Origin of the sequence: Rhizobium sp. NFACC06-2 (assembly GCF_900101425.1) — a bacterium.
In the GTDB taxonomy this organism is placed as follows: Bacteria; Pseudomonadota; Alphaproteobacteria; order Rhizobiales; family Rhizobiaceae; genus Agrobacterium; species Agrobacterium leguminum.
The window spans coordinates 1-225839 of record NZ_FMVA01000002.1 but is presented as its reverse complement, the minus strand read 5'-3'; the positions used below and the strand labels follow the sequence as shown (position 1 = coordinate 225839).

General features: G+C 59.7%; 216 protein-coding genes, 3 tRNA genes, 2 pseudogenes and 1 riboswitch (1 of these 222 running past the window's edge). Of the genes and pseudogenes, 138 read left to right on the top strand and 83 right to left on the bottom strand.

Going from position 1 to position 225839, the window contains the following annotated elements:
• Positions 1 to 469, top strand: the 3' portion of a protein-coding gene (locus tag F3H58_RS05440) for an SDR family NAD(P)-dependent oxidoreductase (protein ID WP_188128785.1). The gene continues 302 nt to the left of window position 1, outside the view; the window shows 469 of its 771 coding nt (coding positions 303–771); its start codon lies off the left edge, out of view; it ends in the stop codon at positions 467 to 469.
• A gap of 23 nt (positions 470 to 492) precedes the next feature.
• On the opposite strand, the gene F3H58_RS05435 is transcribed toward F3H58_RS05440, so the two are convergent.
• Both F3H58_RS05435 and F3H58_RS05430 read right to left on the bottom strand, forming a co-directional pair.
• The gene (locus tag F3H58_RS05435; protein WP_188128784.1) at positions 493 to 1746 is read right to left on the bottom strand and encodes a cytochrome P450; all 1254 of its coding nucleotides are present in this window, start codon (positions 1744 to 1746) and stop codon (positions 493 to 495) included.
• Between the two features lie 83 nt (positions 1747 to 1829).
• On the bottom strand, positions 1830 to 3077 hold the full coding sequence (locus F3H58_RS05430) for a GGDEF domain-containing protein (RefSeq protein WP_149741475.1): 1248 nt from the start codon (positions 3075 to 3077) through the stop codon (positions 1830 to 1832).
• Between the two features lie 452 nt (positions 3078 to 3529).
• Between F3H58_RS05430 and clpP the strand changes: the two genes are divergently transcribed.
• The 5 genes from clpP (at position 3530) to F3H58_RS05400 (ending at position 11680) form a co-directional block, all read left to right on the top strand.
• On the top strand, positions 3530 to 4162 hold the full coding sequence (gene clpP, locus F3H58_RS05425) for an ATP-dependent Clp endopeptidase proteolytic subunit ClpP (protein ID WP_003521529.1): 633 nt from the start codon (positions 3530 to 3532) through the stop codon (positions 4160 to 4162).
• 293 nt (positions 4163 to 4455) lie between these two features.
• Positions 4456 to 5733, top strand: a complete 1278-nt coding sequence (gene clpX / locus F3H58_RS05420) for an ATP-dependent Clp protease ATP-binding subunit ClpX (protein ID WP_003521528.1) — start codon at positions 4456 to 4458, stop codon at positions 5731 to 5733.
• Positions 5734 to 6146: 413 nt separating this feature from the next.
• Positions 6147 to 8564, top strand: coding sequence for an endopeptidase La (gene lon / locus F3H58_RS05410; RefSeq protein ID WP_078054020.1), 2418 nt, complete (start codon positions 6147 to 6149; stop codon positions 8562 to 8564).
• 288 nt (positions 8565 to 8852) lie between these two features.
• Complete coding sequence (gene hupB / locus F3H58_RS05405; RefSeq protein ID WP_003502360.1) at positions 8853 to 9128, top strand: DNA-binding protein HupB; 276 nt, start codon at positions 8853 to 8855, stop codon at positions 9126 to 9128.
• A 353-nt stretch (positions 9129 to 9481) separates the two neighbouring features.
• Positions 9482 to 11680 carry an esterase-like activity of phytase family protein gene (locus F3H58_RS05400; RefSeq protein WP_149741474.1) on the top strand — a complete coding sequence of 733 codons (2199 nt, stop codon included), beginning with the start codon at positions 9482 to 9484 and terminating at the stop codon, positions 11678 to 11680.
• Between the two features lie 204 nt (positions 11681 to 11884).
• Here the strand turns inward: F3H58_RS05400 and F3H58_RS27110 are convergent, their stop codons facing one another.
• Together F3H58_RS27110 and F3H58_RS05390 are read right to left on the bottom strand one after the other, a co-directional pair.
• Positions 11885 to 12022: a hypothetical protein gene (locus tag F3H58_RS27110; RefSeq protein ID WP_003521525.1), complete on the bottom strand. Its 138-nt coding sequence runs from the start codon at positions 12020 to 12022 to the stop codon at positions 11885 to 11887.
• A gap of 314 nt (positions 12023 to 12336) precedes the next feature.
• Positions 12337 to 12412: transfer RNA gene (locus tag F3H58_RS05390), tRNA-Val, on the bottom strand.
• 17 nt (positions 12413 to 12429) lie between these two features.
• Between F3H58_RS05390 and F3H58_RS05385 the strand changes: the two genes are divergently transcribed.
• From F3H58_RS05385 to dnaE, 26 genes are all read left to right on the top strand, one after another.
• Positions 12430 to 12771 (top strand): hypothetical protein, encoded by a 342-nt coding sequence (locus F3H58_RS05385; RefSeq protein ID WP_149741473.1) that lies wholly within the window; start codon positions 12430 to 12432, stop codon positions 12769 to 12771.
• 87 nt (positions 12772 to 12858) lie between these two features.
• A tRNA-Asp gene (locus F3H58_RS05380) sits at positions 12859 to 12935 on the top strand.
• A gap of 39 nt (positions 12936 to 12974) precedes the next feature.
• Positions 12975 to 13051: transfer RNA gene (locus tag F3H58_RS05375), tRNA-Asp, on the top strand.
• 435 nt (positions 13052 to 13486) lie between these two features.
• A complete protein-coding gene (locus F3H58_RS05370) occupies positions 13487 to 13852 on the top strand; it encodes an NADH-quinone oxidoreductase subunit A (RefSeq protein ID WP_003496469.1) in 366 nt (121 codons plus the stop codon).
• Positions 13843 to 14427, top strand: coding sequence for a NuoB/complex I 20 kDa subunit family protein (locus F3H58_RS05365; protein ID WP_003521524.1), 585 nt, complete (start codon positions 13843 to 13845; stop codon positions 14425 to 14427). Before F3H58_RS05370 ends, F3H58_RS05365 begins: the two co-directional genes overlap by 10 nt.
• A 20-nt stretch (positions 14428 to 14447) precedes the next feature.
• Positions 14448 to 15050, top strand: a complete 603-nt coding sequence (locus F3H58_RS05360) for an NADH-quinone oxidoreductase subunit C (protein ID WP_020810740.1) — start codon at positions 14448 to 14450, stop codon at positions 15048 to 15050.
• Positions 15047 to 15475, top strand: a complete 429-nt coding sequence (locus F3H58_RS05355) for a GFA family protein (protein WP_149741472.1) — start codon at positions 15047 to 15049, stop codon at positions 15473 to 15475. The genes F3H58_RS05360 and F3H58_RS05355 overlap by 4 nt, the downstream gene beginning before the upstream one ends.
• Position 15476: 1 nt before the next feature.
• Positions 15477 to 16667, top strand: coding sequence for an NADH-quinone oxidoreductase subunit D (locus F3H58_RS05350; protein ID WP_149741471.1), 1191 nt, complete (start codon positions 15477 to 15479; stop codon positions 16665 to 16667).
• Complete coding sequence (locus F3H58_RS05345; protein WP_003521522.1) at positions 16667 to 16927, top strand: hypothetical protein; 261 nt, start codon at positions 16667 to 16669, stop codon at positions 16925 to 16927. The genes F3H58_RS05350 and F3H58_RS05345 overlap by 1 nt, the downstream gene beginning before the upstream one ends.
• Positions 16928 to 16943: 16 nt before the next feature.
• Positions 16944 to 18041 (top strand): NADH-quinone oxidoreductase subunit E, encoded by a 1098-nt coding sequence (locus F3H58_RS05340; RefSeq protein ID WP_149741470.1) that lies wholly within the window; start codon positions 16944 to 16946, stop codon positions 18039 to 18041.
• A 10-nt stretch (positions 18042 to 18051) separates the two neighbouring features.
• Positions 18052 to 19356 (top strand): NADH-quinone oxidoreductase subunit NuoF, encoded by a 1305-nt coding sequence (gene nuoF / locus F3H58_RS05335; protein ID WP_149741469.1) that lies wholly within the window; start codon positions 18052 to 18054, stop codon positions 19354 to 19356.
• 145 nt (positions 19357 to 19501) lie between these two features.
• Entirely contained in the window at positions 19502 to 21583 is a 2082-nt protein-coding gene (nuoG, locus tag F3H58_RS05330) for an NADH-quinone oxidoreductase subunit NuoG (protein ID WP_149741468.1), read from the top strand.
• Positions 21584 to 21596: 13 nt separating this feature from the next.
• A complete protein-coding gene (gene nuoH / locus F3H58_RS05325; protein ID WP_003521518.1) occupies positions 21597 to 22643 on the top strand; it encodes an NADH-quinone oxidoreductase subunit NuoH in 1047 nt (348 codons plus the stop codon).
• A gap of 36 nt (positions 22644 to 22679) precedes the next feature.
• A complete protein-coding gene (gene nuoI, locus F3H58_RS05320; RefSeq protein ID WP_003496449.1) occupies positions 22680 to 23171 on the top strand; it encodes an NADH-quinone oxidoreductase subunit NuoI in 492 nt (163 codons plus the stop codon).
• Positions 23172 to 23307: 136 nt separating this feature from the next.
• Positions 23308 to 23922, top strand: coding sequence for an NADH-quinone oxidoreductase subunit J (locus F3H58_RS05315; protein ID WP_003521517.1), 615 nt, complete (start codon positions 23308 to 23310; stop codon positions 23920 to 23922).
• Between the two features lie 28 nt (positions 23923 to 23950).
• Positions 23951 to 24259, top strand: coding sequence for an NADH-quinone oxidoreductase subunit NuoK (gene nuoK, locus F3H58_RS05310; protein ID WP_003521516.1), 309 nt, complete (start codon positions 23951 to 23953; stop codon positions 24257 to 24259).
• A gap of 7 nt (positions 24260 to 24266) precedes the next feature.
• Positions 24267 to 26264, top strand: coding sequence for an NADH-quinone oxidoreductase subunit L (gene nuoL, locus F3H58_RS05305; RefSeq protein ID WP_065115441.1), 1998 nt, complete (start codon positions 24267 to 24269; stop codon positions 26262 to 26264).
• Positions 26264 to 27775: an NADH-quinone oxidoreductase subunit M gene (locus F3H58_RS05300; protein WP_149741467.1), complete on the top strand. Its 1512-nt coding sequence runs from the start codon at positions 26264 to 26266 to the stop codon at positions 27773 to 27775. The genes nuoL and F3H58_RS05300 overlap by 1 nt, the downstream gene beginning before the upstream one ends.
• Positions 27776 to 27793: 18 nt before the next feature.
• Positions 27794 to 29236, top strand: coding sequence for an NADH-quinone oxidoreductase subunit NuoN (gene nuoN / locus F3H58_RS05295; protein WP_149741466.1), 1443 nt, complete (start codon positions 27794 to 27796; stop codon positions 29234 to 29236).
• A gap of 26 nt (positions 29237 to 29262) precedes the next feature.
• The gene (locus F3H58_RS05290; RefSeq protein ID WP_188128783.1) at positions 29263 to 30003 is read left to right on the top strand and encodes a biotin--[acetyl-CoA-carboxylase] ligase; all 741 of its coding nucleotides are present in this window, start codon (positions 29263 to 29265) and stop codon (positions 30001 to 30003) included.
• 204 nt (positions 30004 to 30207) lie between these two features.
• Complete coding sequence (locus F3H58_RS05285) at positions 30208 to 31875, top strand: ribonuclease J (RefSeq protein ID WP_149741464.1); 1668 nt, start codon at positions 30208 to 30210, stop codon at positions 31873 to 31875.
• Positions 31876 to 32006: 131 nt separating this feature from the next.
• Positions 32007 to 32312 (top strand): DUF1467 family protein, encoded by a 306-nt coding sequence (locus F3H58_RS05280; protein ID WP_065653980.1) that lies wholly within the window; start codon positions 32007 to 32009, stop codon positions 32310 to 32312.
• A 654-nt stretch (positions 32313 to 32966) separates the two neighbouring features.
• Positions 32967 to 34289 carry a proline--tRNA ligase gene (proS, locus tag F3H58_RS05275; RefSeq protein WP_149741463.1) on the top strand — a complete coding sequence of 441 codons (1323 nt, stop codon included), beginning with the start codon at positions 32967 to 32969 and terminating at the stop codon, positions 34287 to 34289.
• A 124-nt stretch (positions 34290 to 34413) separates the two neighbouring features.
• Entirely contained in the window at positions 34414 to 35721 is a 1308-nt protein-coding gene (locus F3H58_RS05270) for a lipoprotein-releasing ABC transporter permease subunit (RefSeq protein ID WP_149741462.1), read from the top strand.
• Positions 35722 to 35736: 15 nt separating this feature from the next.
• Positions 35737 to 36420, top strand: coding sequence for an ABC transporter ATP-binding protein (locus F3H58_RS05265; RefSeq protein WP_003521506.1), 684 nt, complete (start codon positions 35737 to 35739; stop codon positions 36418 to 36420).
• A gap of 541 nt (positions 36421 to 36961) precedes the next feature.
• On the top strand, positions 36962 to 40462 hold the full coding sequence (gene dnaE, locus F3H58_RS05255; protein WP_149741461.1) for a DNA polymerase III subunit alpha: 3501 nt from the start codon (positions 36962 to 36964) through the stop codon (positions 40460 to 40462).
• A 22-nt stretch (positions 40463 to 40484) separates the two neighbouring features.
• Here dnaE and F3H58_RS05250 read toward each other — a convergent pair whose 3' ends face one another.
• Entirely contained in the window at positions 40485 to 41723 is a 1239-nt protein-coding gene (locus tag F3H58_RS05250; RefSeq protein WP_149741460.1) for a L,D-transpeptidase family protein, read from the bottom strand.
• Positions 41724 to 41892: 169 nt separating this feature from the next.
• Complete coding sequence (locus tag F3H58_RS05245; protein WP_149741459.1) at positions 41893 to 43176, bottom strand: DNA polymerase IV; 1284 nt, start codon at positions 43174 to 43176, stop codon at positions 41893 to 41895.
• Between the two features lie 202 nt (positions 43177 to 43378).
• Here F3H58_RS05245 and F3H58_RS27715 point away from each other — a divergent pair.
• Together F3H58_RS27715 and F3H58_RS05235 are read left to right on the top strand one after the other, a co-directional pair.
• Positions 43379 to 43642 (top strand): annotated as a pseudogene (locus F3H58_RS27715) (BrnT family toxin); the annotation flags it as partial.
• Positions 43608 to 43868: a BrnA antitoxin family protein gene (locus F3H58_RS05235; RefSeq protein WP_149741458.1), complete on the top strand. Its 261-nt coding sequence runs from the start codon at positions 43608 to 43610 to the stop codon at positions 43866 to 43868. The pseudogene F3H58_RS27715 and the gene F3H58_RS05235, both read left to right, overlap by 35 nt.
• A gap of 21 nt (positions 43869 to 43889) precedes the next feature.
• On the opposite strand, the gene F3H58_RS05230 is transcribed toward F3H58_RS05235, so the two are convergent.
• Complete coding sequence (locus F3H58_RS05230) at positions 43890 to 44198, bottom strand: DUF3572 domain-containing protein (protein WP_003521499.1); 309 nt, start codon at positions 44196 to 44198, stop codon at positions 43890 to 43892.
• Positions 44199 to 44329: 131 nt separating this feature from the next.
• Between F3H58_RS05230 and F3H58_RS05225 the strand changes: the two genes are divergently transcribed.
• Positions 44330 to 44701 carry a response regulator gene (locus F3H58_RS05225; protein ID WP_003521498.1) on the top strand — a complete coding sequence of 124 codons (372 nt, stop codon included), beginning with the start codon at positions 44330 to 44332 and terminating at the stop codon, positions 44699 to 44701.
• An 18-nt stretch (positions 44702 to 44719) separates the two neighbouring features.
• Entirely contained in the window at positions 44720 to 46090 is a 1371-nt protein-coding gene (locus F3H58_RS05220) for a PleD family two-component system response regulator (RefSeq protein WP_149741457.1), read from the top strand.
• 896 nt (positions 46091 to 46986) lie between these two features.
• Here F3H58_RS05220 and rpmG read toward each other — a convergent pair.
• The 6 genes from rpmG to topA form a co-directional block, all read right to left on the bottom strand.
• The gene (rpmG, locus tag F3H58_RS05210) at positions 46987 to 47154 is read right to left on the bottom strand and encodes a 50S ribosomal protein L33 (protein ID WP_003496403.1); all 168 of its coding nucleotides are present in this window, start codon (positions 47152 to 47154) and stop codon (positions 46987 to 46989) included.
• A gap of 89 nt (positions 47155 to 47243) precedes the next feature.
• Positions 47244 to 48410 carry an MFS transporter gene (locus F3H58_RS05205; protein WP_170985570.1) on the bottom strand — a complete coding sequence of 389 codons (1167 nt, stop codon included), beginning with the start codon at positions 48408 to 48410 and terminating at the stop codon, positions 47244 to 47246.
• Positions 48411 to 48427: 17 nt separating this feature from the next.
• Positions 48428 to 49054, bottom strand: coding sequence for an NUDIX hydrolase (locus F3H58_RS05200; protein WP_502706414.1), 627 nt, complete (start codon positions 49052 to 49054; stop codon positions 48428 to 48430).
• A 62-nt stretch (positions 49055 to 49116) separates the two neighbouring features.
• A complete protein-coding gene (locus tag F3H58_RS05195; protein ID WP_059752697.1) occupies positions 49117 to 49560 on the bottom strand; it encodes a DUF983 domain-containing protein in 444 nt (147 codons plus the stop codon).
• 44 nt (positions 49561 to 49604) lie between these two features.
• On the bottom strand, positions 49605 to 51959 hold the full coding sequence (gene rnr / locus F3H58_RS05190) for a ribonuclease R (RefSeq protein WP_149741455.1): 2355 nt from the start codon (positions 51957 to 51959) through the stop codon (positions 49605 to 49607).
• Complete coding sequence (topA, locus tag F3H58_RS05185; protein ID WP_149741454.1) at positions 51956 to 54637, bottom strand: type I DNA topoisomerase; 2682 nt, start codon at positions 54635 to 54637, stop codon at positions 51956 to 51958. The genes rnr and topA overlap by 4 nt, the downstream gene beginning before the upstream one ends.
• A 259-nt stretch (positions 54638 to 54896) precedes the next feature.
• On the opposite strand from topA, the gene F3H58_RS05180 reads away from it, so the two are divergent.
• The gene (locus tag F3H58_RS05180) at positions 54897 to 55130 is read left to right on the top strand and encodes a hypothetical protein (RefSeq protein WP_004441372.1); all 234 of its coding nucleotides are present in this window, start codon (positions 54897 to 54899) and stop codon (positions 55128 to 55130) included.
• Here F3H58_RS05180 and dprA read toward each other — a convergent pair.
• From dprA to F3H58_RS05155, 5 genes are all read right to left on the bottom strand, one after another.
• Positions 55083 to 56225: a DNA-processing protein DprA gene (dprA, locus tag F3H58_RS05175; RefSeq protein WP_149741453.1), complete on the bottom strand. Its 1143-nt coding sequence runs from the start codon at positions 56223 to 56225 to the stop codon at positions 55083 to 55085. The two genes, F3H58_RS05180 and dprA, sit on opposite strands and share 48 nt — an antisense overlap.
• A 20-nt stretch (positions 56226 to 56245) precedes the next feature.
• A complete protein-coding gene (gene plsY / locus F3H58_RS05170; protein ID WP_188128782.1) occupies positions 56246 to 56863 on the bottom strand; it encodes a glycerol-3-phosphate 1-O-acyltransferase PlsY in 618 nt (205 codons plus the stop codon).
• Between the two features lie 48 nt (positions 56864 to 56911).
• On the bottom strand, positions 56912 to 58204 hold the full coding sequence (locus tag F3H58_RS05165; protein ID WP_149741452.1) for a dihydroorotase: 1293 nt from the start codon (positions 58202 to 58204) through the stop codon (positions 56912 to 56914).
• Entirely contained in the window at positions 58201 to 59142 is a 942-nt protein-coding gene (locus F3H58_RS05160; RefSeq protein ID WP_003502441.1) for an aspartate carbamoyltransferase catalytic subunit, read from the bottom strand. Before F3H58_RS05160 ends, F3H58_RS05165 begins: the two co-directional genes overlap by 4 nt.
• 238 nt (positions 59143 to 59380) lie before the next feature.
• Positions 59381 to 59812 (bottom strand): DUF6841 family protein, encoded by a 432-nt coding sequence (locus F3H58_RS05155; RefSeq protein WP_080853180.1) that lies wholly within the window; start codon positions 59810 to 59812, stop codon positions 59381 to 59383.
• Between the two features lie 323 nt (positions 59813 to 60135).
• On the opposite strand from F3H58_RS05155, the gene F3H58_RS05150 reads away from it, so the two are divergent.
• Both F3H58_RS05150 and F3H58_RS05145 read left to right on the top strand, forming a co-directional pair.
• Positions 60136 to 61788: an acyl-CoA dehydrogenase family protein gene (locus F3H58_RS05150; protein WP_020808932.1), complete on the top strand. Its 1653-nt coding sequence runs from the start codon at positions 60136 to 60138 to the stop codon at positions 61786 to 61788.
• Positions 61789 to 61925: 137 nt separating this feature from the next.
• Positions 61926 to 62537: a GNAT family N-acetyltransferase gene (locus tag F3H58_RS05145; protein ID WP_020808933.1), complete on the top strand. Its 612-nt coding sequence runs from the start codon at positions 61926 to 61928 to the stop codon at positions 62535 to 62537.
• A gap of 1 nt (position 62538) precedes the next feature.
• Here F3H58_RS05145 and F3H58_RS05140 read toward each other — a convergent pair whose 3' ends face one another.
• Together F3H58_RS05140 and F3H58_RS05135 are read right to left on the bottom strand one after the other, a co-directional pair.
• Positions 62539 to 62961 (bottom strand): type II toxin-antitoxin system PemK/MazF family toxin, encoded by a 423-nt coding sequence (locus F3H58_RS05140; protein WP_149741451.1) that lies wholly within the window; start codon positions 62959 to 62961, stop codon positions 62539 to 62541.
• Positions 62961 to 63236, bottom strand: a complete 276-nt coding sequence (locus F3H58_RS05135; protein WP_149741450.1) for a type II toxin-antitoxin system Phd/YefM family antitoxin — start codon at positions 63234 to 63236, stop codon at positions 62961 to 62963. The genes F3H58_RS05140 and F3H58_RS05135 overlap by 1 nt, the downstream gene beginning before the upstream one ends.
• A 186-nt stretch (positions 63237 to 63422) precedes the next feature.
• Here F3H58_RS05135 and F3H58_RS05130 point away from each other — a divergent pair, with 186 nt between their 5' ends.
• The 3 genes from F3H58_RS05130 to F3H58_RS05125 all read left to right on the top strand — a co-directional run bounded on the left by F3H58_RS05130 (position 63423) and on the right by F3H58_RS05125 (position 64788).
• Complete coding sequence (locus F3H58_RS05130; protein WP_149741449.1) at positions 63423 to 64067, top strand: TetR/AcrR family transcriptional regulator; 645 nt, start codon at positions 63423 to 63425, stop codon at positions 64065 to 64067.
• Between the two features lie 275 nt (positions 64068 to 64342).
• Entirely contained in the window at positions 64343 to 64474 is a 132-nt protein-coding gene (locus F3H58_RS27490) for a hypothetical protein (RefSeq protein WP_286169173.1), read from the top strand.
• Positions 64471 to 64788, top strand: a complete 318-nt coding sequence (locus tag F3H58_RS05125; protein WP_004441389.1) for a DUF6105 family protein — start codon at positions 64471 to 64473, stop codon at positions 64786 to 64788. The genes F3H58_RS27490 and F3H58_RS05125 overlap by 4 nt, the downstream gene beginning before the upstream one ends.
• Here the strand turns inward: F3H58_RS05125 and ruvX are convergent.
• Both ruvX and F3H58_RS05115 read right to left on the bottom strand, forming a co-directional pair.
• Entirely contained in the window at positions 64740 to 65219 is a 480-nt protein-coding gene (ruvX, locus tag F3H58_RS05120; protein ID WP_006698011.1) for a Holliday junction resolvase RuvX, read from the bottom strand. The two genes, F3H58_RS05125 and ruvX, sit on opposite strands and share 49 nt — an antisense overlap.
• A 14-nt stretch (positions 65220 to 65233) precedes the next feature.
• Positions 65234 to 65536 (bottom strand): alkylphosphonate utilization protein, encoded by a 303-nt coding sequence (locus tag F3H58_RS05115; RefSeq protein ID WP_149741448.1) that lies wholly within the window; start codon positions 65534 to 65536, stop codon positions 65234 to 65236.
• A gap of 84 nt (positions 65537 to 65620) precedes the next feature.
• On the opposite strand from F3H58_RS05115, the gene F3H58_RS05110 reads away from it, so the two are divergent.
• The 4 genes from F3H58_RS05110 (at position 65621) to F3H58_RS05095 (ending at position 68762) form a co-directional block, all read left to right on the top strand.
• On the top strand, positions 65621 to 66325 hold the full coding sequence (locus tag F3H58_RS05110) for a metal-dependent hydrolase (RefSeq protein ID WP_149741447.1): 705 nt from the start codon (positions 65621 to 65623) through the stop codon (positions 66323 to 66325).
• A 125-nt stretch (positions 66326 to 66450) separates the two neighbouring features.
• Entirely contained in the window at positions 66451 to 66738 is a 288-nt protein-coding gene (gene gatC / locus F3H58_RS05105) for an Asp-tRNA(Asn)/Glu-tRNA(Gln) amidotransferase subunit GatC (protein WP_003521472.1), read from the top strand.
• Between the two features lie 54 nt (positions 66739 to 66792).
• Entirely contained in the window at positions 66793 to 68274 is a 1482-nt protein-coding gene (gatA, locus tag F3H58_RS05100; RefSeq protein ID WP_149741446.1) for an Asp-tRNA(Asn)/Glu-tRNA(Gln) amidotransferase subunit GatA, read from the top strand.
• 20 nt (positions 68275 to 68294) lie between these two features.
• Positions 68295 to 68762, top strand: coding sequence for a GNAT family N-acetyltransferase (locus F3H58_RS05095; RefSeq protein WP_149741445.1), 468 nt, complete (start codon positions 68295 to 68297; stop codon positions 68760 to 68762).
• 73 nt (positions 68763 to 68835) lie between these two features.
• Here the strand turns inward: F3H58_RS05095 and F3H58_RS05090 are convergent, their stop codons facing one another.
• Complete coding sequence (locus F3H58_RS05090) at positions 68836 to 69093, bottom strand: YjhX family toxin (protein ID WP_003521470.1); 258 nt, start codon at positions 69091 to 69093, stop codon at positions 68836 to 68838.
• Positions 69094 to 69367: 274 nt separating this feature from the next.
• Here F3H58_RS05090 and F3H58_RS05085 point away from each other — a divergent pair, with 274 nt between their 5' ends.
• Entirely contained in the window at positions 69368 to 69877 is a 510-nt protein-coding gene (locus F3H58_RS05085; RefSeq protein WP_035217587.1) for a GNAT family N-acetyltransferase, read from the top strand.
• Here F3H58_RS05085 and F3H58_RS05080 read toward each other — a convergent pair.
• Positions 69874 to 70191 carry a DUF1294 domain-containing protein gene (locus tag F3H58_RS05080; protein ID WP_188128781.1) on the bottom strand — a complete coding sequence of 106 codons (318 nt, stop codon included), beginning with the start codon at positions 70189 to 70191 and terminating at the stop codon, positions 69874 to 69876. The genes F3H58_RS05085 and F3H58_RS05080 overlap by 4 nt on opposite strands.
• A 151-nt stretch (positions 70192 to 70342) precedes the next feature.
• Between F3H58_RS05080 and gatB the strand changes: the two genes are divergently transcribed.
• The 5 genes from gatB to F3H58_RS05055 all read left to right on the top strand — a co-directional run bounded on the left by gatB (position 70343) and on the right by F3H58_RS05055 (position 74186).
• A complete protein-coding gene (gene gatB / locus F3H58_RS05075) occupies positions 70343 to 71848 on the top strand; it encodes an Asp-tRNA(Asn)/Glu-tRNA(Gln) amidotransferase subunit GatB (RefSeq protein WP_078054000.1) in 1506 nt (501 codons plus the stop codon).
• Between the two features lie 292 nt (positions 71849 to 72140).
• Positions 72141 to 72638, top strand: a complete 498-nt coding sequence (locus tag F3H58_RS05070) for a GNAT family N-acetyltransferase (protein ID WP_065653959.1) — start codon at positions 72141 to 72143, stop codon at positions 72636 to 72638.
• Complete coding sequence (locus tag F3H58_RS05065) at positions 72635 to 73108, top strand: GNAT family N-acetyltransferase (RefSeq protein WP_065653958.1); 474 nt, start codon at positions 72635 to 72637, stop codon at positions 73106 to 73108. The genes F3H58_RS05070 and F3H58_RS05065 overlap by 4 nt, the downstream gene beginning before the upstream one ends.
• Positions 73109 to 73217: 109 nt before the next feature.
• Positions 73218 to 73616 carry an NADH:ubiquinone oxidoreductase subunit NDUFA12 gene (locus F3H58_RS05060; protein ID WP_003521463.1) on the top strand — a complete coding sequence of 133 codons (399 nt, stop codon included), beginning with the start codon at positions 73218 to 73220 and terminating at the stop codon, positions 73614 to 73616.
• Between the two features lie 132 nt (positions 73617 to 73748).
• Entirely contained in the window at positions 73749 to 74186 is a 438-nt protein-coding gene (locus tag F3H58_RS05055; RefSeq protein WP_065653957.1) for a DUF2155 domain-containing protein, read from the top strand.
• Between the two features lie 17 nt (positions 74187 to 74203).
• Here F3H58_RS05055 and F3H58_RS05050 read toward each other — a convergent pair whose 3' ends face one another.
• From F3H58_RS05050 to F3H58_RS05025, 6 genes are all read right to left on the bottom strand, one after another.
• On the bottom strand, positions 74204 to 74647 hold the full coding sequence (locus tag F3H58_RS05050) for a hypothetical protein (protein WP_286169094.1): 444 nt from the start codon (positions 74645 to 74647) through the stop codon (positions 74204 to 74206).
• Between the two features lie 79 nt (positions 74648 to 74726).
• On the bottom strand, positions 74727 to 75371 hold the full coding sequence (gene aat, locus F3H58_RS05045; RefSeq protein ID WP_149741443.1) for a leucyl/phenylalanyl-tRNA--protein transferase: 645 nt from the start codon (positions 75369 to 75371) through the stop codon (positions 74727 to 74729).
• A gap of 6 nt (positions 75372 to 75377) precedes the next feature.
• Positions 75378 to 76724, bottom strand: coding sequence for an acetyl-CoA carboxylase biotin carboxylase subunit (gene accC / locus F3H58_RS05040; RefSeq protein WP_149741442.1), 1347 nt, complete (start codon positions 76722 to 76724; stop codon positions 75378 to 75380).
• A gap of 12 nt (positions 76725 to 76736) precedes the next feature.
• Complete coding sequence (gene accB, locus F3H58_RS05035; protein WP_059752742.1) at positions 76737 to 77228, bottom strand: acetyl-CoA carboxylase biotin carboxyl carrier protein; 492 nt, start codon at positions 77226 to 77228, stop codon at positions 76737 to 76739.
• 25 nt (positions 77229 to 77253) lie between these two features.
• On the bottom strand, positions 77254 to 77691 hold the full coding sequence (aroQ, locus tag F3H58_RS05030; RefSeq protein WP_077982408.1) for a type II 3-dehydroquinate dehydratase: 438 nt from the start codon (positions 77689 to 77691) through the stop codon (positions 77254 to 77256).
• A gap of 125 nt (positions 77692 to 77816) precedes the next feature.
• Complete coding sequence (locus tag F3H58_RS05025) at positions 77817 to 78584, bottom strand: DsbA family protein (RefSeq protein ID WP_149741441.1); 768 nt, start codon at positions 78582 to 78584, stop codon at positions 77817 to 77819.
• A gap of 173 nt (positions 78585 to 78757) precedes the next feature.
• Here F3H58_RS05025 and F3H58_RS05020 point away from each other — a divergent pair, with 173 nt between their 5' ends.
• Positions 78758 to 79915 (top strand): pyridoxal phosphate-dependent aminotransferase, encoded by a 1158-nt coding sequence (locus tag F3H58_RS05020; protein WP_188128809.1) that lies wholly within the window; start codon positions 78758 to 78760, stop codon positions 79913 to 79915.
• Between the two features lie 24 nt (positions 79916 to 79939).
• Here the strand turns inward: F3H58_RS05020 and F3H58_RS05015 are convergent, their stop codons facing one another.
• Positions 79940 to 80623 (bottom strand): ArsR/SmtB family transcription factor, encoded by a 684-nt coding sequence (locus F3H58_RS05015; protein ID WP_065653952.1) that lies wholly within the window; start codon positions 80621 to 80623, stop codon positions 79940 to 79942.
• Positions 80624 to 80697: 74 nt separating this feature from the next.
• Between F3H58_RS05015 and F3H58_RS05010 the strand changes: the two genes are divergently transcribed.
• From F3H58_RS05010 to F3H58_RS05000, 3 genes are all read left to right on the top strand, one after another.
• Positions 80698 to 81024, top strand: a complete 327-nt coding sequence (locus tag F3H58_RS05010) for an NIPSNAP family protein (RefSeq protein WP_003521451.1) — start codon at positions 80698 to 80700, stop codon at positions 81022 to 81024.
• The gene (locus tag F3H58_RS05005; protein WP_149741439.1) at positions 81021 to 81380 is read left to right on the top strand and encodes an antibiotic biosynthesis monooxygenase family protein; all 360 of its coding nucleotides are present in this window, start codon (positions 81021 to 81023) and stop codon (positions 81378 to 81380) included. The genes F3H58_RS05010 and F3H58_RS05005 overlap by 4 nt, the downstream gene beginning before the upstream one ends.
• 132 nt (positions 81381 to 81512) lie before the next feature.
• Entirely contained in the window at positions 81513 to 82217 is a 705-nt protein-coding gene (locus tag F3H58_RS05000) for an SDR family oxidoreductase (RefSeq protein WP_149741438.1), read from the top strand.
• A gap of 146 nt (positions 82218 to 82363) precedes the next feature.
• Here F3H58_RS05000 and F3H58_RS04995 read toward each other — a convergent pair whose 3' ends face one another.
• Positions 82364 to 85258, bottom strand: coding sequence for an Rne/Rng family ribonuclease (locus tag F3H58_RS04995; protein ID WP_149741437.1), 2895 nt, complete (start codon positions 85256 to 85258; stop codon positions 82364 to 82366).
• A 645-nt stretch (positions 85259 to 85903) separates the two neighbouring features.
• On the opposite strand from F3H58_RS04995, the gene F3H58_RS04985 reads away from it, so the two are divergent.
• From F3H58_RS04985 to F3H58_RS04970, 4 genes are all read left to right on the top strand, one after another.
• Positions 85904 to 87163 carry an N-acetylmuramoyl-L-alanine amidase gene (locus tag F3H58_RS04985; protein ID WP_149741635.1) on the top strand — a complete coding sequence of 420 codons (1260 nt, stop codon included), beginning with the start codon at positions 85904 to 85906 and terminating at the stop codon, positions 87161 to 87163.
• A gap of 328 nt (positions 87164 to 87491) precedes the next feature.
• Complete coding sequence (locus tag F3H58_RS04980; protein ID WP_065653947.1) at positions 87492 to 89939, top strand: penicillin-binding protein 1A; 2448 nt, start codon at positions 87492 to 87494, stop codon at positions 89937 to 89939.
• A gap of 98 nt (positions 89940 to 90037) precedes the next feature.
• A protein-coding gene (gene prfB / locus F3H58_RS04975) for a peptide chain release factor 2 (RefSeq protein ID WP_173999815.1) occupies positions 90038 to 91169 on the top strand; the annotation gives its coding sequence in 2 pieces (ribosomal slippage) (positions 90038 to 90106 and positions 90108 to 91169; 1131 coding nt in all).
• A gap of 75 nt (positions 91170 to 91244) precedes the next feature.
• Positions 91245 to 91715, top strand: a complete 471-nt coding sequence (locus F3H58_RS04970; protein ID WP_149741436.1) for a cysteine hydrolase family protein — start codon at positions 91245 to 91247, stop codon at positions 91713 to 91715.
• A gap of 27 nt (positions 91716 to 91742) precedes the next feature.
• On the opposite strand, the gene F3H58_RS04965 is transcribed toward F3H58_RS04970, so the two are convergent.
• Both F3H58_RS04965 and F3H58_RS04960 read right to left on the bottom strand, forming a co-directional pair.
• Positions 91743 to 92243, bottom strand: a complete 501-nt coding sequence (locus F3H58_RS04965; protein ID WP_003521438.1) for a hypothetical protein — start codon at positions 92241 to 92243, stop codon at positions 91743 to 91745.
• A 21-nt stretch (positions 92244 to 92264) separates the two neighbouring features.
• On the bottom strand, positions 92265 to 93038 hold the full coding sequence (locus F3H58_RS04960; protein ID WP_003521437.1) for an NAD kinase: 774 nt from the start codon (positions 93036 to 93038) through the stop codon (positions 92265 to 92267).
• A gap of 303 nt (positions 93039 to 93341) precedes the next feature.
• On the opposite strand from F3H58_RS04960, the gene F3H58_RS04955 reads away from it, so the two are divergent.
• Positions 93342 to 94259 carry a PhzF family phenazine biosynthesis protein gene (locus F3H58_RS04955; RefSeq protein ID WP_149741435.1) on the top strand — a complete coding sequence of 306 codons (918 nt, stop codon included), beginning with the start codon at positions 93342 to 93344 and terminating at the stop codon, positions 94257 to 94259.
• Between the two features lie 113 nt (positions 94260 to 94372).
• On the opposite strand, the gene F3H58_RS04950 is transcribed toward F3H58_RS04955, so the two are convergent.
• Complete coding sequence (locus F3H58_RS04950) at positions 94373 to 100726, bottom strand: apolipoprotein A-IV repeat region-like domain-containing protein (RefSeq protein ID WP_149741434.1); 6354 nt, start codon at positions 100724 to 100726, stop codon at positions 94373 to 94375.
• Between the two features lie 479 nt (positions 100727 to 101205).
• Between F3H58_RS04950 and F3H58_RS04945 the strand changes: the two genes are divergently transcribed.
• Both F3H58_RS04945 and F3H58_RS04940 read left to right on the top strand, forming a co-directional pair.
• Entirely contained in the window at positions 101206 to 101574 is a 369-nt protein-coding gene (locus F3H58_RS04945) for an Hpt domain-containing protein (RefSeq protein ID WP_020810827.1), read from the top strand.
• Positions 101575 to 101704: 130 nt separating this feature from the next.
• Entirely contained in the window at positions 101705 to 102025 is a 321-nt protein-coding gene (locus F3H58_RS04940) for a 2Fe-2S iron-sulfur cluster-binding protein (RefSeq protein ID WP_003502527.1), read from the top strand.
• Positions 102026 to 102328: 303 nt separating this feature from the next.
• On the opposite strand, the gene F3H58_RS04935 is transcribed toward F3H58_RS04940, so the two are convergent.
• Positions 102329 to 102955 carry a DUF922 domain-containing Zn-dependent protease gene (locus F3H58_RS04935; protein ID WP_149741433.1) on the bottom strand — a complete coding sequence of 209 codons (627 nt, stop codon included), beginning with the start codon at positions 102953 to 102955 and terminating at the stop codon, positions 102329 to 102331.
• Positions 102956 to 103134: 179 nt separating this feature from the next.
• Between F3H58_RS04935 and folP the strand changes: the two genes are divergently transcribed.
• From folP to folK, 3 genes are all read left to right on the top strand, one after another.
• Complete coding sequence (gene folP, locus F3H58_RS04930) at positions 103135 to 103920, top strand: dihydropteroate synthase (RefSeq protein WP_149741432.1); 786 nt, start codon at positions 103135 to 103137, stop codon at positions 103918 to 103920.
• Between the two features lie 78 nt (positions 103921 to 103998).
• Positions 103999 to 104364 carry a dihydroneopterin aldolase gene (gene folB, locus F3H58_RS04925; RefSeq protein ID WP_003502532.1) on the top strand — a complete coding sequence of 122 codons (366 nt, stop codon included), beginning with the start codon at positions 103999 to 104001 and terminating at the stop codon, positions 104362 to 104364.
• 4 nt (positions 104365 to 104368) lie between these two features.
• The gene (folK, locus tag F3H58_RS04920) at positions 104369 to 104884 is read left to right on the top strand and encodes a 2-amino-4-hydroxy-6-hydroxymethyldihydropteridine diphosphokinase (protein ID WP_188128808.1); all 516 of its coding nucleotides are present in this window, start codon (positions 104369 to 104371) and stop codon (positions 104882 to 104884) included.
• A gap of 14 nt (positions 104885 to 104898) precedes the next feature.
• Here folK and F3H58_RS04915 read toward each other — a convergent pair whose 3' ends face one another.
• The 4 genes from F3H58_RS04915 to F3H58_RS04900 all read right to left on the bottom strand — a co-directional run bounded on the left by F3H58_RS04915 (position 104899) and on the right by F3H58_RS04900 (position 108749).
• Positions 104899 to 105459, bottom strand: a complete 561-nt coding sequence (locus tag F3H58_RS04915) for a hypothetical protein (protein ID WP_003521427.1) — start codon at positions 105457 to 105459, stop codon at positions 104899 to 104901.
• A gap of 129 nt (positions 105460 to 105588) precedes the next feature.
• Positions 105589 to 106668: a YcjF family protein gene (locus F3H58_RS04910; RefSeq protein WP_149741431.1), complete on the bottom strand. Its 1080-nt coding sequence runs from the start codon at positions 106666 to 106668 to the stop codon at positions 105589 to 105591.
• Positions 106665 to 108143, bottom strand: coding sequence for a YcjX family GTP-binding protein (locus F3H58_RS04905; RefSeq protein WP_149741430.1), 1479 nt, complete (start codon positions 108141 to 108143; stop codon positions 106665 to 106667). Before F3H58_RS04905 ends, F3H58_RS04910 begins: the two co-directional genes overlap by 4 nt.
• Positions 108144 to 108272: 129 nt before the next feature.
• Entirely contained in the window at positions 108273 to 108749 is a 477-nt protein-coding gene (locus F3H58_RS04900; RefSeq protein ID WP_059753198.1) for a SixA phosphatase family protein, read from the bottom strand.
• 302 nt (positions 108750 to 109051) lie between these two features.
• Here F3H58_RS04900 and dksA point away from each other — a divergent pair, with 302 nt between their 5' ends.
• Positions 109052 to 109471, top strand: coding sequence for an RNA polymerase-binding protein DksA (dksA, locus tag F3H58_RS04895; RefSeq protein ID WP_003496274.1), 420 nt, complete (start codon positions 109052 to 109054; stop codon positions 109469 to 109471).
• 109 nt (positions 109472 to 109580) lie between these two features.
• Here dksA and F3H58_RS04890 read toward each other — a convergent pair whose 3' ends face one another.
• Together F3H58_RS04890 and F3H58_RS27105 are read right to left on the bottom strand one after the other, a co-directional pair.
• Complete coding sequence (locus tag F3H58_RS04890) at positions 109581 to 110831, bottom strand: flagellar biosynthetic protein FliO (RefSeq protein WP_188128780.1); 1251 nt, start codon at positions 110829 to 110831, stop codon at positions 109581 to 109583.
• Positions 110832 to 111011: 180 nt separating this feature from the next.
• The gene (locus F3H58_RS27105; protein WP_188128779.1) at positions 111012 to 111305 is read right to left on the bottom strand and encodes a hypothetical protein; all 294 of its coding nucleotides are present in this window, start codon (positions 111303 to 111305) and stop codon (positions 111012 to 111014) included.
• Between the two features lie 213 nt (positions 111306 to 111518).
• Here F3H58_RS27105 and cckA point away from each other — a divergent pair, with 213 nt between their 5' ends.
• The 6 genes from cckA (at position 111519) to F3H58_RS04855 (ending at position 119558) form a co-directional block, all read left to right on the top strand.
• The gene (cckA, locus tag F3H58_RS04880) at positions 111519 to 114104 is read left to right on the top strand and encodes a cell cycle histidine kinase CckA (RefSeq protein WP_003521421.1); all 2586 of its coding nucleotides are present in this window, start codon (positions 111519 to 111521) and stop codon (positions 114102 to 114104) included.
• A 282-nt stretch (positions 114105 to 114386) separates the two neighbouring features.
• Positions 114387 to 114743, top strand: coding sequence for an ATP-dependent Clp protease adapter ClpS (clpS, locus tag F3H58_RS04875; RefSeq protein WP_003521420.1), 357 nt, complete (start codon positions 114387 to 114389; stop codon positions 114741 to 114743).
• Positions 114744 to 114753: 10 nt separating this feature from the next.
• Positions 114754 to 117267 (top strand): ATP-dependent Clp protease ATP-binding subunit ClpA, encoded by a 2514-nt coding sequence (gene clpA, locus F3H58_RS04870; protein ID WP_065653936.1) that lies wholly within the window; start codon positions 114754 to 114756, stop codon positions 117265 to 117267.
• 170 nt (positions 117268 to 117437) lie between these two features.
• Positions 117438 to 118196: an AzlC family ABC transporter permease gene (locus F3H58_RS04865; RefSeq protein WP_149741427.1), complete on the top strand. Its 759-nt coding sequence runs from the start codon at positions 117438 to 117440 to the stop codon at positions 118194 to 118196.
• Positions 118193 to 118537, top strand: a complete 345-nt coding sequence (locus F3H58_RS04860; RefSeq protein WP_020810566.1) for an AzlD domain-containing protein — start codon at positions 118193 to 118195, stop codon at positions 118535 to 118537. The genes F3H58_RS04865 and F3H58_RS04860 overlap by 4 nt, the downstream gene beginning before the upstream one ends.
• A gap of 70 nt (positions 118538 to 118607) precedes the next feature.
• Positions 118608 to 119558: a phosphatase PAP2 family protein gene (locus F3H58_RS04855; RefSeq protein WP_149741426.1), complete on the top strand. Its 951-nt coding sequence runs from the start codon at positions 118608 to 118610 to the stop codon at positions 119556 to 119558.
• Here the strand turns inward: F3H58_RS04855 and F3H58_RS04850 are convergent.
• Positions 119537 to 120427, bottom strand: coding sequence for a LysR substrate-binding domain-containing protein (locus F3H58_RS04850; protein ID WP_149741425.1), 891 nt, complete (start codon positions 120425 to 120427; stop codon positions 119537 to 119539). The genes F3H58_RS04855 and F3H58_RS04850 overlap by 22 nt on opposite strands.
• A gap of 110 nt (positions 120428 to 120537) precedes the next feature.
• Between F3H58_RS04850 and F3H58_RS04845 the strand changes: the two genes are divergently transcribed.
• On the top strand, positions 120538 to 121389 hold the full coding sequence (locus tag F3H58_RS04845; RefSeq protein WP_149741424.1) for an urea carboxylase-associated family protein: 852 nt from the start codon (positions 120538 to 120540) through the stop codon (positions 121387 to 121389).
• Between the two features lie 170 nt (positions 121390 to 121559).
• Here the strand turns inward: F3H58_RS04845 and F3H58_RS04840 are convergent, their stop codons facing one another.
• From F3H58_RS04840 to F3H58_RS04825, 4 genes are read right to left on the bottom strand one after another with little or no spacing between them, the layout of a single operon-like run.
• Positions 121560 to 121991 (bottom strand): HIT family protein, encoded by a 432-nt coding sequence (locus tag F3H58_RS04840; RefSeq protein ID WP_149741423.1) that lies wholly within the window; start codon positions 121989 to 121991, stop codon positions 121560 to 121562.
• A 21-nt stretch (positions 121992 to 122012) separates the two neighbouring features.
• A complete protein-coding gene (locus F3H58_RS04835) occupies positions 122013 to 123206 on the bottom strand; it encodes a GNAT family N-acetyltransferase (protein ID WP_149741422.1) in 1194 nt (397 codons plus the stop codon).
• The gene (locus F3H58_RS04830; protein ID WP_188128778.1) at positions 123203 to 123943 is read right to left on the bottom strand and encodes a glycerophosphodiester phosphodiesterase; all 741 of its coding nucleotides are present in this window, start codon (positions 123941 to 123943) and stop codon (positions 123203 to 123205) included. Before F3H58_RS04830 ends, F3H58_RS04835 begins: the two co-directional genes overlap by 4 nt.
• On the bottom strand, positions 123940 to 124410 hold the full coding sequence (locus tag F3H58_RS04825) for a RidA family protein (protein ID WP_003521410.1): 471 nt from the start codon (positions 124408 to 124410) through the stop codon (positions 123940 to 123942). Before F3H58_RS04825 ends, F3H58_RS04830 begins: the two co-directional genes overlap by 4 nt.
• Before the next feature lie 116 nt (positions 124411 to 124526).
• Here F3H58_RS04825 and F3H58_RS04820 point away from each other — a divergent pair, with 116 nt between their 5' ends.
• The 19 genes from F3H58_RS04820 (at position 124527) to F3H58_RS04730 (ending at position 142620) form a co-directional block, all read left to right on the top strand.
• Entirely contained in the window at positions 124527 to 125369 is an 843-nt protein-coding gene (locus F3H58_RS04820; RefSeq protein ID WP_149741421.1) for a cell envelope integrity EipB family protein, read from the top strand.
• Between the two features lie 192 nt (positions 125370 to 125561).
• Positions 125562 to 126329 carry a 30S ribosomal protein S2 gene (gene rpsB / locus F3H58_RS04815; protein ID WP_003496241.1) on the top strand — a complete coding sequence of 256 codons (768 nt, stop codon included), beginning with the start codon at positions 125562 to 125564 and terminating at the stop codon, positions 126327 to 126329.
• 358 nt (positions 126330 to 126687) lie between these two features.
• A complete protein-coding gene (gene tsf, locus F3H58_RS04810) occupies positions 126688 to 127614 on the top strand; it encodes a translation elongation factor Ts (protein ID WP_003521408.1) in 927 nt (308 codons plus the stop codon).
• Between the two features lie 97 nt (positions 127615 to 127711).
• Entirely contained in the window at positions 127712 to 128434 is a 723-nt protein-coding gene (pyrH, locus tag F3H58_RS04805; RefSeq protein ID WP_003502561.1) for a UMP kinase, read from the top strand.
• A gap of 63 nt (positions 128435 to 128497) precedes the next feature.
• A complete protein-coding gene (gene frr, locus F3H58_RS04800) occupies positions 128498 to 129055 on the top strand; it encodes a ribosome recycling factor (protein ID WP_149741420.1) in 558 nt (185 codons plus the stop codon).
• A 65-nt stretch (positions 129056 to 129120) separates the two neighbouring features.
• Positions 129121 to 129864 carry an isoprenyl transferase gene (locus F3H58_RS04795; RefSeq protein WP_149741419.1) on the top strand — a complete coding sequence of 248 codons (744 nt, stop codon included), beginning with the start codon at positions 129121 to 129123 and terminating at the stop codon, positions 129862 to 129864.
• Positions 129864 to 130697: a phosphatidate cytidylyltransferase gene (locus F3H58_RS04790; RefSeq protein WP_149741418.1), complete on the top strand. Its 834-nt coding sequence runs from the start codon at positions 129864 to 129866 to the stop codon at positions 130695 to 130697. Before F3H58_RS04795 ends, F3H58_RS04790 begins: the two co-directional genes overlap by 1 nt.
• A 49-nt stretch (positions 130698 to 130746) precedes the next feature.
• Positions 130747 to 131868 (top strand): RIP metalloprotease RseP, encoded by a 1122-nt coding sequence (gene rseP / locus F3H58_RS04785; protein ID WP_003521404.1) that lies wholly within the window; start codon positions 130747 to 130749, stop codon positions 131866 to 131868.
• Between the two features lie 199 nt (positions 131869 to 132067).
• The gene (gene bamA, locus F3H58_RS04780; protein WP_080817119.1) at positions 132068 to 134392 is read left to right on the top strand and encodes an outer membrane protein assembly factor BamA; all 2325 of its coding nucleotides are present in this window, start codon (positions 132068 to 132070) and stop codon (positions 134390 to 134392) included.
• Between the two features lie 49 nt (positions 134393 to 134441).
• Entirely contained in the window at positions 134442 to 135509 is a 1068-nt protein-coding gene (lpxD, locus tag F3H58_RS04775) for a UDP-3-O-(3-hydroxymyristoyl)glucosamine N-acyltransferase (RefSeq protein WP_149741417.1), read from the top strand.
• Positions 135502 to 135969 carry a 3-hydroxyacyl-ACP dehydratase FabZ gene (gene fabZ, locus F3H58_RS04770; RefSeq protein WP_149741416.1) on the top strand — a complete coding sequence of 156 codons (468 nt, stop codon included), beginning with the start codon at positions 135502 to 135504 and terminating at the stop codon, positions 135967 to 135969. Before lpxD ends, fabZ begins: the two co-directional genes overlap by 8 nt.
• Positions 135966 to 136781, top strand: a complete 816-nt coding sequence (gene lpxA, locus F3H58_RS04765; protein WP_149741415.1) for an acyl-ACP--UDP-N-acetylglucosamine O-acyltransferase — start codon at positions 135966 to 135968, stop codon at positions 136779 to 136781. Before fabZ ends, lpxA begins: the two co-directional genes overlap by 4 nt.
• 3 nt (positions 136782 to 136784) lie before the next feature.
• Positions 136785 to 137651, top strand: coding sequence for an LpxI family protein (locus F3H58_RS04760; protein ID WP_162934069.1), 867 nt, complete (start codon positions 136785 to 136787; stop codon positions 137649 to 137651).
• Positions 137648 to 138832, top strand: coding sequence for a lipid-A-disaccharide synthase (gene lpxB, locus F3H58_RS04755; RefSeq protein ID WP_149741414.1), 1185 nt, complete (start codon positions 137648 to 137650; stop codon positions 138830 to 138832). Before F3H58_RS04760 ends, lpxB begins: the two co-directional genes overlap by 4 nt.
• A 163-nt stretch (positions 138833 to 138995) precedes the next feature.
• Positions 138996 to 139706, top strand: a complete 711-nt coding sequence (locus tag F3H58_RS04750; RefSeq protein WP_149741413.1) for a GntR family transcriptional regulator — start codon at positions 138996 to 138998, stop codon at positions 139704 to 139706.
• Between the two features lie 6 nt (positions 139707 to 139712).
• A complete protein-coding gene (locus F3H58_RS04745) occupies positions 139713 to 140498 on the top strand; it encodes a transporter substrate-binding domain-containing protein (protein WP_149741412.1) in 786 nt (261 codons plus the stop codon).
• Positions 140499 to 140580: 82 nt separating this feature from the next.
• Positions 140581 to 141252 (top strand): amino acid ABC transporter permease, encoded by a 672-nt coding sequence (locus F3H58_RS04740; RefSeq protein ID WP_035261720.1) that lies wholly within the window; start codon positions 140581 to 140583, stop codon positions 141250 to 141252.
• Complete coding sequence (locus F3H58_RS04735; protein WP_003521390.1) at positions 141249 to 141908, top strand: amino acid ABC transporter permease; 660 nt, start codon at positions 141249 to 141251, stop codon at positions 141906 to 141908. Before F3H58_RS04740 ends, F3H58_RS04735 begins: the two co-directional genes overlap by 4 nt.
• Positions 141886 to 142620 (top strand): amino acid ABC transporter ATP-binding protein, encoded by a 735-nt coding sequence (locus F3H58_RS04730; RefSeq protein WP_149741411.1) that lies wholly within the window; start codon positions 141886 to 141888, stop codon positions 142618 to 142620. The genes F3H58_RS04735 and F3H58_RS04730 overlap by 23 nt, the downstream gene beginning before the upstream one ends.
• Positions 142621 to 142697: 77 nt before the next feature.
• Here F3H58_RS04730 and gltA read toward each other — a convergent pair whose 3' ends face one another.
• Positions 142698 to 143987 (bottom strand): citrate synthase, encoded by a 1290-nt coding sequence (gltA, locus tag F3H58_RS04725; protein ID WP_003502585.1) that lies wholly within the window; start codon positions 143985 to 143987, stop codon positions 142698 to 142700.
• A gap of 306 nt (positions 143988 to 144293) precedes the next feature.
• Between gltA and F3H58_RS04720 the strand changes: the two genes are divergently transcribed.
• Positions 144294 to 146723, top strand: a complete 2430-nt coding sequence (locus tag F3H58_RS04720; RefSeq protein ID WP_149741632.1) for a ComEC/Rec2 family competence protein — start codon at positions 144294 to 144296, stop codon at positions 146721 to 146723.
• Positions 146724 to 146742: 19 nt separating this feature from the next.
• Here the strand turns inward: F3H58_RS04720 and F3H58_RS04715 are convergent, their stop codons facing one another.
• From F3H58_RS04715 to F3H58_RS04670, 10 genes are all read right to left on the bottom strand, one after another.
• Positions 146743 to 147420 (bottom strand): glutathione S-transferase family protein, encoded by a 678-nt coding sequence (locus F3H58_RS04715; protein ID WP_149741410.1) that lies wholly within the window; start codon positions 147418 to 147420, stop codon positions 146743 to 146745.
• Between the two features lie 262 nt (positions 147421 to 147682).
• The gene (gene lexA, locus F3H58_RS04710; protein WP_080825189.1) at positions 147683 to 148405 is read right to left on the bottom strand and encodes a transcriptional repressor LexA; all 723 of its coding nucleotides are present in this window, start codon (positions 148403 to 148405) and stop codon (positions 147683 to 147685) included.
• Between the two features lie 225 nt (positions 148406 to 148630).
• Positions 148631 to 149476 carry a formyltetrahydrofolate deformylase gene (purU, locus tag F3H58_RS04705; protein ID WP_149741409.1) on the bottom strand — a complete coding sequence of 282 codons (846 nt, stop codon included), beginning with the start codon at positions 149474 to 149476 and terminating at the stop codon, positions 148631 to 148633.
• A 113-nt stretch (positions 149477 to 149589) separates the two neighbouring features.
• A complete protein-coding gene (locus F3H58_RS04700) occupies positions 149590 to 150255 on the bottom strand; it encodes an ABC transporter ATP-binding protein (protein WP_502706413.1) in 666 nt (221 codons plus the stop codon).
• 56 nt (positions 150256 to 150311) lie between these two features.
• Positions 150312 to 152084, bottom strand: coding sequence for a branched-chain amino acid ABC transporter ATP-binding protein/permease (locus tag F3H58_RS04695; protein WP_149741407.1), 1773 nt, complete (start codon positions 152082 to 152084; stop codon positions 150312 to 150314).
• A gap of 1 nt (position 152085) precedes the next feature.
• Positions 152086 to 153120: a branched-chain amino acid ABC transporter permease gene (locus F3H58_RS04690; protein WP_063949045.1), complete on the bottom strand. Its 1035-nt coding sequence runs from the start codon at positions 153118 to 153120 to the stop codon at positions 152086 to 152088.
• A gap of 141 nt (positions 153121 to 153261) precedes the next feature.
• Positions 153262 to 154410 (bottom strand): ABC transporter substrate-binding protein, encoded by a 1149-nt coding sequence (locus F3H58_RS04685; RefSeq protein WP_149741406.1) that lies wholly within the window; start codon positions 154408 to 154410, stop codon positions 153262 to 153264.
• 66 nt (positions 154411 to 154476) lie between these two features.
• Entirely contained in the window at positions 154477 to 156069 is a 1593-nt protein-coding gene (locus tag F3H58_RS04680) for an acyl-CoA dehydrogenase family protein (protein ID WP_149741405.1), read from the bottom strand.
• 4 nt (positions 156070 to 156073) lie between these two features.
• Complete coding sequence (locus F3H58_RS04675) at positions 156074 to 156835, bottom strand: SDR family NAD(P)-dependent oxidoreductase (protein WP_149741404.1); 762 nt, start codon at positions 156833 to 156835, stop codon at positions 156074 to 156076.
• Positions 156832 to 158667, bottom strand: a complete 1836-nt coding sequence (locus F3H58_RS04670; RefSeq protein WP_149741403.1) for a feruloyl-CoA synthase — start codon at positions 158665 to 158667, stop codon at positions 156832 to 156834. Before F3H58_RS04670 ends, F3H58_RS04675 begins: the two co-directional genes overlap by 4 nt.
• 144 nt (positions 158668 to 158811) lie before the next feature.
• Here F3H58_RS04670 and F3H58_RS04665 point away from each other — a divergent pair, with 144 nt between their 5' ends.
• Entirely contained in the window at positions 158812 to 159609 is a 798-nt protein-coding gene (locus F3H58_RS04665; protein WP_149741402.1) for a crotonase/enoyl-CoA hydratase family protein, read from the top strand.
• Positions 159610 to 159667: 58 nt separating this feature from the next.
• Here the strand turns inward: F3H58_RS04665 and F3H58_RS04660 are convergent, their stop codons facing one another.
• Complete coding sequence (locus F3H58_RS04660; RefSeq protein ID WP_149741401.1) at positions 159668 to 160588, bottom strand: methylenetetrahydrofolate reductase; 921 nt, start codon at positions 160586 to 160588, stop codon at positions 159668 to 159670.
• A 283-nt stretch (positions 160589 to 160871) separates the two neighbouring features.
• Here F3H58_RS04660 and F3H58_RS04655 point away from each other — a divergent pair, with 283 nt between their 5' ends.
• Positions 160872 to 161603: a GntR family transcriptional regulator gene (locus tag F3H58_RS04655; protein ID WP_063949038.1), complete on the top strand. Its 732-nt coding sequence runs from the start codon at positions 160872 to 160874 to the stop codon at positions 161601 to 161603.
• Positions 161604 to 161758: 155 nt separating this feature from the next.
• Positions 161759 to 163174: a vanillate/3-O-methylgallate O-demethylase gene (ligM, locus tag F3H58_RS04650; protein WP_149741400.1), complete on the top strand. Its 1416-nt coding sequence runs from the start codon at positions 161759 to 161761 to the stop codon at positions 163172 to 163174.
• 277 nt (positions 163175 to 163451) lie between these two features.
• Here ligM and F3H58_RS04645 read toward each other — a convergent pair whose 3' ends face one another.
• Complete coding sequence (locus tag F3H58_RS04645; protein ID WP_144574489.1) at positions 163452 to 164327, bottom strand: amidohydrolase family protein; 876 nt, start codon at positions 164325 to 164327, stop codon at positions 163452 to 163454.
• Positions 164317 to 164796: a MarR family winged helix-turn-helix transcriptional regulator gene (locus F3H58_RS04640; protein WP_149741399.1), complete on the bottom strand. Its 480-nt coding sequence runs from the start codon at positions 164794 to 164796 to the stop codon at positions 164317 to 164319. Before F3H58_RS04640 ends, F3H58_RS04645 begins: the two co-directional genes overlap by 11 nt.
• Before the next feature lie 272 nt (positions 164797 to 165068).
• Between F3H58_RS04640 and F3H58_RS04635 the strand changes: the two genes are divergently transcribed.
• The 12 genes from F3H58_RS04635 to lipA all read left to right on the top strand — a co-directional run bounded on the left by F3H58_RS04635 (position 165069) and on the right by lipA (position 176920).
• Complete coding sequence (locus F3H58_RS04635; protein WP_149741398.1) at positions 165069 to 165944, top strand: VOC family protein; 876 nt, start codon at positions 165069 to 165071, stop codon at positions 165942 to 165944.
• The gene (kdsA, locus tag F3H58_RS04630) at positions 165944 to 166789 is read left to right on the top strand and encodes a 3-deoxy-8-phosphooctulonate synthase (protein WP_078053958.1); all 846 of its coding nucleotides are present in this window, start codon (positions 165944 to 165946) and stop codon (positions 166787 to 166789) included. Before F3H58_RS04635 ends, kdsA begins: the two co-directional genes overlap by 1 nt.
• A gap of 140 nt (positions 166790 to 166929) precedes the next feature.
• Positions 166930 to 168204 (top strand): phosphopyruvate hydratase, encoded by a 1275-nt coding sequence (eno, locus tag F3H58_RS04625; RefSeq protein WP_149741397.1) that lies wholly within the window; start codon positions 166930 to 166932, stop codon positions 168202 to 168204.
• Between the two features lie 339 nt (positions 168205 to 168543).
• Positions 168544 to 168861: an FtsB family cell division protein gene (locus tag F3H58_RS04620; RefSeq protein ID WP_003502598.1), complete on the top strand. Its 318-nt coding sequence runs from the start codon at positions 168544 to 168546 to the stop codon at positions 168859 to 168861.
• Positions 168862 to 169014: 153 nt separating this feature from the next.
• The gene (gene pdhA, locus F3H58_RS04615) at positions 169015 to 170058 is read left to right on the top strand and encodes a pyruvate dehydrogenase (acetyl-transferring) E1 component subunit alpha (protein ID WP_065653902.1); all 1044 of its coding nucleotides are present in this window, start codon (positions 169015 to 169017) and stop codon (positions 170056 to 170058) included.
• 17 nt (positions 170059 to 170075) lie between these two features.
• Complete coding sequence (locus F3H58_RS04610) at positions 170076 to 171497, top strand: pyruvate dehydrogenase complex E1 component subunit beta (RefSeq protein WP_149741396.1); 1422 nt, start codon at positions 170076 to 170078, stop codon at positions 171495 to 171497.
• Positions 171498 to 171511: 14 nt separating this feature from the next.
• On the top strand, positions 171512 to 172870 hold the full coding sequence (locus F3H58_RS04605; RefSeq protein WP_149741395.1) for a pyruvate dehydrogenase complex dihydrolipoamide acetyltransferase: 1359 nt from the start codon (positions 171512 to 171514) through the stop codon (positions 172868 to 172870).
• A 12-nt stretch (positions 172871 to 172882) separates the two neighbouring features.
• Entirely contained in the window at positions 172883 to 173356 is a 474-nt protein-coding gene (locus F3H58_RS04600; RefSeq protein WP_149741394.1) for a hypothetical protein, read from the top strand.
• Entirely contained in the window at positions 173353 to 173994 is a 642-nt protein-coding gene (locus F3H58_RS04595) for an SGNH/GDSL hydrolase family protein (protein WP_149741393.1), read from the top strand. The genes F3H58_RS04600 and F3H58_RS04595 overlap by 4 nt, the downstream gene beginning before the upstream one ends.
• A 57-nt stretch (positions 173995 to 174051) precedes the next feature.
• On the top strand, positions 174052 to 175497 hold the full coding sequence (lpdA, locus tag F3H58_RS04590) for a dihydrolipoyl dehydrogenase (protein WP_149741392.1): 1446 nt from the start codon (positions 174052 to 174054) through the stop codon (positions 175495 to 175497).
• Between the two features lie 99 nt (positions 175498 to 175596).
• Positions 175597 to 175845 (top strand): GlsB/YeaQ/YmgE family stress response membrane protein, encoded by a 249-nt coding sequence (locus tag F3H58_RS04585; protein WP_020012453.1) that lies wholly within the window; start codon positions 175597 to 175599, stop codon positions 175843 to 175845.
• Positions 175846 to 175948: 103 nt separating this feature from the next.
• Positions 175949 to 176920 carry a lipoyl synthase gene (gene lipA / locus F3H58_RS04580; RefSeq protein WP_077982345.1) on the top strand — a complete coding sequence of 324 codons (972 nt, stop codon included), beginning with the start codon at positions 175949 to 175951 and terminating at the stop codon, positions 176918 to 176920.
• Positions 176921 to 177083: 163 nt separating this feature from the next.
• Here lipA and F3H58_RS04575 read toward each other — a convergent pair whose 3' ends face one another.
• From F3H58_RS04575 to F3H58_RS27100, 3 genes are all read right to left on the bottom strand, one after another.
• Complete coding sequence (locus F3H58_RS04575) at positions 177084 to 178013, bottom strand: DMT family transporter (RefSeq protein ID WP_149741391.1); 930 nt, start codon at positions 178011 to 178013, stop codon at positions 177084 to 177086.
• Between the two features lie 94 nt (positions 178014 to 178107).
• Positions 178108 to 178842, bottom strand: coding sequence for a helix-turn-helix transcriptional regulator (locus F3H58_RS04570; RefSeq protein WP_149741390.1), 735 nt, complete (start codon positions 178840 to 178842; stop codon positions 178108 to 178110).
• Positions 178843 to 178970: 128 nt separating this feature from the next.
• Positions 178971 to 179147, bottom strand: a complete 177-nt coding sequence (locus F3H58_RS27100) for a hypothetical protein (RefSeq protein ID WP_003496171.1) — start codon at positions 179145 to 179147, stop codon at positions 178971 to 178973.
• 239 nt (positions 179148 to 179386) lie between these two features.
• Here F3H58_RS27100 and F3H58_RS04560 point away from each other — a divergent pair, with 239 nt between their 5' ends.
• Positions 179387 to 179956 carry a P-loop NTPase family protein gene (locus F3H58_RS04560; protein ID WP_149741389.1) on the top strand — a complete coding sequence of 190 codons (570 nt, stop codon included), beginning with the start codon at positions 179387 to 179389 and terminating at the stop codon, positions 179954 to 179956.
• Between the two features lie 9 nt (positions 179957 to 179965).
• Positions 179966 to 180421: a type II toxin-antitoxin system RatA family toxin gene (locus F3H58_RS04555; protein WP_065655387.1), complete on the top strand. Its 456-nt coding sequence runs from the start codon at positions 179966 to 179968 to the stop codon at positions 180419 to 180421.
• Here the strand turns inward: F3H58_RS04555 and F3H58_RS04550 are convergent.
• Together F3H58_RS04550 and F3H58_RS04545 are read right to left on the bottom strand one after the other, a co-directional pair.
• On the bottom strand, positions 180403 to 180912 hold the full coding sequence (locus F3H58_RS04550; protein ID WP_149741388.1) for a CinA family protein: 510 nt from the start codon (positions 180910 to 180912) through the stop codon (positions 180403 to 180405). The two genes, F3H58_RS04555 and F3H58_RS04550, sit on opposite strands and share 19 nt — an antisense overlap.
• Complete coding sequence (locus F3H58_RS04545; RefSeq protein ID WP_149741387.1) at positions 180909 to 182096, bottom strand: bifunctional 2-C-methyl-D-erythritol 4-phosphate cytidylyltransferase/2-C-methyl-D-erythritol 2,4-cyclodiphosphate synthase; 1188 nt, start codon at positions 182094 to 182096, stop codon at positions 180909 to 180911. Before F3H58_RS04545 ends, F3H58_RS04550 begins: the two co-directional genes overlap by 4 nt.
• A gap of 276 nt (positions 182097 to 182372) precedes the next feature.
• Between F3H58_RS04545 and dusB the strand changes: the two genes are divergently transcribed.
• From dusB to hflX, 8 genes are all read left to right on the top strand, one after another.
• A complete protein-coding gene (dusB, locus tag F3H58_RS04540; RefSeq protein WP_149741386.1) occupies positions 182373 to 183389 on the top strand; it encodes a tRNA dihydrouridine synthase DusB in 1017 nt (338 codons plus the stop codon).
• Entirely contained in the window at positions 183386 to 184534 is a 1149-nt protein-coding gene (locus F3H58_RS04535; RefSeq protein ID WP_035264009.1) for a two-component system sensor histidine kinase NtrB, read from the top strand. The genes dusB and F3H58_RS04535 overlap by 4 nt, the downstream gene beginning before the upstream one ends.
• Positions 184531 to 185982 (top strand): nitrogen regulation protein NR(I), encoded by a 1452-nt coding sequence (ntrC, locus tag F3H58_RS04530; RefSeq protein WP_035217434.1) that lies wholly within the window; start codon positions 184531 to 184533, stop codon positions 185980 to 185982. Before F3H58_RS04535 ends, ntrC begins: the two co-directional genes overlap by 4 nt.
• Before the next feature lie 150 nt (positions 185983 to 186132).
• A complete protein-coding gene (locus tag F3H58_RS04525) occupies positions 186133 to 188394 on the top strand; it encodes a sensor histidine kinase NtrY-like (RefSeq protein ID WP_003521349.1) in 2262 nt (753 codons plus the stop codon).
• Positions 188384 to 189748, top strand: coding sequence for a nitrogen assimilation response regulator NtrX (gene ntrX, locus F3H58_RS04520; protein WP_003521348.1), 1365 nt, complete (start codon positions 188384 to 188386; stop codon positions 189746 to 189748). Before F3H58_RS04525 ends, ntrX begins: the two co-directional genes overlap by 11 nt.
• Before the next feature lie 48 nt (positions 189749 to 189796).
• The gene (gene trkA, locus F3H58_RS04515) at positions 189797 to 191173 is read left to right on the top strand and encodes a Trk system potassium transporter TrkA (RefSeq protein ID WP_149741385.1); all 1377 of its coding nucleotides are present in this window, start codon (positions 189797 to 189799) and stop codon (positions 191171 to 191173) included.
• 184 nt (positions 191174 to 191357) lie between these two features.
• On the top strand, positions 191358 to 191600 hold the full coding sequence (gene hfq, locus F3H58_RS04510) for an RNA chaperone Hfq (protein ID WP_003496145.1): 243 nt from the start codon (positions 191358 to 191360) through the stop codon (positions 191598 to 191600).
• Between the two features lie 92 nt (positions 191601 to 191692).
• Positions 191693 to 193129, top strand: coding sequence for a GTPase HflX (hflX, locus tag F3H58_RS04505; RefSeq protein WP_188128776.1), 1437 nt, complete (start codon positions 191693 to 191695; stop codon positions 193127 to 193129).
• A 159-nt stretch (positions 193130 to 193288) separates the two neighbouring features.
• Here the strand turns inward: hflX and mazG are convergent, their stop codons facing one another.
• Both mazG and F3H58_RS04495 read right to left on the bottom strand, forming a co-directional pair.
• Positions 193289 to 194134 carry a nucleoside triphosphate pyrophosphohydrolase gene (gene mazG, locus F3H58_RS04500; protein ID WP_035264017.1) on the bottom strand — a complete coding sequence of 282 codons (846 nt, stop codon included), beginning with the start codon at positions 194132 to 194134 and terminating at the stop codon, positions 193289 to 193291.
• Positions 194135 to 194211: 77 nt separating this feature from the next.
• A complete protein-coding gene (locus F3H58_RS04495; RefSeq protein WP_502706412.1) occupies positions 194212 to 194844 on the bottom strand; it encodes a deaminase in 633 nt (210 codons plus the stop codon).
• 218 nt (positions 194845 to 195062) lie between these two features.
• Between F3H58_RS04495 and cysG the strand changes: the two genes are divergently transcribed.
• The 5 genes from cysG (at position 195063) to F3H58_RS04465 (ending at position 199988) form a co-directional block, all read left to right on the top strand.
• Positions 195063 to 196526, top strand: a complete 1464-nt coding sequence (gene cysG / locus F3H58_RS04485) for a siroheme synthase CysG (protein ID WP_149741382.1) — start codon at positions 195063 to 195065, stop codon at positions 196524 to 196526.
• The gene (locus F3H58_RS04480; RefSeq protein WP_149741381.1) at positions 196519 to 196833 is read left to right on the top strand and encodes a DUF2849 domain-containing protein; all 315 of its coding nucleotides are present in this window, start codon (positions 196519 to 196521) and stop codon (positions 196831 to 196833) included. Before cysG ends, F3H58_RS04480 begins: the two co-directional genes overlap by 8 nt.
• Positions 196834 to 196841: 8 nt before the next feature.
• Entirely contained in the window at positions 196842 to 198512 is a 1671-nt protein-coding gene (locus F3H58_RS04475; RefSeq protein ID WP_149741380.1) for a nitrite/sulfite reductase, read from the top strand.
• A gap of 10 nt (positions 198513 to 198522) precedes the next feature.
• Positions 198523 to 199029 carry a DUF934 domain-containing protein gene (locus F3H58_RS04470; protein ID WP_078052953.1) on the top strand — a complete coding sequence of 169 codons (507 nt, stop codon included), beginning with the start codon at positions 198523 to 198525 and terminating at the stop codon, positions 199027 to 199029.
• Between the two features lie 146 nt (positions 199030 to 199175).
• Entirely contained in the window at positions 199176 to 199988 is an 813-nt protein-coding gene (locus tag F3H58_RS04465; RefSeq protein WP_149741379.1) for a ferredoxin--NADP reductase, read from the top strand.
• A 58-nt stretch (positions 199989 to 200046) separates the two neighbouring features.
• Here F3H58_RS04465 and F3H58_RS04460 read toward each other — a convergent pair whose 3' ends face one another.
• Positions 200047 to 201333 carry an MFS transporter gene (locus F3H58_RS04460; RefSeq protein WP_149741378.1) on the bottom strand — a complete coding sequence of 429 codons (1287 nt, stop codon included), beginning with the start codon at positions 201331 to 201333 and terminating at the stop codon, positions 200047 to 200049.
• A 194-nt stretch (positions 201334 to 201527) separates the two neighbouring features.
• Here F3H58_RS04460 and F3H58_RS04455 point away from each other — a divergent pair, with 194 nt between their 5' ends.
• Positions 201528 to 202031, top strand: a complete 504-nt coding sequence (locus F3H58_RS04455; protein ID WP_149741377.1) for a hypothetical protein — start codon at positions 201528 to 201530, stop codon at positions 202029 to 202031.
• Between the two features lie 39 nt (positions 202032 to 202070).
• Here F3H58_RS04455 and F3H58_RS04450 read toward each other — a convergent pair whose 3' ends face one another.
• From F3H58_RS04450 to F3H58_RS04420, 6 genes are all read right to left on the bottom strand, one after another.
• Positions 202071 to 202874, bottom strand: a complete 804-nt coding sequence (locus F3H58_RS04450; RefSeq protein ID WP_188128775.1) for an endonuclease/exonuclease/phosphatase family protein — start codon at positions 202872 to 202874, stop codon at positions 202071 to 202073.
• 158 nt (positions 202875 to 203032) lie between these two features.
• Positions 203033 to 203590: a fasciclin domain-containing protein gene (locus F3H58_RS04445; RefSeq protein ID WP_149741375.1), complete on the bottom strand. Its 558-nt coding sequence runs from the start codon at positions 203588 to 203590 to the stop codon at positions 203033 to 203035.
• A gap of 216 nt (positions 203591 to 203806) precedes the next feature.
• Positions 203807 to 206671: an aminomethyl-transferring glycine dehydrogenase gene (gene gcvP, locus F3H58_RS04440; protein WP_149741374.1), complete on the bottom strand. Its 2865-nt coding sequence runs from the start codon at positions 206669 to 206671 to the stop codon at positions 203807 to 203809.
• Positions 206671 to 207033, bottom strand: coding sequence for a glycine cleavage system protein GcvH (gene gcvH / locus F3H58_RS04435; RefSeq protein ID WP_065655405.1), 363 nt, complete (start codon positions 207031 to 207033; stop codon positions 206671 to 206673). The genes gcvP and gcvH overlap by 1 nt, the downstream gene beginning before the upstream one ends.
• A 239-nt stretch (positions 207034 to 207272) precedes the next feature.
• Complete coding sequence (gene gcvT, locus F3H58_RS04425) at positions 207273 to 208412, bottom strand: glycine cleavage system aminomethyltransferase GcvT (RefSeq protein ID WP_149741373.1); 1140 nt, start codon at positions 208410 to 208412, stop codon at positions 207273 to 207275.
• 149 nt (positions 208413 to 208561) lie between these two features.
• Positions 208562 to 208649, bottom strand: a riboswitch (glycine riboswitch).
• A 124-nt stretch (positions 208650 to 208773) separates the two neighbouring features.
• On the bottom strand, positions 208774 to 208959 hold the full coding sequence (locus F3H58_RS04420) for a DUF3008 family protein (protein ID WP_003523602.1): 186 nt from the start codon (positions 208957 to 208959) through the stop codon (positions 208774 to 208776).
• Between the two features lie 173 nt (positions 208960 to 209132).
• Here F3H58_RS04420 and F3H58_RS04415 point away from each other — a divergent pair, with 173 nt between their 5' ends.
• Positions 209133 to 209513 carry a hypothetical protein gene (locus F3H58_RS04415; RefSeq protein WP_080857013.1) on the top strand — a complete coding sequence of 127 codons (381 nt, stop codon included), beginning with the start codon at positions 209133 to 209135 and terminating at the stop codon, positions 209511 to 209513.
• An 87-nt stretch (positions 209514 to 209600) separates the two neighbouring features.
• On the top strand, positions 209601 to 210572 hold the full coding sequence (locus tag F3H58_RS04410) for a copper chaperone PCu(A)C domain-containing protein (RefSeq protein ID WP_149741372.1): 972 nt from the start codon (positions 209601 to 209603) through the stop codon (positions 210570 to 210572).
• Positions 210573 to 210809: 237 nt separating this feature from the next.
• On the opposite strand, the gene F3H58_RS04405 is transcribed toward F3H58_RS04410, so the two are convergent.
• Complete coding sequence (locus tag F3H58_RS04405; RefSeq protein ID WP_149741371.1) at positions 210810 to 211112, bottom strand: hypothetical protein; 303 nt, start codon at positions 211110 to 211112, stop codon at positions 210810 to 210812.
• A gap of 204 nt (positions 211113 to 211316) precedes the next feature.
• On the opposite strand from F3H58_RS04405, the gene crcB reads away from it, so the two are divergent.
• The 6 genes from crcB (at position 211317) to F3H58_RS04375 (ending at position 215442) form a co-directional block, all read left to right on the top strand.
• Positions 211317 to 211694, top strand: a complete 378-nt coding sequence (crcB, locus tag F3H58_RS04400; RefSeq protein ID WP_003523608.1) for a fluoride efflux transporter CrcB — start codon at positions 211317 to 211319, stop codon at positions 211692 to 211694.
• A 66-nt stretch (positions 211695 to 211760) separates the two neighbouring features.
• A complete protein-coding gene (locus tag F3H58_RS04395) occupies positions 211761 to 212750 on the top strand; it encodes an RluA family pseudouridine synthase (RefSeq protein ID WP_149741370.1) in 990 nt (329 codons plus the stop codon).
• A gap of 6 nt (positions 212751 to 212756) precedes the next feature.
• Positions 212757 to 213425 carry an HAD family hydrolase gene (locus tag F3H58_RS04390; protein ID WP_149741369.1) on the top strand — a complete coding sequence of 223 codons (669 nt, stop codon included), beginning with the start codon at positions 212757 to 212759 and terminating at the stop codon, positions 213423 to 213425.
• A 30-nt stretch (positions 213426 to 213455) separates the two neighbouring features.
• Positions 213456 to 214250, top strand: a complete 795-nt coding sequence (locus F3H58_RS04385; protein WP_149741368.1) for an ATP12 family chaperone protein — start codon at positions 213456 to 213458, stop codon at positions 214248 to 214250.
• Between the two features lie 163 nt (positions 214251 to 214413).
• Positions 214414 to 214902 carry a hypothetical protein gene (locus F3H58_RS04380; protein ID WP_149741367.1) on the top strand — a complete coding sequence of 163 codons (489 nt, stop codon included), beginning with the start codon at positions 214414 to 214416 and terminating at the stop codon, positions 214900 to 214902.
• 150 nt (positions 214903 to 215052) lie between these two features.
• Positions 215053 to 215442: a RidA family protein gene (locus tag F3H58_RS04375; RefSeq protein WP_149741366.1), complete on the top strand. Its 390-nt coding sequence runs from the start codon at positions 215053 to 215055 to the stop codon at positions 215440 to 215442.
• 57 nt (positions 215443 to 215499) lie between these two features.
• Here F3H58_RS04375 and fghA read toward each other — a convergent pair whose 3' ends face one another.
• Genes fghA through F3H58_RS04360 form a run of 3 tightly spaced genes read right to left on the bottom strand, consistent with a single transcriptional unit; the run spans position 215500 to position 217504 of the window.
• Positions 215500 to 216333 (bottom strand): S-formylglutathione hydrolase, encoded by an 834-nt coding sequence (fghA, locus tag F3H58_RS04370; RefSeq protein ID WP_149741365.1) that lies wholly within the window; start codon positions 216331 to 216333, stop codon positions 215500 to 215502.
• A 30-nt stretch (positions 216334 to 216363) separates the two neighbouring features.
• Positions 216364 to 217023, bottom strand: coding sequence for a DUF1345 domain-containing protein (locus F3H58_RS04365; RefSeq protein WP_149741364.1), 660 nt, complete (start codon positions 217021 to 217023; stop codon positions 216364 to 216366).
• 25 nt (positions 217024 to 217048) lie between these two features.
• The gene (locus F3H58_RS04360; protein WP_149741363.1) at positions 217049 to 217504 is read right to left on the bottom strand and encodes a YaiI/YqxD family protein; all 456 of its coding nucleotides are present in this window, start codon (positions 217502 to 217504) and stop codon (positions 217049 to 217051) included.
• A 165-nt stretch (positions 217505 to 217669) separates the two neighbouring features.
• On the opposite strand from F3H58_RS04360, the gene F3H58_RS04355 reads away from it, so the two are divergent.
• Positions 217670 to 218122, top strand: a complete 453-nt coding sequence (locus tag F3H58_RS04355; RefSeq protein ID WP_149741362.1) for a DUF5680 domain-containing protein — start codon at positions 217670 to 217672, stop codon at positions 218120 to 218122.
• A gap of 52 nt (positions 218123 to 218174) precedes the next feature.
• Here the strand turns inward: F3H58_RS04355 and F3H58_RS04350 are convergent, their stop codons facing one another.
• Positions 218175 to 218831, bottom strand: coding sequence for a peroxiredoxin (locus F3H58_RS04350; RefSeq protein ID WP_035217366.1), 657 nt, complete (start codon positions 218829 to 218831; stop codon positions 218175 to 218177).
• A gap of 244 nt (positions 218832 to 219075) precedes the next feature.
• On the opposite strand from F3H58_RS04350, the gene F3H58_RS04345 reads away from it, so the two are divergent.
• The 4 genes and pseudogenes from F3H58_RS04345 to F3H58_RS04330 all read left to right on the top strand — a co-directional run bounded on the left by F3H58_RS04345 (position 219076) and on the right by F3H58_RS04330 (position 222561).
• Complete coding sequence (locus tag F3H58_RS04345; RefSeq protein ID WP_149741361.1) at positions 219076 to 220287, top strand: MFS transporter; 1212 nt, start codon at positions 219076 to 219078, stop codon at positions 220285 to 220287.
• A 102-nt stretch (positions 220288 to 220389) separates the two neighbouring features.
• Entirely contained in the window at positions 220390 to 221040 is a 651-nt protein-coding gene (locus tag F3H58_RS04340; RefSeq protein WP_149741360.1) for a glutathione S-transferase family protein, read from the top strand.
• Positions 221037 to 221849: pseudogene (locus tag F3H58_RS04335) on the top strand (SDR family oxidoreductase). The gene F3H58_RS04340 and the pseudogene F3H58_RS04335 overlap by 4 nt, the downstream one beginning before the upstream one ends.
• A gap of 13 nt (positions 221850 to 221862) precedes the next feature.
• Positions 221863 to 222561: an HpcH/HpaI aldolase family protein gene (locus tag F3H58_RS04330; protein ID WP_149741359.1), complete on the top strand. Its 699-nt coding sequence runs from the start codon at positions 221863 to 221865 to the stop codon at positions 222559 to 222561.
• Positions 222562 to 222631: 70 nt separating this feature from the next.
• Here the strand turns inward: F3H58_RS04330 and F3H58_RS04325 are convergent, their stop codons facing one another.
• The 3 genes from F3H58_RS04325 to F3H58_RS04315 all read right to left on the bottom strand — a co-directional run bounded on the left by F3H58_RS04325 (position 222632) and on the right by F3H58_RS04315 (position 225755).
• Positions 222632 to 223261, bottom strand: a complete 630-nt coding sequence (locus F3H58_RS04325; RefSeq protein ID WP_149741358.1) for a DUF1062 domain-containing protein — start codon at positions 223259 to 223261, stop codon at positions 222632 to 222634.
• Positions 223262 to 223997: 736 nt separating this feature from the next.
• Positions 223998 to 224261: a hypothetical protein gene (locus F3H58_RS04320; RefSeq protein ID WP_149741357.1), complete on the bottom strand. Its 264-nt coding sequence runs from the start codon at positions 224259 to 224261 to the stop codon at positions 223998 to 224000.
• 120 nt (positions 224262 to 224381) lie between these two features.
• A complete protein-coding gene (locus F3H58_RS04315) occupies positions 224382 to 225755 on the bottom strand; it encodes an ISNCY family transposase (protein WP_149741356.1) in 1374 nt (457 codons plus the stop codon).
• Between the last annotated feature and the right edge of the window lie 84 nt (positions 225756 to 225839).

The following is a 225839-nucleotide window of genomic DNA, read 5'->3' as shown; positions in this document are numbered from 1 at the left end:
TCTTGGCGAGACCAATGAGGCGCTTTACGACCGGATTTTTGATATTAATGTGAAGGGCGTATTCTACGCGGTGCAGACCCTGCTGCCCGTGCTGCGCGATGGCGGTTCGATCGTGTTGACGGGGTCGATCGTTGGCAACAAGGGCATGGAAAGACTGAGCGCCTACAATGCGTCGAAGGCGGCGGTTCGATCGTTTGCCCGCAGCTTTGCCAATGACCTGAAGGGGCGGGGAATCCGCGTCAATACGGTAAGCCCGGGTGTCACCCGCACGCCGATCATGGAAAATGGCCTGAAAATGGATGATGAGAAAATCGCCGGTTTCAAGGCCTATCTGAAGGACGCGGCGCCGATCGGCCGAATGGCCGATCCTGACGAAATTGCCGAGGCGGTGCTGTTTCTGGCGTCTTCAAAAGCCAGCTACATCACGGGTGTGGAACTTTCCGTCGACGGTGGGCTGGCGCAAATCTAAGGGCGAAGCTTCGCCACCCCGATCTACCAACTGAGATCGAGCCGCTCCAGACCATGGAAATGATAGACATCCTTGACCCTGGGCGGCTCGGCGATCTTCAGGCCCGGCAGGCGTTTGAAAAGCAGGGGCAGGGCGAGATTGAGCTCCAGCCTTGCCAGCGGCGCGCCGATGCAGAAATGGATGCCGGCGCCGAAGGAGACGTTGGCGCCCTCGTTGCGGTCCGGCCGGAAAGTCAGGGGATCGGAAAATTTTGCCGGATCGAGATTGGCGGCGGCGAGGATGAGGCTGACCTTGTCGCCGCGCTTGAACGCGACGCCGTCGATTTCGACGGGTTCCAGAACCCAGCGCTGGAAAATATGCACTGGCGCGCAGATGCGCAGGGTTTCTTCCACCGTCCGTTCCGTGGCGGCATCGTCGGTAAACAGCGTCTCGGGGGAGATGCCGCTTTCCAGAATGATGCGCACGGAATTGCCGATCTGGTGCACGGTCGCCTCGTGCCCGGCATTCAGCAGCACGATGGTGGTGGAGACGAGCTCGTCGTCGGTCAGATACTGGCCCTTGTGCTCCGTATGGATCATGTGGCTCAGCAGATCGTCCTTCGGCTCCGCCCGCCGCTCGGCGATCACGCTGCGCACATAGTCTGAAAACTCATGCGCGGCCCTGTCGGCCAGCAGCTCGTCTTCCGGCGTGCGCTTGAACATATACATGCCGACATAGGCGTGCGACCATTTCAGAAGCTGTGGCCCCATCTCCTCGGGAATGCCGATCATGCGGGCGATCATCGTCACCGGAATGATATCGGCATAGGAAGAGAGCAGTTCCGTCTCGCCCCTGCTTTCGAAGGTGTCGATCAGACGGTTGGCGAGTTCCTCGATTTCCGGCTTCATCTTGTCGACATGCCGCGACACGAAGGCGCGGTTGATGAGCGTGCGCAGCCGCGTGTGCTCCGGCGGTTCCAGTTCCAGCAGCGAATGCTGCTCGGCAGCGTCGAAATGCTTCACATGTTCGAGCGGCTCCGCCAGGCCGATCTCTTCGCGGCTTGCCACATGCAGGATCTGCCGTCCGAAGCGGCGGTCGCGCAACAGCGCGCTCACGTGGTCGTATCCCGTAAAAAACCATTGCCGCTGTTCTTCCCAGTAGAAGGTGGGACATTCAGCGTGCAGGGCCGCATAGACCGGGTTCGGATCGTTGTAGAAAGCCGGGTCGCGGGCATCAAGTGAAATGCGGCGGGTGGCGGGATCGATTTTGAGAAACGGAAATGTCGCTGTCATGCCCATGGTCTATTCCGCGCGCGGCGCTTTGGGAAGGGAGGGAAATCCCTTCCGGATAACTCTATACCGGTCACTGGGTGGTTACATCGTCATCGGCTGGCGATGGCGGCTATCCGGTTCAGCGCCGCGACCTGACGGTCGGCATTGTTGTCCATCGGATTTTCGTCACGGTCCGAGGCGGGCACGACGACATTGGCCGAATTGACATGGATGACGGTCCGGTTGCGCCCGGCCTTCTTGGCGGCATAAAGCGCGCGGTCGGCCTCCGTCATCATCGTATTGAGGTCGGCATCCTTGATCGTGGCTTCGGATATGCCGACGCTGGTGGTCACCTCGATGGCTTCACCGCGCGAACTGATCTTCGAAAGGCGCAGATTGCTGCGGATGGCTTCCGCAAGCGTCGCCGTGCTGGAAGGGCTTTCGACTTCGGCAACCAGCGCGAATTCCTCGCCTCCCATCCTGACGAAAAGGCCGCGATCGCCGATTGCGCGCTGGGCGATATTGCAAAAATGCACGAGCACCGCATCGCCGGACTGGTGGCCGTATCTGTCGTTGATCTTCTTGAAATGGTCGATATCGAACAGCACCAGAGCCACGTAACGGCTGGAGGCCGGCGACCTTTTCTTGATACGCTCGAACTCCTCCAGCAGGCCGCGCCGGTTGAGAACGCCGGTCAGATGATCGGTCATGGCGAGGCGATGGAGGCGGCTTTCCGTATCCTCCATGATGATCTTGGCGCTGATCATGATGATGGCCGTGAAGCCGAGCATGCCGGAGAGGGCAAGCGCCGATGTCATGGGAATGGCGTTGGGGATGGCGGCATTGGCGGGGATGACGATGGATGCGACGAACGCCCCGGCAAAAGCCTGCAGGATCAGGATCGCGGCCAGAACCCGGCGGCTGCGTGAGGCGCGCGCCTTGCTGGCCAGAAGGACGCCGGCGAGCGTGAAATAACCGGTGGCCGCACTGGCGTGATAAAGCAGGATGCGGGCCACCATGTTTTCACGCACGGGCGGCAGGAACATTCCGGCAATCCACAGGAGAGCCGGAATGGCGACCCAGCCGCCGATTTTCCGCTGTTCGAAGCACAGCAGGCCCGCAAGCCAGAAACCGAAGGCGGAAAGTGCGAGCGTATTGCCGACCTGGATGGACAGAAAACTGGAAATATCCCCGCGAAACGCCACCATGACAGCGCCGAAGCCCGTGGCGAGGAAACCGGCGGCGAAAAAGAGATTATGCCGGCGGGAAGGGCGGTGCAGCCACAGCGTTCCCAAAAGCACGGCAAGGGTGAACGTTTCCGCCGCCCACAGTAGCGTGCTCGTCTTTGCATCCAGCATTGCAAAATCCTATCTGCGCCATAATGCGATAAAAGCGGGCTCTTTCGCACGAGGTGCGTTATGCCCGCTGGAATTGTTGAGCTGCCATTTCGCCCGGATGGGCCCATTCCCCAAAGGGAACCGGAAATTCGCTGGCCAGTATCGGCAGCAAATACTAACGAGTTCTTGCCGGTGAGAAGTTATATCTGTGCATGGCGGGCGATTTTTGCCGTCGTCGCCTGCCATAGTAAAAAAATGGTGGCAGCTGGGGAAAGAAGCCCAGCTGGCGCCGCCCGGTCCGAAAGCCCTGTCAACCTCGGCCCGAAAGGCCTGCAAACGCTGTTGAGCCGTTAAGGATATGCGGCTTCGTGTCTTGAAGTACGGGGCAGGGACACTCTATGTAGGGAGTATGAAGGTTAGAAGTGATTCCGGAGCGGTTTTTCGCGAAGGGCAGAGTTTGACAAAGGACGGACATGAAAAATCCAGTTGATACCGCCATGGCTCTGGTGCCGATGGTCGTTGAGCAGACCAATCGCGGCGAACGCTCCTACGACATATTTTCCCGTCTTCTCAAGGAACGCATCATTTTCCTCACCGGTCCGGTGGAGGACCAGATGGCTTCGCTCGTCTGCGCGCAGCTGCTTTTCCTCGAGGCTGAAAACCCGAAGAAGGAAATCGCGCTTTACATCAATTCGCCGGGTGGCGTTGTGACCGCCGGCATGGCGATTTACGATACGATGCAGTTCATCCGCCCTGCGGTCTCCACGCTCTGCGTCGGCCAGGCTGCCTCCATGGGCTCGCTGCTTCTGGCCGCCGGTGAAAAGGGAATGCGTTTCGCAACCCCGAACGCCCGCATCATGGTGCACCAGCCTTCCGGCGGTTTCCAGGGGCAGGCATCGGACATCGAGCGCCACGCCCGCGACATCATCAAGATGAAGCGCCGCCTCAATGAAGTCTACGTGAAGCATACCGGCCGTACGCTCGAAGAGGTTGAAAAAACCCTTGATCGCGACCACTTCATGGATGCAGACGAGGCGAAGGACTGGGGCGTGATCGACAAGATCCTGACCTCGCGCCAGGAAATCGAAGGCGCTGCCGCGAATTGAGGCGCGCCGCTTTTTGACGTTTGTTTGAACCCGCAAAAGTAATTTCGGGGCTTTCAACCGCAACAGAAAGCGATATTAGTATATATAAAGGCTATGTTGAATTTTTATGACGTGGCCTTTGGTTTGATGGGGAATTCGTTGCAGCCGGTTGTCAGCTCATGTATCTGATACCGGTTAGTACCCCGGGAAACGAGGCGGATACGGCGATGCACCCCAAGGGCTGCCGTATCGGCGGGCGGTAAGTTGACCGCGATCCGTTTGGCGGACCTGCGGCGTGCTGGAAGGAAAGAGATATGAGCAAAGTCAGCGGCAGCAACGGCGGCGACTCTAAGAATACACTCTATTGTTCATTCTGCGGCAAGAGCCAGCACGAAGTCCGGAAACTCATTGCCGGACCGACGGTGTTCATCTGCGATGAATGCGTCGAATTGTGCATGGACATCATCCGCGAGGAGAACAAGACGTCGATGGTGAAGTCGCGCGAGGGTGTACCCACCCCGCAGGACATCATCAAGATCCTCGACGAATACGTCATCGGCCAGAAGCAGGCGAAGAAGATCCTGTCTGTGGCCGTTCACAACCACTATAAGCGCCTCGCGCACGCCTCCAAGAATGGCGATGTCGAGCTTGCGAAGTCGAACATCATGCTTGTCGGTCCGACGGGTTGCGGCAAGACCTATCTTGCCCAGACGCTCGCCCGCATTATCGACGTTCCCTTCACCATGGCGGATGCAACGACGCTGACAGAAGCCGGTTATGTCGGCGAGGATGTGGAAAACATCATCCTGAAGCTGTTGCAGGCTGCGGATTACAATGTCGAGCGCGCTCAGCGCGGCATCGTCTATATCGATGAAGTCGACAAGATTTCCCGCAAGTCGGACAACCCGTCCATCACGCGCGACGTGTCGGGCGAGGGCGTTCAGCAGGCGCTTCTGAAGATCATGGAAGGCACGGTCGCTTCCGTTCCGCCGCAGGGTGGACGCAAGCATCCGCAGCAGGAATTCCTGCAGGTGGATACGACCAATATCCTGTTCATCTGCGGCGGCGCGTTTGCCGGCCTCGACAAGATCATCTCGGCCCGCGGCGAAAAGACCTCGATTGGCTTTGGTGCAACCGTCAAGGCGGAAGACGATCGCCGTGTGGGCGAAGTGCTGCGTGAACTGGAGCCGGAAGATCTGGTGAAGTTCGGTCTTATCCCCGAGTTCATCGGCCGTCTGCCCGTTCTGGCAACGCTGGAAGACCTGGATGAAGATGCCCTGATCCAGATCCTGTCCGAGCCGAAGAACGCGCTCGTCAAGCAGTACCAGCGCCTGTTCGAGATGGAAGACGTCGAGCTGACCTTCCACGAGGACGCGCTGCGCGAAATCGCCCGCAAGGCGATCACCCGCAAGACCGGTGCCCGCGGCCTGCGCTCGATCATGGAAAAGATCCTGCTGGATACCATGTTCGAACTGCCGACGCTGGAAGGGGTACGCGAAGTGGTCATTTCCAACGACGTCGTCAGCGGTGTCGCGCGTCCGCTCTACATCTATGCGGACCGTCAGGAAGAAAAGACCAACGTCTCGGCGTAACTGGCTGCCGTGATGTTTGATGAAATCAGAGGCTCGCATCCGTGCGGGCCTTTTCTATTAGATGGGCCTTGCGAAACTTGCGCCTAACTTGGCGAAGCCCGATTTTGCGTTTGGAGCGGATTGCGCTTTGCTGATAAAGTCTTACAACTGATTTGCAGCGCGATATGACGGAAATGTGAATTTCGTCGGCGACCCGGTTCCTGAGCCCTCAAGGATAACCGGAAATGTCGGTAGTATTAGCCGGCGCTGGGTTTTGTTGAATTTCACGGTCTTGCCGCTTAGCGGGACCGTCTGTTCCGGCGACTTGAAATCGGTGTTTCGAAACTCCACTTTCAGTCTCGAGAAATGAATGTGCCGGATGCCCCAAGCTGTCCGGCAAAGTGTCCCGAAAGGGACCATGGAAAGGAAATGATATGACGAACATCACGTCTGCGGCATCTGGCGGTACCTATCCGGTACTTCCCCTGCGCGACATTGTCGTTTTCCCGCATATGATCGTTCCCCTGTTCGTCGGGCGGGAAAAATCCATTCGTGCGCTCGAGGAAGTCATGGGTTCGGACAAGCAGATCATGCTTGTCACCCAGATCAACGCCAGCGATGACGATCCGGCCCCGGAGGCCATCCACAAGGTCGGCACGGTCGCCAATGTCCTGCAGCTTCTGAAGCTTCCCGACGGCACCGTGAAGGTGCTGGTGGAAGGCAAGGGCCGCGCCCAGATCGACAGCTACACCGGCCGTGAGGACTTCTATGAAGCCACTGCGACGCCGTTGCAGGAGCCTGCCGAAGATCCGGTCGAGATCGAGGCGCTGTCGCGTTCGGTCGTGTCTGAATTCGAGAGCTATGTGAAGCTCAACAAGAAGATTTCGCCCGAGGTTGTCGGCGCCGCCGGCCAGATCGACGATTATTCGAAGCTTGCCGATACGGTCGCTTCGCACCTGTCTATCAAGATCACCGAAAAGCAGGAAATGCTGGAAACCGTCAGCGTGAAGCAGCGGCTTGAAAAGGCGCTCGGCTTCATGGAAGGCGAAATTTCCGTGCTCCAGGTCGAAAAGCGCATCCGCTCGCGCGTCAAGCGACAGATGGAGAAGACCCAGCGCGAATATTACCTGAACGAGCAGATGAAGGCGATCCAGAAGGAGCTCGGCGACGGCGAGGACGGCCGTGACGAGATGGCCGAGCTGGAAGAGCGCATCGCCAAGACCAAGCTTTCCAAGGAGGCCAAGGAAAAGGCCGAAGCGGAAATGAAGAAGCTGCGCCAGATGAGCCCGATGTCCGCGGAAGCGACCGTCGTGCGCAACTATCTCGACTGGCTGCTCGGTCTGCCGTGGGGCAAGAAGTCCAAGATCAAGGCGGACCTCAACAATGCCGAGAAGATCCTGGATCAGGACCACTTCGGTCTGGATAAGGTCAAGGAGCGTATCGTCGAATATCTGGCCGTGCAGGCCCGTGCGACGAAAATCCGTGGCCCGATCCTCTGCCTCGTCGGCCCGCCCGGCGTCGGCAAGACCTCGCTCGCCAAGTCGATCGCCAAGGCGACCGGCCGCGAATATGTGCGCATGGCGCTGGGTGGCGTTCGTGACGAAGCGGAAATCCGCGGTCACCGCCGTACCTATATCGGCTCCATGCCGGGCAAGATCGTCCAGTCGATGAAGAAGGCCAAGAAGGCGAACCCGCTCTTCCTGCTCGACGAAATCGACAAGATGGGCATGGATTTCCGTGGCGATCCGTCGTCGGCTCTGCTCGAGGTGCTCGATCCGGAACAGAACTCCACCTTCATGGACCATTACCTTGAAGTGGAATACGACCTGTCCGACGTGATGTTCGTGACAACGGCTAACACGCTGAACATTCCCGGCCCGCTGATGGACCGCATGGAAGTGATCCGCATCGCCGGTTACACGGAAGACGAAAAGCGCGAAATCGCAAAGCGTCACCTGTTGCCGAAGGCGATCAAGGAACATGCCCTGCGTCCGGAAGAGTTCTCGGTTACCGATGACGCCCTGATGGTCGTCATCCAGCAGTACACCCGCGAGGCGGGCGTGCGCAGCTTCGAACGCGAGCTGATGAAGCTGGCGCGCAAGGCTGTCACCGAGATCATCAAGGGCAAGGTCAAGTCCGTGGAAGTCACCGCTGCCAACGTGCCGGATTATCTGGGCGTTCCGCGGTTCCGCCATGGCGAGGCCGAGCGCGAGGATCAGGTCGGCGTCGTTACGGGTCTTGCCTGGACGGAAGTCGGCGGTGAGCTGCTCACCATCGAAGGCGTGATGATGCCGGGCAAGGGCCGTATGACGGTGACCGGCAACCTCAAGGAAGTGATGAAGGAATCCATTTCGGCGGCGGCATCCTATGTCCGTTCGCGCGCCGTGGATTTCGGCATCGAGCCGCCGCGCTTCGACAAGAGCGACATCCACGTGCACGTTCCGGAAGGTGCGACCCCGAAGGACGGACCGTCCGCCGGCGTTGCCATGGCGACCGCCATCGTCTCCATCATGACCGGCATTCCGGTCTCGAAGGATGTCGCGATGACGGGCGAGATCACGCTTCGCGGTCGCGTGCTGCCGATCGGCGGCCTGAAGGAAAAGCTGCTTGCGGCCCTTCGCGGCGGCATCAAGAAGGTGCTGATCCCGGAAGAAAACGCCAAGGATCTGGCGGAGATTCCGGACAATGTGAAGAACGAGATGGAAATCATCCCGGTGTCGCGCATGGGCGAGGTCATCAAGCACGCCCTTATCCGCCAGCCGGAGCCCATCGAGTGGGACGGCAGCATCGAGACGCCGGTGATAGCAACCGTCGAAGGCGTCGACGACGGCAGCCAGACCATCGCGCATTGATAATGCATCGTCGCGAGGGGCGGGAATCGCCTTTCGCGACGGCTGCTGCATAGATTCAATGTGTTAGGTGTCGGAAGGCGCATGTGGCGTAAAGCTGCGCACAAGTGATGCGAATTTGGCACTAATATGTGGAAGGCCGGCAGAAATGTCGGCCTTTTTTGTGAAAAAAAACGCAGACCCCTTGTTTTTCAGGCGATTCCAGCGCTTTTGGGTTGCTGCGCGCGGATGCGAACGTATTCTGCGCCGGCTTAATTTGAGTCGTTTCAAACCATTGAAAGGGGTGGAAACATGAACAAGAACGAGCTCGTCTCTGCTGTTGCCGAAAAGGCTGGTCTCACGAAGGCAGATGCTGCTTCCGCTGTTGATGCTGTATTCGAAACTGTACAGAGCGAACTGAAGAACGGTGGCGACATTCGCCTGGCCGGCTTCGGCAGCTTCTCCGTCAGCCGTCGTGAAGCCTCCAAGGGCCGTAACCCTTCCACGGGTGCTGAAGTCGATATCCCGGCTCGCAACGTACCGAAGTTTTCCGCAGGCAAGGGCCTGAAGGACGCCGTCAACTCGTAAGGTTTCCGGAAAGCTGCAACGCCCGGCGGCGGGCGGGCAGCTTTTCAGGTTCACGAGGAAACATGTTTTGACGCCCTGACGCCGTCACATCGCCGCCAAAAGCGGGCGGTGTTTCGAAAAACTCTTTTCGGACAGGCCGGGTTTTCCCGGTCAAGATGTGAATGAAAGCAGGGAAGCGCCTGTGTAGCTTCCATCCGGACACACGGCGTTTTTCGACGCGGAATGTGGGCATAAACACGAAAGCCCGGCCTTCCAGGCCGGGCTTTTTGATTCATCGGTCAGGAAGTGTCATGCCACTGTCATGTCTGTAACGCAGAAGCCTTGGGGTATTTTTGGACCCAAGGGGGATTAAAATGGCGTTCCGATTTTCTCAAATGGCTTTGACCGCCGCGCTGCTCACGTCCGCAGCCATCCCGGCTTCGGCCGAGCCGGTTTTCAACCGCATCGCATCTTTCCCGGTGGCGAAAAACCTTCCCGCGGACAAGGACGCCAAGTCCGTCACCTCGGCTGAAATCATAACCGCCAGCGAAGACGGCAAGACGTTGATATATTCGGACAGCCCGCTTGGCGGCATCGGTTTCATCGACATCACCGACGCCAAGGCTCCCAAGGCCGGCGGCGCGCTGCTGCTCGAAGGCGAGCCGACCTCCGTTGCTGTCGCAGGCCTCAAGGTTCTGGCCGGCGTCAATACGTCGGAAAATCGCGCCAAGCCCTCTGGCAAGCTGGTGACGGTCGATATTGCTACCAAGAAGATCGAAGCAAGCTGTGATCTCGGCGGCCAGCCCGATTCCGTCGCCGTTTCTCCGGACAAGACCTTCGCCGCCATCGCCATCGAAAACGAGCGCGATGAAGAGGTAAACGAAGGTGCCCTGCCGCAGATGCCAGCCGGTTATCTGGTGACTGTCGGCCTTAAAGACGGCGTTGCCGATTGCGCGACGCTGAAGAAGATCGAACTCACCGGCCTTGCCGAAATTTCCCCTGAGGATCCGGAGCCGGAATTCGTGTCGATCAACGCCAATGGCGAGATCGCGCTGACGCTTCAGGAAAACAATCATATCGTCATTCTCGACGGCAAGACCGGCACGGTGAAGACGCATTTCTCCGCCGGCAAGGTCGATCTTGAAGGCATCGATACGAAGACCGACGGCCAGTTGAAGTTCACCGACAAGCAGGAAGGCCGCAAGCGCGAGCCGGACGCCGTGAAGTGGCTGGACAATGACCGTATCGTCATCGCCAATGAGGGCGACTGGCAGGGCGGTTCGCGTGGCTTCACCATCTTCGACAAGACCGGCAAGCTCGTCTACGAATCCGGCGCCTCGCTCGAACACGCGGTTGCGGCCATCGGCCACTATCCGGAAAAGCGCTCGAAGGCCAAGGGCATCGAGCCGGAAGGTCTGGAAGCTGCGACCTTCGGCGACCAGAAATATTTCTTCGTGTTGTCCGAGCGCGCCTCTGTCGTCGCTGTCTACAAGGACACCGGCAAGGAGCCGGAACTGACGCAGCTCCTGCCTTCGGGCGTTTCGCCGGAGGGCGCTGTCGCCATCCCGTCGCGCAACCTGCTTGCCACGGCCAATGAGGTCGATCTGATCGAAGACGGCGGCGTGCGCTCGCATGTCATGCTCTATGAACGCGGTGAAGGTGAAGCAGCCTATCCGCAGCTCGTTTCCGCCACCGTCGATGGTGCACCGATCGGCTGGGGCGCTCTTTCGGGTCTGGTCGGCGATGCCGAAAAGCCCGGAATTCTCTATGCCGTCTCCGACTCGGTCTATGGCAACCAGCCGTCGATCTTCACCATCGATGCGACGAAAAAGCCCGCCACCATCACCAGCGTGCTGCGCGTCAAGCGTGACGGCATCGCCGCCCAGAAGCTCGACATCGAAGGCATCACGCTGGACGGCAAGGGCGGTTTCTGGCTGGCTTCTGAAGGCGACAGCGCCAAGCTCGTTCCGCACGCGCTCTATAACGTCAACGCCAAGGGCGAGATAAAGGCTGAGATCGCATTGCCGAAGGAACTTCTCGCCGGCGACACCCGCTTCGGTTTCGAAGGCGTGACAATGATCGGCAAGGGCGACGACGCGACGCTGTGGATGGCTGTGCAGCGTGAATGGGGCACGGACGAAAAGGGCTTCGTCAAGCTCGTCTCCTACAATCCGAAGTCCAAGGAGTGGGGCGCCGTCCGTTATCCGCTCGACAAGACCGAGGCAGGCTGGGTCGGCCTCTCCGAAATCGCCGCGCAGGGCGACTATGTCTATATCGTTGAGCGCGACAACCAGATCGGCGACAAGGCCAAGATCAAGAAGCTCTACCGTGTTGCAATCGCGGACCTGAAGCCTGGCAAGATCGGCGGCGACCTGCCGCTGGTGGCCAAGCAGGAAGCCCATGACTTCCTGCCCGATCTCAAGGCCCAGACCAATGGTTACGTCGTCGACAAGCTGGAAGGCTTCACCTTCGACAGGGCGGGAACGGCCTATGCCGTGACCGACAATGACGGCGTGGACGATTCTTCCGGCGAAACGCTGTTCTTCACCGTCAATATGAAGGCGATCAACTGATCGAGCCGACTGGCGCCGCAAATGAGAAAAGCCGGGCTATGCCCGGCTTTTCTATACGGCGAGGGGCCTCTTGGCCAGGTTTCCCGATCTTGCACGATGCCTGACGATGCAAGCCGTTAAAATCGGCATTGCCGCTTCGATATCGGATTGTGAAGGATTCGTCCGGAGCCATCCGGGAAAATGCTGCGGATCGATCGTAACGGATCACCGCCCCAGGGAATTCTTGCTTTTGGGAGTATCTTGTTTTTCCGAGTCCTGCTGGACCCAGCGGAAAAAAATATAAACAGGCAGCGCAATAAGCGCGAGTGTTACAAACGCGTCGATCGACATGGTTTCATCCATCAGTTCAACCGTTCATCATGAAACGGTGCGCAAACAATGCCTGAAATCTCTTTAGAAAGTCTGAATCTTCCTTATTTTCCGGTATGTTGCGGGGTGATACAGGGGGTGGTCAAGTTGTCGGAATTTGGAACACCAGTGCCGATTTGGCATGGCGTAACTGGAGAAAAGCGATTCCAGCGGTTGGGAATCATGACGACGCTCTACCGACCGTAGTGAGGGCAGGGGGATTCCGAATACTGGAGGGCTTATCGCATCGCGAAAGCACACACAACGTGTCTCGGTTTCAAGGGTGATATTTAAATCTTCGGGAAAAATGGTGGGCGATGAGAGACTCGAACTCCCGACATCCTCGGTGTAAACGAGGCGCTCTACCAACTGAGCTAATCGCCCTTCGCGTCTTGCGGATCATGTCCGCCGCGTCGGTGGCCGTGATGTATGCGGATCGGAAAAAAACCGCAAGGGCTTTTGTGAAGTTTTTTTGTTTTTTTTGCCGAGAGAATTTTCTGTCGCCGGGGGGGCGCGGGCAAAAAGCCGGGAACTGCGGGCTTTTTGCCCGAAACAGGACCCGAGGACGCCGTGATGGTCATGTGGAAATCCCGTTACGGAAGCCTGCGGCTGTGGACAAGTTTTCTGTTTTCGTTGGGAAAAGCCCGCAAAACAGGGCGTTTGCCGCAATCGCGTTCCAAGGCCTTTCGGTTTTTTCCGATCAAAATGAAGAAGCTTATTCTTTTGTCGTGAAACCTGCTTGACACCCCTGCACGAACGCCGTAGTTAGCCGCTCATCGAACAGCCGAGGCTGGTTCGAGCGGCGGGACTGGTTCCTGTCGTCAGGAGATGCGGGTGTAGCTCAGTCGGTTAGAGTGCCGGCCTGTCACGCCGGAGGTCGCGGGTTCGAGCCCCGTCACTCGCGCCATCCTGTCCCTCGGGAAACGCAGATGAATGTCTGTGGTGCGCGGGTGTAGCTCAGTCGGTTAGAGTGCCGGCCTGTCACGCCGGAGGTCGCGGGTTCGAGCCCCGTCACTCGCGCCATTTCTCTCTCCTGAAATGTCTCCTCAAAAACAGATCGACGCGCGATTTGCGTGCTCGTCTATTGACGATTCCAGCGCCTGATTCCGGGCTTTTTAAACGCGGTTTTTCCTGCATTTTTTAGTCAAGTTTCGATTCCCGAATATCGTCACTTCACCGCCATCCGGACGTAAAATTCGTGTGACTTTTTTGCGGTTGCGTCGTTCAATCGATTATTATTGTATTTGAGTGGCTTAGGCCGGAATTGTGGCCCAAATTTGCGTCAATTCCGGCAATATTGTTGCCAATCAATGCGGCAGGTGTCTTGAAATGGTGCCTAAACTCTTGCAGAGAGAGCGCGGCTGCGCTAACGACTTTGGCGTTGCAACATATTGTCCGCTCTTTGAGACTTAAGGTCACAAAGGCAGGCCCGGCACCCGGCCGGGCAGGGAAGAGACCATGACTGAACTCCTCAGTTCCTACATTCCGATCGCAATATTCATCGGTATCGCTCTCGTCATCGGCCTGGCGCTTCTCATTGCGCCGTTCGCTGTCGCTTACAAGGCGCCGGACCCGGAAAAGCTTTCTGCTTTCGAGTGCGGTTTCAACGCCTTCGACGATGCCCGCATGAAATTCGATATCCGCTTTTATCTGGTGTCGATCCTGTTCATCATCTTCGACCTGGAAGTCGCCTTCCTGTTCCCATGGGCGGTGTCTTTCGGCGAGATGGGCTGGTTCGGGTTCTGGTCGATGATGGTGTTCCTTCTCGTTCTCACCATCGGCTTTATCTATGAGTGGAAGAAGGGAGCGCTGGAATGGGCATGAGCCAGAACAACACCACGCTCGTTGCGCCGCAGCCAAAGGGGATCATCGATCCCTCAACCGGCAAGCCGGTTGGCAGCAACGACGCCTACTTCACGGAAATCAATGACGAGCTGGCCGACAAGGGCTTTCTCGTCACCTCGACCGACGAGCTGATCACCTGGGCCCGCACCGGCTCCCTGATGTGGATGCAGTTCGGCCTTGCCTGCTGCGCCGTCGAAGGCCTGATGCAGGCTTCCGGTCCGCGTTATGACATGGAGCGCTTCGGTGTCGCCCCGCGCGCCTCACCGCGCCAGTCGGACGTCATGATCGTTGCCGGCACGCTGACCAACAAGATGGCGCCCGCTCTGCGCAAGGTCTATGACCAGATGCCCGAGCCGCGTTACGTGATCTCCATGGGCTCCTGCGCCAATGGCGGCGGTTATTACCATTATTCCTACGCTGTCGTGCGCGGCTGCGACCGCGTCGTGCCGGTGGATATCTACGTTCCGGGCTGTCCCCCCACGGCGGAGGCGCTGCTTTACGGCGTGCTTCTGCTGCAGAAGAAGATTCGTCGTACCGGTACGATCGAGCGCTAAGGGCAAAGGACGGATTAAGAATGAGCGAAGCTCTCAACGATCTTGCTGCTTACGTTAAGGAAGCGCGCGGTTCCCTCGTGGTGTCGGCTGATATCGCCTATGGCGAGCTGACCCTGAACACGACGCCTGAAAGCGTGATCGCGCTTTTGACCTTCCTGCGCGATGACGTGCAGTGCGGTTTCGTCAACATCATCGATATTTGCGGCGTTGACTGGCCGCAGCGCGAAAAGCGTTTCGATGTCGTCTATCACCTGTTGTCGCCGCGCCAGAACCTGCGCGTGCGCGTCAAGCTGCAGGTGGCGGAAGACGAGGGCGTGCCGTCTTCGACACCCGTTTACATGGGCGCTGAATGGTTCGAGCGCGAAGCCTGGGACATGTATGGCATTCCCTTCGAAGGCCATAAGGACCTGCGCCGCATCCTCACGGATTACGGTTTTGAAGGCCATCCGCTGCGCAAGGATTTTCCGGTTACCGGCTTTGTGGAAGTGCGTTACGATGACGTGCTGAAACGGGTTCTTTATGAACCGGTCGAACTGAAACAGGAATTCCGCAATTTCGATTTCCTTTCCCCGTGGGAGGGAACCGAATATGTTCTCCCGGGCGACGAAAAGGCCAAGCAATGAGCCAAGCCCCCGCGACAGAGCATGGACAATGTCTTTGCGGCGCCGTTGGCTTCACAGCCACGCTCGGTGCCCGCGAATTCGGCGTCTGCCATTGCTCCATGTGCCGCCGCTGGTCCGGCGGTGCGTTCATGGCTGTCGAATGCACTGATATCGCCTTTGAAAATGAGCAAAACCTCGGTGTCTACTCCTCATCGGAGTGGGGCGAGCGTTGCTTCTGCAAGGCCTGCGGCAGCACGCTGGTCTGGCGTTCCAAGGATGGCAAGCATTTTGCCGTTTCGCTGCAGGCTTTCGACAACCCTTCCAGCTTCAAGTTCGCGTCGCAGATTTTCACGGATGAAAAGCCTTCGAGCTATTCCTTCGCAGAAACCACGCAGAACATGACCGGCCCCGAATTCATCGCCATGATCACCTCGGCGGAGCACTAGAATGACTGAGCATAACGTCCGCAATTTCACGATCAACTTCGGTCCGGAACATCCCTCCGCGCACGGCGTGCTGCGTCTGGTTCTGGAACTGGATGGCGAAATCGTCGAGCGCGTCGATCCGCATATCGGTCTCCTGCATCGCGGCACCGAAAAACTGATCGAGACCAAGACCTATCTGCAGGCCGTTCCCTATTTCGACCGTCTCGATTACGTCGCGCCGATGAACCAGGAACACGCTTTCGCGCTCGCCGTCGAAAAGCTGCTGGGCCTCGAAATCCCGATGCGCGGCCAGCTGATCCGCGTTCTTTATTCGGAAATCGGCCGCATCCTGTCGCACATCATGAACGTGACGACACAGGCCATGGACGTTGGCGCGATGACGCCGCCGGTCTGGGGTTTCGAAGAGCGCGAAAAGCTGATGGTGTTTTACGAGCGCGCCTGTGGCGCCCGCATGCACTCGGCTTACGTTCGTCCCGGCGGCGTGCATCAGGACCTGCCGCCGGAGCTGGTGGACGATATCGGCAAATGGTGCGACCCGTTCATCACCGTTCTCGACAATATCGAAGGTCTTCTGACCGACAACCGCATCTACAAGCAGCGTAACGTCGATATCGGCGTCGTCTCGCTTGAAGACGCCTTCGCCTGGGGCTTCACGGGCGTGATGGTGCGCGGTTCCGGCGCAGCCTGGGATTTGCGCCGCGCGCAGCCCTACGAGTGCTATTCCGATCTGGAATTCGACATCCCCGTCGGCAAGAACGGCGATTGCTACGATCGTTACCTGATCCGCATGCAGGAAATGCGCGAATCCGTAAAGATCATGAAGCAGTGCGTCGATCTTCTCTCCGGCAAGCACCGCATCGGTCCGGTCTCCTCGCTGGACGGCAAGGTGGTTCCGCCGAAGCGCGGCGAGATGAAGCGTTCGATGGAAGCGCTGATCCACCATTTCAAGCTTTACACCGAAGGTTACCACGTTCCCGCCGGCGAAGTTTACGCCGCCGTCGAAGCGCCGAAGGGCGAGTTCGGCGTTTACGTGGTCGCAGACGGTTCGAACAAGCCCTATCGCTGCAAGATCCGCGCGCCGGGCTACGCACACCTGCAGGCCATGGATTTCCTGTGCAAGGGCCATCAGCTTGCTGACGTTACAGCCGTGCTCGGCTCCCTCGACATCGTGTTCGGGGAGGTCGACCGCTGATGCGTCTGCCGCTGGCCATACCGGCTTTTCTCGCTGCGATGTCTGCCCCCGCTCTCGCCCAGACGGCGACGGACGAGGGCGGCATATCGCTGTCGAGCGGCGGCTCTTCGACCATCAAGCAGCTTCTGTCGTCGGGATACGAGATCAAGGCCTCGGTTCCCAATGGCAGCAAGTTCATCGTGTTCATGCAGAAAGACAAGGCGGCTTACGCCTGCGAATTCGTCACGGTGGCGAGATCGCGTTGTGAGACGTTAAACTGAAAAGGCGTGAGGAAGTATGTCCGTTCGTCGACTAGCCGAAGATCAGTTCCAGCCCGTGGCGTTTGCCTTCAATGCGGAAAACACCGCATGGGCTGAAAAGACGATCAAGAAATATCCCGAGGGACGCCAGCAATCGGCGGTCATCCCGCTGCTCATGCGTGCGCAGGAGCAGGACGGCTGGGTTACCCGCGCCGCCATCGAGAAAATCGCCGACATGCTGGATATGGCCTATATCCGCGTCATGGAAGTGGCGACCTTCTATACCCAGTTCCAGCTGAAGCCGGTCGGCACGCGCGCCCACGTTCAGGTTTGCGGCACCACGCCCTGCATGCTGCGCGGCTCCGAAGCGCTGATGGATGTCTGCCGCAAGAAGATCCACCACGATCCGCTGCACACCAATGAGAGCGGCACGCTCTCCTGGGAAGAAGTGGAATGTCAGGGTGCCTGCGTCAACGCGCCGATGGTCATCATCTTCAAGGACGCCTATGAGGACCTGACGCCCGAGCGTCTGGAAGAGATCATCGATACGTTCGAGGCAGGCAAGGGCGACACCGTCAAGACCGGCCCGCAGATCGACCGTCACCAGTCGGTCCCGGTCGGCGGCCTGACGACGCTGACGGAAGAGATCAAGCCGGATCGCTCCAATCTCGACAAGCCGGCCGAAGTGGCTGCGGACGCCGCACAGGTTCCGCCCTCCAACGCCGCCAAGCCAAAGACGGATGCGCCTGAAACCGATCCGAAGCTGAAGACGCCGGTGACCGCGCCGAAGGCTGCCGAAGCCAATGTGAAGACCGCCGAAAAGGAAGCTTCGGGATCTGCGAAGCCGTCGCTCGATTCCAAGGATCGTCCGGCAGGCATCGAAAAGCCCGCAACGCCCGACGACCTGAAGCTGATTTCCGGCGTAGGTCCGAAGATCGAAGGCACGCTGCACGAGCTCGGCATCTTTACCTATGCGCAGATCGCGGCCTGGAAGCAGGCCGAATGCGACTGGGTTGACGGTTATCTGAATTTCAAGGGCCGTATCGGCCGTGATGACTGGGTCAAGCAGGCCGAGGCGCTCGCCAAGGGTGGCGAAGCCGAGTATATCAGGGTCTTCGGCAAGAAGCCGCGGTAAGAGGTGAAGCATGTTAAAAGATCAGGATCGCATCTTTACCAATCTCTACGGCCTCAAGGACAAGTCCCTGAAGGGCGTTAGAGCGCGCGGCCACTGGGACGGCACCAAGCAGATCATCGAAAAGGGCCGTGACTGGATCATCAATGAGATGAAGGCTTCGGGACTTCGAGGTCGTGGCGGCGCCGGCTTTCCGACGGGTCTCAAGTGGTCGTTCATGCCGAAGGAAAATGACGGCCGTCCGCATTATCTCGTCGTCAATGCCGATGAATCCGAGCCCGGCACCTGCAAGGACCGCGAAATCCTGCGCAACGATCCGCACACGCTGATCGAAGGCTGCGTGATCGCTGGTTTCGCAATGGGTGCGCATACGGCTTACATCTATGTTCGTGGCGAATATATGCGCGAGCGCGAAGCGCTTCAGGCAGCCATCGATGAATGCTACGATGCAGGCCTGCTGGGCGGGAACAACAAGAACGGCTGGGATTTCGACATCTACGTCCATCACGGTGCAGGTGCCTATATCTGCGGCGAAGAGACGGCACTGCTTGAAAGCCTCGAAGGCAAGAAGGGCCAGCCGCGCCTCAAGCCACCGTTCCCGGCTAATATGGGCCTTTATGGTTGCCCCACCACCGTCAACAACGTTGAGTCCATCGCGGTTGCCCCGACCATTCTGCGCCGCGGCGCTGCCTGGTTCTCGTCCATCGGCCGTCCCAACAACGTTGGCACCAAGCTGTTCATGGTCTCCGGCCATGTCGAACGTCCGTGCACCTTCGAAGATGCGCTGGGTCTGTCCTTCCGCGAGCTGATCGAACACCATTGCGGTGGCATTCGTGGCGGCTGGGACAACCTGCTCGGCGTCATCCCCGGCGGCGCATCGTGCCCCATCGTTCGCGGTGAGGACATGAAGGACGCCATCATGGATTTCGACGGCATGCGCGAAGTGAAATCCTCCTTCGGCACCGGCGGCATGATCGTCATGGATAAGTCCACCGACGTCATCAAGGCGATTGCCCGCATCGCGGCCTTCTTCAAGCACGAAAGCTGCGGCCAGTGCACGCCATGCCGCGAAGGCACGGGCTGGATGTGGCGCGTGCTGGAGCGTATGGTCAAGGGCAATGCGCAGAAGCGCGAGATCGACATGCTGTTCGAAGTGACGAAGCAGATCGAAGGCCACACCATTTGCGCGCTCGGCGATGCTGCCGCATGGCCGGTACAGGCGCTGATCCGCAATTTCCGTCCGGAAATCGAAAAGCGCATCGACCAATATACCTACAGGGCCATGGATGATGGCGCTGTTCTGGAAGCCGCTGAATAAGCGTTGAGGCTTCGGGCGAAGCCGGAGAATTTCCGGTCTCGCGACACCATGAAGCGCCTGGCTGTTAATTGCCGGGTGCGATTAAGGATTTGTTGCGGACCGTGTGAGACACGGGACGAACAGGCAACAGGACGTAAGTAGGACCATGGCAAAGCTCAAGGTTGACGGTAAAGAGATCGAGGTTCCGGATCATTTCACGCTGTTGCAGGCGTGCGAAGAGGCTGGCGCCGAAGTTCCGCGCTTTTGTTTTCATGAGCGCTTGTCGGTCGCGGGTAACTGCCGCATGTGTCTCATCGAGGTGAAGGGCGGACCGCCCAAGCCCGCCGCTTCCTGCGCCATGGGCGTGCGCGACGTTCGCGGCGGCCCGAACGGCGAATTGCCGGAAATCTTCACCAACACGCCGATGGTCAAGAAGGCCCGCGAAGGCGTGATGGAGTTCCTGCTCATCAACCACCCGCTGGATTGCCCTATCTGCGACCAGGGCGGCGAATGCGACCTGCAGGACCAGGCCATGGCCTTCGGTATCGCCGGTTCGCGTTACGCGGAAAACAAACGCGCGGTTGAAGACAAATATATCGGCCCGCTCGTCAAGACGGTCATGAACCGCTGCATCCACTGCACGCGCTGCGTCCGTTTTACGACGGAAGTTGCCGGCATTGCCGAACTCGGCCTGATCGGCCGCGGCGAGGATGCCGAAATCACCACCTATCTCGAGCAGGCGATGACATCAGAGCTTCAGGGCAACGTCGTTGACCTTTGCCCGGTCGGGGCGCTCACCTCCAAGCCTTTCGCTTTCACCGCCCGTCCGTGGGAGCTGAACAAGACCGAAACCATCGACGTGATGGACGCACTCGGTTCGGCCATTCGCGTCGATACCCGTGGCCGTGAAGTGATGCGCGTCATGCCGCGTGTCAACGAGGCCATCAACGAAGAGTGGATTTCCGACAAGAGCCGCTTCATCTGGGACGGCCTGAAGACGCAGCGCCTTGACCGGCCTTATGTCCGCAAGGATGGCCGGCTGCAGCCCGCCACCTGGGGTGAAGCCTTCGGTGCGATCAAGCAGGCGGTTGCCGCGACATCCGGCAACAGGATCGGCGCGGTTGCCGGCGATCTGGCCTCCGTTGAAGAAATGTTCGCGCTGAAGTCGCTTCTCGCCTCGCTCGGTTCGGCCAATGTCGATTGCCGTCAGGATGGTGCAGCGCTCGATCCGTCTTTGGGTCGCGCCAGCTACATCTTCAATTCCACCATTGAAGGCATCGAGCAGGCCGACGCCCTGCTGATCGTCGGTTCCAACCCGCGCTACGAAGCGGCCGTGCTCAACGCCCGCATCCGCAAGCGCTGGCGTCGCGGCGGTTTCCCGATCGGCGTGATCGGCGAAGCTGGCGAACTGCGCTACAATTACGAATATCTTGGTTCCGGCGCTGAAACGCTGTCCGATCTGGCCAATGGCTCGCACAGCTTCATCGACAAGCTGAAATCCGCCAAGAACCCGCTGATCATCATCGGCCAGGGTGCTCTGGCGCGCGCCGATGGTGCAGCCGTGCTCGCTGCCGCCGCCAAGCTCGCTACCTCGGTAGGTGCTGTCACCGAAGAGTGGAACGGCTTCTCGGTTCTGCACACCGCCGCTGCACGCGTCGGCGGTCTCGATATCGGCTTCGTGCCGGGCGAGGGCGGTGTTGCCGCCGCTGACATGGTCGCCTCCATGGACGTTCTCTTCCTGCTCGGCGCCGATGAACTCGACCTGTCGAACAAGGGCGCCAAGTTCACCGTCTATATCGGCAGCCATGGCGACCAGGGCGCGATGAATGCCGACGTCATCCTTCCGGGTGCGGCCTATACCGAAAAATCCGGTATCTGGGTCAACACCGAAGGCCGCGTCCAGGTCGGCAACCGTGCTGGTTTCGCACCGGGCGAAGCCCGCGAAGACTGGGCGATCCTGCGTGCGCTGTCCGATGTTCTCGGCAAGAAGCTGCCGTTCGATTCGCTGTCGGCGCTCCGCGGCCAGCTCTTCGTCGCGCATCCGCATCTGGCGGAAACCGACGAGATCGCCGCCGGCAACGGCAAAGATATCGAAGCGCTGGCTGGCAAAACCGGCTCGCTCAACAAGTCGGCGTTTGCCTCGCCGGTTAAAGACTTTTATTTGACGAACCCGATTGCGCGCGCATCCGCCGTCATGGCCGAGTGCTCCGCATTGGCCCGCAACAATTTCCAGGCTGCGGCAGAGTAAGGGTAGGGGATTTATGGAACAGTTTTTCTGGAGCTACGTCTGGCCCGCGCTGATCATGGTCGGCCAGTCCCTGCTGCTTCTCGTTTGCCTTCTGGTGTCCATCGCGTTCCTGCTGCTTGCCGACCGCAAGGTCTGGGCGGCGGTACAGCTGCGCCGTGGTCCGAACGTCGTTGGTCCCTTCGGTCTCTTCCAGTCCTTCGCCGACCTTTTGAAGTTCATTCTGAAGGAACCGGTCATTCCGGCCGGCGCCAACAAGGCCGTTTTCCTTCTGGCGCCGCTGGTAGCGGTGACGCTGGCGCTCGCCACCTATGCCGTCATTCCTTTCAACGAAGGCTGGGTTGTCGCCAATATCAATGTCGGCATTCTCTATATCTTCGCGATTTCCTCGCTTGAAGTATACGGCATCATCATGGGCGGCTGGGCTTCGAACTCGAAGTACCCGTTCCTCGGCGCGCTGCGTTCTGCCGCGCAGATGGTGTCCTACGAAGTGTCGATCGGCCTCGTCATCGTCACCGTTCTGCTCTGCGTCGGTTCGCTGAACCTGACGGACATCGTGCTTGCCCAGAAGACCGGCCTTGGCACCATGCTCGGCTTGCCTGCTTCGTTCCTCGACTGGCACTGGCTGTCGCTGTTCCCGATGTTCATCGTGTTCTTCATTTCGGGCCTTGCCGAAACCAACCGTCCGCCCTTCGACCTTCCGGAAGCGGAATCGGAACTGGTCGCCGGTCACATGGTCGAATATGGCTCCACGCCTTACATGATGTTCATGCTCGGCGAATATGCTGCGATCGTGCTGATCTGCTGCCTGACGACGATCCTGTTTATGGGCGGCTGGCTGCCGATCGTGGATGTGTGGTTCCTGAACTGGGTTCCGGGCATTGTCTGGTTCGCATTGAAGGGCTGCATGGTCTTCTTCATGATCGCGCTGACCAAGGCTTTCGTTCCGCGTTACCGTTATGACCAGCTCATGCGTCTCGGCTGGAAGGTGTTCCTGCCGCTGTCGCTCGCCATGGTCGTTATTGTTGCATTCGTATTGAAGCTGACGGGGTGGGCCGGTTGATGCCCGTACTCCTCGCTCAGAAATCTGGAGACTGAGATGGCAAGCCTCTCCCAAGCCGTCAATTCACTGTTCCTGAAGGAGTTCGTGGGCGCGATCCTGCTCACGATGCGCCACTTCTTCAAACAGAAGGCAACGGTGAACTATCCTTTCGAAAAGGGCCCGGTCTCTCCGCGCTTCCGTGGTGAACATGCGCTGCGCCGTTATCCGAACGGTGAAGAGCGTTGCATCGCCTGCAAGCTGTGTGAAGCGATCTGTCCCGCTCAGGCGATCACCATCGAAGCCGGCCCGCGCCGCAATGACGGCACCCGCCGCACGGTGCGTTACGATATCGACATGGTGAAGTGCATCTATTGCGGTTTCTGCCAGGAAGCCTGCCCGGTGGATGCCATCGTCGAAGGCCCGAACTTCGAATTCGCGACGGAAACCCGCGAGGAGCTTTATTTCGACAAGCAGAAGCTTCTCGACAATGGCGACCGCTGGGAGCGTGAAATCGCACGCAACCTCGCACTGGATGCGCCTTACCGTTAAGGCGCAACCGTCTTTCCGGGGGAAACCCCGGAGAGCGATGAAAAGTAAAATGCCTGCGCGGTTTTCGCCGGCGGGGACGAAACGGGTGAGGGGCCTTCGAGCCATCTTTGCCCGATGAGGACAAGAAGGCACCAACATGGGTCTGCACGCTGTATTCTTTTATATATTCGCTTTCGTCGCCGTGGCGTCTGCGTTCATGGTCATCGCATCGAAGAACCCAGTTCATTCGGTGCTCTTCCTGATTTTGACCTTCTTCAACGCAGCCGCGCTGTTCCTGCTGACGGGCGCCGAATTCCTCGGCATGATCCTGCTGGTGGTTTATGTCGGCGCCGTGGCGGTGCTCTTCCTCTTCGTCGTCATGATGCTGGATGTGGATTTCGCAGAGCTTCGTTCGGGCGTGCTGCAATATGCCCCGGTCGGTGCGCTGATCGGTGTCATCCTTGCGGCGGAACTGATCGTTGTGGTCGGCGGCAGCATGCTGAACCCGATTGCGGCCAAGTCCATTACCATGCCGATCCCGCCTGTCACCGAACGCACCAATACGGCCGCACTCGGCGACGTGCTCTATACCAATTACGTCTACTTCTTCCAGCTCGCCGGCCTCGTGCTGCTGGTGGCCATGATCGGCGCCATCGTGCTGACGCTGCGTCATCGCACCGACATCAAGCGGCAGGATATCTCCACGCAGGTCGGCCGCGACCCGAAGACCGCCGTCACCACGGTCAAGGTCAAGCCGGGCCAGGGCATCTGAGGCGCGAACGGATCCAAGGAAACAGAACATGGAAATCGGTCTTTCCCACTACCTGACGGTCAGCGCGATCCTCTTCACGATCGGCGTCTTCGGCATCTTCCTCAACCGGAAGAACGTCATCGTCATCCTCATGTCGATCGAACTCATCCTGCTTGCGGTCAACATCAACATGGTGGCCTTCTCGGCCTTCCTGAACGATATCGTCGGCCAGGTCTTCGCTTTGTTCATTCTGACCGTCGCAGCCGCCGAAGCGGCCATCGGTCTTGCAATACTCGTTGTCTTCTACCGCAACCGCGGATCGATCGCCGTCGAAGACGTCAATATGATGAAGGGCTGATAAGGCTATGATCTACAAGGCTATCGTCTTTCTTCCACTGATCGGCTTCCTGATCGCCGGCCTGTTCGGCCGCTCCATCGGCGCCAAGGCTTCGGAATATGTCACCACCGGTCTGATGATCGTGGTCGCCATCCTGTCCTGGATCGTCTTCTTCACCGTAGCACTCGCCCATGGCGAGCCGGGCGAGGTGATCAAGGTCACCGTGCTGCGCTGGATCCAGTCCGGCGGCATCGACGTCGAATGGGCGTTCCGCATCGATACGCTGACTGCCGTCATGTTCGTCGTCGTCAACACGGTCTCGACGCTGGTGCATCTCTATTCGATCGGATACATGCACCACGATCCGCATCGTCCGCGCTTCTTTGCCTATCTGTCGCTCTTCACCTTCGCCATGCTGATGCTGGTGACCTCCGACAACCTGCTGCAGATGTTCTTCGGCTGGGAAGGCGTGGGTCTGGCGTCCTATCTGCTGATCGGCTTCTGGTTCAAGAAGCCGTCCGCATCGGCTGCCGCCATGAAGGCCTTCATCGTCAACCGCGTCGGTGACTTCGGCTTCATTCTTGGCATTGGCGGCGTGTTCGTGCTGTTCGGCTCGATCAATTTCGAAACGATCTTCGCTGCCGCTGCGACCTATCTGCCGGCTGAAGGCGCTGCCTCCTCGGAAACCGTCATCAACCTGTTCGGCATGCATCTGGACAAGGCCAATGCAATGACGGGCGTCTGCCTGCTGCTCTTCATGGGCGCCATGGGTAAGTCGGCGCAGTTCCTGCTGCACACCTGGCTGCCGGACGCGATGGAAGGCCCGACCCCGGTGTCTGCCCTCATTCACGCCGCAACCATGGTCACCGCCGGCGTCTTCCTCGTCGCCCGCATGTCGCCGCTGTTCGAACTGTCGCATGATGCCTTGACCGTTGTCACGCTGATCGGCGCGATCACCGCCTTCTTTGCGGCAACCGTTGGCCTCGTGCAGAACGACATCAAGCGCGTTATCGCCTATTCGACCTGCTCGCAGCTCGGTTACATGTTCGTGGCGCTCGGCGTCGGCGCTTATGGCGCTGCCGTGTTCCACCTCTTCACGCACGCCTTCTTCAAGGCCCTGCTTTTCTTGTGCGCCGGCTCGGTCATCCATGCCGTCGATGGCGAGCAGGACATGCGTTACATGGGCGGTCTGCGCAAGCACATCCCCATCACCTTCTGGACCATGACTGTCGGCACGCTGGCGCTGACCGGCGTCGGTATTCCGGGCACGATGATCGGTTTTGCTGGCTTCTTCTCCAAGGACGTCATCATCGAATCCGCTTATGCCTCGCATTCGGTTCTGTCCGGTTTCGCCTTCACGCTGCTGGTTATCGCCGCGCTGTTCACCAGCTTTTATTCCTGGCGTCTGGCTTTCATGACCTTCTTTGGCAAGCCGCGTGCATCTGCCGACGTCATGCACCATGTGCATGAATCGCCGATGGTCATGCTGATCCCGCTCTTCATCCTCACCGTTGGCGCCATCTTCGCCGGTGTCGCATTCGAAGGTTATTTCTTCGGTCATGAATATGCCGAATTCTGGAAGGGCGCTCTCTTTACGCTCCCGGAAAACGAGATACTCGAAGAGTTCCACCATGTTCCGCTGTGGGTGAAGTGGAGCCCGTTCTTCGCTATGGCGCTTGGTTTCGTGACCGCCTGGTACATGTACATCAAGTCGCCGGAGACGCCGAAGCGTCTGGCCGAGACCCATCGCGGCCTCTACCAGTTCCTCTTGAACAAGTGGTATTTCGACGAACTCTACGACTTCCTCTTCGTTCGTTCCGCAAAGGCGCTCGGCCGCTTCCTGTGGAAGAAGGGTGACGTCGCCGTCATCGACCACTATGGACCGAACGGCATTGCAGCGCGTGTGGTTGACGTGACCAACCGCATGGTCCGCCTGCAATCCGGTTACCTCTATCATTATGCCTTTGCGATGCTGATCGGCATCGCGGCGCTTGTCACCTGGATGATGCTCGGGAGTGCCCTCTGATGACCGATTGGCCCATTCTTTCAACGGTCACCTTTCTGCCGCTCGTCGGCGTGGTGCTCCTGCTTCTGACGAATGAGAACGGCCCCTATGGTCGCCGCAACATTCTCAATGTCTCGCTGCTGACGACCGTCTTCACCTTCATCGTGTCGCTGTTCATCTGGATCGGTTTCGACAATTCGAACCCAGGCTTCCAGATGGTCGAGAAGCATCAGTGGTTCGGCAACATCGCCGCCTATCATCTGGGCGTCGACGGCATCTCCATGCTCTTCGTCATCCTCACCACCTTCCTCATGCCCTTCTGCGTGCTGGCAAGCTGGGAGTCGGTCGAGAAGCGCATCAAGGAATACATGATCGCCTTCCTGCTCTTGGAAGTCGTCATGATCGGCGTCTTCGTCGCGCTGGATACGGTTCTGTTCTACGTCTTCTTCGAAGCGACGCTGATCCCGATGTTCATCATCATCGGTGTGTGGGGCGGCAAGGATCGCGTTTACGCGTCCTACAAGTTCTTCCTCTACACGCTGCTCGGCTCGGTTCTGACCATGCTCGCCATCATGGCCATGTACTGGCAGGCCGGCACGACCGACATGACGGAACTCTTGAAATACGGCTTTCCGGCCGGCATGCAGACCTGGCTGTGGCTTGCCTGTTTTGCCGCCTTCTCGGTCAAGATGCCGATGTGGCCGGTGCACACCTGGCTGCCTGACGCCCACGTTCAGGCCCCGACCGCGGGCTCCGTCATCCTTGCCGGCGTCATGCTGAAGCTCGGCGGTTACGGTTTCATCCGCTTCTCGCTGTCGATGTTCCCCTTAGCGTCTGATTATTTCGCTCCCTTCGTCTTCACGCTGTCGGTTCTCGCCATCATCTACACCTCGCTGGTGGCGATGATGCAGGACGACATCAAGAAGCTGATCGCCTATTCCTCCGTTGCCCACATGGGTTACGTGACCATGGGTATCTTCGCCGCCAACGTTCAGGGCGTGCAGGGCGCGATCTTCCAGATGCTGTCGCACGGCATCGTGTCGGGCGCGCTCTTCCTCTGCGTCGGCGTTGTCTACGACCGTCTCCACACCCGCGAAATCGCGGCCTATGGCGGCCTCGTCAACAACATGCCGAAATATGCCGTCGCCTTCATGATTTTCACCATGGCCAATGTCGGTCTTCCCGGCACGTCCGGCTTCATTGGTGAATTCCTGACGCTGATCGGTGTCTTCCGCGCCAACACGCTGGTCGCACTGTTTGCGGCAACCGGCGTCATCCTCTCGGCCGCTTATGCGCTGTGGCTTTACCGCCGCGTGATCTTCGGTGCGCTGGAGAAGGAAAGCCTGAAATCGATGCTCGATCTGTCGACCCGCGAAAAGGTCATCCTTTATCCGCTGGTCGTGCTGACGATCTTCTTCGGCGTCTATCCGGCGCCGGTGTTCGATGCGACAGCCGCATCGGTCGATCTTCTGGTAAACAACTATTCGGCTGCATTGCAGGCGGCGCAAAATGTTGCGCTCTCTATGAATTGACGACAGGACCCGTTGGACATGACCGCTGAAATCCTTTTTGCCAGTCTGCACATTGCGACGCCCGAGCTGATCCTTGCGGTCGGCGCGCTGGCGCTGCTCATGATTGGCGTCTTCTCGGGCGACAAGTCGACAACGACGGTCACCGGCCTTGCCGTTGCCCTCCTGCTCGTCGTCGGTCTCTGGATCATCTTTGCCCCCGCATCGGGCGTAGCTTTCGGCGGTGTCTACATCGCCGATGCCTTCGGTAACTTCATGAAGGTTCTGGCGCTGATCGGCTCCATCACCGCCATGATCCTCGCCGTCGGTCAGGGCCGCTTCGAACCCATCGGCCGTTTCGAATATCCGGTGCTGCTGGTTCTTGCGACGCTCGGCATCCTGCTGATGATCTCGGCCAACAACCTGATCTCGCTCTACATGGCGCTGGAACTGCAGTCGCTGGCGCTCTACGTCGTCTGCGCCATCAACCGTGAAAGCCTGCGCTCCACGGAAGCGGGCCTGAAGTATTTCGTGCTCGGCGCGCTGTCTTCCGGCATGCTGCTTTACGGCATGTCGCTGGTCTACGGCTTCACCGGCAATACCGGCTTTACCGAAATCGCACAGGTTCTGGCGTCGGAAACCCGCTCGCTCGGTCTGGTCTTCGGTCTGGTCTTCGTTCTTGCCGGTCTGGCATTCAAGATTTCGGCCGTGCCGTTCCACATGTGGACGCCGGACGTTTATGAAGGCGCGCCGACCCCGGTCACTGCCTTTCTGTCTGCCGCACCGAAGATCGGCGCCATGGCGATCCTCGTTCGTATCGTCATCGAGGCGTTCCAGCCGGTCTTTGCCGACTGGCAGCAGATCGTCGTGTTCATCTCCATCGCCTCCATGCTGCTCGGCTCCTTTGCCGCAATCGGCCAGAAGAACATCAAGCGCCTGATGGCTTATTCCTCCATCGGTCACATGGGTTATGCGCTGGTCGGTCTCGCTGCGGGCACCGAAGCCGGTGTGGCTGGCGTCATCCTCTACATGACCGTTTATATGGTCATGACGCTCGGCACCTTCGCCTGCATTCTCTCCATGCGCCGCAAGGAAATCGGCAATGTCGAGACTGTCGAGGATCTGGCCGGTCTTTCCTCCTCCAACCCCTTCATGGCGGTTGTGCTGACGATCCTGATGTTCTCGCTTGCCGGCATCCCGCCGCTCGCCGGCTTCTTCGGCAAGTATTACGTCTTCCTCGCCGCCATCGAGGCAAAGCTCTATGCGCTCGCCGTCATCGGCGTTATCGGCTCGGTCGTCGGCGCCTACTATTATATCCGCGTCGTCAAGGTCATGTGGTTCGATGAGGCCAAGGACAAATTCGAGCGTCCCGCCGGCGAACTCAAAGTCGTTTACGCGCTTTCCGGCCTCTTCGTTGTCGCCTTCATCGTCTTCGGCGGTGCACTCGGCAACGCGGTGACAGTTGCGGCGAAGACCTTCTTTTGAGCAGCACGCACAAGCATACGGGCCGGATGTCCATCGATGACTTCCGGCACGAGGCGATGGCGGAAACGCCATCGACCAATCTGGAATGTTTCGCCCAGGCAAGGGCGGGCGATGGCGGCAATCTGTGGATCACCGCCATCCGCCAGACCGGCGGACGCGGCCGTCGCGGCCGGCCATGGGTCTCCGAACCCGGCAATCTCTACGCCTCGCTTCTTCTGATCGATCCCGCTCCGATGGACCGCATAGGGTCCCTGCCGCTTGCCTTCGCGCTGGCTGTTTATCGCGCCATCCGCGCGGTGCTGCCGACGGGCGGTGAGCCGCTCGAAATCAAATGGCCGAACGACGTGCTCATCGGACGCCGCAAGACCTGCGGCATTCTGATGGAGGCGGAGCTGCTGCCGGATGGCCGACGCGCCATTGTCATCGGCATCGGCATCAATATCGCCCATAAGCCGGACAATCCGCTTTACCCCGTCACCATGCTCTCCGAACATGGCGCGTCCTGCTCGCCCGACGAATTGTTCGCCCATCTTTTCCGTGAGACGGCGGAGGTGCTGGGGGCTTGGGACGAGGGCAGGGGCGTTGCCGGCATCATGGCTGGCTGGCGTGCCGCCGCCTGCGGCATCGGCGAACATATCACCGTCAATTTTCCGGACCGTTCGATTGGCGGGCGTTTTGTCGGAATTGATGATAATGGTTATCTGCTGCTGGACGAGGACGAGGGCGCAAGACGCTCCATCGCCGCCGGCGACGTGTTTTTCGGATGAGGTGAACGGTGCGGCCGAGGAGCCCGCGCCGAACCGGATCCCGGAGGTTGGAGCTTTCCTGCGGCTCATGAAATGCAGGGTGACAAACCGGTTCCGCATCGGCCCGGTCGATCAGATGGTTCAACAGGTCCGATGCTGGATAGAGGTGGCGGGCGCGGCAAATTGCCGGCGCCTGCGCGCTTTCGTGAATGGATAAGAAAAACAATGGCTAAACAGGACGAACTGGTCTTTGTGCCGCTTGGCGGCGTGGGTGAAATCGGCATGAATCTCGCGCTTTACGGCTACGGGCCGGAAAGCAAGCGCCAATGGATCATGGTGGATTGTGGCGTGACCTTCGCCGGCCTGGACCTGCCGGGCGTCGATCTGGTGCTGCCGGATATCAGTTACATCGCCGAGCAGAAAAAGAACCTCAAAGGTATCATCATCACCCACGCCCATGAGGATCATTACGGCGCGCTGAACGATCTCTGGCCCGGCCTCAACGTGCCGGTCTATGCCTCGCCTTTCACGGCCGGCATGCTGGAAGCCAAGCGCGCCTATGAGGGCACGCGCGCCGAAATTCCGGTGACGATCTTCAAGGCGGGCGACCGCATCAATGTCGGCCCGTTCGAGATCGAGGCGGTCGGTGTCAACCACTCCATTCCGGAGCCGATGTCGCTGGTCATCCGCACGCCACTTGGCAATGTCATCCACACCGGTGACTGGAAAATCGACGAAGCCCCGTCGCTCGGTCCGTTGACGGATGAGGCCCGCTTCCGCGCCATCGGCGAAGAGGGCGTACTGGCGCTGATGTGCGACAGCACCAATTCGGTGCGCGATGGCGTATCGCCCTCCGAACACGAGGTTTCCGAAGGCCTGCGGCAGATCATCGAAAACGCCGAGGGTCGTGTGGCCGTCACCACCTTCTCCTCCAATGTCGGTCGCATCCGCTCGATTGCGCAGGCCGCGGAAGCAGCCGGCCGCGAGGTGCTGCTGCTTGGCTCGTCGCTGAAGCGCGTCGTCAACGTCTCGCAGGATCTCGGCATCATGGAAGGCATCAAGCCATTCCTCGCCGAAGATGAATATGGTTATATTCCGCGCGACCGGGTGGTGCTGATCCTGACCGGTTCGCAGGGCGAGCCGCGTGCCGCACTCGCCAAGCTTTCGCGTGACGAGATGCGCAATGTGGCGCTGGCTTCCGGCGATACGGTGGTGTTTTCCTCGCGCGCCATCCCCGGCAATGAGAAGGCGATCATCGACATCAAGAACGGCCTGATCGAGCAGGGCGTCCATATCGTCACTGACAATGAGGCGCTGGTGCATGTCTCGGGCCATCCGCGCCGCAATGAGCTTCTGAGGATGTACGAATGGACGAAGCCGCAGATCGTCGTGCCCGTCCATGGCGAGGCGGCGCATCTGGTGGCGCAGAAGGAACTGGCCGAACAGGCCGGCATCTCGCAGGTGCCGAAGGTTCGCAACGGCAATGTTCTGCGCCTTGCGCCGGGTCCTGCGGAAGTCATCGACGACGTGCCGCATGGCCGCGTCTTCAAGGATGGCAATCTCGTCGGCGATATGGACGAGATGGGCATCAGCAATCGCCGCAAACTGTCCTTCGCCGGCCATGTGGCCGTCAATGTCGTGCTGGATAGCCGTTACGATTTCCTCGGCGATCCCGATGTGGTGCCCTTCGGCCTGCCGGAATTCGATGACGAGGACGAGGCGATGGAAGACACGCTTTATGACGCCGTGCTAGGCGCCGTCGAAAGCATTCCACGCGCCCGCCGCAAGGATCTGGATCTGCTGCGCGAAGCGGTGCGCCGCGCCGTGCGCGCCGCCGCCAACCAGAGCTGGGGCAAGAAGCCGATCGTGACGGTTTTTGTAACCAAGGTCTGAGCCGGGAGCTTCCCGGCAATCGGCCGGGGCGTCTGCCTTTTTCCCGTTGATTCCAGGGCCGTGCCGCTAAGCGCGGCCCTTCTGTTTTCTTTTAGGGTTCTTGCGGAGAAGTGATTCCGATCTGCGGATGAATGCGTTACAAGAAGCCCATTGTGCAGGAGGATCACATGCCGCTTCTTTCGGCCTTCGCCGTTTATTTCATCGTCTGGTGGACGGTGCTTTTCATCGTGCTGCCGATTGGCCTGCGCACTCAGGATGAGGAGGGCGATGTGGCGCTGGGCACGGTCGCCAGTGCGCCATCAAGGTTCAGGGGCGGGCGGATCGTTTTGTGGACGACCGTAATCTCGGCCCTGATCTGTGGGCTGTGGTACGGCGGAACTTGGTGGTTCGGCGTCAGCCTCGATGACCTGCCGAGAATTATTCCCGTTTTCGATTGAAAAGCTGCGCGGGCGATCGCCGTTTGCGCGCATCTGCCCACTCAGACTGGCGGCGAGCCCATGGTCGCGGCAGTTTCCGGCGGATATGACCGGGATTCTGTCATATGGATGTCATATCTCTCGTGCACACAGCAGGAACGTACTGGGTGCCTGATTCACCGCCATAATTTTACCGGAATATAACGGCGGGGCGGGATTCTTTGCGTAGAAGCAAAAAAAAACAAGGCCTTTCAGCCTTGTTTTCCAGGTTTCGCGTGATCTGTAACCGTTGCCGGGGCTGCGACGAGCGCGCCTAAGATCTGATCCTCCCAAGACTGACCGCGAAAATGACAAGAATTTAAACTTCCTGCCTCTTTTGTAAGCTAAAGCTAGCCCAAAGCCCCATGCTTGTCATCTCATTTTTTGCATATTTGTTACAGTCGGCAAAAAATTCTCCGTGGTGCAATTTGTCGCACCGGATCAAGAATAATATTCCGATCAAAGCGTTTTGACGCGAATTAGCTATCGCGAAAATACCGTAAAATCGCCTTTAACGCTCTTTTCATGGCGGGTTTTCATCTCGGCCGGAAACGGCTATATCCGGCGCCAATATCCCTCTATTCGGGGCGATTCCCGCGCCTTTGCGCGCTGTCGTCCGCATCAATGGAAGCCGTCATGCGTCTCAGCCGTTATTTCATGCCCATCCTGAAGGAAAACCCCAAGGAAGCGGAGATCGTCTCCCACCGCCTCATGCTGCGCGCCGGCATGATCCGGCAGCAATCGGCTGGCATCTATTCCTGGCTGCCGCTCGGCAAGCGCGTGCTGGACAAGGTCAACAGGATCATCCGCCAGGAGCAGGACCGCTCCGGCGCCATCGAGCTTCTGATGCCGACGCTGCAATCGGCCGAGCTCTGGCAGGAAAGCGGCCGTTACGATGACTACGGCAAGGAAATGCTGCGCATCAAGGACCGTCAGGACCGCCAGATGCTCTACGGCCCCACCAATGAGGAGATGATCACTGACATCTTCCGTTCCTATGTGAAGTCCTACAAGAACCTGCCGCTGAACCTCTACCATATTCAGCTCAAGTTCCGCGACGAGGTACGTCCGCGTTTCGGCACCATGCGTTCGCGTGAGTTCCTGATGAAGGACGCCTATTCCTTCGACCTGACCAAGGAAGACGCGATCCATTCCTATAACAAGATGTTCGTGGCTTACCTGCGCACCTTCGAGCGCCTTGGCCTGCGCGCCATTCCGATGCGCGCCGATACCGGCCCGATCGGTGGCAATCACAGCCATGAATTCATCATTCTGGCCGATACCGGCGAATCCGAAGTCTTCTGCCACAAGAGCTTCCTCGACCGCGCCATTCCCGCCGAAAACACCGACTTCGACAACGTTGCGGCGCTGCAAGGCGTATTCGATGAGTGGACGGCCGATTATGCCGCCACGTCCGAAATGCATGACGAAGCCGCTTACAATGCCATTCCCGATGGCGAGCGCCTTTCCGCGCGCGGCATTGAAGTCGGCCACATCTTCTACTTTGGCACCAAATATTCCGAGCCGATGGGCGCGAAAGTGCAGGGTAAGGATGGCAAGGAACACCCTGTCCACATGGGTTCCTATGGTATCGGGCCGACACGCCTTGTTCCCGCCATCATTGAAGCATCGCATGATGAGAACGGAATCATCTGGCCGGCCTCGGTCGCTCCCTTCGATGTCGTAATCATCAACATGAAGGCTGGCGATGCTGCCTGTGATGCGGCTTGCGAAAAGCTGTATTACTCGCTCTCCAACGCCGGCAAGGATGTTCTTTACGACGACACGGACGACCGTGCAGGCCAGAAGTTCGCCACCGCCGACCTGATCGGCGTGCCGCTGCAGATCGTCGTCGGCCCGCGTTCGGTCGCGAATGGCGAAGTCGAAGTGAAGGATCGCAAGACCGGCGAGCGGGAGACCGTGACGATCGAGGCGGCGATGAACAGGGTGCTCGGATAAGAGCGAGCTGAAGACGGAGCGGCTTCACCCGAAGTCCGCTCCGGTTTCGTAACGCAGATGCCGCAGAAATACGGGCCGGTTTTCGGAAAAGACCGGCCTTGCAGTTTGAGATCAGGGAGACGACATGGCACAAGCCGAGGCTGACAAGGGTGCGGCTGTTTCCGCCGGGGCAAAGACTGCACGGCCGTTTTCCGCTTTTGAACGCATGGTGGCCTGGCGTTATCTGCGGTCGCGGCGCAAGGAAGCGTTCATTTCCGTCATTGCCGGGTTTTCCTTTGTCGGCATCATGCTGGGCGTGGCGACGCTCATCATCGTTATGGCGGTAATGAACGGGTTCCGCACAGAGCTCATTTCGCGCATTCTCGGCATCAACGGCCATATGATCGTGCAGCCTATCGACCAGCCCTTCAATAATTATGATGAGCTGGCGAAGAAGTTCGCCGCCGTTCCCGGCGTCACCATGGCCCTGCCGCTGGTGGAAGGCCAGACGCTCGCCTCCGGCCGCGGCGGCGCGGGCTCCGGCGCTCTGGTGCGCGGCGTGCGCCAGGAAGATATCGACAAGGTCAAGGAAGTCGCTACCAACATCAAGACCGGCGATCTGGTCGGCTTCATGGCCGGAGATGGTGTTCTCGTCGGCTCAAGGCTTGCTTCCCAGCTCGGCGTAACGGCCGGTGACGACATTACCCTCATTTCCCCGGAAGGCGACGTGACGCCGATGGGCGTCAATCCGCGCGTCAAATCCTACAAGATATCCGGCGTCTTCGAGATCGGCATGTCGGAATATGACGCCTCGATGATCTATATGCCACTGTCCGAAGCCCAGCTTTATTTCAACGCCGAAGGCCTCGTGCAGTCCATCGAGCTTTATGTCAGCCGCCCCGACGACGTTGACGGCATCCGCCCGCTGGTGGAACAGGCCGCCGAACGGCAGATTTATATCACCGACTGGAGACAGCGGAACCAGACCTTCTTCTCCGCCCTGCAGGTGGAAAGAAACGTGATGTTCATGATCCTCACCCTCATCGTTCTGGTGGCGGCGCTGAACATCATTTCCGGCCTCATCATGCTGGTGAAGGACAAGGGCAGCGACATCGCCATTCTGCGCACCATGGGCGCAAGCTCCGGCTCCGTGATGCGCATCTTCTTCATGACCGGGGCAGCCATTGGCATGGTCGGCACCTTTGCCGGCGTGGCGCTCGGCGTCATCGTCTGCCTCAACGTGGAATCCATCCGGCAGTTCTTCTCCTGGATATCCGGCACGGTGCTGTTTGACCCGCAGCTTTATTTCCTGAGCCAGCTTCCGGCCGAAATGGATATCAGCGAGACCATTTCCGTTGTCATCATGGCACTGACGCTCTCTTTCCTGGCAACGATCTTTCCAGCATGGCGGGCTTCCAAGCTCGATCCGGTGCAGGCCCTGCGTTACGAATAAGGACCGCTTCGCAATATGGCAAAAAAAACAGTGCTGCGGCTTACTGGCGTCGAGAGAACCTATGGTCAGGGCGAGACGTCGCTTTCCATTCTGCGCAAGGCTGATTTCGAATTGAAGAGCGGCGAGATGGTGGCGCTGGTCGCCCCTTCGGGAACAGGTAAATCCACGCTGCTACATCTGGCGGGACTTCTCGAACATCCAGATGCCGGCGAGGTCTATATCAACGGCGCGCCCTGCAATGACCTGCCGGATGAAACGCGAACCGCGATCCGCCGCAGCGATATTGGTTTTGTCTACCAGTTCCATCATCTCCTGCCGGAATTCTCGGCGGTGGAAAATGTGATGATGCCGCAGCTCATCGCCGGTCTGACACAGGCCGAAGCCCACAAGCGCGCCAGTGCGCTGCTCGACTATATGCGGGTAGGGCATCGCGGTGAGCACCGCCCGGCGGAACTCTCCGGCGGTGAACAGCAGCGTGTCGCCATCGCCCGCGCGGTCGCCAACGCGCCGCTGCTGCTGCTCGCCGATGAGCCGACCGGCAATCTCGATCCGGAAACAGCGCATTATGTTTTTGACGCGCTGGAGGCGCTGGTACGCCAATCCGGTCTCGCGGCTCTGATCGCCACCCACAATCATGAACTCGCCGCCCGCATGGACCGGCGCGTGACGCTGGCCGACGGCAAGATCGTCGATTTCTGAACTGATGCGCGAGACACGATCCTCGTGCGCCAATTTTTCCATAGCGCTGGAAATGATCGTTCCCGCCAATTGGGGTGAATGACGGCCCCGGGACGGGTTGCGCCAGGCTGGCGAGTCGGTCCGCCCGATGCTCTCCAGAAAACGCCTGTTCTCCAAATTTAAGTTTTTTCCGAACCCGGGGGGTGTTTTTACCTCCGGGTTTTTTCGTTTTGGAGTCAGTGGCTTGCTGTTTGCCATGCGGGAACCGAAGGCGATTCTGCGGCATTAGCAAGGGGAATATCAGCAAAACCCTGTTGACAATCGAACAAAATGAGAACAAAGTTGGAACATAACGAGTAAGGAGAGACCAATGACTGATTTCATCCGTGACGTTGCCGCTTTCGCCTCCATCGCTGTCTTCGTAGCCAGCTTTTCGGTGATCCTCACCGCCCTGTGAAGGGCACGCCGGCGCAGAAACCTGTATGGACGCCGCAAAGCGGTGGACTTTGAGCGCCGGAAATCGGAAAATCGCCCCCTCGATTCAGAATGACAGGATGATGATATGGGCGATGCGATTGTGCGTGGAGAGACCTCTGGCGAGACGCTGAAAACTCCCGGTTTCGTCCATTTGCGGGTTCATTCCGCCTATTCCCTGCTTGAGGGGGCCTTGCCCCTCAAGAAAATCATGTCCAAGGCCGTCGCCGATGGCCAGCCGGCCATTGCCATTACCGATACAAACAACCTCTTTGTCGCGCTGGAATTTTCCGAAAAGGCGCGTGATGAAGGTTTGCAGCCCATCATCGGCTGCCAGCTGTCGATCGACATGCAGGATGCGGCGGAGGACCGCCGCAACCATAACAGCCACCTTCAGAAACTTCCCGCCATCGTTCTGCTGGCCGCCAATGCCGAAGGCTACGAGCGGCTGGTGGATATCGTCAGCCGCGCCTATCTGGAAGGCGAGGGCAGCGGCCATTCGGTGCATATTACCCGTTCATGGCTGGAGGAAGCCTCTAATGCCGGCCTGATCGCGCTGACAGGCGCTTCCGGCGGTCCGGTGGATATGGCCTTGAAGGAGGGCCACACCGCCCAGGCGAAGGAACGGCTGCTGACGCTGAAGTCACTCTTCGGTGATAGGCTTTATATCGAATTGCAGCGCCAGTCCGGTTATGACCGTTCCCATGAGCGGCGCATGATCGGCCTTGCTTATGACCATGATATTCCGCTGGTTGCCACCAACGAGGCGTTTTTCCCTTCCAAGGCCGATTACGAGGCGCATGATGCGCTGATGGCGGTGGCGCATAACGCCATCGTCTCCGATGACAGCCGGTTCCGGCTCACGCCCGATCATTACCTCAAAAGTCGACAGGAAATGACGGCGCTGTTTGCCGATCTTCCCGAGGCGCTGGAAAACACCGTCGAGATCGCGCTGCGCTGCTCCTATGTGCTGAAGAAGCGCGGGCCGATCCTGCCGCGTTTCACCGGCGCCAGCGACGATCCGGAAGCAGCCGAGCGCGCCGAAACGGAGGAACTGCGCCGCCAGGCGGTGGAGGGGCTGGACCAGCGGCTCGCCGCGCTCGGTATGGCGCCCGGTTATACGGAGCAGGAGTATCGCGACCGGCTGGATTTCGAACTCGGCGTCATCTCGCGCATGAAGTTCCCCGGTTACTTCCTGATCGTTGCCGACTTCATCAAATGGGCCAAGCAGCACGATATTCCGGTCGGGCCGGGCCGCGGTTCGGGTGCGGGCTCGCTTGTCGCTTATGCGCTCACGATTACCGATGTCGATCCTCTGCGCTTCTCGCTGCTGTTCGAACGCTTCCTCAATCCCGAACGCGTTTCGATGCCCGACTTCGATATCGACTTCTGTCAGGACCGTCGCGAAGAGGTGATCCGTTACGTGCAGGCCAAATATGGCCGCGAGCAGGTGGCGCAGATCATCACCTTCGGTTCGCTGCAGGCGCGCGCGGCCTTGCGCGACGTCGGCCGCGTGCTGGAAATGCCCTATGGGCAGGTGGACAAGATCTGCAAGCTGGTGCCCAACAACCCGGCCAACCCGACACCGCTGTCAAAAGCGATCGAGGAAGAACCGCGCCTGCAGGAAGAGGCGGACAAGGAGCCGGTGGTCGCTCGCCTACTGGATATCGCCCAGAAGATCGAGGGACTTTACCGCCACGCCTCCACCCACGCCGCCGGTATCGTCATCGGTGACCGCCCGCTGTCGAAGCTGGTGCCGATGTATCGCGATCCGCGCTCGGATATGCCGGTCACCCAGTTCAACATGAAATGGGTGGAAAGCGCCGGTCTCGTCAAATTCGACTTCCTCGGCCTGAAGACGCTGACAGTGCTGAAGGTCGCCGTCGATTTCGTTGCCAAGCGCGGTATCAAGGTCGATCTCGCGGCGATTCCGCTCGATGACGTGAAAACCTACGAGATGCTCTCGCGCGGCGAAACCATCGGCGTGTTCCAGGTGGAAAGTGCCGGCATGCGCAAGGCGCTGATCGGCATGCGGCCGGACTGCATCGAGGACATCATCGCGCTGGTGGCGCTTTATCGCCCCGGACCGATGGAAAACATCCCGGTCTATAATGCCCGCAAACATGGCGAGGAGGAGCTGGAGTCCATCCACCCCACCATCGACCATCTGCTCAAGGAAACGCAGGGCGTTATTGTCTATCAGGAACAGGTGATGCAGATCGCCCAGGTTCTCTCCGGTTATTCGCTCGGCGAAGCCGATCTTCTGCGCCGCGCCATGGGCAAGAAGATCAAGGAGGAGATGGACAAGCAGCGCGAACGTTTCGTGGATGGCGCCATCAAGAACGGCGTCTCGAAGCCGCAGGCCAACACCATCTTCGACCTTCTCGCGAAATTCGCCAATTACGGCTTCAACAAGAGCCACGCTGCGGCCTACGCCATCGTGTCCTACCAGACCGCCTATATGAAGGCGCATTATCCGGTGGAGTTCCTGGCGGCCTCGATGACGCTCGATATGGCGAACACGGAAAAGCTCAACGATTTCCGCCAGGATGCCGGCCGCCTTGGCATCGAGGTCGTCGCACCTTCGGTACAGACGTCGTTCCGGCAATTCGAGACGGGCGAGAACCGCATCTATTATTCGCTCGCCGCCATCAAGGGTGTGGGCGAGGGGGCGGTGGAACACATCGTCCAGGTACGCGACGGCAAGCCGTTCACGAGCCTTGAGGATTTCTGCCTGCGCATCGATCCCAAGCAGATCAACCGGCGTGTGCTGGAAAGCCTGATCAATGCCGGCGCTTTCGATTGTTTCGGCCGCGACCGCGCCGAGCTGATCGGCGGGCTGGATCGTATCATCGGTTATGCGCAGATGGCGCAGAACAACCGCACCATCGGCCAGTCGGACATGTTCGGCTCCGGTGGTGGAAGCGGCCCGGAAAAGCTTATCCTGCCGGCTTTCCAGCCGTGGCTTGCCTCCGAAAAGCTGCTGCGTGAATATCAGGTGCTCGGTTTTTACCTCACCGCCCATCCGCTCGATACCTATCGCCCCGTGCTGGAAAAGCTGCGGGTGCAGAATTTCGCCGATTTTTCCGCCGCGGTGAAACAGGGCGCAACTGCCGGGCGTCTGGCCGGCACGGTGACAGGCAAGCAGGAGCGCAAGACCCGCACTGGCAACAAGATGGGCATCGTCACCTTCTCGGACGCATCGGGCCAATATGAGGCGGTGCTGTTTTCCGAAGGGCTCGGCCAGTTCCGCGATTTGCTCGAGGTCGGCAAATCGCTGGTCATCACCGTGCAGGCGGAAGAGCGCCCGGAAGGTATCGGCCTGCGTATCCAGACGGCGCAGTCACTGGAAGAAAAATCCGTGCAGATGCAGAAGGCGTTGCGTGTTTATGTGCGCGATTCCGGCCCGCTGAAAACGGTGGCCCGCCACCTCAATACGAAAGGTGACGGCTCAGTCTATTTCATCGTCATCAAGGATGAGGGCAGCCGTGAGATCGAGGTGGAGCTGACGGAGAAATACCGCATCTCGCCGGAAATCGCCGCTGCGCTGCGCTCCGCGCCCGGTGTCGTCGATGTGGAACTGGTGTGAGGCCTCAAGCCTCACACGTCGCTCATACCGGCCCTTCTTTGGTCACGGTGATGAAGTCCGTTCCAGTGCCTGTCTCCAGCTGATGACTGATATCGGAAACGGTGATTGAGCTGCCGCTTGAAAGCTCCTGCTCGATCCGGCTGCGTATTTCCATGGGAATTTCGAGGCGGCCGAGCACGGCGCTCAATTGATCGAAACCGCCCGGCGCTTCGGTAACGGAGATGCCGAGCCGCTTGCGGGCCGCCGCCGGCAGATGGTTTTCCAGCGTCACTCCGTTCCATTCGGCAGTTCCGGCGGCGCGATCCACGGACACGGCTTCGAAGAAATGGGTTCCGAGCGCGACTTCCGGGTCCTTGATGTCGATGGCTGCTTCGAACAGCGGCTTGAAATCCTGCCGCACCATGATCTGGCCGGTCGGGGGATGGTCTTCACCGGCCGAGGCATAAAGCGCCGTCACGAAGGCGTCGGTCAGAAGCGGGCCGGTGGTTTTCAGCCCCTTCCAGCGCTTGAAACCATTGATGGCGCTGATCGTCATCTCCCCGGCATAACCATCGGCTGAACCGGCATCGAATCCGAGGCGGGTCAAAACGGTCTGAATATCCATCACCTTTTCCCGCTCGCCGCGCCGGGTGATGAGAATGCGCAGGGGCGAGGGCTCCCTGGCCTTCGCCGCCGGCTTGAGGGCCTGGGTCTTTTCATTGACGGCAACCTCGACCGTCCCCAAAGCCGCATCGAAAGTCGCCGGGCGCAATTCCACATCCGAAAGAAGCAGCTTGCCGTCATCGGCATCGTCGCGCGGCTGAAACAGCGCCGGATGCTGCACAAAGCGCAACGAGACCGGCCGGTCGGTGATGATGACATGCACGCCGGTCTTGGTGTCTCCGAAGAGAGACTTTGCGAATTTGGACGGCAGGCGCACGCAACCGTGCGAGGCCGGATAGTTCGGCACCTTGCCTTCATGCAGCGCGATGCCGGACCATGTCAGCCGCTGCATGAAGGGCATGGGCGCAGCCGAGTAGATATTCGACTCGTGGTATTTGCGCTTTTCCAGAATCGAGAAGATGCCGCTCGGTGTCTCATGTCCGGCCTTGCCGGTGGAGACTTTCGAGGTGGCGACGATTTCGCCGTTCTCATAAAGCGAAAGCGACTGGTCGCTTTTCGATACAAGTATCTGCAGGGATCTGCTGTCAGCGGCAAGCGCCGGAAAGGCAAGAATGCTGGCCGACAGCATGCCAGCCATAAGACGGAGGCGGAGGGACATGACGCAATACACCACATGTACAAAACTTGCCTCACTCAATCACGCGAAGTTTAATGAAGTTTAAGGACCGCTCATTCGCAACATCACTAATTTGTGTAAAATCTAAAATATATCTGGCGCGAGGCGGCGAGCGCAGGATTGCGCGGCCTGTCACACAATCCCGCAACTGTTATTTGCGCGTTCCGAACGTATAGCCGGTCTCGACGCTGCCCTTGCCGAACTTGTCGCGCAGCTTGTCCATCGCCGCTTCCGCCGCAGCCCGGCGTCCCGCCTGTTTGTCGACGAGATCGGGCGGATCGGCGAGATCTGCATCGCGCAGATCGCTGACCCCGATGCCGATGAGGCGGAACCTGGTGCCGTCCGTTTCCTTTTCCAGCAGCGAAAGGCCGGTGCGGAAAATCCGGTCGGCAAGCTGCGTGGGGTCGTCCAGCTTGCGGTTGCGAGTGCGGAGCTTGAAGTCTGCCGTCTTCATCTTCAGCACCACCGTCTGGCCGGCAATGCCGCTCTTCTTTAGCCGCCAGGCAACCTTTTCGGAAAGCGAGCGCAGGATCGGCACCAGATCCTCATGACGGGAAATATCGTTGAAGAAGGTGGTTTCGGAAGAGACGCTTTTGACGGGGTCGTTATTGTGCACGTGCCGCTCGTCGATGCCGCGCGAAAGCCGGAAGAGGCGTTGCCCCATCACGCCATAACGGCGCATCAGCTCGCTTTCCTCCATCTCCTGCAACTGCGCGATCATGCGGATACCGTCCGCCTCCAGCGTCGCCGCAAAGGCCTTGCCCACGCCCCAGATGGTTGTCACCGGCCGTGCCGCCAGAAAGGACAGCGCCTCCGTTTCGCCGATCACGGAAAAGCCGCGCGGCTTTTGCAGGTCGGACGCGACCTTGGCGAGAAATTTGCAGTAGGAAAGCCCAGCGGAAACGGTCACGCCCACTTCTTTTTCCACGCGCCGGGCGAATTTCGCCAGCACACGGGCCGGTGGATCGTGATGCAGCTTCTCGGTGCCGGAAAGATCGAGAAACGCCTCGTCTATGGAAAGCGGCTGCACGAGCGGCGTCAATTCCTGCATCATCGCCCGGATTTCACGCCCGACACGGCTGTATTTTTCCATATCCGGCTTGATGACGATGGCGTCAGGACAGGCTTCCAGTGCCTTGAACATGGGCATGGCGGAACGCACGCCGTGAATGCGGGCGATATAACAGGCGGTGGAAACCACCCCACGTTTGCCGCCGCCAACGATCACAGGCTTGTCGGCCAGTTCAGGGTTGTCCCGTTTTTCAACAGAGGCATAAAAAGCGTCGCAGTCGATATGGGCAATGCTCAGATCGTAGAGTTCGGCATGATAAACAAGGCGCGGGCTGCCACAGGCGCGGCAACGCCTCAGCCCTTCTGGCTGGCCGGCCAGACAGTCGCGGCAAAAACCGGGATCATAGGGTTGCGACGTGGACATAGGGTGAAAACAAAACCAGAACGTTGCCGACCATACTCCGGCCGTGACAACGGCTCAAGGGGCGTTCGCGACAAAGCCCGGATTTGAAAACCCCGGCACATGGAAAACTTGCATATCGTAGAGAAATATTTGATCTTCACCCATATTTGTAGTTACAATTGTAGATGATTTTTTACGCATGTTCGAATGAGATGAAGAGAAAAACAGGTCCAACATCCGAAAGCATGGCGTCGGATTTCAGACGGCGATTCGAATCTTCGAGAGTGCGGTTCTTTCATGGGTCGATGAGCGCGGGGCGTATGGAGAGACGCGCTATCACAGCATAGGGCAGATCGAAGGAATAGTATTTCTGGCTGTCATCCATACCGATCGTGCCGGTAAAACCCGCATCATCTCCGCCCGGCCGGCAAACCGCCGCGAAAGGAAACGTTATGACGAAGAAATACGAAAAAGAACTGAGCCTTGAAGAGCTGGCAGCCTTGCCTGACGATAAGATTGACTACAGCGATATTCCCGAACTGGATGAGCGCTTCTGGGCGAACGCAAAACTCGTGGAGCCGGAAGGGACGCAGCAGATCACGCTGAGGGTCAAGAAATCCGTCGTCGAGGCTTATAAATCCACCGGCAAGGGATACCAAACACGCATGAATGCGGTGCTGGAATCCTATGCCCGAACATTGCTGAAACGCTGACCGCCTCCGGCTGGCACCCCGTCAATACACGCCTGAATCCAGCCCCGGCCCGGAAAAGTGATGCCACGCGGCCGCCACTGTTTCGGGGGAAGTATCGGTCGCGGCGCAAAACGCCATCAGGTCCGGTTCATGGCTCATCAGAAAGTCGGTGAGGCCGGCAAGAAAGCCGGGATCGTTGACGGCCTGGCGCAGCATATTGGCCTGCAACCCGCTCAGCGCCAGAAAACGCGCCAGCATTTCCGGTTCGTTTGCCAGCCAGCCAAGTATGGCGGCTGCCGTTTCTTGCGGATCCTGGCCGGCATTGCCTTTGTTTTTCGTATCGCGCAGCATTTCTTCCCCGAAGTTACCTATTTTGAAACCAAATCCCTCTAGCCTTGCGCAACAAATGGACGATGGAATCGGTTCTCTGGCAACTTATATGTCTGGATGAAGGTTTCAAAGCGAAACGGGGACTGCTCACCATGCCCAAGCAGGTCATGATAGTCGAAGACAACGAGCTGAACATGAAGCTCTTTCGCGACCTGATCGAGGCGTCCGGTTATACGACCATCCAGACGCGCAACGGCATGGAAGCGCTCGATCTCGCCCGCAAGCACCGCCCGGACCTCATCCTCATGGATATCCAGCTTCCGGAAGTTTCGGGGCTGGAAGTGACGAAATGGCTGAAGGAAGATGACGAGCTGCATGTCATTCCGGTCATCGCAGTCACGGCTTTCGCCATGAAGGGCGACGAGGAACGGATTCGCCAGGGCGGATGCGAGGCCTATGTGTCGAAGCCGATTTCCGTTCCGAAGTTCATCGAAGTCATCAAGACTTATCTGGGCGATGCGTAAGGCGACTGGGGAACGGTTATGACGGCGAGAGTTCTGGTTGTTGACGATATTCCGGCCAATGTGAAGCTTCTCGAAGCCCGTCTTCTGGCGGAATATTTCGATGTCGTCACCGCCGAGGATGGTTTCAAGGCGCTGGCGATCTGCGACGAAGAGCAGGTCGATATCATCCTGCTCGATATCATGATGCCGGGCATGGATGGTTTCGAGGTCTGCGAAAGGCTGAAGGCCAATCCGAATACCGCGCATATTCCGGTGGTGATGGTCACGGCGCTCGATCAGCCGTCAGACCGCGTGCGCGGACTGAAGGCCGGCGCCGACGATTTTCTCACCAAGCCGGTCAATGACCTTCAGCTCATCGCCCGCGTCAAAAGCCTCGTGCGCCTCAAGGCCGTCAGCGACGAATTGCGGCTGCGCGCCGAAACCGCACGGCAGATTGGCATCGAGGAAATGCTGCGCAGCGATGGCCTGATGCAGACGCCCGGCCGCGTGCTGGTTGCGGATGGCCGCGCCAGCTCGCAGGAACGTATCGTGCGGGCGCTGAAGCCGGTTGCCGAGGTCGATGCCGTCACCGAGCCGCAGGCGGCCTTGCTCAAGGCCGCGGGCAATCCGTTCGAGCTCGTCATCGTCAATTCCAATTTCGAGAATTACGATCCGCTGCGGCTGTGCTCGCAGCTTCGCTCGCTGGAGCGCACCCGTTTCCTGCCGCTGCTTCTGGTGGCGGAGCAGGGGGCGGACGATATGGTGGCGCGGGCGCTCGATCTCGGCGTGAATGATTACATTCTCCGCCCGATCGATCCGAACGAACTCGTCGCCCGCTCGCTGACGCAGATCAGGCGCAAGCGCTACAACGAGCATCTGCGGCTCAATCTCCAGCACACGATGGAACTCGCCATCGTAGACGGGCTGACCGGCCTCAACAATCGCCGTTACCTCGACAACCACCTGAAGATACTCTTCGACCGTGCTGCCGTTCGCGGTCGCCCGATTTCCGTCTGCATGACCGATATAGACCGCTTCAAGCTGGTCAACGACACCTATGGTCACGATGTCGGCGACGAGGTGCTGCGGGAATTTGCAGCGCGCATCCGCAGCACGGTGCGTGGAGCGGATCTCGCCTGCCGTTATGGCGGGGAGGAGTTCGTCGTCGTCATGCCCGATACGCCGATGGAGCTTGCGGCAAGTGTCGCCGAGCGCCTGCGGTCGATAGTCGAGGACAAGCCTTTTTATGTTCGTTCCATCGACCGTGAACTGAACATTACCGCCTCCCTCGGCATCGCCACCAGCAGCGGCGCTTTCGGCGCGCCGGACGAAATCCTGAAGCAGGCGGACAAGGCGCTCTACGAGGCGAAACACGCCGGCCGCAACCGCGTCGTTGCCGCCGCTGCCTGAGCGTCAGCGGCGGATTAACTAAAAATATTGCGCAATCTCTCCGTCATATCCCGGCGAAATAGTTGTTCGGGAATACGGGGCGGCCGTCGCAAGACTGCAAGCCATTGACCTTGGACGTATTTTATCGCTTTGCAATGAAAAGATGCAGATTGGCGATATAAATAGAGTTCAAGTTGAAAAATACGTTGAATTCAATCTCTCCGGCAACTATAGTGTACCAGCTTTGTATACTTAACCATGTTTCCCAGGTGATGTATCTCTGGCTTAAGAATTTGTTGATTTTTATTTTACTTCTGCGCACACTCCTATTCAGAGTAACAGTTCTTCCGGCGGTTTATCCGTCTCGTGATGATGAATGATAGCGGCTTTAGCCGTCGCGATTTCGCTCGTCAGGGGCTGGTATTGCGTAGTTTGAATGCCCCATGATGCTCAGGTCCGCCGCATCTCCTGAATCGTGGGGTCGGTCGGCTGACGATGTCCGAATCGGTTCCTCGTGCCGTAATCGCATCGTTGGCCGACCGCCTTCTTCCAGAAAATTGCCTGTTCGTGGTGCGCGTGTCGCAGCTTAGCGGCTTTTGCGGTCGTCTCCGTTCACGTCATGTGCGAGGTCGTGATATGGGGCAGGGGCGTATGGCCGTAGCCATGAGGATACTTCTTCCGAGCATCTGAATGATTGCGGTGGCGGATGGGGCGTCAGGCCATATGGTCGGACTTACCCATGGCTGATCGCGCGCTTTGCCAGTGACGGTGGCAATTTCCGGGGCAGCGGGGAGGCGGGGCCTTATTGGCCGCCTGCAAAGCCTCTGGGCGCGACAAGGCTGGTGGCAGCCTCTTCCTTCGGCACAAACAAAAAACGCGCCCGGTGGGCGCGCTTTTGTCGGAGACCGATCAAGAAATTACTTGATCTTGGTTTCCTTGAATTCAACGTGCTTGCGTACAACCGGGTCGTACTTCGTCTTCGTCATCTTGTCCGTGAACGTACGGCTGTTCTTGGTGGTGACGTAGAAGGTACCGGTGTCGGCTGTCGACAGCAGCTTGATCTTGATTGTTGTAGCTTTCGCCATGGTCGTCCTGCCTTTAAACAAAAGAGAAGCCGCAGGCGCTTCTCACCTCGGCTAAATCTGGCGCGAAACTACGTATCGCGCCTGAAAAGTCAAGCCTGTTTTGCCCGGAAAACAAAACGGACGATATAAAGCACCACGTAAAGCCCGAAAAATACCGCCAGCGACCAGGCAAAGCCATCGGTTCCGGCAAGGTCCATGGAAATGCCCACGGCCTGCGGCCCCGCAATCGTGCCCATGGCGTAACAGAAGATGAAGGCGGCATTGGCGGCGACCAGATCGGCGCCTTTCAGGCGTGATCCGAGATGGGTGAGGCCGACAGTATACATGCCGGAGACCAGCCCGCCCCAGAACAGCAGCAGGGCCGCCACCAGAAGCCAGCTTTCCACCAGGAAAGGCAGCGCCAGCGTGCCGCAGACGCCGGCAAAGGCCATCAGCCCCAGCATTGTCCGCCGGTCCTTCATCCGGTCCGAAAGCAGGCCGATCGGTATCTGGAAGACCATATTGCCGATGCCCATCACGGTGAGGAGGAGTGCTGCCTGCGATTCGTTGAAGCCTTCCCGCGTCGCATAGATCGGAAAGAGCGAAAGGCCGCCGGCCTGCACCGAACCGAAGACGAAGGCCGCCGCGGACGCCATGGGCACCAGCCAGACATAACGGACGAAATGGTGGTTGGGCCCTTCGTCCAGCTCCGGGCTTTCGCCGCGCGCCATGAAGATCGGGATCGCGGCGAGCAGTATGATCGCCGCTCCGACCAGAAACGGCAATATGCCTTCGCTGCCGACCACGGAAAACAGCAGCGGACCGACCGCGAAGCCGACCGCAAGGCCGGTGGCGTAGATGCCGAGAACCATGCCGCGCTTCCTGGGCGGCGCGGTCATGTTGATCCAGTATTCGGAGAGAATGAAAAGCGTGGTGGTGGCGCCGTGGAAAACGATTCGCAGCGGAAACCACATCCAGAAGGCTTCGGCGAAATAAAAACCGAGCGCGCTCAGCGCCGAAACGACGACCGCGAACAGCATGGTTCGCGCCACGCCGAAATCATGGGCGATCTTGGTGGTCACGGGGGCCGCCATCATCGCCGCGACGCCGGCCATGGCCGAATTCACCCCGATCATGGTGGAAGAGATGCCGCGCTTCTCAAGGATGATCGACAGGAGCGGCAAGCCAAGGCCGATGGCGACACCGACCGCACTGATCGCGGAAATGGCGGCGATCAGTGAGGGCCAGTGAATGGCGTCCGCTTCTTCGCATTTCATTTGTGACATGACGGCCTTTATACAAAGTCTCGAATGAACCGGCCGTGGCGCGTGACGTAGAGCCGCGCGGGGCTTTCAAAGGGCAGTGAGGGATCACCTATCATGAGTTTTGTGACATCTTCGAGAACCGTGCGCGTGATTTTCGGCATGTTCAGACCGGAAAGGTCTGTCATGTCAAGCCATTGCACATTGTGCAACTCGTCAGAATCACGGGTTAGCCGGGTATCCAGCCGCAATTCGTCGGCATAACAGCAGAAGAATCGCGTGTCGTAGCGCCGCACATTGCCGGGTGGGGTGATGGCGCGCGCCACATATCGGAAACGGGAAAGATCGGGGCCCCTGGTGCTCAAGCCGAGATCCACACCGGTTTCCTCGAAAAGCTCGCGCGCGGCGGCAAGCGCCAGTGCCCTTGCGCCGGCAGAGCTGAGCCGCCGCGCTGCGGAGGCGGTGAGGCTGTGGAGGACGGCGGGATGCAGATCGCCCGAAAAGGGCAGCGCATGGTCGCGCGGATCACGTTTGCCGCCGGGAAACACATAGGCGCCCGGCATGAAGACGTGGGCGCTGCTGCGCTGGCCCATCAGCACCCTGAGCTGCGAGCCGGAGCGGTCGAACAGAATGATGGAGGCGGCGTCGCGCGGCCGCATGGGCGCGCTCGCGGTTTCGGCACGCCGGGGAAGCTGAGGCATGTGCAAGGTCCCGCCCGCCGTCAGTGAGACGAGCCGTCGATCTGCGCTTTTTGCTGTTTTCGGTCGAAGCCGTGCATCTTCAGCGCCCATTGCAGGCCAATGACGCCCCCCTTGATGGGCTGCAGCGTCAAAAGTGCGGCGAGAATGGTGATCGGCACCCAGATGGCGAAATGCACCCACATGGGAACGGAAAACACCATATCGGTCATCATGAAACCGCCCACAGCGATATGGCCGATGATGACGATGGAAATATAGGGCGGCAGGTCATCGGACCGGTGGTGGTGCATTTCTTCGCCGCAGGCGGCACAGGCGTCCACCGGCTTCAGAAAGGCCCGGAACAGGCGTCCGCTTCCGCACGCAGGACAGCGATTGGCCATTCCCCGCATGATCGAACGGCCAAGCGGCCGTTCCGCGCTATCGTCTCCGAAGGTGACTGTTTCCGAGCCCTGATGTGCACTCATCCTTAAGTCCTTCTCCCGTTTTTCAACCGCCTGCAGCGGTCTTGTTACCGTCGCCTTCTGGGCGGCCGCGTCCCGGGCTTTGCGGCAGAACGCGATGTCCGCCGGCCTGCCTTGTGGAACGACCGCGAGCCGACCGGCATCTTGCGCCCCGGGCTCAGCATATCGAAACGAAGCGCGCCTGCCAAAGGCACCGCTTCCGCAAGCCGCACCTGAACCGTATCGCCAAGCTGGTATCCGAGGCCCGTCTTTTCTCCTGTCAGGGCCTGATGGGCCTCATCGTAAAGGAAATAATCGGTTCCGAGTGTAGATATAGGAACAAAACCGTCCGCGCCAAATTGCGGAAGCGCGACAAAAAGTCCCGCCTTGGTGACACCGCCGACGCGGCCCTCGAATTCTTCACCCACCCGTTCGGAAAGATGATGCGCGATCAGCCGGTTGACGGTGTCGCGCTCTGCTGCCATGGCGCGCCGCTCGAAAGTCGAGATTTCGGCGGCGATGTCATCCAGCGTCGCCTCTTCCTGCGGTGTGATGCCGCCTTCGCCGAGGCCAAGCGACCCGACCAGCGCGCGATGCACGATGAGGTCGGCATAACGGCGGATAGGCGAGGTGAAATGCGCATATTTCATCAGATTGAGGCCGAAATGGCCGATGTTTTCCGGGCTGTAGATCGCCTGGCTCTGGCTGCGCAGCACCATCTCGTTGACCATGATCTGGTGCGGCGTATCGAGTGCGCGGGCCAGAATGCCGTTGAAGGAATTGGCGCGCATCGCCGCACCCTTGGCCATGGAAATGCCGATGGTTCCGAGGAATTCGCGCAGCACTTCCTGCTTGGAAAGCGTGGGCGCATCGTGGACACGGTAGACCAGCGGCTGCTTCTTCTTTTCCAGCGTCTCGGCGGCGGCGACATTCGCCTGGATCATCATTTCCTCGATCAGCTTGTGCGCATCGAGACGTTCGGGAATGACGACCGAGTCGACGGTACCATCGGGACGCAGCTTGATCTTGCGCTCGGGCATGTCGAGTTCCAGCGGCTGGCGCCGGTCACGGCCTCGCTTCATCACCTCATAAGCGTGCCACAGGGGCTTGAGGATCGGCTCCAGTAGCGGTCCGGTCTTGTCGTCGGGCTTGCCGTCAATCGCCGCCTGGGCCTGCTGGTAGGAAAGCTTGGCGGCGCTCTTCATCATGATGCGGTGGAAGGTGTGCCCCGCCTTGCGGCCTTCCTTCGAGAAGGTCATTCGCACCGCAAGGGCAGGGCGGTCGACACCTTCCTTCAGCGAGCAAAGATCGTTGGAGATGCGCTCCGGCAGCATCGGCACGACGCGATCCGGGAAATAGACGGAGTTGCCGCGTTTCAGCGCCTCGCGGTCCAGTGGCGAACCTGGCCGAACATACCAGGAGACATCGGCAATCGCGACGGTGACGATGACACCGTCAGGATTGTCGGGTGACGTGTCCGGCTCGGCATAGACCGCATCGTCATGGTCCTTGGCATCGGCCGGATCGATGGTAATGAGCGGCAGGTCGCGCCAGTCCTCGCGATGGGACATGGTCGCGGCCTTGGCCGCATCCGCTTCGGCAAGAACATTCTGCGGGAATATATGCGGGATGCCGTGGGCGTGGATTGCGATCATCGAGATCGCTTTTTCCGAAGCGACGGAGCCGACGACCGAGAGAACCTTGGCGCGCGTCAGACCATAACGCCCGCTGTTGCGCGAGGTTTCAACCTCGATCAGATCGCCATCCTTGGCATCGCCGACGCCTTCGGGGTCGATGACCATTTCCTCGCCGCGCCGATCGATCGGCATCAGCCGTCCGCCACCGCCGGGCGTCTCCTTGAACACGCCAAGCAAGGCATTCTGCCGGCGGTCGATCAGCTTGACGACGCGGGCGGTGTAAGCGGGGCCAGTGCTTTCCTTCGAGGGAAAGATTTTCGCAAGAATACGGTCGCCGAGACCGGCGGCTGGCGCCTTCTTGCCGCGGTCCTGCGAGGACTGGCGGATCAGCACGGCCGGCGCTGCGCCCAGATCCTCGGGCCATTCCGCCGGGCGTCCGATCAGCTCGCCGTCCTTGTCGCGGGTGGTGATGTCGAGAACCGTCACGGGCGGCAGGCCGCCCGGCCGCGTCAGCGACTTGCGGCTCTTGTGCACCATGCCGTCGATTTCGAGTTCCTTCAGCAGAGCCTTAAGGACAACGCGGTTTTCGCCCTTCAGGCCGAAAGCCTTGGCGATTTCCCGCTTGGAGGCCTGTTGCGGATGATCCGCAATGAATTTCAGCAGCACTTCGCGGGAAGGCACCTCGCCGTGGATGATGCCTTCGCCTTCACTCACCCGTTTGCCGCGCCCGGTGCGTCCGAAACCGTCGCTGGCGGAACCCTGTCTCTGCCGTGGCGCCTTGCTCACTCTGCTGCCTTCTTGGGTTTGGCCGCTGCCTTCGGCTTGGCGGCCGCCTTGCTCTTGGTTGCCGCCTTGGCCTTTGTCGCCTTCGGCTTTGCGGCATCGCCATCAGCCTTCTTGGCAGTGGTTTTCTTGGCCTTGGCGGGCTTGCCGCCGGTGCCGGTCTTGGCAATGCGCTCGGCAATCAGCACCAGCGCCTCGTCCAGCGTCACCGAAGCCGGGTCCTGGCCTTTCGGAATGGTGGCGTTGACCTTGCCCCAGTTGACGTAAGCACCATAGCGTCCGTCACGAACGGTGATCGCACCGCCATCGGGGTGGTCGCCCAGTTCCTTCAGCGCCGCCGGCGTGCCGCTGCGGCCGCGGCCCGGTCCCTTGCTCTGCTTTTCGGCAATCACGGTCACGGCGCGGTTGAGGCCGATAGAGAACACGTCCTCGATGCTTTCGAGGTTTGCATAGGAACCGTCATGCAAAAGGAACGGCCCGTAGCGGCCGAGGCCGGCGGAAATCATCTTGCCGGTTTCCGGATGCTTGCCGATATCGCGCGGCAGATTGATGAGCGCTAAGGCCTTTTCGTGGTCGATATCTTCAGGCTTCCAGCCCTTGGGCAGCGAGGAGCGTTTGGCCTCCTTGCCGTCGCCGCGCTGGATATAGGGCCCGAAACGACCGGAGCGCAGCGTCAGCTCCTCGCCGGTCATCGGGTCGGCACCCAGCGCCTTCGGCTCGTTCGAAGCCGCAGCTTCGGCTTCCGAACCGTCCGAGGTCAACTGGCGGGTATAGTTGCATTCCGGATAGTTGGAGCAACCGACGAAAGCGCCGTATTTGCCGAGCTTCAGCGAAAGATTGCCGGTGCCGCAAACCTGACAGATGCGCGGATCGGAGCCGTCCTCGCGCTTGGGGAAGACCAGCGGCGCCAGAACCTCGTTCAGCGCATCCAGAACGTTGGTGACACGCAGTTCCTTGGTGTCTTCGATCTGGGCGAAGAAATCCTTCCAGAAATCGCGCAGCACCTGCTTCCAGTCCAGTTCGCCGGCGGAAATCCGGTCGAGCTTTTCTTCAAGCGCGGCGGTGAAATCATATTCGACGTATTTGGTAAAGAAGCTTTCGAGGAAAGCCGTCACCAGCCGGCCGCGCGAATGCGGCACCAGCTTGCGCTTGTCGACGACGATATATTCGCGGTCGCTCAGCGTCTTCAGCGTCGCCGCATAGGTGGAAGGACGGCCGATGCCGAGCTCTTCCATCTTCTTGATCAGCGAGGCTTCCGAATAACGCGGCGGCGGTTCGGTGAAGTGCTGGCTGGCGTTGATCTTCTGCTTGGCGAGGTTCTCGCGCTCGTTGATCGGCGGCAGACGGCCTTCGTCGTCACCGTCATCGCTCTGTTCGCCATCTTCCTTCTGGTCGGTATAGGCGGCGATGAAGCCGTCGAAGCGGATGACAGAGCCGACGGCGCGCAGGCCTGCCTTTTCGCCGCCATTGCTGGCGAGGATTTCCACCGTGGTCCGCTCGATTTCCGCCGAGGCCATCTGGCTCGCTATGCCGCGCTTCCAGATCAGGTCATAAAGACGCAGCTGATCGGGATCGAGGTAACGCTTCACCTGATCCGGCGTGCGGTTGAAATCGGTCGGGCGGATCGCCTCGTGCGCTTCCTGGGCGTTCTTGGCCTTGGTGGAATAGAAACGCGCCTTTTCCGGCACGTAACGGCCACCGAACTGCTCGCCAATGGCGCGGCGGGCGGCATCGATCGCCTCCGGGGCCATCTGCACGCCGTCGGTACGCATATAGGTGATCAGACCGACGGTCTCGCCGCCGATATCGATGCCTTCGTAAAGCTTCTGCGCCACCTGCATGGTGCGCGAGGCGGAAAAGCCCATGCGCGAGGAGGCCGCCTGCTGCAGCGTCGAAGTGGTGAAGGGCGGGCCGGGATTGCGCTTGACCGGTTTCGCCTCGACGCTTTCGACCACATAGCTCGCGCCTTCCAGCAGCGCCTTCAGCCGGTTCGCATCGTCTCCGGTCTTGATCGAGCGGCTTTGCAGGCGCTTGCCATCGGCCGAAACCAGCTTGGCTTCGAACTCGTCACCGCGCGGTGTCTTCAGAAGCGCGCTGATGTTCCAGTATTCCTCAGAGACGAAACGCTCGATCTCGGATTCGCGGTCGCAGACGAGCCGCAGCGCAACCGACTGAACGCGGCCGGCGGAACGCGCGCCGGGCAGCTTGCGCCACAGCACCGGCGACAGGTTGAAGCCGACCAGATAATCGAGCGCACGGCGGGCGAGATAGGCGTCGACCAGCGGCACGTCGATGTCGCGCGGGTTCGCCATGGCGTCCAGCACGGCCTTTTTGGTGATGGCGTTGAAGACCACGCGCTTCACCGGCTTGTCGCCGAGGACACGCTTCTTCTTCAAAAGATCGAGAACGTGCCAGGAAATGGCCTCGCCTTCGCGATCCGGGTCGGTTGCGAGAATGAGGCCGTCGGAGGATTTTACCGCATCGGCAATATCCTTCATGCGCTTGGCGGATGCGCTGTCGACCTCCCAGGACATTTCGAAATCCTGGTCGGGCAGCACCGATCCGTCCTTGGCAGGAAGGTCTCTGACGTGGCCAAAGGATGCAAGAACCTTGTAGCCCGAGCCAAGATACTTGTTGATCGTCTTGGCTTTGGCAGGAGATTCTACGACGACGACATTCATATTGTTCTTCTCTGGAACTGGTCCGCTAACATGGCACCGGTTGCAGCCTATTGCCGCAATTGGCCTTCTTTATAATTCGACATGGACAGGTAATGCCCGCTGGTCAAGAGGCAAGCCCGATTTTCTCGCTTTGAGACGACTGCAACCTATGGATAATCTATCGTTGTATTGCAATCTTTGGTAAATTGGTTATGATGGGCAACATCATTTGAATCGACTTATTGCTCTTCGTTTCAGGCAAATTTTGCAGGATAGATATATGGTCCCCAACGCAACAAACAATAATGCCGATAATGAAGGGACCAGAGAGAACTTGGCTTACATTCGCCAGATGCTCGCGGAACTGCGGCAGGTCGCACACCGTGAGGGTGCGGACATGCTGTGTTATCTGATCGAGATGGCCTATGTCGAAGTCGGCGATATCCAGAGCGGACGGCGCAAGCTGTCAATCCGCGATGAAGAGCGACACGCGCCCCCCGGCATGCCGGTTTAGGCGTCCGGCGATATCAAGCTCCAGCAGCACCAGGTGAACGGTGGCAGCGGAGAAACCCGTATGACGGATGATATCATCGGTCTCCACGGGCGAGGGACCGAGAGCGGCTGCGATGATGCTGCGCTCGTCGTCCCCTGGTGGTGACATCTCGGTGTCGGATCTCGGTTCCTCGATCTTCCGGTCATAGGGCAATTGCGGCTCCATCAATGGTCGCAGTGCATCAAGAATATCGGCCGCTCCCGTGGTCAGCATGGCGCCTTCCTTGATCAGCCGGTTGGTGCCTTCGCAGCGCGCATCGAGTGGGGAACCGGGCACGGCGAAAACAAGCCGCCCGGCTTCACCTGCAAGCCGCGCCGTAATCAATGAACCCGAACGTTCCGCCGCTTCCACGATGACGACGCCGAGCGAGACGCCTGCGATCAGCCGATTGCGCCGCGGGAAATCCCGCGCTCGAGGCTCCCAGCCAAACGGCATTTCGCTGATTGTCGCGCCGCCCTGATCGTATATCTCCTGCAAAAGTCCGAAATTTTCCTGCGGGTATGGGCGGTCGAGACCGCCGGCCAGCATCGCCACCGTGCCGGTTGCAAGACTTGCCCTGTGCGCGGCTGCATCGATGCCGCGCGCCAGTCCCGATGCGATCGTGTAACCGGCCCGCCCACAATCGCGTGCCAGCATGGCCGCGAATTTCGCACCATTGATGGAAGCGTTGCGCGAGCCGACAATGCCGATGCTGGGCCGGGTTGCAGCGTCTGCCGAACCCTTCATGGCGATGAGCGGCGGTGCACCATCCAACTGCCGCAACGCTGGTGGATAATCTGGCTCGCCAATGCCCACGAAACGCGCGCCGAAATTCTCGGCAGCCTCAAGCTCCCGTTCCGCCTCCGCCTGGGTGGCGATGCGCGGGCTGCGCGACGAACCGCCACGGCGCGACAGTTCGGGCAGGGCATCCAGCGCTTTTTCAGCGCTGCCGAAATGATTGATGAGTTCGCGGAAGGTGACGGGACCGATATTGTCGCTACGGATGAGCCTCAGCCACGCGACCCGCTGCCGCGCGGAAAGCTCTATGCCCTGCCGTGTCGTTTCCTCATGCGGCATGGCACATCCTTAAATGGGCCTCAGCCCTTTTGCCCGATCCTGCTTTCAGTGCCCGCCAGCAGGCGCGCAATGTTCTCGCGGTGCTTCCACCATGAAATCGCACTCAGCAGCGTCACCAGCAGCGCCGTCTTTTCAGGTCCGAGTACCCAGAGGGCCACGGGAATGACCAGCATGGCCAAAAGCGCCGACAGCGAGGAATAACGGGTGATGAAGGCGGTTGCGAGCCAGATGAGCGCAAAGGCCAGCATCATCAGCGGTGCGGCCCCCAAAAGCACGCCGATATAGGTCGCCACACCCTTGCCGCCCTTGAAGCCGAGCCACACCGGAAACAGGTGACCCAGAAAAGCGAAGAAACCGGCGACCAGCGACGCTTCGTAACCCCAGAGCGCATTGGCGACCAACACCGCCGCCGTGCCCTTCAGCGCGTCCAGCAGCAGGGTTGCGGCGGCGAGCTTCTTGTTGCCGGTGCGCAGCACATTGGTGGCGCCGATATTGCCGGAGCCGATCTTCCGCACGTCACCCAGCCCCGCCATGCGGGTGAGAATGAGGCCGAAGGGGATGGAGCCGAACAGATAGCCGATTACCGCCGCCAGCGCGAGAAGGGCAGGCGCGGTCTGCCAGTCAGTCAAAGCACTCATTCAAACGTCCCCTCTGTCCCGCCTGCAGCGCGATCTCTGTTGGTGATCTTATGCCAAGGAATGAACGGCTTTGCCAGCCACATAAGTGGCCACAGCACGACCGCTGAAACGGGCATCCTCGAACGGCGTGTTCTTCGATTTCGACACCAGCTGCTCCTTTGCCAAGAGCCACGGCTCGTCGAGGTCGATCAGCGTGATATCGGCCTTCGCGCCGGCCTTCAGCGTTCCCGCATCCAGTCCGAAAATCTTCGCTGGGCGGGTGGAGAGCGCATCGATCAGCCGCATCAGCGGAACTTCGCCGCTGTGGTGCAGGCGCAGTGCCGCCGCCAGCAGGGTTTCAAGCCCGACCGCGCCGCTCGCCGCATCCGAAAACGGCAGCCGCTTGGTGTCGACATCCTGCGGGTCGTGCGAGGAGACAATAATGTCGATGGTGCCATCCTTCAGCGCCTCCACCATCGCCCTGCGGTCGTCTTCGGCGCGCAGCGGCGGGGAAAGCTTGAAGAAGGTGCGATACTCGCCGATATCGTTCTCGTTGAGCGTCAGATGATTGATGGAAATGCCGCAGGTGGCTTTCACGCCCCGCTGCCGGGCGACACGGATCGCCTCCGCCGATTCCGGTACGGAAATCTTGGCGGCGTGGTAGATCGCCTGCGTCAGGCCGGCAATGCGCAGATCACGCTCCAGCGGAATGATCTCGGCTTCCTTCGGAACGCCTGACAGCCCGAGCCAGCTCGCAAGAAGCCCTTCGTTCATGTCACCGCCGCCGATATATTTCTCGCGCGTTTCGAGTGCGATGACGGCCCCCAGTTCGCGGGCATAGGTCATCGCCCGGCGCAGCACCAGCGTGTCGGACAGCGCCTTGCGGCCATTGGTGAAGGCAACCGCACCGGCTTCCTTCAACATGCCGAACTCGGTCATTTCCTCGCCATTGAGGCCCTTGGTCAGGGCCGCTGCCGGATGAACATTGACGATTGCCTTGTCGCGCGCCGTCTTCTTCACATATTCGACCAGCGCGATGTCATCGATAACGGGATCGGTATCCGGCATGACGATGATGCTGGTGACGCCGCCAGCCGCTGCCGCGCGCGAGGCGGATTCGATGGTTTCGCGGTGCTCGGCACCGGGTTCGCCGACAAAGACGCGGGCATCCACCAGACCGGGAACGGCCACCACACCCTTGCAGTCGCGCACCGTCGCCCCTTCGGGAGCGCCTTGATTGTGCGCCTCCTTACCTGCGGCGAGAATGGTGCCATCGGCGCCGATGACGATGCTACCGGTCTCGTCGAGATCACGGGAAGGATCGACGATGCGGAGGTTCTTGAGAACGGTAACGGCACTCATACGCGCTCACCCTGATTTTGCGAGACAAGCAGGGTTTCCATGACGGCCATGCGCACGGCAACCCCCATTTCCACCTGGCTTTCGATGACGCTCTGCGGACCGTCTGCCACTTCGGAGGCGATTTCGACACCGCGGTTCATCGGGCCGGGATGCATGACCAGCGCATCTTCCTTCGCCGCCTTCAGCTTTTCGGCGTCCAGACCGTAATAGTGGAAATATTCGCGCACCGAAGGCACGAAGGAGCCGGACATGCGCTCGCGCTGCAGGCGCAGCATCATCACCACATCGGCGTTCTTCAGCCCTTCCTTCATGTCGTGGAAGACTTCCACGCTCATGTCGCGGATGCCGGAGGGAAGAAGCGTGGCGGGGGCGACGACGCGCACGCGCGCACCCATCTGGTTGAGCAGGATGATATTGGAGCGGGCGACGCGCGAATGCAGCACATCACCGCAGATTGCGACGGTAATTCCCGAAAGCTCGCCCTTGGCGCGGCGGATGGTCAGTGCGTCTAGCAGCGCCTGCGTTGGGTGCTCATGCTGGCCGTCGCCGGCATTGACGACGGAGCAGGCAACTTTCTGCGCGAGAAGGGCTGCCGCACCGGCGGAGGAGTGGCGAACCACCAGCACATCCGGGCGCATGGCGTTCAGCGTCATCGCCGTATCGATCAGCGTTTCGCCCTTCTTCACCGAGGAATTGCCGACCGACATGTTCATAACGTCTGCGCCGAGACGCTTTCCGGCAAGCTCGAAGGAGGACTGCGTGCGCGTCGAGGCTTCGAAGAACAGGTTGATCTGCGTCAGGCCCCGAAGCGTCGAGGTTTTTTTCTCGCGCTGGCGGCTGATTTTCACCGCCTCGTCGGCCTTGTCGAGAAGCAGGGTAATATCCTGGTGGGAAAGCCCCTTGATGCCGAGGAGATGGCGATGGGGGAAGAAGACCATGCGGTTTGCCTCCTGACGGGCGCCGCATTTTCCCGTGAAAATGCCCGGAACGCCCGAATGCTGATCCGTGCGCTCCCATTCGCTGTGAACACGCCTCAGGAGTGCGGCGGAATTCGGTCCTGCGCTCTATAGAGACTGCATGGTCGCGGGGCAAGCGCCCGCAACTCCTGAAATGAAAACATGGCGATGTTTCCCCAACCCTCGAGCACAAACGGCCCGACGATGGAAGGCGCAGGCATCAGACGATGCCATGCTCCTTCAAAAGCGCCTGCTCGTCGCCTGACGCCCAGCCGAAAACTTTCGGCGCCCCATCCAGCCTCTGGACGAAGTAGTGAACATCGAAGTCGATTGCGACATCCGGTTGCCGCTTGCGATCGAAGGTCGCCGTCCAGGCAACATGGGCAAGGCAATGATGGTCGTCGATGGGCGAGATACGGATGTCGCGTATCCGCATCTCCTTCGTTCCGATCGTCCGGTAGCGCTCGTAACCCTTCATCATGACCTGCTTCAAGTGGTCATCGTTCTTTCCGGTCATCACCCCGGCGGGGGAGGCGGCGATGAAGTCGGAGGCGTAGAGGGAGGCGACCTCCTCCATATCCATGTCACCCTTGAGAGACTTATTGAAAAATCGCTCATATCGCTCGAAGAGCTTTCTTACGCTGGCCTCCATGGTCTCCTCCCTGTGCAGCCGTTCAGCAAAGTCGCCAACCGAAAAAGCATGCCGCAGGTTCCACGTCAGGCCGCAGATTATGGAGAATGCGTTTATCCGCATGCCTGCCGGTTGTTGCCGCAACTTCTGCGCGGCTTTTTTGGGACTGTCGTTGATCTTGCCGGAAACGTGTTTGGCATCCGCCGGGCCGGATACCTAAATCAGGATCACTCCCGAAAAATGCTGAAAGCGGCGGTTTAATCGCCTCAATCGCTTCCTGCGGGTGGAATTATGCAATATCACCCCACTATGCAACGCCAGTACAAAACAGCTAGAAGCAGCGGATGACCCAGAATTCCCGGACAGAAGAAACGCTCGCCGAACTGAACCAGCCAAGCCTCTGGTCCGGTATCAACGCCTATCGTTCCGATCCGCTGATCGTCGACCTCACTTCCGGACTGTCGCGCAATCTAAGGGATGAGTTCGACCAGCTCGGCCGTTACGTCACGTCGCATGAGGCGCAGGAACTGGCGCGCATGGCCAATCAGGGCGTGCCGCAGCTGCATACCCACGGCCCACGCGGCGAGCGTCTGGATCAGGTGGAGTTCCACCCCGCCTGGCACGCGCTGATGCGCCGTTCCATGTCGTCAGGCCTGCATTCCAGCGTTTGGGAAAATTCTCCCGATACGCGCGGCAATGAGCACAAGGCCCGCGCCACGAAGTTTTACCTGACCTCGCAGCTCGAGGCCGGGCATCTTTGCCCGCTCACCATGACCAGCGCCTCCGTCGCCGCCATCATGGCTTCGCCGCGCGTGCAGAAGGAATGGGCGCCGAAGATTCTCTCGCGCAAGTATGATTCCTCGCAGAAACCGGCTCTGCAGAAAACCGCCGTCACCATTGGCATGGGCATGACGGAAAAACAGGGCGGCACGGATGTGCGCGCCAACCGCACCACGGCGGAGCGGGTGGGCGAAGGCATCTATCGTCTGTCCGGTCACAAGTGGTTCCTGTCCGCGCCGATGAGCGACGGTTTCGTCATGCTCGCCCAGATGGGCGACGGCATGGGCTGCTTCCTCGTGCCGCGCTATCTGGAAGACGGTTCGAAGAACGGTCTGCATTTCCAGCGCCTCAAGGACAAGCTCGGCAACCGCTCCAACGCATCCGCCGAAGTCGAATTCACCGATGCCTTCGGTTATCTGCTGGGCGATCCCGGCAGCGGCATCCGCACCATTCTCGACATGGTGACGCTGACGCGGCTCGATTGCGCGCTTGCCTCCGCCGGCATGATGCGCGCCTCGCTTGCCGAAGCCGTGCACTATGCCCGCGGTCGTTCTGTTTTTGGCAAGATGCTGGTCACCCAGCCGATCATGACGCGCGTTCTCGCCGACATGGCGCTGGATGTGGCGGCGGCCACCGCGCTCTCCTTCCGGCTGGCGACCGCATTCGACGCCGCCCGCAACAATCCGGCCGAGGCCGCCTATGCGCGGGTGATGACGCCCATCGTGAAATACTGGTGCTGCAAGATCGCGCCGGCGCTTATCTATGAGGCCATGGAGTGCCTTGGCGGCAACGGTTACGTGGAAGAGCGGCCGATTGCCCGCCACTATCGCGAAGCGCCCGTCAACGCCATCTGGGAAGGCTCCGGCAATGTCATGGCGCTGGATGTGCTGCGGGTTCTCCAGCGCGGCAAGGATCTGTTCGATCTCGTCTTCCAGACGCTGGAGCGTGATCTGGGTGCAGCCGGCAAAAAGACCACCGACGTGCTGCGCGCCGCAATCGCCCTTGCCGAACGTGACGAGGGAGCGGCCCGCCTGCTGGTGGAGCAGTTCGCGCTTGCGGCCGCTGCCGCCGAGCTTTGCCGCCTCGGCGCCGGCAAGATCGCCGATGCCTTCCTCGAGACCCGTCTCGCGGGCGGCTGGCGGCATACTTACGGCATGCTCGATTCCCGCTTCGATCCGAATTATATAATCGATCTTCTTTATCCGCCTGCATCTTGACCGATGCTTGCGGATGAAGGTTTTGCAGTCCCGGCGGGAGGGGTCTCGGATTTGAAAAACAGCAATGGCGTAAAGCGTGTTCTGATCTGTCGTGACACTTTCGCGCATCGATGCGCGGCAAGGGAAGGCGGCTGCCAATGCTGACCTTCCGTTCCGCCCGCGCCGAGGATGAAGACGCGCTCTACGCCATAAGCCTTGCCACCGGCGATGCCGGGCAGGACGCCACCGCCCTTTACAATGATGGCCGCATGGTCGGGCATATCTATTCCGTGCCCTATCTGCATCTCTGGCCCGATGCCGTTTTCGTGGCGGAGGATGAGGAAGGTGTGTGCGGTTATATCGTCGGCGCACTCGATACGGCGGTGCACGAAGAGCGGCTGGAGCGGGAATGGTGGCCGCATCTGCGCAGCCTTTACCCCGATCCCGGCGGTGACCAGCAGACATGGGACGCCGACCAGCGCCGCGCCCAGTTCATCCACCATCCGCGCCGCACACCCGCCTGGCTCACCGATCCGTTTCCGGCCCATATCCACATGAACCTCCTGCCGCGCACGCAGGGCAAGGGCGGCGGCACCCGGCTTCTGTCGCGCTGGCTCGATATGGCGAGACAGAACAACGTCTACGGCATCCACCTCGGTGCCAGCGAACGCAACCACGCGGGCATGCGCTTCTGGGAAACCCGCGGGTTCAAACGCCTCGAAAGCCACGAAACGCCGGGCAGCGTCTGGTTCGGCATGGCGCTGGAGTAATTCAGGTTCTAATGACCCGCGCTGCCCCCGCCGACAGAAACGGTGCAAAGGCAGTGCGAATGTCTTCAAGAAATGTCTCGCTGAAACGCCCGATGGGCTGTTGCAGAGCGTTGAAATGGTAGGATCGTTCGATCACGTCGTAATTGCATTCGCTGACGGTGATCCAGCCGCGATCATAGCCGGTTAGTTTTGCGCGCCGAAGCTCGAGCTTCGGTATTTCGATTGCCCGCTGCTGGCTGTCCTGTGGCGGTTTCGATGAAATGGGCAGCAGCAATATATGCGACAAGCCCCGCGCGTCCGTAATTGTCAGGATCATGCAGACGGGGCGATCTTTTTCCCCATGGTCACGCGTTGGATTAGCCGCAGACTGCCATCGCCACAAATAGGGATAGGAAACGATATCACCGCGTCTGAACTTGGACATTACCTGTCCTGCTCATCGCGGGATGTCCGATATTCTTCGGAGTCTTTTTCCAACTGGGTGTTGAACAGGGCGGCCAAGTCATCGGGCATTTCACCGGCAGCGTAAGATCTGCGCGGATCGTCGCCTCCCAGCATTTTTTCGAAAAGTTCGACCGGCACCACCACGACCGAAGGTCGCCCATGTTTCGTCAGCAAAATGGGCGATTTCTGCGCTTCGTCATGGTAGCGACCGAAATGTCGCATAAACTCCGCCGTGGAAATAGATTTTCTTTTCATGAGGAGTCCTCAAATCTGTGTTTCCTGAATAATACAGAAAATACAGAAAATTTAAAGCCATCGATTTTGGTCTGGCGCCCGGCTCATCCACAGGAACCTTCTTTCCATCCGCCCCGCCGCGTTGTTCTTCCCTTCATGCTTTGTTAACCCGTTGAGAGAGGCCTTTCAAAACACGGGTAGGGAATCATGCTGGCGACCGCAGAGGCGATTTCAGCCGACAGACCGGAAAAGCGCATCAAGGATCGCGCTCAGACCGAGAAGGCGATTTTTAATGCGGCGCGGTCGCTGCTTGCCGAAGAGGGATTTCAGGGTTTTGGCATCAATGCCGTTGCCCGCCGCGCTGGCTGCGACAAGCAGCTCATCTACCGTTATTTCGGCGGCCTCGATGGCCTGATCGAGGCGATCGGCGAGGACCTCGGTTCCTGGGTGAAGGATCGCATTCCGGAGGATACCGGCGGCATGTTCCTTTTGACCTATGGCGACCTCATGGAAAAGCTCGTGCTTTATTTCATGGATGCGCTGCGCAGCGATCCTCTCGTCTGCAAGATCATCGCCTGGGAAGTGTCTGACGGTTCACCGCAGGTGAGACAGCTTGCCGAAGCCCGCGCCAAATCGCTGGGCAAGTGGCTGGAGCGTATGCGCGGTTCGCTGGCGGCGCCAAAGGGGGTGGATACAGCGGCGGTCAATGCCGTACTGTTCGCCGCCATTCAGCACCTCGTGATTTCCGCTGCCACCAGCGGTCAGTTCGCTGGTGTACCGCTGAAATCGGACCGGGACTGGGACAAGATAGCCACTGCCGTCAAAAGGCTGGTGCGCGGCGTTTACGGCTGAACCGGTTTCGCAGGCGGAAGACAGTCGCGCCTGGACCTGCGCATTAAAGAAAAATCAGTCATGTTTCACCGGGCCGGCAAATGCCCGGCGCATCGGCCGTCCACGCGATCACGTTTTTATCCACATGCCGCCCGCCCGTCGTTAACCATAATGACAGCTTTCATTTGCCTCGCCATGGCTGCCGGTCCAGTGTGGATTAACGAAATGTTAACCATGCGCAATGACTGCGCATAAGGGAGCCGCAAGTGAGCCGCTGGACAGCTTTAGGCGTCATGATGACGTTTTTTGTGATGCTGCCGTTGGATATCGACGCGCCGGCGCTGAACCTCTGCCTTATGGCCGTGGTGCGCTGGGGGGTGCTTGCCGGCGTTCCCGATACGATGTTTGTGCGGGGGCAGGCAGCATGAAGTGGTTTCTGATCCTCTGGGCCGGTCCCGTTGCGCTGCTGGGTAGCTGGTACTGGCTTTCTTATTACGACATGAGCTTCGGCTTCTACATGCTGACGCGCCAAACCCATGATCTCGTCTTCGAGATTTACGGCAATATCCTCGGTCTTCCGCCGGAAAGCCTGCCGCCGCTTGTGGCGCGTGCTATTGCGGTCGACAGCCTGATCGTCTTTGCGATTCTCGGTTTCCGCAAGCGCAGACAGATTTATGCCTGGTGGCAGGGCCGTCAGTCAGCCGCGCGGGTGAGTGCGGAAAGCCTGTCCAGCGCACCCTGAAGAATGAAGCTCGCCGCTGCCGAATCGATGCGTTCGGCCCGCTTGGCGCGAGACACATCCATTTCGAGAAGCGCGCGCTCTGCCGCAACGGTCGAAAGCCGCTCATCCCAGTAAACAAAGGGCAGGGCGGTTTTTTCGCCCATGGTGCGCACGAAGGCGCGGGTTGCCTGCACGCGGGGCCCGGCGGAGCCGTCCATGTTCATCGGCAGGCCGATGATGAAGGCGGCGACCTTTTCCTTCTCAGCGAAGGCCAGCAGCACTTCCGCATCCAGCGTGAATTTCACGCGCTTGATGACGGGTCGCGGGGTCGCAAAACGCCGCGAAAGATCCGACATGGCGAGCCCGATGGTTTTCGTACCAAGGTCAAGGCCGGCAATTGCCTGTGCAGGCTGAAGCGTTGCCGCCAGTTCCTCGATGGTGAGAGTTGCCATGTCGCGCGCTGTCCTTACCGTTTGCGGACGAATTCGGTGCGCAGCACCAGTCCCTTGACCGCATCGTGCCTGCAGTCGATCTCTTCGGGATTATCGGTCAGGCGGATCGACTTGATGACGGTGCCCTGCTTGATGACCGTGCTGGTGCCCTTGACCTTCAAATCCTTGATCAGGGTGACGGAATCGCCATTTTCAAGGACATTGCCTGCTGCATCGCGCACTTCATTCGCGCGTGCCGCTTCTGCGGCCAGTTCGGAAGCAGGGCGCCATTCGCCGGTCGCTTCGTCGTACACATAATCGTCATTGTCAGCGGCCATTGTCGCCTCTCTTAAATACAGGTAGTGCGGTTGTTCAGGCCGTCCTATGTCATATTATACCGGCAATACAAAGGAGAACTTCCCATGAAAATCACCTGGCTCGGCCATTCCGCCTTCCGCCTCGAAAACGGCAGCGCGAAGATCCTCATCGATCCGTTTTTCACCGGTAACCCCGGTTTTGCCGGGCAGGATGGAAAGTCGGCAGCCGAAGGCATCACTCATATTCTCCTGACTCACGGCCATGGCGACCATGTCGGCGATACTGTCCAGCTTGCCCGCGAAACCGGCGCGACGGTTCTTGCCAATGCCGATCTTGCCGCCTGGCTTTCCGCCAAGGGCGTCGCGAAGGTCGATATGGGCAATACCGGCGGCACGGTGCATTTCGACGGTTTTTCCGTCACCTTCACCAATGCGCTGCATTCCTCCGCCCAGATCACCGAAGACGGCGTTTCCCATTCGCTCGGCAATGCCAACGGTCTGATGCTGCATTTCGAAGACGGCCCGGCCGTCTATCACATGGGCGATACCGACATCTTTTCCGACATGAAACTCATCAATGAACTGCATCAGCCGGATATCGGCCTCGTGCCGATCGGTGACCGCTTCACCATGGGCGGAGCGGTCGCAGCGCTCGCATGCCAGCGCTTCTTCGATTTCGGCAATGTCATTCCCTGCCATTACGGTTCCTTCCCGATCATCGACCAGACGCCGGAGAAGTTCGTGGCCGGCATGGAAGGGGCGCAAGCGCGCGTCCACACGCCGAAGGCCGGCGATACGCTGTCCTTCTGACATTTTGCCCGGGCATGTCGTGAGCGTAAAACAGCGTCACTCTTTTGCACGACATGCTTTCTACCGTTGCGAATGGCGGACATGGTGATTATAGCGGGTAGGAAAATTCTGACCGGAGTAGAACCATGTCCGTCGATCTCGCCACCGTAAAGCGCGTTGCGCGCCTTGCCCGTATCGCAGTCAGCGAAGAAGAAGCACAGAATATGCTCGGCCAGCTGAACGGCATACTCGGTTTCGTCGAGCAGCTTTCGGAAGTGAATGTCGACGGCGTTGAGCCGATGACCTCGGTGACCCCGGTGGACATGAAAAAACGCGCCGACGTGGTGACCGACGGCAACAAGGCGGAAGACATTGTCGCCAATGCGCCTGCGACCGACCGGGACTTCTTCATGGTCCCGAAAGTGGTCGAATAAGCCGACCGCCTCTGCCGCCCGATTTTTCCAAGATTTCGAAAGCCGTTGCCGACCATGACCGACCTGACGAGCCTGACCATTGCCGAAGCCCGCGAAAAGCTGAAGGCCAAAGAGTTTTCCGCCCTCGAGCTGACCGACGCCTATCTCTCCGCCATCGATGCGGCCAACGGCGCGCTGAACGCCTATGTGGCGACGACGCCTGAAAAGGCGCGCGACATGGCGAAAGCCTCCGACGAACGCATCGCCGCCGGCATGGCTGGCGAGCTGGAAGGCGTTCCGCTTGGCGTGAAGGACCTTTTCGCCACCCGTGACGTGCACACGCAGGCGTGTTCGCATGTTCTCGATGGCTTCAAGCCGAAATATGAATCCACCGTTACCCAGAACCTCTGGGATCAGGGCGCCGTCATGCTCGGCAAGCTCAACATGGATGAATTCGCCATGGGTTCGTCCAATGAAAGCTCCTGGTACGGCCCGGCCATCAACCCGTGGCGCGCCAATGGTTCCGACCAGAAGCTGGTGCCCGGCGGTTCTTCCGGCGGTTCCGCCGCAGCCGTGGCCGCGCATCTCTGCGCCGGCGCCACCGCAACCGATACCGGCGGCTCCATCCGCCAGCCGGCAGCCTTTACCGGCACCGTCGGCATCAAGCCCACCTATGGCCGCTGCTCGCGCTTCGGCATCGTCGCGTATGCCTCTTCGCTCGATCAGGCAGGCCCGATTGCCCGTGACGTACGGGATGCCGCGATCCTGCTGAAGACCATGGCGAGCGTCGACGCCAAGGATACGACCTCCGTCGACCTGCCGGTGCCGGACTACGAAAAGGCCATCGGTCATTCGCTCAAGGGCCTGAAGATCGGTATTCCGAAGGAATATCGCGTCGACGGCATGCCGGAAGAAATCGAAAAGCTCTGGGCCAAGGGCGTGGAATGGCTGCGCGATGCCGGTGCCGAGGTTGTCGATATCTCGCTGCCGCATACCAAATACGCGCTGCCTGCTTACTACATCGTCGCGCCTGCGGAAGCCTCGTCCAACCTTGCCCGTTATGACGGCGTTCGTTACGGCCTGCGCGTCGACGGCAAGGACATTGCCGACATGTACGAAAAGAGCCGCGCCGCCGGTTTCGGCAAGGAAGTGCAGCGCCGCATCATGGTCGGCACCTACGTGCTGTCGGCCGGTTATTACGACGCCTATTACCTGAAGGCGCAGAAGGTCCGCACGCTGATCAAGCGCGATTTCGAAAACGTCTTCCACGAGGGCGTCGACGCCATTCTGGCGCCGATCACCCCGTCTTCCGCCTTCGCAGTCGGTGACGAGGAACTCGCCTCCGATCCGGTGAAGATGTACCTGCAAGACGTTTTCACCATCACGGTCAACATGGCCGGTCTTCCGGGCCTCTCGGTTCCGGCCGGCCTCGACGGCAAGGGCCTGCCGCTTGGCCTCCAGCTCATCGGCAAGCCTTTCGAGGAGGAAACGCTGTTCAAGACGGCGCATGCCATCGAGCAGGCAGCGGGCAAGTTCACCCCCGCCAAGTGGTGGTGAGCAGTCTCAAGCTCAGACCAATGAACAAAGCCGACCGCAACGCGGTCGGCTTTGTCGGTTTTGCGGCATGGCGTTCCGGTGAAGCCTTCGACGACAGCTATCTCGATCCTGATGTCATCGAGCGGGTGAAGGGTGAATTCGAAAATTTCGCCAAGTCCCCGACCGGTGATGTTGTAGTCGCCGAAATCGACGGCATTGTCGTCGGCTGGGGTGCGTGCGATACGGCGCCGCATCATATTTCCGATGTCTGGATGGACCCGAACTGGCAGGGCAAGGGGATCGGCAAGGCCCTTATCCTTCATTTTCTCGACGGGATGCGCGCGCAGGGCCTGCCGCTTGCCACGATCGACACCCATGCCAGAAACCGTGCTGCCATCGGTCTTTATGAGCGTTGTGGTTTCAATATCGTATGGCGCGGCATGGAATGGTCGGACATCATGAAAGTCGAGCTTGAAAAGGTGAAGCTGGAGCGCAAGCTCGCGCCATAATCCGGTTGGATTGCGCCGCCTTTGCCGCTTTGCGTCGTGACGGGCGGCGGCAAGTGAGCCGCCGCCCGTTTCGTCATCGATTGTCCAGCTCACCCCGTACCAGTTCCAGACCGCGGGTGGTGATGCGGTAAGGCTTGCCGCCGGAAGAGGCGATGGCTCTCTTCCGTTTCAGTTTGCGGAAGGTGAGGAGATCGAGGCCGCTGAAAATCCAGCCGTCACGCGTGTAGAGCGCGAGTTTTTCGATTTTGTGGGCGTCGTCTCGAACGAGTTCAATTCTGCCGCCCTGGGCGAGCAGGTGAAGAATGCGCTGTTCGGCGCGGGAAATGTCCATTTTTGGAAGTCCGGTCGGCGTCGTATAGACGCGTGAAAGCAAATCCGGGTGCGGTTAAGGCATCCGGCTCGGTTTCAGCATGGCCCGGCGCGCAATAAACCTGCGGGCAGGGCCTTTACCGGGACTCCGATTGAGCGAACATAAAAACTCCGTTCTTGCTCCTTTTGGGTAGCGGGCAAAGCCGAGGCGGTCAAGTCCTGCCAGACGCCAGAAAACCACGCTGGTCGAATCGCGCCGGCAATGGTTTAATTTCAACGGCCATGGAGGGCGCGGCTTGATCGTCATTCGCAATGCGCATGAGCAGGAAGCGGAGGTTCTGGCGGCCATCGGCCTCAGGGCATGGCGACAGGCAACCGCGGCTCTCGGCATCACCCCGACCCTTTACGACAATGCGGCCAGCGCCTTTTCCAATTTTACCCGCTCGTCTTGGCTGGCGATCAGGGTGGCGGAGTTTGGCGGCTCGGTTGCCGGATGGGCGGCGCGGGAGCATTTCGACGAGACGATTTCCGATTTCTGGATCGATCCTGATTTTCACCGCAGAGGTGTCGGCAGTCACCTGTTGGGCGATGTCGAAAGGCTGATTGAGGACAGGGGGTTCGAGACCATCCGGCTTGAAACCCACGCACAGAATGAGCCGGCCGTCGCCTTTTTCCGCCACCACGGCTATAGCGTCCGCTGGCTCTCCGTCTCCTATGCGCCGAAACTCGACCGCGAAGTACAGTCGGTAGGCCTGCAGAAGCAATTGGCCGAGGTCGAGAGCGGTCTTTATGGGCCGGCTTTCTAAGACAGAGTTTGCAGAGCCTCCACCAGCCGCATCGGCCAATCCGGCATGATGGCGAGCGATGCGACAAGGCCTACCTGCAATATCACAATCGATATCAGGATGCTGCGGAACGGTTCCTTGCGCGTTTTATGCCGCAGCAGCCGTTGTGCCAAGATTGCGCCCAGGCTGCCGCCGATGAGCGCAAGCGATAACAGCGTGCTTTCCCGGATACGCCGTGCGCCATTTCTCGCCGCTTCCTTGTCCCACCAATAGACAAGAAAGACGAAAAGATTGAAGGCGATATAGGTTATGAAACAGAGAGCGACCGTCACCATGACGTGAATTGAAACCGGGAAGCGTAAAAAACGCGTATCCTGTATCGGCGAAAATCCCGGGCCTGGCGTGAGAGGGTGCAAGATGTCTTGCGCCCGCGCTCCATTTGTTCTACCCACCAAGGCCAAAGAACCCGTATATCGTGAGCTTCAGATGACCCTTGTAGACGTGCGCACCCCCGACCCGAAACGCTTCATTCCCGGCGCCACCGGCGATTGGGAAATCGTGATCGGCATGGAGGTGCATGCGCAGGTTCTCTCCAATTCCAAGCTGTTTTCCGGTGCATCGACCACCTTCGGCAATGCGCCGAATTCCAACGTGTCGCTGGTGGATGCCGCCATGCCGGGCATGCTGCCCGTCATCAACGAGGAATGCGTGAAGCAGGCGGTGCGCACCGGTCTTGGCCTGAAGGCCAAGATCAACCATCGCTCGATCTTCGACCGCAAGAACTACTTCTATCCGGACCTGCCGCAGGGTTACCAGATTTCGCAGTTCAAGGACCCGATCGTAGGTGAGGGCACCATCACCATTTCGCTCGGTCCGGACCGTCAGGGCAATTTCGAAGATATCGAAATCGGCATCGAGCGTCTGCATCTGGAGCAGGACGCCGGCAAGTCCATGCATGACCAGCACCCCACCATGTCCTTCGTGGACCTGAACCGTTCGGGCGTGGCGCTTATGGAAATCGTCTCCAAGCCGGATATGCGCTCGTCGGACGAAGCCAAGGCCTATCTCACCAAGCTGCGTTCCATCGTGCGTTACCTCGGCACCTGCGACGGCAACATGGATGAAGGCTCCATGCGCGCCGACGTCAACGTCTCCGTGCGCCGTCCGGGCGAAGGTTTCGGCACGCGCTGCGAAATCAAGAACGTCAACTCCATCCGCTTTGTCGGTCAGGCCATCGAATATGAGGCGCGTCGCCAGATCGCCATTCTGGAAGATGGCGGCGTCATCGATCAGGAAACCCGCCTGTTCGATCCCGGCAAGGGCGAGACGCGGTCCATGCGCTCCAAGGAAGATGCGCATGATTATCGTTATTTCCCCGATCCGGATCTGCTGCCGCTCGAATTCGACGATGCCTTCGTTGAGGCGCTGAAGGTCGATCTGCCGGAACTGCCTGACGACAAGAAGGCCCGTTTCGTGGCCGATCTCGGCCTGTCGGTCTATGACGCCTCGATCCTCGTTTCAGAAAAGGCGATTGCCGATTATTACGAGGCCGTCGCCGCCGGCCGCGATGCGAAGGCTGCCGCCAACTGGGTCATCAACGATCTGCTCGGCGCGCTCAACAAATCGGGCAAGGATATCGAGACGACGCCGGTTTCCCCGGAACAGCTGGGCGGCATTATCGATCTCATCAAGGCCGAGACCATCTCCGGCAAGATCGCCAAGGACCTGTTCGAAATCGTCTGGAACGAGGGCGGCAATCCGGCCGAGATCGTCGAAGCCCGCGGCATGAAGCAGGTGACCGATACCGGCGCCATCGAAAAGGCCGTGGATGAGATCATCGCCGCCAACCCGGATCAGGTCGAGAAGGTGAAGGCAAAGCCGACGCTTGCCGGCTGGTTCGTCGGTCAGGTCATGAAAGCGACGGGCGGCAAGGCCAACCCGCAGGCGGTGCAGGCGCTGGTGAAGGCCAAGCTCGGTATCGAGGAAGAGTAAGCGGACGCTGCCTCGTACGCTGGTAACGGCTCAGAGGTTCCGTCATCCCGGCCTTGAGCCGGGATCCAGCCAGCCCAAGTCCTTGGGCTGAAAAGACTCTTTTCGCCGCGCAGACGCAAGGCGGCTGGATGCCGGATCAAGTCCGGCATGACGGAAGTAAGGTTTTAGCCCGGATTATTTCCGATTGAACCACACAGTGGTACAAGCCGAGGATGACGTCGAGCACAGAGCACCGACATCACTTCTGCCGGGATCAATACCCGGCATTTCTGTTTTTAGACGGAGCCAAATCATGTTTTTCATCCGCACGGCAAGCCTGCGTGACATCGAGCCGGTACGCACCCTGCTCGCCACGACGTGGCACGCGACCTATGATGCGATCTATGGCGTGGACAAGGTGAATCAGTTGATCCTCGCATGGCATTCGCCGCAGGCCATGAAGGACCGTATCGAGAAAAAGGGCGGCGAGTTTCTGGTGGCTGACGACGGCAAGCGGATTGGCGGCATGGCCTATGGCTCCATGTCCACCAAGATGGCGAAGACGGCCCTGCTGCACCAGCTCTATGTCGCGCCTGACCTTCAGCGGCAGGGCGTCGGCCGCGATCTCTTCGCCGAACTGGAAACCTGTTTTCCAGATGCGGAAATCATGCGGCTGGAAGTCGAGCCTAAAAATACTGTCGCAATCGCCTTTTATGAAGGCGTCGGATTTGTCGAGGTCGACCGAATCGAGCGCATGGCGGGCATCGAGGGTCTGCCCGGCGTCGTTATGGAAAAGAGCCTGACCCGATGAATGAGACACTTCAACAACTGATCATCCGCACGGCCCGCGAAGACGATCTTCCGGCACTCGCCGCCATTTTTGCCGCCGACGAGATCGGCGGCCACGGCGATACGGCGGAAGAATCGGCGCAGCCGGATTATCTCGCCGCTTTCCGCGCCATCGAAGCGTCGCCGAGCGAAACCCTCTATGTGGCGGAGCTGGATGGCGAGGTGGTCGGCACCTTCCAGACGGCGATCCTGACCAAGCTCGTCGGGCGAGGGGCGAAGTCCATGGTGATCGAGGCGGTGCAGACCCGTGCCGACATGCGCGGTCGCGGCATCGGTGCAGTGATGATCAATCATTGCCTGGAAGAAGCCCGCCGGCAGGGCCTGAACGCCGCGCAGCTGACGTCCAACATGGCCAGGCTGGACGCTCACCGCTTCTACGAGCGGCTGGGTTTCGAGAAGCGGCATTTAGGCTTCAGGATGAAGCTGAAATAGCGCGGATATATCTCGAAATGCTGGACAATTGCCGTGAGGGGCGGCATAAGCATGTCTTGTGCCGTGCACGGAAAATCGCTGCGGCGCATTCAAGCCCGAGGAACGTAGAATGAAGACTCTCCTGACGCAAATCTTCACCTGGTGGAACGGCCAGACGATCGGAACGCGGTTTCATACCTGGCGTTTCGGCAAGAAGGTAGGACAGGATGAGTTGGGCAACACCTATTACGAAGGCGGCACCACTTCCTGGGGCATGCCGCGCCGCTGGGTGATCTATAACGGTTATGCCGAAGCGTCGGCCATTCCGCCCGGCTGGCATGGCTGGATGCATTACCGTACCGACGTGCCGCCGAGCCAGGAAAGCTACGTTGCGCGCGACTGGCAGAAGCCGCACCAGCCGAACCTCACCGGTTCCTCCAAGGCCTATCGCCCGCAGGGATCGCTGGCCGTGGCCGGCGAGCGCCCGCGCGTGACCGGCGACTACGACGCCTGGACCCCCGGCAACTAAGCATCTTGCGATGCGCGGTGTTGTGCAAAACACCGCGCTTGCATCCGGCCTCACCGGTTTTTGCCACATTCCGCCCTTAGGCGTTGATCCGGTCGGCGGTTCGACACAGGCAAATATTTGGAGACATATCGTATGAGGAAATTCACGCGGGATCGTTCTTTGCGTGCGCTGACAGTCTCGCTGTTTGCAGCGGTCTCTGCTGTCATCCTCATTTCGCCCGTTTCTGCTGCTCGTCTTGAAAACCGCGTGGCGGTGTTTTCCGGCATCGACAAGATCACCGGCCGCATCACTTCCTTCGATGTCTATATCGATGAGACGGTGCAGTTCGGCGCGCTTCAGGTGACGCCGAAAGTCTGCTATTCCCGCGACCAGACGGAAGCGCAGAAGATCGATGCCTTCATCGAGGTGGATGAAATCACCCTCGACCGCAAGATCAAGCGGATTTTCACGGGCTGGATGTTCGCCGACAGCCCCGGCCTCAACGCCGTGGAACACCCGATCTACGACGTGTGGCTGACGGGCTGCAAGCAGGACTCGGAAGTTCCCGCTCCCTCTACGGCAAGCAAGTAATTAACCCACGACCGCGCCTATTTCTGGCGTCTGAGCTTCTCGGCCAAATCGGCCAGGGCTTTGCTTTTGCTTTCGAGTTGTTCGATCATTTCCTCCCGCGTCAGTTCGGGCTCGATCACGATCGGAACGGTGAACTTGTTGGGCTGATCGCTGGCGGGAGGCGAGGGGAACCTGATTTCAGAAAATGCCCTCTTCACGGCCGTTCTTGTCGGATAGGTGCTATCCCTTATGTTTTTGACCTGAACGGCCTGCATCTTTCCCGTCGGGTTAACGCGGAAAGTAACAACGAGTACCTGCTTCTTGTTCGTCCGCACGACCTTGAATTCCGGGCGGCCGGTTACGCCCGTCAAGGCTCGGGAAATTTCGCTTCGCCAGGCGGCCTGCGGGTTGGGGCGCTGTTCGGCAGCGGTGACATTCGCCGCCGGCGTCAACATCAATAACAAGGCTGCAATCCAGCGCATGACCATCCCCCGGTGAACCATATATCATGATCGGATAAGTCATGATTTTGAGGGTTGCAAGAAAAATCTCAGGTTGTTTTCAGCGGTGATTTTCTTGCGCAGACAATTTTTCGAAGGGCACATCCGGCCTGTCGACAGCCGCTTCAAGTATCGTGGCATATTCCGACTTTGGGATATCGATTGCGCCGAATGTTTTCAGATGTTCGGTCGTAAATTGCGTGTCGAGCAACGTAAATCCCTGCTGCCGCAAACGCTCGACCAGATGCACGAGGCAAATCTTCGATGCATTGGTGCGGCGGGAAAACATGCTCTCGCCGAAGAAAGCGGCGCCCAGCGAGACGCCGTAGAGCCCGCCGACAAGCTCATCGCCCTCCCACGCCTCGACGCTATGGGCATGGCCGATCTGGTGCAACTCGGTATAGAGCCTGCGGATGGTGGCATTGATCCAGGTACTTGGCCTGTCCGGCGCTTCCGCCGCGCATCCGGCCATCACCGCTTCGAAGGCGGTGTTGAAGCGAATCTCGAACGGCTTCCTGCGCATCGCCTTGGCGAGGCTTTTGGAAACGTGAAAACCATTGAGGGGGATGATCCCCCGAATTTCCGGCTCGACCCAGAAAAGCTCGGGATCGTCAGCCGAATCGGCCATTGGGAACAGCCCGGCGGAATAGGCGCGCAGCAGGATATCGACCGTTATGCCGTTATTTCTGCTGCGCCGCCCAACCATATCGTCTTAGTGAGACGCGTCACCGGCCAGATATTTTTCCAGCCAGTGAATGTCGTAATCGCCCTTCAGGATATCCTCGTTCTGAAGGAGATCCTGGAAAAGCGGCAGCGTAGTCTTGATGCCATCAACGACGAATTCGTCGAGCGCCCGACGCAGACGGCGAATGCATTCGTCACGGTCGCGACCGTGAACGATCAGCTTGCCGATCATGCTGTCGTAATAGGGTGGGATTTTGTAGCCCTGATAGGCGCCAGAATCGACGCGCACGCCCAGACCGCCCGGCGTATGGAAATAGGTCAGCGTGCCCGGCGAGGGAACGAAGGTGCGCGGGTCCTCGGCATTGATACGGCATTCGATGGCATGGCCATGGAATTCGATATCGTCCTGCGTGACCGACAGGCCCTGGCCGGAAGCGACCCTGATCTGTTCCTGCACGAGATCCATGCCGGTGATGGCTTCCGTCACCGGATGCTCCACCTGCAGACGGGTGTTCATTTCGATGAAATAGAACTCGCCGTTTTCATAAAGGAACTCGATGGTGCCCGCGCCGCGATATTTCAGCTTGCGCATGGCGCTCGCGCAGATTTCGCCGATTTTCATGCGCTGTTCGACGGTCAGAGCCGGCGAATTGGCTTCTTCCAGCACCTTCTGGTGACGGCGCTGCAACGAGCAATCGCGTTCGCCGAGGTGAACGGCATTGCCTTCGCCATCGCCGAAAACCTGCACTTCGATATGGCGTGGTTGGCCGAGGTACTTTTCCATATAGACGGCGTCGTTGCCGAAGGCTGCTGCCGCTTCGGATCGGGCCGTCGCAACGGCTTCTTCCAGATCGGCTTCGGTCTTCGCCACTTTCATGCCGCGACCACCGCCGCCCGCCGTCGCCTTGATGAGGACCGGGAAGCCGATCGTCCGGGCGATTTCGAGCGCGTTTTCAGGCTTCACTTCGCCATCGGAACCGGGAACCACGGGAATGCCGAGTTCCTGCGCCGTCTGCTTGGCGGTGATCTTGTCGCCCATGATGCGGATATGTTCGGCGGTCGGCCCGATGAAGGTGATGCCGTGCGCGTCGAGAATGTCTGCGAACTTGGCATTTTCCGACAGGAAGCCGTAACCGGGGTGAACGGCGTCCGCGCCGGTGATTTCGCAGGCTGCAACGATCTGGTGGATGTTGAGGTAGCTGTCACGCGAGGGCGGCGGGCCGATGCACACGCTTTCGTCGGCAAGGCGCACATGCATGGCGTCCGCGTCGGCCGTGGAATGCACGGCCACCGTCGGAATGCCAAGTTCCTTGGCGGCGCGCAGGACGCGTAGCGCGATCTCGCCGCGGTTGGCTATGAGGATCTTCGAAACCATGCTGAACCGCCTTTATTCGATGACCACGAGGGCTTCGCCATACTCCACGGGCTGAGCGTCGTTGACGACGATTTCCACGACCTTGCCGGACTTGGGAGCCGGGATCTGGTTCATGGTCTTCATGGCTTCGACGATGAGGATGGTCTGGCCTTCCTTGACGGTTGCACCCACTTCGATGAAGGGACGTGCGCCCGGGGCAGGCGAAAGATAGACCGTGCCGACCATCGGCGAGGACACGGTGTTGGCCGGGTTGCGGGCAGGCGCTGCGGAGGCCGCAGGGGCGGCCGGCGCGGCTGCGGCCGGTGCAGCAACGGGGGCTGCTGCCGGTGCGGGCGCATAAGCAGCAGGCGCTGCGGCATAGACCGTGGCGGCGGGAGCGGCGCGGGAAACGCGGATGCGCAGGTCGTCCTGCTCCACTTCGATTTCCGAAAGGTCGGTATCGTTGAGGATATTCGCGAGTTCGCGGATCAGTTCCTTGTCGATACCCTGTTTCTTTTCAGACATGACAAACCCTATTCTTTGTTTCTTTTTATGCCGTGATGTTTTTCAGCGCGTGAAGCGCCATGATGTATCCATATGGTCCGAAACCGCAGACCATGCCCTTTGCCGCGGGTGATACCATCGATTTGTGACGGAACTCTTCGCGGGCGTGGATGTTGGAAATGTGCACTTCCACGACGGGCGTGGAAATCGCGCGAATGGCGTCATGCAACGCGATGGATGTGTGGCTGTAGGCGCCGGGATTGATCACGACGCCAGCCGCCCGCTCACCCGCCTCCTGCAACCAGTCCACCAGCACGCCTTCGTGGTTGGACTGGCGGAATTCCACTGCGAAACCGAGATCGGCACCGGCTTGAAGGCAATCATTCTCGATGTCCTTCAGCGTCTTGCCACCATAGATACCCGGTTCCCTTTTTCCCAGCATGTTGAGATTGGGGCCGTTGATGACGATGATGATGTTGCTCATTCACGTTTCCATAAGAAAATCAGCGACACCTATAGACTGCGCAGCCGTCAAGGAAAAGCCCCCGCAAGCCTTAAACCGGCCGCTTGGCAGGCATCTCACAGGGAATGCAGTGGCTTTTTTAGCAATCAGGAGCAGGTGGCTTTTCCACAGCTGCGCATATTGGCGATTTTTTCTTTCAGCGGGTCAGCGCCGACCGCGCCGAAAACCGCCTCGTCGCCGACGATATAGGACGGCGTTCCGGTGATGCCGAGGCTGGTTGCCAGCTTGTAAGTCTCCTGCACCTGCTCGTCATTGGGGTTCTCCGCCATCGATTTGCGGATGTCGGCTTCCTTGAGGCCGAGCGAGGTCGCGACTTCCATGGCGCTGTCCTCATTCGCCCGTCCGCGGCCGCCGAGCAGCGTGCGCTGGAATTCGGGATACTTGGCCGGCGCCAGCAGCTTCACGGCATTGGAGACACGGTGGGCCGCAACCGATTCCGGTCCGAGGATCGGGAATTCCTTGAGGACGACACGCACCTTCTTGTCGCTCTTCAGGATGTTGTCCATGTCGCCCATGGCGCGTTTGCAATAACCGCAATTGTAGTCGAAGAACTCGACCAGCGTGACGTCGCCATCCGGGTTGCCGAGCGCCAGATCGAATTTCGATTCGAAGATGGCCTTCTTGTTGTCGGCGACGGCTTCTGCCGCCTTGGCGTTGCGCGCCGCATATTGCTTGCGCTCAAGCGCATCCTGAACCTCGAGCATGATTTCCGGGTTCTCGATCAGATATTGCTTGATGAACTCGCCCATTTCCTTCTTCTGCTGCTCGTCGAGCGCATGGGCGGGCAGGGAGGCGAATACCGTCGAAAGGGCCGTCACGCTGGCGAAAAGGGTGGAACGGAGAAAATGCGCCATATCGGTCCTCATTCTGTGCGGCCGGAGCCTCTTGAAATCTTATGAAGGCAATTACCTTACTTTAAGCCAAATGCCATACGGCAAAAATACTTGTCCGCATTATGATCGCATGATTGTGAAGATTGTGATTCTGCGGCAAGTCTCTGAAATACGGTTCAGGAAAGAGCATGCCCTTGATTACGATGTCGAAGCGGAGCGCAGTCGAACCCTTTCATGCCATGGATATTCTGGCGGAGGCGAACCGGCGACGGCAGGCGGGACGCCCCGTCATTTCCATGGCGGTCGGCCAGCCCTCGCATCCCGCGCCGAAAGCCTCGCTTGCGGCGGCTGAGGTGGCGCTGAAGCATGGGCGGATCGGCTATACCGACGCGCTGGGTCTGCGCGAGCTGCGCGAGGCGATTGCCGGCCATTACCGGCTGCGTCATCAGGTGGCCATCGATCCGGCCCGCATCGCCGTGACCACGGGCTCATCCGCCGCCTTCAACCTCGCTTTCCTCAGCCTTTTCGATGCTGGCGATTATGTCGCCATCGCAAGGCCTGGCTATCCGGCGTATCGCAATATTCTGAAGGCTCTCGGTCTCAATGTCGTAGAAGTGCCGGTCACGGCTGAAACCGGCTATACGCTGACCCCCGCAAGTCTGGAGCGGGCGGAAACGAAAGCCGGATGCAAGCTGAAGGGCGTGCTTCTGGCAAGCCCGGCCAATCCGACCGGCACGGTTACCGGCCGTGAGGCGCTGAAGCGGCTTGCGAGCTACTGCGAAAGCCGCGACATGGCTTTCATTTCCGACGAGATTTATCACGGCCTTACCTTTGTCGGCGAAGAGACGAGCGCGCTCGAAATCACCGACAATGCCGTGATCATCAACTCCTTCTCCAAATATTATTGCATGACCGGCTGGCGCATCGGCTGGATGGTGCTGCCCGAAAATCTGGTCCGCCCCGTCGAGTGTCTGGCCCAGAGCCTTTATATTTCCGCGCCCGAACTGTCGCAGCTTGCGGCGACAGCGGCCTTTTCGGCGGCGGAGGAGCTGGACGTCTACCGGGAAAGCTATCGCACCAACCGCGATTTCCTGATGGCGCGCCTGCCAGAGATTGGCTTGCCGCTGGCATCCCCGATGGATGGCGCTTTTTACGCCTATGTCGATACCAGCCGTTTTTCTAATGACAGCATGGATTTTGCCAAGCGCATGCTGGCGGAAATCGATGTGGCGGCGACGCCCGGCATGGATTTTGACCCCGAGGAAGGCCATAGGGCGCTGCGCATTTCCTATGCGGGTTCCGTGTCGGATATCGCCGAGGCCGTTGGACGTATTGCCGGCTGGCTGAAATAAGCCGGGATCATCCGATTATGGAGATCAGGCGGGCGTGCACCCGAAGGTGCTGTTGAACGCCTTTTCACCCTTTGCAGTGAAGGTCAACACACGGCCGTTTCCTCGCCGCAGCCAGTCGCGCTGCTGCATGGCTTCGAGAAGCGATGCGCCAAGCCCGCCGCCGAGGTGATGGCGGCGTTCGCTCCAGTCCAGGCAATGCAGGCAGACCGGGCGACGGGCCTTTTCGAGTGACGAAAGGTCGATGCCGAAGCTTGAGAAGAAGTCGCGTCCGCTCTCCGTAAGGGCAGGATCATCACCTAACGTCACGAGCCCTTTTGCGGTGATGGCGGCAAGCAGCGCCACGCCGCTTTCCCCGGCCAGATGATCGTAGCAGATGCGCGCTTCCCGCAGCGCCTTGTCCTTCGGTCCCGTGCGGACGCGGACTGCGCCCGTGCGCTGGGCAAGACCCATCAACGCTTCCAGAACATGCGCCACATCCTCGTCGGAAAGACGGAAATAGCGGTGACGCCCCTGTTTTTCCGCTTTCAGGAGTTGCGCCTCGGAAAGCTTCGACAGATGCCCACTGGCGGTCTGCAGGGTCACGCCGGCGGCTTCGGCAAGCTCGCTTGCGGTCAGCGCACGTCCGTCCATAAGCGCCGTCAGGATGTTGGCGCGGGCAGGGTCGCCGATCAGCGCGGCGACATTGGCGATCAGAGGTCCGTCTTTCATGCTTCGATGGTAGCCGAAGCATTGATGCAAGGCAATGGCTTAAAAGAGAGAGGCAAAACACGAGGAGACAAACGATGCTGACCTGTTTCATCCGCTACGAGATCGATCCTTTCAAGGTTGATGCCTTTGAGCGATATGCCCGCACATGGGGTGAGGCGATACCGCGCTGCGGGGCCGATCTGATCGGCTATTACGCTCCGAAGGAGGGATCGAGCACCATTGCCTACGGTGTCTACAACATCGAAAATCTCGCCGCTTACGAAGCCTACAGGGCACGGCTCGCCGCCGATCCTGCGGGGCGGGAAAATTACGAATTCGCCCGCCGTGAACAGTTCATCCGTCGCGAGGACCGGCTTTTCCTGCGTCTCGCCTCCGCTCCGCACGCCGGAGGCGGACAATGATCGCCGTTATCTTCGAGGTCTGGCCGGCTGAAGGTGAGAAGCAGCATTATCTCGACATCGCGGCAGGCCTGCGGGCTGAACTGGAAACCATAGACGGCTTCCTGTCCGTTGAGCGGTTTCAAAGCATCGGCAATCCGGACAAGATGCTCTCTCTGTCCTTCTTCCGGGATGAAGAAGCGGTGAGGGCATGGCGCAACACCCTGCCGCATCGCGCCGCGCAGTCGCTGGGCCGCTCCGGTGTTTTTGCCGATTACCGGCTGCGTATCGCGCAGGTGATTCGCGACTATGGCCTGGAGGAGAGGGAGGAAGCGCCAGCCGACAGCCGGAAAGTCCATCGGGCAGATGGAACAGCTTAGGCTGATGTCTCCAGCATCAGTTTTTCTGCATGCCGTTGCAAGGCTTTCTGGTTCGAACGCGTCTTTGAAACCCGTTATAGATGGGCCAATGTGGTGCGGGACACCCTTAAGGTTAGGACAAGGAGAAAAGCGATGTCGGCAGAAAAAGTAGCGATTGTAACGGCAGGCGGCAGCGGCATGGGGGCTGCTGTGGCGAAACGTCTGGCCGCGGATGGCTACAAGCTCGCGATCCTGTCTTCTTCCGGCAAGGGAGAGGCGCTGGCGCAGGAGCTGGGCGGCATCGGCGTTACCGGCTCCAACCAGTCCAATGACGATCTCCAGCGGCTCACGGATCTGACGCTCGAAAAATTCGGCCGCATCGATGTGCTGGTCAACAGCGCCGGCCATGGCCCGCGCGCCTCCATTCTCGATATTACCGACGAGCAATGGCACACCGGCCTCGATGTCTACCTCATGAACGTCATCCGCCCGACGCGGATCGTTGCACCCGTCATGGTGAAACAGAAGGCGGGCGCCATCGTCAACATCTCGACCGCCTGGGCTTTCGAACCGAGCAGCATGTTCCCGACATCCGCCGTGTTCCGTGCCGGCCTTGCCTCCTACACCAAGATTTTCGCCGATACCTATGCGGCCGACAATGTGCGCATGAACAATGTCCTGCCCGGCTGGATCGACAGCCTGCCGGCGACGGAAGAACGCCGCGAGAGCGTGCCGATGCAGCGTTACGGCAAGAGCGAGGAAATCGCCGCCACCGTGGCATTCCTTGCCTCTGCTGGGGCCGGTTATATTACCGGTCAGAATATCCGCGTTGATGGCGGGCTGACGCGGTCTGTTTGACGGGTTGGCCTTTGCCACTCCTCATTTCTGTGACAAGCGCAGGAATGAGGAAATGTCAGCGGCTCAAAAAAACCGCTCTTTGCGCCGATAAAAGAAAACGCCCGCAACATCGTTGCGGGCGTCTTTTATTCAGGATGTGGCTTCTCTCAGAAAAAGCCCTTGCGCTGCCACCAGCCGCCCTTGCGGGGCTTGGGCTCGTCGCCATCGGCGGGAGTGGAGGAACCGGAAGAAGTGACCACCGGCTCCGAGCTCGAGACATTGCTGCCCCGGTTCGCGCGGACCTTTTCTTCCGTGGCCGGTGCTTCCGCTTCCGAAGCCAGATCGGCCGATGCCTCACCCGCTTCTTCAATGGCGACGTCCACCACGGTTTCCTCGACGATCACCGGCTCCACCGTTTCAACGGCTTCGGCCTTTGGCGCTTCCTCAGTTTCAGTCTTGGCCTTTGCCTTGCGGGTGCGGCGCGGCTTTTTCGGCACGTCCTCTTCAGCGACCTCGGCAACCGCACCTTCCACCACCTCGGCGGCGGTCGGCTCTTCGGTTACGGATGCTTCGGCGGAAGCCTCTTCGCTTTCATCTTCGGCTTCCGAGCCGGCGGCATCGAGAGCCTCGTCTTCCGCGCGGTTGCGACGTCCGCCGCGCTTGCCGCGACGGCGGCGCTTGCGCTTGCCGTCCTCTTCGGAGGTTACCGCTTCCGCTGCACCGTTTTCGGTTTCAGCATCGGCTTCATCGGTTTCGACGCCATCGTCGTCACCTTCGGCATCATCGCCTTCCGCATAGCCGGACTGGGCGTCGAGCACGCCGTTCTGCTCGCCCTGACCGCCCTTGCCGCGACGGCGGCGGCGACGCTTGCGCTTGCGCTTGCCTTCTTCGCCATTGTCGCCCTGCTGCTGCTGGCGTGGCTCGGAGGTCTGCGCCTTGACGATTTCTTCCTCGTCTTCGTCCTCTTCCACCTCGGCGACGAAATCGTCTTCCTCTTCCACGAAGTTCGGCAGCATCTGGATGAGGCTTTCGATCTTCACCGGATTTTCGACGGCTTCACCGCGATCGATGGCGAAATGCTGCGCGCCGACGCCGGCGTCAGCAGCGATGATGATCGACACGCCGAAGCGGCCTTCATAATCGACGATCGTGCCGCGCTTGTGGTTGAGCAGGTAGAGCGCCGTTTCCGGCGTGCAGCGCACCGTGATGTTGTGGGTGGTGTTGCGCAGCAGATATTCCTCGACGCCGCGCAGCACATGTAGCGCGATGGAGGATTCCGAGCGAACATGGCCCGTGCCGCCGCAATGCTGGCAGACCTGCGTGGTCGATTCCAGCACCGAAGCGCGGATGCGCTGGCGCGACATTTCCAGCAGGCCGAAATGCGAGATACGGCCGACCTGGATGCGGGCGCGGTCGTTTTTCAGGCAATCCTTGAGCTTCTTCTCGACAGCGCGGTTGTTGCGCTTTTCTTCCATGTCGATGAAGTCGATGACGACAAGGCCGGCAAGGTCGCGCAGGCGAAGCTGGCGCGCCACTTCTTCCGCCGCCTCGAGGTTAGTCGTCAGCGCGGTTTCCTCAATGGAATGCTCGCGGGTCGAACGGCCCGAGTTGACGTCGATGGAAACGAGAGCTTCCGTCTGGTTGATGATGAGATAGCCGCCCGACTTCAGCGTCACCTGCGGCTGCAGCATCCGGTCGAGCTGGGCTTCGATACCGGAGCGCGAGAAGATCGGGTGAATGTCGCGGTAAGGCTGAACCACCTTGGCGTGGCTCGGCATCAGCATCTTCATGAAGTCTTTGGCTTCACGGTAGCCGTCTTCGCCGGAAACGATGATCTCGCTGATATCCTTGTTGTAAAGGTCGCGGATCGAACGCTTGATGAGCGAGCCTTCCTCGTAAACGAGGCAGGGAGCCGTGGAATTCAGCGTCAGCGTGCGGACGTTTTCCCACAGACGCATCAGATATTCGAAGTCGCGCTTGATCTCGACGCGAGTGCGGTTGGCGCCGGCGGTGCGCAGGATGACGCCCATGCCCTGCGGCACTTCCAGATCGCGCGCGATTTCCTTCAGGCGCTTGCGGTCGGCCGGCTGGGTAATCTTGCGGGAAATACCGCCGCCACGCGCCGTATTCGGCATCAGAACGGAATAACGGCCGGCGAGCGACAGATAAGTGGTCAGCGCCGCGCCCTTATTGCCGCGTTCTTCCTTGGCTACCTGCACCAGAAGGATCTGGCGGCGCTTGATGACTTCCTGAATGCGATACTGCTTGCGCGGCTTGCGGGCGACGCGGTCCGGAACCTCTTCCATGGCGTCTTCGGCGCCGACGGATTCGATCACTTCCTTTTCGTGGTGATCGTCATCGTCGTCGTCATCATCGTCATTGCCGCGGCGAAGACCCTCGACTTCCTCCGAAATCGTGTCGGTATCGACCATGGCGGCCATTTCGCCGCCGGCGCTGCCATCGTCTTCAGAAGACGCTTCGGCAGCCTCGGCCGCTGCGGCTTCTTCTTCCGCCGTCTTCTTCTTGGCGCGGGGGCGACGGGTGCGCTTCTTCGGCTTTTCTTCCTCGGCGGGCGCTTCTTCGGCTACGGCCTCGACGGCCGCTTCTCCGGAAACCTCTTCCGCGGCAGGCGCAGTCTCTTCCACGACGACCGTTTCAATGGTTTCGCTGGCGGAAACAATGCCGACATCCGGTTGATCCACCTGCGAAAGGTCGATCATGGGGGCGCCGGGCTCCGGTGCGTCAGCGGATTCGAAATCGTCGCTGCGGCGATGATCCTCGGCTTCCGCTTTCAGGAGGGCCTGACGGTCGGCGAGCGGAATCTGGTAATAGTCCGGGTGGATTTCCGCAAAAGCGAGAAAGCCGTGGCGGTTTCCACCGTAATCGACGAAGGCCGCCTGAAGCGAGGGTTCAACCCGCGTGACCTTGGCAAGGTAGATATTGCCGCGAATCTGTTTCTTGTGCTCCGATTCGAAATCGAATTCTTCGATCCGGTTCCCACGGACAACGACTACGCGTGTCTCCTCTTCGTGGGAGGCGTCGATAAGCATTTTGTCTGCCATGTAAGCTGTGCTCCTCGGCGCAGCCTTGTTTTATACGAGAACAGGCCCGCCACACGGACGAGCCTTTCATATGAGTGCAAGGATGTGCCGGAAATGAAGTCTCCTGCCGGGCGTCTGTAAACTGGCAGCATCCGGACCGACGGCGAGGCGCTTGGCCTGCTCCTGGTATCCGGTTCATGTGAAAACTGCTGCGACATCATTGGCCAGGCGGAACGACAATAATATATAGACCCCTTGGGATCCGATGAATTTGCTCTCCTCAGAGCGGCGGTGGCAGCGCCACCGGGTAGGTCTCCGGCCACGGCCGGAATTGATCGAGTTTCAGGATAAATGTAACGACGGCAGATGATTGCCCGATTTGCAGCGCCAGCGTCTTTTTCGATTGGCAGCCGGCGGGCATCTATCCCGTCAACACTTTTAACCCTCATCCGTGTTGTATGTTTTCTCTGTCATAATAGCAATAGGCTGGCTAAATATGCCATATTATTGGTGGAATTTCCGGGTTAACAATTGGTTCACCAAGGCCTGCGATTGTGAGGCGCAAACGCGCAAACTATCGTACGGCGTGGTCGAAACGGCACTGTTGCCGGCGTTTTTCCTCGCCGTTTATCGAAAATGACTGAAATACGGAATTTCTTGAAGACCATGAATTTCACGCGCAACGCAGCGATATTCGGTGGGAGAGGGCGGCTTGGCGCGCGAATCGCGCGGCTTGCGGCGGCTCTGGCATTTTCCGTCGTCGCCTCTGTTTCCGCCGCGCCGGCAGCCCATGCCGTGGAGCCGCTCGTCGTTCATCAGGCGCGGATCATCGGCGATGAGGCGCGCACGCGCATCGTTCTCGACTTCGCCGAAGAGCCGGAATTCGACGTTCACTATCTCGATTCGCCCGCCCGCATCGTTGTGGACTTTCCGGCGGTGAATTTCAGCTTTCCCGCATCCGACCTGAAGCCGACCGGTCTTTTTTCGGATATCCGTTTCGGCAGCATGGGGCAGAACAGCGCTCGCATCGTGCTGACGGCGAAAAAGCCGGTTCAGGTGGCGGTTGCCGAAACCAAGAAGACCGATAACGGCCAATCTTTCCATTTCGTGCTCGATACGGAAATCACCACCAAGGGCAAGTTCGCGGAACTGGTGAAGGATCAGCAGTGGCAGGCGCCGGCCCCGGTGACGACTGCCGCGATCACGCCGGATGACAAGACGTCGCGGCCAGCGGAATTCGTCATCGCTGTCGATGCCGGCCATGGCGGCATCGATGCCGGCGCCACCGGCGGCACCACTGGCACCGAGGAAAAGGTCATTACGCTGACTTTCGCCAAGGAGCTTGCCGAGCGGCTGAACCGCGAACCCGGTATCAAGGCTTTCCTGACGCGCGATTCCGATACCTTTCTCGCCTTGTCGGAACGGGTGACCATTGCCCGCCAGAACAATGCCAACCTCTTTATCTCTCTTCATGCTGATACGTTGAAGCAAAAGGGCATCCGGGGAGCGACCGTCTATACATTGTCGGACCGGGCATCGGACCGGCAGGCGCAGGAACTGGCGGAGCGCGAAAACAAGTCCGACCAGATCGCGGGCGTCGCTGCCTCCAGCGAGCCGCCGGAAGTGGCCGATATTCTTCTTGATTTCACCCGCCGTGAAACGCAGGCCTTTTCGGTGACGCTGGCTGAAAACATCGTCTCCTCCTTTGAGGGGCAGGTGGGGCTCATCAACAATCCGCACCGTTACGCCGGTTTCATGGTGCTGCGCGCCCACGATGTGCCGTCGGTGCTGCTGGAACTCGGTTTCCTCTCCAATTCGGAAGACGAAAAGCTGCTTCTCGATGGGGAATGGCGCAAGAAGGTGGCCGATACGCTGGCAACCGCCGTTGGGCGATACCGCGCCAAGGCCATGGCAAATGGCGGCTGAGATGGCCGCCGGCGGAGCGGCAATGCTGTTGCCGCCCTGCCATTGACCGCCGAAAAGCTGTTCAATTCTTGGGTCTTGCGGACGATTACGAAGGCGAAGCCCTATTTTACTCACATTCGCCGCGTTACTCGGAAAGCGGATTCGGTGGCGATCCGCAAAGCGTCCGCAGCGCGATTGCGGGCGTGCCGCCCGGTAACATATCAGCGAATGCTGCCGTATCCGGCTTGTCATCGAAGGTATGGTGTGCAAAACGGCACGCGATATGCAAGGATGCGCCCGTATATCGTCGGGCGTTGATGGTTACGATTCGAATTATCGGTAGCTTGGTATGATCAGACTGATTGGATATTTTTTCGGCTTGGCCAGCGTGCTCTTCCTGTGCGCCGCCGCCGCCGGTGCGATTTATTTGCACGGCGTGACGAAGGACCTGCCGGATTATGCAGTTCTGAGCACCTATGAGCCGCCGGTAACGACCCGCGTGCATGCCGGCAACGGTGCGCTGATGGCGGAATATGCGCATGAAAAGCGCCTGTTCCTGCCGATCCAGGCCATACCCGACCGTGTGAAGGCGGCCTTCCTTTCGGCGGAAGACAAGAATTTCTACAACCATCCGGGTGTGGATGTCTTCGGCCTCGGCCGCGCCATTCTCGTCAATATCCAGAATTTCGGCTCCGGCCGCCGTCCGGTCGGCGCTTCCACCATCACCCAGCAGGTGGCGAAGAACTTTCTGCTCACCAACGACCAGACCATCGACCGCAAGCTCAAGGAAGCCATTCTGTCCTTCCGCATCGAGCAGACCTATTCCAAGGACAAGATTCTCGAGCTTTATCTCAACGAGATTTTCTTCGGCCTGAATTCCTACGGCATAGCCGGCGCGGCGCTCACCTATTTCAACAAATCGGTGACGGAACTGACGATTGCGGAAACAGCCTATCTCGCATCGCTGCCGAAGGGTCCGGCCAATTACCATCCTATCCGCCGCGAAAAGGCGGCTCTTGAGCGTCGCGACTGGGTGATCGACCGCATGGCCGAAAACGGCTACATCACGGTCGCCGACGCCACGGACGCCAAAAAGCAGCCGCTTGGCGTCAATCTGCGTCGCGGTGGCGCGCATATCTTCGCGTCTGACTACTTCGCGGAGGAAGTCCGCCGCCAGATCGTCGAGAAATACGGCGAGGAAGCGCTTCTCGAAGGCGGGCTCTCGGTCCGCACCTCTTTCGATCCGCAGATCCAGATGGAAGCCCGCAAGGCGCTTCAGGACGGTCTGGTGCAATATGATGAGCGTCGCGGTTTCCGCGGACCCGTCGAAAAGATCGAGACTGCGGGGGACTGGACGGCGGCGCTCGCCAAGGTCAAGGGCCTGCGCGACGTTCCGGAATGGAAAGTCGCTGTGGTCCTCGCTGTCGCTGCCGATGGCGTCGACATTGGCGTGCAGCCGGACACGGAAACGGAAGATGGCGACAAGCGCACGCGCGGCCACATCTCCGCTGAAAACATGCGCTGGGCTTTCCGCGATGCGACCGGCAAGAAGGCCACCGCCAAGTCGCCGGTTGGCGTCCTCTCCGCCGGTGACGTGGTTTATGCGCAGCCGCTTTCCAACTCTGGTAACGAATATCGCCTGCGCCAGCCGCCGAAAGTGCAGGGCGGCATGGTGGTGATGGACCCGCATACGGGCCGTGTTCTGGCCATGGTCGGCGGTTTCTCCTATGCGCAGTCGGAATTCAACCGCTCGACGCAGGCGATGCGCCAGCCGGGCTCCTCCTTCAAGCCGTTCATCTACGCGGCGGCGCTCGATAACGGCTATACGCCGGCGTCGGTCATTCTCGATGCGCCTATCGAGGTCGTTTCCGGCAATCAGGTGTGGAAGCCGCAGAATTACGGCGGCGGTTCCGCCGGCCCGTCGACCCTGCGTCTCGGTATCGAGAAATCCCGTAACCTCATGACGGTGCGTCTGGCGCAGGATATGGGCATGAATCTGGTCGCGGAATATGCCGAACGCTTCGGCATCTACGACAAGATGCCGCCGCTTCTGTCCATGTCGCTCGGTTCGGGTGAAACGACCGTGATGCGTATGGTCTCGGCCTATTCGGTCATCGCCAATGGCGGCAAGCAGATCAAGCCGACACTGATCGACCGCATTCAGGATCGCTACGGCAAGACGATCTTCCGGCATGAGGAGCGCGCCTGCGAAGGCTGCAACGCGACAAGCTGGCAGAACCAGGACGAACCCGTCATCGTTGACAATCGCGAACAGGTTCTCGACCCGATGACCGCCTATCAGACGACCTCGATGCTGGAAGGCGTCGTGCAGCGCGGCACTGCGGCGGGCAAGATCAAGGTCGACCTGCCGGTTGCCGGCAAGACGGGCACGACCAACGATGAAAAGGATGCCTGGTTCGTCGGTTACACGCCGGACATGGTCGCCGGCCTCTATATCGGTTTCGATTCGCCGGCGCCTCTCGGCCGTGGCGGCACGGGTGGCTCGCTGTCCGCGCCGATCTTCGGTGAGTTCATCTCCGATGCGGCCAAGCACATGGAGCCGAGCAAGTTCATCGTACCTGCCGGCATGAATTTCGTCGCCGTCAACCGCAAGACCGGCATGGCGGCGGTCGAGGGTGAGCCCGACACCATCATGGAAGCCTTCAAGCCCGGCACGGGTCCTGCTTCCACCTTCTCTGTCATCGGCGATGACGGATACATGTCGCAGGAAGACATTCTCAAGACCTCGCCGCAGGCGCAGCAGGCCATCACCGGCGGTGGCGGCGGTCTTTATTGATATCACTCCTGACGTTTGGCGGGGGCGCGGGTCTTTACATCCGCGCCCCCCGCATTTATTTGAGCAACGAGTTTCAATGAAGGTGAAGAACCAGCGAAATGCGCAATGAAATCGTGAACGTAGTCGACGAAATCAAGCAGGCCATAAGCCTGCTGAGGAGGCATCTTTGACTGGGACCAGGCGATAAGACGACTGGACTGGTTGAATAACAAGGCAGAGGACCCGACCCTCTGGAACGATGCCACTGAAGCCCAGAAGCTGATGCGCGAACGCCAGCAGCTGGATGACAGCATCAATGGCGTCAAGGCGCTCGAGCAGCAGCTCAAGGACAATATCGAGCTGATCGAACTCGGCGAGATGGAAGGTGATGACGAGATCGTCAAGGACGCCGAAGACGCATTGAAAGCGTTGAAGAGCGAGGCGAACCGCCGTCAGGTGGAAGCCATGCTTTCAGGCGAAGCCGATACCAACGATACCTATCTCGAAGTGCATTCGGGTGCCGGCGGCACGGAAAGCCAGGACTGGGCGAACATGCTTCTGCGCATGTATACCCGCTGGGCCGACCGCGAAGGTTTCAAGGTCGAGGTACTCGAAGTTCACGACGGCGAAGAAGCCGGCATCAAGTCCGCGACGATCCTCGTCAAGGGCCACAATGCCTTCGGCTGGCTGAAGACGGAATCGGGCGTGCATCGCCTCGTTCGTATTTCGCCCTATGACAGCAATGCGCGTCGCCACACATCGTTCTCTTCCGTCTGGGTTTACCCCGTCGTCGACGACTCGATCCAGATCGACATCAACGAGAGCGATTGCCGCATCGATACCTATCGTTCGTCCGGCGCGGGCGGCCAGCACGTCAACACCACCGACTCGGCGGTGCGTATCACGCATATTCCGACCGGTATAGCCGTTGCCTGCCAGCAGGAGCGTTCCCAGCACAAGAACCGCGCCAAGGCGTGGGACATGCTGCGCGCCCGCCTCTACGAGGTGGAGCTGCAGAAGCGGGAAGAGGCGGCCAATGCGCAGGCCGCATCCAAGACCGATATCGGCTGGGGCCACCAGATCCGTTCCTACGTTCTGCAGCCCTATCAGCTGGTCAAGGATCTGCGCACCGGCGTCGAAAGCACGGCGCCTAGCAACGTGCTCGACGGTGACCTGAACGAGTTCATGGAAGCCGCACTCGCCCACCGGATCAGCGGCGGCGCGGATGTGGAAGTCGCGGATATCGACTGACGCGCCAAGTGCGTTGGTTGAAAAAGATTACCCCTCGCAAACCCATTGCGAGGGGTTTTTCGTTGGAGGACAAGCATGAAACAGGCGCTCTATATCGTCGACGTCCAGCCAAGCTTCAATCCGCCGGCTGCGCTGGTGGCGGAAATATCCGCTCTCGCCCTGACAATGCCCAGCATCGCCACCGTCGAGCGCCATGACGAAAGCGTAACCCCCTTCGAGCGGCAACTCGGGTGGAAACCGGGCGGGGACGACGAGTCGCTTGTTGCGGCAGATCGCGTTTTCATCAAACACGGTTATGCGCCACCCCGGGAGGTCATCGACCATCTTCTGTCGCTGAAACTCGACAGGGTGCTGGTCTGCGGCATTCAGGCCGATACCTGCGTGCTGGCCGCTGGTTTTGCCCTCTTCGATGCGGGGCTGCATCCCACGCTATTGCCGTGGCTTACGGTGGGCTCCAGTCTCGACCGCAGCGGTGAACTCGGGGCGAGATTGTGGAAACATCATTTCGGTGCGGTTCTTGCCGGGCCGGAGGCGCTGCAAGCGTAACCTTGCCCGGCCCGCGCATCGGGCCGATCAGTTGGACGCTTTCTCGATCTTCATCTCGCCCAGCTCGTCGATCAGGATCGTCCAGCTTTCCGCTTCCTTGGCTATCGGGTCCGTCTTCAGGTAGACGGTCACGAACAGGCCGGGCGAGGCGGGTGCGCCATTCGAGCTTTCGGGGCGAATATCCGTGACATAGGATTTCATCTGGCTGAATTCTTCCAGCTCGATATTTTCCAGGAGATTCGGCCCATCGGCGGTAAAGACGATTCGCTGCAGGTAGATTTTCGCCGTGCCGTCGCCCTGGCGGATGGCGATGACCTTGTAATAGCCGCGCGTGGGCGAGGCAGGCGGCGGCCGCAACTGCCCGTCGGGGCCTTTCACCGGCTCAAGATTGCGATCTTCCCACATGCCGCTGCTGACGACGAAGATTGCTGAGACCGGCAGCGCGTCTATCGCTTCCGTCTGCGCCCGCGCGGGAAGCACGGCGGCGGCGAAAAGAAAGGCAGCGAGGATAGGTCTTGTCAGTTGCATGGCCATTGTCGATTGTGGGCGTCAATTGTTGAACTGTTCGGCGAGAACCCGGTCCGACCATGAACGATCCGGATCCGAGAGAATTCTTGCCGTCCTGTCCTGCGATTGTGCGATCCGAACGTGACGAACGGATTTCACCTCGGTGTGATCGGCCACCGCATTCACAGGGCGCTTGTCGCGTTCGAGAACATGAATATCGACCGTTACCTTATTCGGCAAAAGCGCGCCGCGCCAGCGCCGCGGCCGGAAAGCACTGACCGGGGTGAGCGCAAGCAGCGGCGATTCCAGCGGCAGGATGGGTCCATGGGCGGAGAAATTGTAGGCTGTCGACCCTGCCGGCGTCGCCACCATCATGCCGTCGCAGATCAATTCTTCCAGCCGCACCTTGCCGTCCACCTCCACACGAAGCTTGGCGGCCTGATGCGACTGGCGAAACAGGCTGACCTCGTTCATGGCAAGTGCCGTGAATTCGTCGCCGTCGGAATCCGTCGTCGTCATGCGCAGGGGATGGAAATCGTTGCCGCTCGCCACCGCAATGCGCTCCAGCAGGCCGTCCACCCGGTAGTCATTCATCAGGAAGCCGACGGACCCCCGGTTCATGCCATAGACCCGCTTGCCGGAATTCATCGTCTCGTTGAGAATCTGCAGCATGAAGCCGTCGCCGCCGAGCGCGACGATGACTTCCGCCTCTTCGAATGGCGTATCGCCGTACATGCCTTTCAGCTCTTTCAGCGCCGTCTGGGCCTCCTCGGTTGCGGAGGCGACGAAGGACAGTGAATAGGTAGAATGCGACATCCGCTTCCCTCGACAACGCGCAGACCGGAACCCGTCCACGCAAGGCGCTGTAACCCGTTGAAGCGGCTCGAAATCTTTAAACCTCAACAGGAAGGTCGATAACAAGCCGCCAGACGCACCCTTGGTACATGAAGACGGCGGCTGGCGACAAGGCCTTTCGAAGACGCAGGCGTTCCCTGACGGCGGACCGCGCCGCTCCGGTCCACAGCTTCTTGATTTGCGCCCGCCGACAAGGGTTGCGATGCGGGACGGCCTGATGCAGTTTGCCAGGGCAGTCGGAATGACGAGTGGCAGGAGACGGATGTGGCGCTGAACTACGATATCTACGATGTCTTTACCGAGACGAAAATGGCGGGAAACCCGCTGGCCGTCATGTATGACGCCGATGACCTTCCCCAGGCCACGATGCAGGCGATCGCGCGGGAGATGAACCTCTCCGAGACGGTTTTCGTCAACCGGTCCAGCAATCCGGCCCATGCGGCTTCGCTGCGCATCTTCACGCCATCGGGTGAATTGCCCTTCGCAGGCCATCCGACAGTTGGCGCTGCGGTGGCCATTGCCGAACGAAATCGCGGCGAGGGCGATGACGATATCGATATGGTCTGCGTGCTGGAAGAGCAGGTGGGTCCGGTGCGTTGCGCGGTGAAGATGCGTGCCGGCGCGGTCAGCTTTGCGGAATTCGACCTGCCGCGCAAATCGTCCCGCGTGGAACTACCGCTCGATCACACCGCACTTGCCGATGCGTTGGGCGTCAGCGAGGCGCATCTCGGCTTTGAAAACCATGTACCGTCGATCTGGACGGCCGGGGTGCCGTTCCTCATCGTCCCGCTGCACAATATCGCCGCCATCAGGGACATGGATTTCGATGCGAATCTTTGGCTGCGCACGGCGCCGCTGGTCGAAGGACGCCTGACGGCGGCCTATATCTACTGTCGCGGCGGCGTCAATCACGCTGCGAAGTTCCACGCCCGCATGTTCTCTCCGGATATGGGCATTTCGGAAGACCCCGCCACCGGTTCCGCCGCCGCTGCCCTTTCCGGCGCCATCCACCACTTCGATGGCCTGACCGACGGCCATTATCCGATGCTGATCGAGCAGGGCGTGGAGATGGAACGACCATCCCATATCCACCTGCGTATGGACGTCAAGGACGGCGAAATCGCCCGCGCCCGCATCGGCGGCCACGCGGTGCGCGTTGCTTCGGGCACGTTCGAGATTTGATTTCAGCGTCACCCGCTCAGTTCGATGTCTTCGAGGAGCGATGAAACAGCGAGCAGAGCCAAAAGAAAAACCCCGGTCTTGACCGGGGTTTTGTCATTTCAGCGTCAATCGGCTCAGTTGAACCGGCCCGCCGCATGGGCAAGCATCGTATAGACTTTGCCGGTATCGGAGGTGAGGTAGGACTGTGTCACGGTCCGGTCGCGGTCGGTGCGGGCCACGTCGGCGAGCAGCTTCTCGAAATCGGTGATGTAGCGGTCCACGGCGGTGCGGAATTCCGCTTCCCGCTCATATTTGCGCTTGATTTCGTCGAAGGTGGTCTGGCCCTTCAGTGTATAGAGGCGACGGGTGAAGACGTCGCGCTCGCCGCGCTGGTAGCGCCGCCACAGCTCCACGGAAGCATCGTGATCGATGGCGCGGGCGATATCGACCGAGAGCGAGTTCAGCGATTCCACCATGTGGCGCGGATTGCGGGTGTCGGCCGCACGGGTCGGCTGCTGTTCCGCGCCGGCGCGTGGTGCGGATGCCGTTGGCGTTTCCTGCGATGCGCCGCGCAGCAAATCGCTGATCCAGCCGCCGCCTTCTTCGCGGCGTCCGGCCGGAGCACCCGGCTGGGCCGGTGCAGGCGTCTGACGGTTCTCGACCTGACGGTTCTCAAGCGGCAGGGTGCCGCGCAATGCGGCCGGTGCGGGAGCAGGCTGCGGCTGGGCCGGGCGCTGCTGCTGAACCGGAGCCGGAGCTGCCGGCTGCGAACGCGTCTCGACACGGCGCTCGGCCGCCGGCTGGGTTGCGGCGATGGCGCGGGCAACCGGTTCGGAGACTTCCATCTGGTGGGTCGAACGACCAACGAGCTGGGAAATATCCTGCAGGGCCTTGATCTGTTCGGAAACGGCGCGACGCATGGCGGCAGCGCTTTCCTTGGCTTCTTCCGGCAGGTCGAAGGCGCCGCGCTTCAGTTCCGCACGGGTCGCATCCAGTTCGCGGCGGATATCGTGGCTCGAGCGGCGGATTTCGTCCGTTGCGCCGGCGAAGCGGCTGACGGCTTCTTCCACGGCCTGACGCAGCGTCTCCTTGAGGCTGGCTGCGGCGGCATTCGATTTTTCCGAGGCGCTGCCGAGAAGATTGTCGACTTCCGAAAGCGAGGATTCGACACCGCCACGCAGGCGGTTGACCAGCTCGTCGGAATATTTCTGCGCGTCGGACAGCGTGCTTTCGATCGAGCGGCTGGCATCCTGACCGGCGGAGAGCAGGGCACCCCGCATGGTCTGTGCCGCCGAGCGGGCGCGCTGTTCGGTCTCATCGAGTGAACGGCCGATATCGGAGAAGGAGGCCTGCAGATTGTCGCGCAGATTGCCGGCGACGTTCTGCGAGCGCTCCTCTGCCTCGTTGAGCGTGGTTTCCACCACGCTGATGACATTGCGCATGGCGCTTTCGATTTCCTCGGAACGCTTGACGAGGCCGACGGACAGGCTGCGCAGCGCGTCCTGACGCTCCTCCAGCGTGCCGACGAGGCTCGACTGTGCGGCATTGAGAAGCTCGGAAGCCTGGCTCAACACCTTCGAATGTTCCTCGAAACGGCCGACGATGCCGGCAACCTGCGCCAGCGTCTGGCCGGAAATATTCGACAGGCGGTCGATCTTTCCTTCGAGCAGACGGCTGGAGCTGGACACCATGTCGGCGGCCTGCGAGGCGGATTCGGAGAAGCGGGTCGCCGAGGCGTTCAATGCCTCGTCTGCCGCGCCGAAGCCCTGTGCGGCGCGCTCGACAGCGGAGTTGAAGTTGGTTGCCGACTGTTCGACGATCTCCGCCATGCTGTTATGGGTCTGCGACAGCATATCCGTGCTCTGGCGGGTGGCGGCCACCAGCTTGTTGGCCGCATCGCTGCCGGCCCGGGCATATTTGTCGATGCCCTGTTCGACGGCGTCCGCCATGGCCGTATGCGTTTCGGACAGCATGTCGGTGCTCTGGCGGGTTGCCGCGACGAGCTTGCTTGCCGCATCCGTACCGGCAGCGGCATAATCGCTGATCGCCTGTTCCACCATGCCGACCATGCCGCTGTTGCTCTGCGACAGAAGGTCTGCGCTTTGCTGGGCTGCGGAAACGATCTTTTCGGCGGCTTCGCGGCCGATGGTGGCGTATTCGTCGACCACAGGCTTGGCTTTCTCCTCGATCAGGCGCGAAAGCTCGGCGGAGCGGCTGGCCAGCATCGAGTTGAGTTCGCGGGTGCGGTTGTCCAGCGCCGAGCGGATGGATTCGCCGCGCGCGTTGAGGGCGGATTCGACACCGGTGAGTGTCTCGGAAATGACGCCGACCTGAGAGCGAACGACGGCTTCAGCCTCGGCAACCTTGTTGACGATGATGTTGCCCGCCTCGGAGAAGGTCTGGGCCACGGCGGCGGCCTGACCGGAGAGGCGCGTCTGCGCATCGGAAATGCGATTGACGATTTCTCCCGACTTTTCTTCGATTGCTTTGGTGAAGGCTTCGTTCTGTGCCTGCACCTGTTCTGCAAATTCCGAGCCGGATTTCGAGAGCAGGGCAGAAGAGCGGGCGGCTTCGTCGCCGATGCTCTGGGTAGCCGAGGTGACCGCGCCGCGCAGGCTCATTGCAAGATCAGTCGCCTTGCCTTCGATGGTGCGGTTGACGTTTTCGAGACCGATGGTCAACGCCCTGTCCATGGTGCCGAGACGCTCGTCGATACGGGCCGTGCCGGTATCGAAGGTTTCGGCCAGGCGGCTGGTCCGGTTTTCGAACGTGTCTGCGACACGCGTGGTCTGTTCGTCCAGAATGCCCGTGATACGCTCGGCCGCCTCGTCGCTGGCGCGGGCGAACACGGCTGTCTTGTCTTCCAGCGCTTCGGCAAAGCGGCGGCCGGCGTCGTCAATAGAGCTATTGACGTTGGCGAGATCGCCGCCGACGCGGGTCTGGAGCGCGTCGAGCGAGGTCTCGATACGGGCGCCAGTCTCGTCCAGACGGGTGGTGACGTTGCCGATCGAGGTCTCGATTTTCGAGGACAGGGCATCCGTCGCACCGCCGATTTCGCGGGCAGCCTCGCCGATCTTGACGGCGATGTCGCCGGCGCTGTTGCGCAGGCGCTCTTCCAGCGTCTGCGCACTGCCGTCGATCGCCTTCTGCAGCGCTTCCTGCTGGGTTTCGAGCGACAGTTCGAGCATGCTGGCGCTGGAGGCGACCGTGGTGCCGATCATCATCGCCTGTTCGGAGAGCATGTCGCCCATCTGGGTCGTGGCAGAGCTGAGCGTCGCGGCAAGATCCGCCTGGCGCTGATCGAGCGCGGTGCGAATATCCTCATGCGATTGCGACAGATTGCTTTCGAGGCGGGACACACCTTCTTCTACCGTCTGGGCAAAACGGGTACTGCCGTCTTCAACGACACTTTCGATGCGGTTGGCCGCACCCGAGACGCTCTGCTCGATCAGGCCGCTATTGCGCTCCAGCGATCCGGCAATGCGTTCAGCCTGCGAACCGAGCATGGTTTCGAGCCGCTCATGGCCGCTGGCAAGTGCGTTTTCAAGCGTGAATGCGGTGGCTTCGAGACGCTGGCCGACGCCGGCCGCCGCAAGCGAAAGCGACGATGCTCTGGCATCCATAGCCTCGGCAATACGGTCCTCGACGCCGGAAATCGCCATGTCGAGCGCCATGGTGCGGCTGTCGAGCGCGTCTGCGATGCGCTCCTCCGCACCGGAGACGATGCCCGAGAGGGCCGCAGTACGGCTATCGAGTGCGCCGGCAATGCGGTCTTCGACACCCGAAACGGCATTCTGCAGCGCTGCGGTGCGACCGTCGAGAATATCGGCGATCTTTTCCTCGACACCGGAGAAGCTCATATCGAGCGCCATGGTGCGGCTGTCGAGCACGTCGGTGATCCGCTCTTCCGCGCCGGAAACGACGGTCTTCAGCGACTCGGTTCGGCTGTCGAGCGCGCCGGCAATACGGGTCTCGGCGCCAGCCACCAGTTCGCCAAGGGCTGCCGTGCGGGTGTCGAGCGCTTCGGCGATTTTTTCTTCCGCGCCGGAGAATGCCATGTCGAGCGCCATGGTACGGCTGTCGAGCGCATCGGCGATGCGTTCTTCGGCACCGGAGACAACGGCGTTGAGGGCTGCGGTGCGGCCATCCAGCGTTTCCGCGATGCGGGTTTCGGCACCGGCGACCACGTCTCCGAAGGTTGCCGTGCGGCTGTCGAGCGCGCCGGCAATCTTTTCCTCAGCACTTGCGACAATGCCGCTGAGGGCAGAGGTGCGGTTGTCGAGCGTCTCGGAAAGTCTTTCCTCGACATTGGCAAAGGTCATGTCGAGCGACAGCGTACGGCTGTCCATCGTGTCGGCAATGCGTTCCTCGACGCCGGAAATGGCGCTGGAAAGAGCGGCCGTGCGACCGTCGAGCGTATCGGCGATACGGCTTTCCGCACCGGCGACGACGTCATGCAGGGCAGCCGTGCGGCTTTCCAGCGTGTCAGAAATGCGGTCTTCGATGCCGGAAACCGCGCCGGTGATGGCGGCGGCCCGGGTTTCGAGCGTTTCTGCAAGACGGCGCTCGACATCGGCGACGACGTTGTTGATCGCGGCGGCACGTTCGTCGAGCATGGCGGCGAGACGTTCGGCCGTGCCGGAGACGGAGCCGGTAATCGCCATCGAACGGCTGGCGAGCGCTTCGTCGAAACGGTTCTGGCTGGCCGAAAGCGCGCCGAACAGGGCATTGCTGCGTTCGGCCAGCACGGCGTCGATCTTCTCGTGCGAACTGGTGAAGGCATCGGTGATTTCGGCGGTACGCTGGCCGATTGCCTCGCTGAAGGCCTGGGTCCGGCTTTCAAGCGCACTTTCCAGCATTTCCTGACCCGTGCCCAGCGCGGTTGCGAGCGCCAGCGACTGGTCGGTCATGGTGGTGCCGATGCGCTCCAGACCGGCGCTCAGCATGGTGTCGAGCGCTTCGGAGCCGCCGGCAACGGTCTCGTTGATGCGGGCGAGGCTTTCCATCAGCTTGCTGTCGAGGCTGCCGGCGCGCTGGTCGAAGGCGCTGGCGAACTGCGCGACATGCTCGTCGAAGGCAGAGTTGACCTGGCCGACCGTCGCCTGCATCCGCTCCTCGTAGAGGCCGGAGCGAAGGTCGAGATCCATGATCGCATCGTCCGCCGTGCTCTGCAGGCTCTGGCGGAAGGAGAGACCCTTTTCCTCAAGCGTCGTGGACAGCTTGTCGAGAACGGTATCCAGCGAACCGCCGATGATCTGCTGGCCGCGGTCGATATTGCGGTTGAGTTCGAGCGTGCGCGTGGACAGCGTTTCGTTGAGCTGGCGGGTGCGCTCTTCAAGCGCGCTGTTGAGGCTTTCCGCACCGCTATCCAGCGTCGATGCATGGATTGCGAAACGCTCGAGCAGAACTTCACCGCGCTCATCCAGCGTCGAGGTGAGGTTGTGCAGGCGCATGTCGAATTCGTTGGACAGCGTCGCGCCGGAGGAATTCAGCGCCTGAAGCAGATTTTCGGTCTTGGCGGCGATCAGGCTGCCCATCGCTTCGGTCGAGGCGCGCGATTTTTCCAAAAGCGCGGCCGAGCGGGTGTCGATCATCGAGGCGAAGGCCTCGCCGGTCGTGGCGATCCGCATCGAAAGCTCTTCACCGACGATGGAAAGCTCTTCCTTGATCTGTTCCTGCGCGCCGACGATGGAGGAGCGGATACGCTCGGCGTGATTGACGATGGCGTCTCGCTCGGCGGTCAGTTCCTGCACGAGGCTGCGCACGCGCAGTTCATTGTCGGCATAGCTGCGCTCAAGCGCGTTGACTTCGGAATGCACGAGGGTTTCGAGTTCCGTCGCGCGGGCGATTGTGCGCTCGATACCGTCATTCATGGCCGAAACTTCACGGCGAACCGCCTGGCCGACGGACATGATGCGATCGGACGCGACCGTTTCCGGCTCGGCAAGGCGAAGGGCGACTTCGGCCATGGAGCGGGCGGCGTTGCGCAGATCGCGGGCGCGCGCCATCATGATCGCAAAGGCGAAGAACAGCATGATGGGAACGAGGATGCCAACGACGATCGCCATCAGGCCGGGGATCGCGGTGAGATCGGCCAGCGAGGCGATGTTCCACAGCGCGTTGCCATAAAGAAGATGAGCGATGCCAAGGCCGCCGAGCGCCCAGATGACCGACATGATCGTGGCGTTGCGCAGCGCGCCGCCGATGGAGCCGCCTTCCAGCGATTTCAGGATCATGGCCGGGCTGCGCTTGGAGCCGTCATTGGCCGCTTCGAGATTGGGCGATCTGGGCGTCTGTTCGGCGGGCGCGCGGGCGGCCTCGGGAGCAGGGGTCTGTCTGCTTGCTTCCTTCAATCTGGCCTCCGGCTGCTTCGGCGCTGCAGTTTTCCGCGTCTCCGGCTTTTCTTCGAAAGCGCCAAGCTGCAGGGCGTCTTCCAACGCCTGAAATGCAGTCTCGTCGACAGAGTCGCTGATCTTGTTATTCGCCATGCGGTTACGCCTCGTTACACATACGCCCGGCTTCATGCCGTTGACCACTTGCGTTCCGCAAGCGGACTGCCGCCATCATGCCAGCGGAACATTATCCCTTGAAGAGAGAACAATTCCGCCATTTACCAAATCCCGAATTGCTGGTGGTCCAGCTTTCGGGCGAAATTACATCACTGTGCCGCAATAACAAAGCTTGAGCTTAAGCCTCGTGGGAACGGCAGTACCGTAGTGACACATTTAGGTGTTCGAAACAATTAATGCGGATTTGCGGCGGTGGCGAAGTGTCGGCTTTTTAACAGTTTTTAAACCTGAGTTTCACGCTGAACGCCTTGTTTCGCATAAGTTTAACATAAATTAACCATAGCAGAAGATTTTCGCCTGCGTCACGCCGTAATTTAAGCCGATAGCAGCGGCCCGGATGCGTGAATACGACACAGATGTGACACGAAACAGGAAACGGCGAGACAGGAATTTCAGCTATGGCAGCGGTCAGTATTGCTTTCGAAGCTCCCGACAATTGCGGCGGTGCGCCCGCCGCCGGTAAAAAACCGATCGATTTCGATCATCTCGCCCGGCAGACGATGGGCGACAAGGATCTGGAGATCGAAGTGCTGCAACTCTTCAGCCGCAACGCCCGCGCCGCCCTGCATGAAATGGCAGGCGCCGACGACAAGGCCGTCATGGCAACGGCCCATCGCTTGAAGGGGTCTGCACAGGCCGTCGGCGCCTCGGCCGTTTCCGCGGCCGCAGCCGTGGTGGAAGACAAGGGCAATGACAGCGCGGCGATAGCAAAACTCGCGGCGACCATCGTCGAGGCCGAAAATTTCATCCTCAAGCTCTGCCGCTGAGGCGCAACATATCGAATTTGGCATTTTGCAAGGCCGGTTGCGTCTGTGCGCCCTTGAAGCGGGTTGCCAAGGCGGATCGGCCTTTCTATGTGTTTAGAACAGTTCTTAGATCACATTTTGGATTTCCGGCATGACAAAACTGACCATCGTTGCCTTTGATGGCACGCCCCATGAACTCGACGTGAGCAATGGCTCCACCGTCATGGAGAATGCGGTGCGCAACTCCATTCCCGGCATCGATGCCGAATGCGGCGGCGCCTGTGCCTGTGCGACCTGTCATGTCTATGTCGACGACGCCTGGGCCGAGCGCGTCGGCGGCCCGGAACCGATGGAAGAGGACATGCTGGACTTCGCCTTCGACGTGCGCCCCACCTCTCGCCTTTCCTGTCAGATCAAGATGAACGACGAGCTCGATGGTCTCGTCGTTCATGTTCCCGAACGTCAGGGCTGACATCTTTCGTCATTGCTAAACGCAGAAAAAGCCCCGCTCACCTGGTAGCGGGGAGCGGGGCGAGGCGGGTACGCAGCATGCAGGCGAGGGAGGAAACACCTGCGAGCCCTCAAGTGCGCACCGGGAGAACCGGAGACGGCTGGAGCCCTCAAGCCACTTGGCCGAATGGTCCGATACCGTACGAAGAACGTACAATGAGTCTTGGCGACGGCACCATCACGAGAATTCACGGGTGATATCGGACATGACGTAACGTCATGTCCGCGCTTGATGTTAAGGGAATGAGATGGGGTGTAAGACCGCTCAGTGGCGGTTCTGGCCCTGCTCGAGCCGGTTCTTCAAAAGCCGTGTCATGCGGGCATCGAAATTTTTCGATTCCACGACGTCGAAGCGCATCTGGTCCTTGTCATGCTCGTCCATCACCGTCTGGGTGATCTTGCCGACCATTTCCTGCAGCGTCTCGCAGCTTTTCTGCGGGCGAAGCGACGTCAGCTGTCTTTCGAGCGAGCGGGCGTGGGTGCGGGCGATTTCCGCGTGGCGCTCCTCGTGGCGCTTGATATCGGCAAGCAGCGTATCCCAGATGAAGGCCAGTTCCGCCGTGGTGCGGCGGCGGTTTTTCCATTGCGGCAGGAGAATGCGGGTATTCAGCACCACTTTGGCCGTACCGACGCTGCAAAGGCCGTTTTTCTCGACATAGGTGAGCTCGCCGCCGAATTTAATTTCGGTGGCGCCTGGATGGCGCGCGCCGGTATTGCGCGTCAGCGGGCCGTGCCTGGAAAGCTGCTGGTCAAGGTCAGCGGCGGTTTTGCCGCTGATCGAAAAATAGGAATAGGTCTTGCGGACGATGGTTTCGGAAAAAGCCGATCCGGGTAGGGAAAGTGCCACCGCGGCCGCTAAAGCGGCGCAAAGAGCACGTGATGATTTGGTCATGACCCGGCCTTCCGGTTGAACTTGAAAAAGGTTTGCTGCATAGGCGGAGCGGAACTTATAAGAATTGGCATAACACTCCGTTATTCCCGAAAGGCGCGTGTTACGTGATAACAGCCGGCAGCAACGCGTGGCAAGCGGCCCATGGCCGCTCCCTGAAACTTGATGGGCGTGGCCGTATTATGGCCATCGTCAATGCAACGCCCGATTCCTTTTCCGATGGCGGCCGTTATCTCGCCGTCGATGCGGCTTTTTCCCATGCGCTGACCTGCGTGGAAGAGGGCGCTGACATCATCGATATCGGCGGCGAATCCACCCGGCCGGGTGCGGCCGCGGTGACGGAAGCCGAAGAACAGGACCGGGTGCTGCCCGTCATCGAAAAATTGCGCCGCGAGACGGATGTGCTGATTTCCGTCGATACCTATCGCGCCTCGACAGCGCGACTGGCGGTCGGGGCAGGCGCACATATCGTCAATGATGTCTTCGGCCTGCAGAAGGACGCGGAAATGGCCGGTGTGGTCGCCGCCACCCGCGCCGGCGTATGCATCATGCATACCGGCCGCGACCGGCAGAAGCTTGCCGATATCATCGCCGACCAGTTCGAATTCCTCAATCGCTCGCTTGAGATCGCCGAGGATGCGGGTATTGGCCGCGACGCCATCGTGCTCGATCCCGGTTTCGGTTTCGCCAAGGACGAGGGCGAAAATGTCGCGCTCATGGCGCGTTTCGGCGAACTTGCCGCTTTCGGCCTGCCGGTTCTGGCCGGTACGTCGCGCAAGCGTTTCATCGGGTCGCTGACGGGCCGGGATGCGGCCCATGAACGCGATATCGGAACGGCTGCGACCACCGCGATCCTGAGGCTTGCCGGCGCTTCGATTTTTCGCGTGCACAATGTCGCCGCAACCCGCGATGCGCTGGCAATCGCCGATGCGGTTCTTGCCAAAACGTCGGCAAAGGCCGATGCGTAGATCAACGAGTGCCGGAATGCCGTGTCCCGAAGGTGGCGCGGCTTTTTGGCGAAACAGTCCTGCCATGGAGGCGATGCGATGAGCCGCTATACCATCATCCTGAAAAACTGTTCTTTTTTCGCCCGTCATGGCCTTCTCGAGCAGGAGGAGGTGCTGGGCCAGCGCTTTTTCGTCGATGCCGAGATGGAAGTCGAGGCGGGTGATGCGCTGGAAACCGACGATATCGAAAATACCGTCGATTATGGCGTGGCTTTCGCCGTCATCGAAAAAATCGTCGTCGGGCAGCGCCGTTATCTCATCGAGGCGCTGGCGAACGACATCGCCAAGGCGCTTCGCGCCCGTTATCCGCAGATCGTCTGGCTCAGGATCACGGTACGCAAACCCTCGGCACCGGTTCCGGGCATTCTCGATTATGCGCAGGTGAGCGTTGAACACCGTGCCTGAAAAGATGACCGTCGCCACCTTGGGGCTCGGCGGCAATATCGGCGATCCCGCAGCCGCCATGGCGAGGGCTCTGCGCGAGCTCGATGCGCATGGTGACTGCCGCCTGCTGGCCGTGTCCGGCCTTTACCGCACGCCGCCCTGGGGCAAGACGGATCAGGCGGATTTTTTCAATTGCTGCGCTTTGGTCGAAACCTCGCTTTCAGCGCCTGCGCTGCTGCAATTATGCCTCGACATCGAAAAGGGTATGAAGCGGGTGCGCACGGAGCGCTGGGGTCCGCGCACCATCGATATCGATGTGCTGACCTATGGGAATGAATCTCTCGTAACGGAAAGCATCGAAGTGCCGCATCCGCGCATGACGGAGCGCGCTTTCGTACTGATGCCGCTTGCCGATATCGCGCCCGACCTTGAGGTAAAAGGCAAGCCCGTGCGGGAATGGCTTCAGCAGGCAGACAAGACGGGCATTATCAGCGCAAACGAAAAACGGGAGTGGTGGACACTCCCGCTAGGCGATGGCTGAGAAGAGTATGGCTTTTACGGCTTGATCGAACCAACGGCGAGCTGGTCGATATCGCGCGCCAGCGTCACGCCGATGACTGGGATCATCTGGTCGGCGACCTTGACCGAAATGGTAATGTTCATCGAATTGTCGTTCGAGACGCGGGCGACCATTGCACCGTTGAGCTTGGCGCGGTTGATGCCGACGACGACCTTGTCGCCGCTGACCTGTCCGGAGGTGATGTCCAGTCCCTTGCCTTCGGCGCCGTCGAGGAATTTGCCCTCGTAAGAGTTGCCCTTCTGGCTGATGACAGCGGACATGGGCTGGCTGAAGACGCCGACGCGGCAGGTGCCGCCGAGCTTGATGCCGGTCTGCTTGTCGTCGAGCGGCTCGCCCGTCAGATCGCAGGTGAACTTCGTGCCCTTGTATTTGCCGGCGACGATTTCGCCCGGGCCTTTCCACACACCGGCCACGGAGCGGAAGAACACGTCGTCGCGATCGCGCGATGCGGCATGGACGTCAGACATGCCGAAACCGCCGCTGACGGACAATATGGCGGCGAGCCCGCCCACAAGCGAAAAGAAGCGCGAATACATGATACTTTCCCCGGCGAAGATGCCTGTTCGATAGGCTGCAATCTACCGGCGGAATGGTTAATGCTTGGTTTATTTCGCTCTCATTTGCGGCTTCGTTCGTAACCTTTTGAACCGCCCAGGCCCGGGTAATCAGGCTTTTTCACCGGTTTTTCCACCGCTTAAATCGGGTGTGAGGTCGGACATGAAATCGCCGATCCCCGGCCGCTTCACCGCCCTGAACGGCAGCGGGCGGCACAGATCCATCGCGGCAATGCCGATTCGCGCCGTCATCAGGCCGTTGATGACGCCTTCGCCGAGTCGCGCCGAGAGTTTCGAGGCAAGACCGTGGCCGAGAACCTGCTGGGCGAGCCCGTCGCCAACGGCGATCGAGCCCGTGACGGCAAGATGGGCGACGACATCGCGCAGGAGCTTCAGCATGCCGAGTGTGCCGGGACGGCCGCCATAAAGCTCCGCCATGGCGCGCACCAGCCGCGTCACTTCAAACAGCACATAAGCGAGATCGACCACCGCGCGCGGGCTGACGGCGGTGACGACGGAGACGCGCTTGGACGAATTGAGAATGAGGGCGCGGGCCTGCCGGTCGAGCGGAACGAGCAACTCGCGTTCGGCAAGCTCGATCAGATGCGGGCCGTCGATCACATCGTTTTCCGTTTCCTTCAGCGCCGCACGCCCCTTGGCCGTTTCGGCCCGGTGGGAGAGAACGGCATTCAGGCGGGTGACGATGGTGCGTGCGGGTTTCGGGCTCTTGTCGAGGCTCGCCGTCTCGGCATCGGCCTTCAAGGATTGCACGGCGTTAAGCCGCATGATGCCGAAGACTTCCCGGCCGACAAGAACGAGAACGGCGAAAAGCGCCACAATAAGAGCGATAGTGGCCGTGTAACCCAGCCAGTCGGAACGGGAGAACAGGTTGCGGATGAGCTGATCCGCCCAGAGCCCGAAGGCAAGCGAGAACAAGACGCCAAGCGCGCCGAGCGCAAGCTTGCCGAAGGAGAAGCGGCTTTTCTTCGGAGACGCCACCGGCAGCGCGGCGGCATCGATTTCCTCAGGCGCCAGAAACGGATCGTCCTCGTCGGGCGTCAGCGAAATCTCGGCGTCGAAGCTGCGCGGCGCGCGTTTCTGTGCGGCGGACGGTCGTGCCGTCTCTTCGGTTTCAAGCGTGAAAGCGGCCGGACGGCGCGCCTGCGGATCGTTTTGTGTGGGAAGCTTCATGCGAGCTTGTCTCCGAACAGGAACTGCATGGCGCGGTCGAGCCTGATATGGGGAACGGAAAGGCGGATGCCGCCGCTGCCCGGCTCATCTATGTTCGGCGGGCGGAAGCGCACGACATTGACGTCCGGCAGCGACGCCTTGTCGCCATCCCTGTCGATGCTGCGGAAAAGCGGTTCCGGATCCTCGGGCAGATCGCCGGGAAAGATCGCGGTCTTGCGATTGCCGTCGAAGGTCTCGCCATTGATGGTTTCACCGGCCATGGGCGTGCCGACGATAACGGGCAGCTCGTGGCCATCCTGTCGCACGCTCGCCTCTCTTGTGGCGCGCACGGAAGCGAGCGCCATGACCTCAATGCCGGCGCCATTCATGCCGATGGTGGTGATGGCGCGGTCCACCAGACGGCGGGTCAGGCGCTCCAGTCGGTCGTGGCTTTCGTGATGCAGGTGATCGGCCTTGGTGGCGGCGATCAGCACCTTGTCGATACGCCGGCCGATCAGCGACGACAGCAGGCTGTTGGTGCCGGGGCGAAAACAGGCAAGCACATCGCCTAGCGCCCGCTCCAGATCCTGCACGGCTTCAGGGCCGCGATTGACCGCCTGCAGCGTGTCGATCAGAACGATCTGCCGGTCGAGGCGGGCGAAATGCTCGCGGAAGAAGGGTTTGACCACAATCGACTTATAGGCGTCATAGCGCCGTTCCATCATGGCGCGCAGGGAGCCCTTGGGCGCTTTCTCGTCCGTCAGGCCGGGAAGCGGTGCGAACGTCAGCGCGGGCGATCCTTCCAGATCGCCGGGCATCAGAAAGCGGCCGGGCGGCAGTGTGGAAAGCGATCTTTCATCGGATTTGCAGGCCTTCAGATAGGCTGCGAAACTTTCGGCCAGACGTCGGGCCGTCATCTCCTCGGCCGGTGCATTGATGTCGAGCGAAGAGGCGATAGCCAGCCATTCCTGCGCCAGTTCGGCACGGATGCCGCTTTGGGCCAGGGCGACGGTCGCATCGCTGAACTGTTTATAGTCCTGCGACAGAAGCGGCAGGTCGAGGAGCCATTCGCCGGGATAATCGACAATATCGATGGAGAGCTTGCCGGCCGAAAACCATCGGCCCCAGCCGCTGGCGCTCTGATAATCCAGCGTTATCCTGAGTTCCGAGATTGCCCGTGTCGAATCCGGCCACAGCCGGTCGCGCACCAGCGCCTGAATATGATCCTCATATTGAAAACGGGGAATGGCGTCATCCGGCTGCGGCTCCAGCCGCACATTCGAGACGCGCCCTGAGCGCATGGCCTCGAACAACGGCAGCCGGCCGCCATTCAGGAGATTGTGGACGAGGGAAGAGATGAAAACCGTCTTGCCCGCCCGCGAAAGGCCGGTGACGCCAAGCCGCAATGTCGGGTGGGTGAGGTTGCTCGCACGGTCGGCCAGATTATCGAATGCGATAAGCGCGCTGTCTGTCAGGGACGTAAGAGAAGGCGGCAATGGCAGTTTCCTGGCTGTGTTTAACGGTCACGGCTGCAATATAGGAAGGTATGGCTGCCCAAAAAAGAAGCGCTCCAGCGGATTTTCAGCAGGGCGGCTTTGCAAAATTCGTAGGAAGGGCCGCAGCGATTATTTGCCCGGCGCGAGAAAATCGACCAGCCGCCAGCTGTTTTTACCGTTCGCGGCGCTGTCATCATGGTCGAGAACCGCAAGGCCCGATGTCGGAAAGCCCGAGGGCAGGGCGGCATGCAGCAAATCTTCGCCGATCATCGCTTCCAGCGTCGCCTCCATGGTGGGGTTGTGGCCCACCAGCATCACCGATTGCGCCTGCGCCTGCGCGGCGATGAGGGAGAGATAGGTTTCGCTGCGCGCATTATACATTTCATCGACGTAGAAGATGTCTATGCCTTCGTTGAAGGCACGCTGCCAGGCCTGCGTGGTCTGCCGGCAACGCGCAGCCGTGGATGACAGAAGCAGATCGGGGCGGTAGTGCCGGTCGGCGGCAAGGTCGGCGATGACCTCCGCCTCGGCAAAGCCGGCTTCGTTCAATCCCCGGTCGAAATCCCGTTCTCCCGGCGCCGCCCAGGCGGCCTTGGCGTGGCGCAGAAGATAAACTCGGCTCGGGGAAGATGCTGTCAAGGGCGGGGACCGGCGTTCGAATGTCAGGGCACGGGTTGAATGCTACAGGATAGGGTTGCAGGACTGCAAGTCCTCTTTCCTGTTGGTAAGTCGCGTTGAAGTGATTGAAGAAGAGTTCGCTTCAATACGAATAAAGGATAAAAATTAGTCATTTAGATGATTTTTGTGTCAGTTTTAAAAATGCCTGAAAACTGATCTGCAGACTTGAATCGGCCACTATCATTGGAGTATACACCGCCGCATTGAGATGTTCTTCGAGGAGAATCGCGTTGAGTGAGAAGATCGATCTTAGCAAATATGTGCTCTCGGAAGACGATGAGTTCATGAATGCCAGCCAGCGGGCTTACTTCCGCGCGAAGCTGGTCGCCTGGAAAAATGACATCCTGAGAGAAGCGCGCGAGACCCTCGGACATCTCGCCGAAGAAAGCGCCAACCACCCCGATCTCGCCGATCGGGCTTCTTCCGAAACGGACCGGGCGATCGAACTTCGCGCCCGCGACCGTCAGCGCAAGCTGATTTCCAAGATCGATGCGGCTCTTCAGCGGATCGAAGACGGTACTTACGGTTACTGCGAGGAAACGGGTGAGCCTATCGGCCTCAAGCGTCTGGACGCCCGCCCGATTGCAACGCTTTCCATCGAGGCGCAAGAGCGTCACGAGCGTCGCGAAAAAGTCTATCGCGACGAATAAGGCGCTGCGGCCGAGAGGTCGGCAAATCGCATGACAAATAATAAGGGCACGGAAATCGCTTCCGTGCCCTTTTTCTATTTCGAATTTCTGGTCGGAAGACCCGCGCGCGTCAGCGGTCGCGGGTCACGGAAAGCTCTCCGAAGATACGCGCCATTTCCTTCTGCATGTCTCCATCCGGTGAAGCGCCGGTGACAGGCGGGGAAGCTGGCTGCGGCTTGATCTGCTTTTCCGCGATAGGGGAGATGGACGGTTCGTTATCCGCCTCCTTGCTTTTGGCGATCTCCGCCTCAAGGAAGCTTTCGAAATCGCTGGCGAGCGCATCGGAAAATTTTGGCTCGGCGTCATTCGAAGCCACAGCCGGATTTTCAGGCTTGGGCGGGAAAGGTGCGGGCGGCGTTGTCTGTCCGGGCTTCAGGTCGGGAAGGACGCGCTCCCGTGCAGCATCGAGAAAATCGGCGGCGATGGATTGATCGATCACCGGTTCGCGCGCGGCAAAGACCGGCGGGGCGAATTCCGAAGTCCGTTCTTCCGCCTTTGCCTCGACGGGCGTCTGTACAGGGATCGGCGGTGCGACTGGTGCCGGAGCTGGCACGACGGGCTCGGCACGCCTGGGTTCCGTTCGCGCCGCCGCCATGTCGAGCGATGCCGCCGCCATGGGCAAGACGGCAGCGACCGGAGCCGCTGCAACCGGTATTGGCGGCGGCGTGGGGCGCGCTGTCTCCCGCTCGGGTGCCGCCTGTCTTGCCGGCGGCGCGGTTTCGCGCGCCGTTGAAGGCGTGGGTGCGGGTTGCGGCGGGGTCGATGGGCGTGGCGGAACCTGAGCGGCGGCTGGCGCAACGGGTGCCGGCCGCGGGGACGGCACAGGTGCCGGCGGCTCCGGCCGCTGTGTTTGCTTCACGGGTTCTTCAGGCGCGGAAAGGGGAGCCGCAGCCGTAACGGGCTGCTGTTGCGGCAGGGCGGGGCGACGTTCCTGGTGGATCGCCGGCTCGGCTCTCTTCTGCTCGCTTTCCTGGCGCGGCAGCGCCTTCAATTCCGGCTCCTGCACGTCCCTGACAATGGGGATCGCGCCTATACCGCTTTCGATGACGATATCCGTTGGGCCGCCGATCATGACGAGATGCTCGACATTGTCACGGCGTACCAGCACCAGACGGCGGCGTGCGTCCACGGCCGTCGCGTCGAGAACCTGGAGTCGCGGCTGCCGGTTGCGCCCGCCGCGGATGAAAGGGGCAGAGCCGCTGCGCCTGCGCAGAAGCCACAGCGCAATCGCCAGAACAAGCAGGGCCACACCCACACCGACGACGGCGACGATGAGACGGTTTCCATAAGCGCCGATAAAATCTTCCATCATGGAGATCATCCCTTCAGATTTTTTGGCTTTTTCGTTTCTTGGGCAATTAATATTGCCGTGGTTCTTATAAAGTGAACGTCAAGCAGGAAAAGACGATTTTTTTGGGCGCGATACAAGGTTTATTCATTTCGCCCCACAGGATTGCCGCCTCAACCGTAACGACGCCACCAAAGCGCCATATCTCGTCCTTCAATGCTGAAAGACAGTGAAAGTTGCAATTCTTTTGCCGAAGGAGCGTTCCGGAATGTTCCAGTCATTGCGCATTAACGGCTCCCCCGCACGGCATTTGATGCGTGTTGTTTTGCTGTTGCCACCGTTTTTCGCGTTTCCGCATTCAATCGCCTGGGCCGAAGACAAGGTGCCGGACAACGCCGCGACCATGGCGGAGTTCGTGCGTGAAAATCCTTCCTGCGTCGACTTCACGGACGGATGCTCGGTTTGCACTGTCGCTGACGGCAAGATCGTCTGTTCCGCGCCGCGCATTCAATGTCAGGTGAAGGAGCTGACCTGTACAAGGCCGTAGTCTTTTAAGGCTTTTATACACCTTTCAGGCCGTTTTCGCTGTGCGTTTTTAAGCCTTTGTGTCTGGCGGAGCTTTTTGCCGGTCAAGCGAGTTGCTACAAGAAATTTTACTGCCCGATTCCGTCAGGGAAATAGGGCTGACCGAATGACGACCTGCACGACTGCGAGGCCAAGATGACACGGGTGCGCGAGACAAGCGACAACGACCTTCCGCTGGTGGACAGGCGCGCCCGTTCCGGCACGGTCCTGCGCATTCTGCTTCTGGCGCTGGTGCTGATCGCCGCCGCTGCCGCCTTCGTCTATTTCAAGGATTCGCTCGAAAACGAAATCGTGCTCGGCATTCTCGGCGTGCTGGCCATGATGGGCATCTTCTTTCTGGTCTCGTCGATCATCGGTTTCATCGAGGTCATGCCTCAGTCGCAATCCGACGGGCTTGCCCGCCGCTTTCTCTCGGCTCACCCCGAAGGCACGCTGATCACCGACGCCAAGGGGCATATGGTCTATGCCAACGCCACCTATTGCCGGATGAGCGGCACCACCAAGGCGAGCGATATCCAGAGTCTCGAAACGCTCCTGTCGCGCAGCCGGGAATCGACCGAAGCGCTTTACCGGCTCATCAACGTGCTGCGCGAAGGCCGCGACGGTTACGAAGAGTTCCGGCTGCTGAAGCCGCTGGGTGAGGATTCCAACGCGGGCCCGCACTGGTACAGGCTGAAGGGCCGGGTGCTGAAGGATGCGGGCGGCGAGGGGCTGCACGTCTTCCAGATCGCCGATATCACGCCCGAGCGAGAGGATCAGGAGCGCTTCTTCCGCGAATTGCAGAATGCCATCGATTACCTCGATCACGCCCCGGCCGGTTTCTTTTCCGCCGGGCGCAAGGGCGAGATCGTTTATCTGAACGCCACCCTGTCGGAATGGCTCGGCATCGATCTGGCGCAGTTCTCACCCGGCTCGATGACCGTTTCCGATATCGTCGCCGGCGAGGGCATGGCGCTGATCGAATCGGTGCATCCGCAGGGCACGGCGAAGCGCACTGAAATCCTCGATCTCGACATGCGCCGGGTGAACGGCCAGAGCATGCCGGCCCGCCTCGTGCATCAGGTCACCTCGAAAGATGGCGCGCCCGGCGAGAGCCGCACCATCGTCCTGATGCGCCCAAAGGGGCAGGAGGATACGGAATCCTCCTCCGCCATGCGGTTCACCCGCTTTTTCAACAACACGCCGATGGCGATTGCCTCGCTCGATGGCGAAGGCCGCATCCTGCGGATCAACGCGCCCTTCCTGAAATTGTTCTCCGGCGTTGTCGGACGCGACGATATCGATCGTGGCGTGGCGCTTGAGACAGTCATCCATGACAATGAAAAACCGCGGCTCGAGCAGGCGCTGGCTGAAGCCAAGGACCGTCAGGGCGATATCGCGCCTTTCGATTCCCGCCACCCGAGCGACGAGGGCCGGCATTTCCGCTTCTACGTCAACGCTGTCATCGATCAGGATGATGAAGCCCCGGAAGAAGTGGCTATCGTCTACGCCATAGAGGTGACCGAGCAGAAGGCGCTCGAGACCCAGATGGCGCAGACGCAGAAGATGAATGCGGTTGGCACCCTCGCCGGCGGCATCGCCCACGATTTCAACAACGTGTTGACCGCCATCCTGCTGTCGTCGGACCATCTTCTGCTACAGGCGCGGCCTGCCGATCCGAGCTTCGCCGATCTCATGGAGATCAAGCGCAACGCCAACCGCGCGGCCGTGCTGGTGCGCCAGCTTCTGGCGTTCTCGCGCAAGCAGACCATGCGTCCTGCCATCCTCAACCTTACGGATGTGATCGGCGATCTGCGCATGCTGGTGGACAGGCTTATTTCCGGCACCAATGTCAAGCTGGAGGTCGATTACGGCCGCGATCTGTGGCCGGTAAAGACGGATCTGTCGCAATTCGAGCAGGTGCTCATCAATCTCTGCGTCAATGCACGCGACGCCATGCCCGACGGCGGCAAGATCACCATCAGGACGCGCAACGTCGACGCGAAGGAAATCGCAGCGCTTGGCCGTCCGGAATTCCCGGCCGAGGACATGGTGATGGTGGAAGTTGCCGATAACGGCACGGGTATTCCGCCCGAGATCATGGACAAGATTTTCGAACCCTTCTTCACCACCAAGGAAGTCGGCAAGGGCACCGGCCTTGGCCTGTCGATGGTCTATGGCATCGTCAAGCAGTCGGGCGGTTATATCTATCCCGAATCGGAAGTGGGCAAGGGAACCGCCTTCCGCATCTACCTGCCGCGCCATGTGGTGGAGGCCGTTCAGGGCAACGGGCAGCCCGGCGAGGCGGCGCTTGCTCCGGTCATCGCAGCCGAGCCGGTGAAGGAAGAGCCGCTGGACCTGACCGGCAAATCCGCCGTCGTGCTTCTGGTGGAGGACGAGGAGGCGGTGCGGCGCGGCGGCAAGCGCATGCTGGAAACCCGCGGCTACACCGTGCATGAGGCCGGCTCCGGCACCGAAGCCCTGGAGGTGATGGAGGAACTGGAAGGCAAGGTCGACATCGTCGTTTCCGACGTCGTGATGCCGGAAATGGACGGTCCGTCGCTGCTGAGGGAACTGCGAAAGTCCTATCCGGACCTGAAATTCATCTTCGTTTCGGGTTATGCCGAGGATGCTTTCGCAAAGAACCTGCCCGCGGACGCCAAGTTCGGTTTCCTGCCCAAACCCTTCTCGCTCAAGCAGCTCGCCATCGCCGTTCGCGAAATGCTCGACGACAAGGAATAAGGCGGGCGGCGGCGAACCGGATTCGGCTGCGCCGCGACCTGTCGCATCTATTTCATCCGGCCTGAACAATGCGCCGCTACTGCGGGTCCGTGTCTTCCTGCGCCCTGGCTGCCTCCATATCCGCACTTTTCCCGAGGTTTGCCTCTTCGCAAACGCAATAGTGATTGCACCGTTTCGCAAGGGGCTTAAAATCGCGTCTTAACGACCTAGATATGAAGAGGCGAAGTTCTCCCTCCTGGCAAAGAACTGTCGGTTTGAGAACGGTTTGGAGAATGATGAAAGATGATCGCTAGGCCGATCTACATGCAGGGCGAGGGCGAAGGGGAAGACGGCGGCGGCACCAACCGCGGAACGTCTGTTATCACCCGCGTCAAGCCAAAAACAAAAAGACCGAATTTGTACCGTGTTCTTTTACTGAATGACGACTACACTCCCATGGAATTCGTCATCCACATTCTGGAGCGTTTCTTCCAGAAGGATCGCGAAGCGGCAACCCGCATCATGCTGCACGTGCACCAGCACGGCGTGGGCGAATGCGGGGTGTTTACATATGAGGTCGCAGAGACGAAAGTAAGCCAGGTCATGGATTTCGCCCGACAGCACCAGCATCCGCTGCAATGCGTCATGGAAAAGAAATGAGGATCGCAACGTGCCAACTTTTTCCCCAAGTCTCGAGAAGGCGCTGCACCAGGCACTGACCTTTGCAAATGAGCGTCACCACGAATATGCGACGCTGGAACATCTCCTTCTGGCGCTGATCGACGACGCGGATGCCGCAGCCGTCATGGGCGCCTGCAATGTCGATCTCGATGCGCTTCGCAAGACTGTCAGCGATTACGTCGACAATGAACTGACGAACCTCGTCACGGGTTACGACGAGGATTCCAAACCCACATCCGGCTTCCAGCGCGTCATCCAGCGGGCCGTCATCCATGTTCAATCGTCCGGCCGCGAGGAAGTGACCGGCGCGAACGTGCTTGTGGCCATTTTCGCCGAGCGCGAAAGCCATGCTGCCTATTTCCTGCAGGAGCAGGAGATGACCCGTTACGACGCGGTCAACTACATCTCCCACGGCATCGGTAAGCGCCCCGGCACGTCGCAGACGCGCACGCCGCGCGGTGCCGATGAACCGGAAAGCGAAAACAAGGCGAGCCGCAGTAATCCCGAGGAAGACGGATCCTCCGCCAAGAAGCAGCAGGATGCGCTGAAGGCCTATTGCATCAACCTCAATGAAAAGGCGAAGAACGGCAAGATCGACCCGCTGATCGGCCGTCACGACGAAGTCAACCGCACGATCCAGATTCTCTGCCGCCGCTCCAAGAACAACCCGCTTTACGTGGGTGATCCGGGCGTCGGCAAGACGGCGATTGCCGAGGGTCTCGCCAAGCGCATCGTCGAAGGCAAGGTGCCGGAAGCGCTCGCCAATGACACCATCTTCTCGCTCGACATGGGCACGCTGCTGGCCGGCACCCGCTATCGCGGCGATTTCGAAGAGCGGCTGAAGCAGGTCGTCAAGGAGCTTGAGGAATATCCGGGCGCGGTTCTGTTCATCGATGAAATCCACACCGTCATCGGTGCGGGCGCGACCTCGGGTGGCGCGATGGATGCATCGAACCTCTTGAAGCCTGCTTTGTCTTCGGGTGCGATCCGCTGCATCGGCTCGACCACCTATAAGGAATATCGCCAGTTCTTCGAAAAGGACCGTGCGCTCGTTCGTCGTTTTCAGAAAATCGACGTCAACGAGCCGTCGATCGATGACGCAATCGCCATCATGAAGGGCCTGAAACCCTATTTCGAGGACTACCACCACCTCAGATATTCCAATGAGGCGATCAAGGCTGCCGTGGAACTGTCGGCCCGCTACATTTCCGACCGCAAGCTGCCGGACAAAGCGATCGACGTGATCGACGAGACCGGTGCGGCGCAGATGCTGCTGCCGGCCTCCAAGCGCCGCAAGCTGATCACCGAGCGGGAAATCGAGGCCACCATCGCGACCATGGCCCGCATTCCCCCCAAGACGGTCTCCAAGGATGACGAGATGGTTCTCGCCAACCTTGAAAAGGAGCTGCGTTCCGTCGTTTACGGTCAGGATATCGCCATCGAGGCGCTTGCCACGGCCATCAAGCTGGCGCGTGCGGGCCTGCGCGAACCGAATAAGCCGATCGGCTCCTATGTCTTCTCCGGCCCGACGGGTGTGGGCAAGACGGAAGTGGCCAAGCAGCTTGCCGCCTCGCTCGGCGTCGAGATGCTGCGCTTCGACATGTCGGAGTACATGGAGCGCCATACCGTGTCGCGCCTGCTTGGTGCACCTCCCGGTTATGTCGGCTTCGATCAGGGCGGTCTCCTGACCGATGGCGTCGATCAGCATCCGCATTCCGTGGTGCTGCTGGACGAAATCGAAAAGGCGCATCCTGACATCTACAACATCCTGTTGCAGGTGATGGACCACGGCTCGCTCACCGACCATAACGGCAAGAAGATCGACTTCCGCAACGTCATCCTGATCATGACGACCAATGCGGGCGCATCCGAAATGGCGAAATCCGCCATCGGTTTTGGCTCTTCGCGCCGTACGGGTGAAGATGAAGAGGCAATCAACCGTCTGTTCACGCCGGAGTTCCGCAACCGTCTGGACGCGATCATTCCGTTCTCGCCGCTGCCGACCGCTGTCATCCACAAGGTCGTGCAGAAGTTCGTCATGCAGCTGGAAACCCAGCTCTCCGAACGCAACGTCACCTTCGATCTGCATGAAGATGCGATCTCCTGGCTGGCGGAGAAGGGTTACGACGAGAAGATGGGCGCCCGCCCGCTGTCGCGCGTGATCCAGGAAAACATCAAGAAGCCGCTCGCCAACGAAATCCTCTTTGGCAAGCTCAAGAAGGGCGGCGTCGTCAGCGTCACCGTCGGCAAGAAGGATGACGGCTCCGATGGTCTCATACTCGAGGTCCTGCCGGAGACGGCACCCGTGAAGCCGCAGCCGGAGGCCGAACTGAAGGCGGCCAAATCGCCGGGCAAGGCGAAGGCCAAGACGAAACCCGCTTCCAAGGCGGCGAAGGCCAATGAAGAGGCGGATGTCCTTGTTGCCGAGGCCGACAAGTCGGACGAGGACAGCAAGCCACGGCGCAAGACCAATGCGGTGCCGAAAGTGCCGAAGAAGAAATGACCAAGGTCTTCGACCGATAAACCGATGCCGGGCGAAAGCCCGGCATTTTCATGTATGAAGCGCGTCGCGTTTTCCCTGATACCTCCGGCGCGTTTCATTTTTTGTTCTATGCATGACGTTACCCCAAAGCTGCGGCACAGTCTCGGGTGACATGCACAAGTGGGTCAGCAATGCAGACTGCCGACAGCGATACCATCCCCCTGAGCGGCTGGTTTTTCCGGGGAATGCGGGGCATATTTTCGCTGCCCTCGCTCATTCTGATGACATCTTTCGTCGGTTTTAGCGCCTTCGCGCTGGAATCCGGTGTCGCGCGCGGCGAAGCGGTGTTCATGACGCTGGTCATCTGGGCCTTGCCGGCGAAGATGATCCTGATCGGCTCCATGGTCGGCGGTGCCAATCTTGCCGCCTGTTTTCTGGCGGTCACGCTGTCTTCGGTGCGGATGATGCCGATGGTCGCCTCCATCGTTCCGGAAATGCGCGGCGCAAAGACCCCGACATGGATTTTGCTGTTTCTCTCCCACTTCGTCGCAATCACGGCCTGGGTTTTTGCCACGCAAAATCTTTCCAAGGTGCCGCGCGAAGCACGCGCCGCCTGGTTCGCCGGTTTCGGCATGACGCTCACTGTGGTCAACGCCATCATCGTCGGCCTGTGTTATGGCGTTGTCGCCGCCTTTCCGCCGCTTGTCGCCGGCGTGCTGTTTTTTCTCACGCCGGTCTATTTCGTGGCATCGATCTGGGCTTCGGCCCGTCATTCCGTCGTCAAGGTCGCCTTCGTCATCGGCGTTATCGCCGGGCCTGCCTTTGCGGTCATCGCACCGGAATTCGATATTCTCTATGCCGGGATCGGCGGGGGCACGGCGGCCTATCTGATCGACCGCCTCGTGTTCCGCCGTCGGATAAAACCCGTCTCACCGGAGAGCGAACCATGATGACCGAACATTGGTGGGCGCCTTATCTCTTCATCGCGATTGCCGGCTGGCTGGCGACCGATCTCTGGCGCTGGCTCGGCGTTCTCGCCGGCAACCGCCTGAAGGAGGATTCCGAAGCGCTGCACTGGGTAAGGGCAGTCGCCACCGCGCTCGTCATGGCCGTCACCGCCAAGCTGATCGTGTTTCCAACCGGAACGCTGGAAGCATCGCCCCTGTGGCTGCGCATCGGCGCCGCCGCACTCGGTTTCATCGCTTTTCTGATGGCGGGTCAGCGGGTCATCGTCGGTGTGGCTGTGCCGATCCTGCTTCTGGCGGGTGGGTTGTTCGCGCTCGGTTTCTAGTACTCACTTTATCCGAATATTAAGGCCGTTGCCCTACTTTGCCGCTGATTGAAACAGGGGCAGCAATTCAATGCGACTCTTTGCGGCAGAGCGTTTTGTACTTGGCATTATCGCCATATTATTCGTTGTCGATGCGGTATTGATTGCGGCCAAAGGCATTCAAGTCGACTACGCAGGATATCTTCTATGCGTTCTGGCAGGCGTCGGTGTTTTTATCCTCGGCCAGCTTTATCGCACTAGCGGGCGCGATCTTCGCATTGCTGCCGCCCTGATTTCTGGCGGGTTATTCATCCTGTTCACGCTTGTTGCTTCGGTTTTCAACTACATGTTCCTACCCGTGGCCTTTCCGGCGATTGATCATGTGCTTTTCAGTGTGGATGCGGCGTTTGGCTACAGCTGGACAGGCATCGTCCTGTGGGCGGCAGCCCACCCATGGATCGGAACCGGTCTGTTTTTCGTCTATGCCTCATCGTTGCCGCAGCTTTTGGTGATCGTTCTCACGCTTGGATTTACCGGCAACGTGCGGATGCTGCACCATTTCCTCGTGACGGGAGTACTGGGTGCGTTTGCATGCATCGTCTTTTGGATATTCTTGCCGACATTCGGACCTTCGGCCTATGTGCAATTGCCGCAATGGGTATCGCAGGCCATTCCGTTGGCCGTCGATAATACCTACGGTCAGGAGTTGAACCGCCTCATAACCGAGGGAGTGGTCTATCTTTCGCCTAAAAATGTACTGGGGTTGATCGGCTTTCCATCGTTTCACATCTTCATGGCTGCAATGTCAGTCTGGTTCATACCGCGTCACTGGGCGGTGATGGCGGTGATCTTGCCGATAAACCTCTTGATGCCGCTGGCCGTTCTTGTCCAGGGTGGACACCATCTTTCGGATGTTTTCGGCGGTCTCGCTGCTTTTGTTGTCATTTGTGCTGCATCCGCCCGCTTGCTCAACTGGCTGTCGGCGAGGGAGCGGATGGAAGCGGCGGCAGCCTCTCGTGTTCAGATCGTCGCGGCGGAATAACTGCCACGCATTTCGCTCCCTCGGGCTTCCGCAACAAGCCAATCCGCAAGAAGTCTAGCCGGTGCGGCCATCTCTTCGGCTTCCATCAGCCAGTAATATTTCTCCGTATCGGCCGCCCGGTCGAAGAGCACGGTCAGTTGACCTTCTGCAATCTCGTCGTGAAGCAGCGCCGTCGGGCAGAGGCCGATGCCTTGACCGGCTTTGAGAGCGGTCACGAGCAGATTGAAATCCGCGAAAACCGGACCGGCGCTATCGGGCAGGGATATTCCCCCGGCTGCGAACCAGTTCTGCCAAACCGCCTCGGTGTCGTCATGCAGCAATTCCGCTTGTAACAGGCTGTCAATATTGTCGAAAGGACCGAATTTAGCGACATAGCCCGGCGCGCATGTCGGTCGCGTCTCCGCGCTGAAAAGCGCGACCGCATTTTCCCCGGACGCGACGCCATGTCCTATGGTGAGATCGGCCGGTATTGCGTCATGCGTGCCGGAATAGCTGATGGATACCTGTATATCGGGGTAAAGCGCCCGAAAGCGCGGCAGGCGAGGCGTCAGAAAATGTGCCACGACAGAGGGCAGGCTGGCAAGGCGGACGGTCATGCGGTCATGGCCCTGACGGATCCGGGCGGCGCCGGAGGCAATCTGGCGTAAGGAGGTCGAAACCGTGGTGCCGAATTCCTTTCCGGCTGGAGTAAGTCTCACGCCCCGCGCATGCCGCTCGAACAGCGCCACACCGAGCCAGGCCTCCAGATTGCGCACGTGCTGGCTGACAGCAGTTGCCGTCATGCCGAGTTCCTGCGCAGCCAGAGAAAAACTCGTTCTTCTGGCTGCGGCTTCGAATGCCCGGAGGGTGGTGAGCGGCGGTAATTTCATGATGTCTCAAGGGTAAGTAAGACTTGGCCTGAGCGCAAGAAAAACCCGTCTTGTCAGGCGAGCAGGCATGGCGCAATTTCGCCTCGAGATTTTGATTGCCCGAGGATTTCATGACCCCCATGCCCGCCACCGAACCCGTCGACGCCGCTGAACGCCGCGCCGTCCGCCCTGTTGTCGTTTATCCGAACGGGACGCTTGAAATGCCAGACCTCGCGCGTCTGGAAGAAGCCAAACGGGGCATGGAAAAAATCGATGAGATCATCGTGCCGCCGCGTGACGGTCGCAGCTTTCATGTGCCGAAGGGGCATTTCTTTCGCATCGTAAGCGTTGAAGGTCCGCAGGTCGGAGACCTGAACCTCTGGAACGCCCATGATCTGACCGAGCGGTTTTTCAGCGGCAAGACCCGTGCCCTGCACGCCACCCATGTTTCAGTCGGCAACCGGCTGTGGAGCAACCTGCCGTCCCTGCGGCCGATGGCGACGATCACGCACGACACGCTGTCATGGTATGGCTTCGACGAAGACGGCGGCGGTGTGCATGACGTGATTGGCACACGCTGCGATCCCTATACCAACAAGCTGCTGAGCGGCGGCGACTACCACCATTGCTGCCATTCCAATCTGACCAATGCGCTTGCCTCCGCCAAGGGCCTGTCATTCCGGCAGGCGGAGCCGCATGTGCATGACGTCCTCAACGTCTTCATGTGCACGGGTTTCACCCGCGACACACACCAGTATTTCATGAAGGCGAGCCCGGTGCGGCCGGGTGATTATCTGGAATTCTTCGCGGAGATCGACCTTATCGGGGCGCTTTCCGCCTGCCCGGGCGGTGACTGCAGCGCCACGCATTCGAGCGATACGGCGGCCTGTTATCCGCTGAAGGTGGAAATATTCCGGCCAGATATGGCGGTGCTTGAGGGCTGGCCATGGCCGGAGAGGAATGCATATCTGCCTGTGGAATGATGAGAAACGACACAGTCGGACACGATCTGGCATCCAGTCAATGCGCGTCTGCGCCGTAAGAAGACTCTCTCGCGATCAAGGACTTGATCGCACTGGACCCCGGACCAAGTCCGGGGTGACGGCGTGGAGATGTGCTACGCTTTGCAGGATACGCGCCTGCTAGGCAACCATCACGAAGCAAGCGCGGCCTTTATCTTCTCCGCGTGGGCCTTCAATACCTCGCCATCGGCCATCACGCCGGAATGCGGCTTCAGCGGCTCACCTTCCTTGCGCGGAATGACGTGGAAATGCAGGTGAAAAACGGTCTGGCCAGCTGCCGGTTCGTTGAACTGGGCGATGAAGACGCCATCCGCATCGAAGGCTTCCTTGGCCGCCACGGCGAGTTTCTGCACGACGGGAATGGTCCTCGCCAGCACTTCCGGGTCCGCATCGAGCAGGTTGCGGGAGCCGGTTTTCGGAACCACCAGCAGATGGCCGGGGGCCTGCGGCATCACATCCATGAAAGCAAGCGTATGCTCGTCTTCGTAAAGCTTGTGGCTCGGAATTTCGCCGCGCAGGATTTTTGCGAAAATATTGTTGTCGTCGTAGGCGTTGGCCGTCATCTGTGATCTCCTCATGGCGGACTATACGTCCGGTTCCTGTCTCTCGCCCTTGCGGAAGGGCGTGTGTTCATCAAGATAATCGCCGATATGCTCGACTTCCTCGCGCTCGCGCTGAAGATAATCGGCAATGGCGCGGCGCAGGCCTGGGTGGACAATGAAATGCGCCGAATGGGTGGTGACGGGCATGTAACCGCGCGCCAGCTTGTGTTCGCCCTGAGCGCCGGCTTCCACCCGTTTCAATCCCCTGGAAAGCGCGAAATCGATCGCCTGATGATAACAGACCTCGAAATGCAGAAAGGGGTGATCCTCGATGCAGCCCCAGTGGCGGCCATAAAGCGCGTCCGAGCCGACGAAATTGATCGCACCGGCAATATAGCGTCCCTCGCGTTTCGCCATCACCAGCAGCACGTCATCGGCCATGCGCTCGCCGATCAGCGAATAAAATTCCCGCGTCAGATAGGGCCGGCCCCATTTGCGGCTGCCGGTATCCATATAGAAGGCGAAGAACTGGTCCCAGATATCCTCGGTCAGGTCGCTTCCAGTCAGCCAGTCGATCTCGATGCCGTTTTCGAGTGCGGCGCGGCGCTCCTTTCTCAGGCCCTTGCGCTTGCGCGAGGAAAGGGCGTCAAGAAAATCATCGTGGTCACGATAGCCATTATTGATGAAGTGGAACTGCTGGTCGGTCCTGTGCAGGAAATCGCGCGGCAGAAGGGCGGAGAGATCGTTCTCTTCCAGAAATGTGACATGTGCCGACGAGACGCCGATTTTTTCAGTCACCTGCGCGAGACCGGAGGCCAGGAGCGCTTTGAAACGTGTCTCGTCCTCGTTCCCGCAGACGAGTAACCGTGGTCCGGTTGCCGGCGTGAAAGGGACCGAGCACTGCAGTTTCGGATAATAATGCCCGCCGGCCCGCTCAAAAGCATCCGCCCAGCCGTGGTCGAAGACATATTCGCCCTTGCTGTGGTTCTTCAGATAGGCCGGCACCGCGCCCACGAGCGCGCCGGAGGCGTTTTCGAGAAGCAGATGGTGCCCGAGCCAGCCGGTTTTGGCTGTCGCCGATCCCGATTCTTCCATGGACGATAAAAATTCATGGGAAATAAAGGGGTTGTAGATTTTTCCTGACGTATTGCGCGAGGTTCCGGAAAGCCGTTTCCAGCTTTCCGGATCGATATCCCTGAAGGATTGCGCAATGCTGATGGAATAGTCTTCTGTCATGCCGTGGCGGACGGGTTCTCTCTCGGGTCGAAACCTTCGAATGTCATCTGGTCCGCATATTTATAGGTAGTCTCGCGCGCATTTTCATCCCTGACCGTCCAGGTAATCACCGGAAGGCCAAGTTTTCTTTGCGCCTCGATGAAGCTGTTGGGCAGATGACCCCAATGATAGGAGATAAAATCGAGCCCGAGCTGCATCGCTTCGTCATGTTTGAAGAAGTCTTCCGGTTTGTCGCCTTCGGCAGTCAGGCCCAGCGGCCAGGGCGAGCCGGCCGCCTTCAGGTCCTTCAGCAGATGGTGGTCGAAGCTCATCAGCGCCACATGGCCCTTATAGCCTTCAAGGTCTTCCAGCACCGCCTCGGCAAAACCGTCGTCGACGCCTTCACCGGCGCGGCCTTTCAGCTCGATGACCAGCGGCACCTTGCCGGCGCAGAGCGTGAGAAGCTGTTTGAGGGTAGGAACCCGGTCCCCGGTCTGGCCGACGGCAAGAAGCGACAGCTCGGCCGATGTGCGTTCGCGCACATCGCCCTTGATGCCGGTCAGGCGGGCCATGTCGTCGTCGTGAAAAATCACCGGCACACTGTCGGCCGCCAGCTGCACGTCGCATTCGATGGCGAAACCGGCCTCGATGGCGCGGGAAAAGGCGGAAAGCGTGTTTTCCCAGACCGCTTTATTGAGATCGTGATAACCGCGATGGGCGACGGGCTGAGCCGTCAGCCAGGAGAGTTTCAGCGTCATACGTCGATTTCCACGATGGCGTCTATTTCGACGGCGGCATTGAAGGGCAGGCAGGCCATGCCGACGGCGGCGCGGGCATGTTTGCCCGGCTCACCGAGTACATTGGCAATGAGATTGGAAGCACCGTTGATGACGAGGTGCTGTTCCACGAACTCCGGAACCGACGCAACAAAGCCATTCAGCTTGATGACACGGCGGATTTTCGAGAGGTCGCCATTCAAAGCGGCCTTGACCTGTGCGAGAATGTTGACGGCGCAAAGTTCGGCCGCGCGCTGGGCGCCTGGCACGTCGACATCGCGACCAACGAGGCCCGTCACCGCAATCTTGCCCGATTCCATCGGCAGTTGACCCGATACATAAAGCAGATTGCCGCTGATGGTGAATGGAACGTAGTTTGCGGCTGGTGCTGCGGCTACGGGGAGCGTAAAGCCAAGTTCCTTGAGGCGGCCTTCGATGACGTCCGACATTTTCGTCTCCGGTTTTGTTGTAAATCCTTCAAGAATCCGGCATTCAGAAGATGTTGATCCAAAAGCCGGGCGGTTGCTTGTACAATATGAGCGGCGAGTCCAACAGGAGATATTGCATGTTTGTCAGGACGCTTGGTTTCGTTGCCGCAACAGGGCTTATGACCGGCCTGTCGAACGCTGCCAATGCCTTGCCGGTCACCGTTCCCGATCTCGTCGCCCACCGCGCCGTCTACGATCTCGAACTCAAGGATGCGTCCGATCGATCCGGCATCGAGGGCATGACGGGCCGCATGGTCTATGAGTTCACCGGCTCGGCCTGTGAGGGCTACAAGACGGATTTCCGCTTCGTGACGCAGATCAACACCGGCGACGCGGTTCGCATGACCGACCAGCAGACCACGACCTTCGAGGATCTGACGGCCAAGAAATTCACCTTTGAGACCAAGTCCTACACCGACGACAAGCTGGACAAGGAAGTGCAGGGGGCTGCAATCGACAGCAATGAGGGCGTGAAGGTCGATCTGACCCGTCCGGATGCCCGCCAGGTCAGTCTCGTCGCCAGCGAATTCCCGACGCAGCACATGTTTCAGGTCATAGAACATGCGAAACAGGGAAAGCGCATCTTCGAATCCCGCATATTCGACGGTTCGGACGATGGCGATGAAAGCCTGATCACCTCCACCCTCGTCGGCAAGTCGCAGATGCCGAAGGATGGCGATGCCGACGCCGGCAAGGCGGGCGAATTCGCCAAGGCGGCATTCTGGCCGGTAACGATCGCCTATTACAACGACAAGACCGGCACGGACGCGCTGCCGATCTACCGCATGTCGTTCAAGCTTTACGAAAACGGAATCACCCGCGATCTGACGATGGATTACGGCGATTTCGTTCTGACGGGAAAGCTTGCGAAGCTCGATATTCTCAAGCCCGAAACCTGCGAAAACAAGCCTGTCCGCTGAAACGCGGCTGTTTCTGCGGTTTTTTCGCATAAATGCTTGCATTTTCATGCGGGCGACGGTATGCGGCTCACCATTCCACACGCGAAGCTTGGGATGTTCCGGGAGAAATCCGGTCCGTTCCGCCCGGTGGTATCGATGAAAATCGGTGCTGTTCGCTTCGCGGGGGTTAAACCGGAAAAGGAGTAACAAGGCATGGCATTGCCCGATTTTTCTATGCGCCAGCTTCTGGAAGCTGGTGTTCACTTCGGCCACCAGACGCACCGCTGGAACCCGAAGATGAAGCCGTACATCTTCGGCGACCGTAACAACATCCACATCATCGACCTGGCTCAGACCGTTCCGATGCTGTCGCGCGCCCTTCAGGTCGTGTCCGACACCGTTGCCCGTGGCGGCCGCGTTCTGTTCGTTGGCACCAAGCGCCAGGCGTCGGAAATCATCGCCGACAGCGCAAAGCGTTCGGCCCAGTACTACGTCAACTCCCGCTGGCTCGGCGGCATGATGACCAACTGGAAGACCATCTCCAACTCGATCCAGCGCCTGCGCAAGGTCGACGAGATCCTGAACTCGGAAGCTTCCGGCTACTCCAAGAAGGAACGCCTGAACCTCGAGCGCGAACGCGAAAAGCTTGAGAAGGCTCTCGGCGGTATCCGCGATATGGGCGGCGTTCCGGACCTGATGTTCATCATCGACACCAATAAGGAAAAGATCGCGATCGAAGAAGCCAAGCGTCTTGGCATCCCGGTTGTTGCTATCATCGACAGCAACTGCGATCCGGACCACATCGACTACCCGATCCCGGGTAACGACGATGCTTCGCGCGCCATCTCGCTTTACTGCGACCTGATCGCCCGCGCTGCCATCGACGGTATTGCCCGTCAGCAGGGCGCTTCCGGCCGCGACATCGGCGCTTCGGAAGAAGCTCCGATCGAGCCCGCTCTCGAAGACGAGGCTGGCGCCTGATATAGGCCCTGTCTGGCGGCGATCTCGGTCGCCGTCTCCTCGACCAGGATATGACAAGGCCGTCAAAGACCTTCAATGGGTTGACGGCCTTGTTCGTTTCAAGCGCTCCGCCACGTTTTTATGAAATCGCTGGCGTCCGATGCGGTTGAAACGGAAGGCAGTCTTCATAACGCTGTCATACTTCAGCGGCACCCATCATCTCGATGCATGGAGACGCCGCAGCACTTGGGAATGCGCATGCCCCTTTCCTGAAATCCTCTCCGGTTTCAAAGGGTGTGCGGCCGGGTACAGTCATCACCCAGAACTTCGGCACGGCAAATTCCGCCGGCTGACCGATCGAACCGATAAGAGGCAAACAATGACCGAAATCACAGCCGCAATGGTGAAGGAACTGCGCGAAAAGTCTGGCGCAGGCATGATGGACTGCAAGAAGGCTCTTGCTGAAACCAATGGCGACATGGAAGCGGCGATCGACTGGCTGCGCGCCAAGGGCATCGCAAAGGCCGACAAGAAGTCCGGCCGCACGGCTGCCGAAGGTCTGGTCGGCGTTGCCACCATGGGTCACAAGGCTGTCGTCGTTGAGCTTAACTCCGAAACCGACTTCGTTGCCCGTAACGATGCGTTCCAGGACCTCATCCGCGGTATCGCCCAGGTTGCCCTCACTACCAACGGCACCGTTGACGCTGTTTCCGCTGCTACCTATCCGGCAACCGGCAAGTCCGTTGCCGACAGCATCAAGGACGCGATTGCCACCATCGGTGAGAACATGACGCTCCGCCGCTCGGCAGCGCTCGAAGTTCCGCACGGCGTTGTTGCGACCTACATCCACAATGCTGCCGGCGATGGCATCGGCAAGCTCGGCGTTCTCGTTGCCCTGAAGTCGGAAGGCGACAAGGCCGTTCTGAACTCCATCGGCCGTCAGGTTGCCATGCACATCGCTGCGACCAACCCGCTCGCCATCCGCGCTGAAGAAGTCGACGCCGCCGTTGCCGAGCGCGAGCGCAACGTCTTCATCGAACAGGCCCGCGAATCCGGTAAGCCGGAAGCCATCATCGAAAAGATGGTCGATGGCCGTATGCGCAAGTTCTTCGAAGAAGTCGCCCTTCTGTCGCAGGCTTTCGTCATCAACCCGGACCTGACTGTCGGCGCTGCCGTCAAGGAAGCCGAAAAGGAAGCCGGCGCTTCCATCGAAGTGACGGGCATGGTTCGCCTGCTGCTCGGCGATGGCGTCGAAAAGGAAGAAAGCGATTTCGCAGCCGAAGTCGCAGCCGTCGCCAAGGGCTGATTATATTTACCCAATCTTGGGAAAACGGGAGGGCATCGCGTGACAACGCGGTGCCCTTCGTGTATCCGCGTTTCGGTTACATTTCCGAGGAGTCATGATGTCTTCCAAGCCGATCTACAAACGCGTTCTTCTCAAGGCTTCCGGCGAAGCCCTCATGGGCGATCAGGGTTTCGGTATCGATGTGGCGGTGGCTGATCGCATCGCTTCCGATATCGCCGAGGCGAGGGCGATGGGCGTCGAAGTCGGCGTTGTCGTCGGCGGCGGCAATATTTTCCGCGGCGTTGCCGTGGCCTCCAAGGGCGGCGACCGCGTTACCGGCGATCATATGGGGATGCTGGCGACCGTCATCAACGCGCTGGCGCTTGCAACGTCGCTGCGCAAGCTCAGCATCGATACCGTCGTTCTGTCCGCAATCGCCATGCCTGAAATCTGTGAGAGCTTCTCGCAGCGTGCGGCGCTCCATCATCTCGCGCAGGGGCGTGTGGTGATTTTCGCTGGCGGCACCGGCAACCCGTTCTTCACCACTGATTCTGCCGCAGCCTTGCGCGCTGCGGAAATGGGCGCCGAAGCGATCTTCAAGGGCACACAGGTGGACGGCATCTATTCCGCCGACCCGAAGAAGGACCCGACGGCGACCCGTTTCGACGAATTGACCCATAGCGAAGTGCTCGGCAAGGGACTGGCGGTCATGGATATCGCCGCCGTTGCGCTTGCCCGCGAGAACCATATTCCGATCATTGTTTTCTCGATCCACGAGAAGGGCGGTTTTGCGCAGATATTGACCGGCGGCGGCCGCAAGACCATCGTGCACGACAAATAATCAAAACGATGCCGCCTCGAGGGGCGATTACGGCCGGCTTGGCCGACAAGATGGAGTATCAAGATGAGTGGTGTTGACCTCAACGATATCAAGCGCCGTATGGACGGCGCCATCAATGCATTCAAGAGCGATATCGCATCGCTTCGCACCGGTCGCGCTTCGGCCAATATTCTCGATCCGGTCACCATCGAGGCTTATGGCTCGCGCGTACCGCTGAACCAGGTTGCGAATATCACCGTTCCGGAGCCGCGCATGCTCGGCGTCAACATCTGGGACAAGTCGATGGTCAACGCCGTCGACCGTGCGATCCGCGAATCCAATCTCGGCCTCAACCCCGTCGTTGACGGCCAGAACCTGCGTATCCCGCTTCCGGAACTCAACGAGGAGCGCCGCAAATCGCTCGTCAAGGTCGCCCATGATTATGCCGAAAAGTCCAAGGTGGCGATTCGCCATGTGCGTCGCGATGGCATGGATGGTCTGAAAAAAGCCGAAAAGGACGGTGACATCGGTCAGGACGAAAGCCGTGGACAGTCGGAAAAGGTTCAGAAAATGACCGATGACACGATTTCGGAAATTGACCGCTTGCTTGCCGAGAAGGAAAAGGAAATCATGCAGGTCTGATATCGCTTGCGATAGACCTGTATTTTATTCGTTTTAATTCCGCGCTGCCCTGTTACTGGATCGATATGCCGACGACGACACGTTCCTCCATACCCGAGCACGTCGCCATCATCATGGATGGCAATGGACGCTGGGCAAAGCAGCGCGGTCTTCCGCGCGTGATGGGGCATCGCCGCGGTGTGGAGGCCGTGCGCGAGACCGTGCGCGCGGCCGGCGATTGCGGAATACGCTATCTCACGCTCTTTGCCTTCTCGTCGGAAAACTGGCGCAGACCCGAATCCGAGGTGAGCGATCTGATGGGGCTTTTGAAAGCCTTCATCCGGCGCGATCTTGCGGAACTGCACCGCGAAAATGTCCGCGTGCGGATCATCGGCGACCGGCAGGGGCTGAAGCATGACATACGCTCTCTCCTCGAAGAGGCGGAGCAGATGACGGCGGGCAATACCAAGCTGACGTTGGTGATCGCCTTCAACTACGGAAGCCGCGACGAGATTGCGCGTGCGACAGCGGCGATTGCGCGCGATGTCGCCGAAGGCCGGCTTAATGCCGAATCCATTACGCCGGAGATGATTTCGACGAGGCTCGACACAGCAGGAATGCCGGATCCGGATCTCATCATCCGCACTAGCGGCGAAGAGCGCCTGTCGAACTTTCTCCTCTGGCAGGCGGCTTATTCCGAGTTCCTGTTCGTTCCCGAATATTGGCCGGACTTCGACCGCCAGCGATTCTTCTCCGCAATCGAGCAATATGCAACGCGTGACCGCCGCTTCGGTGCACTCACCGAGCAGGTTGCCGTGGCAGGCGCCTGATGAGCCGTGAACTCAGACTGCGGATCGTCTCCGCAATCGTCATGGCGGCGGTCATTCTGGCCGCGACCTGGTATGGCGGCATTCTCTTTCGCATCGTTGCGGGTCTTCTGGCGATCCTGATCTATTATGAGTGGTCGACGATTACCCGGATGTCTGAGACCAATCCGACCGGCAATGCCTGGGGCTGGTTCGCGGTTGCCGTCATTGCCGGTAATACGATTTTCGGCGAATCCTCCCTCGATCTGCCGCTTCTCTCTGGCTTCACGCTGACGGCGGCGTTGTTTCCAATTTTGCGCGGCAGGAACTGGTGGCTGGTGGGCGGCATTTTTTATGCGGGCCTGAGCGGCATATCGCTCGCAGCCATTCGTGGTGACGAGCTCACCGGCTTCGTGTCCATCCTGTTTATCTTCGCCGTTGTCTGGTCGACGGATATTCTCGCCTATTTCGTCGGACGCGCCATTGGCGGGCCGAAGCTTGCGCCTTCGATCTCGCCCGGCAAGACCTGGTCCGGCGCGATCGGCGGGGCGGTGGCGGCCGTGATCGGCGGCGGCGCGGTGTCCATGGCCTATCACGGCAGGATCAGCGCGCTGGTGCTGGGGCTCGCCCTTATCCTTTCGGTGTTCAGCCAGATCGGCGATCTCTTCGAATCCTTTGTGAAACGGCGTTTCCAGGTCAAGGATTCCAGTCATCTCATTCCGGGCCATGGCGGCTTCATGGACCGTGTCGACGGTCTTGTTTTCGCCTGCTTTACGGTATTCCTCATTGCTTTCGTGCATGCGGCGGCAACCGGCGACGTGCCCGGATCGGGCGGCGGTCTGTTGCCGGGTTTCTGAGCGGCGCGAAAGGTCACGACACAAAGGGCAGATTGTCATGAACACAGTAATGGCGGCGACCGGCTTTCTGACCGGCTATATCGTGCCCTTTATCCTGGTGCTGTCGCTGCTCGTTTTTGTCCATGAAATGGGCCATTATCTGGTTGGTCGCTGGTGCGGCATCCGCTCCACCGCATTCTCCATCGGTTTCGGCCCGGAGCTGATCGGTTTCACCGACAAGCGCGGCACGCGATGGAAGATTTCGGCGATCCCGCTCGGCGGTTACGTCAAGTTCTTCGGCGATGAGGATGCGGCGAGCAAGCCGGATAGTTCCGGCCTGTCGCATATGTCGCTGGAGGAGAGGGCGCAGACGCTTTCCGGCGCAAAGCTGTGGAAAAGGGCGGCCACGGTTGCCGCAGGCCCAATCGCCAATTTCATTCTAGCCATTCTCATCTTCGCGGTGCTCTTCGGCATTTACGGCCGGATGATCGCCGATCCGGTCGTGGCGGAAGTCCGTGAAAACAGCGCGGCAGCCGCTGCGGGCGTGCAGCCTGGCGACCGGCTCATCGCGATCGATGGCGAAAAAGTGATGACCTTCGAGGATGTCCGCCGGTACGTCGGCATCCGGCCGGGTACGCCGATCACGGTGACGGTCGAAAGGGCGGGCGAGGAGCTGAAGCTGCCGATGGTCCCGACTCGCACCGAAACCACAGACCAGTTCGGCAACAAGCTGGAAATGGGCATTATCGGCATCGTCACCGATCAGACCAGCGGCAATTTCCGCCATATCGAATATTCGCCGTCCGAGGCGCTGGTCGAAGGCGTGCGGGAAACTGGCCACGTCATTACCGGAACATTCAACTATATCGGCAATCTCGTGACAGGGCGCATGAATGCCGATCAGCTTGGCGGTCCGGTGCGTGTGGCGCAGGCCTCCGGCCAGATGGCGACGCTCGGCATTTCCGCCGTTATCCAGCTTGCCGCCGTTCTTTCCGTCTCCATCGGTCTTTTGAACCTGATGCCTGTGCCGGTTCTGGACGGCGGGCATCTGGTGTTCTACGCCATCGAGGCCATTCGCGGCAGGCCGCTCGGCGCGGGCGCGCAGGAAGTCGCGTTCCGTATCGGGATGATGATGATTTTGGGTCTTATGGTTTTTGCAACATGGAATGATATCAGCAGCTTGATCGGCTGAGGATTGTGTTTTAACGGTTTTGTTAGTTATTTGTTTACCTTGTTTTTATGCCGAAGTGGCGAATGAGCCACTCTGGAGCACGAAGTAAACAGAATTTAACGTTCACGCTTGCTTGTAGGGGAAAAGCAGGTAAAACGACGCACATGGCCGGAGTCGGGTTCCGCCCGCTGAGGGACAACGTAAAAAGGTAAGAATTGAAATGAAGGCTGGTTCAAGATTTTTGAACGCTGTGTCGGCGGTTGCTCTGTCTGCCGGTGTTGCTTCGGTTGCGGGCCTTGGCGTGCTTGCCTCTGCTGGCGCTGCAAATGCGGCCGTCATCAGCAGGATCGATGTTCGCGGGGCCGACCGGTCCGGTGCGGACTCCGTGCGTTCCAACATCACCATTGCGCCGGGTAAGAACTTTTCCAATTCGGACATCGATGAATCGGTGAAGCGTCTTTACGCCACCGGTTACTTCTCGAATGTTTCCATGCGCGTTTCCGGCAGCACGCTGGTCGTGACCGTCAATGAGAACCAGCTCGTCAACCAGGTGGTCTTCAACGGTAACCGCAAGATCAAGGACGACAAGCTCGCTGGCGTTGTGCAGACCCAGTCCCTCGGCCCGTTCAATCAGGCCATCGTGACTGCGGATATCGCCCGCATCAAGGAAGCCTATGCCGCCATCGGCCGTAGCGATGTTGAAGTCACCACGCAGACCGTTTCCGTCGGTCAGGGCCGTGTGAACATTGCTTTCGTCATCAATGAAGGCGAGCGCACGAAGATCGGCCGCATCGATTTCGTTGGCAACAATGCCTATAGCGATGGTCGTCTGGCCGCCGTTATCAATACCAAGAAGTCCAACATGCTGTCGTTCCTGACGCGTAAGGACGTCTATAACGAGGACAAGCTGCGCGCCGACGAAGAGGCGCTGCGCCAGTTCTACTACAACCGCGGTTATGCCGACTTCCGGGTCGTGTCCTCCGAGGCTGTGCTGGACGAGTCCAAGAACGAATACACCATCTCCATCACGGTCGATGAAGGTCAGCGTTACAACTTCGGCAACGTCGCGGTCGAATCGACCGTTCCCGGCGTCGACGGTTCTGAACTTCAGGGCCTCGTGGAAACCCACCAGGGCGGAAGCTACAGCGCCAAGGAAGTTCAGCAGAGCATGGAAGCGATTTCCAAGCGCGTGGCCGGCGAGGGTTATCCCTTTGCCCGCGTAACGCCGCGCGGCGACCGCGATATGGCTGGCAACACCATCGGTGTGACCTACATCGTCGACCAGGGCGAGCGCGCCTATGTCGAGCGTATCGAAATCCGGGGCAACACCCGTACGCGTGACTACGTCATTCGTCGCGAGTTCGATATTTCCGAAGGCGATGCGTTCAACCAGACGGTCATCACCGCCGCAAAGCGCCGTCTCGAAGCACTCGGCTATTTTTCGAAGGTCAATATTTCGACCGCCGGCGGCAGCGCGCCTGACCGTGTCGTCATCGTTGTTGACGTAGAAGATCAGTCGACGGGTTCGTTCGGTATCGGCGCCGGCTACTCGCAGAACGACGGTGTGCTGCTCGAAGCCTCCATCGAAGAGAAGAACTTCCTCGGCCGTGGTCAATACATTCGTCTCGCCGCCGGTGCGGGTGAAGATGATGCGCGCAGCTATACGCTGTCCTTCACGGAACCCTATTTCCTCGGCTACCGTCTTGCCGCAGGTTTCGACCTGTTCAAGAGCCAGAGCCGCAGCGAAGACTATTATGATTACGACGAGCAGGGCTTCTCGCTGCGCGTGACCGCGCCGATCACAGAAGACCTCTCAACGACGTTCAAGTACACCTACAAGCAGCTTAATTACGACGGCGAAGGCGACTGGGAAACCGGCAGCAACCTTGCCGCTCCCTACAAGGACCTGATCCGTGGCGGTGACTGGACGCAGTCCATCATTTCGAACACGCTGAACTACAATACGCTCGACGACCGCAACATGCCGCGCGAAGGCTGGCAGGCTGCTCTGACGAACGAATTTGCAGGTCTCGGCGGCGATTCCGAATATTACAAGATTTACGCCAAGGCTCGCTTCTTCTACACGCTTTCCGATGAGTACGATGTCATCGGCTCTCTGACCGGCCAGGCCGGTCACGTGGTGCCGACAGGCGACAATCTGCTGGTATTCGATCAGTTCAAGTTCGGCGGCCGTCAGGTTCGCGGCTTCAAGAACGATGGTATCGGTCCGCGCATCGGCTCCGACTCCATCGGCGGCACGACCTATTTCGCCGCTTCTGCTGAAGTCTCGGCTCCGATGCCTGGCGTTCCCGAAGATTTCGGCCTGCGTCTCGCTGGCTTCGTGGATGCCGGCACGCTCTATGGCAACAAAGTTGCCAACAGCGCCGGTGTGAAGGATGACAACTCCATCCGCGCATCCGCCGGTGTCGGCGTGATGTGGGCGTCGCCCTTCGGTCCGATCCGCGTCGACTACGCCGTGCCTTTCGCCAAGGAAGACTACGACGAGGAACAGCGTTTCCGGTTTGGCATGTCCAACACTTTCTGATATCGGCAGTCCAGAACTGCAACTTTGAACGTTCTGGAGTTTCCGGCTGATGGAATACAACGCCTTTTTTCCGCCCCACGAGGGACTGCGATTGAAAGATATCGCAGACCGTTTTGGGGCGGAACTGTCTGATGACGCGGCGGGAGAGCGGATCATTCGGTCCGTTGCGCCGGTCTACCGGGCAAAACCCGATCAGCTCTGCTATATTCTTTCGCGCAAGAACCGCGATGAGCTGCAGACCTGCGACGCTGGCGCCGTCATTTGTGACGCCGCACTTGTAGACATGCTTCCGTCTCACACCCCTGCGCTGATATCGAAAAACCCGCATACGCTTTTTGCGCAGGTGGGCGCCTTGCTGCATCCTTCCGCCATGCGTCCCGGTCCGATTGCACGGATGGAAGCGGAAATTTCCCATGCTGCGCATGTCGATCCATCCGCGAAGCTGGAGGCGGGCGTCATCGTCGAGGCGCTCGCCGTGATTGGAGCTGGCGCCCATATCGGCGCGGGCACGCGCATCGGTCCCGGCGTCATCATCGGGCAGGATGTGCAGATCGGGCGCGATTGCACCATTGCCGGCGGCGCAAGCGTTCTTGCAGCCCTCATCGGTAATAATGTGATTATCCATAACGGTGCGCGCATCGGTCAGGACGGTTTCGGTTATGCGCCCGGTCCGCGCGGCATGTTGAAGATCGTGCAGATCGGCCGGGTCATCATTCAGGACAATGTCGAGATTGGCGCCAACACCACGATCGATCGCGGCACCATGGATGACACGGTCATCGGCGAAGGCACCAAGATCGACAATCAGGTCCAGATCGGCCACAACGTGCGCATCGGCCGCCATTGCGGCATCGTCAGCAAGGTCGGCATTGCGGGCAGCACCCGCATCGGCGACGGTGTGATGATTGGCGGCGCGGCCGGCATCAATGGCCATATCAACATTGGCGACGGCGTGCAGATCGCGGCGATGAGCGGTGTTGTGGCGGACGTACCGGCAGGCGCCCGTTATGGTGGCACGCCTGCGCGTCCAATGAAATATTTCCTGCGCGACATGGCCGAAATTCTGGCGCGCGCTGAAGGGCGTGATAAAAAAACAGGAGAGAAAAACAATGACTGAAGAAACGAAGACGACGCTCGGCGCGGCTGACATTCTGGAAGTCATGAAGCTTCTGCCGCATCGTTATCCATTCTTGCTGATCGACAAGATCATCGAGATCGACGGTAACAATTCGGCGATCGGCATCAAGAATGTGACTGTCAATGAGCCGCATTTCACCGGTCACTTCCCGGACCGGCCGATCATGCCAGGCGTTCTGATCGTCGAAGCCATGGCCCAGACGGCGGGGGCGATCTGCGCTCGTAACCAGGGCGAGGGCGGTCACCTGGTTTACTTCATGACAATCGACAATGCGCGGTTCCGCAAACCCGTCGTGCCCGGCGATCGTCTGGAAATTCATGTCGTCAAGCAGCGTCAGCGCGGCAATGTCTTTAAATTCCATTGCGAGGCGAAGGTGGACGGCGCGCTGGTGGCGGAGGCCGATGTCGGCGCCATGATGATCCCCGAGGATCAGCAATGAGCACGATTGCCGCCTCGGCCAGAATTCATCCGACGGCCGTGATCGAAGACGGTGCGGTGATCGGTGAAAACGTCGTCATCGGTGCGCTGAGCTACGTCGGTGCGAAAGTCACGCTGCACGACGATGTCCGGCTGCACAATCACGCCGTCGTTTCCGGCCTGACCGTCATCGGTCGCGGCTCGGTCATCCATTCGATGGCGGTCATCGGCGGTACGCCGCAGGCGGTTCGTCACGATGGTTCGGAAACGACGCTCGAGATCGGTGAACGCTGCATCATGCGCGAAGGCGTGACGATGAATGCCGGCAGTTCCGACGGCAGCGGCAAGACCATTGTCGGTGACGATAATCTCTTCCTCGCCAATTCGCATGTGGCGCATGATTGCCGCCTCGGCAGCCATATCATCCTGTCCAACAATGTGATGCTGGCGGGCCATGTCACCATCGAAGACCGCGCTATCCTGGGCGGTGGTTGTGCCGTGCATCAGTTCACCCGCATCGGCCGCCAGGCTTTCATTGGCGGGCTGTCGGCGGTCAATTACGATGTCATTCCTTATGGCATGCTGAATGGCAATCCCGGCATCCTCGGCGGACTTAACGTCGTCGGCATGACCCGTGCCGGCATCGAGCGCGCCGATATCCATAAGGTCAGACGCGTCTACAAGGCGATTTTCGAGGCCGAAGGCACGATCCGCGGCAATGCGGCGGCCATCGACCGTAACGACTATCTGGATTGCCCGCAGGCGCTTGAAGTCATCGACTTCATCGGTGCGGATAGCGACCGCGCGATCTCTTCGCCCAACCGGGGCAAGTGAGCCGTGACAGGCGGCGGGCGTCTCGCCATTGTGGCCGGCAGCGGCCAGCTGCCGCTTTATGTGGCGGCCGCCGCCCGTGAGATGGGCGAAAACCCTTTTATCGTGCGCCTGCGTGATGATTCCCGTTTCGACTGGAGCGGTTTCGACAATGCCGTCATCAGTGTCGGCGATGTCGCCGGGCTTGGCCGTCTGCTGCGCGAAAACCGGGTAGACCGCGTCGTGCTGTCCGGTGGTGTGGCGCGGCGGCCGGAATGGCGCGAGATCCGCCCCACACTCGGCATCCTGCTCAAACTGCCGTCCATTGTCAGGACGCTGCTGTCGAGCGGCGACGACGCTGTTCTGCAGATGGTCATCAAGATCATCGGCACGCTCGGCGCAAAAGTCATCGGCGCTCACGAGATCGCGCCCGGCCTGCTGGCCGCGATAGGCCCCTTCGGTGCGCAGAAACCTGCCGAGGATGACCTGCGGGATATACGCAAGGCGGCCGAGGCCGCGCTTGCACTTGGCAAGCTCGATGTGGGGCAGGGCGCGGTCGCCGTGGGGGGCCGTATCGTCGCGCTGGAAGGCGTTGAGGGCACGGATGCCATGCTGGCGCGTGTCGCGGCATTGCGCGCCGAAGGACGGATATCCCCGCGCCGCAGGGGTGTGCTTGTAAAGCTGTGCAAGCCGCAGCAGGATGTGCGCGCCGACTTGCCGACAATCGGTGTGGAAACGGTGGAGAATGCGCGAAAAGCCGGGCTGGCGGGCATCGCCGTCGAAGCCGGGAGGGCGCTGGTGCTTGATCGCGAGGCGATGTTGAAAGCGGCCGATGAGGCGGGCATATTCGTTTGCGGCATCGATACGTCACTTGGCGGAGACATGATCGGATGACGGCGGCATTAAAAGTGGCGGTCATAGCCGGGGAAGTATCCGGCGATCTTTTAGGCGCGGATCTGATCCGCTCGCTTAAGGCCCGATATACGGGGCCTGTCGAGCTGGTCGGGGTCGGCGGCGAAGCGCTGGAAGCGCAGGGACTGGTTTCCCTGTTCGACTATTCCGAACTCTCCATCATGGGCTTCACACAGGTTCTGAAAAAACTGCCGAAGCTCATTGCGCGGATCAACCAGACCGCTCAGGCAATCGCCGCCGCAAAGCCCGATATTCTGCTGATCATTGACAGCCCGGATTTCACCCATCGCGTTGCGAAAAAAGTCCGGCAGCAATTGCCGCATCTTCCGGTGGTCAATTACGTCTGCCCCAGCGTCTGGGCGTGGAAGGAATATCGCGCCACCGCGATGCTCTCCTATGTCGATCACGTGCTGGCGCTGCTGCCCTTCGAGCCGGAAGCCATGCGCCGTCTCGGTGGTCCGCCGACAACTTTTGTCGGTCATCGCCTCAGCGTCGACCCCGATGTGCTCTCCGTGCGTCAAAAGCGGGCGGAACGTTCTCTGCCGGCGGATGGCGAACCGAAGACCATTCTTCTCCTGCCAGGGTCGCGTTCCACGGAAACGACGCGGTTGATGGAGCCGTTTCAGGCGGCGGCGAGAGCTTTTGTTGAGCGCAACGGTCCGACGCGGTTCCTGTTGCCCACCGTGCCGCGTCAGGAAAAACGTATCCGCGAACTGGCAGCGTCATGGCCGGAGGATATCAGGCCCGAAATCGGTATCGATTCCGCTTTCAAATGGAATGCCTTTGCTGAAGCCGATGCGGCGATTGCCGCTTCCGGCACGGTCATTCTGGAACTCGCGCTCGCGGGCGTGCCGACAATCTCGGTCTACAAGACCGACTGGATTTTCACCATGCTGAGCAAGCGGGTTAAGACCTGGACGGGCGCGCTGCCGAACCTGATTGCCGATTACGCCGTCGTGCCGGAATATTTCAACGAGGTGGTAAGGGCAGGTTCGATGCTGCGCTGGGCAGAGCGCCTGTCTTCCGACACCACCGAGCGGCAGGCAATGCTCGAAGGTTATGCACTCGTGCAGCAGCGTTTGCACACGGATGTGCCTCCGGGCGAAACCGGTGCGCGCATTCTTCTGGATGTCCTGAAGAGCAAAGCTCGCCCCTCCCAATAATCATATAGGCACTCTCTCCCTCGGGCTGCCGTCCTGCTGCCGATGCAGGCAGGCGAGGGCGCGATTTTACTGCATTTGATCGTTAGGGCGGCAAACGGCTGACCGTCAGACGGCTCCCGACCCGTAAATTTCCGTCTGGCACACCTCTTGCTTTCAATCTTGTATGCAAGATAGCCATACATCAGAAAGCGCCCAGAGCGCGGTAGAAGACGCCATCATCTCCGGCATCCTTTCCGCGCGCATTCGTCCGGGAACTCGCCTCAGCGAGAACCAGCTCGCCAGCCTCTTCAGCGTGTCGCGCACGCGCATTCGCGAGGCCATGATGCGGCTGGAGACGCGCGGCATCGTCACCGTCAGCCCGCGCCGGGGCTGGTTCGTTGTGGAGCCTTCCGCCGAAGAATCCATCAAGGTCTATGAGGCGCGGCGCATCATTGAATATGGGCTTTTGCGCAATCTTTCCGGCGTCAGCCGGGAAGGCATCGCCATCCTCGCCGATCATCTCGATGAGGAGAAGGCGGCGATTTCCAAAGGCGACCGCCAGCGCCTGATCTGCCTGATGGGCGATTTCCACATCCGCATCGCTGAAATCGCCGGCAACGACATCATCGTCGAAGCGCTGCGCGACCTGACGGCCAGAACTATCCTCATTTCCATGCTTTATCAGTCCGATTTCCATGCGCAGCAATCGCATGACGGACATTGCCGTATCTTCGAAGCGATCAAGGCTTCCGATTTCCATGGCGCCGCCGAACTCGCCATCCGCCATCTCGACGAAGTCGAAACCGGTCTCGATCTCACCCGCAGGCCGGACCCGCTCTACGAGCTTCGCAATTCCCTTTCACTTCAGCCTCTTTCCTCAAGCCCCAAGGAGTAATTCTCAATGATTTCCAGACGTTCAATACTTGCCATTGCCGCGATTTCCGCGACGCTCGGTTTTTCGCCCGCAGCCTTTGCCGATGCGCTCGGTGATATCACCTCCCGCGGCACGATCCGCGTTGCCGTCCCGCAGGATTTCCCACCCTTCGGCAGCGTCGGCACGGATATGGCCCCGCAGGGCTACGATATCGACGTTGCCAATCTGATCGGCGAGAAGCTGGGCGTGAAGGTCGAACTCGTACCGGTCACCAGCGCCAACCGCGTTCCCTATCTCCAGACCAACAAGGTCGACCTCGTGATTTCGAGCCTCGGCAAGAACCCGGACCGTGAAAAGGTCATCGACTTCTCCACCGCCTATGCGCCCTTCTTCAACGGCGTGTTCGCTCCGGATTCGGTTGCCGTGACCAAGGCGGAAGATTTGTCCGGCAAGACCATCGGCGTCACCCGTGGTGCCGTCGAGGATCTGGAGCTGACGAAGGTGGCGCCTGCCGATACGACCATCAAGCGTTATGAGGACAATAACGGCACGATCTCCGCCTTCCTCGCCGGCCAGGTAGAAGCCGTCGCCACGGGCAATGTCGTGGCCGCCGCCATTCTCGCCAAGAACCCGCCAAAGCGCCCCGAGCTGAAGTTCCTGATCAAGAATTCGCCCTGCTATATCGGCCTGAACAAGGAACAGCCGGCACTGCTTGAAAAGGTTAACGCCATCATCGCCACCGCAAAGACCGATGGTTCCTTGAACACGATCGCGCAGAAATGGCTGAAAACCGACCTGCCCAAGGATCTCTGAGCAACCCGGAAAAACGCATGCGCCGGCCGCGCCTTGAGGCAGGACCGGCGCATGGTTTGTCCTCGCCGAAAGGAAGCATCGGGTGAAATACACATTCGATTTTGGATGGCTTCTCGACTATTATCCGCAGATCGCCAAAGGCATCGCCGTTACGCTGGAATTGATTGCCATCGGCGGCGTTCTCGGCATCGCCCTCGGCATCGTCTGTGCCTGGGTGCGTGCGCTTGGGCCCAAATGGCTGCGGCCGCCGGTTGCGACCTATGTGGAGCTCATTCGCAACACGCCATTCCTCATACAATTGTTTTTTATCTTTTTCGGCCTGCCATCGCTTGGCCTGCAATTATCGGAACTGACCGCCGCCAATATCGCCATGGTGGTCAATCTCGGGGCCTATAGCTGTGAGATCATCCGTGCCGGCATCCAGGCGACGCCGAAGGGACAGTTCGAGGCGGGGGCGAGCCTTGCCATGACCCGCTTCGAAACCTTCCGGCATGTGGTTCTGGTGCCCTCGCTGCAACGCATCTGGCCGGCGCTTTCATCGCAGGTGGTGATCGTCATGCTTGGCTCGTCGGTCGTCTCGCAGATCGCCGCCGAGGATTTGACCTTCGCGGCCAATTTTATCCAGTCGCGCACCTTCCGTGCCTTCGAAGCCTATATGGTCTCCACAGTCATTTATCTCGTGCTCGCTATCCTTCTCCGGCAGGTGTTGGTGATGGGCGGCAACCTCATCTTTCCGCGCAGGAGTGTCCGATGATCGAATTCTCCACCTGGGATATTCTCAGAAACCTGCTGCTCGCCACGCGCTGGACCGTGCTTCTGTCGCTCGTCTCTTTTGCCGGCGGTGGTCTGGTGGCGCTGCTTCTGCTCTTCATGCGCATTTCCCGGAAAAAATCGATGCGGGCCTTCGCACGCTATTACGTCGAGCTTTTTCAGGGCACGCCGCTTCTGATGCAGCTGTTCATCGCCTTTTTTGGCCTCGGCCTGTTCGGGATCGATGTGCCCGCCTGGCTCGCGGCAGGCCTCACTCTGATCCTGTGGGCGGCGGCCTTCCTCACCGAAATCTGGCGCGGCTGCGTTGAATCCGTAGCCAAGGGCCAGTGGGAGGCATCGGCAAGCCTTGCCATGGGACGCCTGCAGCAGATGCGTTACGTCATCCTGCCGCAGGCCATGCGGGTCGCCATTCCGCCAACCGTCGGTTTCTTCGTGCAGGTCATCAAGGGAACGGCCGTGACCTCGATCATCGGTTTCGTGGAACTGTCCAAGGCCGGCACGGTCGTCACCAACGCCACCTTCCAGCCCTTCACCGTTTATGGCCTCGTCGCCCTCATCTATTTCGCGCTGTGCTGGCCTCTGTCTAAGAGCAGCCAGATCCTGGAAAGGAAGCTCAATGTCGCTCATCGAAATCACTGAAGTCCGCAAAAGCTATGGCAGCAACGAGGTTCTGAAGGGCATCAACCTCGATGTGGAGCCCGGTGAGGTCATCGCCATCATCGGCAAGAGCGGATCGGGAAAATCGACCCTGCTTCGCTGCATCAACGGGCTGGAGACGATTTCGGCCGGTTCCATATCGGTCGCCGGCGCGCAGCTTCTCGACGATGATCTGCATCTGAAAGCCCTGCGGCTGAAGGTCGGCATGATCTTCCAGCAGTTTAACCTCTTCCCGCACCAGACCGTCGGCGGCAACGTCATGCTGTCGCAGACCGTGGTGAAGAATACACCTAAGCCGGAAGCGGAAGCCGTTGCCCGCAAGATGCTGGAACGGGTCGGGCTGGCGCATAAATTCGATGCCTATCCCGATGAATTGTCCGGCGGCCAGCAGCAGCGCGTCGCCATTGCCCGTGCACTCGCCATGCAGCCGATTGCGCTGCTCTGCGATGAAATCACCTCGGCACTCGATCCCGAACTGGTTGCGGAAGTGCTTGCGGTGGTGCGCGAACTTGCCGCTGAAGGCATGACGCTCCTCATGGTGACGCATGAAATGAAATTTGCGCGCGACGTCTGCTCCCGCGTCGTCTTCATGCATGAGGGCAGGGTGCATGAAATTGGCCCGCCGGAGGAGGTGTTTTCCAATCCCGCAACCCCCGAACTCAAGCAGTTCCTGGGCGTTGCGGCACGCCACTGAGAACCATCAAGACCAACAACAAAAAAAGGCCGGCGGGTGAAAACCTGCCGGCCTTTGATCTTACAGGGTTTCGCGGCTTAGCGCTTGGAAACCGGGACGTAGTCGCGCTTGCCGGCGCCCGTATAGAGCTGGCGCGGACGGCCGATACGCTGCTGTGGATCTTCGATCATCTCGTTCCACTGTGCGATCCAGCCGACGGTGCGGGCAAGAGCGAAAAGAACGGTGAACATGGTCGTGGGGAAGCCCAGCGCCTTCAGCGTGATGCCCGAATAGAAATCGACATTCGGGTACAGCTTCTTTTCGACGAAATAGGGGTCGGAAAGGGCGATCTTTTCCAGCTCCAGCGCGACCTGCATGATCGGATCGTCGGAATTGCCGGTGGCTTCCAGCACTTCGTACATCGTCTTCTGCATGATCTTGGCGCGCGGGTCGTAGTTCTTGTAGACGCGGTGTCCGAAGCCCATCAGGCGGAACGGATCGTTCTTGTCCTTGGCGCGGGCGATATATTCCGGAATACGGTCAACCGTGCCGATTTCGTTGAGCATGTTGAGCGCCGCTTCGTTGGCGCCGCCGTGAGCCGGGCCCCAGAGGCAGGCGATGCCAGCCGCGATACAGGCGAATGGATTTGCGCCCGACGAACCGGCAAGACGCACCGTGGAGGTGGAGGCGTTCTGCTCGTGATCGGCATGGAGGATGAAGATGCGATCCATGGCGCGGGCCAGAACCGGATCCACCTTGTAGTCCTCGCAAGGCACGGCAAAGCACATGTGCAGGAAGTTGGAGGCGTAATCCAGATCGTTCTTCGGGTAAACGAAGGGCTGGCCGATATGATACTTGTAGGCCATGGCGGCGATCGTCGGCATCTTCGCGATCATGCGCAGCGAAGCGACCATGCGCTGGTGCGGATCGGTGATGTCGGTCGAGTCGTGATAGAAGGCCGAGAGCGCGCCGACCGTGCCGCACATGACGGCCATCGGATGCGCATCGCGACGATAGCCGGTGAAGAAGCGGCTCATCTGCTCATGCACCATGGTGTGGCGCGTGACGCGGGTGTCGAAATCCTTCTTCTGCGCAGCCGTCGGCAATTCGCCGTAGAGCAGCAGATAGCAGGTTTCCAGGAAGTCGCCCTGTTCGGCGAGCTGCTCGATGGGGAAACCACGATGCAGGAGAACGCCCTCGTCACCGTCGATATAGGTGATCTTGGATTCGCAGGAGGCCGTCGACGTGAAACCCGGGTCGTAGGTGAAGGAGCCCGTGTGCTTATAGAGCGTGGCGATATCGACGACGCTTGGTCCAATCGTGCCTTCCCTGACCGGGAGTTCCACCTGCTTTTCGCCAAGTGTCACTGTAGCGCTTTTTTCCGTCATACTGATCCTCCGAGAACATGCGGGTGGAGGCGTTGAGACACGCCTCGCGGTTAAGCGTCTACCGATTAGCTATATGATCCTGGCGCCGATGCCAAGCTATCCAAAGGTCAAATTGTGCATTGCGGCAAACGCAATTGCATCGGTTTTCGCTTTATCGATCATGGCAATTCAATCTCGGTCAACGCAGGGTTAAAGGAAAACATTGCAATCCCTCGCGTCCCCTGCAAACCTGTTTCCGGTGCGGCAGGGGCGCGGCGCAGAGTGCTTGATCAAGGGGAAAAACAGCATTTCGGATATGCCGAAACGATGCAGGGCGGATTGCCCCGCACGGCGGATATCCTGTCACCGCTGCGCCGGACCGGCGAGATCGCGACGTATGGTCTGCCGGCCCTTGTCAGCAGGCCGAAACCGCAAGCGGCCATTATCCGTAAAATCACCAACTGCCTCGCCGAAGAACGCGCATTCGGCCATGATTTTCTTTTCGTGCCGGTCTTCACCGGCTGTGGAGCGATCCTCTGGTTTTCGCTGGAAGCAGCACCTTCATTGCCGCTTCTCGTTATTCTTTTTTTGATCGCCGCCGGCCTGGCATACGCCACCCGATATCGATTGACCCCGGCAGCGACGGTGTGCAGCGTCGTCGCCCTGCTGTTGCTGGGCATGCTTTTTGCCGAATTCGAAACGCGGCGGGCAGGGACCGTGGTGCTGGATACGCCCGTCACCACCACCATATCAGGCAAGGTATTGCGCCGGGAGGTCGATGCCCGCGGCGACTGGCGGTATGTGGTGCAACTGGCTGCGACGGAAGCGCCGACAGTGTCACGCCCGCCGGGAAAGGTCTCTTTGCTTGCCCGCGGTGGCGGCGAGCCAGCGGCACTCGGTGCGACCATCCGTGGCAAGGCGCGACTTTCGCCGCCATCCGGTCCGGCCTTGCCCGGTCTCAATGATTTCGCCTTCGCCTCCTATTTCAGGGGCATCGGCGCGACCGGCTTTTTTTATAAGTCGCCGCAGACGGTAACGGCCCCTGATATCGACGCAAAAGAAGACTTGCTGGAATGGGCCGATATGCGGCTTTACGGCCTGCGCATCGCCATTGCCGAGCGCATCCGCACCACCATTGGCGGCGACGCCGGTGCGTTTGCCGCCTCTATCGTCACCGATGAGAGACAGGCCATATCGGCCGGGACGATGGAGGCCCTGCGGCTTTCCGGCCTTGCCCATATCGTCGCCATATCCGGGCTCAACATGGCGTTGGCATCAGGCATATTCTTCGTCGGGCTGAGGCTTGTCTTCAGCCTGTTTCCGGCCTTTGCCCAGCGCTGGCCGGTGAAGAAAATATCCGCTTTTGCGGCGCTTCTGATGACGCTTGCCTATTACCTGATATCAGGTTTTGCCGTCTCTGCCGAACGCGCCTGGCTGATGATGTCGGTGATGCTGATTGCGGTACTGTTCGATCAGCCCTCGCTCAGCCTCAGAAATGTTGCGCTGTCCGCTCTCGTCATCCTCGCGCTGTCTCCTTCGGAAATCATGGGGCCGAGCTTCCAGATGTCCTTCGCCGCAACGATCGCGCTCGTTGCGGCCTATGCCGCGTGGAGCCGATGGCGCACCGACCGGGAGCGTCTGTTCATCGGGCGCAAACCGGCGTGGATGACGGTGGCGGGAACGGCAGGCGCCGTCATTGGCGGTGTCATCACCACATCGCTGATCGGCGGGCTCTCGACGGCGATCTATTCCGCCGAGCATTTCCAGCGTGTCACCACCCATGGACTTTTCGCCAATCTGGCAGCCATGCCGCTGATGTCGCTGGTCGTCATGCCCTTCGGACTCATCGCGATGTTGTTGATGCCCTTTGGGCTTGATGCGCCATTTCTGAAGGTCATGGGTTACGGCATGGCGCTTGTCATCGAGGTTGCGCAGGAAGTGGCGTCCTGGGGCGGCAGCGCCGCGACCGGGCGGCCGCATGGCTGGTTCATCGGCATCGCCTCGGCGGGCTTTCTGTTACTGACATTGCTGCGCACCCGGCTGGCTCTGCTTGGAATTCCACCTCTGCTCCTCGCCTTCGGCCTCTCCGGCGCTGTCGCTCAACGCAGTCCGCCCGATCTGCTTGTTCACGAAGAAGGCAAGCTGGTAGCGCTTCTAGACGAGGGTAGGGTCTACACCACAAAAACAAGACCGCAGGGCTTCATCTATGAGCAATGGCAGAGAGCGCTGCTTTTGCCTGAGAAGCCGATCGCGCCTGTGGTTCTGAAGACGGGGATCCCGGCAACCACCGTTGCTCTCAGCGCAAGATCGAAGCTGGCGCCGGAGGACATGAAGGCCGTGGCGCGGGAGATGATAACGACGCTGAGAGATGCTGCGCCGGGCATTTTCACCTGCGGGACAGGCATTTGGTGTGTGGCGCGTGCGAAAAGCGGCGAATTTATCATCGTGCTGGAAGACGGCCGGTTTGCCGGGAAAGCCTGTGACATTGCCGATATCGTCATCGTCTCCCGCAGAACCTCGTTTGCGCAATGCCGCTCGGGCGCCCTGCTGCTCAGCCGCGACACATTAAGACGTATTGGCTCGGTAGAGATAAATTTCGCCGGCAGCGATCAGGCGGGGGTGGTGGGGCGGATGCGCGCGGCAACCGCCAGCACCGACAGGCCGTGGAGCGAACATCGCTTCTACGACTGGAAGAGCGGGCGCTTTGACCATGAGGTGCCTGAAGCCGTCACCCGGTTGCTGACGGCATCGCATTGAGCGCCGCCAGCATGATTTGTCAGGCCTTGGCGCGCAAATCCGCGGTCAATTCGCCAATGCTGCCGATTTCCTCTTCGTGCGGCAGATCGCGCCAGATTTCCTTCAGCCCGGCCTCATACCATTCGCGCATGGCGGGCAGGGCAAGCAGCCGGTCGCAATAATCCTTCGCCCCCGGCGAAAGATCAGCGCCATAGGTCTGGAAGCGGAACGCCACCGGGCAGAAGAAAGCGTCGACCGCCGTGAATTTCTGACCGGCGAGAAACGGTCCGCCGAATTTTGCAAGACCTTCGCTCCACAGCGAATCTATGCGTTTTATGTCGGCCGCAAGCCCGGCATTGCCGGTTTTGGGTTTTACGCGGATACCGACCGACATGGGGTAAAGATTGCGCAGCGAGGAAAATCCCGCATGCATTTCACTGGCCGCCGAACGCGACCAGGCCCGTGCCTGCTTGTCGCTTGCCCATACGCCCTGATGTCTCTCGGCCAGATATTCGGCAATCGACAGCGATTCCCAGACCGTCACGCCCTCATCAACAAGGCACGGCACCTTGCCGGTCGGCGAAAAGCTGGAGAAGGAAACACCTTCGCCGAAGGGAACGAGTTTTTCATCAAAGGCGATGCCAAGCGTGCGCATCAAAACCCAGGGCCGTAGCGACCATGAGGAATAGTTCTTGTTGGCAATATAAAGATCGTACATGGCGTTTTCCCCCGATGGAACGCGCATTTCTATACCTGCGAAGGGCCTAGGAATATCGCAAAGAATCCATGGCTCCCATAACGCCAATTGATGGACGGGCCGTCATACGCGACGGAACTTCGCAGCAACGAGCGCTTTTGCCAATTTCACAAAGAAAAGGCGCATCAATTCAACGGAACAATGCGCCATTCATTTCGAACGCCAAATCTGTCGCCCCTGAAAACCTATTCGGTGTCATGATGGCGGCGGTAGCCTCCAGTTATCAATGGTAACGACGGATCAATCCCACCAGCTTGCCCTGAATTTTCACCCGATCAGGTCCGAAAATGCGGGTCTCGTAGGCCGGGTTCGCCGCTTCCAGCGCGATGGATGCACCCTTGCGGCGGAAGCGCTTCAGCGTGGCTTCTTCATCATCCACCAGCGCCACGACGATATCGCCCGGATTGGCGGTGTTGCCGTTGCGGATGATGACGGTATCGCCATCAAAAATCCCGGCCTCGATCATCGAATCGCCTTTGACCTCAAGCGCGTAATGTTCGCCCGAACCCAGCATGTCCACCGGCACGGCCACATCATGGGTATTGTTCTGGATGGCGGAAATCGGCACACCGGCAGCGATACGACCCATGACGGGCACCGTGGCGGCTCCGGCGAAATCATTGGCGGGCGCCTTCGCGGCAGGGGCCTGTTCCGGCTCCTTCGGTTTTCCGAGACTGCCTTCGATGACGCTCGGCGAAAAGCCGCGCTGCGGCCTTGCGCCCGGCGTATAAGCCTCGGGCAGCTTGATGACTTCCAGCGCCCGTGCCCTATTAGGTAGCCGGCGAATAAACCCGCGCTCTTCGAGCGCCGTGATCAGCCGGTGGATGCCGGATTTGGAAGCAAGATCGAGTGCATCCTTCATTTCATCGAAGGAGGGCGGCACGCCGGACTCTTTCATTCGCTCATGAATGAAGAGAAGCAATTCCTGCTGTTTGCGCGTGAGCATGAGGAAAACACCCTTGAGAATCGTCGTTGGAGTCGCGAAACAAATACAGAACGAACACTATATGTTCCATATGTGTTCCGCAATCCCCTAAAATCTGGTTAAGCTTGGCTCGAATTTACATTTCGCAAATTGGGAGTAACCAAAGCTCCAGATGTCGTTCCTAGGCGAGACCCCGACGCGTCCCATTCGTTCCGCGTTTCAGGCCAGGGTGTAGATTGGGCTGTGCTATCGCGCGAAAACGACCGTCTTGTTCTTGTTGAGAAGCACCCGGTCCTCAAGGTGCCATGAGACCGCCCGGGCAAGCACGCGTCGCTCGATGTCGCGTCCCTTGCGGACCAGCTCATCCGGCGTATCGGCGTGGCTGACCGGCTCGACGTCCTGGCAGATGATCGGCCCTTCATCGAGATCGCGGGTGACATAATGGGCCGTTGCACCGATCATCTTGACGCCCCTCTCATGGGCTTGGTGATAGGGCTTTGCGCCCTTGAAACCAGGCAGGAAGGAGTGATGAATGTTGATGCAGCGCCCGGATAAGTATTCGGAGAAATTGTCCGATAGGATCTGCATGTAGCGGGCAAGAACGACGAGTTCGGTGCCCGTTTCTTCGATGATGTCCTTGATGCGTGTTTCCTGTTCGGCCTTGTTGTCTTTTGTCACCGGCAGGTGATGATACTTTATCCCGCCCATGAGCGTGAGGTTCAGGGCCTCGCGGGGGTGGTTGCCGACGATGCCGACGATCTCGGCATTCAATTCGCCAATGCGGTGGCGATAGAGAAGATCGCCGAGGCAATGGTCGAAGCGGGAAACGAGCAGCAGCAGCTTGCGCGGCGCACCTGCTGGACGCAGCGTGGCGTCGAGAGCGAAGCGATCGATCTCCTCAGCAAGTCCATTGCGAAAGCCTGCCTCGTCGCCGGCCATGGAGAAGGCGACGCGCATGAAAAACATGCCCGTTTCATGGTCGTCGAATTGTTGAGCTTCATAAATATCGCCGCCATGCTGTGCGATGCGGCCCGAGACCGCAGCGACAATTCCGCTTCTGTTGGGGCAGCGCAGCGTCAGGACGTAATTCATCTAAAGCCTCCTGGAAGATGGAGTTGCGGTTGGACTGTTGTCATAGCGGCGCCCACGCGGAGCCACGCCCCGTTTCCACGGGGCCGAGCGTCAGCACGAAGCGGTCGCGGATGTCACTGGATGGCGTGTTCGCCCGGCCCGAGATAACTCGCCATCAGAGCGGGATCGACGGCGAGTTCGCAAGCTGGGCCTGAGCGGCGCACTTCACCGAGTTCGACGAGATAAGCTTCGTCGGCAATTTCGAGCGCGGCGCGGGCATTCTGCTCGACCAGCAGGATGGAGACACCGGTTTGACGCAGGTCGGCGACGATACGCAGGATTTCGGCGACAATCAGCGGTGCAAGTCCAAGGCTCGGCTCATCGAGAAGTAGCAGTCTCGGCCGGCTCATCAACGCCCGCGCGAGCGCCAGCATCTGCCTTTCGCCGCCCGACAGTGTTCCGGCGAGCTGCTTGCGGCGTTCGCGAAGGCGCGGGAAGAGTGTGTAAACAGCATCGCGTGTCTCGTCGCGCTCCCGACGGGAACGCAGGAAGCCGCCAAGTTCGATATTGTCCTCAACCGTCATCGAGCCGAATAATTCTCGCCTTTCCGGCACCAGGCAGAGGCCGGCGGCAACGCGGCCCTCGATCGTCTCGGGCACCGGCGCGCCGTCGTAAACAATAGTCCCGCGCGAAGGCACGACACCCATGATGGCGTTGAGCAGCGTGGTTTTGCCCGCTCCGTTCGCCCCGATGACCGTGACGATGCTGCCCGATGTCATGGATAGCGAGATGCCGTGCACCACTTCCGCCCGGCCATAGGCAACGCGAATGTCTTTGATGTCGAGTAGATGTCCGCTCACGCTGCCCCCCCAAAATAAGCCGCGATCACGGCCGGATGTTGCCGGATTTCAGCCGGCTTGCCTTCGGCGATCAGGGTACCGAAATCGAGCACGACGATGTGGTCGACCAGCCCCATGACGAAACCCATGTCATGTTCGACAAGCAGGACGCTGACGCCCTCGGTCCGCAGTTTTTTCAGCAGCGTCGCGAGCTCCTGCTTTTCCCCGTGGCGCAGACCGGCCGCCGGTTCGTCGAGCAGCAGCAGGGTCGGGTTGAGGCAGAGCGCGCGGGCGATTTCCAGAATTCGGATCTGCCCGAGAGCGAGGTCGCCGGCGGGGCGGTCGCGATGGGCACCGAGACCGACGCGATCGAGCTGATGCGCGGCTTCGGCAAGCAGAGCCTGCTCCTGTTGTCGCTCCAGTCGCAAGAAGCTTCGGAAAACGCCGGCATTGCCGCGCAGATGCGCGCCGAGAGCGATGTTTTCGAGGACCGACATGGTCGGAAGGACCTTGGCGTGCTGAAAGGTTCTCGCGATGCCGCGTTTGGCGATGAGCCGCGGATTGAGGCCCGAAAGCGTCTGTCCCTGATAGGTGACGTCACCGCCCGAAAGGTCGAGGATTCCGGTGATGAGATTGAAAGTCGTGCTCTTGCCGGCGCCGTTCGGACCGATCAGGCCGACGATCTGCCCGGCCTTGATGTCAAAGCTGACATCGTTGACCGCCGTCAGCCCGCCGAATGTCTTGCGGACCCGGTCGACCCGGACCAGCGGACTGCCGGCTGCAGGCATGTCCCGCGTTTCGAGACCGGCGCCTGCCCGGCGGATGGCGCGCGGCGGCCGGGTCGGCAGGTATTTTTCCAGAAGCGGCCAAAGACCGTCGCGCGAGAGCTGCAGGATCAGCACGAGCAGCACGCCAAACACGATCATTTCCACATTCACCGAGGTGCCGACAAGGCCGGGCAGGACCCGTTGCAGCACCTCTTTCAGCACCAGCACCACGGCTGCGCCGAAGATGGCGCCCACGACCCGGCCCGAACCGCCGACGACGGCCATCAGCATATAGGTGATGCCCATGTCGAGCCCGAAAGGCGTCGGGTTGATCGAGCGCTGCATATGGGCGTAAAGCCAGCCTGACAGCGCCGCTACAACGGCTGCGAAGACGAAAACGGTCAGTTTGGCCTGCTCGATATTCACGCCGAAGGCCTCCGCTGCCTGCGAGCCGCCACGCAGGGCGCGAATGCCGCGCCCGACACGGCTGTCGAGCAGGTTCTGCGCGCCGATCGCCACGGCAATGACGAATATCCAGATCACGTAATAGATTGAGCTGCTGCTCATCAGCGGTTCGCTGCCGATGGACAGTGGTGGAATGCCCGAGATTCCGTCATACCGGCCGAGGAGCTCGACGCGACCGAAAAGGTAATAGATTGCCAGCCCCCAGGCGATGGTGCCGAGCGGCAGGTAGTGGCCGGAAAGCCTGACGGTCATCAGCCCCAGCGGCAGCGCGACGATGACGCCGACGAGGAGCGCCAGTGGCAATGTGAGCCAGGGTGAAAAGCCGTAGGCCGTGGTGAGGACCGCTGTCGTATAGGCACCGAAACCGCAGAAGGCCGCCTGGCCGAAAGAAGTCATGCCACCAACGCCGGTTAACAGCACGAGCCCGATGGCAACCAGAGACGCAAGCCCGATATTGTTCGCGAGCGTCACCCAGAATGGCGGGATCGGCATGAGCGGGAAGAGAGCGACGACAAGTAGCGCGGCAATGGCGGGATAAAGATGTCTGCCGAGGGTCATATCACTCTTCCTCATGATGGCTGGCACCGAAGGAAAGCCAGATCAGCACCGGCACGATCAGGCCGAACACGATGATCTCCTTGAAATCGCTGGCGAAGAAGGAGGCGAAAGCCTCGATCAGCCCGACGCCGATCGCGGCAATGGCAGTGACGGGGAAGCTTGCCATGCCGCCGAGAATGGCAGCAACGAAGCCCTTGAGGCCGATCAGGAAGCCCGTATCGTAGAAGATGGTGGTGATTGGACCAATCAGTACACCGGAAACCGCCGCGATTGCAGCAGCAAGCACAAAGGCGGTGACACCGGTCAGTTCCGTTCGAACGCCGACGAGGCGTGCGCCGAGCCGGTTGATGGCGGTTGCCTTCAGGGCTTTGCCGAGCAGCGTTTTTTCGAAGAAGAAGTAAAGGCCGACCATCACCAGAATTGTCGCGAGATAGATGAAGATGCTTTGCGCGCTGACAAGCATCGGCCCGAGCGTGAAGCCGGCGTCGCTCAACGGCGCTGCACGAAGGCCCTCCGGGCCGAAAAAGGCAAGCCCGAGCCCCATCAGTGCCAGATGCACACCAACGGAAGCAATGAGAAGCACGAGCACGGAGGCGTCGGCAAGCGGACGGTAGGCGATACGGTAAACGTAATATCCCATCGGCGCGATGATCGCGATCGTAATGAGCGCGCGCAAAAACGATGGCAGTTGCATGGGCGCCAGAATGGCGACCAGCCCGTAGATGAGGCCCGGCAGCGCAAGGTTGATGGCCATCGCGCGCAGCAGCGCCGAGAGGCGCAGGCCCCGACGCATTCCCCACAGGTCGAGCAGTAGGGCCACGGCGCCCATGCATAACAGCAGCTTCAGCGTGCCAGGGACGCGCCCGGCATCGAGTAGCGCGAGCGTCAGCGCACCATGGGCGACAAACTCACCCTGCGGAATGAAGATCACGCGGGTGACGGCGAAGACCAGAACGAGGGCAAGCCCCAGCAGCGCGTAGATCGCACCATTGGTGACGCCGTCCTGGATCAGGAATGTGGCAATTGTCGCGTCCAAAATGCACCCTTTGGTTTGGCTCTCGGTAAGGCGTGACGGATATTTTGAATGGCAGGCGATCCGCGGCGGGTATCGCCGACGCCAAGGGCTTGCGGCAGGGCCGGGGAGACAGGCTCCCCGGTCGATCTTAAGTGCCGGCGATTATTTATCGTCGGGCAGTAGTACGAACTTCCCGTCTTTCGCCGTCAGAAGCACGACGCCGCGCTGGTCGAGGCCATAATGATCGTCTTCCTTGAACTCATAGACACCGTGCGTGGCATTATACGGCCCGCTTGTCTCGATGGCATCGCGCAGTGCGACACGGAACTCGGGCGTGCCGGGCTTTGCCTTTTTGAGCGCAACCGGAACGGCTTTCTTCAGGATCACCATCACATCCCAGACATGCGAGCCGAACTGGGTGCGCGCGTTCGCGCCGAACTTGGCTTCGAGAGCCTTGAGATAGGCAAGGCCCTGTTCCTTGGTCGGAGAGCTGTCCGGTTGATCTTCCGCGACCATGACCGGACCGGAGGAAAACACGGTGTTCTCAACGGCCTTGCCGGCAATCCGCAGGAAATCGAAGGTGACCGCACCCGAGACGACATAGATCTTGCCCTTGAAGCCGCGCTCGCGCACGCCGATCTGGGGCAGGGCGGCACCCGTGCCGGATGCGCCGATGAACACGGCATCCGGACGCGCGGCAAGCGACTTCAGTACCTGGCCGGAAACAGAGGTATCGGCGCGGGCATAACGCTCCTCCGCAACCAGTTCGAGGCCATAATCCTTGCCTGTGGTCTTCAGCGCATCGACCCACTGCTGGCCGTAGGAATCGGCAAAACCGATAAAGGCGACGCGTTTGATACCGTCCTTCTGCATGCGGGCGAACATGCTCTTCACCAGGACGGTGGAGAACTGCGGCATGACGAAGTTCCATTTCTTCGCGGCCGTCGGCGGAATTGGCGAGAGCGCGAAATGCGGCACTTCCGTCTCGTTCGCCACACCTGCGACAGCAATCGCGGCCGGCGTGAGGGCAGAACCGACGATCACATCCACCTTATCGTCATTGGCGAAGCGGCGCGCGTTGGTGGTGGCAACCGAGGGGTCACCGGCATCGTCGAGCAGGATGACCTTCAGCTTTTCACCGTCGATCTCGGACGGCCACAATTCGATCGATTGCTTGAGCGGTATGCCGAGTGCGGCGCCCGGGCCGGTCGTCGGAATGGTCACGCCAATGGTGATATCGGCGAAAGCCGAGCCGGCCGTCATCGTCAGGGCAACAGCCGTTGCCATCCATGTCATCATACGCTTTCTCATTGTCTCTCCTCCCAATGATCGGACGTTCACGAGCGCCCGGAAATGCATTTCAGTATCTCGTCGGGATCAGGCAGCTTCCCCCGCCGTCGATTGTTGCAGTGCTGAAAGGGCTTCGACCCGAACAGCCATCCAGGCGGCGAAAGCATCCCAGGCGGCGTTCAGATAGGCGTTGGCCTGCCAGAGGCCCGTCTCAGGCTGATCTACGAGTGCGGCCATGCGCCGGCTCTCGGCCTCGAAAGCTTCAAGCGTAGCCTTCGCCGCTCCTGCTTTTGCCGTCGGACAATCGGCGAGATCGTCGCGGGCGCGTTCCAGAAAAACCTCGAGGCCCCTTCCGCCATCGCGCCAAAGCCGGCGGGTCAGAAGGTCGATTGCCTGCATGCCAGTGGTGCCTTCGTAAATGGTCATCACGCGCGCATCGCGCAGATATTGCTCCAGCGGCCATTCCCGCGTGTAACCCGCCCCGCCCAAGATCTGTATGGCCTGATTGGCGACGGTAAATCCGGCATCCGCACCAAAATTCTTGACGAGCGGCAACAGCCAGCCCGACAGCGCCCGCAAATCGGCCCGCAAATTCTCATTCGGCTCGAGCCGGGCAAGGTCCATGACGGTGGCAAGTTCGAGCGTTGCGGCCCGCAGCGTTTCCGTGCGCAGCCGCGCCTCTTCGAGCTGGCGGCGTATATCAGGGTGGCGCGCGATCGGGATGGCGGGTTTTGCCGGATCGCCACCCTGAAGACGCTCCTGCGCATAGCTCTCCGCAATGTCGATGGCGGCCGAGGCGAGCCCCAGTCCCTGACAGCCCGTTTGCAGGCGCATCAACTCGATCATGGCAAATAGCTGGGCAAGACCGCGCCCTTCTTCGCCGAGCAAAATGCCACGTGCAGCTTCAAAACGCAGGGCGCAGGTGGGCGAGCCGTGCAGGCCCATCTTTTCCTCGATGCGGTCCAAGCTGACACCATTGCGGTGGCCGTCGATTTCATCCGGCACAAGAAAAAGGCTGAGGCCGCGTGTCCCGATCTCCTCACCGGTACGGGCAAGCAGACAGTGGCCGATGCGGGCCGCCATGTCGTGATCGCCGAAAGATATCCAGATTTTCGAGCCGGTGATGCGCCAAGCACCGTCTCTCAAGACAGCGCGGCTGCGCAGCCGCGCGAGATCAGAACCGGCATCCGGCTCGGAGATGCAGATTGTCGCCGCCCATTCTCCCCGCGCAAGACGCGGAACCCATTCCTTCGCAACGGCATCGACCGCCACCTCGGCGATCAGATGGCAGGCCGCTCGGGTAGACCCGGAGGCCATCATCAACGCGACACAGCCGCGTTCGAAAAGCGGTGCGCAAGCGGTCTGGATCGATAGCGGCAGGCCCTGGCCACCGAAGCGTTCCGGCACGTCCATGGCGAGCCAGCCATCGCCCCCATGCTGGCTGAAAGCATCACCGAAACCGTCTGGAACAAGTACGCGGCCATCGACGACGGTGCAGCCCTGACGATCGGCCGCTGTGTTCAGCGGCGCAAGAACGGTTTCGGCAAAACGTGCCGCTTCGTGGAGAACGGCCTCGGCGAGAGCATCGTCACAATCGCCGCGAAGCGACTGGATGCGATGCCAGCCCGGCGTTGCTTTCAGAAGCTCTAATGTGCTTGTGGCCTGCGTTGAAAAACTCATCGTATCACCGCGGCTGCATGCGGATCGCGCCATCCAGCCGGATGACTTCGCCGTTCATGTAATCGTTCTCGATGAGAAACCGGACCGCATCGGCGAATTCGGCTGGATCGCCGAGCCGGGACGGATGGGGTATCTGGCTCGCAAGGCTCTCCTGAACGTCCTGTGGCAATCCCTGGAGCAGGGGCGTCATAAAGATGCCCGGCGCGACGGTGTTGACCCGAATGCGGAAGCGGGCAAGCTCACGGGCCGCGGGCAGGGCCAGCGAAACGATACCGCCTTTCGATGCCGCATAGGCTGCCTGTCCCACCTGACCTTCAAAGGCGGCAACCGAGGCCGTATTGACGATCACGCCGTTGTCTGCGCCGTCGATCGGCTCCGCCTCAGCCATACGGGCGGCTGCAAGGCGCATCATGTTGAAGGTACCGAGCAGGTTGACGCGGATAACCTTTTCAAAATCACCAAGTGGCTGAGGGCCTTCGCGCCCGAGAATCCGGCCGGCCGTGCCGACCCCGGCGCAATTGACGAGAACGCGAAGCCCGCCCTTGGCGGAGGCTGCCGCGTTGACCGCGAGTTGCGCATCGGCATCGCTTGCCACGTCACCCTGAACGGCTGTAGCGCCGATTTCCGTCGCCAGTTTCTGGCCGGCTTCACCATTCCTGTCAAAAATAGTGACCGCAGCCCCGCGGGCCGCGAGCATGCGGGCCACTGCCGCGCCGAGGCCGGATGCCGCACCTGTTACAAGAGCGCCTGCGCCTTCGATTTTCATGCTGCCACCTCCTTGTTGACCGTGATGACCTGAGGCGCATCGCCGTAGAGTGTGTCGACCAGTTCCTTGCGATGCAGAAGGACTGCACGCTGATTGATCGATCCCTTGTCGGTGACCTCACCCTTTTCGAAGCGAAGGGGGTCTTCGATGACCAGAAGGCGCATGACGCGGCTTGCAGAACCGCTTGCCTGTTTCTGATGCGCGGAAAGCTTTGCAGCAATCTGCGCCCTCACAATGGGATGCCGGATGATCTCTGCATCGGACAGCTGGTGTGAGCCCGGAACAAGCTCGCGCAGCGCCGGCATGAAGGGAACCACTAGCGCTCCGAGTTCGGAGCGGTTCTCGCCGGTGATGACAGCATCGCGGATGAGGCCCGAGAACATGTTGACGAATTGAGCGCGCAGCGGCCCGACAGCAACCCAGGTGCCTGTCTGTAGCTTGAAATTCTCGGCAATGCGGCCATCGAAATAAAAGCCCTGGCGAGGATCCTCAGGAACTGCGAACTTCACCGTATCGCCGATGCGATAGAAGCCTTCCTCATCAAAAGCGGCCGCGGTCAGCTCTGCGTTACGCCAGTAACCCGGCGTGATGTTCGGGCCTTTCAGCCTCAGCTCAAATCGATCATCGACCGGCACGAGCTTCATCGTTACGCCCTGCGCCGGGATGCCGATATTGCCTGGCTTCTCCTGCGGTTCGGTGCAGAACAGCGAGAAGGGGGCGGTCTCCGTCGAGCCGAGGCCGGCACCCATCGGGACCGCATGGCCAACCGTGGCAACCGAAAGCTCGATCAGCGCATCCCAGGTGTGCTGGGCCATGCCCGCGCCGGCATACATCAGCAATTTCAGGTCACGAAAGAAGGTGCGGCACAGCGCCTCGTCCTTCCGCATCGCCCGAACCAGCATCTCGTGGCCAGCGGGAACGTTAAAATACCAGGTAGGAGAAACGTCACGCAGATTATCGATGGTCTGGCCGATCAGCGCGGGGCTCGGCTTGCCTCGATCGATATAATAGGTGCCGCCATTATAGATGACGAGGTTGAAAACCTTGTTGCCGGCTGCCGTATGGTTCCACGGCGCCCAGTCAACGACCACGGGCGGTTCATCGCGAAAATAGGCATAACAGTCGGCAATCATCTCTTGATTGGAGCACAGCATCCGCTGTGTCTGAATGACGGCCTTGGGCGAGCCGGTCGTGCCTGACGTGAAAAGGAATTTGGCAACAGTATCAGCGCCAACCGAATCGAAGGCGCGATCCACCGCTTGCGTGGGTACGGTCTCGAGCAACGTGTCGAACCGGAATGTGTTGGGGCGATCCTCCGGCAGATTGCTGATGCCGACGAGCGGCGTGCCGTCACCAAACACCTCTTCCAGGGCGCGCCGGAACGGTGCCGCGTCCTCGGCAAATACCATGCCCGGTGTGATTTGCCTGCGGATATCGTGAAGCTTGCCGAGATCGGACGCGGTTGCATAGGCCGGGGTGATCGCTGCCGAGGCAATACCGACATGCTGGGCCGCAAGCACAATCAGCGCATGTTCGATGGAGTTTTCCGAAAGGACCAGAAGCGGCCTTTCGACCGAGAGATCCTTGTCAAGCAGGAACTGGGCGATACGGCGGACCTTATCGAGGGCCTGCGCATAGCTGACTTCACGCCACGGTTCACGCCCCTGTCGATCCGCCATCCAGGTGCGATCAGGCGTTGTCGCCGCCCAGTGAACGAGGCGTTCATTGAGTTTGTGCGGGTAGGGGCCAAGAGGATCGTTCCGCCAGACCATGATCTCGCCGTTCGGCCGCTTCTCCCATGCGACATCGGGCGACCAAAGCTTCACCTTCATCGTCACGACCTCCTCCCAGACGTCATTCACGTGACCGTGCAAATAATCTTTTGTCAAAAAAATGATTACAAGAAAATAATATCCTTGTAAACAAAATGCGGAAAGCTAATTGTGTATTTGCCTTGGACTATTGGAGACGTCGGCATGAACGAAAAAACGACAGACGAATTCGTCACCTATGAACTGCGCGGCGACGTCGCCCTTGTGGGGCTGAACCGGCCGCAAAAACGCAACGCCATCAGCGACCGTTTCGTGGAAGCCATTGCCGGTGCCGCGGCGAGGGCGGAAAGAGAAGCGCGCGCTGCCGTCATCTTCGGGCATGGCGATCATTTCTGCGCCGGTCTCGATCTTGGCGAGCATATTTCCAAGACGCCGATTGAAGGTGTGCGCGGCTCCCGCCGCTGGCATGCCGTCTTCTCGCAGATCGAACACGGCACCATTCCCTGGGTGTCGGCGCTGCACGGCGCCGTGGTCGGCGGCGGACTGGAACTTGCGGCCTCCACCCATCTGCGCGTTGCCGATGAGAGCGCTTTTTTTGCGCTCCCAGAGGGTCAGCGCGGCATCTTCGTCGGAGGCGGGGGGTCTGTACGCATCGCCCGGCTGATGGGCGTTGCCCGCATGAGCGACATGATGCTGACCGGCCGTGTTGCCTCGCCGGACGAAGCCGAGCGATGGAACCTCGTGCAATATGTGGTGCCGCGCGGTGAGGCGCTCGCCAAGGCGCATCAGCTCGCCACCGCGGCCGCGTCCAATGCGCCGTTGTCGAACTACGCGGTCATCAATGCGCTTCCCCGCATTCAGGATATGGCCAAGGACGACGGCTTGTTCGTCGAATCCTTCATTTCCTCTTTCACGGCAGCCAGCCCCGAAGCCGAGGAGCGTCTGCGAGCCTTCCTTGAAAAGCGTGCCGCGAGGCTGAAAGCGCCGGATGCGACGGCCTGATCCGTCGAGAAATTCGGTCACCTCGCAATAGGGCGATGCCGTCTGGGAAAAGGTTTTCTCAGGCGACATTGGCGAAAGTCGCTGATGATGCATGTTTCTTCATCCATTCAGCGGCCGGCGTAATGCCGCCCAGCGGAAAGATATGAACCTGCTCGATCAGGCTATCGGGATGAGCCGCCTTATGGGCAACGAGCCCCGCGATGACATCGGTCGGCTCATAGGGAACGAAAAGCCTCGAAAGATCGAGCGCGCGCTTCTGCAGCACCTTCAGGGACGGCCCGACACCGCAGGCGATGGCAAATTTTATCAGCGTCTGCAGCTTGGTCGGTCCGGCAACGCCGACGTGGATCGGGATCGTGACGCCCATCGCCCGGATTCGCGTCGCCCATTCCGTGACGACATCGGCATCGAAGGCGAACTGGGTGGTCAAAGCGAGCCGGGCGTCTGTCCGGTCAGCAAAATTCTGCTTCCACAACAGGGCTTGATCGACCCCGCGCGATGAGCCGTCGCGATCGATGTCGCGATTGCCCTCGGGATGACCGGCCAGATGAAGATGCGTGAAGCCCATCTGGTCAAAAAGACCGGTCTCGATCATGTCGATCGCGCTCGAGAAGGCGCCGACCGCTTCTTTCTGGCCGCCGCCGAGCAAGAGCGCCTGCGTCACGCCAGCCTCTCCCTGATAGCGCTTCAGCCAGTCCTCCAGCTCGCTTTTACCTCTGATGCCCCGGGCCGGAATGTGTGGCATCACTGGAAAGCCTTCATCGTTCAGGCGTTTTGCGGTCGATACCATGTCGGCAATCGGCGTGCCCTCTATGTGGGCGATATAGACCCGCGTGCCCTCAGGCAGAATATTCGTAAATTTGGCGATCTTCGCCGCCGTGCGCGGCATGACCTCGATTGACCATCCACGAACGATGTCGCCAGCCGCAACCGCGGGTTCCACCGGAGCCGAATTCTCCCAGAAACTTGACCATCCCATCGCTTTCTCCCTTAGCGAGGTTCGATTATGTATACATAAAGATCGGCGTTTCAATCAAAAAGTAGCAAAAAATCCGAAATATTGACATTTTTGCTTTGCTTTTTTAGTATCGGTGAATACATTATTGGAATTTTTCGGGGTATTCCAATCCCTTACGTCGAGCTCCTGCTATCCATGGCTGGTCACAAACCATGGCGAGGATTATGTCTCGCAACAGGCGCGTGGCGGTGTATACACTGCGGAACAGGTGCCGCGACGTAATGGCGGCAGGTCGGAGGGTGGTATGAAGGGCGATGCGGCAACACATGGCGGCCGGGCGGTGATCGAACTCAGGGAAAAAATCCTGAGTGGCGAGCTCCCCGGCGGTATGCGGCTCTTTGAGGTGCCGACAGCCGAACTTCTGGATATCTCCCGAACCCCCGTGCGCGAGGCGCTTTCCCGCCTGACGGAGGAAGGGTTGCTCAACCGCCTACCTGGCGGCGGGTTTGTCGTGCGTCGGTTCGGTTATGCCGATGTCGTGGATGCCATTGAAATTCGCGGTGTCATGGAGGGAACGGCAGCCAGACTTGCGGCGGAACGCGGCGCTTCAAGGGGTGCGCTTGAGGAGATTGGGCGCACGATACACGAGCTGGATTTGTGCTTCGGCGACCGTGTCGATGACGTCGATTTTGATCGTTACTCCGCGCTTAATCAGGTGTTTCACCATCAGCTTGCGGCGCTCTGCGGCAGCGAGATGATTCGCCGTGAGGTGGAGCGCGCAAGTTCACTGCCGTTCGCTTCACCTTCCGCCTTCCTTCCCGACAAGGCAAATATCGGCGCCTTTCGCCGGTCGCTAAGGGGTGCGCAGGAGCAGCACAAGGCAATCGTGGCGGCCATTGCTGCGCGGGAGGGCGCACGTGCGGAGGCAATCGCGCGGGAGCATTCGCGCACGGCGCGCACCAATCTTGAATACATGATCCGCGAAGCGCCGGAATTGATCGCGCAGATGCCGGGTCTGGCGCTGATCAGCGACTAAGCCCCGGAAACCTCAGGAAATATACTGGCGGCCCCTTTGGGAGCCGCCTTTGTTTTTGCCGATACGCTCGTAAAACACGAAATTTTCCGCTTGCAATTTATCGATGCCCGGCGTTTCATGTATACATAGACGCGATTGCCAGGGAGGAGATAATGATGGCGAATTCCAGTCTGACCGAGGTTTTGAAGCAATATACGAACCCGGTTGAAATGCTTCGCAACTCGAAAATCGGTATGTATGTATACCCCGTTGTCGCCGGGGAGTTTAGCAATTGGCGCTCCGAGCAGGCTGCCTGGCGCGATGGCGCGGTCCTGTTTGACCAGTCCCATCATATGGATGAGCTGATCGTCGAAGGCCCTGACGCCGAAAAATTTCTCGCCCATCACGGCATCAACTCTTTCTCGAATTTCGACCTCAATCGCGCGAAGCACTTTGTGCCGGTCACGCCGAACGGACACGTCATCGGTGACCACATCATTTTCCGTGAACGGCAGGACAAGTTCATCCTCGTCGGCCGTGCACCAACCTCCAGCTGGCTGATGTTCTGCGCGGCCTATGGGAAGTGGAATGTCCGCATCAAGCACGATCCGCGGTCCCCGTCGCGGCCGGAAGGCGAGCGCGTGCTGCGCACCCATTACCGCTATCAAATCCAAGGCCCCGATGCGCCGAAGATCTTCGAGAAATTGAACCGCGGCCCAATACCTGACATCAAGTTCTTCCATGTCGACTGGATCAATATCGGCTCGAAGAAGGTCCAGGCGCTCCGCCACGGCATGTCTGGCGCGCCGGGCCTCGAGGTCTGGGGGCCCTATGAAGACAAGAGCTACATCCTCTCCTGCATTCTGGAAGCAGCCAAGGAGGCCGGCGTCAATCTCGTGCGTTGCGGCAGCCGCGCCTATTCCACCAACACGCTTGAATCAGGCTGGATACCGTCACCACTGCCGGGCATCTACACCGGCGACGGCATGTTGAAGGACTATCGCGACTGGCTCGGCGCCGACAGCTATGAGGCGACGGGTGCGATCGGCGGCAGCTTCGTTTCCGATAATATCGAGGACTATTACGTCAACCCGTTCGAGCTGGGCTACGACTTCTATATCGGCTGGAAAAAGGATGACTTCATCGGCAAGTCGGCTCTGGAGGCCATGAAAGGCAAGACGCAGCGCAAGAAGGTAACCTTTGAGTGGAACGCCGAAGATGTGGTGGATGTCATCGCATCCGCGTTCCGTCCGGGCGAAGACCATTACAAATGGATCGACTTCCCGCAGGCCAACTACGCTTCCACCGGCGCGGATCTTATCTTGAAGGGTGGCAAGCAGGTCGGCATGTCAATGTTCACCGGTTATTCCTACAATGAACGCTGCATGCTTTCGCTTGGCATCGTTGAAAACGATATCAACGTCGGCGACGTTCTCACCCTCGTCTGGGGAGAGCCGAATGGCGGTTCTGGCAAGACCTCGACGGAGCGCCACAAGCAGAAAGAAATCCGTGTCCGCGTCTCGCCGACGCCTTATGCAGCCGAAGCCCGTGACAATTACGCAGACAGCTGGCGTACCAAAAAAGCGTCCTGACAGGTTGGGCTTGCGCCATGCAGATGACGCGGCGCGACCCGGCGCAGGCGCGGTAAAGGCACGTCAGTGACTTTTACGGCTCTGAGGACCTGAGCAATGAGATGAGCTGAGTAGCGTCCAGTTTTCACTGGAAACGCTTAAACGAATAACGAGGCCTGCCGTAAACGGTGGGCCTTTTTCTTTTTGCGACGATTGCTGACTCTTCAAGCGCTCATTCGTGCAAACAAAAGGCCCCGGTTCGACACCGAGGCCCATGGAATGACAGTGGCCCCTGGGCTCAGAGCTTCAGCAGCCTTTTTGCGTTTTCCTTGAGGATCAGCGGACGAACCTCGTCTTTAATCGGAATATTGGCGAAATCGTTGAGCCAGCGCTCCGGTGTCATCGCCGGCCAGTCCGATCCGAACAGCATCTTATGTTTCAGCAGCGAATTGGCATATTGCACGAGGATCGGTGGAAAATACTTTGGCGACCAGCCCGACATGTCGATGTAGACATTCGGCTTGTGGGTGGCGACGGAGAGCGCCTCCTCTTGCCATGGGAAGGAGGGGTGCGCGAGAATGATCGGCATGTCGGGGAAATCGACCGCGACGTCATCGAGGTGGATGGGATTTGAGAACTTCAGCCGCATTGCCATGCCGCCGCGAAGGCCAGCGCCAACCCCGGTCTGACCAGTGTGGAAAAGCGTGATTGCGCCTTCCTCGGCGATCGCTTCGTAAAGCGGGTACGCCATGCGGTCGTTGGGGTAAAAGCCCTGCATCGTCGGGTGAAACTTGAAGCCTTTCACCCCGAACTCACGCACCAGACGCCTCGCTTCGCGAGCGCCGGCCTTGCCCTTGGCAGGGTCGATCGACGCAAAAGGGATCATGATGTCGCTGTTCTCGGCAGCGATCTTCGCCACTTCTTCATTTTCATAGCGGCGAAAACCGGTTTCCCGTTCCGCATCGACCGGAAAAATCACGCAGCCGATTTTGCGCTCGCGATAATAGGCGGCGGTTTCTTGCACCGTGGGCAACATGCCCTTGTGACCGGCGGGGTTCTTGAAATATTTCGCCATGCCGGCCTGAAATTCATCATAACCATCATCGCGCGGGCCGCAGCACGGCTCCTCGGCATGGGTATGCACATCTATGGCGACGAGTTCATCAATATTCACGGCCTGTTTCTCCCAAATTCATGCCTAGAAATTTATGCAGCAGGGCGATGAACTGATCGCGCTCGACCGTGGTCAGGCCCGCGCCGAGCGTTGCCTCGTGCGAAAAGAACCACTCGCTCTCCTTGCGCACATGCGCGACGCCTTCCGCGGAAAGCGTCAGTTCGATGGCGCGGCGATCGTCATCGGGAACACGGCGGGTCACCAGGCCCCTGTCTTCGAAAGCACGGATCAGTTTCGTCATATGCGCGCGCTTGATCATCAGCCGCTGGCCGAGCGCTGTCTGACGAATGCCGGGATTGTGCATGATGACGAAAAGCACGGAGAATTCCCCCGGCCGCATGCCCGAATCCCCGAGTGCCGTGAAAAAATCGTCATAGGTCTTGAGCTGGGCGAGGCGGATGAGGAAACCGAGCGCTGTCTCCAGCCGGTCGAGATTGACGTCGGTCGTCCTGCGGGGGAGTTGGTCCATGCTATTTCCGTTTCATGCTTTGCGAGGCGTGAACCGCGTCTGTCGAACGGAGCGCGGCCAGCATCATCATACCCTTCACAGGAAGCCACATCAAACCCGGCAAATCCTCTATAACTCTACGAATGGATTGTTTACAAGTCAACAATTATGGGCGTTCCAGAATTGAAACACAGTGGACACGGGCCTGCGTTTGAAACCTCTGACCGTTTGCCTCTTGATCATCGGCGTGCTTTTGTGGCCGGACAGATTTTGCGTCCACGGAGGCCGTTCAGTTGAAACCTTATCCTGTCGATCATCTCGTCCTGCCCGTTGCGCATATCGATGTCGCCAGGGCGCGATTGTCGAAGCTCGGTTTCACGGTGGCACCTGAGGCGATCCATCCCTTCGGCACGATGAACGCTTGTGTCTTCATCGCAGACGGCACCTATCTGGAGCCGCTTGCAGTTCATGATCCGGCTAAATACCGTCAGTCTGTTGCGAAGTCCGATGTATTCACCGGCCGGGATTGCGACTTCCGGGCGCGGCATGGAGAAGGTTTCTCCGCCCTTGTCGCAGCAACGAAAGACGCCCTTTCCGATCATCAGCGGTTTATCTCCTCAGGCTTATCCGCCGGCGATATTTTCGAATTTTCGCGACCGGTGCAGATGCCAGATGGATCGAGAAGCGAAGCGTCATTTCGATTGGCGTTTGCCGCAAGCGGATCGGCTGCAGATTTTTTCCTGTTCAGCTGCCAGCGTGTCAAAGCCTTGCCGGGTGACCGGTCCGCGCTGGAGCGCCATGCGAACGGCGTCACCGGGCTCGCTGAAATCGTCCTGAGCCCGGGCGCGGATCAGAGGGCAGGGGAGCTGGTCGAAGCGGTGTTCGGTATTTCATCCACTCTGTCTCCCGATGGTGACGCCATGTTTGCGACGGCAAATGCGGCGATCAGATTGACGGAAAAGCCTGCCTTCGGCGACGCGGCCATAGATGCATCCAGCGAAACCGCGGGCGGTTTGCGCGGAACGGGCATCGTCTTCTCCGTCAACGATCTTGCCGTGACAGCGGCGGTGCTTGCTGCTAATGGCGTGTCCTCAGCAGAAGCGGGTGGCCGTCTGGTGGTGCCCGCAGTACCCGGTCAGGGCGTTGCCTTCGCCTTCGAGGAAAAATGATGAGCGTTACGAACAATCTCAAAGTCACCGCCGGCGACGGCGCCAATTCGGTTTCCTTTTCCAATAGCGAGCGATTTTCCCTGATCGCCGGCCCCTGCCAGATGGAAAGCCGGGAACATGCCTTCATGATCGCTGGCGTTCTGAAGGAGCTTTGCGACAAGCTGGGGATCGGGCTCGTTTATAAGTCGTCCTTCGACAAGGCGAACCGTACGTCGCTTTCCGGCAAGCGCGGCATCGGCCTTGAGAGCGCCATGCAGGTTTTCGCCGATCTCAAGAAGGAATTCGGCTTTCCTGTTCTGACCGACATTCACACCGAAGAACAATGCGCCATTGTGTCCGAAGTGGTGGATGTGCTGCAAATCCCGGCCTTTCTCAGCCGCCAGACCGATCTTCTCGTCGCCGCGGCAAAAACCGGCCGCGTCATCAATGTCAAGAAGGGCCAATTCCTCGCTCCCTGGGACATGAAGAACGTGCTGGCCAAGCTGAATGAGAGCGGCAATCCGAATGTGCTTCTGTGCGAGCGCGGCGCCTCCTTCGGTTACAACACGCTTGTTTCCGACATGCGCTCGCTGCCGATCATGGCTTCGCTCGGCGCGCCTGTTGTCTTTGACGCCACGCATTCGGTCCAGCAGCCGGGCGGGCAGGGCGGTTCCACGGGCGGCCAGCGCGAATTCGTCGAGACTCTGGCGCGGGCGGCGGTTGCTGTCGGCGTCGCCGGGCTCTTCATCGAAACCCATGAGGACCCGGACAATGCACCGTCCGACGGCCCCAACATGGTTCATCTTAAGGACATGCCGAAACTGCTCGAAAAGCTGCTTGCTTTCGACGCCATTACCAAAGCCTGAGGGGCGGGGCGAGCACAGTCTGTGCCAATCGATTTTAATGGCGGGCGGGCCATTTCTGCCGCCCGCCGTCATTGTAATTTCTTCGCCATCGTCTAAGACAGGCGACTGAAAATATCTGTTCCATTCCCAAGGGAGAGACCATGACTGCCATTACCGATATCATCGCGCGCGAAATCCTCGACAGCCGCGGCAACCCGACCGTTGAAGTCGATGTGTACCTCGAAGACGGCTCCATGGGCCGTGCGGCCGTTCCGTCAGGCGCTTCCACCGGCGCGCATGAGGCGGTTGAGCTGCGCGATGGTGGCAAGCGTTATCTCGGCAAGGGCGTGGAAAAGGCGGTCGAAGCCGTCAACACGGAAATCTTCGACGCCATCGGCGGCTTTGACGCTGAAAACCAGATCCAGATCGACCAGACGATGATCGTGCTCGACGGCACGCCGAACAAGTCGCGCATCGGCGCCAACGCCATTCTCGGCGTATCGCTCGCCGTCGCCAAGGCTGCTGCCGAAGCCTCCGGCCTGCCGCTTTACCGTTATGTCGGCGGCCCGAACGCACATCTTCTGCCGGTTCCGATGATGAACATCATCAATGGCGGCGCGCATGCCGACAACCCGATCGACTTCCAGGAATTCATGATCCTGCCGGTTGGCGCGGAAAACATTCGCGAAGCCGTTCGCATGGGTTCGGAAGTGTTCCACACGCTGAAGAAAGAACTGTCTGCGCAGGGCCACAACACCAATGTCGGCGACGAGGGCGGTTTCGCACCGGGTCTCGAAAGCGCGCCGGCCGCGCTCGATTTCATCATGAAGTCGATTGAAAAGGCCGGCTACCGTCCGGGCGACGACATGTTCGTTGGTCTTGACTGTGCCTCGACCGAATTCTTCAAGGACGGAAAGTACGTTCTCGAAGGCGAAGGCCGCACACTGGAGCCGGGCGCAATGGCGGAATATCTGGCGGAACTCGTTGCCAAGTACCCCATCATTTCCATCGAAGACGGCATGGCCGAAGACGACTGGGAAGGCTGGAAGACGTTGACCGATCTCATCGGCAACAAGTGCCAGCTCGTCGGCGACGATCTCTTCGTCACCAACTCTGCCCGCCTTCGTGATGGTATCAAGATGGGTGTCGCAAACTCCATCCTCGTCAAGGTCAACCAGATCGGTTCGCTCTCCGAGACGCTGGATGCGGTCGAGACAGCGCACAAGGCCGGTTACACCGCCGTCATGTCGCACCGTTCTGGCGAAACCGAAGATTCTACCATCGCCGATCTCGCGGTCGCCACGAACTGCGGTCAGATCAAGACCGGCTCGCTTGCCCGTTCCGACCGGCTCGCAAAGTACAACCAGCTTATCCGCATCGAGGAAATGCTGGGCCCGCAGGCTGCGTACGCCGGCCGTTCTATCCTGCGCGGGTAATTCGCGTTCGGGTTTCTTGATGTGGCCCGCTGCCTGGCGGGCTCGTTTAAGCGGCGAGTGGTATGGTCCGCACTCCGTCACCCCGGACTTGATCCGGGGTCCAGCGCGATCAAGTCCTTGATCGCGAAAGACTCTTCTCACAGCGCAGACGCGCTGTGGCTGGATGCCGGATCAAGTCCGGCATGACGAGCGTTCTTTTAGCGTCTTTGCCAATCCAGCCCGCCTTTCGGCGGGCTTTTTAATGCCCATTTGCCAATCGCCCGTTAAGGTCAACGGATAGTTAAACAATCCGCCTTAGTCTCGAGACTCACGTTATGCGTTTTAAGGCTTCTCTCCGGCATGTGGACCAGACATCATAAAAAGAGACGATTCGGCCGTTTGATCGTTCCGGCCATCACGATCGCTTTTCTTTCCTATTTCGGTTATCATTCCATCCATGGCGACTTCGGCCTGCAGGCGACGGAGCGGCTGGAGCGGCAGCGTATCACCCGTACTGCCGAGCTTGCAAAGCTGACGCAGGCGCGTGTGGCGCTGGAGCGGCAGGTGGAATTGATGAGCGATGGCTCGCTGGAGCGGGACATGATCGACGAGATTTCCCGCTACCAGCTGAATATGTCCCGCACGGACGAAATCGTCATCATGAACACATATTTCTAATTAACCGAAATTGAGTTAATTTAACATTTCTGATTTATTCACAGCATCTTAGCGTGAATATGTGCCATGCGTTTAAAGCATTGCTGCATGGCATTTTCTTGCATATGGTACGCGCCACTCTATCCATTCAAATGGCAACTCAGGGAGGGATGAATGGCGCCGCGAAAATCAGCGACCGTATCCGGCCGCAAGACCACGGCAAAGGCTGCAACCGAATTCACCGGCAAGAACAGCCCCGACTTCTCCAAGGAAGACGAACTTCACGCCTACCGTGAAATGCTGCTCATCCGCCGCTTCGAGGAAAAGGCCGGCCAGCTCTACGGCATGGGCTTTATCGGTGGTTTCTGTCACCTCTACATCGGCCAGGAAGCCGTTGTCGTCGGCATGCAGATGTCGCAGAAGGAAGGCGATCAGGTCATCACCGCTTATCGCGACCATGGCCACATGCTGGCTCTCGGCATGAGCGCGCGTGGTGTCATGGCCGAATTGACCGGCCGCAGGGGCGGCCTGTCGAAAGGCAAGGGCGGCTCCATGCACATGTTCTCCAAGGAGAAGCATTTCTACGGCGGCCACGGCATCGTCGGCGCCCAGGTTTCGCTTGGAACCGGTCTCGCATTCGCCAACAAATATCGCGGCAACGACAATGTCTCCGTGACCTATTTCGGCGATGGCGCAGCCAACCAGGGCCAGGTCTATGAGAGCTTCAACATGGCTGCTCTCTGGAAACTGCCGATCATCTATATCGTCGAGAACAACCGTTACGCCATGGGCACCTCGACCGCCCGCGCCACCGCCCAGTCGAACTACTCGCTGCGCGGCCAGTCCTTCGGCATTCCCGGCGTTCAGGTGGATGGCATGGATGTGCGCGCCGTCAAGGCCGCCGCCGATCAGGCGCTGGAACATTGCCGTTCCGGCAAGGGTCCGATCATTCTGGAAATGCTGACCTACCGTTACCGTGGTCACTCCATGTCCGACCCGGCGAAATACCGTTCCAAGGACGAAGTGCAGAAGATGCGCTCCGAACATGACCCGATCGAGCAGGTCAAGGCACGGCTTCTGGAGCAGGGCTGGGCAAGCGAAGACGAATTGAAGGCCATCGACAAAGATGTCCGTGATATCGTCGCCGATAGCGCCGACTTCGCCCAGAACGACCCAGAGCCGGATGTATCCGAGCTCTACACCGACATTCTGCTCTGATCGGGAAAGGGAAACCAATGCCAGTAGAAATTCTTATGCCCGCCCTTTCTCCGACCATGGAGGAAGGCACGCTTTCCAAGTGGCTTAAAAAGGAAGGCGACAAGGTTACCTCCGGTGACGTGATCGCCGAAATCGAGACCGACAAGGCGACCATGGAAGTGGAAGCCGTCGACGAAGGCGTCATCGGCAAGCTGCTGATCGAGGCCGGCACCGAAGGTGTAAAGGTCAACACGGCAATTGCTGTTCTCCTTCAGGATGGCGAAAGTGCCGACGCCATCTCTTCTTCCGCCAAGAAGGAAGAGCCGAAGGCTGAAGCTGCCAATTCCGGTTCTGACGCCGCTGGCGGCAAGACCCGCGAAGCGGCCGAAGAGCCGAGCGCTGCCAAGGAAGCCGCCAAGGTTCCGGCAGCCCCGAAGATCGAAGTCGCTGCCGATCCGGATATTCCTGCCGGTACGGAAATGGTGATGACGACCGTGCGCGAAGCGCTGCGCGACGCCATGGCCGAAGAAATGCGCGCCGACGAAAAAGTCTTCGTCATGGGTGAGGAAGTCGCCGAATATCAGGGCGCCTACAAGATCACCCAGGGCCTTTTGCAGGAATTCGGCGAGCGCCGGGTCATCGACACCCCGATCACCGAGCATGGTTTTGCCGGTATCGGCGTCGGCGCTGCGATGACGGGCCTGCGACCCATCGTCGAATTCATGACCTTCAACTTCGCCATGCAGGCGATCGACCAGATCGTCAACTCGGCGGCAAAGACGCTTTACATGTCGGGCGGCCAGATGGGCGCACCGATGGTGTTCCGTGGTCCCTCGGGTGCTGCTGCCCGCGTTGGCGCTCAGCATTCGCAATGTTACGCCGCATGGTACAGCCATATTCCGGGCCTCAAGGTCGTCATGCCTTACACCGCAGCCGACGCTAAGGGTCTGCTGAAGGCGGCTATCCGCGATCCGAACCCGGTCATCTTCCTTGAGAACGAAATTCTCTACGGCCAGAGCTTCGAAGTGCCGAAGCTCGATGATTTCGTGCTGCCGATCGGCAAGGCGCGCATTCACCGCAAGGGCAAGGATGCGACGATCGTTTCCTTCGGCATCGGCATGACCTACGCGATCAAGGCGGTTGCCGAACTCGAAAAGCTTGGGATCGATGTCGAACTGATCGACCTGCGCACCATCCGCCCGATGGATCTGCCCACGGTCATCGAATCGGTCAAGAAGACCGGTCGTCTGGTCACCGTCGAGGAAGGCTTCCCGCAGTCATCGGTTGGTGACTTCATCGCCAATCAGGTCATGCGCGCCGCTTTCGATTATCTCGATGCGCCGATCCTGACGATTGCCGGCAAGGACGTTCCGATGCCTTATGCGGCGAACCTCGAAAAGCTGGCTCTGCCAAACGTCGATGAAGTCGTTCAGGCCGTCAAAACCGTCTGCTACAAGTAAGGGGAGGCGTTTCGATGCCGATAAACATCACCATGCCTGCCCTTTCTCCGACGATGGAGGAGGGCAATCTGGCCAAGTGGCTGGTCAAGGAAGGCGACAAGGTCGCTCCCGGTGACGTGATCGCCGAGATCGAGACCGACAAGGCCACCATGGAAGTGGAAGCCGTGGACGAAGGCACCGTTGCCAAGCTGGTCGTGCCGGCTGGAACGGAGGCCGTGAAGGTCAACGCTCTCATCGCAATCCTCGCCGCTGATGGCGAGGATGTGGCCGAGGCGGCAAAGGGCGGCGATGCGGCTCCTGCCAAGGCGGAAGCTCCGAAGCAGGAGGCCGTCAAGGCAGAGGCTCCGAAGGAAGAGGCTGTCTCTGCCAAGGCTGAAAAGCCGGTTGCCGACCAGCCTGCTGCTTCGTCTACGCCAGCACCGGTTTCCAAGTCCGGCGAGCGTATCTTCGCGTCGCCGTTGGCACGTCGTCTCGCCAAGGAAGCCGGTCTCGATCTCTCGGCAGTCTCCGGTTCCGGTCCGCATGGCCGCATTGTTAAGACCGATGTGGAAAAAGCTGCGGCTTCCGGCGGTGCAAAGGCTGCTCCCGCCGCTGCTGCAACCGCAGGTGCACCGGCTCCGGCGCTCGCCAAGGGTCAGTCGGACGAGGCGGTTCTCAAGCTGTTCGAAGAAGGCTCCTACGAGCTGGTGCCGCATGACGGCATGCGCAAGGTCATTGCCAAGCGTCTGGTCGAATCCAAGCAGACCGTTCCGCATTTCTACGTTTCGGTCGATTGCGAACTGGATACGCTTCTGGCGCTGCGCGCCCAGCTCAACGCCGCTGCCCCTGAAAAGGACGGCAAGCCGGCCTACAAGCTGTCGGTCAACGACATGGTCATCAAGGCGCTGGCGCTGGCCCTTCGTGACGTGCCTGACGCCAACGTCTCCTGGACGGAAAGCGCCATGGTCAAGCACAAGCATTCGGATGTCGGCGTTGCCGTGTCCATTCCCGGTGGCCTGATCACGCCGATCATCCGCAAGGCCGAGCAGAAGTCGCTCTCCACCATCTCCAACGAGATGAAGGACTACGGCAAGCGCGCGAAAGAGCGCAAGCTGAAGCCCGAGGAATATCAGGGCGGCACGACCGCCGTGTCCAACATGGGCATGATGGGCGTGAAAAGCTTTTCCGCCGTCATCAACCCGCCGCATGCCACCATTCTGGCGGTTGGCGCGGGCGAACAGCGGGCAGTCGTGAAGAACGGCGAGATCAAGATCGCCAATGTCATGACGGTCACACTTTCCACCGACCACCGTTGCGTCGATGGCGCGCTGGGAGCCGAACTGATCGGCGCCTTCAAGCGCTACATCGAAAACCCGATGGGCATGCTGGTTTGATCGGAGCGTGAGATGAGAGCTGAAGAGCTGACGAAAGAAGCTGAGGTGTCGCGGAAGCGTGCCTTTGCTATTTCGTGCTCTTCAGCCTCTCTGGCACTGTTTGGCGGATTGGCGGCCTTCTTTGTTGTTGCCGGCAATTTCAAACCAAGCGGGGGTGAGGAGGCAATCGTGGATCAGGATTTCTTCCTTATCGTTGTCAACCTCATTCCTCTGGTGGCTATCATTGCAGCATTGTCGTTTGCTGCGCTGCTGTTCCAAGCCCCGCTAAGGGCTGTTTCTGTTGCGATGACAGCGTTGCTTGTTCTTGTCGCGGGTGGGTTGGCATATCTGTTTTTCCGATATTCCGATCCCTCATCAAAGCAGGATCAGGCTTATCTAGTGGCTGCTTTGGTACCGGCTATGGCAGCGATATTGGTGAACTGGCTCTCCATCATTCTGCGCGTGAAGAGGCGGATCAACATGGATAAAGTAGGGAAGCTGGCATGAAATCAGTTCTTTGCTTTGGCGATTCCCTGACCTGGGGATCGAACGCGGAAACGGGTGGCCGGCATAGCCATGACGATCTCTGGCCGAGCGTCTTGCAAAGGGCGCTCGGTTCCGATGTGCATGTGATCCATGAAGGTCTTGGCGGTCGTACCACTGCCTATGACGATCTGACGGCCGATTGCGACCGCAACGGTGCGCGGATTCTTCCGACGCTGCTGCACAGCCACGCGCCGCTTGATCTGGTCATCATCATGCTCGGCACCAACGACATGAAGCCATCGATCCATGGATCGGCAATTGTCGCCATGAAGGGTGTCGAACGGCTGGTGAAGCTCGTCCGCAACCATGTATGGCAGGTAGCCGAATGGGAAGCGCCTGACGTGCTGATCGTCGCGCCGCCGCAGCTTTGCGAAACGGCGAACCCCGTCATGGGCGCGATCTTTCGCGATGCGATCGATGAATCGGCGATGCTGGCATCCGTTTACCGGGACCTTGCCGACGAGCTTGATTGCGGCTTTTTCGATGCAGGTTCCGTCGCCCGCACGACGCCGGTGGATGGCGTCCATCTGGATGCTGAAAATACGCGGGCCATTGGGCGAGGGCTGGAGCCCGTCGTCCGCATGATGCTCGGACTTTAAGAACAATTCCCGGTCGTGGCGCTGCTCGCGACCCGATAGGACAAGGCAGGATTTCCAATGGCTCAATCTTATGACGTCATCATCATCGGTTCGGGACCGGGCGGTTATATTGCCGCGATCCGCGCAGCCCAGCTCGGCATGAAGGTTGCCGTCGTGGAGCGTGAGCATCTGGCCGGCATCTGCTCCAACTGGGGCTGTATTCCGACCAAAGCGCTGCTGCGCACCGCCGATGTCATGCACACCGCCACTCATGCCAAGGATTATGGCCTGACGCTGGAAGGCTCGATCAAGCCGGACGTCAAGGCAATCGTGGCGCGTTCGCGCGGCATTGCTGCGCGCATGAACAATGGCGTCGGTTTCCTGTTCAAGAAGAACAAGGTCGATATCATCTGGGGTGAAGCGAAGATCACCAAGCCGGGCGAGATCGTCGTCGGCAAGTCCGCCAAGCCGGTGGTTCAGCCGCAGGGTCCGGTTCCGAAGAACACGCTGGGTGAGGGCACCTACACCGCCAAGCACATCATCGTCGCGACAGGCGCCCGCCCGCGCGCACTGCCCGGCATTGAGCCCGATGGCAAGCTGATCTGGACCTATTTCGAGGCAATGAAGCCGGAAGAACTGCCAAAGTCGCTGCTCGTCATGGGCTCGGGCGCCATCGGCATCGAATTCGCCAGCTTCTACCGCACCATGGGTGTGGACGTGACCGTCGTCGAGATCATGAGTCAGGTCATGCCGGTCGAGGATGCAGAAATCTCCACCTTCGCCAAGAAGCAGCTCGAAAAGCAGGGCATGAAAATTCATCTGGAGACCAAGGTTTCCAAGGTGGAGAAGGGCGCGAACTCCATCACCGCGACGCTCGAGAAGAAGGACGGTTCTTCCGAGAAGATCACCGCCGACCGGATGATTTCCGCCGTCGGCGTCGTCGCCAATATCGAAGGTATCGGCCTCGAGGCTGCCGGCGTGAAGACGGATCGCGGCTTCATCGTCATCGACGGTTACGGCAAGACCAATGTGCCTGGCATCTACGCCATCGGCGACGTCGCCGGCCCGCCGCTGCTCGCCCACAAGGCCGAACATGAGGCCGTCATCTGCGTCGAAAAGATCGCCGGTCTGCCGAATGTGCATCCGATGGACAAGCTCAAGATTCCGGGCTGCACCTATTGCAACCCGCAGGTCGCCTCGGTTGGTCTCACCGAAGCCAAGGCTAAGGAACAGGGCCGCGATATTCGCGTCGGTCGCTTCTCCTTTGCGGCGAACGGCAAGGCCGTGGCGCTTGGCGAAGATCAGGGCATGGTCAAGACCATCTTCGACAAGAAGACGGGTGAGCTGCTTGGCGCGCATATGGTGGGCGCGGAAGTCACCGAACTCATCCAGGGCTTCGTTGTTGCGATGAATCTGGAGACGACAGAAGAAGACCTGATGCACACGATCTTCCCGCATCCGACCATTTCGGAATCGATGAAAGAAAGCGTGCTCGACGCCTATGGGCGTGTGCTGAACGCATAAGTGCTCCGTGATACCCGGCATTGTCTAACCATGCCGGGTGTCCCATATGTCTCGATGCAGGCTCCTTAAAAGGGGCTGGTTCTTTCAGGGAGCGTGGGAATGGAAAGTGTAGGCTGGATTGCAGCAATCATCATCGGCGGTCTCGCCGGCTGGCTTGCGGGCAAGCTCATGGATATGCGCTTCGGCATTTTCATGAACATCGTCCTTGGCATCGTCGGTTCGGTGGTTGCCGTTGCTGTGCTTCGAACCTTCGATGTTTTCGTGCAGGACAGCAGGCTCGGCTATTTCGTCACCTCGTTCATCGGCGCCAGCCTTTTGCTGTTTCTGGCGAAGCTGGTACGGCGCTGAAAGGCTTCGTGACCGGAAGGGGCTTACGCTTTTTCTGGAATTGTTCTAAAGCATCGGGCCAACAGATGTTTAGGTCGCCAGGGGCGATGGAAGCAGGTTTTTAATGGTCACTATTCTCGACAGGACGTCGTCCGACGAAAAGCGCATTCGCCACCCGGAAAAGGCGCATAAGCCCGATACCGAGGTGATGCGCAAGCCGGAGTGGATCCGCGTCAAGGCACCGACCTCCAAGGGTTATCACGAGACGCGCGAACTGGTGCGCAGCCACAAGCTCGTCACGGTGTGCGAAGAAGCCGGCTGTCCGAATATTGGCGAGTGCTGGGACAAGAAGCACGCGACCTTCATGATCATGGGTGAGATTTGCACCCGTGCCTGCGCCTTCTGCAATGTCGCCACCGGCAAGCCCAATCCGCTTGATATGAACGAACCCGAGAACGTCGCCAAAGCCGTGAAGCAGATGGGGCTTTCGCACGTCGTCATCACCTCGGTTGACCGTGACGATCTCGCCGATGGCGGTGCTGAACATTTCGAAAAGGTCATCTGGGCGATCCGCGCCGCGTCTCCGACGACAACAATCGAAATCCTCACGCCCGACTTCCTGAAGAAGCCCGGTGCGCTGGAACGTGTCGTCGCCGCCAAGCCTGACGTCTTCAACCACAATATGGAAACCGTTCCGGGCAATTACCTCACGGTTCGTCCGGGTGCGCGTTACTTCCACTCCGTACGCCTGTTGCAGCGGGTGAAGGAACTGGACCCGACGATGTTCACCAAGTCAGGCATCATGGTCGGCCTTGGCGAAGAGCGCAACGAAGTGCTGCAATTGATGGACGACCTGCGCAGCGCTGACGTAGACTTCCTGACCATCGGCCAATATCTGCAGCCGACCCGCAAGCACCACAAGGTTGAGGCTTACGTCACGCCGGAGGAATTCAAGTCCTACGAGACGGTGGCCTATACCAAGGGCTTCCTGATGGTCTCGTCCAGCCCGTTGACCCGGTCGTCCCACCATGCCGGTGACGATTTCGAACGCCTGCGTGCGGCCCGCGAAAAGAAGCTGCTAGCAGCTGCGGAATAAGAGGCAGAGGTTCGGCAAGTCATGCCTAGGCTTGTCCCAAGCATCCGCGACCTATCGATTATACGATACGGGGTTGGATTCCCGGGACAGGCCGGAGGACAACGTGAGTGGGAAGCGAGGCTAGTAAAATAGCTCAGCCGTCTGTCGCTGGTCTTCACCCGGATTACACCACAACCTTCTCCGGCCGATGCGCCCGCATGCATAGAACGACGCTCAGCACCACCGAGCAGATTGCGACGATCTCGACAAGCGTCGGGCCACGTCCTTCCCAAAGAAAACCGTAAAGCAGCGCAAACAGCGTTTCGAAAAGGATCATCTGCCCGACCATGGTGAGCGGCAGAAGGCGGCTCATCCTGTTCCAGAGCGCATTTCCCAAAATGGAAGCGGTGAAACCGAGCCCTGCCGCGACCGCGGCAAAATGCAGCCAGTCCTCTGTACCATGCGTGTTTTCGCCAAAGATGAAGGCGGGGATGGCGAGCGCAAGGGCAAGAGCGCCGGTTACCACACCCGTCATCATGTTCCAGTCGTCCGCACTGACGTCATGAAGGTGGGACAGCCAACGGGCATTGCCAACCGCGAAGGCCGTCCATGATGCGAGCGCGCCCAGCGCGCAGGCAAGGCCAAGGATGCGCGACATATCCAACCCCGTATCGCTTTCCGTTAGCGACTGCCAGGAGATGCCGATAATGCCGATCGCACCGAAGGCAAGCGACGGCCAGAGCCGTTTCAGCGACACCGCGCCGTGATCGCGACTGCCGATGACAGTAACGGCAACCGGCAGGAAGCCGATAATGATCGACGTGAAGGCGACGCCGCTCAGTTTCACTGCCGTCGATATGAAGACATAATAGGCGATGTTGCCAATCATGCTCAGCCAGCCGAGCGCGAACCATTCGCGCGCACCGAAATGGGCCGATACCCGTTTGAGGCGCGGCCCGATGATAATGAGGGAAATCAGCCCGTAGGTGAGATAACGCGCCGTCGAGAGTTGCAGCGCGGAAAAATCCGGCACGAGTTTGGGTGCGAGGAATATACCGCCCCAGAGCGCACCCGCCAGCATGCCGTAAAAAACACCGAGACCTGTTCTGTTCATGTCATGTCACATCCGCATTCACATTTGCTTGCGATGTGCCACAGCCCTTTGCAGCTGTCTTGACAAAAACTCCTGACCGGATGTGCCGGTGGTTTTAATGAATCCCGTAGGTCCGACGGTAGGCTGCGGGCGTTTCACCCACTGCATTGCGCATGGCCCGCGTCAGTGCAGTCTGGTCGGAAAAACCGGCCCGCAAGGCGATCTCGGCAATCGGCAGAGTGGAATTGCTGAGCAATGCACGGACCTTGTCCATGCGCAGCCCGGCCAGCCAGCGGTGAGGCGGAAGGCCGAATTCCTCGAGAAACAGCGCATGCAGGCGGCTGTCGCTGATGGTCACGCAGGAGGCGAGCATCTCTATGGTCCAGGGGAAGAACGGTTCCGCCCTGATAAGTGCAACGAGCCTGTGCAGGCGTTGGCGGATGTCGGCTTTCTCATTGGCAAGGCTGTCGATCAGGAGCGGTGCCCACAGGCCGGCAATATCGTCGCGTCGCCCCTCTGTTCCGATGACACCGCGCATATAGGCGATCAATTGCCGGGTATCCTGCGCGATATCGAGAAACGGCGAATGGGCGAATTTCTCGAGCGTTTGCTCGGGAAGGGCTTCTTCATCGATATCGACCACCAGCGAGTGGTTGCTTGCCGTCGCTTCCTGCGTATGCGGCGCATCGCGATGGATGAACACGCCGCGTCCGGCCGACAATTCGTCCTGCCGTCCCGCCACATCGATCAGAAGCCGCCCGGAAACCGGAAGAACGATCTGAACGAAGCCATGCCGCTCCTTCGGTCTTTCTTCCCTGTAGGTTCTGATATCGGCGGATGCGGCTGTCATGACGCTGTCGTTTCCATTGTGCAAAGAAATGGCCGCCTCGAAAAAGCGGCCAGTTTCATTGTTTGATTATGACATCGTCTTGAAGATTGGGCCAGTCGGCTTTATCGGTCGGCTCTGCGCGCCGGCGATTAACAGTCTTCCTTGGCGGTCGATTCGCCGCGTTTGCGCTTGCGCAGAACCGGCTTGTTCTCTCTCGCCTCGCATTTCGCGACGTCGATCAGATAGGCAAGCACGGGCATGCCGTTCATCGACGCGAGTTGCTTGGCGGATTCGAGAAGGTTGATGATGTTGGAAAAATCGTCCATCGGCTCACTCAGTGGCTCAAAGCGGTTATATGTCGGGTCTGAACCCAAGGATGAATACGCTGGGTGAAATCGGGAGCTTCCAGCGCCGTTGCATCCAATGGGTGTAATATTAGTCGCAAATAAATAGCAATCCCTGCGACGGGGTTACAATAGTCAATTTTCCGTAACTGTCATGCACGGAGAAGATATTGCTGCGGGGCGATGGCAGAAAAATCCAGCAGTCAGATGAGGTTTCTGAAATGCCAAACTATCTTCACAGGCTGGAAGATGCTGCTGCGATCATCGCCGGGGCGCAGCGAATCATGGTCGTGGGCTGTTCCGGCGGCGGCAAATCGACGCTTTCGCAGAAGCTCGCGCGCAATTTCGGACTTCGCTACATCTCCATGGATCGAGATGTTTTCTGGCTGCCTGGCTGGCAGGCGCGCCCGCGCGACGAGCAGCGGGAGAGGATAGCCACCATCATTGCCGAGGAGCGCTGGTTGATGGATGGCAGCAACCCGTCGTCTTTCGATATACGGCTGCCGCGATCCCACATCGTTTTGTGGGTGCGCATGCCGCGCTGGCTCTGCCTGTGGGGCGCCGTCAGCCGGGCGATCAAGGGGTATGGCAAGGCCCGCCCGGAAATGGCGGAGGGGTGCCCCGAAAGAATAGACATCGAATTCCTGCGCTATATCTGGAATTTCGAGCGGCGCCATACGCCCATCTTCGAGCAGAATTTCGCGCTTTATGGTCCTGATGTGCCGGTATTCCAGCTGAAAAGCCGAAAACAGTTTCGCCGCCTTCTTGATCTTCTGCGTATCGAGGATTAACTGCCGCTCATGCCACAGTTCGAAACGCATCGTCACGTCAAACACTCGCCAGACCGCATGTACGACCTCGTCGCCGATGTGGAGAAATATCCGCAGTTTCTGCCCCTTTGCGAGGCGCTCACCGTCCGTTCGCGCAAGGAGCGCGATGGCAAGGTGTTGCTGGTGGCGGATATGACGGTGGGCTACAAGGCCATTCGCGAAACCTTCACCACGCAGGTGCTGCTGAACCCGGCCGAGCGCGCCATCGACGTGAAATATATCGACGGTCCGTTTAAATATCTCGACAATCGCTGGCGTTTCGAGCCTGCCGACGAGGGCGGCTCAGCCATTCATTTCTTCATCGATTACGAATTCAAGAACCGTCTGCTCGGCGCGGTCATGGGGTCGATGTTCGACCGGGCCTTTCGCATGTTCGCAGAAGCCTTCGAAACGCGTGCGGATAAAATCTACACGGACCCGGCCTGATTGAGGGCAATCAGCATCTCAAGCGCCGTTCTCACCGTCGCAAGCCGGATTTCTGTGCGGCCGATCTCGCCATAACGCATTTCTCGATGCAGGATTTTACCGCTGCGCGCCTTTGCGGCCAGATGCACCAGCCCCACCGGCTTGTCGGGGGAACCGCCACCCGGACCGGCGATGCCAGTTACCGCCACGGCGAAATCCGCGCGGGAACGGAAGAGGGCGCCATGCGCCATCTGCAACGCCGTCTGCCGGGATACCGCGCCGAAATTCGCCAGCGTCTCGGCGCCAACGCCCAGCATGTCCATCTTGGCTTCATTGGTATAGGTGACAAAACCACGGTCAACGACAGCGGAGGAGCCGGCAATCTCCGTCAGGGCACCGGCGATCAGGCCGCCCGTGCAGCTTTCCGCGGTCGAGACCATGAAACCATGCGTGGTGAAATCGACAATGATCTGTCGCGCCAGCTCTTCTATGTCGGCGGGAAAAAGGCTCATAAGGGTCTACCCCTGTAGACGACAGTAGCGGTGGCGATTGCAGCGATGCCTTCCCGGCGGCCGACGAAACCGATGGTCTCATTGGTCGTCGCCTTCACCGAGCAGCGCTCCAGCGCGATGCCCAGCATGTCCGACAGTGCTTCGCGCATGGCTTGCCGATGCGGGCCGATGCGCGGTGCTTCCGCAATCAGCGAGACATCGGCATTCATGATCGTGCCGCCATTGTCGCGAACCACTTTGGCCGCATGTTCGAGGAAGATGCGCGAGGCGGCACCCTTCCATTGCGGATCGGAAGGCGGGAAGTGATCGCCGATATCGCCGGCGCCACAGGTGGCGAGCAGCGCATCCGTCAGCGCATGCAAAGCCACATCGGCATCCGAATGACCTTTGAGTTTCTGGTCGTGTTCGATGAAGACGCCGCACAACGTCACGCCGTCGCCGGCTTCCAGCTGATGCACGTCGTAACCATTGCCGGTGCGCACGTCCGGCAATCCGTGGGAGAGCTTTTCATCGGCCATGGTGATATCCCGCTTGAGAGTGAGTTTTACATTGTCGACCGAACCTTCGGTCAGCGTCACCGTCAGTCCCGCCCATTCGGCAATCGAAGCATCATCGGTAAAATCGGACTTTCCGGAGGCGGCAGCGGCGCGGTGCGCGGCGAGAATATCGCCGTAGCCGAAACTCTGCGGTGTCTGCGCGGCATAAAGCCCCTGCCGGGAAACCGTTTCCACGACGCGACCATCCGAGCCGCGCTTCAGCGTGTCGGTGACGGAGAGGGCAGGCAGAACGCCGCTGGCGCCGGCCCGGTGCAGGGCGACGATGCGTTCCAGCATGTCCACGGAGACGAAAGGCCGCACGGCATCATGGATCATCACATGCGTCAGCTCTTCCGAAGAGAGTGCTTCCAGCCCGGCAAGCACCGATTGCTGGCGTGTTGCGCCGCCCGTGACGGTAACGATCCGCTCGCCGGCATCAAGCCGCTGGAGGATCGGCGACAGCAGTGCCGCATCGTCTGCATGGCCGACGATCACGATGGGGGAGGCACGATCCCAGGCAAGGAAGGTCGACAATGTATGCTCGATCACGGCCCTGCCTCCGATAGGGCGATATTGTTTCGGCCCTTCCTCGGGAGAACCCGCTCTTTCTCCGCGTCCGGCGGCGACGATGACGATGCCGAGTTTCATGGTACTTTCCTGCATTGGTCTTATGCTTTGCGCGCAACCCTTAGCGGTTGACAGTCCTGCTCTAGCGTTTCAAAACCCGGATGGCCAGCCCGATAAGACGCGCATTCGCCCCTGCATGATGCAGGATCAGCCACCATTGCGTGTTCGAACCTGCACAAATTGCTGCCGACAGCAAAACAGGCAGGCAGTCGCCCAGCAAATAAAAGGTGCAACCCTCTAAAAGTGCTTGGCAACTGCACAAACACTGTCTAAAAATAATGCAAATAACCCTTCTGCATGAAAGATCATCAATTGCATCTTCCGGAGTTGTCAGAACCGTTCAGCATCGGCTCAGTCACGATCCGTAATCGTGCCGTGCTGGCGCCCATGTCGGGTGTGACGGATCTACCGTTCCGGCAGCTTGCCTGGCGTTATGGCGCGGGCCTTGTCGTTACGGAAATGGTGGCAAGCCGTGAGCTCGTCGCCAACCGAGGGGAATCCTGGGCGCGGCTGAAAAATGCCGGCATGGTTCCGCATATGGTGCAGCTCGCCGGGCGCGAAGCGCATTTCATGGCCGAGGCAGCCAAGATCGCCGCCGATAATGGCGCCGGAATCATCGATATCAATATGGGCTGTCCAGCCAAGAAGGTGACGGGTGGTTATTCCGGCTCGGCTTTGATGCGCGATCCCGATCATGCACTCTCGCTCATCGAGGCGACTGTCGGCGCGGTCGATGTACCCGTGACGCTGAAGATGCGGCTCGGCTGGGACGAAAACACGATCAATGCGCCGGAGATCGCCCGCCGGGCTCAAGCCGCAGGTGTTCAGCTGATCACCATTCACGGCCGCACCCGCATGCAGTTTTACGAGGGGCGGGCGGACTGGAATGCCATCCGCGCCGTGCGTGAGGTGATTTCCGTGCCGCTGATCGCCAATGGCGATGTGGAAACGGCCGGGGACGCACGGGAAATCCTGCGCCGCTCGGGTGCTGATGCCGTCATGGTCGGGCGCGGCGCGCAGGGGCAACCCTGGCTGCCGGCGGTGCTTGCCGGACATTCAGCGCCGCACCGCGACGATATTCCCGCCATCGCCATCGAACATTACGAGATGATGCTGGAATTTTATGGAAGGGAAGCCGGTCTCCGGCATGCCCGCAAACACCTCGGCTGGTATCTCGACCGTTTCGCGCCAGAGATCGCCACGCCTGACAAGGCTGAAATCATGACATCGCGTGACACGGCGGAAGTGGCGGATCTGCTGCGCTCCGCCCTTAGCGAAAATGCGGGCGAAGACGCCGCAAGGAAGGCCGCATGAGCGCTGACAAACACAGCCCGGCAGATGCAAACCCGCTTGCCATGGCGGTTCTGAACGCGGTGCAGAACCCGGTTATTCTGGTGGATGCCGAAGGTTTCATCGCCTTCGCTAACTGGGAAGCCGAAGCCTTTTTCGGGGCGAGCGCCTCCCATCTCGCGCGCTACCGCGTTTCCACCTTCATTCCATTCGGCAGCCCGTTGCTCGCACTGATCGATCAGGTGCGGGAGCGCCGCGCGCCGGTCAACGAATATCGCGTCGATCTGAGTTCGCCGCGTCTTGGCCAGGACAAGCTGGTCGATCTTTATGTCGCGCCCGTTGTCAGCGAACCGGGATCGGTGGTCGTCGTCTTCCAGGAGAGGTCGATGGCCGACAAGATCGACCGGCAATTGACCCACCGGGCGGCGGCGCGCTCCGTTACCGGCCTTGCCTCCATGCTCGCCCATGAGATCAAGAACCCGCTGTCTGGCATTCGCGGCGCTGCCCAGCTGCTTGAGACGTCGGTTGCCGATGAAGACCGGGCGCTGACGCGGCTGATCTGCGACGAGACCGACCGCATCGTCTCGCTGGTCGACCGTATGGAGGTGTTTTCCGACGAGCGGCCGGTGGATCGCGTGCCGGTCAACATCCATTCCGTGCTCGATCATGTGAAGGCCATCGCCAAGGCCGGTTTTGCCCGCAACATCAAGATTTCGGAAAACTACGACCCCTCGTTGCCGCCTGTTTATGCCAATCGCGACCAGCTGGTGCAGGTGTTTCTCAATCTGGTGAAGAATGCGGCGGAAGCCGTGGGCAACCAGCCGGACGGCGAAATCATCCTCACCACCGCCTATCGCCCCGGCATGCGGCTTTCGGTCGCCGGCAGCCGCGAGCGCATCTCGCTGCCGCTCGAATTCTGCGTTCATGACAATGGACCAGGCGTTCCGGCCGATCTTTTGCCACATCTTTTCGATCCCTTCATCACCACCAAGACGAATGGTTCGGGCCTCGGGCTGGCGCTTGTCGCCAAGCTGATCGGCGCCCATGGCGGCATTGTGGAATGCGACAGCCAGAACCACCGCACGACTTTCCGCGTATTGATGCCCGTCTCGCCGGAAGTGGCGCTCGACGACCGCTCTTTGCCGAACACGACAGGAAATGACCAATGACAGCTACGATCCTCGTCGCCGATGATGATGCCGCAATCCGCACGGTGCTGAACCAGGCGCTGAGCCGCGCCGGTTACGACGTGCGCATCACCTCCAATGCCGCCACGCTCTGGCGCTGGGTTTCGGCGGGCGAGGGCGATCTTGTCGTAACCGATGTCGTGATGCCGGATGAAAACGCCTTCGACCTTCTGCCGCGCATCAAGAAGGCCCGCCCGGACCTGCCGGTTCTGGTCATGAGTGCGCAGAACACCTTCATGACGGCCATCAAGGCCTCGGAAAAAGGCGCTTACGACTATCTGCCGAAGCCCTTCGACCTGACGGAACTGATCGCCATCATCGGCCGCGCTTTGTCTGAGCCGAAGCGCAAGCCGGCGAAGCTCGATGACGACATGCAGGACGGCATGCCGCTCGTTGGCCGCTCGGCGGCGATGCAGGAAATCTACCGCGTTCTCGCCCGCCTGATGCAGACCGACCTGACGCTGATGATCACCGGTGAATCCGGCACCGGCAAGGAACTGGTGGCGCGCGCGCTGCATGATTACGGCAAACGCCGCAACGGCCCCTTCGTCGCCATCAACATGGCGGCAATCCCGCGCGACCTGATCGAATCCGAACTCTTCGGCCATGAGAAGGGCGCCTTCACCGGCGCGCAGAACCGCTCGACCGGCCGTTTCGAACAGGCCGAGGGCGGCACGCTGTTCCTCGACGAGATCGGCGACATGCCAATGGACGCCCAGACACGCCTGCTGCGCGTGTTGCAGCAGGGCGAATATACGACGGTGGGCGGCCGTACGCCGATCCGCACCGATGTCCGCATCGTTGCCGCCACCAACAAGGACCTGAAGCAGTCGATCAATCAGGGCCTTTTCCGCGAAGACCTCTATTATCGCCTGAACGTCGTGCCGCTGCGGCTGCCGCCGCTGCGTGACCGCGCCGAGGATATTCCCGATCTGGTGCGCCACTTCATCCAGCAGGGCGAAAAGGAAGGTCTGGAAGGCAAGCGTTTCGAGAGCGAGGCGCTGGAGGTCATGAAGGCCTATGCCTGGCCGGGCAACGTGCGCGAGCTGGAAAACCTGATCCGCCGCCTGATGGCGCTTTACCCGCAGGAAGTCATCACCCGCGAGATCATCGAGCAGGAATTGCAATCGGATGTTCCCGACAGCCCGCTCGACAAGATGGCGGTCCGTACGGGGTCGCTCACCATTTCGCAGGCGGTGGAAGAAAATATGCGGGATTATTTCGCCAGTTTCGGCGATGGCCTGCCGCCGCCCGGCCTTTACGACCGCGTTCTGCGCGAACTCGAATATCCACTGATTCTCGCGGCTTTGACGGCGACACGCGGCAACCAGATCAAGGCCGCCGATCTTCTCGGCCTGAACCGCAATACGCTGCGCAAGAAAATCCGCGAGCTTGGCGTTTCCGTTTATCGCAGCTCCCGCCCAAGCTGAGAATGTTGACAAGGTCGCATTTGTCGTTGCACTTTCGCCACATTGTGTTGCTTGAAAAACACTAGGAAGGAAAGAGATTCGCCGGTCTGAGGCGCGTCTTACCTGACTTCAGAAATGTGGTGCTGGCTGGCCAGCGATTGGGAGTAGTGCATGCGGAAACCCGCCGCCGAAAACGCCGTTGCCGATGAAGCAGCGGGCATGGTGGTTGCCGATCGCAGGATGTCTTTCGCTTTGCCGGGGCTGGTGCTCGCCGGCGTCGCTCTCGTTTGCGCCATCCTCACCCTGTTCGTGCTTCTGGGTGTCACGCCAATCGCGCCGACATCGAACGTCGTCATCGCCTCCGTCGTCATCAATTCGATCTTCGTGATCGGCCTGATCTTCCTCATCGGGCGCGAAATCAACCGGCTGCTGAAAGCGCGTAAAAAGGGCAGGGCGGCGGCGCGTCTGCATGTCCGCATCGTCGTGCTTTTCTCCATCGTGGCGATCACGCCTGCCGTGCTCGTCGCCATCTTCGCCAGTCTGACGCTGAATGTCGGTCTAGACCGCTGGTTTTCGCTGCGCACGCAGTCGATCGTCGATTCATCGAGCAATATCGCCCAAGCCTATATGATGGAGAATGCCGGTTATCTTCAGGGTCAGACCCTGTCGATGGCAACCGACCTCGACCGCAACCGTGCGCTTTTTTATCTGGATCGCACCGGCTTCGTCGATCTGATGACCCGTCAGGCCAAGGGGCGCGGCCTTCTCGGCGCGTTTCTGGTGCAGGAGGACGGCGACGCCGTTGCTCAGGCCGACATCAAGACCGAAAAACCGCTTCCCGCCATACCGCATGACGCGCTTGAAAAGGCGGCCGCCGGCCAGCCGACGCTGATACCGCCCGGTATCACCAACCTCGTCGGCGCCATTATCAAGCTCGAAGGCATCAGCGGCACCTTCCTTTACACGGTGCGCGCCGTCGATCCCAAGGTGATGAGCGCGATGCGGCTGATGGAAGAGAACCGCGCGGAATACAAGGCGATGGAGGCAGGCCGCGCGCCGCTGCAGATCGCCTTTGCGATCCTTTATCTCGGTTTCGCACTGATCGTGCTTCTCGCCGCCATCTGGACGGCGATTGCGGTGGCCGACCGTATCGTGCGGCCTATCCGTCTCCTCATCAGTGCGGCAGACAGTGTCGCCACCGGCAACATGCATGTGCTGGTTCCTGTCCGTGCGGTCGATGGCGACGTCGGGCGACTGTCGCGCACCTTCAACAAGATGGTCTCCGAACTGCGCAGCCAGCAGGAACAGATCATCGAGGCCAAGGACGATATTGATGATCGCCGCCGCTTCATCGAGGCCGTGCTGTCAGGTGTTACCGCCGCCGTCATCGGTGTCGATGAGAACCGCAGGATCACCATCGTCAATCCGTCGGGCGAAGAATTCCTGGCGCAGACATCCGAGCAGCTTATCGGCGCGCAACTGTCGGAGATCGCGCCCGAGATCGAGCAGGTCGTCAACGAGGCCAATACCTGGTCACGCGGCAATTTCCGCAAGCAGATCAACATCATGCGGCGGGGCAAGGAACGGACGCTGAATGTTCAGGTGACCCGTGAGGACGCCCGCGACAGCCGTGACAGCTACGTCATCACCCTCGACGACATCACCGATCTCGTCATCGCCCAGCGTTCGACCGCATGGTCGGATGTGGCGCGCCGCATCGCGCATGAAATCAAGAACCCGTTGACGCCAATCCAGCTTTCCGCCGAGCGTATCAAACGCCGTTTCGGCAAGCAGATCGACGAGAGCGACCGCGCCGTCTTCGACCAGTGTACGGACACCATCGTCCGGCAGGTCGGCGATATCGGCCGGATGGTGGATGAATTCTCCGCTTTTGCGCGCATGCCGAAGCCGACGAAGGAAAAGTCGGACCTGCGGGCGATTCTTAAGGATGCGGCGTTCCTGAGGGAAATCAGCGCCGCCGACACCAAGTTTGCGACGGAGCTGGGCGATATCCCGCTCGAGGGCATGTTCGATGCCCGCATGCTGGGTCAGGCCTTCGGCAATCTCATCAAGAATGCGACGGAAGCCATCGAGGCGGTGGAAGGCGAAAAACGACCGGGTAAAATTCTGGTGCGCGCCGCTTTCGACGAAGCCAATTCGCGTTTCGTGGCTGACATCATCGACAATGGCCGCGGCCTTCCCGTCGAGAACCGTCACCGCATTCTCGAACCCTATATGACGATGCGGGACAAGGGCACGGGCCTCGGCCTCGCCATCGTCAAGAAAATCATCGAAGAGCATGGCGGGTATCTGGAACTCCACGATGCCCCGCCGGAGTTCGATCACGGCCACGGCGCCATGATCAGAGTGCTGCTGCCCTATATCGAGGCGGTCGGCGGCGAAAATAACAAGGAAGCAGCATATGGCGTCTGATATTCTGGTCGTGGATGACGAGGCGGACATTCGCGAAATCGTAGCGGGCATTCTTTCCGACGAGGGCCACGAGACCCGCATGGCGTTCGACAGCGACAGTGCGCTGGCCGCCATTTCGGAGCGCGTGCCGCGTCTGATCTTTCTTGATATCTGGATGCAGGGCTCGAAGCTCGACGGTCTGGCGCTGCTGGATGAGATCAAGAGCCGCCATCCCGAAATCCCGGTGGTCATGATTTCCGGTCACGGCAATATCGAAACCGCCGTCAACGCCATCAAGCGCGGCGCGTTCGATTTCATTGAAAAGCCGTTCAAGGCTGACCGCCTGATCCTGATCGCCGAACGGGCGCTGGAAAACTCCAAGCTGAAGCGCGAGGTTCAGGAACTCAAGAAGCGCACCGGTGACGCGGTTGAACTCGTCGGCGCATCGCTTGCTGTGTCGCAGCTCCGCCAGACCATCGACCGGGTTGCGCCCACCAACAGCCGCATCATGATCCTCGGCCCCTCCGGTTCCGGCAAGGAACTTGTGGCGCGCATGGTGCACAAGAAGTCCTCGCGTGCGAGCGGGCCCTTCGTGGCGCTGAATGCCGCGACGATCACACCGGACCGCATGGAAATCGCGCTGTTCGGAACGGAAGGCCTGCCTGGGCAGCCGCGCAAGGTGGGCGCTCTGGAAGAAGCCCATCGCGGCGTGCTTTATCTCGATGAAGTCGGCGAAATGCCGCGCGAGACGCAGAACAAGATACTGCGCGTGCTGGTCGATCAGCAGTTCGAGCGCGTCGGCGGCGGCAAGCGGGTGAAGGTGGATGTGCGCATCATTTCCTCGACCGCCCATCACCTCGAAAGCCTGATTGCCGAAGGCCAGTTCCGCGAAGATCTCTATCATCGCCTCGCCGTCGTGCCGGTGAAGGTGCCGGCGCTTTCTGAGCGGCGCGAGGATATTCCGTTCCTCGTCGATATGTTCATGCGCCAGATTTCCGAGCAGGCCGGCATCCGTCCGCGCAAGATCGGCGACGACGCCATGGCCGTTCTTCAGACGCATGACTGGCCGGGCAATATCCGTCAGCTGCGCAACAATATCGAGCGGCTGATGATTCTCGCCCGTCCGGAAGGCGGCGAAGCGCCGATCTCTGCCGACATGCTGCCGTCGGATATTGGCGACATGCTGCCGAAGATTTCGGCGCAGGGCGATCAGCACATCATGACCCTGCCGCTGCGCGAAGCGCGTGAAATGTTCGAGCGCGACTATCTGATGGCGCAGATCAACCGCTTCGGCGGCAATATTTCGCGAACGGCGGAATTTGTCGGCATGGAACGGTCTGCACTGCATCGCAAACTGAAATCTCTCGGCGTATAAGGAAAGAAGGCGCTTCGCCGTAACCGATTATTCCGTCAGAGAGACAGCATGAAAGTCATCATTTGCGGCGCAGGGCAGGTGGGTTACGGCATCGCCGAACAATTGTCGCGGGAAGATAATGAAGTATCGGTGATCGATACGGCCGCGCCGCTCATCACCGCCATTACCGAGACGCTGGATGTGCGCGGTTATGTCGGCCATGGCGCGCATCCCGACATGCTGGCCAAGGCCGGCGCCGACCAGGCCGACATGATCATTGCCGTGACCTTGCATGACGAGATCAATATCGTCGCCTGTGAGGTGGCGCATGCGCTTTTCAGCGTGCCGACCAAGATCGCCCGCATCCGCGACCAGAGCTATTTGAAGCCGGAATATGCCGATCTCTTCAGCCGCGAGAACATGTCCATCGACGTGACGATTTCGCCTGAAGTCGAAGTCGGCAAGATGGTGCTCCGGCGCATCGCCTTTCCGGGCGCAACGGATGTGGTGCGTTTCGCCGACGACACGATCTACATGCTGGCCATCGAATGCATGGAGGATTGCCCGGTCATCAACACGCCGCTGCAGCAGCTTTCCAGCCTCTTTCCAGACCTCATCGCCACGGTGGTCGGGGTGTATCGGGATGGTGTCCTCAAGGTGGCGCATTCTTCGGAACAGTTGCGGGTGGGCGACCTTGCCTATGTCATCTGCCAGCGCCAGCACGCCCGCCGCACCTTAAGCCTTTTTGGCCATGAGGAGCAGGAAGCGCAGCGCATCGTGATTGCCGGCGCCGGCAATATCGGCCACTTCGTCGCGCGCAAGATCGAGGAAATGCAACCGAAAACGCGGGTAAAGATCATCGAGGCGGACCGCGACAGGGCGGTCGCCGCATCCGAACAGCTCAGCAATACCATCGTCATGCACGGCTCGGCGCTCGACCAGAAAATCCTGATGCAGGCCGATATTCAGGATGCCGATCTGATCGTCACGCTCACCAATAACGATCAGACCAATATTCTGGCCGCGGTCATTGCCAAGCAGCTCGGCTGCAAATCGAATCTGGCGCTTTTGAACAGTACGTCGTTCCACGACGTCGCCCGCTCTCTGGGGCTCGATGCCTATATCAACCCTCGGGCCGTGACGATCTCCCGCGTGCTTCAGCACGTGCGCAAGGGCCGAATCCGCTCCGTCTATGCCGTCCAGCGCGGCTCGGCTGAGGTGATCGAGGCGGAAGCGCTGGAGACGTCGCCACTGGTCGGCCAGTCCTTCCGCGACATCGATATGCCCGACGGTGTGCGCATCGGGGCGATCTATCGCGACGGCGTGGTGATCCGCCCGGATGGCAGCACGAAAATCAAGGCGAAGGACCGGGTCGTTCTGTTTGCATCCGCCGATGCCGTGCGCGACGTGGAACAACTTTTCCGCGTTTCGATACAATATTTTTGACTGTCCCGAATTGAAAATGTGGGTCAATACTCGTACTCATTCGGCTGTTTTGACCGTTGCGGAACGGAACATGATTTGATACCAGAGTTTGAGGTCGGCCAAGCGGGGGACATGACTCGGCCGGCTTATTATTGATTGATTATTTTCCGGTATCCCTGCCGGCAAAAAAGAAAGAAGCGGCGCCATGGCGGAACGTTCTCAAAACCTTCAGGATCTCTTCCTCAATACCGTTCGTAAGCAAAAGATTTCGCTCACGATTTTCCTGATCAACGGCGTCAAGCTGACGGGCGTTGTCACCTCCTTCGACAATTTCTGCGTGCTTCTGCGCCGTGACGGTCATTCGCAGCTTGTCTACAAGCATGCGATCTCCACCATCATGCCCGGCCAGCCGATGCAGATGTTCGAAAGCGAAGAAGGCGCTGCCTGATCGGGCTCCCTCGACGGATATTCGACATAGACTGACCCGGACCGGGAACATTTCCCGTGCCGTCAGGTTAATTCCCATGGCCGCCCGCGCGGATGCGGTCGGCCGCAATCCTCTTTCTGGACAAGGCTGAACCCATTTCAACGCGCGACACCTCGAATGAATCGATTATTCCGGAGCAGGAAAAGCGCCGCGACGACATGCGTGCGGTTGTCCTCGTGCCGGTCCTCAAGCAGCGCGAAACGCGCGACGCGGCTGCCGGCCCGGCTGCCCCCGGCCGTTCAGTCGAAGCCAAGCTTGAGGAAGCAAAGGGACTGGCGCTCGCCATCGATCTGGAAGTGACGCAGGGTCTCATCGTTCCGGTGAACCAGCCGCGTCCCGCCACGCTGTTTGGAACCGGCAAGATCGAAGAAATCGGTCATCTTCTCGACGAGACCGATTCCGGCCTGGTGATCGTCGATCATCCGCTGACCCCGGTGCAGCAGCGCAACCTCGAAAAGCAGTGGAATTGCAAGGTCATCGACCGCACGGGCCTGATCCTTGAAATCTTCGGTCGCCGCGCCTCCACCAAGGAAGGCACGCTGCAGGTCGATCTTGCGCATTTGAACTACCAGAAGGGCCGCCTCGTCCGAAGCTGGACCCACCTTGAACGCCAGCGCGGCGGTGCGGGCTTCATGGGCGGCCCGGGTGAAACCCAGATCGAAGCCGACCGCCGGCTTTTGCAGGAACGCATCGTCAAGCTGGAGCGCGAGCTGGAGCAGGTGGTGCGCACGCGCCAGCTACACCGCGCCAAGCGCCGCAAGGTGCCGCATCCGATCGTCGCGCTGGTCGGTTACACCAATGCCGGCAAATCCACGCTGTTCAACCGCATCACCGGCGCCGGCGTTCTGGCGGAGGATATGCTGTTCGCCACGCTCGACCCGACCTTGCGCCGCATGAAGCTGCCGCATGGCCGCACCGTCATCCTGTCCGATACGGTCGGTTTCATTTCCGATCTTCCGACGCATCTGGTCGCCGCTTTCCGCGCCACTCTGGAAGAGGTGCTGGAAGCCGATCTCGTTCTGCATGTGCGCGATATGTCCGATCCGGACAATGCCGCCCAGTCTGCGGATGTGCTGCGTATTCTTGGTGACCTCGGCATCGACGAGAAGGAAGCGGAAAAGCGCATCATCGAGGTCTGGAACAAGGTCGACCGTCTCGAGCCGGAAGCGCATGATGCCATCATGCAGCGCGCCGAAGGTCGTTCGGATATCCGCGCCGTTTCGGCCATCACGGGTGAGGGCGTCGATGCCCTGATGGACGAGATTTCAAAGCGTCTTTCCGGTGTTCTGACGGAAACGACCGTGTTGCTTTCCGTCGAACAATTGCCGTTGATCTCGTGGGTCTATAGCAATTCCATTGTCGACGGTCGTGAAGACCATGAGGATGGATCGGTTGCGCTTGATGTGCGCCTGTCCGAAGCGCAAGCGGCCGAACTGGAACGGAAGCTTGGTAAAGTGACTATCCGCGAACGCGAGGACTGGGAGCGCTAAGCGTTCCTGGGACGATTACAAGGCGCGAAAACCTCTCCCCGTCATTCCGGCCTTGAGCCGGAATCCAGCCACGACGCGTCTGCGTCGTGAAAAACGAGTCTTTTGCGATCAAGGACTGAATCGCCCTGGACCCCTGACTAAATCCGGGGTGACGGTGGGCTAAGACGAAACCGTATCAAGCGAACGTTCGATGCGTTTCGCCGCCTGCCAGAGATCTTCCATTCTCTCGAGGCTCGCTTCTTCCAGCGTTTCGCCATTTTGGGTGAGCGACGTTTCGATGTGATTGAAACGTCTGCGGAATTTCGTGTTCGTACCGCGCAGCGCATCTTCCGGATCGGCTTTGACATGCCGGCCGATATTGACGAGGGCAAAAATGAGATCGCCGAGCTCGTCCGATACCTTCTCCGGTTTTCCTTCCGCCAGCGCCTCACGCAGTTCGGCGATTTCCTCCTCGATCTTGTCGAGAATGGGAGCGGGGTTCGACCAGTCGAAACCGGCACGCGCTGCCTGTTCCTGCAGCTTCAGGGCTTCGGTCAGCGCCGGCTGGCTGCGCTGTACGCCGCCCAGAAAGCCGGCCTTGAAATCCTCGGTGATACCACGTCGCGCGCGTCGCTCTGCACGCTCGCGTTTTTCTTCCGCCTTGATACGATCCCATTGCAGTTTGACGCCGTCCGGCGTGTCGGCGTCGGATACGGCGAAGACATGGGGATGACGGCGGATCATCTTCGAGGTCACGGCATGCACGACGTCGCCGAAGGCGAATTCGCCCATCTCTTCGGCAATGCGGGCGTGGAAAACCACCTGCAGCAGAAGGTCGCCCAGTTCCTCGCAAAGATCGTCCATGTCCTTTCGCTCGATGGCGTCGGCGACTTCATAAGCCTCTTCAATGGTGTAGGGCTTGATCGTCTCGAAGGTCTGCACGACATCCCAAGGGCAACCGGTTTCCGGCTGCCGCAGGGCTTCCATGATCTCGATCAGGCGGGAAATATCCTTCGAGGCTTCCATAGTGTCTCAAACCTTCGTTCTTTGTTTCTGCGCATCGCCGGGACGGAAAACCGTCACGCACGTCCTGCGGAAATGCCCTAGTTCAACGGAATGTTGTTGCCGCTCTTCGATGACTGGTAGCTGGTGGAAAGATCGTCATAAGCGGCCTTGATGCGGGCCGTCTGCGCCTTCAACGTGGTCTTCAGCGGATCGTCTTCACCCTCCACCAGATCGGCAATGAAGTACGAACTCCAGAAGGCATTGTTGCGGCGATACCCGCCCGGTTCCAGCCCGAAAACTTCCTTGAGGATTTTCAGGTCGTGAGGGATCGCGAAAGCGTCGCGGGAATCCTCGTGGCTGAAGAAGGAGTAGAAATTATCGAAGCCGGCCCAGGTGATGGCGGACATGCACATGGTGCAGGGTTCGTGGGTGGAGAGAAAAATCAGCTCCTTCGTGTTCGGCTTTTCGCCCAGCTCGTAAAACCGTTTCAGCGTGTGCACTTCGCCATGCCAGAGCGGATTTTCCAGCTCGTTATTGGTCTCGGCGACCACCAGCGACAGGTCCGATTTGCGCAGGATCGCCGCACCGAAAACCTTGTTGCCAAGGCTGACGCCACGCGCGGTCAAGGGCAGAATATCGTGTTCGATGACATCGAGAAGGCGGGCGGCGAGGGTGGGGTTGGTCAAGGGTCTAGTCCTTCGTGCCGCTTTAAGAAAAAGCGGTCTTCGCATGGGGAAATCGGCAGTCGATGGTCGCTCCTTGTTCGGCGCGAGGACCCGCTTTGTCAAGGGATTGCGAGGGGATTCTCAGGGCTAGCGCGGGTGTGGAAAAGCATCGCCGGTTTGTTTTCCTCCAAAACCGGGGTCTTCGAGAAATAAAAATCCAAGTGCCGGAAAGGCTTGAATTTCTGTTTCTTCAATCTTGCACCGCAATGCGGGATATATGTCCGATGCACAACGAACACGATTTTTCCGCTGCTGGCGACCGCCTTTCAACCTTCCCCGCTTTCTTCCGGGTCGAGGGGCGGCAGGTCGCTGTTTTCGGAAATGGCGATGAAGCCTTCGCGAAGGTGAGGCTTCTCGCCAACACCAACGCACATATCGTTGTCTATGCCGACCAGCCGGAAGCCGATTTTGCCCGTTATATCAGCGAAAACGGCATCGATCATCGGGCTTTGGCTTTCGCCGGCGAATTGATCGAAGGCGCCACGCTGGTCTTCGCCGCTACCGGCGATGAGGCGCTGGACCGTGAGATCGTCACCGTGGCGCGCGCCGCGAAAATCCCCGCCAATGCGGTGGATCAGCCGGAATTCTGCGACTTCTTTACCCCCGCGCTCGTCGCCCGCGCACCGGTCGCCGTGGCTATCGGCACGGAAGGGGCAGGGCCGGTTCTCGCCCAGATGATCCGCGCCCGCATCGACCAGATGCTGTCGCCGTCGCTTGGAAAGCTTGCGCGCCTTGCCGTGCAGTATCGTGATGCGGCGGAGGAGAACGTGCCGAAGGGCGCCTTGCGGCGCAATTTTTGGCGACGGTTCTTTTCAGGTGAGGTGGCGGATGCCGTCGCTGTTGGCGACACGTTCTCCGCTCGTCAGGCCGTCGGCCGCCTGCTGCAATCGCCCGAACGCAGCGAAGGCCGTATCTGGCTCGTCGGCGCGGGGCCGGGCGCTGAAGATCTGCTGACGCTGCGCGCGCAGCGCGTATTGATGGAAGCCGATGTGATCGTTTACGACGCGCTTGTGCCTCGGGCGATTGTCGATATGGGGCGCCGCGATGCCGAGCGGCTGTCCGTCGGCAAACGCAAGGGCTGCCACAGCAAATCGCAGGATGAGATCAACCGCCTGCTGGTGCGCCTCGGCAAAGATGGCAAGCGCGTCGTGCGCCTCAAATCCGGTGATCCGCTGGTCTATGGCCGGGCGGGCGAAGAAATGGCGGCGCTGCGCGAGGCCGGTATTGCCTATGAGATCGTGCCCGGCATCACCTCGGCCTTTGCTGCGGCTGCGGATTTCGAATTGCCGCTGACGCTGCGCGGTGTCGCTTCATCGCTGATTTTCACCACCGGCCACGATCTGGCTGGCGATGTCCTGCCCGATTGGGCACGGCTTGCGGTTTCCGGCGCCACCATCGCCGTCTATATGGGCCGCAGTGTTGCTGCTTCGGTCGCGAAGCGGCTGATCGACGCGGGATTGGGTGTGGAAACCACGGTTGCCGTCATCGAAAACGCCAGCCGCGCGGATCGCCGCCTGCTGCATGGCACACTGAACGATCTGCCCGAACTCGAACATCGCGATGAACTGACCGGACCGGTCATGGTCATCATCGGCGATGCGGTGGCGGGCGCCAATTTTGACAGGTCCGAGGCGCTTGCATCGTCAGTGCAGCCGGCGGATTTCAAACGGGAGTATGTAAATGGCTGAAAAGGTTTTGACCGCCAACCGCCTGAGCGATGGCATCGCCGTCTGGCTCGATGCCAACGGGGAGTGGACGGAGAACCTGCAGGGCGCAATCGTTGCCCGCCATGCGGAGGCCGTCGCCTCGTTCGAGGAAATCGGCAAGCGGGATTTTTCCGCCAACAAGGTCGTCGATGTGGCCGTCATCGATGTCATCGAAGAGAACGGCAAGCTTTGGCCGACGCGTCTTCGCGAACGCATTCGCGCCGCCGGCCCCACCGTGCACTATGCCACCGGCTTCAAGCCGGCCGATGCAGCATTCATCGCAGTCTGAGGAAGAATATGTACCGTTACGACGAGTTCGATCACGCATTTGTTGAAGGCCGCGTGGCGCAGTTTCGCGATCAGGTCGAGCGCCGCCTTTCCGGCGAACTGGCCGAGGATGCGTTCAAGCCGCTGCGCCTGATGAACGGTGTCTATCTTCAGCTGCACGCCTATATGCTGCGCGTCGCCATTCCTTACGGCACGCTGAATTCGAAACAGATGCGGATGCTGGCCCACATCGCCCGCAAATATGACCGGGGTTATGGCCACTTCACCACCCGCCAGAACATCCAGTACAACTGGCCGCGCCTTTCCGATACGCCGGATATCCTGTCTGAACTGGCGAGCGTGGAAATGCACGCGCTTCAGACGTCCGGCAACTGCATTCGCAACGTCACCGCCGATCATTTCGCCGGTGCGGCCGCCGATGAGGTCGCCGATCCGCGTCCCTATGCGGAAATCCTGCGTCAGTGGTCTTCCGTTCACCCGGAATTCTCCTTCCTGCCGCGCAAGTTCAAGATCGCCGTCACCGGCGCCGAGCGCGACCGTGCAGCCATTCAGGTGCACGATATCGGCCTGCATCTGAAAAAGAACGATAAGGGTGAGATCGGTTTCGCCGTCTATGTCGGCGGCGGGCAGGGCCGCACGCCGATGATTGCCAAGAAAATCCGCGACTTCCTGCCGGAAGAGGACTTGCTTTCCTACACGACGGCAATCATGCGCGTTTATAACCTGCACGGCCGCCGCGACAATAAATACAAGGCGCGCATCAAGATCCTCGTGCACGAGATCGGTGCGGAAGAACTGGCCCGCCAGGTCGAGGTCGAATTCGCTGAACTCAAGAACACCGAGTTGAAGCTTCCGGATGCCGATATTGCGGCAATCACCGCTTATTTCGCGCCGCCGGCGCTGAAGGACCGTCCGGAAGGCTGGGAAAGCCTGGCGCGCTGGAAGCGGGCCGATGAAGGTTTTGCCCGTTTTGTCGAGCAGAACGTCGCGCCGCACAAGCATCCCGATTACGGCATGGTGACGATCTCGCTGAAGCCGATCGGCGGCATTCCGGGCGATGCTACCGATGAGCAGATGGAACTCGTCGCCGATATCGCCGCGGAATATGCCTTCGACGAAATCCGTATCAGCCATGAGCAGAACATCATCCTGCCGCATGTGGCGCTGGCCGATCTCGAGCCGGTTTATCGCGCGCTGGTGGGTGCGGGCCTCGCGACCGCCAATGCCGGGCTGATCACCGATATCATTGCCTGTCCCGGGCTGGACTATTGCGCGCTCGCCAATGCGCGCTCCATTCCGGTGGCGCAGGAAATTTCCACCCGCTTCGGATCGCCGGAGCGTCAGGCGGAAATCGGTGAGTTGAAGATCAAGATTTCCGGCTGCATCAATGCCTGCGGCCACCACCATGTCGGCCATATCGGCCTGCTGGGTGTGGAAAAGAAGGGCGCGGAACTCTACCAGATCACGCTTGGCGGATCGGGCGATGAGAACACCTCGATCGGTGAAATCATCGGCCGCGGCTTTGAGCCGGAAAAAGTCACCGACGCCATCGAAACCATCGTCGACACCTATCTCGGGCTTCGCCTTTCGAAGGAAGAAATTTTCCTCGAAGCCTATCGCCGCGTTGGACCGCAACCGTTCAAGGATGCGCTCTACGGTTCCGCTGCAGAAGCCGCCTGAGGAGAATGCCATGACGAAAATCTGGAACCGCGACGGCTTCGTGGAAAACGATCCCTGGCTGATCGAAACGGAAGAAGTGAAGGCGACGGCGGAGCAAAAGCCGGTGCTGCCGCTTGCCGATTTTCTGGTTCGTGCCGCCGAAAGCAACGATATCGGTCTCGGCGTTCTGATCACGCCCGCCGACGATGTGACGCGGCTCGGACCCTACCTCGACCGTATCGACCTTGTCGCCATAAGCTTCCCGGCCTTCAATGACGGTCGCGGGTTCAGCCACGCTTCGCTGTTGCGCAGCCGTCTCGGTTTTGCGGGCGAGGTGAGGGCGGTTGGCGACGTCCTGATCGATCAGGTGCCGCTGATGCTTCGTACCGGCTTCACCAGCTTTGCAGTGACGAACGGCACGGCCATCCGCCGACTGTCCGAAAATCGCCTGCCGGAAATTCCGGTTTATTACCAGCCGACAGCCAAGCCGGCGAGCGGCGGTGAGGCCTACAGCTGGCGTCGTCGTGCGTCTCTATGACACGTTGCGTGGAAATATGAGTTTTTGATACATATTTCCTACGCACATGGCAGTATTGACATTCTCATGCCTTCAAACCGGAGCAAAAATGGTATAATTGCCCGGTCGGAGAATGTCGCATCGAATAAGAATGGACGGAACCTGAAATGAACGCGCCAGCCAAGACGGAAGATTTCGCGATCAAGATACCTGACGGTGTTTACGCCGAGACGGTTTTATCGGTGGAGCACTATACCGACCACCTGTTCCGTTTCCGTATGACGCGCCCGGCCGGCTTCCGTTTCCGTTCCGGCGAATTCGCCATGATCGGCCTGACGGTCGGCGACAAGCCGATCTACCGCGCCTATTCCATCGCCAGCCCTGCCTGGGACGAGGAACTGGAATTCTTCTCGATCAAGGTTCCGAACGGCCCGCTGACGTCGCATCTCCAGGCAATCACGCCCGGCGATACCGTTCTGATGCGCAAGAAGCCGACAGGCACGCTGGTTCTGGATGCGCTGACGCCCGGCAGACGGCTTTACATGTTCTCCACCGGCACCGGCATCGCGCCGTTCGCGAGCCTGATCCGTGACCCGGAGACCTATGAGAAGTTCGAGGAAGTCATCCTCACACATACCTGCCGCGACGTGGCCGAGCTGAAATACGGCTTCGATCTGGTCGAGGAAATCCGTAACCACGAATTCCTGAACGAGATCGTCGGCGACAAGCTGAAGCATTATGCGACCGTCACCCGCGAGGATTATCCCTTCAAGGGCCGCATCACCACGCTGATCGAAAACGGCAAGCTGTTTGCGGATCTGGGCGTTCCGGCGCTCGATCCCGAAATCGATCGCGGCATGATCTGCGGTTCCTCCGCGATGCTGAAGGACACCAAGGAGCTTCTGGAAAAGGCCGGCCTGAACGAAGGCGCCAACAACAAGCCTGCCGAATTCGTGATCGAGCGCGCTTTCGTCGGTTGATCCCATAAAATGCTACGAGATTTCAGGAGGCCGTCGGGCCTCCTTTTTGTTTGCGCCTTCAGTGCCGGTGTTGAGAGGCGGCGTCGTCATCCTGTTTCGGGGCTATTTCGTTGCGATAGAGAAGAAAAAGCCCGATGGCGATAGCGGCAATGCCGCCCCCGACGAGATGCGACAGCGAATAACCGCCCTTCGTCACCAGCCAGCCTGCGACGACATTGCTGAACGATGCGCCGATACCCTGAACCATCATGACGCTGGCAAGGCCGACATTAAAACGACCGGTGCCCTTCAAAATCCTCTCCACCGCAACCGGGGTGACGATGCCGAGCAGGCCCGCACCAACGCCATCGAGAAACTGCACCGGGAAGATCACCCAGAAATCCGAAAAGGCCGAGGCGAGGAGACCGCGTATCGGCAACGCGATCAGCGCGATGATGAAAACGGTCGAGAGACCGAAACGGCGTATCAGCCATGGGGCCATTGCGGCGACGAAGATCATCGCGAATTGCGCGACGCCGGTAATGATGGCGGTGGTGCGGAAGGGGGTCTGCAGTTCGATGGCGAAATCCTGTGCGATCAACCTGCCCATCGGCGCGTTGCCGAAGTGGAAAACAAGCAGAATGATGGCGAGAAAGATCAGCCCGCGTTCGTGCAACAGCACCCTGATGCCGGACGGTCCCGGCTCTCCCTTGTCTTCGGCAAGGCCACGCGCAACCTTGTGATCAATCCTATCGGGATCAATGGCCGCCGCAGCGAGCAGGGCGCCTGCAGCGGTCAGCAGCATCAGACCGATGATCCCGTTCATGCCGAAGAACGTTACGACCACATAAGTCGCGAAAAGCGACGCAAAATTACCACCGTGGTTCCAGAATTCATTACGCGAAATCTGGTGGGAAAACAGTCGCTCGCCGACAAGGCCGAGTGTGAGGCCGGCAAGCGCGGGACCGACGACTGCGCCAACCACCGCCGTCATGATCTGGCCTGTCCAGACGATCCAAACATCCGGAAAGATCAGCGTGATCAACGCCCCGACGGTCACAAGAACAACGGGGATGGCAATCAGCGTTCGTTTCCACGTCGTCCCATCCACCAGCGCGCCGCAGAGCGGTGTGGCAAGCAGACCGACGAGGCCACCGACCGTGGCGATCATGCCCAACGAAAGCGAAGACCAGCCCTGTGTCGCCAGAAATGCATCCAGAAACGGCCCGAGGCCGTCACGGGCATCGGCAAGGAAAAAATTCAGCGCTGCAAGGGCAAAAAGCGTGCGGTCTGAGATACCACCGCTACGCGGCAAGCCACCGGAAGGAAGTCCGCCGGGTGGTGCCGAAACGCCGATTGTCGTCATGAAATATGCTCCGAAAAATATGAAAGAGGGAATGGGAATTAATTGAGGCTGGCGAAAAACATCTGTGCCCGCATTTGGTTGCATTGGCACGACATGAGGATAAATCCTAGATGTTTTTGGTCGCTGCAAAGTCGGCTGGAGGAACGTTTAACGGTACTGGTGAGTTAGTCTTCGTGGAAAAACGGATACGCGCCATGAAGATCAAGGTTTTTGCAGTTTTATTTTCGGCCGGATTGCTCGGCACGCAGCCCGCACATGCGGACGAACGCGCATTTCTCTCCTCGCTGAAAGGAACATGGGCAGGCAAGGGAACCGTGATTACCCGGATAGGCACGCCGCCGATCAATGTGAGTTGCACACTGAACTCCAATGCGGGGGCATCGTCGCTCAACATGTCCGGCACTTGCCGCGGTCTTCTCGTGGTCAGGCGGGCAATCGCTGCCGATCTGTCGGAGAAGGGCGGACGCTACAGTGGCGCCTATACCGGGCCTTCCGGCCGCCCATCCGCGCTTTCCGGCACAAGACAGGGAAACGCCATACACCTGACGGTGCGATGGAACCGCGATATCAACGGCGATCGCATTGCCGCCATGACCATTGAAAAGATTGGAGCCAATGGCCTGCGGCTGCGCACCACCGATAAGGACGGCAGGACCGGCAAGACGGTGGTGACGAGCGACATCCGGCTCGTTCGCTAAGTCAGCCGTGAGACAATGACGGATGGGCGGCTCGGGTTTCTAGTGGAATTCGAGCAGCAGGGGGCAATGGTCCGAAACTTCCGGCTGCCTCACCACATCGAAACGATCGATCTGCACGGCTGGATTGACCAGCATGTAATCCGCATAACGGTTCGCTTTGGCATAATGTGAGGTCCGGGTGTCAGTAAAGCCGCGTGTCGTGACGAGTTCGGTGAGTTCCAGTTCCTTCAGCACAGTGAAGGTCTCGCTGTCAGGCAGGACATTAAAATCACCGCAGACGATGATCCGGTCGCCATCCTCAGCAATGTTTTTGACAAGTTGCACGAGGCGCTTTGCTTGTGTCAGGCGAGCGGGGATATCTTGTTTGCCATTAAGGTCGCGCAGGCCATGCATATGGGCGATGACGGCCGGCTGACCGGTGGTGAAGTCGAAAACCCTGACGGCGTGGCCCGTGCGCGACCGTGGATGATCGCCATATCCGTCTGCGGAAAAAGTCCCGTGCACGAACCCCTGTGCCTGCGCAACGATGGCCATGGACTTGCGCACAAAGGTCGCCAGCCCCCATTGGGAAGGATATCTGGTCTCGCCGTGCCAGAGATCACCCTGCGCCGCCGGACAGAAGATCGCCAGGTGATCCGGCAAGGCCTCGGCGATTTCGTGGAAGAAATTTGCCCTTTGCGGCAGGTCGATGCCGTGATCGCGGTAGCTCAGCCAGTCCTCAAAGGCAGTCGGCGTGTGCACCACCTCTTGCAGGCAAAGCATATCGGGATCGGATGAGGAGATATAGGGAACAATCTCGTCATGAAGCTTTCCGCCCCAACCATTCAGGCAAATCACACGCATTCCCACTCCATCGCCGCTTGTTTGCGGCATCCGTTCTAGCATGGAAGGCGTGACGATCAATCGTGTGTGACGAGGCCGCGAAATGTTGCTGCTGTAACGGAAAAGGCCCGGAGCGATCCGGGCCTCTGCATGTGCCAGTCGCCTGCCGTTTCGTTATATTACATCTTCGGCAGCAACACCTTGTCGATGACATGAATGACGCCATTGGATTGTTTGACGTCGGCGATGGTGACGTGGGCAACCGTACCATTCTCGTCCGTCAACGTGATTTTGCCCATGCTTTCCTTGGCCTTGAGAACGCAGCCGCCGACGGTCTTCACGTCATGCTCACCTTTGTCGTCCTTGATCATTTTTTCGATGGCGGGTGACAGTGCATTGGCGGCAACCACATGGCAGGTCAGCACCTTGACCAGCTTCTCCTTGTTCTCGGGCTTCAGAAGATCATCGACCGCACCCTTCGGAAGGGCCGCAAAAGCCTCGTTGGTTGGTGCGAATACCGTGAACGGGCCTTTTCCCTGAAGTGTTTCGACAAGCCCGGCAGCCTTGACCGCTGCGACAAGCGTTGTATGGTCTTTCGAGTTCATCGCATTTTCAACGATGTTCTTGTCCTCGAACATTGCCGCGCCGCCAACTTTGGGGTTCGCGGCATAAGCGGAAACCATGCCGATGGAAAGAGCTGCGGAAAGCGTCAGGGCGCGAACAGAAACGTTGTACATCGTTATTCCTCCTTGTGACTTCCAAACCCCGAAAGGTACTTCTTCCGGTGGCCGCTATCGGTTATCCGTAGCGACACAAGAGACGGAAGCCGGCTCCTCGAAGTTTCGAGGCGAGCCAGGAAAAATAATAAATAATTGATTTCAAGAATGATTATGTATGTGTCGACATAAAAAAGCCCGGAGCGATCCGGGCTTTTGTCTTGAGCGAAACGAAGTTTACTCAGCCGCTTCGGCATAAGCCTCCATCGGCGGGCAGGTGCAGATGAGGTTGCGGTCGCCATAGACGTTGTCGATGCGGTTGACCGGCGACCAGTATTTGTCGATGCGGAACGCGCCGGGTGGGAAGCAGCCCTTTTCGCGGCTATAGGGACGATCCCATTCGCCAACGAGGTCTTCCACCGTGTGCGGCGCGTTCTTCAGCGGGTTGTTGGTCTTGTCCGCACGGCCTTCCTCGATGTCGCGGGCTTCCTCGCGGATCGCCAGCATGGCATCGCAGAAACGGTCGATTTCCGCCTTGGTTTCGGATTCCGTCGGCTCGATCATCAGCGTGCCGGCAACCGGCCAGCTCATGGTCGGCGCATGGAAACCGCAGTCGATGAGGCGCTTTGCGACATCGTCCACCGTCACGCCGCAGCTATCTGCCAGCGGACGGGTATCGATGATGCACTCATGCGCCACGCGGCCGGTTTCGGACTTGTAGAGCACGTCGTACGCACCCTTCAGCCGCTCAGCGATATAGTTGGCGTTGAGGATCGCCACCTTGGTCGCCTGCGTCAGCCCTTCGCCGCCCATCATCAGGCAATAGCTCCACGAAATCGGCAGGATCGATGGCGAGCCGAACGGGGCAGCAGACACCGCACCCTCACGACCGTCCGTCGCCGGATGGCCGGGCAGATAGGGAGCAAGATGCGCCTTGACACCGATCGGTCCCATGCCGGGGCCGCCGCCGCCATGCGGAATGCAGAAGGTCTTGTGCAGGTTGAGATGCGAAACGTCCGAACCGATATCGCCGGGGCGGGCGAGACCGACCATGGCGTTCATGTTGGCGCCGTCCAGATAGACCTGTCCACCATGCTTATGGGTGATTTCGCAAATCTCGCGAACCGTCTCCTCGAACACGCCGTGGGTGGACGGGTAAGTGATCATGCAGCACGAGAGGTTTTCCGCATACTGCTCTGCTTTTGCACGGAAATCATCGATATCGATGTCCCCGTTATCACGCACTTTCACCGGCACGACTTTCATGCCAACCATCTGCGCCGAAGCAGGATTGGTGCCATGCGCCGACGTCGGAATGAGGCAGACGTCACGGTGTGTGCCGCCATTGGCGAGGTGATAGTTGCGGATGGTCAGAAGCCCTGCATATTCCCCTTGCGCGCCGGAATTCGGCTGCATGGAGAAGGCGTCGTAGCCGGTGACCGAGCACAGCTTTTCCGAGAGATCATCGATCATCTCCTTGTAACCGAGTGCCTGATTGGCAGGTACGAAGGGATGAATGTCGGAAAATTCCGGCCAGGTGATCGGCAGCATTTCCGCTGTCGCATTCAGTTTCATGGTGCAGGAGCCGAGCGGGATCATCGAGCGGTCGAGCGCCAGATCACGGTCCGAAAGGCGGCGGATGTAACGGGTCATCTCGCTTTCGGCACGGTTCATGTGGAAGATCGGATGCGTCATATACTGGCTGGTGCGCAGCAGGTCCTTCGGCAGACGATATTCCGGCTCGAAATCCGAGATCGAGAAATTGCCGCCGAAAGCGCGCCAGACAGCTTCCAGCGTTGCCGGGCGCGTGCGCTCGTCAAGGCTCATGCCGATCTTGGTCGCGCCAACCTTGCGCAGGTTCACGCCCTCTGCAACAGCCGAGCGCAGGATGACGCCCTGCATATGGCCGACTTCAACGGTGATGGTGTCGAAGAAGGTTTCCGGCTCGATGGTGTAGCCGAGCTTTTCCAGCCCCTTGGCCATCAGAACGGCCTTCTGGTGGGTCTGCTGGGCAATTGCCTTGATGCCCTGCGGACCGTGGAAGACGCCGTACATGGAGGCCATGACGGCCAGCAGCACCTGCGCCGTGCAGATGTTCGACGTCGCCTTTTCGCGGCGGATATGCTGTTCGCGTGTCTGCAGCGACAGGCGATAGGCGCGGTTGCCGCGCGCATCGACCGAAACGCCGACCAGACGGCCGGGCATGGAGCGCTTATGCGCATCCTTGACGGCCATGTAAGCGGCATGCGGACCGCCGTAACCAACCGGAACGCCGAAGCGCTGCGAGGTGCCGATGGCGATGTCAGCGCCCATTTCACCGGGCGACTTCAGAAGCGTCAGCGCCAGAAGATCGGCAGCGATGGCGGCAATCGCGCCCGTCTGGTGCAGGCGGGAAATCAGGCCGGAGAAATCGCTGACATGGCCGTGGGTGCCCGGATACTGGAAGATCGCACCGAACACATCGACCGGGTCGAGATCAGTAAAGGGGTTGCCGACGATCACCTTCCAGCCGAGCGGGGCCGCACGGGTCTCGATCAGCGCAATGGTCTGCGGATGGCAATTGGCGTCAACGAAGAAGGCGGTCGCCTTGGACTTGGCAACACGCTGGCACATGGCCATGGCTTCGGCAGCCGCCGTCGCTTCATCGAGCAGCGATGCGTTGGCAACATCGAGACCGGTCAGATCGCACACCATGGTCTGGTAGTTCAGCAGCGCCTCAAGGCGGCCCTGGCTGATTTCCGGCTGGTAGGGCGTGTAAGCCGTGTACCAGGCCGGGTTTTCCAGAATATTGCGCTGGATGACCGGCGGCGTGATCGTGCCGTAATAGCCCTGGCCGATCAGCGAGGTCAGAACCTGGTTCTTGTTGGCCGTCTCGCGAAGACGGTCGAGCGCCTCGCGTTCAGTCAGCGCAGCACCCCAGGTCAGCGGCACCTTCTGGCGGATGGAGGAGGGAACGGTGGCGTCGATCAGGGCATCGAGGCTCTTATAGCCAACGACCTTCAGCATCTCGGCCATTTCCGACGGCGACGGCCCGATATGACGCCGGTTGGCGAAATCATAGGGCTGATAGTCGGTGAAATGGAATTCGGTGGGCGTCGTCATTACGCGATCAGCTCCTTGTAGGCTGCTTCATCGAGCAGCGTCTCGGCATCGGCCGGATTGGAGAGTTTCAGCTTGAAGAACCAGCCCGCGCCCTGCGGATCGGAATTGACGAGCGAGGGATCATCGACGATCGCCTGGTTGATTTCGACCACTTCGCCATCCAGCGGACAATAGACATCGGAAGCCGCCTTGACGGATTCAACGGTCGCCGCGTCGCCATCCTTGGAGAAGGTGGCGCCCACTTCCGGCAATTCGACGAAAACGAGATCGCCGAGCTGTTCAGCGGCGTGGCTGGTGATGCCAACGGTGGCGATATCGCCTTCGAACTTCAGCCATTCGTGTTCTGCGGTAAATTTCAGCATGGGGACGTCCTTTCCGGGAATGTTATCTGTTGTGTTGATTGGGCGTCGGCGGCGGGGATACCCCCCTCTGTCCTGCCGGACATCTCCCCCTCAAGGGGGGAGATCGACACGCGGATAAGTCTCGCCCATCGCCAAGTTTGAGAATGGAGCAACGAATATGCCTCTTGCCGATCTCCCCCCTTGAGGGGGAGATGCCCGGCAGGGCAGAGGGGGGTGGCGGCTGGCTCGACCATTATCGACTACCGTTTGTAGGTGGGCTTGATGAAGGGCAGGGCAGCGACGGTGACGGGCAGGTATTTGCCGCGCACTTCCGCAAAGATCGCCGTGCCCGGAGCAATATAGGCTGCAGGGACGTAGCCCATGGCGACGGGACCTTCGACCGACGGTCCGAAGCCGCCGGAGGTCACTTCGCCGATTTCCGTCTTGCCTTCGGCATCCGCAAAAAGCCTGGAATGACCGCGCACCGGCGCCTTGCCCTCTGGCTTCAGGCCGACGCGACGGCGCGATGTGCCGTCCTTGAGTTCACCGAGAATACGCTCCGCCCCCGGGAAACCGCCCTCGCGATCACCGCCAGCGCGGCGCGCCTTCTGGATCGCCCATTCAAGCGACGCTTCGATGGGGGAGGTCGTTGTATCGATATCGTTGCCGTAGAGACAAAGACCGGCTTCCAGACGCAGGCTGTCACGCGCGCCAAGCCCGATCGGCTCGCAATCGGGATGTTCGAGCAGGGCCTTGGCGATCTCTTCCGCCTTTTCGGCAGGCACCGAGATTTCAAAACCGTCCTCGCCGGAATAACCGGAACGGGACACGATGCAGGTAACGTCGTGAAGCGGAACTTCCAGCACGTCCATGAACTTCATGTCGGAAACGCCAGCCCAGAGTTCGGCCAGAACCGCTTCCGCCCTTGGTCCCTGAAGCGCAATCAGCGCCCGATCGTCGAGGAGGGTAACGTCGCAGGCATCGGAAAGATGCGCCTTCATATGGACGACATCGGCATCCTTACAGGCGGCGTTGACAACGACAAAAAGATGATCGCCGCGATTGGTGATCATCAGGTCGTCGAGAATACCGCCGTTCTCGTCGGTGAAGAAACCGTAACGCTGGCGGCCTTCCTTGAGGCCGAGAATATCCACCGGCACCAGCTTTTCCAGCGCAAGCGCGGCATCGGCATTGCTGCCGGACTTCGCCTTCAGAATAACCTGACCCATATGGGACACGTCGAACAGGCCGGCGGAGGTGCGGGTCTGAAGATGTTCCTTCAGAACGCCGGCCGGATATTGCACGGGCATGTCGTAACCGGCAAACGGCACCATGCGGGCGCCAAGCGATATGTGCAGGGAGTGGAGCGGCGTGGTTTTCAGCGCGGCGGTATCGTCCAAGGACGCCTCCAGGGTTGCGCGAAAGATCGCGCGGGCTCAGGTCATGGCGCAAAGCACCGGTTCAAGAGCCCCCTCTGTCCTTGTCGCCTGAGATTGTTATCCCTTCGGCGAGCCGTCCTTATGAAAGGTGGCTTCTCTCCAGAGTTCCGTCGTCACCGCTGGTCCTTTTGCCTGAGAGTTTCCGGGGCGGTTGCTCCTTCGGCACCGCATTGAAGCGGTTTCTCCCAACGATGATGCGACGCTCATTATCTTCGAAGACCCGTTATTGGCAAGGACCAAATGACGCATCTGAACAGATTCTTGCTCCATCTGCGCCATCGGCGCAGCGATCTGGGGCGACAGATGGTCTTGGCGACTTTCTTCAGTCGGATTTTTTCTCCGGCAGACCCTTGCGTTTCGTCGATGCGAAATCCTCAAGTTCTTTTTCCGTCATGGACTTCTCCATGCTTTTTGAAGCACCTTTTAAACTGGATTTCTTCATTTCTCCGCGTTTGGCCGCCAGTGCGGCGCCCGCCGCTTTCTGCTGGGCCTTCGATTTGGCTGGCATGTCGGGCCTCCCTTGGAACGATGGTTGCGGCAGGAAAATGCCCCCCGGCATCTATTGTTCCCTTGCTACGGTCTGGCCTGCGGCAAAATTCCCCTTTGAAATCGGAGAGAAACAGGGATATCGCCTAGAACATGGATGCAAATCGAACACGACGATTGATGGGAATGGAGAAAATGCTTCGCATTTTCTGCGCGACCCTGATGTTGTCCCTCGGTTTTGCCCACAAGCCGGCGCTTGCCGCAGCACCCGCCGTTGCGCTGGATGAGAGTTACCGGCTGCCGGACGGCACCTTCGCGGAAATCTGCCTTGGCCATGGCAACGGCGTCAATGCTTCTCATAACAAGGAAGGCCCCGCCCATTCCGGCGACGCCATCCTGTTTTGCGAGGCCTGCCTGCTCGCCTCGTCCATTCTTCTGCCGATGCCCGATACGGCTGGCTGGCTGAAGACTGAATTTGCCTGGCTCGACAACCGCCTGCCTGCGGAATGGAGCTTCCGCTCCGTGCTGACGATCCAGAAGCCCGCCGCGCGCGGCCCGCCATCCCTGTCCGCCTGATTTTTCGTTTTACGGGATCATCGCCGCCTTTTGCGGCACGGAGCGGCTGCGCGGACCCAGAGGGATAGCAGCCGCAGGGACAAGCAAATGAAAACCACCAAGATCATCACCTGCAGCCTTTTCGTCGCCTCGGTTTCGACCGCGCAGGCTTTCGCCCATGCCACATTCGTTGACGGTTCGGCCGAACAGGAAAGCACCGTCGTTGCCGCCCTCCAGGTGCCGCATGGCTGCGAAGGCGGGCTCGCCACCACAGAAGTTCAGATCAAGCTGCCGGAAGGATTCATTGCCGCGAAGCCCCAGCCCAAGGCTGGCTGGGAACTGGAGGTCATCAAGGGAGACTACCAGAAGGCCTACAAGAACCACGGCAAGGAGATTAAAAGCGGACCGGTCGAAATCCGCTGGAAGGGCGGCAACCTGCCGGATGAATTCTACGACACCTTCGCAGTGCAGGGAAAAATCTCCGGTATTGAGGCGGGGCAGGACCTGCCATTCAAGGTAACGCAGCTCTGCGGCGACAAAGGCAAGGTTGCCTGGGACGAAGTGGCAGCGGCCGGCGTCGATCCGCATTCCCTGAAAAGTCCCGCTCCCACCATTCGCGTTGCCGAAAAGGCTGCGCATGCCGGCGGCCATGATCATTCCGCCATGGATATGGATGTCGTAAAGGCCGGCAGCCTCGAAGTGTCGGAGGGAACGACCAAGGCCATGCTGCCGGGCCAGCCCGTGGGCGGTGGATACGTGACGATCAAGAATACCGGCGATAGCGACGACAAGCTGATCGGCGTTGGATCGTCGTCCGCCGGACGTGCAGAAATCCACGAGATGGCCATGGTCAACGACGTCATGAAAATGCGCAAGCTGGATGACGGCATCGTCATTCCCGCCGGCCAGACGGTGGAGCTGAAGCCCGGCGGCCTGCACATGATGTTCTTCGATGTGAAGAAGCCCTTTGCCGAAGGCGACAAGGTGCCGGTAACGCTCATATTCGAAAAGGCCGGCAAGGTGGAGGTCGTGCTGTCCGCAGGCGCAGCCAAGGGCGGCGGCGACCACCAGCATAATTGACCGATAAAAAACGGCTACCGGAACGCGTGACAGGTCCGGTAGCCGCAAATTTTCATCTGTCGTGTTTGTTCTTCAGCGCCGCGGCGAAAAGCAGGATGGCATTTGCCCACGTAATTTTCCGGAACTCGGTCGCAAATCTCTAGAAGATCAGTCTGACACCAAGCTGAATGCGGGGATACCGCGTATATGGCGAAAAACTGAAGAAACGACATTAAAATATCTAAATATCAGCCTGATTTATAAGTTACTTTCAGATTTTGATTTGAAGCTGTTTTCCTCGTAGGCCTCCACGGCCTGCTCCAGCGTCGCCTGTGGTTCTTGGCGCTGGCTGCTTGCTATCAGGAAATAGAGGGTGAGGGCCGGCGGCTTGATCGTCGTCATCAGGCCCCGGAGCTGGAAGTCATCCCCGTTTTCGGCCTTGCGCGCCAGTTCGTGAATGGCCTCTTCAACCTCGCTCTTGCGCGGCACGCGTTGCGGCGGCTTCATGGCCTCCAGCGCATAGGCCGCTGTATTCGCGGAAACGGAAAGAACCTGTGTCATCGAACCTCCGGCCATCTTCGCCGACCCTGAAAAACCGTAGATTAACAGTTGCCCATTGTTGGAAGGCTAAATCGCACAGCTGCAATTTAATCGTATTTTAACAGCCGAAAGCGCCGGGCGAAGGGGTTTCGCCAGCGCTTCCCATGGTCTAAAAATGTCCTGGACCGTCCGGTCCGACGATTTCTTCCGGAGACACAATTCCCCATGATCAATATCGCCCTTGTCGCTGCAGGCGGCGCAATCGGTTCCGTGTTCCGTTATCTGGTCGGGGTTTGGAGCATGCGGTTGGCCGGACCGAATTTTCCCTGGGGAACCCTTGCCGTCAATGTGGTCGGATCTTTCCTGATCGGTCTGCTGGTCGAGCTTGTGGCGCGGCGGCTGAACGCCTCGATGGAAATGCGCCTGTTTCTCGTCACCGGCGTGCTCGGCGGGTTCACCACATTCTCGTCCTTCTCACTCGATGCGGTCGCGCTGTTCGAACGCGGCGCGCTCGGGCTATCGGCCGTTTACGTGCTTGCAAGCCTTGCTGTTTCCATCGCAGCGGTTTTCGCCGGGCTGGCCTTGGGCCGCAGTTTGTTCTAAAGGCTTGGTCCAAACGGCGCGCCGACGAATAGGGCGCGCGATCAGGACAGAAAGACTGGAAATTTCATGGCAGGTATCGAGCATATCAAGGTCGGGGCCGACGAGGCCGGTATGCGCCTCGATCGCTGGTTCAAGATTCATTATCCGGGACTTGGTTTCGGGCAGTTGCAGAAGCTTCTGCGCTCCGGCCAGGTGCGTGTGGATGGCGGCCGGGTGAAGACGGATGCACGCGTGCAGCCGGGACAGATGGTGCGCGTTCCGCCGGTTGATTCCGATCTGAAGGTAAAAAGCGGGCCGATCGGCTCGCGAGATCTCAAACATTCAGAAGATTCCGAACTTCTAGCGCGCATGCTGCTGCACGAAGATGACAAGGTCTTCGTCTTCAACAAGCCGGCCGGCATTGCCGTGCAGGGAGGCTCCGGCGTCAATCGCCATATCGATGGACTCTTGGAAGCCTGGACAAGCCAGAAAGGCGAGAAGCCGCGTCTGGTGCATCGCCTCGACCGTGACACGTCAGGCGTGCTGGTTGTTGCCCGAACACGCGGCGCAGCACAGAAACTGACCGCCGCCTTCCGAGAGCGCGACACCAAAAAGACCTACTGGGCGCTGGTCAAGGGCGTGCCTCGCAAGCATCAGGACAAGATCTCCACCTGGCTCGTCAAGGAACAGACGATAGACGGCGATCGTATGCGCATCGCCAAACATGGTGAGGATGGCGCCGATCACGCCGTTTCCTATTACCGCGTCATCGATACGGCTGCCCAGAACCTCGCCTGGCTGGAGATGGAGCCCTATACTGGCCGCACCCATCAGCTGCGCGTTCACGCGCTCCATATGGGCCATCCGATCATCGGCGATCCCAAATATTATATCGACGATCCGAACTGGGATTTTCCAGGTGGCATCCAAAAGCGCCTGCATCTCCATGCGCGTCATATCGATATTCCCCATCCGAATGGCGGCCGGCTTCGGGTCAGTGCGCCTTTGCCGCCGCATATGGTCCAGACCTGGAACCTGCTCGGTCTCGATGTGGCAGATGGCGATAGGGAAGACTGACAGCCCATGAAACTGGTTCTTTTCGATTGCGACGGAACGCTGGTGGATAGCGCCGGCCTGATCCATGCCGTCATGTCCGATACTTTCGCCGATTTCGGCAAGCCGCGCCCCGACATCTCCAAAACCAAGGCGATCATTGGCCTGACGCTGGATATCGCCATCGCCCGCATGCTGGGCAAGGCGCATGTGGATGACGAAGCGAAGGCGATGACGGAACGTTACAGGGAACTCTATGATCCCCTGCGGGAGCGGCCGGAAATGACCGTGCCGCTTTTCGATGGTATCGCCACGCTGATCGATACGCTTTCGAAACGCGACGATGTGCTGATCGGCGCGGTGACAGGCAAAGGCCGGCGCGGTCTTACCCATATCCTGCAGACCCACGGCCTTGCCGATCACTTCATCGTTTCGCGCACGGCGGATGATTGCCCCTCCAAACCGCATCCGGCCATGGTGATGGAATGCTGCCATGAAACCGGCATGGTTCCGGCCGATACTGTCGTTATCGGCGATGCGATCTACGACATGCAGATGGCCAAGGCTGCGGGCGCGAAAGCAATCGGCGTCGCCTGGGGTTATGCCTCGGTCGACGATCTCTGGAAGGCGGGCGCCGATGCGGTCGTCAGCCACCCGCGCGAAATTCCGGCCTATGTTCCGGCCGAAATTCTTGAATAACCCTTTCTATCCGACTGACGAGGACGTGCCATGCGTGATCTCCTGAACGACCTTTCGGAGGGCCTGAGCCATCCCGACCCGATCCTGCGCGCGCAGATCCAGATGCAGAAACCTCTGCCGAAGCGGTTCTACAGGGATGTCACCGTCGGCGAGGCGGAGGAGGGCGGCTTTACCATCCTTCTCGATGGCAAGCCGCTGCGCACTCCCGCCAAGAAGCCGCTGACCGTCCCGACGCGCGCGCTGGCGGAACTGCTTCGCGACGAGTGGGATGCCCAGAAAGAAGTGGTCAATCCTGTGATCATGCCCGTTTCTCGGCATGTGAACACGGCCATTGATGGCGTCGCCAATGATACCCAGGCGGTTTTTGAGGACATACTCCGTTTTTCCTCTTCCGATCTCCTCTGCTATCGCGCCGGCGATCCGGAAGCGCTGGTTGCGCGTCAGACGGACCATTGGGATCCGGTTCTGGACTGGGCGGCCAATGTGCTCGGAGCGCGCTTCATTCTCGTCGAAGGCGTGATGCATCAGGACCAGCCGCGCGAGGCCATCGCGGCTTTTGCGGTAACGCTGAAGAAATACGACACACCGATTGCGCTTGCCGCTCTCCACACCATGACATCGCTGACCGGCTCCGCCATTTTGGCGCTGGCGCTGGCGGAAGGGGAGCTGGCGCTGGAGGAAGCCTGGGCGCTTGCGCATCTCGATGAAGACTGGACCGCAGAACAATGGGGCGAGGACGAGGAAGCACTGGAGCGTCGCGCTGTCAGGCTCGTTGACATGCGCGCGGCATTCAACGTCCTGGAGTCCCTGAAGGGCGCCGCTTAACGCTTTTCTAACCCTGATCAACGATCATGCGGTTATCTCACACCAGAGCCCCGCTCACCCGACGAAGGGGCCGAAAGAGCGCTCTGGACGCGTGAGTTTGTGCATCGTTTCCGTCGAAAATCGTTCTGATTTTCGAGCCGGTGTACGAGGGGAGCCGCTGAAGATGATCACCACGCTGAAGCGCTTTGGCATAGTTTTGCTGGCGTGTTTCACGCTCATGTCTTTCAGGCTGGAACCGGAAGCAACCAATGGCGACCGGCTCCTTTACGATGTGCGGGGCGCCTTTGTCGCCGCACGACCAGATGTAGCGCCGGCGCTGATGCAATCCATCCATGCACAGGTGCAAAATGCGATCAAGACCACGGCACGGGGAGAAATTCGCCCGCGTGTGGTTCTGACCATCCGCCTTGCGTCTGTGACGCGCGCTCCTTTCCTCTTCGGCGAAAGGGCGTCCGCCAAGGTCATCGTTCGCGCCGCTGCGGTTGCGACAGGGGAGGTGATCGCGGAAGCACAGTTCACGGCGACCGTCGTCAGTCTCGATGACAGCGCTATAGAGCAGGAGCTCGCTTACGGCGTAGCCGAGCGCGTGATCCGCGAATTCCGGCTAAATCGGCCGGGACCGACGACGCTTGCAACAGCGCTCTTCCCCTGACACCAGTCAATCTCGGGGCACGCTTAAATACCTTCTGTCTATAATTTGACATACGCCATGTATGTTCCTATCTCACATACGTAACGTATGTAAAGTTGACCTTGATGGTTTCAAACATCGAGACGTCACGAAGCGGAAAGTGAGATGGAAATGAGTAAACGCGACGCAGTTTTTCCGGCAAGCAGACACGCGCTATATGAGGAGCACGGCTATTCGGCAGCCATCCGCTCGGGCGACCTTTTGTTCGTTTCGGGCCAGGTCGGCAGCCGCGCTGATGGAACAGCTGAGCCTGATTTCGAACAGCAGGTTCGCCTGGCTTTCGAGAACCTGAAGGCCACGCTCAATGCCGGCGGTTGCGATTTTGACGACATCGTGGATGTGACGACGTTTCACACCGATCCCGAAAACCAGTTCGGAACGATCATGACCGTGAAGAGTGAAATCTTCAGCCAGAAACCTTACCCGAACTGGACCGCAATCGGCGTCAACTGGCTCGCAGGCTTTGACTTTGAGATCAAGGTTATTGCCCGCATACCGTGATGCGGGCAGGGCTGTAACGGCGGCTCATGCGCAGTACCGCCGTTACGATCCATATGCCTAGCCAAGCCGCTCCGCATGCCACTTCAGATGATCATCCATGAAGGTGGAGATAAAATAATAGGAATGGTCGTAACGCTCGTGCATGCGCAGGGTCAGGTCAATATCCGTGCCCTTGATTGCCTCCTCAAACAACCAGGGCCGCAAGCCATTTTCAAGGAAACTATCGGCCTTTCCCTGATCGATCAAAAACGCGGGAAAGCGCGCGCCATCTTCGACCAACGCGCAGGCATCATACTTACGCCAGGCGGACCTGTCGGCGCCAAGATATTTTTCCAGCGCCGGCTGAGACCAGTCAGCGGAGGAGGGTGCCACGATCGGCGCAAAAGCGGAGCAACTCCTGAAGCGCTCCGGGTTCTTCAGTGCGATGGTCATCGCGCCATGGCCACCCATCGAATGGCCGAAAATGCTCTGCCGGCTCATGTCGGCCCGGAAATGCTGGCCGATCAAGGCCGGCAGTTCTTCCGTGACATAGCTGTACATCCGGTAATGCTCGGACCACGGCTCCTGCGTGGCGTCGAGATAAAAACCAGCGCCCTTGCCCATTTGCCAGTTGGTCAGTTCGTCCGGCACGTCATTGCCACGCGGGCTTGTATCCGGGCAGACGATGATCAGTCCGAGCTCCGACGCCATGCGGCGATATTCACCTTTTTCCATGACGTTGGCGTGGGTGCAGGTAAGGCCTGAGAGATACCAGACAACGGGGCAGGGCTCGTGGATCGCCTTCGGCGGCACATAAACCGCAAAGGTCATCTCACATTTCAGGGTCTCCGACTGATGGGAAAATACGCCCTGCATGCCGCCAAAGGCCGTATTTTGCGAAATGATGTTCATGAAGACAGTCCTCTTGAAAAGAAAATTGGTTCAGCCCGCAAGCGAGACCGCGGCATTCACAGCCGCCGCTACCAGAACCGTATTGAAAAAGAAAGAAACGACCGAGTGGAGCAACGTGACCTTGCGCATAGCGGTCGTCGTCACGCCCACATCCGACGTCTGCGCCGTCATGCCGATCACCACAGCGAAATAAAGAAAATCATATCCGCACGGCTCCTTCGTCGCCGGAAAATCCATGCCGCCGCGAGGCTGCTTTTTCCCATCCACCGTGGCTGGCCGCCAGTAGAGATGGGCGTAGTGCAGGGCGGTCATGGTATGGATCGTCATCCACCCAAAGATCACCGAAGCGAAAGCAATGAGCAGCGTCCAGACCGTTTCGCCCTTGTGATTCAGCGCCTGGAACAGCGAGACAACCGCAACAGCAACGGCCAGCAGCGTGACGGCGATGATGGCAACCGCTGGCAGATCGTCGCTATCGGCGTGGGCCTTCAAATGCTGCGCCGTCAGGCTCGACAGCCGAAAGGCAATCAAGGTGAGATAGGTCAGGAAAAACAGCACCGCCGCAAACTCGATTGCCTCGGACGGAGCGAAAGCCAGCGCGCCGCCGAGGCCAATGGCGCCAGCAAGGAATGCGATGACGAAGGGTTGATGGCGACGATAGCTGTTGCTTTTCGGACTGGCCGAGGTCATGGGCGGCACCTTTCTGTTGGCACCCTCACTTTTTGACACGGCGGCAGAAACGGTCAAGCGTCTCCAGAAAAGCCGAACGGTCGCGCGGCGAAAAAGCGGCGTTATAGCCTTTGCTTTCGCCGCTTTCGCGCAAATGCGCACCGAGGTCACGCATCGCCGTCGCCATACCAATATTCGATGGATCGAACACGCGCCCCGTCGGGCCGGTCACCAGCGCGCCCTTGGCAACACAGCGGCCCGCGAGCGGCACATCGGCGGTAATGACAATATCGTTCTCACCGGCATGGTCGGCGATCCAATTATCCGCGGCGTCGAAACCAGCCGACACGATCACATTTTTTACCATCGGGTCGCGCGATGGGCGCAGACCGGAATTGGCAACGAAGGTCACCTCCAGGCCATGCCGCTCCGCTACCTTGAGAACTTCCGGCTTCACGGGGCAGGCATCGGCATCGACATAGATTTGCGGCGTTTGTGACATGGACACTCTTGATGGATATTTCCCGCCACGCTTCTAAGGCTAAATGCTGCGATTACCAAGCCCATCAAAGCCGAAATAGCGATGAGGCGTCGCGTGAAAAATCCTTGTCACGAGAGCTAAGGGTGGCTATGTTCATGTTACGTTCCATTCAGGCAGGTTGGTCAAATGCTGGAAGAGTTCATCGTGCAGGCCAAGTCCAATACGTATGTTGGTGGCGGCGACCAATTCGCAGCGCCAACGCGTCCGGGGTCGCACGATCTCAACTACCGCGAAGGCGACTGGCACTATATCGACAGTTATTTCGGAGGAACCGACTTCATCGGCCAAGAGGTCGTCTGGCATCAGGGAACGGCGGTGTGGGCGATGAGTTACTACGGCCGCATCCTCCGGCCCGACATGATCGACGGCGCCACGGCTGGCATGGTCATTCAGCGGTCGCTTTCCACGCTCTATCGTCAGGGCCGGTTTCTTGGCGGCTTCACCCACCCGGTGGAAAATCTGGTCTATGTCGATACGAATGAGGGGGAATTCCGGTCCTTCACCGGCATCGAGCGTATTTATCGGGGCCATGTCGAGACGTACCGGCTTGACTATCACGGCGGGATCATAAAGCCATGAGAGATGCGGCTGGATGGGACGATGATGTTTCCGCCCCATCACAGGCTTCAAATCAGCCGGGCTGCTTGGTCTTGCGCAGATACGGGAGAACCGTGTCGTAAGAACCGAAACGGGCAATCGCATCCTCGTTGGAAACGGCGGCGGTGATGATGACATCTTCACCCTGCTTCCAGTTGGCCGGTGTCGCCACCTGATGTTTGGATGTGAGCTGGATGGAATCGATCGCGCGAAGAATTTCCTCGAAGTTTCGGCCGGTGGTCATGGGGTAGGTGAGGACCAGCTTGATCTTCTTGTCGGGACCGATGACGAAGACGGAGCGCACGGTGGCGTTATCGGCAGGCGTGCGGCCTTCGGAACTGTCGCCAGCCCCGGCCGGCAGCATGTCGTAAAGCTTTGCGACCTTCAGGTCCTTGTCGCCGATCAGCGGATAATCGACGTTGAAACCGGTCGCGGTGCGAATATCGTTCTTCCATTTTTCATGGCTTTCGACCGGATCGACCGAAATGCCGATGATCTTGACGCCACGCTTTTCGAATTCCGGCTGCAGGCCGCCCATCGCACCGAGTTCCGTCGTGCAGACGGGGGTGAAGTTCTTCGGATGCGAAAACAGGACCGCCCAGCCGTCACCGATCCAGTCGTGAAAGCTCACCGGACCATGGGTGGTCTCGGCGGTGAAGTCGGGTGCTATGTCGTTGATACGCAGGCTCATCTGATGTTTTCTCCCTAATGATTTGAACTGAAAACTGATGGTTCTCGGCAATCCGTGTCCGGCGCTGGAGCTTAGAGTTTTTGCGTGAAATGGCCAGCCCTTTCATCTGGCTTGGGCGGTATTTGCTTCAGCCCCACAGAGATTTGATGGCCCTGATTTTCCCCGTTTGTCGCGGTTGCACGATATCCGCCTGGTTGATTGTTTCAGGAGGACATGATTATTCCAGAGACGATCGGGGGCCATCATGACGACTTCTTCTGCGCCTGTTTCCGCGACGGTTCGGGCACGCATTCCAGCGACGGTCTGGGTGCTGGGCATCGTTAGCCTTCTGATGGATATTTCTTCGGAAATGGTGCAGACGCTGCTGCCCTATTATCTCGTTTCCGGTCTTGGTGCTTCCGCGGTCACTGTCGGTTTCATCGAGGGCATGTCGGTTGCCATCGCTACCACGACCAAGCTGTTTTCCGGGATTATCGCGGACTGGACGAGGCGGCGGAAAATGCTCGCCGTGCTTGGATACGGTCTCGGCGCAATCTCGAAACTCGCTTTTCCCTTCGCCACCTCGCTTGGCTGGATCGTCGCCGCCAAGGCGGTGGACCGGGTCGGAAAGGGCATTCGCGGAACGCCGCGCGACGCTCTTATTGCCGATGTGACGCCGCCTGAAATTCGTGGCGCCGCATTCGGGCTCAGGAAGTCGCTCGATACGGTCGGCGGCTTCATCGGGCCGCTGGCGGCCATCGGGCTGATGTTCGCGCTCAGCGAAAATGTGCTCGCCATTTTCTGGATCGCGGTCATTCCCGCTTTCCTTGCGGTGTTCATCCTCATCGCCGGTGTCAACGAGCCGGATGCGCCCGCAAGACCGAAAGCCGAAAAGCCATTCCGGCTCGCAGATTTTGCGAAACTCAATCGGGCGGTCTGGATCGTCATCGTCGCGGCGTCGCTCCTGACCTTCGCGCGTTTCAGCGAAGCATTCCTGTTGCTGAAATCCGAAGAGGCAGGCTTCCGGCCGGCATGGATACCGATCACGATGGTCATCATGCATGCCGTCTATGGCCTGACAGCCTATCCCGCCGGCCGGCTTTCGGACAGGATCGGCCGCTCAGGGATTATCGCGGCGGGCGTGGCCGTGCTGATGGCCTCCTATCTGACGCTCGCTTTTGCCAATTCCATTCCGCTGTTCCTGTTCGGCATTCTTCTGTGGGGCCTGCATATGGGTCTGTCGCAAGGGCTGCTTGCAGCCCTGATTGCGGAAACGGCGCCGCCACATCTCAAGGGAACGGCCTTCGGCGTTTTCAATCTGATGACGGGTCTCGCGGTGCTGGTCGGCAATGTCATCGCCGGCTCGCTGTGGGACCTCCATGGTTCCTTCGGCACCTTCCTGGCAGGCGCAGCACTGTCTTTTATCGCATTACCGGTGTTGATCTGGGTGTCCCGTCGAAAGAGCGCCGCCGCCTGAGCCCGTGCCGAAAACACGACGACGTTGTTTTCGCTCATCCCAGCGCATAGTGTGACGCAACGTCAGGCGACATTCCGGGGTGGGGAGTGATGGAGAACAGCAATGACAATCACCATTACCGCTTTTGAACGTTCGCCCGATGGCGGCAAGGGTCTTGCCCGCGACATGCGCGTCCGCTGGGCACTCGAAGAAGTGGGCCAGCCCTATGACGTCCGCCTTCTTTCCTTCAAGGCGATGCGGGAACCGGCGCATCTGGTGCTTCAACCCTTCGGGCAAATCCCGACCTATGAGGAGGGCGATCTCGTCCTGTTCGAATCCGGTGCGATCATATTCCATATAGCCGAACGCCATGCCGGCCTGTTGCCGCAGGATGCCAATGCGCGGGCGCGCGCGATCATGTGGATGTTCGCCGCGCTCAGCACCATGGAACCGCCCATTGTCGAGCATTTTGTCACCGGCTTTCTCGAAAGGGACAAAAGCTGGCACGTGGAACGCCTGCAGATCGTCGATGAACGTATTCGCAAGCGGCTTGGCGAATTATCGCGCCGGCTCGGTGAGGCCGACTGGCTCGACGGCGCATTCAGCGCCGGCGATCTGTTGATGATATCTGTGCTGCAACGGATAAAAAGTTCGGGCATTGTCGATGAATACGCGAATCTCGCGGCCTATGTCGCCCGCGGCGAGGCGCGTCCCGCCTATAAACGCGCCTTTGCCGATCAGTTGGCGATTTTCAAAGCCGCATCGAACGGCTGAACCGCATCGACGGGAGGCCCCTCGCTGCGGACTGCCTGCGATCAAGCCGCGGTGCTGGTCGCGAAACCGCAATCCTGCTGGCGAAAGAAGGGGCGACGGTCGTTCTGACCGGGCGCCGCCTCGATCCGCTGCGCTAGGTCGCTGAACTGATCGAGAAGAAGAAGGGCAAGGCCATCGCTCGCACGCTCGACATCGCCTCGCGCGAGGCGATCTTCGACACGGTCAAGTCGATAGGCAAGGCCGTCGGTCCTATCGATATTCTGGTCAATAATGCCGGCTCCGCCAGCAAGGTGCTCAATGCCCGCTTCATCGGCGAGGAGGAGTGGAACGCCGCCATCAACGTTAATCTGACGGCGGTGTTCAACCTGACGCACGCGGTGCTGCCGCAGATGATCGAAAAAGGCGAGGGGACCATCATCACCGTTTCTTCGCTCGCTGCCCTCAATCCCAACCTCCTGGGCGGCGTGGCCTATGGTGCGGCCAAGGCGGGCGTGAAGAATTTCATGACCTTCCTGCACAATACCTATCGCAACCAGGGTATCCGCGCGACGACCATTCTGCCGGGCGAGACCGATACGCCGATCATGAACAACCGCGCGCGTCCGCCTCTGAAGGAAGAACGCGCCGTGATGATGGATCCGCATGACGTGGACCGCGCCATCCTGCTTTGCGCCAGCCTGAACAAAAGCGCAGTCATTCCGGAACTGCACATCTGCCCGACCCATATGCGTGACACATCGAAGGATATCGAAGTCGCGCGCTGGGTGGGCGCGCCGGACGACACACCGGATATGCCGAAAGACAACTGAGGGAGAGACGTCCATGAATGGAGCAAAGCTGCGCGCCCGTCTTGCGGCGGGTGAAGCCATCAGCATGTTCACCCCGCACCATACGTCGTCGGGCCTTTCCGCCCGGCTGGTGGAACTGGGTACGGACGCGGTCTTCCTCGACTGCGAGCATGGTACCTGGAGTTTCGAGGATGTGCGGGCAACCGGGCAGGTGGTGCGCTCCGTCGGTGGCGCTGCCATCGTGCGCCCGCATTCGCACGAGCGGCCGATCATCATTCGCTATCTGAATGCCGGTGCGGACGAGATCATGGTGCCCATGGTCGGCAATGCCGACGAGGCCCGCGCGATTGTCGATGCGGTGCGTTACGCCCTGCCATCCGATTATGAAAAGCGGCTGGTCATCGCCATGATCGAGACCGTCGATGCGATCGATGCTCTGGACGAGATGCTGACGGTGGAGGGCATCGACGTCTTCTTCATTGGCCCCGGCGATCTTTCGCAGGACATGGGCTATCCGCCCGCGCCGCCATTCGGCGAGCCGCGCCCGGAGGTGGTGATGGAGAAGGTCGCCATCGCTGTCGACAAGATACGCGCAGCCGGAAAAATCGCGGGAACGCTCGCGACGCTGGATGAAATGCCGCACTGGCGGGAGCGTGGCGTGCAATTCTTCTACGTCCATTCCGATCCGTTCCTGCGCCGCGGTCTCGCCGCGGTGAAGGAGGCGCTCGCCTGAGGCGGAGCAGGGGATTTTCCGATTCGATGCCGCAAGCGAGGGCCTGAACCTTCAGGCCCTCGCCATGCCGTTAGAAATCCGCCGTGACGGGTTTCCACAAATGCACCGGATCGAAGCCGCCGCAGCGCGCGATCACGATCCGCGTGCCGTTTTTAACCCGCCGCCGCAAAAGATCGGAACGTTCGGACTGCGCCCGAAGCGAACCGTCATCCTGAAGCTTCTGCAGCATCGACCGCGAAAGCCCCAGTTCAGACGCCAGCAGACGGTCAAGGCGTATGCCGGCCTGAAACGGAACCGTGAGATCGATCTCCGCCATGACCCAGTCGGGAGGTTCATCCCGTATCTGTTTCACGATGTCGAATTCGGGAAACTCGTCGACGCGCTGCGATTTACGTCTCAAGGCTTCGAGATTGAATGTCTCCGCCCTTATCCATTGCGGATCGTTGGACTGCAGCGCTTCGAGAACGGCAGGGCTTATGTCCCGGACCTTCTGCCGCTCGAAAATCGGCCTGTTCCAGCTCTTGTCGCAGATCAGGCATCTATAGATAAGCCAGGCATCCAGCTTGCGGCCATTGGCGTTAAGCCGGATCTTGCCGCTGGCCTGAAATGCCCTCAGGCCGCCGCATCCGCTGCATGCAAGCCAGGGCTTCGGCGCCGTTCGTGGCGTAATGGTCCATTGGACCCGAAGTAAGTTGCACATAGTCTCTTGGTCTTCCATTCGGAAGTCCACCAAGATGGTGCAGGAGAAAACCCTTACGGGAACGGCATGGCGGTGTTCTGGGGTGGTGAAGAGCTGAGACAGCGGCGCCGCGCAGGGCACATTGTAACAATGCCAGACCGGTCTCTTGCCACCACCCGATGAACATGATCATACGCCGACAGCCTGTGGCTATCCGCAATACGGGTGAAACTGGATTGAGACCGGTATTTACTTAGGCAAAGTCTACCTCGATGCGCCAATGCTCTTCGGCGGCGACAATAACAAACGATCGTTCCGAAACAGAGTCATCCAGCGCGGCGAAAAGGCCGAAAGCCGTTACGATGCGACTTTTCTGCAACGTCAGGTGACCCGCCCATTCTTTCCGGTTCGAACGACGTCGACGGACGGATTTTGCGCCTGTTAGCGGCTGTCGGAAACGGAAGATACCGGCGGCTATACGCCGGGCAAACATCCTTAAGGGGGGCGGTTTCAATCCAGAGGAATGTGGCGGCAAGGTTGGAATGTCGCGGATCGTGCAAAGTTAAAATGTCATCTGTCGCTCTGCCAGCCAGTTAGAAATGCGACACTGGCGCCGACGGCCAGCCCCCGACCGGACCGGCTGGGCCGGGTTGCAAGGGCAGGGAGGGGGCGGGTGATGGAACCCCCCTTCGGCTTTAGCTTCCTCAGCGTCTTGGCTGCTTTGCGCCAATAACGGCCATCAGCTCTCAGCGAAAAGTTACCGAGGAACCTTCGCCAGCCACTCTTCTGCACGGGAGATAACAGGGCCAATATGTGGACTAAACTCTTCTTTATCGTGCCAAGCCGCAATCTCAAGGTCCATTCCGATGTCTTCCATCTCTTTGACGAGATGATACGGGAGTGCTTCCAGCGCCCGTCCGTTAAGCAGGAAGGAACTTGCAGCAGATGACGGAAGAATTTCCCGACGACATAATGACAAAAGCGATTGCTCAATTTTTTGTACGAGCGACGCGTTTGACAATGGCGACTCCTGTATCTCTGGATCAGAGTGCCAATTGTCTATCATTTTTACTCGATCTGAAAAGCGGGCGGGTATCGTATCAGTCTAGTACAAATGTCTCCTTCGGGCCAAAAGCGGCCTTCACTCAGCCGCATCCATTTGAGCAAGAGCCTTTTGCCGTCTCGCAATGACGTCCGGATCATTCATGAAATCCGTCCGCCGACCGGGCTTGCGACCTGTTGGCTTATAGCCGTTCTTGTTGCTGTTGGTCTTCGGCTTCCCGACGTGGTGTCGATCTTGCTGATCTTTTATGTAAGCCAACACATCACTGAGACGCTTGTTCTCCACGACCGCCGCATGTGTCACGCTTTGGTCCTTATCGAAGGTTCTGTGAGGTAAAGAGTGACCTTTCCATCGGATATCCAGCCGACCATCGGCGTAAGCATATGTCTCGACATACTTTCCGACCAGGCCGCGTGTGATGTCGTTCTCCTCGAGCATGATGCGTTTGCGCTCATAAGAGAACGTCAGCTGCGCACCGACATAACGTTGCTCCCGTTTGCAGAGCACGTCGTTCAGCCTGTTTGCTGCCAGACTGACGGGTCGATGACGGTTCTCGGGGCGGGTAGGGGTCACCGCAAAGCGGTCATTGTATCGCTCGATGAAAGCAGGCACGAAGGCATTGCCGGCCTCCACGTCACTGATATTGGCAAGTCGCAATTCCTTGACCAAGCGATCTTGCAAGGTCCGGTTCATGCGCTCGACGCGTCCCTTGGCCTGGCTGGAATTGGCGCAAAGAATCTCGATATGCAGCTCCGATAGAGCGCGGCCGAACTGCGTCATGCCTTGGCCGCCCTTGGGGTCTTTCTTTGCCACCCGAAAGACCGAATGCTTGTCGGAATAGAAGGCAATCGGTGCGCCATGCTCTTTGAGGTAAAGCGCCAATGCCTCGAAATACGTAAACGCGCTCTCAGATCGAACAAACCGGAGCTGCATCAGCTTACCGGTCGCGTCGTCAACGAATACCAGTAGAGAGCAGGCCGGACCACGATCCTCGAACCAGCGATGCTCCGACCCGTCGATCTGCACCAACTCGCCATAGGCCTCACGCCGCAACCGCGGCTGATGAAACGTTCGCCGCTGCTTTCTCGAAAGCCATATGCCGGCATCCTGCATCCATTTGCGCAGCGTCTCACGCGAGATTGTGACGCCATGCTCTTCCTGAAGCTTCTCGGCCGCGAACGTAGGTCCGAAATCAAGGTAGCGTTCACGCACCAGCATCAAAACGTAATCACGGACGCCGGTGGCTATTTTATTGTTGGACGGTCGACCGATCGCTTTATGTCTGATCGAGGCAGCGCCGGTAGCCTCAATACGACCAATCAGTCTCTGAACATGCCGAACGCTGATTGCCAGTACATGTGCCGCTGCGACAATGGTCATGCGGCCATCAACGACTTTCGACAAAACCTCGATCCGCTGCAAATCGCGCTCACTCATCGTGATCAATCCCATCTGCATCTCCCAGGCATCGTTCAGACCCGGGGAGTGTGACATTCCAACTTTGCAGAAACAGGACACTTTAACTTTGCGGCTACA

What these genes read in the sequence shown, in the direction of transcription:
- F3H58_RS05090 (WP_003521470.1), bottom strand. Translation starts at nt 69,093, where the DNA reads ATGGACATTTCCCGCGCCGAACAGCGCATTCTTCACCTGCTCGCCCAG.
- F3H58_RS04660 (WP_149741401.1), bottom strand. Translation starts at nt 160,588, where the DNA reads ATGGGATGGTCAAGTTTCTGGGAGAATTCGGCTCCGGTGGAACCCGCG.
- F3H58_RS04535 (WP_035264009.1), top strand. Translation starts at nt 183,386, where the DNA reads ATGAGCGCTGACAAACACAGCCCGGCAGATGCAAACCCGCTTGCCATG.
- F3H58_RS05025 (WP_149741441.1), bottom strand. Translation starts at nt 78,584, where the DNA reads ATGGCGCATTTTCTCCGTTCCACCCTTTTCGCCAGCGTGACGGCCCTT.
- F3H58_RS05070 (WP_065653959.1), top strand. Translation starts at nt 72,141, where the DNA reads ATGTTTTTCATCCGCACGGCAAGCCTGCGTGACATCGAGCCGGTACGC.
- F3H58_RS04600 (WP_149741394.1), top strand. Translation starts at nt 172,883, where the DNA reads ATGAGAGCTGAAGAGCTGACGAAAGAAGCTGAGGTGTCGCGGAAGCGT.
- F3H58_RS04545 (WP_149741387.1), bottom strand. Translation starts at nt 182,096, where the DNA reads ATGAAACTCGGCATCGTCATCGTCGCCGCCGGACGCGGAGAAAGAGCG.
- F3H58_RS04350 (WP_035217366.1), bottom strand. Translation starts at nt 218,831, where the DNA reads ATGAGCCTGCGTATCAACGACATAGCACCCGACTTCACCGCCGAGACC.
- rseP (WP_003521404.1), top strand. Translation starts at nt 130,747, where the DNA reads ATGGCGGCGACCGGCTTTCTGACCGGCTATATCGTGCCCTTTATCCTG.
- F3H58_RS05430 (WP_149741475.1), bottom strand. Translation starts at nt 3,077, where the DNA reads ATGCTGGATGCAAAGACGAGCACGCTACTGTGGGCGGCGGAAACGTTC.
- F3H58_RS05125 (WP_004441389.1), top strand. Translation starts at nt 64,471, where the DNA reads ATGAAGTGGTTTCTGATCCTCTGGGCCGGTCCCGTTGCGCTGCTGGGT.
- folB (WP_003502532.1), top strand. Translation starts at nt 103,999, where the DNA reads ATGAGCCGCTATACCATCATCCTGAAAAACTGTTCTTTTTTCGCCCGT.
- pyrH (WP_003502561.1), top strand. Translation starts at nt 127,712, where the DNA reads ATGTCTTCCAAGCCGATCTACAAACGCGTTCTTCTCAAGGCTTCCGGC.
- F3H58_RS05135 (WP_149741450.1), bottom strand. Translation starts at nt 63,236, where the DNA reads ATGAAAAGAAAATCTATTTCCACGGCGGAGTTTATGCGACATTTCGGT.
- F3H58_RS04460 (WP_149741378.1), bottom strand. Translation starts at nt 201,333, where the DNA reads ATGACGACAATCGGCGTTTCGGCACCACCCGGCGGACTTCCTTCCGGT.
- F3H58_RS05140 (WP_149741451.1), bottom strand. Translation starts at nt 62,961, where the DNA reads ATGTCCAAGTTCAGACGCGGTGATATCGTTTCCTATCCCTATTTGTGG.
- F3H58_RS04790 (WP_149741418.1), top strand. Translation starts at nt 129,864, where the DNA reads ATGAGCCGTGAACTCAGACTGCGGATCGTCTCCGCAATCGTCATGGCG.
- F3H58_RS04465 (WP_149741379.1), top strand. Translation starts at nt 199,176, where the DNA reads ATGAACGCGCCAGCCAAGACGGAAGATTTCGCGATCAAGATACCTGAC.
- F3H58_RS05250 (WP_149741460.1), bottom strand. Translation starts at nt 41,723, where the DNA reads ATGTCCCTCCGCCTCCGTCTTATGGCTGGCATGCTGTCGGCCAGCATT.
- F3H58_RS05015 (WP_065653952.1), bottom strand. Translation starts at nt 80,623, where the DNA reads ATGAAAGACGGACCTCTGATCGCCAATGTCGCCGCGCTGATCGGCGAC.
- F3H58_RS27100 (WP_003496171.1), bottom strand. Translation starts at nt 179,147, where the DNA reads ATGGACGATTTTTCCAACATCATCAACCTTCTCGAATCCGCCAAGCAA.
- kdsA (WP_078053958.1), top strand. Translation starts at nt 165,944, where the DNA reads ATGAGCGTTACGAACAATCTCAAAGTCACCGCCGGCGACGGCGCCAAT.
- F3H58_RS04455 (WP_149741377.1), top strand. Translation starts at nt 201,528, where the DNA reads ATGAAGATCAAGGTTTTTGCAGTTTTATTTTCGGCCGGATTGCTCGGC.
- lon (WP_078054020.1), top strand. Translation starts at nt 6,147, where the DNA reads ATGACGAACATCACGTCTGCGGCATCTGGCGGTACCTATCCGGTACTT.
- nuoF (WP_149741469.1), top strand. Translation starts at nt 18,052, where the DNA reads ATGTTAAAAGATCAGGATCGCATCTTTACCAATCTCTACGGCCTCAAG.
- F3H58_RS05435 (WP_188128784.1), bottom strand. Translation starts at nt 1,746, where the DNA reads ATGGGCATGACAGCGACATTTCCGTTTCTCAAAATCGATCCCGCCACC.
- gatA (WP_149741446.1), top strand. Translation starts at nt 66,793, where the DNA reads ATGACCGACCTGACGAGCCTGACCATTGCCGAAGCCCGCGAAAAGCTG.
- purU (WP_149741409.1), bottom strand. Translation starts at nt 149,476, where the DNA reads ATGAATTACGTCCTGACGCTGCGCTGCCCCAACAGAAGCGGAATTGTC.
- F3H58_RS04665 (WP_149741402.1), top strand. Translation starts at nt 158,812, where the DNA reads ATGAACGAAAAAACGACAGACGAATTCGTCACCTATGAACTGCGCGGC.
- F3H58_RS04420 (WP_003523602.1), bottom strand. Translation starts at nt 208,959, where the DNA reads ATGCCAGCCAAATCGAAGGCCCAGCAGAAAGCGGCGGGCGCCGCACTG.
- F3H58_RS04595 (WP_149741393.1), top strand. Translation starts at nt 173,353, where the DNA reads ATGAAATCAGTTCTTTGCTTTGGCGATTCCCTGACCTGGGGATCGAAC.
- nuoL (WP_065115441.1), top strand. Translation starts at nt 24,267, where the DNA reads ATGATCTACAAGGCTATCGTCTTTCTTCCACTGATCGGCTTCCTGATC.
- F3H58_RS04415 (WP_080857013.1), top strand. Translation starts at nt 209,133, where the DNA reads ATGCTTCGCATTTTCTGCGCGACCCTGATGTTGTCCCTCGGTTTTGCC.
- F3H58_RS04980 (WP_065653947.1), top strand. Translation starts at nt 87,492, where the DNA reads ATGATCAGACTGATTGGATATTTTTTCGGCTTGGCCAGCGTGCTCTTC.
- F3H58_RS27490 (WP_286169173.1), top strand. Translation starts at nt 64,343, where the DNA reads ATGACGTTTTTTGTGATGCTGCCGTTGGATATCGACGCGCCGGCGCTG.
- F3H58_RS05360 (WP_020810740.1), top strand. Translation starts at nt 14,448, where the DNA reads ATGAGCGAAGCTCTCAACGATCTTGCTGCTTACGTTAAGGAAGCGCGC.
- F3H58_RS04745 (WP_149741412.1), top strand. Translation starts at nt 139,713, where the DNA reads ATGATTTCCAGACGTTCAATACTTGCCATTGCCGCGATTTCCGCGACG.
- cckA (WP_003521421.1), top strand. Translation starts at nt 111,519, where the DNA reads ATGACACGGGTGCGCGAGACAAGCGACAACGACCTTCCGCTGGTGGAC.
- F3H58_RS04640 (WP_149741399.1), bottom strand. Translation starts at nt 164,796, where the DNA reads ATGGACCAACTCCCCCGCAGGACGACCGACGTCAATCTCGACCGGCTG.
- F3H58_RS04365 (WP_149741364.1), bottom strand. Translation starts at nt 217,023, where the DNA reads ATGACCTCGGCCAGTCCGAAAAGCAACAGCTATCGTCGCCATCAACCC.
- F3H58_RS05340 (WP_149741470.1), top strand. Translation starts at nt 16,944, where the DNA reads ATGTCCGTTCGTCGACTAGCCGAAGATCAGTTCCAGCCCGTGGCGTTT.
- lexA (WP_080825189.1), bottom strand. Translation starts at nt 148,405, where the DNA reads ATGCTCACGCGCAAACAGCAGGAATTGCTTCTCTTCATTCATGAGCGA.
- fabZ (WP_149741416.1), top strand. Translation starts at nt 135,502, where the DNA reads ATGACTGAAGAAACGAAGACGACGCTCGGCGCGGCTGACATTCTGGAA.
- gatB (WP_078054000.1), top strand. Translation starts at nt 70,343, where the DNA reads ATGACCCTTGTAGACGTGCGCACCCCCGACCCGAAACGCTTCATTCCC.
- dusB (WP_149741386.1), top strand. Translation starts at nt 182,373, where the DNA reads ATGAAAGATCATCAATTGCATCTTCCGGAGTTGTCAGAACCGTTCAGC.
- F3H58_RS05145 (WP_020808933.1), top strand. Translation starts at nt 61,926, where the DNA reads ATGCTGACCTTCCGTTCCGCCCGCGCCGAGGATGAAGACGCGCTCTAC.
- accB (WP_059752742.1), bottom strand. Translation starts at nt 77,228, where the DNA reads ATGTCTGAAAAGAAACAGGGTATCGACAAGGAACTGATCCGCGAACTC.
- F3H58_RS05130 (WP_149741449.1), top strand. Translation starts at nt 63,423, where the DNA reads ATGCTGGCGACCGCAGAGGCGATTTCAGCCGACAGACCGGAAAAGCGC.
- nuoG (WP_149741468.1), top strand. Translation starts at nt 19,502, where the DNA reads ATGGCAAAGCTCAAGGTTGACGGTAAAGAGATCGAGGTTCCGGATCAT.
- F3H58_RS05160 (WP_003502441.1), bottom strand. Translation starts at nt 59,142, where the DNA reads ATGGTCTTCTTCCCCCATCGCCATCTCCTCGGCATCAAGGGGCTTTCC.
- F3H58_RS05385 (WP_149741473.1), top strand. Translation starts at nt 12,430, where the DNA reads ATGTCCGCCGCGTCGGTGGCCGTGATGTATGCGGATCGGAAAAAAACC.
- F3H58_RS04355 (WP_149741362.1), top strand. Translation starts at nt 217,670, where the DNA reads ATGCTGGAAGAGTTCATCGTGCAGGCCAAGTCCAATACGTATGTTGGT.
- F3H58_RS05095 (WP_149741445.1), top strand. Translation starts at nt 68,295, where the DNA reads ATGAACAAAGCCGACCGCAACGCGGTCGGCTTTGTCGGTTTTGCGGCA.
- gltA (WP_003502585.1), bottom strand. Translation starts at nt 143,987, where the DNA reads ATGACGGAAAAAAGCGCTACAGTGACACTTGGCGAAAAGCAGGTGGAA.
- F3H58_RS05225 (WP_003521498.1), top strand. Translation starts at nt 44,330, where the DNA reads ATGCCCAAGCAGGTCATGATAGTCGAAGACAACGAGCTGAACATGAAG.
- mazG (WP_035264017.1), bottom strand. Translation starts at nt 194,134, where the DNA reads ATGGAAGCCTCGAAGGATATTTCCCGCCTGATCGAGATCATGGAAGCC.
- gcvH (WP_065655405.1), bottom strand. Translation starts at nt 207,033, where the DNA reads ATGCTGAAATTTACCGCAGAACACGAATGGCTGAAGTTCGAAGGCGAT.
- F3H58_RS05300 (WP_149741467.1), top strand. Translation starts at nt 26,264, where the DNA reads ATGACCGATTGGCCCATTCTTTCAACGGTCACCTTTCTGCCGCTCGTC.
- F3H58_RS04550 (WP_149741388.1), bottom strand. Translation starts at nt 180,912, where the DNA reads ATGAGCCTTTTTCCCGCCGACATAGAAGAGCTGGCGCGACAGATCATT.
- F3H58_RS05315 (WP_003521517.1), top strand. Translation starts at nt 23,308, where the DNA reads ATGGGTCTGCACGCTGTATTCTTTTATATATTCGCTTTCGTCGCCGTG.
- lpxD (WP_149741417.1), top strand. Translation starts at nt 134,442, where the DNA reads ATGGAATACAACGCCTTTTTTCCGCCCCACGAGGGACTGCGATTGAAA.
- F3H58_RS05050 (WP_286169094.1), bottom strand. Translation starts at nt 74,647, where the DNA reads ATGCGCTGGATTGCAGCCTTGTTATTGATGTTGACGCCGGCGGCGAAT.
- folK (WP_188128808.1), top strand. Translation starts at nt 104,369, where the DNA reads ATGACCGTCGCCACCTTGGGGCTCGGCGGCAATATCGGCGATCCCGCA.
- F3H58_RS05060 (WP_003521463.1), top strand. Translation starts at nt 73,218, where the DNA reads ATGAAGACTCTCCTGACGCAAATCTTCACCTGGTGGAACGGCCAGACG.
- folP (WP_149741432.1), top strand. Translation starts at nt 103,135, where the DNA reads ATGGCCATCGTCAATGCAACGCCCGATTCCTTTTCCGATGGCGGCCGT.
- F3H58_RS05350 (WP_149741471.1), top strand. Translation starts at nt 15,477, where the DNA reads ATGACTGAGCATAACGTCCGCAATTTCACGATCAACTTCGGTCCGGAA.
- F3H58_RS04575 (WP_149741391.1), bottom strand. Translation starts at nt 178,013, where the DNA reads ATGAACAGAACAGGTCTCGGTGTTTTTTACGGCATGCTGGCGGGTGCG.
- nuoI (WP_003496449.1), top strand. Translation starts at nt 22,680, where the DNA reads ATGGCAAGCCTCTCCCAAGCCGTCAATTCACTGTTCCTGAAGGAGTTC.
- rpmG (WP_003496403.1), bottom strand. Translation starts at nt 47,154, where the DNA reads ATGGCGAAAGCTACAACAATCAAGATCAAGCTGCTGTCGACAGCCGAC.
- F3H58_RS05370 (WP_003496469.1), top strand. Translation starts at nt 13,487, where the DNA reads ATGACTGAACTCCTCAGTTCCTACATTCCGATCGCAATATTCATCGGT.
- crcB (WP_003523608.1), top strand. Translation starts at nt 211,317, where the DNA reads ATGATCAATATCGCCCTTGTCGCTGCAGGCGGCGCAATCGGTTCCGTG.
- F3H58_RS04860 (WP_020810566.1), top strand. Translation starts at nt 118,193, where the DNA reads ATGATGACCGAACATTGGTGGGCGCCTTATCTCTTCATCGCGATTGCC.
- nuoK (WP_003521516.1), top strand. Translation starts at nt 23,951, where the DNA reads ATGGAAATCGGTCTTTCCCACTACCTGACGGTCAGCGCGATCCTCTTC.
- F3H58_RS04685 (WP_149741406.1), bottom strand. Translation starts at nt 154,410, where the DNA reads ATGAGAAAGCGTATGATGACATGGATGGCAACGGCTGTTGCCCTGACG.
- bamA (WP_080817119.1), top strand. Translation starts at nt 132,068, where the DNA reads ATGAAGGCTGGTTCAAGATTTTTGAACGCTGTGTCGGCGGTTGCTCTG.
- F3H58_RS04380 (WP_149741367.1), top strand. Translation starts at nt 214,414, where the DNA reads ATGATCACCACGCTGAAGCGCTTTGGCATAGTTTTGCTGGCGTGTTTC.
- F3H58_RS05345 (WP_003521522.1), top strand. Translation starts at nt 16,667, where the DNA reads ATGCGTCTGCCGCTGGCCATACCGGCTTTTCTCGCTGCGATGTCTGCC.
- ntrX (WP_003521348.1), top strand. Translation starts at nt 188,384, where the DNA reads ATGGCGTCTGATATTCTGGTCGTGGATGACGAGGCGGACATTCGCGAA.
- F3H58_RS05155 (WP_080853180.1), bottom strand. Translation starts at nt 59,812, where the DNA reads ATGGAGGCCAGCGTAAGAAAGCTCTTCGAGCGATATGAGCGATTTTTC.
- aat (WP_149741443.1), bottom strand. Translation starts at nt 75,371, where the DNA reads ATGGTTGGGCGGCGCAGCAGAAATAACGGCATAACGGTCGATATCCTG.
- F3H58_RS04935 (WP_149741433.1), bottom strand. Translation starts at nt 102,955, where the DNA reads ATGACCAAATCATCACGTGCTCTTTGCGCCGCTTTAGCGGCCGCGGTG.
- F3H58_RS04845 (WP_149741424.1), top strand. Translation starts at nt 120,538, where the DNA reads ATGACCCCCATGCCCGCCACCGAACCCGTCGACGCCGCTGAACGCCGC.
- F3H58_RS04445 (WP_149741375.1), bottom strand. Translation starts at nt 203,590, where the DNA reads ATGTACAACGTTTCTGTTCGCGCCCTGACGCTTTCCGCAGCTCTTTCC.
- plsY (WP_188128782.1), bottom strand. Translation starts at nt 56,863, where the DNA reads ATGAGTGCTTTGACTGACTGGCAGACCGCGCCTGCCCTTCTCGCGCTG.
- eno (WP_149741397.1), top strand. Translation starts at nt 166,930, where the DNA reads ATGACTGCCATTACCGATATCATCGCGCGCGAAATCCTCGACAGCCGC.
- fghA (WP_149741365.1), bottom strand. Translation starts at nt 216,333, where the DNA reads ATGAACATCATTTCGCAAAATACGGCCTTTGGCGGCATGCAGGGCGTA.
- dnaE (WP_149741461.1), top strand. Translation starts at nt 36,962, where the DNA reads ATGGGCGATGCGATTGTGCGTGGAGAGACCTCTGGCGAGACGCTGAAA.
- aroQ (WP_077982408.1), bottom strand. Translation starts at nt 77,691, where the DNA reads ATGAGCAACATCATCATCGTCATCAACGGCCCCAATCTCAACATGCTG.
- F3H58_RS04730 (WP_149741411.1), top strand. Translation starts at nt 141,886, where the DNA reads ATGTCGCTCATCGAAATCACTGAAGTCCGCAAAAGCTATGGCAGCAAC.
- nuoN (WP_149741466.1), top strand. Translation starts at nt 27,794, where the DNA reads ATGACCGCTGAAATCCTTTTTGCCAGTCTGCACATTGCGACGCCCGAG.
- F3H58_RS05065 (WP_065653958.1), top strand. Translation starts at nt 72,635, where the DNA reads ATGAATGAGACACTTCAACAACTGATCATCCGCACGGCCCGCGAAGAC.
- F3H58_RS04475 (WP_149741380.1), top strand. Translation starts at nt 196,842, where the DNA reads ATGTACCGTTACGACGAGTTCGATCACGCATTTGTTGAAGGCCGCGTG.
- F3H58_RS05285 (WP_149741464.1), top strand. Translation starts at nt 30,208, where the DNA reads ATGGCTAAACAGGACGAACTGGTCTTTGTGCCGCTTGGCGGCGTGGGT.
- F3H58_RS04720 (WP_149741632.1), top strand. Translation starts at nt 144,294, where the DNA reads ATGCAGGGCGGATTGCCCCGCACGGCGGATATCCTGTCACCGCTGCGC.
- clpS (WP_003521420.1), top strand. Translation starts at nt 114,387, where the DNA reads ATGATCGCTAGGCCGATCTACATGCAGGGCGAGGGCGAAGGGGAAGAC.
- F3H58_RS05270 (WP_149741462.1), top strand. Translation starts at nt 34,414, where the DNA reads ATGGCACAAGCCGAGGCTGACAAGGGTGCGGCTGTTTCCGCCGGGGCA.
- F3H58_RS04315 (WP_149741356.1), bottom strand. Translation starts at nt 225,755, where the DNA reads ATGGGATTGATCACGATGAGTGAGCGCGATTTGCAGCGGATCGAGGTT.
- F3H58_RS05165 (WP_149741452.1), bottom strand. Translation starts at nt 58,204, where the DNA reads ATGAGTGCCGTTACCGTTCTCAAGAACCTCCGCATCGTCGATCCTTCC.
- F3H58_RS04695 (WP_149741407.1), bottom strand. Translation starts at nt 152,084, where the DNA reads ATGACCCTCGGCAGACATCTTTATCCCGCCATTGCCGCGCTACTTGTC.
- F3H58_RS05220 (WP_149741457.1), top strand. Translation starts at nt 44,720, where the DNA reads ATGACGGCGAGAGTTCTGGTTGTTGACGATATTCCGGCCAATGTGAAG.
- F3H58_RS05080 (WP_188128781.1), bottom strand. Translation starts at nt 70,191, where the DNA reads ATGGTGACGGTCGCTCTCTGTTTCATAACCTATATCGCCTTCAATCTT.
- F3H58_RS04655 (WP_063949038.1), top strand. Translation starts at nt 160,872, where the DNA reads ATGAAGGGCGATGCGGCAACACATGGCGGCCGGGCGGTGATCGAACTC.
- F3H58_RS05200 (WP_502706414.1), bottom strand. Translation starts at nt 49,054, where the DNA reads ATGCGGCCGCGCGACGCCGCCTCCATCATTCTGTTCGACCGCTCCGGC.
- F3H58_RS04610 (WP_149741396.1), top strand. Translation starts at nt 170,076, where the DNA reads ATGCCAGTAGAAATTCTTATGCCCGCCCTTTCTCCGACCATGGAGGAA.
- gatC (WP_003521472.1), top strand. Translation starts at nt 66,451, where the DNA reads ATGTCCGTCGATCTCGCCACCGTAAAGCGCGTTGCGCGCCTTGCCCGT.
- hupB (WP_003502360.1), top strand. Translation starts at nt 8,853, where the DNA reads ATGAACAAGAACGAGCTCGTCTCTGCTGTTGCCGAAAAGGCTGGTCTC.
- F3H58_RS05150 (WP_020808932.1), top strand. Translation starts at nt 60,136, where the DNA reads ATGACCCAGAATTCCCGGACAGAAGAAACGCTCGCCGAACTGAACCAG.
- F3H58_RS05110 (WP_149741447.1), top strand. Translation starts at nt 65,621, where the DNA reads ATGAAAATCACCTGGCTCGGCCATTCCGCCTTCCGCCTCGAAAACGGC.
- F3H58_RS04910 (WP_149741431.1), bottom strand. Translation starts at nt 106,668, where the DNA reads ATGAAGCTTCCCACACAAAACGATCCGCAGGCGCGCCGTCCGGCCGCT.
- F3H58_RS04670 (WP_149741403.1), bottom strand. Translation starts at nt 158,667, where the DNA reads ATGAAGGTGAAGCTTTGGTCGCCCGATGTCGCATGGGAGAAGCGGCCG.
- trkA (WP_149741385.1), top strand. Translation starts at nt 189,797, where the DNA reads ATGAAAGTCATCATTTGCGGCGCAGGGCAGGTGGGTTACGGCATCGCC.
- F3H58_RS05355 (WP_149741472.1), top strand. Translation starts at nt 15,047, where the DNA reads ATGAGCCAAGCCCCCGCGACAGAGCATGGACAATGTCTTTGCGGCGCC.
- dprA (WP_149741453.1), bottom strand. Translation starts at nt 56,225, where the DNA reads ATGCCGCATGAGGAAACGACACGGCAGGGCATAGAGCTTTCCGCGCGG.
- F3H58_RS04960 (WP_003521437.1), bottom strand. Translation starts at nt 93,038, where the DNA reads ATGTCGCATTCTACCTATTCACTGTCCTTCGTCGCCTCCGCAACCGAG.
- F3H58_RS04995 (WP_149741437.1), bottom strand. Translation starts at nt 85,258, where the DNA reads ATGGCAGACAAAATGCTTATCGACGCCTCCCACGAAGAGGAGACACGC.
- F3H58_RS04825 (WP_003521410.1), bottom strand. Translation starts at nt 124,410, where the DNA reads ATGTCGGACGTCATCGAAGGCCGCCTCAAGGAACTTGGCTTTACGCTC.
- F3H58_RS05365 (WP_003521524.1), top strand. Translation starts at nt 13,843, where the DNA reads ATGGGCATGAGCCAGAACAACACCACGCTCGTTGCGCCGCAGCCAAAG.
- F3H58_RS04715 (WP_149741410.1), bottom strand. Translation starts at nt 147,420, where the DNA reads ATGTACGATCTTTATATTGCCAACAAGAACTATTCCTCATGGTCGCTA.
- F3H58_RS04915 (WP_003521427.1), bottom strand. Translation starts at nt 105,459, where the DNA reads ATGTATTCGCGCTTCTTTTCGCTTGTGGGCGGGCTCGCCGCCATATTG.
- F3H58_RS04480 (WP_149741381.1), top strand. Translation starts at nt 196,519, where the DNA reads ATGGCTGAAAAGGTTTTGACCGCCAACCGCCTGAGCGATGGCATCGCC.
- F3H58_RS04405 (WP_149741371.1), bottom strand. Translation starts at nt 211,112, where the DNA reads ATGACACAGGTTCTTTCCGTTTCCGCGAATACAGCGGCCTATGCGCTG.
- F3H58_RS04470 (WP_078052953.1), top strand. Translation starts at nt 198,523, where the DNA reads ATGACGAAAATCTGGAACCGCGACGGCTTCGTGGAAAACGATCCCTGG.
- F3H58_RS04950 (WP_149741434.1), bottom strand. Translation starts at nt 100,726, where the DNA reads ATGGCGAATAACAAGATCAGCGACTCTGTCGACGAGACTGCATTTCAG.
- F3H58_RS05265 (WP_003521506.1), top strand. Translation starts at nt 35,737, where the DNA reads ATGGCAAAAAAAACAGTGCTGCGGCTTACTGGCGTCGAGAGAACCTAT.
- F3H58_RS04865 (WP_149741427.1), top strand. Translation starts at nt 117,438, where the DNA reads ATGCAGACTGCCGACAGCGATACCATCCCCCTGAGCGGCTGGTTTTTC.
- lpxB (WP_149741414.1), top strand. Translation starts at nt 137,648, where the DNA reads ATGACGGCGGCATTAAAAGTGGCGGTCATAGCCGGGGAAGTATCCGGC.
- F3H58_RS04750 (WP_149741413.1), top strand. Translation starts at nt 138,996, where the DNA reads ATGCAAGATAGCCATACATCAGAAAGCGCCCAGAGCGCGGTAGAAGAC.
- F3H58_RS04340 (WP_149741360.1), top strand. Translation starts at nt 220,390, where the DNA reads ATGACAATCACCATTACCGCTTTTGAACGTTCGCCCGATGGCGGCAAG.
- F3H58_RS05055 (WP_065653957.1), top strand. Translation starts at nt 73,749, where the DNA reads ATGAGGAAATTCACGCGGGATCGTTCTTTGCGTGCGCTGACAGTCTCG.
- accC (WP_149741442.1), bottom strand. Translation starts at nt 76,724, where the DNA reads ATGGTTTCGAAGATCCTCATAGCCAACCGCGGCGAGATCGCGCTACGC.
- F3H58_RS04325 (WP_149741358.1), bottom strand. Translation starts at nt 223,261, where the DNA reads ATGTGCAACTTACTTCGGGTCCAATGGACCATTACGCCACGAACGGCG.
- F3H58_RS04450 (WP_188128775.1), bottom strand. Translation starts at nt 202,874, where the DNA reads ATGCGTGTGATTTGCCTGAATGGTTGGGGCGGAAAGCTTCATGACGAG.
- F3H58_RS04390 (WP_149741369.1), top strand. Translation starts at nt 212,757, where the DNA reads ATGAAACTGGTTCTTTTCGATTGCGACGGAACGCTGGTGGATAGCGCC.
- F3H58_RS04605 (WP_149741395.1), top strand. Translation starts at nt 171,512, where the DNA reads ATGCCGATAAACATCACCATGCCTGCCCTTTCTCCGACGATGGAGGAG.
- ligM (WP_149741400.1), top strand. Translation starts at nt 161,759, where the DNA reads ATGGCGAATTCCAGTCTGACCGAGGTTTTGAAGCAATATACGAACCCG.
- F3H58_RS04970 (WP_149741436.1), top strand. Translation starts at nt 91,245, where the DNA reads ATGAAACAGGCGCTCTATATCGTCGACGTCCAGCCAAGCTTCAATCCG.
- F3H58_RS04585 (WP_020012453.1), top strand. Translation starts at nt 175,597, where the DNA reads ATGGAAAGTGTAGGCTGGATTGCAGCAATCATCATCGGCGGTCTCGCC.
- F3H58_RS05235 (WP_149741458.1), top strand. Translation starts at nt 43,608, where the DNA reads ATGACGAAGAAATACGAAAAAGAACTGAGCCTTGAAGAGCTGGCAGCC.
- F3H58_RS05290 (WP_188128783.1), top strand. Translation starts at nt 29,263, where the DNA reads ATGTCCATCGATGACTTCCGGCACGAGGCGATGGCGGAAACGCCATCG.
- proS (WP_149741463.1), top strand. Translation starts at nt 32,967, where the DNA reads ATGCGTCTCAGCCGTTATTTCATGCCCATCCTGAAGGAAAACCCCAAG.
- F3H58_RS05230 (WP_003521499.1), bottom strand. Translation starts at nt 44,198, where the DNA reads ATGCTGCGCGATACGAAAAACAAAGGCAATGCCGGCCAGGATCCGCAA.
- gcvP (WP_149741374.1), bottom strand. Translation starts at nt 206,671, where the DNA reads ATGACGACGCCCACCGAATTCCATTTCACCGACTATCAGCCCTATGAT.
- F3H58_RS04965 (WP_003521438.1), bottom strand. Translation starts at nt 92,243, where the DNA reads ATGCAACTGACAAGACCTATCCTCGCTGCCTTTCTTTTCGCCGCCGCC.
- F3H58_RS04525 (WP_003521349.1), top strand. Translation starts at nt 186,133, where the DNA reads ATGCGGAAACCCGCCGCCGAAAACGCCGTTGCCGATGAAGCAGCGGGC.
- F3H58_RS05245 (WP_149741459.1), bottom strand. Translation starts at nt 43,176, where the DNA reads ATGTCCACGTCGCAACCCTATGATCCCGGTTTTTGCCGCGACTGTCTG.
- F3H58_RS04410 (WP_149741372.1), top strand. Translation starts at nt 209,601, where the DNA reads ATGAAAACCACCAAGATCATCACCTGCAGCCTTTTCGTCGCCTCGGTT.
- ruvX (WP_006698011.1), bottom strand. Translation starts at nt 65,219, where the DNA reads ATGGCAACTCTCACCATCGAGGAACTGGCGGCAACGCTTCAGCCTGCA.
- frr (WP_149741420.1), top strand. Translation starts at nt 128,498, where the DNA reads ATGAGTGGTGTTGACCTCAACGATATCAAGCGCCGTATGGACGGCGCC.
- F3H58_RS05005 (WP_149741439.1), top strand. Translation starts at nt 81,021, where the DNA reads ATGATCGCCGTTATCTTCGAGGTCTGGCCGGCTGAAGGTGAGAAGCAG.
- F3H58_RS04840 (WP_149741423.1), bottom strand. Translation starts at nt 121,991, where the DNA reads ATGACGGCCAACGCCTACGACGACAACAATATTTTCGCAAAAATCCTG.
- F3H58_RS05195 (WP_059752697.1), bottom strand. Translation starts at nt 49,560, where the DNA reads ATGAGTGCACATCAGGGCTCGGAAACAGTCACCTTCGGAGACGATAGC.
- F3H58_RS04385 (WP_149741368.1), top strand. Translation starts at nt 213,456, where the DNA reads ATGCGTGATCTCCTGAACGACCTTTCGGAGGGCCTGAGCCATCCCGAC.
- F3H58_RS04675 (WP_149741404.1), bottom strand. Translation starts at nt 156,835, where the DNA reads ATGAAAATCGAAGGCGCAGGCGCTCTTGTAACAGGTGCGGCATCCGGC.
- F3H58_RS04985 (WP_149741635.1), top strand. Translation starts at nt 85,904, where the DNA reads ATGAATTTCACGCGCAACGCAGCGATATTCGGTGGGAGAGGGCGGCTT.
- F3H58_RS04560 (WP_149741389.1), top strand. Translation starts at nt 179,387, where the DNA reads ATGCCAAACTATCTTCACAGGCTGGAAGATGCTGCTGCGATCATCGCC.
- clpX (WP_003521528.1), top strand. Translation starts at nt 4,456, where the DNA reads ATGAGCAAAGTCAGCGGCAGCAACGGCGGCGACTCTAAGAATACACTC.
- F3H58_RS05400 (WP_149741474.1), top strand. Translation starts at nt 9,482, where the DNA reads ATGGCGTTCCGATTTTCTCAAATGGCTTTGACCGCCGCGCTGCTCACG.
- F3H58_RS27110 (WP_003521525.1), bottom strand. Translation starts at nt 12,022, where the DNA reads ATGGATGAAACCATGTCGATCGACGCGTTTGTAACACTCGCGCTTATT.
- F3H58_RS04890 (WP_188128780.1), bottom strand. Translation starts at nt 110,831, where the DNA reads ATGATCTCCATGATGGAAGATTTTATCGGCGCTTATGGAAACCGTCTC.
- pdhA (WP_065653902.1), top strand. Translation starts at nt 169,015, where the DNA reads ATGGCGCCGCGAAAATCAGCGACCGTATCCGGCCGCAAGACCACGGCA.
- lpdA (WP_149741392.1), top strand. Translation starts at nt 174,052, where the DNA reads ATGGCTCAATCTTATGACGTCATCATCATCGGTTCGGGACCGGGCGGT.
- F3H58_RS04835 (WP_149741422.1), bottom strand. Translation starts at nt 123,206, where the DNA reads ATGACAGAAGACTATTCCATCAGCATTGCGCAATCCTTCAGGGATATC.
- nuoH (WP_003521518.1), top strand. Translation starts at nt 21,597, where the DNA reads ATGGAACAGTTTTTCTGGAGCTACGTCTGGCCCGCGCTGATCATGGTC.
- F3H58_RS05115 (WP_149741448.1), bottom strand. Translation starts at nt 65,536, where the DNA reads ATGGCCGCTGACAATGACGATTATGTGTACGACGAAGCGACCGGCGAA.
- F3H58_RS04345 (WP_149741361.1), top strand. Translation starts at nt 219,076, where the DNA reads ATGACGACTTCTTCTGCGCCTGTTTCCGCGACGGTTCGGGCACGCATT.
- rpsB (WP_003496241.1), top strand. Translation starts at nt 125,562, where the DNA reads ATGGCATTGCCCGATTTTTCTATGCGCCAGCTTCTGGAAGCTGGTGTT.
- F3H58_RS04820 (WP_149741421.1), top strand. Translation starts at nt 124,527, where the DNA reads ATGTTTGTCAGGACGCTTGGTTTCGTTGCCGCAACAGGGCTTATGACC.
- lpxA (WP_149741415.1), top strand. Translation starts at nt 135,966, where the DNA reads ATGAGCACGATTGCCGCCTCGGCCAGAATTCATCCGACGGCCGTGATC.
- F3H58_RS04620 (WP_003502598.1), top strand. Translation starts at nt 168,544, where the DNA reads ATGTGGACCAGACATCATAAAAAGAGACGATTCGGCCGTTTGATCGTT.
- F3H58_RS04395 (WP_149741370.1), top strand. Translation starts at nt 211,761, where the DNA reads ATGGCAGGTATCGAGCATATCAAGGTCGGGGCCGACGAGGCCGGTATG.
- F3H58_RS05205 (WP_170985570.1), bottom strand. Translation starts at nt 48,410, where the DNA reads ATGAAATGCGAAGAAGCGGACGCCATTCACTGGCCCTCACTGATCGCC.
- F3H58_RS05010 (WP_003521451.1), top strand. Translation starts at nt 80,698, where the DNA reads ATGCTGACCTGTTTCATCCGCTACGAGATCGATCCTTTCAAGGTTGAT.
- F3H58_RS04495 (WP_502706412.1), bottom strand. Translation starts at nt 194,844, where the DNA reads ATGCGAAGACCGCTTTTTCTTAAAGCGGCACGAAGGACTAGACCCTTG.
- hfq (WP_003496145.1), top strand. Translation starts at nt 191,358, where the DNA reads ATGGCGGAACGTTCTCAAAACCTTCAGGATCTCTTCCTCAATACCGTT.
- F3H58_RS04945 (WP_020810827.1), top strand. Translation starts at nt 101,206, where the DNA reads ATGGCAGCGGTCAGTATTGCTTTCGAAGCTCCCGACAATTGCGGCGGT.
- topA (WP_149741454.1), bottom strand. Translation starts at nt 54,637, where the DNA reads ATGAATGTCGTCGTCGTAGAATCTCCTGCCAAAGCCAAGACGATCAAC.
- F3H58_RS05000 (WP_149741438.1), top strand. Translation starts at nt 81,513, where the DNA reads ATGTCGGCAGAAAAAGTAGCGATTGTAACGGCAGGCGGCAGCGGCATG.
- F3H58_RS04570 (WP_149741390.1), bottom strand. Translation starts at nt 178,842, where the DNA reads ATGACAGCCGCATCCGCCGATATCAGAACCTACAGGGAAGAAAGACCG.
- clpP (WP_003521529.1), top strand. Translation starts at nt 3,530, where the DNA reads ATGAAAAATCCAGTTGATACCGCCATGGCTCTGGTGCCGATGGTCGTT.
- lipA (WP_077982345.1), top strand. Translation starts at nt 175,949, where the DNA reads ATGGTCACTATTCTCGACAGGACGTCGTCCGACGAAAAGCGCATTCGC.
- F3H58_RS27105 (WP_188128779.1), bottom strand. Translation starts at nt 111,305, where the DNA reads ATGCGCGGCGCGGAACAGACGATCTTGCCGTCAGCGACAGTGCAAACC.
- F3H58_RS05280 (WP_065653980.1), top strand. Translation starts at nt 32,007, where the DNA reads ATGCGTTACAAGAAGCCCATTGTGCAGGAGGATCACATGCCGCTTCTT.
- F3H58_RS04330 (WP_149741359.1), top strand. Translation starts at nt 221,863, where the DNA reads ATGAATGGAGCAAAGCTGCGCGCCCGTCTTGCGGCGGGTGAAGCCATC.
- cysG (WP_149741382.1), top strand. Translation starts at nt 195,063, where the DNA reads ATGCACAACGAACACGATTTTTCCGCTGCTGGCGACCGCCTTTCAACC.
- F3H58_RS04795 (WP_149741419.1), top strand. Translation starts at nt 129,121, where the DNA reads ATGCCGACGACGACACGTTCCTCCATACCCGAGCACGTCGCCATCATC.
- F3H58_RS04360 (WP_149741363.1), bottom strand. Translation starts at nt 217,504, where the DNA reads ATGTCACAAACGCCGCAAATCTATGTCGATGCCGATGCCTGCCCCGTG.
- F3H58_RS04830 (WP_188128778.1), bottom strand. Translation starts at nt 123,943, where the DNA reads ATGACGCTGAAACTCTCCTGGCTGACGGCTCAGCCCGTCGCCCATCGC.
- hflX (WP_188128776.1), top strand. Translation starts at nt 191,693, where the DNA reads ATGCGGTCGGCCGCAATCCTCTTTCTGGACAAGGCTGAACCCATTTCA.
- F3H58_RS04855 (WP_149741426.1), top strand. Translation starts at nt 118,608, where the DNA reads ATGCGACTCTTTGCGGCAGAGCGTTTTGTACTTGGCATTATCGCCATA.
- tsf (WP_003521408.1), top strand. Translation starts at nt 126,688, where the DNA reads ATGACCGAAATCACAGCCGCAATGGTGAAGGAACTGCGCGAAAAGTCT.
- ntrC (WP_035217434.1), top strand. Translation starts at nt 184,531, where the DNA reads ATGACAGCTACGATCCTCGTCGCCGATGATGATGCCGCAATCCGCACG.
- F3H58_RS05180 (WP_004441372.1), top strand. Translation starts at nt 54,897, where the DNA reads ATGGTCCCCAACGCAACAAACAATAATGCCGATAATGAAGGGACCAGA.
- F3H58_RS04850 (WP_149741425.1), bottom strand. Translation starts at nt 120,427, where the DNA reads ATGAAATTACCGCCGCTCACCACCCTCCGGGCATTCGAAGCCGCAGCC.
- F3H58_RS04940 (WP_003502527.1), top strand. Translation starts at nt 101,705, where the DNA reads ATGACAAAACTGACCATCGTTGCCTTTGATGGCACGCCCCATGAACTC.
- F3H58_RS04375 (WP_149741366.1), top strand. Translation starts at nt 215,053, where the DNA reads ATGAGTAAACGCGACGCAGTTTTTCCGGCAAGCAGACACGCGCTATAT.
- F3H58_RS04555 (WP_065655387.1), top strand. Translation starts at nt 179,966, where the DNA reads ATGCCACAGTTCGAAACGCATCGTCACGTCAAACACTCGCCAGACCGC.
- F3H58_RS04680 (WP_149741405.1), bottom strand. Translation starts at nt 156,069, where the DNA reads ATGAGTTTTTCAACGCAGGCCACAAGCACATTAGAGCTTCTGAAAGCA.
- F3H58_RS04735 (WP_003521390.1), top strand. Translation starts at nt 141,249, where the DNA reads ATGATCGAATTCTCCACCTGGGATATTCTCAGAAACCTGCTGCTCGCC.